This window comes from Pseudorhizobium banfieldiae (assembly GCF_000967425.1).
In the GTDB taxonomy this organism is placed as follows: Bacteria; Pseudomonadota; Alphaproteobacteria; order Rhizobiales; family Rhizobiaceae; genus Neorhizobium; species Neorhizobium banfieldiae.
In genome coordinates this window covers 4,007,686-4,235,602 of sequence record NZ_FO082820.1, presented here as the reverse complement: position 1 = coordinate 4,235,602, position 227,917 = coordinate 4,007,686, and the positions used below count along the sequence as shown (strand labels likewise).

Annotated in this window: 216 protein-coding genes, 2 tRNA genes, 5 pseudogenes and 1 other annotated feature (1 of these 224 cut by a window edge); of the genes and pseudogenes, 124 read left to right on the top strand and 99 right to left on the bottom strand. The window is 61.5% G+C overall.

The annotated features are described in order from the left end of the window. From ubiB to NT26_RS20395, 3 genes are all read left to right on the top strand, one after another. Nucleotides 1–768 carry the 3' portion of a 2-polyprenylphenol 6-hydroxylase gene (gene ubiB, locus NT26_RS20405; protein WP_052641581.1) on the top strand. The gene continues 795 nt to the left of window position 1, outside the view, so only the last 768 of its 1,563 coding nucleotides appear in the window; its start codon lies beyond the left edge, outside the window; its stop codon occupies nt 766–768. 145 nt (nt 769–913) lie between these two features. After that, entirely contained in the window at nt 914–2,221 is a 1,308-nt protein-coding gene (locus NT26_RS20400) for a hypothetical protein (RefSeq protein ID WP_052641578.1), read from the top strand. Then, on the top strand, nt 2,218–3,015 hold the full coding sequence (locus tag NT26_RS20395; RefSeq protein WP_052641575.1) for a COG3904 family protein: 798 nt from the start codon (nt 2,218–2,220) through the stop codon (nt 3,013–3,015). The genes NT26_RS20400 and NT26_RS20395 overlap by 4 nt, the downstream gene beginning before the upstream one ends. Before the next feature lie 294 nt (nt 3,016–3,309). Here NT26_RS20395 and NT26_RS20390 read toward each other — a convergent pair whose 3' ends face one another. Continuing rightward, nucleotides 3,310–3,681: a hypothetical protein gene (locus tag NT26_RS20390; protein WP_052641572.1), complete on the bottom strand. Its 372-nt coding sequence runs from the start codon at nt 3,679–3,681 to the stop codon at nt 3,310–3,312. A gap of 120 nt (nt 3,682–3,801) precedes the next feature. On the opposite strand from NT26_RS20390, the gene coaBC reads away from it, so the two are divergent. Further along, nucleotides 3,802–5,013: a bifunctional phosphopantothenoylcysteine decarboxylase/phosphopantothenate--cysteine ligase CoaBC gene (gene coaBC / locus NT26_RS20385; RefSeq protein ID WP_052641569.1), complete on the top strand. Its 1,212-nt coding sequence runs from the start codon at nt 3,802–3,804 to the stop codon at nt 5,011–5,013. Here the strand turns inward: coaBC and NT26_RS20380 are convergent. Continuing rightward, nucleotides 5,010–5,804: a class II glutamine amidotransferase gene (locus tag NT26_RS20380; protein ID WP_052641566.1), complete on the bottom strand. Its 795-nt coding sequence runs from the start codon at nt 5,802–5,804 to the stop codon at nt 5,010–5,012. The genes coaBC and NT26_RS20380 overlap by 4 nt on opposite strands. A 185-nt stretch (nt 5,805–5,989) precedes the next feature. Here NT26_RS20380 and otsB point away from each other — a divergent pair, with 185 nt between their 5' ends. Together otsB and otsA are read left to right on the top strand one after the other, a co-directional pair. Continuing rightward, entirely contained in the window at nt 5,990–6,853 is an 864-nt protein-coding gene (gene otsB / locus NT26_RS20375) for a trehalose-phosphatase (protein WP_082077783.1), read from the top strand. Continuing rightward, entirely contained in the window at nt 6,850–8,223 is a 1,374-nt protein-coding gene (gene otsA, locus NT26_RS20370) for an alpha,alpha-trehalose-phosphate synthase (UDP-forming) (RefSeq protein WP_052641563.1), read from the top strand. Before otsB ends, otsA begins: the two co-directional genes overlap by 4 nt. 63 nt (nt 8,224–8,286) lie before the next feature. On the opposite strand, the gene NT26_RS20365 is transcribed toward otsA, so the two are convergent. After that, the gene (locus NT26_RS20365; protein WP_052641560.1) at nt 8,287–9,870 is read right to left on the bottom strand and encodes a peptide chain release factor 3; all 1,584 of its coding nucleotides are present in this window, start codon (nt 9,868–9,870) and stop codon (nt 8,287–8,289) included. 84 nt (nt 9,871–9,954) lie between these two features. Here NT26_RS20365 and dut point away from each other — a divergent pair, with 84 nt between their 5' ends. Both dut and cysK read left to right on the top strand, forming a co-directional pair. Next, nucleotides 9,955–10,419: a dUTP diphosphatase gene (gene dut / locus NT26_RS20360; protein WP_052641557.1), complete on the top strand. Its 465-nt coding sequence runs from the start codon at nt 9,955–9,957 to the stop codon at nt 10,417–10,419. A gap of 131 nt (nt 10,420–10,550) precedes the next feature. Beyond that, on the top strand, nt 10,551–11,519 hold the full coding sequence (gene cysK, locus NT26_RS20355; protein WP_052641554.1) for a cysteine synthase A: 969 nt from the start codon (nt 10,551–10,553) through the stop codon (nt 11,517–11,519). A gap of 76 nt (nt 11,520–11,595) precedes the next feature. Here cysK and NT26_RS20350 read toward each other — a convergent pair whose 3' ends face one another. The 4 genes from NT26_RS20350 to rsmI form a co-directional block, all read right to left on the bottom strand. Further along, nucleotides 11,596–13,128, bottom strand: coding sequence for a YifB family Mg chelatase-like AAA ATPase (locus tag NT26_RS20350; RefSeq protein ID WP_052641551.1), 1,533 nt, complete (start codon nt 13,126–13,128; stop codon nt 11,596–11,598). A 180-nt stretch (nt 13,129–13,308) separates the two neighbouring features. Further along, a complete protein-coding gene (gene gshB, locus NT26_RS20345; RefSeq protein ID WP_052641549.1) occupies nt 13,309–14,259 on the bottom strand; it encodes a glutathione synthase in 951 nt (316 codons plus the stop codon). A 116-nt stretch (nt 14,260–14,375) separates the two neighbouring features. After that, nucleotides 14,376–14,738, bottom strand: a complete 363-nt coding sequence (locus NT26_RS20340) for a YraN family protein (protein WP_052641547.1) — start codon at nt 14,736–14,738, stop codon at nt 14,376–14,378. After that, nucleotides 14,722–15,618 carry a 16S rRNA (cytidine(1402)-2'-O)-methyltransferase gene (gene rsmI, locus NT26_RS20335; RefSeq protein ID WP_052642426.1) on the bottom strand — a complete coding sequence of 299 codons (897 nt, stop codon included), beginning with the start codon at nt 15,616–15,618 and terminating at the stop codon, nt 14,722–14,724. The genes NT26_RS20340 and rsmI overlap by 17 nt, the downstream gene beginning before the upstream one ends. A 276-nt stretch (nt 15,619–15,894) precedes the next feature. Between rsmI and dnaN the strand changes: the two genes are divergently transcribed. From dnaN to NT26_RS23040, 10 genes are all read left to right on the top strand, one after another. After that, nucleotides 15,895–17,013 carry a DNA polymerase III subunit beta gene (gene dnaN / locus NT26_RS20330; RefSeq protein ID WP_052641545.1) on the top strand — a complete coding sequence of 373 codons (1,119 nt, stop codon included), beginning with the start codon at nt 15,895–15,897 and terminating at the stop codon, nt 17,011–17,013. Nucleotides 17,014–17,136: 123 nt separating this feature from the next. Beyond that, the gene (pmtA, locus tag NT26_RS20325; RefSeq protein ID WP_052641543.1) at nt 17,137–17,730 is read left to right on the top strand and encodes a phospholipid N-methyltransferase PmtA; all 594 of its coding nucleotides are present in this window, start codon (nt 17,137–17,139) and stop codon (nt 17,728–17,730) included. Between the two features lie 6 nt (nt 17,731–17,736). Next, nucleotides 17,737–18,336, top strand: coding sequence for a histidine phosphatase family protein (locus tag NT26_RS20320; protein WP_052641541.1), 600 nt, complete (start codon nt 17,737–17,739; stop codon nt 18,334–18,336). Then, the gene (pyrF, locus tag NT26_RS20315; RefSeq protein ID WP_052641539.1) at nt 18,323–19,015 is read left to right on the top strand and encodes an orotidine-5'-phosphate decarboxylase; all 693 of its coding nucleotides are present in this window, start codon (nt 18,323–18,325) and stop codon (nt 19,013–19,015) included. Before NT26_RS20320 ends, pyrF begins: the two co-directional genes overlap by 14 nt. 26 nt (nt 19,016–19,041) lie before the next feature. Beyond that, the gene (locus NT26_RS20310; protein ID WP_052641537.1) at nt 19,042–19,329 is read left to right on the top strand and encodes a DUF1330 domain-containing protein; all 288 of its coding nucleotides are present in this window, start codon (nt 19,042–19,044) and stop codon (nt 19,327–19,329) included. A 97-nt stretch (nt 19,330–19,426) separates the two neighbouring features. After that, nucleotides 19,427–20,407 carry a complex I NDUFA9 subunit family protein gene (locus NT26_RS20305; protein ID WP_052641535.1) on the top strand — a complete coding sequence of 327 codons (981 nt, stop codon included), beginning with the start codon at nt 19,427–19,429 and terminating at the stop codon, nt 20,405–20,407. 507 nt (nt 20,408–20,914) lie between these two features. Further along, the gene (locus tag NT26_RS20300; protein ID WP_052641533.1) at nt 20,915–22,048 is read left to right on the top strand and encodes a TRAP transporter substrate-binding protein; all 1,134 of its coding nucleotides are present in this window, start codon (nt 20,915–20,917) and stop codon (nt 22,046–22,048) included. A gap of 83 nt (nt 22,049–22,131) precedes the next feature. Further along, entirely contained in the window at nt 22,132–22,716 is a 585-nt protein-coding gene (locus NT26_RS20295; protein ID WP_052641531.1) for a TRAP transporter small permease subunit, read from the top strand. Next, on the top strand, nt 22,713–24,131 hold the full coding sequence (locus NT26_RS20290; RefSeq protein ID WP_052641529.1) for a TRAP transporter large permease: 1,419 nt from the start codon (nt 22,713–22,715) through the stop codon (nt 24,129–24,131). The genes NT26_RS20295 and NT26_RS20290 overlap by 4 nt, the downstream gene beginning before the upstream one ends. Nucleotides 24,132–24,213: 82 nt before the next feature. Further along, nucleotides 24,214–24,381 carry a hypothetical protein gene (locus tag NT26_RS23040; protein ID WP_172974115.1) on the top strand — a complete coding sequence of 56 codons (168 nt, stop codon included), beginning with the start codon at nt 24,214–24,216 and terminating at the stop codon, nt 24,379–24,381. A gap of 4 nt (nt 24,382–24,385) precedes the next feature. Here NT26_RS23040 and NT26_RS20285 read toward each other — a convergent pair whose 3' ends face one another. Beyond that, nucleotides 24,386–25,192, bottom strand: a complete 807-nt coding sequence (locus NT26_RS20285) for an undecaprenyl-diphosphate phosphatase (protein WP_052641527.1) — start codon at nt 25,190–25,192, stop codon at nt 24,386–24,388. Between the two features lie 157 nt (nt 25,193–25,349). Here NT26_RS20285 and NT26_RS20280 point away from each other — a divergent pair, with 157 nt between their 5' ends. The 14 genes from NT26_RS20280 to NT26_RS20215 all read left to right on the top strand — a co-directional run bounded on the left by NT26_RS20280 (nt 25,350) and on the right by NT26_RS20215 (nt 38,984). After that, nucleotides 25,350–26,042, top strand: a complete 693-nt coding sequence (locus NT26_RS20280) for a glutathione S-transferase family protein (protein ID WP_052641525.1) — start codon at nt 25,350–25,352, stop codon at nt 26,040–26,042. Next, entirely contained in the window at nt 26,023–27,198 is a 1,176-nt protein-coding gene (gene queG, locus NT26_RS20275) for a tRNA epoxyqueuosine(34) reductase QueG (RefSeq protein WP_052641522.1), read from the top strand. The genes NT26_RS20280 and queG overlap by 20 nt, the downstream gene beginning before the upstream one ends. After that, nucleotides 27,198–28,082, top strand: coding sequence for an SDR family oxidoreductase (locus NT26_RS20270; RefSeq protein WP_052641520.1), 885 nt, complete (start codon nt 27,198–27,200; stop codon nt 28,080–28,082). Before queG ends, NT26_RS20270 begins: the two co-directional genes overlap by 1 nt. A gap of 365 nt (nt 28,083–28,447) precedes the next feature. Next, on the top strand, nt 28,448–28,852 hold the full coding sequence (locus tag NT26_RS20265; protein ID WP_162197800.1) for a septal ring lytic transglycosylase RlpA family protein: 405 nt from the start codon (nt 28,448–28,450) through the stop codon (nt 28,850–28,852). Between the two features lie 76 nt (nt 28,853–28,928). Beyond that, on the top strand, nt 28,929–30,227 hold the full coding sequence (locus tag NT26_RS20260) for an RsmB/NOP family class I SAM-dependent RNA methyltransferase (protein WP_052641516.1): 1,299 nt from the start codon (nt 28,929–28,931) through the stop codon (nt 30,225–30,227). 120 nt (nt 30,228–30,347) lie between these two features. Beyond that, complete coding sequence (locus NT26_RS20255; protein WP_052641514.1) at nt 30,348–31,625, top strand: imelysin family protein; 1,278 nt, start codon at nt 30,348–30,350, stop codon at nt 31,623–31,625. A 42-nt stretch (nt 31,626–31,667) separates the two neighbouring features. Continuing rightward, a complete protein-coding gene (locus NT26_RS20250; RefSeq protein WP_052641512.1) occupies nt 31,668–33,206 on the top strand; it encodes a di-heme oxidoreductase family protein in 1,539 nt (512 codons plus the stop codon). Then, nucleotides 33,206–34,312: an imelysin family protein gene (locus NT26_RS20245; RefSeq protein WP_052641510.1), complete on the top strand. Its 1,107-nt coding sequence runs from the start codon at nt 33,206–33,208 to the stop codon at nt 34,310–34,312. The genes NT26_RS20250 and NT26_RS20245 overlap by 1 nt, the downstream gene beginning before the upstream one ends. A 2-nt stretch (nt 34,313–34,314) precedes the next feature. After that, complete coding sequence (locus NT26_RS20240) at nt 34,315–35,400, top strand: DUF1513 domain-containing protein (protein ID WP_052641508.1); 1,086 nt, start codon at nt 34,315–34,317, stop codon at nt 35,398–35,400. Between the two features lie 41 nt (nt 35,401–35,441). After that, complete coding sequence (locus NT26_RS20235) at nt 35,442–35,894, top strand: TspO/MBR family protein (protein WP_052642424.1); 453 nt, start codon at nt 35,442–35,444, stop codon at nt 35,892–35,894. A 70-nt stretch (nt 35,895–35,964) separates the two neighbouring features. Then, nucleotides 35,965–36,408: a PaaI family thioesterase gene (locus NT26_RS20230; protein WP_052641506.1), complete on the top strand. Its 444-nt coding sequence runs from the start codon at nt 35,965–35,967 to the stop codon at nt 36,406–36,408. Then, nucleotides 36,405–37,043: a 5'-methylthioadenosine/S-adenosylhomocysteine nucleosidase gene (locus tag NT26_RS20225; protein ID WP_052641504.1), complete on the top strand. Its 639-nt coding sequence runs from the start codon at nt 36,405–36,407 to the stop codon at nt 37,041–37,043. Before NT26_RS20230 ends, NT26_RS20225 begins: the two co-directional genes overlap by 4 nt. A gap of 40 nt (nt 37,044–37,083) precedes the next feature. Next, nucleotides 37,084–38,661 carry a glutamine-hydrolyzing GMP synthase gene (gene guaA, locus NT26_RS20220; protein ID WP_052641502.1) on the top strand — a complete coding sequence of 526 codons (1,578 nt, stop codon included), beginning with the start codon at nt 37,084–37,086 and terminating at the stop codon, nt 38,659–38,661. Between the two features lie 17 nt (nt 38,662–38,678). Next, the gene (locus tag NT26_RS20215; RefSeq protein ID WP_052641501.1) at nt 38,679–38,984 is read left to right on the top strand and encodes a hypothetical protein; all 306 of its coding nucleotides are present in this window, start codon (nt 38,679–38,681) and stop codon (nt 38,982–38,984) included. 4 nt (nt 38,985–38,988) lie between these two features. On the opposite strand, the gene NT26_RS20210 is transcribed toward NT26_RS20215, so the two are convergent. The 3 genes from NT26_RS20210 to NT26_RS23035 form a co-directional block, all read right to left on the bottom strand. Next, nucleotides 38,989–39,555, bottom strand: coding sequence for a methylated-DNA--[protein]-cysteine S-methyltransferase (locus tag NT26_RS20210; protein WP_052641498.1), 567 nt, complete (start codon nt 39,553–39,555; stop codon nt 38,989–38,991). Nucleotides 39,556–39,623: 68 nt separating this feature from the next. Beyond that, nucleotides 39,624–41,066 carry a methyl-accepting chemotaxis protein gene (locus NT26_RS20205; protein WP_052641496.1) on the bottom strand — a complete coding sequence of 481 codons (1,443 nt, stop codon included), beginning with the start codon at nt 41,064–41,066 and terminating at the stop codon, nt 39,624–39,626. A 92-nt stretch (nt 41,067–41,158) separates the two neighbouring features. Further along, a complete protein-coding gene (locus tag NT26_RS23035; RefSeq protein ID WP_172974113.1) occupies nt 41,159–41,323 on the bottom strand; it encodes a hypothetical protein in 165 nt (54 codons plus the stop codon). A gap of 165 nt (nt 41,324–41,488) precedes the next feature. Between NT26_RS23035 and NT26_RS20200 the strand changes: the two genes are divergently transcribed. Together NT26_RS20200 and NT26_RS20195 are read left to right on the top strand one after the other, a co-directional pair. After that, the gene (locus tag NT26_RS20200; RefSeq protein WP_052641494.1) at nt 41,489–41,833 is read left to right on the top strand and encodes an ArsC family reductase; all 345 of its coding nucleotides are present in this window, start codon (nt 41,489–41,491) and stop codon (nt 41,831–41,833) included. A 99-nt stretch (nt 41,834–41,932) separates the two neighbouring features. Then, nucleotides 41,933–43,186, top strand: coding sequence for an aminopeptidase (locus tag NT26_RS20195; protein WP_052641492.1), 1,254 nt, complete (start codon nt 41,933–41,935; stop codon nt 43,184–43,186). A 42-nt stretch (nt 43,187–43,228) separates the two neighbouring features. Here NT26_RS20195 and NT26_RS20190 read toward each other — a convergent pair whose 3' ends face one another. Then, nucleotides 43,229–43,561 carry a hypothetical protein gene (locus NT26_RS20190; protein WP_052641491.1) on the bottom strand — a complete coding sequence of 111 codons (333 nt, stop codon included), beginning with the start codon at nt 43,559–43,561 and terminating at the stop codon, nt 43,229–43,231. Between the two features lie 98 nt (nt 43,562–43,659). Then, nucleotides 43,660–45,267 carry an exodeoxyribonuclease VII large subunit gene (gene xseA, locus NT26_RS20185; RefSeq protein WP_052641489.1) on the bottom strand — a complete coding sequence of 536 codons (1,608 nt, stop codon included), beginning with the start codon at nt 45,265–45,267 and terminating at the stop codon, nt 43,660–43,662. 243 nt (nt 45,268–45,510) lie between these two features. Here xseA and NT26_RS20180 point away from each other — a divergent pair, with 243 nt between their 5' ends. The 3 genes from NT26_RS20180 to NT26_RS22875 are packed head-to-tail and all read left to right on the top strand — an operon-like array spanning nt 45,511 to nt 46,857. Then, nucleotides 45,511–45,774 (top strand): spike base protein, RCAP_Rcc01079 family, encoded by a 264-nt coding sequence (locus NT26_RS20180; RefSeq protein ID WP_052641486.1) that lies wholly within the window; start codon nt 45,511–45,513, stop codon nt 45,772–45,774. Beyond that, nucleotides 45,774–46,649, top strand: coding sequence for a hypothetical protein (locus tag NT26_RS20175; RefSeq protein WP_052641484.1), 876 nt, complete (start codon nt 45,774–45,776; stop codon nt 46,647–46,649). Before NT26_RS20180 ends, NT26_RS20175 begins: the two co-directional genes overlap by 1 nt. Before the next feature lie 55 nt (nt 46,650–46,704). Further along, nucleotides 46,705–46,857, top strand: coding sequence for a hypothetical protein (locus NT26_RS22875; protein WP_156157151.1), 153 nt, complete (start codon nt 46,705–46,707; stop codon nt 46,855–46,857). Nucleotides 46,858–47,122: 265 nt separating this feature from the next. Here the strand turns inward: NT26_RS22875 and NT26_RS20170 are convergent, their stop codons facing one another. Beyond that, nucleotides 47,123–48,970: a hypothetical protein gene (locus NT26_RS20170; RefSeq protein WP_052641482.1), complete on the bottom strand. Its 1,848-nt coding sequence runs from the start codon at nt 48,968–48,970 to the stop codon at nt 47,123–47,125. A gap of 115 nt (nt 48,971–49,085) precedes the next feature. On the opposite strand from NT26_RS20170, the gene NT26_RS20165 reads away from it, so the two are divergent. Together NT26_RS20165 and NT26_RS20160 are read left to right on the top strand one after the other, a co-directional pair. Then, complete coding sequence (locus tag NT26_RS20165) at nt 49,086–50,081, top strand: glycosyltransferase (protein ID WP_052641480.1); 996 nt, start codon at nt 49,086–49,088, stop codon at nt 50,079–50,081. Continuing rightward, nucleotides 50,078–50,449, top strand: a complete 372-nt coding sequence (locus NT26_RS20160; protein ID WP_052641479.1) for a GtrA family protein — start codon at nt 50,078–50,080, stop codon at nt 50,447–50,449. The genes NT26_RS20165 and NT26_RS20160 overlap by 4 nt, the downstream gene beginning before the upstream one ends. Nucleotides 50,450–50,452: 3 nt before the next feature. Here the strand turns inward: NT26_RS20160 and NT26_RS20155 are convergent, their stop codons facing one another. Beyond that, entirely contained in the window at nt 50,453–51,439 is a 987-nt protein-coding gene (locus NT26_RS20155; protein ID WP_052641475.1) for a Gfo/Idh/MocA family protein, read from the bottom strand. A 166-nt stretch (nt 51,440–51,605) separates the two neighbouring features. On the opposite strand from NT26_RS20155, the gene NT26_RS20150 reads away from it, so the two are divergent. Then, complete coding sequence (locus tag NT26_RS20150; RefSeq protein WP_052641472.1) at nt 51,606–51,830, top strand: hypothetical protein; 225 nt, start codon at nt 51,606–51,608, stop codon at nt 51,828–51,830. A gap of 85 nt (nt 51,831–51,915) precedes the next feature. Then, nucleotides 51,916–52,140, top strand: a complete 225-nt coding sequence (locus NT26_RS20145; RefSeq protein WP_052641470.1) for a DUF3072 domain-containing protein — start codon at nt 51,916–51,918, stop codon at nt 52,138–52,140. A gap of 1 nt (nt 52,141) precedes the next feature. Here the strand turns inward: NT26_RS20145 and NT26_RS20140 are convergent, their stop codons facing one another. The 6 genes from NT26_RS20140 to infC all read right to left on the bottom strand — a co-directional run bounded on the left by NT26_RS20140 (nt 52,142) and on the right by infC (nt 57,886). After that, the gene (locus NT26_RS20140) at nt 52,142–52,765 is read right to left on the bottom strand and encodes a hypothetical protein (protein WP_052641468.1); all 624 of its coding nucleotides are present in this window, start codon (nt 52,763–52,765) and stop codon (nt 52,142–52,144) included. An 83-nt stretch (nt 52,766–52,848) separates the two neighbouring features. Further along, nucleotides 52,849–55,272 (bottom strand): phenylalanine--tRNA ligase subunit beta, encoded by a 2,424-nt coding sequence (gene pheT, locus NT26_RS20135; RefSeq protein ID WP_052641465.1) that lies wholly within the window; start codon nt 55,270–55,272, stop codon nt 52,849–52,851. 16 nt (nt 55,273–55,288) lie between these two features. Further along, the gene (gene pheS / locus NT26_RS20130; protein WP_052641462.1) at nt 55,289–56,371 is read right to left on the bottom strand and encodes a phenylalanine--tRNA ligase subunit alpha; all 1,083 of its coding nucleotides are present in this window, start codon (nt 56,369–56,371) and stop codon (nt 55,289–55,291) included. Nucleotides 56,372–56,502: 131 nt separating this feature from the next. Next, a complete protein-coding gene (rplT, locus tag NT26_RS20125) occupies nt 56,503–56,907 on the bottom strand; it encodes a 50S ribosomal protein L20 (protein WP_052641460.1) in 405 nt (134 codons plus the stop codon). A gap of 39 nt (nt 56,908–56,946) precedes the next feature. Continuing rightward, entirely contained in the window at nt 56,947–57,150 is a 204-nt protein-coding gene (rpmI, locus tag NT26_RS20120; RefSeq protein ID WP_052641458.1) for a 50S ribosomal protein L35, read from the bottom strand. Nucleotides 57,151–57,349: 199 nt separating this feature from the next. Beyond that, nucleotides 57,350–57,886, bottom strand: a complete 537-nt coding sequence (gene infC, locus NT26_RS20115; protein ID WP_077547933.1) for a translation initiation factor IF-3 — start codon at nt 57,884–57,886, stop codon at nt 57,350–57,352. Nucleotides 57,887–58,062: 176 nt separating this feature from the next. Here infC and NT26_RS20110 point away from each other — a divergent pair, with 176 nt between their 5' ends. Both NT26_RS20110 and NT26_RS20105 read left to right on the top strand, forming a co-directional pair. Then, nucleotides 58,063–58,872, top strand: coding sequence for an alpha/beta hydrolase (locus tag NT26_RS20110; protein ID WP_052641454.1), 810 nt, complete (start codon nt 58,063–58,065; stop codon nt 58,870–58,872). 131 nt (nt 58,873–59,003) lie between these two features. Next, nucleotides 59,004–59,618 carry a transglutaminase-like cysteine peptidase gene (locus tag NT26_RS20105; protein WP_052641452.1) on the top strand — a complete coding sequence of 205 codons (615 nt, stop codon included), beginning with the start codon at nt 59,004–59,006 and terminating at the stop codon, nt 59,616–59,618. 57 nt (nt 59,619–59,675) lie between these two features. Here the strand turns inward: NT26_RS20105 and mbfA are convergent, their stop codons facing one another. After that, the gene (mbfA, locus tag NT26_RS20100; RefSeq protein ID WP_052641451.1) at nt 59,676–60,668 is read right to left on the bottom strand and encodes an iron exporter MbfA; all 993 of its coding nucleotides are present in this window, start codon (nt 60,666–60,668) and stop codon (nt 59,676–59,678) included. Between the two features lie 221 nt (nt 60,669–60,889). Between mbfA and NT26_RS20095 the strand changes: the two genes are divergently transcribed. The 3 genes from NT26_RS20095 (at nt 60,890) to NT26_RS22870 (ending at nt 63,567) form a co-directional block, all read left to right on the top strand. After that, nucleotides 60,890–61,996 (top strand): TRAP transporter substrate-binding protein, encoded by a 1,107-nt coding sequence (locus NT26_RS20095; RefSeq protein ID WP_052641449.1) that lies wholly within the window; start codon nt 60,890–60,892, stop codon nt 61,994–61,996. A gap of 149 nt (nt 61,997–62,145) precedes the next feature. After that, entirely contained in the window at nt 62,146–63,249 is a 1,104-nt protein-coding gene (locus NT26_RS20090; protein WP_052641447.1) for a TRAP transporter substrate-binding protein, read from the top strand. Between the two features lie 147 nt (nt 63,250–63,396). Next, nucleotides 63,397–63,567, top strand: a complete 171-nt coding sequence (locus NT26_RS22870) for a hypothetical protein (RefSeq protein ID WP_156157150.1) — start codon at nt 63,397–63,399, stop codon at nt 63,565–63,567. Between the two features lie 85 nt (nt 63,568–63,652). Here NT26_RS22870 and NT26_RS23030 read toward each other — a convergent pair whose 3' ends face one another. The 5 genes from NT26_RS23030 to NT26_RS20070 all read right to left on the bottom strand — a co-directional run bounded on the left by NT26_RS23030 (nt 63,653) and on the right by NT26_RS20070 (nt 69,343). Next, nucleotides 63,653–63,823: a hypothetical protein gene (locus NT26_RS23030; protein WP_172972380.1), complete on the bottom strand. Its 171-nt coding sequence runs from the start codon at nt 63,821–63,823 to the stop codon at nt 63,653–63,655. Nucleotides 63,824–63,898: 75 nt separating this feature from the next. Further along, entirely contained in the window at nt 63,899–64,444 is a 546-nt protein-coding gene (locus NT26_RS20085) for a GNAT family N-acetyltransferase (RefSeq protein WP_052641445.1), read from the bottom strand. 20 nt (nt 64,445–64,464) lie between these two features. Then, nucleotides 64,465–65,034: a helix-turn-helix domain-containing protein gene (locus tag NT26_RS20080; RefSeq protein ID WP_052641444.1), complete on the bottom strand. Its 570-nt coding sequence runs from the start codon at nt 65,032–65,034 to the stop codon at nt 64,465–64,467. A gap of 42 nt (nt 65,035–65,076) precedes the next feature. Continuing rightward, the gene (locus NT26_RS20075; RefSeq protein ID WP_052641442.1) at nt 65,077–66,627 is read right to left on the bottom strand and encodes a VOC family protein; all 1,551 of its coding nucleotides are present in this window, start codon (nt 66,625–66,627) and stop codon (nt 65,077–65,079) included. Nucleotides 66,628–66,745: 118 nt separating this feature from the next. Continuing rightward, complete coding sequence (locus NT26_RS20070) at nt 66,746–69,343, bottom strand: ATP-binding protein (RefSeq protein ID WP_052641440.1); 2,598 nt, start codon at nt 69,341–69,343, stop codon at nt 66,746–66,748. A gap of 346 nt (nt 69,344–69,689) precedes the next feature. On the opposite strand from NT26_RS20070, the gene chrA reads away from it, so the two are divergent. Further along, nucleotides 69,690–70,925 (top strand): chromate efflux transporter, encoded by a 1,236-nt coding sequence (gene chrA, locus NT26_RS20065; RefSeq protein ID WP_052641438.1) that lies wholly within the window; start codon nt 69,690–69,692, stop codon nt 70,923–70,925. A 6-nt stretch (nt 70,926–70,931) separates the two neighbouring features. Here chrA and NT26_RS20060 read toward each other — a convergent pair whose 3' ends face one another. Both NT26_RS20060 and NT26_RS20055 read right to left on the bottom strand, forming a co-directional pair. Beyond that, nucleotides 70,932–72,437, bottom strand: a complete 1,506-nt coding sequence (locus NT26_RS20060; protein ID WP_052641436.1) for a CHASE domain-containing protein — start codon at nt 72,435–72,437, stop codon at nt 70,932–70,934. Between the two features lie 180 nt (nt 72,438–72,617). Then, nucleotides 72,618–73,019, bottom strand: coding sequence for a ketosteroid isomerase-related protein (locus NT26_RS20055; protein WP_052641434.1), 402 nt, complete (start codon nt 73,017–73,019; stop codon nt 72,618–72,620). Between the two features lie 82 nt (nt 73,020–73,101). Between NT26_RS20055 and NT26_RS20050 the strand changes: the two genes are divergently transcribed. From NT26_RS20050 to lepA, 3 genes are all read left to right on the top strand, one after another. Next, nucleotides 73,102–73,695, top strand: a complete 594-nt coding sequence (locus tag NT26_RS20050) for a GNAT family N-acetyltransferase (RefSeq protein WP_052641431.1) — start codon at nt 73,102–73,104, stop codon at nt 73,693–73,695. Continuing rightward, the gene (locus tag NT26_RS20045) at nt 73,692–74,561 is read left to right on the top strand and encodes a carbon-nitrogen hydrolase family protein (protein ID WP_052641430.1); all 870 of its coding nucleotides are present in this window, start codon (nt 73,692–73,694) and stop codon (nt 74,559–74,561) included. Before NT26_RS20050 ends, NT26_RS20045 begins: the two co-directional genes overlap by 4 nt. A 75-nt stretch (nt 74,562–74,636) precedes the next feature. Next, the gene (lepA, locus tag NT26_RS20040) at nt 74,637–76,457 is read left to right on the top strand and encodes a translation elongation factor 4 (protein ID WP_052641429.1); all 1,821 of its coding nucleotides are present in this window, start codon (nt 74,637–74,639) and stop codon (nt 76,455–76,457) included. A gap of 1,022 nt (nt 76,458–77,479) precedes the next feature. Here lepA and NT26_RS20035 read toward each other — a convergent pair. Both NT26_RS20035 and NT26_RS20030 read right to left on the bottom strand, forming a co-directional pair. Further along, nucleotides 77,480–77,815 carry a hypothetical protein gene (locus NT26_RS20035; RefSeq protein WP_052641426.1) on the bottom strand — a complete coding sequence of 112 codons (336 nt, stop codon included), beginning with the start codon at nt 77,813–77,815 and terminating at the stop codon, nt 77,480–77,482. Between the two features lie 107 nt (nt 77,816–77,922). After that, entirely contained in the window at nt 77,923–78,948 is a 1,026-nt protein-coding gene (locus tag NT26_RS20030) for a glycoside hydrolase family 25 protein (RefSeq protein ID WP_052641423.1), read from the bottom strand. A gap of 269 nt (nt 78,949–79,217) precedes the next feature. On the opposite strand from NT26_RS20030, the gene NT26_RS20025 reads away from it, so the two are divergent. The 5 genes from NT26_RS20025 to NT26_RS20005 all read left to right on the top strand — a co-directional run bounded on the left by NT26_RS20025 (nt 79,218) and on the right by NT26_RS20005 (nt 82,016). After that, nucleotides 79,218–79,907, top strand: coding sequence for a hypothetical protein (locus tag NT26_RS20025; RefSeq protein WP_065814560.1), 690 nt, complete (start codon nt 79,218–79,220; stop codon nt 79,905–79,907). Continuing rightward, nucleotides 79,900–80,316, top strand: coding sequence for a phage holin family protein (locus tag NT26_RS20020; RefSeq protein ID WP_052641421.1), 417 nt, complete (start codon nt 79,900–79,902; stop codon nt 80,314–80,316). The genes NT26_RS20025 and NT26_RS20020 overlap by 8 nt, the downstream gene beginning before the upstream one ends. Further along, complete coding sequence (locus NT26_RS20015) at nt 80,316–81,326, top strand: DUF3618 domain-containing protein (RefSeq protein WP_052641419.1); 1,011 nt, start codon at nt 80,316–80,318, stop codon at nt 81,324–81,326. The genes NT26_RS20020 and NT26_RS20015 overlap by 1 nt, the downstream gene beginning before the upstream one ends. A gap of 202 nt (nt 81,327–81,528) precedes the next feature. After that, on the top strand, nt 81,529–81,828 hold the full coding sequence (locus NT26_RS20010) for an Rdx family protein (RefSeq protein WP_052641417.1): 300 nt from the start codon (nt 81,529–81,531) through the stop codon (nt 81,826–81,828). Nucleotides 81,829–81,929: 101 nt separating this feature from the next. Then, nucleotides 81,930–82,016: transfer RNA gene (locus NT26_RS20005), tRNA-Leu, on the top strand. 231 nt (nt 82,017–82,247) lie between these two features. Here NT26_RS20005 and NT26_RS20000 read toward each other — a convergent pair. The 8 genes and pseudogenes from NT26_RS20000 to NT26_RS19965 form a co-directional block, all read right to left on the bottom strand. Next, nucleotides 82,248–82,703 carry an SRPBCC family protein gene (locus NT26_RS20000; protein WP_052641415.1) on the bottom strand — a complete coding sequence of 152 codons (456 nt, stop codon included), beginning with the start codon at nt 82,701–82,703 and terminating at the stop codon, nt 82,248–82,250. A 244-nt stretch (nt 82,704–82,947) separates the two neighbouring features. Continuing rightward, nucleotides 82,948–83,757 (bottom strand): annotated as a pseudogene (locus NT26_RS19995) (XdhC family protein); the annotation flags it as partial. Nucleotides 83,758–83,772: 15 nt separating this feature from the next. Further along, the gene (locus tag NT26_RS19990) at nt 83,773–84,960 is read right to left on the bottom strand and encodes a vWA domain-containing protein (protein WP_197570691.1); all 1,188 of its coding nucleotides are present in this window, start codon (nt 84,958–84,960) and stop codon (nt 83,773–83,775) included. After that, entirely contained in the window at nt 84,960–85,844 is an 885-nt protein-coding gene (locus NT26_RS19985) for an AAA family ATPase (protein WP_425287720.1), read from the bottom strand. The genes NT26_RS19990 and NT26_RS19985 overlap by 1 nt, the downstream gene beginning before the upstream one ends. Before the next feature lie 45 nt (nt 85,845–85,889). Then, on the bottom strand, nt 85,890–88,310 hold the full coding sequence (locus NT26_RS19980; RefSeq protein WP_052641413.1) for an aerobic carbon-monoxide dehydrogenase large subunit: 2,421 nt from the start codon (nt 88,308–88,310) through the stop codon (nt 85,890–85,892). Beyond that, the gene (locus NT26_RS19975) at nt 88,307–88,798 is read right to left on the bottom strand and encodes a (2Fe-2S)-binding protein (protein WP_052641411.1); all 492 of its coding nucleotides are present in this window, start codon (nt 88,796–88,798) and stop codon (nt 88,307–88,309) included. Before NT26_RS19975 ends, NT26_RS19980 begins: the two co-directional genes overlap by 4 nt. Before the next feature lie 11 nt (nt 88,799–88,809). Continuing rightward, nucleotides 88,810–89,664 carry an FAD binding domain-containing protein gene (locus tag NT26_RS19970; protein ID WP_052641409.1) on the bottom strand — a complete coding sequence of 285 codons (855 nt, stop codon included), beginning with the start codon at nt 89,662–89,664 and terminating at the stop codon, nt 88,810–88,812. Nucleotides 89,665–89,822: 158 nt separating this feature from the next. Further along, nucleotides 89,823–90,956: an MHYT domain-containing protein gene (locus tag NT26_RS19965; RefSeq protein WP_052641407.1), complete on the bottom strand. Its 1,134-nt coding sequence runs from the start codon at nt 90,954–90,956 to the stop codon at nt 89,823–89,825. A gap of 380 nt (nt 90,957–91,336) precedes the next feature. Here NT26_RS19965 and NT26_RS19960 point away from each other — a divergent pair, with 380 nt between their 5' ends. After that, a complete protein-coding gene (locus NT26_RS19960; RefSeq protein WP_152338543.1) occupies nt 91,337–92,230 on the top strand; it encodes a helix-turn-helix domain-containing protein in 894 nt (297 codons plus the stop codon). Between the two features lie 37 nt (nt 92,231–92,267). Here the strand turns inward: NT26_RS19960 and NT26_RS19955 are convergent, their stop codons facing one another. Continuing rightward, complete coding sequence (locus NT26_RS19955; RefSeq protein WP_052642419.1) at nt 92,268–94,394, bottom strand: TonB-dependent siderophore receptor; 2,127 nt, start codon at nt 94,392–94,394, stop codon at nt 92,268–92,270. Between the two features lie 301 nt (nt 94,395–94,695). Between NT26_RS19955 and NT26_RS19950 the strand changes: the two genes are divergently transcribed. The 5 genes and pseudogenes from NT26_RS19950 (at nt 94,696) to NT26_RS19930 (ending at nt 99,642) form a co-directional block, all read left to right on the top strand. Beyond that, nucleotides 94,696–95,685, top strand: coding sequence for an iron-siderophore ABC transporter substrate-binding protein (locus tag NT26_RS19950; protein WP_052641404.1), 990 nt, complete (start codon nt 94,696–94,698; stop codon nt 95,683–95,685). Next, nucleotides 95,682–96,686: a FecCD family ABC transporter permease gene (locus tag NT26_RS19945; RefSeq protein WP_052641402.1), complete on the top strand. Its 1,005-nt coding sequence runs from the start codon at nt 95,682–95,684 to the stop codon at nt 96,684–96,686. The genes NT26_RS19950 and NT26_RS19945 overlap by 4 nt, the downstream gene beginning before the upstream one ends. Nucleotides 96,687–96,688: 2 nt before the next feature. Continuing rightward, nucleotides 96,689–97,723: a FecCD family ABC transporter permease gene (locus NT26_RS19940; protein WP_052641400.1), complete on the top strand. Its 1,035-nt coding sequence runs from the start codon at nt 96,689–96,691 to the stop codon at nt 97,721–97,723. After that, a pseudogene (locus NT26_RS19935) lies at nt 97,720–98,511 on the top strand (ABC transporter ATP-binding protein); the annotation flags it as partial. The gene NT26_RS19940 and the pseudogene NT26_RS19935, both read left to right, overlap by 4 nt. 72 nt (nt 98,512–98,583) lie before the next feature. Then, complete coding sequence (locus NT26_RS19930) at nt 98,584–99,642, top strand: DUF2218 domain-containing protein (protein WP_052642417.1); 1,059 nt, start codon at nt 98,584–98,586, stop codon at nt 99,640–99,642. Between the two features lie 90 nt (nt 99,643–99,732). Here the strand turns inward: NT26_RS19930 and NT26_RS19925 are convergent, their stop codons facing one another. The 5 genes from NT26_RS19925 to NT26_RS19905 form a co-directional block, all read right to left on the bottom strand. Then, complete coding sequence (locus tag NT26_RS19925) at nt 99,733–100,509, bottom strand: SDR family NAD(P)-dependent oxidoreductase (RefSeq protein WP_052641397.1); 777 nt, start codon at nt 100,507–100,509, stop codon at nt 99,733–99,735. 174 nt (nt 100,510–100,683) lie between these two features. Further along, the gene (locus NT26_RS19920) at nt 100,684–101,832 is read right to left on the bottom strand and encodes an isovaleryl-CoA dehydrogenase (protein WP_172974132.1); all 1,149 of its coding nucleotides are present in this window, start codon (nt 101,830–101,832) and stop codon (nt 100,684–100,686) included. Nucleotides 101,833–101,972: 140 nt separating this feature from the next. Further along, nucleotides 101,973–102,329 carry a hypothetical protein gene (locus NT26_RS19915; protein ID WP_152338542.1) on the bottom strand — a complete coding sequence of 119 codons (357 nt, stop codon included), beginning with the start codon at nt 102,327–102,329 and terminating at the stop codon, nt 101,973–101,975. A gap of 62 nt (nt 102,330–102,391) precedes the next feature. Continuing rightward, nucleotides 102,392–103,252 carry a C40 family peptidase gene (locus NT26_RS19910; protein ID WP_052641391.1) on the bottom strand — a complete coding sequence of 287 codons (861 nt, stop codon included), beginning with the start codon at nt 103,250–103,252 and terminating at the stop codon, nt 102,392–102,394. 120 nt (nt 103,253–103,372) lie between these two features. Continuing rightward, nucleotides 103,373–104,758, bottom strand: a complete 1,386-nt coding sequence (locus NT26_RS19905) for a leucyl aminopeptidase family protein (RefSeq protein ID WP_052641389.1) — start codon at nt 104,756–104,758, stop codon at nt 103,373–103,375. Between the two features lie 132 nt (nt 104,759–104,890). On the opposite strand from NT26_RS19905, the gene NT26_RS19900 reads away from it, so the two are divergent. Further along, nucleotides 104,891–105,715: a tetratricopeptide repeat protein gene (locus NT26_RS19900; protein ID WP_052641387.1), complete on the top strand. Its 825-nt coding sequence runs from the start codon at nt 104,891–104,893 to the stop codon at nt 105,713–105,715. A gap of 91 nt (nt 105,716–105,806) precedes the next feature. Here the strand turns inward: NT26_RS19900 and NT26_RS19895 are convergent, their stop codons facing one another. The 9 genes from NT26_RS19895 to NT26_RS19855 all read right to left on the bottom strand — a co-directional run bounded on the left by NT26_RS19895 (nt 105,807) and on the right by NT26_RS19855 (nt 114,651). Continuing rightward, the gene (locus NT26_RS19895; RefSeq protein WP_052641385.1) at nt 105,807–106,787 is read right to left on the bottom strand and encodes a type II secretion system F family protein; all 981 of its coding nucleotides are present in this window, start codon (nt 106,785–106,787) and stop codon (nt 105,807–105,809) included. Between the two features lie 9 nt (nt 106,788–106,796). Beyond that, nucleotides 106,797–107,810, bottom strand: a complete 1,014-nt coding sequence (locus NT26_RS19890; RefSeq protein WP_052641383.1) for a type II secretion system F family protein — start codon at nt 107,808–107,810, stop codon at nt 106,797–106,799. 7 nt (nt 107,811–107,817) lie between these two features. After that, nucleotides 107,818–109,311 carry a TadA family conjugal transfer-associated ATPase gene (locus tag NT26_RS19885; protein WP_052641381.1) on the bottom strand — a complete coding sequence of 498 codons (1,494 nt, stop codon included), beginning with the start codon at nt 109,309–109,311 and terminating at the stop codon, nt 107,818–107,820. Nucleotides 109,312–109,340: 29 nt separating this feature from the next. Continuing rightward, nucleotides 109,341–110,633, bottom strand: coding sequence for a CpaE/TadZ family protein (locus tag NT26_RS19880; protein WP_052641379.1), 1,293 nt, complete (start codon nt 110,631–110,633; stop codon nt 109,341–109,343). Nucleotides 110,634–110,664: 31 nt separating this feature from the next. After that, nucleotides 110,665–111,357, bottom strand: coding sequence for a CpaD family pilus assembly protein (locus NT26_RS19875; protein WP_052641378.1), 693 nt, complete (start codon nt 111,355–111,357; stop codon nt 110,665–110,667). 56 nt (nt 111,358–111,413) lie between these two features. Further along, on the bottom strand, nt 111,414–112,889 hold the full coding sequence (locus tag NT26_RS19870; RefSeq protein WP_052641376.1) for a type II and III secretion system protein family protein: 1,476 nt from the start codon (nt 112,887–112,889) through the stop codon (nt 111,414–111,416). Nucleotides 112,890–112,920: 31 nt separating this feature from the next. Then, nucleotides 112,921–113,730: a Flp pilus assembly protein CpaB gene (gene cpaB / locus NT26_RS19865; RefSeq protein ID WP_052641372.1), complete on the bottom strand. Its 810-nt coding sequence runs from the start codon at nt 113,728–113,730 to the stop codon at nt 112,921–112,923. A 109-nt stretch (nt 113,731–113,839) separates the two neighbouring features. Beyond that, nucleotides 113,840–114,355 carry an A24 family peptidase gene (locus NT26_RS19860; RefSeq protein ID WP_052641370.1) on the bottom strand — a complete coding sequence of 172 codons (516 nt, stop codon included), beginning with the start codon at nt 114,353–114,355 and terminating at the stop codon, nt 113,840–113,842. 110 nt (nt 114,356–114,465) lie between these two features. Beyond that, the gene (locus NT26_RS19855) at nt 114,466–114,651 is read right to left on the bottom strand and encodes a Flp family type IVb pilin (protein WP_052641368.1); all 186 of its coding nucleotides are present in this window, start codon (nt 114,649–114,651) and stop codon (nt 114,466–114,468) included. Nucleotides 114,652–114,980: 329 nt separating this feature from the next. On the opposite strand from NT26_RS19855, the gene NT26_RS19850 reads away from it, so the two are divergent. The 7 genes from NT26_RS19850 to NT26_RS19820 all read left to right on the top strand — a co-directional run bounded on the left by NT26_RS19850 (nt 114,981) and on the right by NT26_RS19820 (nt 120,312). Then, nucleotides 114,981–115,382 carry a pilus assembly protein N-terminal domain-containing protein gene (locus tag NT26_RS19850; protein WP_052641366.1) on the top strand — a complete coding sequence of 134 codons (402 nt, stop codon included), beginning with the start codon at nt 114,981–114,983 and terminating at the stop codon, nt 115,380–115,382. Nucleotides 115,383–115,483: 101 nt separating this feature from the next. Further along, nucleotides 115,484–116,077 carry a TadE/TadG family type IV pilus assembly protein gene (locus NT26_RS19845; RefSeq protein ID WP_052641364.1) on the top strand — a complete coding sequence of 198 codons (594 nt, stop codon included), beginning with the start codon at nt 115,484–115,486 and terminating at the stop codon, nt 116,075–116,077. After that, nucleotides 116,077–116,661, top strand: coding sequence for a TadE/TadG family type IV pilus assembly protein (locus tag NT26_RS19840; RefSeq protein ID WP_052641361.1), 585 nt, complete (start codon nt 116,077–116,079; stop codon nt 116,659–116,661). The genes NT26_RS19845 and NT26_RS19840 overlap by 1 nt, the downstream gene beginning before the upstream one ends. A gap of 95 nt (nt 116,662–116,756) precedes the next feature. Further along, complete coding sequence (locus tag NT26_RS19835) at nt 116,757–117,977, top strand: phosphopentomutase (RefSeq protein ID WP_052641359.1); 1,221 nt, start codon at nt 116,757–116,759, stop codon at nt 117,975–117,977. Beyond that, complete coding sequence (locus NT26_RS19830; RefSeq protein WP_052641357.1) at nt 117,974–118,984, top strand: adenosine deaminase; 1,011 nt, start codon at nt 117,974–117,976, stop codon at nt 118,982–118,984. Before NT26_RS19835 ends, NT26_RS19830 begins: the two co-directional genes overlap by 4 nt. 66 nt (nt 118,985–119,050) lie before the next feature. After that, nucleotides 119,051–119,680: a uracil phosphoribosyltransferase gene (gene upp / locus NT26_RS19825; RefSeq protein WP_052641355.1), complete on the top strand. Its 630-nt coding sequence runs from the start codon at nt 119,051–119,053 to the stop codon at nt 119,678–119,680. Between the two features lie 122 nt (nt 119,681–119,802). Further along, nucleotides 119,803–120,312 (top strand): TIGR02281 family clan AA aspartic protease, encoded by a 510-nt coding sequence (locus tag NT26_RS19820; protein WP_052641353.1) that lies wholly within the window; start codon nt 119,803–119,805, stop codon nt 120,310–120,312. On the opposite strand, the gene deoA is transcribed toward NT26_RS19820, so the two are convergent. The 10 genes from deoA to NT26_RS19770 all read right to left on the bottom strand — a co-directional run bounded on the left by deoA (nt 120,313) and on the right by NT26_RS19770 (nt 129,642). Continuing rightward, nucleotides 120,313–121,623 (bottom strand): thymidine phosphorylase, encoded by a 1,311-nt coding sequence (gene deoA, locus NT26_RS19815; protein WP_052641351.1) that lies wholly within the window; start codon nt 121,621–121,623, stop codon nt 120,313–120,315. Between the two features lie 4 nt (nt 121,624–121,627). Then, nucleotides 121,628–122,398: a deoxyribose-phosphate aldolase gene (gene deoC / locus NT26_RS19810; protein WP_052641349.1), complete on the bottom strand. Its 771-nt coding sequence runs from the start codon at nt 122,396–122,398 to the stop codon at nt 121,628–121,630. A gap of 110 nt (nt 122,399–122,508) precedes the next feature. Then, complete coding sequence (locus NT26_RS19805; protein WP_052641347.1) at nt 122,509–123,309, bottom strand: purine-nucleoside phosphorylase; 801 nt, start codon at nt 123,307–123,309, stop codon at nt 122,509–122,511. Beyond that, nucleotides 123,306–123,698: a cytidine deaminase gene (locus NT26_RS19800; RefSeq protein ID WP_052641345.1), complete on the bottom strand. Its 393-nt coding sequence runs from the start codon at nt 123,696–123,698 to the stop codon at nt 123,306–123,308. Before NT26_RS19800 ends, NT26_RS19805 begins: the two co-directional genes overlap by 4 nt. A 3-nt stretch (nt 123,699–123,701) precedes the next feature. Continuing rightward, a complete protein-coding gene (locus tag NT26_RS19795; RefSeq protein ID WP_052641342.1) occupies nt 123,702–124,673 on the bottom strand; it encodes an ABC transporter permease in 972 nt (323 codons plus the stop codon). 10 nt (nt 124,674–124,683) lie between these two features. Then, nucleotides 124,684–125,787 (bottom strand): ABC transporter permease, encoded by a 1,104-nt coding sequence (locus tag NT26_RS19790; RefSeq protein ID WP_052642415.1) that lies wholly within the window; start codon nt 125,785–125,787, stop codon nt 124,684–124,686. A 7-nt stretch (nt 125,788–125,794) separates the two neighbouring features. Next, on the bottom strand, nt 125,795–127,342 hold the full coding sequence (locus NT26_RS19785) for an ABC transporter ATP-binding protein (RefSeq protein ID WP_052641340.1): 1,548 nt from the start codon (nt 127,340–127,342) through the stop codon (nt 125,795–125,797). Nucleotides 127,343–127,387: 45 nt separating this feature from the next. Next, nucleotides 127,388–128,380, bottom strand: coding sequence for a BMP family lipoprotein (locus NT26_RS19780; protein ID WP_052641338.1), 993 nt, complete (start codon nt 128,378–128,380; stop codon nt 127,388–127,390). A gap of 240 nt (nt 128,381–128,620) precedes the next feature. Next, nucleotides 128,621–129,271, bottom strand: a complete 651-nt coding sequence (gene msrA / locus NT26_RS19775; protein ID WP_052641337.1) for a peptide-methionine (S)-S-oxide reductase MsrA — start codon at nt 129,269–129,271, stop codon at nt 128,621–128,623. A 53-nt stretch (nt 129,272–129,324) separates the two neighbouring features. Further along, a complete protein-coding gene (locus NT26_RS19770) occupies nt 129,325–129,642 on the bottom strand; it encodes a hypothetical protein (protein ID WP_052642414.1) in 318 nt (105 codons plus the stop codon). 208 nt (nt 129,643–129,850) lie between these two features. Here NT26_RS19770 and NT26_RS19765 point away from each other — a divergent pair. Next, nucleotides 129,851–129,940 (top strand) — tRNA-Ser (locus NT26_RS19765). Between the two features lie 222 nt (nt 129,941–130,162). On the opposite strand, the pseudogene NT26_RS19760 reads toward NT26_RS19765, so the two are convergent. From NT26_RS19760 to NT26_RS19750, 3 genes and pseudogenes are all read right to left on the bottom strand, one after another. Further along, nucleotides 130,163–131,020 (bottom strand): annotated as a pseudogene (locus NT26_RS19760) (IS3 family transposase); the annotation flags it as partial. Nucleotides 131,021–131,128: 108 nt separating this feature from the next. Next, the gene (locus tag NT26_RS19755; RefSeq protein WP_052641335.1) at nt 131,129–137,152 is read right to left on the bottom strand and encodes a DEAD/DEAH box helicase; all 6,024 of its coding nucleotides are present in this window, start codon (nt 137,150–137,152) and stop codon (nt 131,129–131,131) included. After that, nucleotides 137,149–140,388: an STY4851/ECs_5259 family protein gene (locus tag NT26_RS19750; protein ID WP_152338541.1), complete on the bottom strand. Its 3,240-nt coding sequence runs from the start codon at nt 140,386–140,388 to the stop codon at nt 137,149–137,151. Before NT26_RS19750 ends, NT26_RS19755 begins: the two co-directional genes overlap by 4 nt. 305 nt (nt 140,389–140,693) lie before the next feature. Between NT26_RS19750 and NT26_RS19745 the strand changes: the two genes are divergently transcribed. The 6 genes from NT26_RS19745 to NT26_RS19720 all read left to right on the top strand — a co-directional run bounded on the left by NT26_RS19745 (nt 140,694) and on the right by NT26_RS19720 (nt 148,643). Further along, complete coding sequence (locus tag NT26_RS19745; RefSeq protein WP_052641331.1) at nt 140,694–140,888, top strand: hypothetical protein; 195 nt, start codon at nt 140,694–140,696, stop codon at nt 140,886–140,888. A 223-nt stretch (nt 140,889–141,111) separates the two neighbouring features. Beyond that, nucleotides 141,112–144,519, top strand: a complete 3,408-nt coding sequence (gene hsdR / locus NT26_RS19740; RefSeq protein ID WP_052641329.1) for a type I restriction-modification system endonuclease — start codon at nt 141,112–141,114, stop codon at nt 144,517–144,519. A gap of 79 nt (nt 144,520–144,598) precedes the next feature. Next, nucleotides 144,599–146,134 (top strand): class I SAM-dependent DNA methyltransferase, encoded by a 1,536-nt coding sequence (locus NT26_RS19735; protein WP_052641327.1) that lies wholly within the window; start codon nt 144,599–144,601, stop codon nt 146,132–146,134. Beyond that, complete coding sequence (locus NT26_RS22865) at nt 146,131–147,615, top strand: restriction endonuclease subunit S (protein WP_052641326.1); 1,485 nt, start codon at nt 146,131–146,133, stop codon at nt 147,613–147,615. The genes NT26_RS19735 and NT26_RS22865 overlap by 4 nt, the downstream gene beginning before the upstream one ends. A gap of 45 nt (nt 147,616–147,660) precedes the next feature. Then, a complete protein-coding gene (locus NT26_RS19725; protein WP_052641325.1) occupies nt 147,661–147,909 on the top strand; it encodes a winged helix-turn-helix domain-containing protein in 249 nt (82 codons plus the stop codon). A gap of 116 nt (nt 147,910–148,025) precedes the next feature. Continuing rightward, on the top strand, nt 148,026–148,643 hold the full coding sequence (locus NT26_RS19720) for a hypothetical protein (RefSeq protein WP_156157149.1): 618 nt from the start codon (nt 148,026–148,028) through the stop codon (nt 148,641–148,643). Between the two features lie 285 nt (nt 148,644–148,928). Here NT26_RS19720 and NT26_RS22495 read toward each other — a convergent pair whose 3' ends face one another. Together NT26_RS22495 and NT26_RS19710 are read right to left on the bottom strand one after the other, a co-directional pair. Continuing rightward, nucleotides 148,929–149,795, bottom strand: a complete 867-nt coding sequence (locus NT26_RS22495) for an HNH endonuclease (protein WP_152338540.1) — start codon at nt 149,793–149,795, stop codon at nt 148,929–148,931. 367 nt (nt 149,796–150,162) lie between these two features. Beyond that, the gene (locus NT26_RS19710; RefSeq protein WP_052641322.1) at nt 150,163–152,097 is read right to left on the bottom strand and encodes a UvrD-helicase domain-containing protein; all 1,935 of its coding nucleotides are present in this window, start codon (nt 152,095–152,097) and stop codon (nt 150,163–150,165) included. 632 nt (nt 152,098–152,729) lie between these two features. Between NT26_RS19710 and NT26_RS19705 the strand changes: the two are divergent. From NT26_RS19705 to NT26_RS23310, 3 genes and pseudogenes are all read left to right on the top strand, one after another. Next, nucleotides 152,730–153,335: pseudogene (locus NT26_RS19705) on the top strand (recombinase family protein); the annotation flags it as partial. A 483-nt stretch (nt 153,336–153,818) separates the two neighbouring features. Next, nucleotides 153,819–153,989, top strand: coding sequence for a hypothetical protein (locus tag NT26_RS23185; protein ID WP_244467646.1), 171 nt, complete (start codon nt 153,819–153,821; stop codon nt 153,987–153,989). 11 nt (nt 153,990–154,000) lie between these two features. After that, on the top strand, nt 154,001–154,135 hold the full coding sequence (locus NT26_RS23310) for a hypothetical protein (RefSeq protein WP_280136221.1): 135 nt from the start codon (nt 154,001–154,003) through the stop codon (nt 154,133–154,135). A 34-nt stretch (nt 154,136–154,169) separates the two neighbouring features. On the opposite strand, the gene NT26_RS22855 is transcribed toward NT26_RS23310, so the two are convergent. Continuing rightward, entirely contained in the window at nt 154,170–154,319 is a 150-nt protein-coding gene (locus NT26_RS22855; protein WP_156157148.1) for a hypothetical protein, read from the bottom strand. Nucleotides 154,320–154,594: 275 nt separating this feature from the next. Here NT26_RS22855 and NT26_RS19695 point away from each other — a divergent pair, with 275 nt between their 5' ends. Further along, nucleotides 154,595–154,798 carry a CsbD family protein gene (locus NT26_RS19695; protein WP_052641318.1) on the top strand — a complete coding sequence of 68 codons (204 nt, stop codon included), beginning with the start codon at nt 154,595–154,597 and terminating at the stop codon, nt 154,796–154,798. A gap of 223 nt (nt 154,799–155,021) precedes the next feature. After that, a protein-coding gene (locus NT26_RS19685) for an IS3 family transposase (protein WP_152338539.1) occupies nt 155,022–156,253 on the top strand; the annotation gives its coding sequence in 2 pieces (ribosomal slippage) (nt 155,022–155,313 and nt 155,313–156,253; 1,233 coding nt in all). Further along, nucleotides 155,306–155,422 (top strand) — a sequence feature (AL1L pseudoknot). It overlaps the preceding gene by 117 nt. A gap of 221 nt (nt 156,254–156,474) precedes the next feature. Here NT26_RS19685 and NT26_RS19680 read toward each other — a convergent pair. Then, nucleotides 156,475–156,933, bottom strand: a complete 459-nt coding sequence (locus tag NT26_RS19680; protein WP_052641316.1) for a Ros/MucR family transcriptional regulator — start codon at nt 156,931–156,933, stop codon at nt 156,475–156,477. A gap of 306 nt (nt 156,934–157,239) precedes the next feature. Between NT26_RS19680 and NT26_RS19675 the strand changes: the two genes are divergently transcribed. Together NT26_RS19675 and NT26_RS19670 are read left to right on the top strand one after the other, a co-directional pair. Beyond that, complete coding sequence (locus tag NT26_RS19675; RefSeq protein ID WP_052641314.1) at nt 157,240–157,506, top strand: hypothetical protein; 267 nt, start codon at nt 157,240–157,242, stop codon at nt 157,504–157,506. Continuing rightward, nucleotides 157,490–157,789, top strand: coding sequence for a hypothetical protein (locus NT26_RS19670; RefSeq protein ID WP_052641312.1), 300 nt, complete (start codon nt 157,490–157,492; stop codon nt 157,787–157,789). The genes NT26_RS19675 and NT26_RS19670 overlap by 17 nt, the downstream gene beginning before the upstream one ends. 408 nt (nt 157,790–158,197) lie before the next feature. Here the strand turns inward: NT26_RS19670 and NT26_RS19665 are convergent, their stop codons facing one another. Then, nucleotides 158,198–158,488, bottom strand: a complete 291-nt coding sequence (locus tag NT26_RS19665; RefSeq protein ID WP_052641310.1) for a hypothetical protein — start codon at nt 158,486–158,488, stop codon at nt 158,198–158,200. Nucleotides 158,489–158,553: 65 nt separating this feature from the next. On the opposite strand from NT26_RS19665, the gene NT26_RS19660 reads away from it, so the two are divergent. Then, on the top strand, nt 158,554–158,931 hold the full coding sequence (locus tag NT26_RS19660) for a PH domain-containing protein (RefSeq protein WP_052641308.1): 378 nt from the start codon (nt 158,554–158,556) through the stop codon (nt 158,929–158,931). A gap of 303 nt (nt 158,932–159,234) precedes the next feature. Here the strand turns inward: NT26_RS19660 and ligD are convergent, their stop codons facing one another. Beyond that, a complete protein-coding gene (ligD, locus tag NT26_RS19655; protein ID WP_052641306.1) occupies nt 159,235–160,281 on the bottom strand; it encodes a non-homologous end-joining DNA ligase in 1,047 nt (348 codons plus the stop codon). A 447-nt stretch (nt 160,282–160,728) separates the two neighbouring features. Between ligD and NT26_RS19645 the strand changes: the two genes are divergently transcribed. The 3 genes from NT26_RS19645 to NT26_RS19635 all read left to right on the top strand — a co-directional run bounded on the left by NT26_RS19645 (nt 160,729) and on the right by NT26_RS19635 (nt 162,169). Next, nucleotides 160,729–161,454, top strand: coding sequence for an SOS response-associated peptidase (locus tag NT26_RS19645; protein WP_052641296.1), 726 nt, complete (start codon nt 160,729–160,731; stop codon nt 161,452–161,454). 158 nt (nt 161,455–161,612) lie between these two features. Further along, nucleotides 161,613–161,804 (top strand): hypothetical protein, encoded by a 192-nt coding sequence (locus NT26_RS19640; RefSeq protein ID WP_052642412.1) that lies wholly within the window; start codon nt 161,613–161,615, stop codon nt 161,802–161,804. Next, on the top strand, nt 161,804–162,169 hold the full coding sequence (locus NT26_RS19635) for a thermonuclease family protein (RefSeq protein WP_052641295.1): 366 nt from the start codon (nt 161,804–161,806) through the stop codon (nt 162,167–162,169). The genes NT26_RS19640 and NT26_RS19635 overlap by 1 nt, the downstream gene beginning before the upstream one ends. A gap of 307 nt (nt 162,170–162,476) precedes the next feature. On the opposite strand, the gene NT26_RS19630 is transcribed toward NT26_RS19635, so the two are convergent. The 4 genes from NT26_RS19630 to NT26_RS19605 form a co-directional block, all read right to left on the bottom strand. After that, on the bottom strand, nt 162,477–162,869 hold the full coding sequence (locus NT26_RS19630; RefSeq protein WP_052641293.1) for a hypothetical protein: 393 nt from the start codon (nt 162,867–162,869) through the stop codon (nt 162,477–162,479). Between the two features lie 824 nt (nt 162,870–163,693). After that, nucleotides 163,694–163,960, bottom strand: a complete 267-nt coding sequence (locus tag NT26_RS19625) for a hypothetical protein (protein WP_052641291.1) — start codon at nt 163,958–163,960, stop codon at nt 163,694–163,696. Between the two features lie 505 nt (nt 163,961–164,465). Next, on the bottom strand, nt 164,466–165,542 hold the full coding sequence (locus tag NT26_RS19620; protein ID WP_152338538.1) for a hypothetical protein: 1,077 nt from the start codon (nt 165,540–165,542) through the stop codon (nt 164,466–164,468). Between the two features lie 1,333 nt (nt 165,543–166,875). Beyond that, a complete protein-coding gene (locus NT26_RS19605) occupies nt 166,876–168,162 on the bottom strand; it encodes a DUF6538 domain-containing protein (protein WP_342025639.1) in 1,287 nt (428 codons plus the stop codon). 431 nt (nt 168,163–168,593) lie between these two features. Here NT26_RS19605 and NT26_RS19600 point away from each other — a divergent pair, with 431 nt between their 5' ends. The 10 genes from NT26_RS19600 to istB all read left to right on the top strand — a co-directional run bounded on the left by NT26_RS19600 (nt 168,594) and on the right by istB (nt 180,109). Next, nucleotides 168,594–169,346 (top strand): IclR family transcriptional regulator, encoded by a 753-nt coding sequence (locus tag NT26_RS19600; protein WP_082077779.1) that lies wholly within the window; start codon nt 168,594–168,596, stop codon nt 169,344–169,346. A 4-nt stretch (nt 169,347–169,350) separates the two neighbouring features. Beyond that, the gene (locus tag NT26_RS19595) at nt 169,351–170,448 is read left to right on the top strand and encodes an ABC transporter substrate-binding protein (protein WP_052641279.1); all 1,098 of its coding nucleotides are present in this window, start codon (nt 169,351–169,353) and stop codon (nt 170,446–170,448) included. Nucleotides 170,449–170,506: 58 nt separating this feature from the next. Next, complete coding sequence (locus tag NT26_RS19590; protein ID WP_052641277.1) at nt 170,507–172,225, top strand: ABC transporter permease; 1,719 nt, start codon at nt 170,507–170,509, stop codon at nt 172,223–172,225. Next, entirely contained in the window at nt 172,218–173,294 is a 1,077-nt protein-coding gene (locus tag NT26_RS19585; protein ID WP_052641275.1) for an ABC transporter ATP-binding protein, read from the top strand. Before NT26_RS19590 ends, NT26_RS19585 begins: the two co-directional genes overlap by 8 nt. An 8-nt stretch (nt 173,295–173,302) precedes the next feature. Beyond that, nucleotides 173,303–174,508, top strand: a complete 1,206-nt coding sequence (locus NT26_RS19580) for a CaiB/BaiF CoA transferase family protein (RefSeq protein ID WP_052641273.1) — start codon at nt 173,303–173,305, stop codon at nt 174,506–174,508. Then, nucleotides 174,505–175,356, top strand: a complete 852-nt coding sequence (locus NT26_RS19575; protein ID WP_052641271.1) for an HpcH/HpaI aldolase/citrate lyase family protein — start codon at nt 174,505–174,507, stop codon at nt 175,354–175,356. Before NT26_RS19580 ends, NT26_RS19575 begins: the two co-directional genes overlap by 4 nt. Further along, nucleotides 175,349–176,365, top strand: a complete 1,017-nt coding sequence (locus tag NT26_RS19570) for a hydroxyacid dehydrogenase (RefSeq protein WP_052641269.1) — start codon at nt 175,349–175,351, stop codon at nt 176,363–176,365. The genes NT26_RS19575 and NT26_RS19570 overlap by 8 nt, the downstream gene beginning before the upstream one ends. Nucleotides 176,366–176,374: 9 nt before the next feature. Further along, nucleotides 176,375–177,052 (top strand): RraA family protein, encoded by a 678-nt coding sequence (locus tag NT26_RS19565; RefSeq protein WP_052641267.1) that lies wholly within the window; start codon nt 176,375–176,377, stop codon nt 177,050–177,052. A gap of 752 nt (nt 177,053–177,804) precedes the next feature. Beyond that, complete coding sequence (gene istA, locus NT26_RS19560) at nt 177,805–179,325, top strand: IS21 family transposase (protein WP_052638836.1); 1,521 nt, start codon at nt 177,805–177,807, stop codon at nt 179,323–179,325. After that, the gene (gene istB / locus NT26_RS19555) at nt 179,315–180,109 is read left to right on the top strand and encodes an IS21-like element helper ATPase IstB (protein ID WP_052638837.1); all 795 of its coding nucleotides are present in this window, start codon (nt 179,315–179,317) and stop codon (nt 180,107–180,109) included. The genes istA and istB overlap by 11 nt, the downstream gene beginning before the upstream one ends. A gap of 68 nt (nt 180,110–180,177) precedes the next feature. Here the strand turns inward: istB and NT26_RS19550 are convergent. Further along, nucleotides 180,178–181,137 (bottom strand): annotated as a pseudogene (locus tag NT26_RS19550) (ISL3 family transposase); the annotation flags it as partial. Between the two features lie 34 nt (nt 181,138–181,171). On the opposite strand from NT26_RS19550, the gene tnpA reads away from it, so the two are divergent. The 4 genes from tnpA to NT26_RS19530 are packed head-to-tail and all read left to right on the top strand — an operon-like array spanning nt 181,172 to nt 184,241. After that, the gene (gene tnpA, locus NT26_RS19545) at nt 181,172–181,582 is read left to right on the top strand and encodes an IS66-like element accessory protein TnpA (protein WP_052641265.1); all 411 of its coding nucleotides are present in this window, start codon (nt 181,172–181,174) and stop codon (nt 181,580–181,582) included. Continuing rightward, the gene (gene tnpB, locus NT26_RS19540; protein WP_052641263.1) at nt 181,579–181,926 is read left to right on the top strand and encodes an IS66 family insertion sequence element accessory protein TnpB; all 348 of its coding nucleotides are present in this window, start codon (nt 181,579–181,581) and stop codon (nt 181,924–181,926) included. The genes tnpA and tnpB overlap by 4 nt, the downstream gene beginning before the upstream one ends. Nucleotides 181,927–181,971: 45 nt before the next feature. Continuing rightward, entirely contained in the window at nt 181,972–183,630 is a 1,659-nt protein-coding gene (gene tnpC / locus NT26_RS19535) for an IS66 family transposase (RefSeq protein ID WP_052641260.1), read from the top strand. Further along, entirely contained in the window at nt 183,627–184,241 is a 615-nt protein-coding gene (locus NT26_RS19530; protein ID WP_052641258.1) for a plasmid pRiA4b ORF-3 family protein, read from the top strand. The genes tnpC and NT26_RS19530 overlap by 4 nt, the downstream gene beginning before the upstream one ends. Nucleotides 184,242–184,429: 188 nt before the next feature. Here NT26_RS19530 and NT26_RS22485 read toward each other — a convergent pair whose 3' ends face one another. The 6 genes from NT26_RS22485 to NT26_RS19505 form a co-directional block, all read right to left on the bottom strand. After that, nucleotides 184,430–184,624 (bottom strand): transposase, encoded by a 195-nt coding sequence (locus NT26_RS22485; protein WP_152338536.1) that lies wholly within the window; start codon nt 184,622–184,624, stop codon nt 184,430–184,432. Between the two features lie 232 nt (nt 184,625–184,856). Beyond that, the gene (locus NT26_RS19525; RefSeq protein WP_152338535.1) at nt 184,857–187,892 is read right to left on the bottom strand and encodes a peptidoglycan-binding domain-containing protein; all 3,036 of its coding nucleotides are present in this window, start codon (nt 187,890–187,892) and stop codon (nt 184,857–184,859) included. 683 nt (nt 187,893–188,575) lie between these two features. After that, entirely contained in the window at nt 188,576–189,325 is a 750-nt protein-coding gene (locus NT26_RS19520) for an SDR family NAD(P)-dependent oxidoreductase (protein WP_052641251.1), read from the bottom strand. A 25-nt stretch (nt 189,326–189,350) separates the two neighbouring features. Next, nucleotides 189,351–190,643 (bottom strand): TRAP transporter large permease, encoded by a 1,293-nt coding sequence (locus NT26_RS19515; protein ID WP_052641249.1) that lies wholly within the window; start codon nt 190,641–190,643, stop codon nt 189,351–189,353. 2 nt (nt 190,644–190,645) lie between these two features. Further along, complete coding sequence (locus tag NT26_RS19510) at nt 190,646–191,125, bottom strand: TRAP transporter small permease (RefSeq protein WP_052641247.1); 480 nt, start codon at nt 191,123–191,125, stop codon at nt 190,646–190,648. 61 nt (nt 191,126–191,186) lie between these two features. Then, nucleotides 191,187–192,152, bottom strand: a complete 966-nt coding sequence (locus NT26_RS19505) for a TRAP transporter substrate-binding protein (protein ID WP_162197799.1) — start codon at nt 192,150–192,152, stop codon at nt 191,187–191,189. A 148-nt stretch (nt 192,153–192,300) separates the two neighbouring features. Here NT26_RS19505 and NT26_RS22220 point away from each other — a divergent pair, with 148 nt between their 5' ends. Next, nucleotides 192,301–193,059, top strand: coding sequence for a FadR/GntR family transcriptional regulator (locus tag NT26_RS22220; protein ID WP_162197798.1), 759 nt, complete (start codon nt 192,301–192,303; stop codon nt 193,057–193,059). A gap of 437 nt (nt 193,060–193,496) precedes the next feature. Here the strand turns inward: NT26_RS22220 and NT26_RS19495 are convergent, their stop codons facing one another. Continuing rightward, complete coding sequence (locus tag NT26_RS19495) at nt 193,497–194,687, bottom strand: IS481 family transposase (protein ID WP_052636742.1); 1,191 nt, start codon at nt 194,685–194,687, stop codon at nt 193,497–193,499. Nucleotides 194,688–194,930: 243 nt separating this feature from the next. Here NT26_RS19495 and NT26_RS23025 point away from each other — a divergent pair, with 243 nt between their 5' ends. Continuing rightward, on the top strand, nt 194,931–195,092 hold the full coding sequence (locus NT26_RS23025; RefSeq protein ID WP_172974112.1) for a hypothetical protein: 162 nt from the start codon (nt 194,931–194,933) through the stop codon (nt 195,090–195,092). 119 nt (nt 195,093–195,211) lie between these two features. Then, the gene (locus tag NT26_RS19490; RefSeq protein ID WP_052641241.1) at nt 195,212–195,610 is read left to right on the top strand and encodes a DUF1236 domain-containing protein; all 399 of its coding nucleotides are present in this window, start codon (nt 195,212–195,214) and stop codon (nt 195,608–195,610) included. 61 nt (nt 195,611–195,671) lie between these two features. Here the strand turns inward: NT26_RS19490 and pncB are convergent, their stop codons facing one another. The 7 genes from pncB to NT26_RS19455 form a co-directional block, all read right to left on the bottom strand. Further along, nucleotides 195,672–196,976 carry a nicotinate phosphoribosyltransferase gene (gene pncB, locus NT26_RS19485; protein WP_052641239.1) on the bottom strand — a complete coding sequence of 435 codons (1,305 nt, stop codon included), beginning with the start codon at nt 196,974–196,976 and terminating at the stop codon, nt 195,672–195,674. Between the two features lie 164 nt (nt 196,977–197,140). Continuing rightward, nucleotides 197,141–197,452: a hypothetical protein gene (locus NT26_RS19480; RefSeq protein ID WP_052641237.1), complete on the bottom strand. Its 312-nt coding sequence runs from the start codon at nt 197,450–197,452 to the stop codon at nt 197,141–197,143. Nucleotides 197,453–197,533: 81 nt separating this feature from the next. Further along, on the bottom strand, nt 197,534–198,487 hold the full coding sequence (locus NT26_RS19475) for a 2-hydroxyacid dehydrogenase (RefSeq protein WP_052641235.1): 954 nt from the start codon (nt 198,485–198,487) through the stop codon (nt 197,534–197,536). Between the two features lie 15 nt (nt 198,488–198,502). Then, nucleotides 198,503–200,131 carry an ABC transporter ATP-binding protein gene (locus NT26_RS19470; protein WP_052641233.1) on the bottom strand — a complete coding sequence of 543 codons (1,629 nt, stop codon included), beginning with the start codon at nt 200,129–200,131 and terminating at the stop codon, nt 198,503–198,505. Nucleotides 200,132–200,135: 4 nt separating this feature from the next. After that, the gene (locus NT26_RS19465; RefSeq protein WP_052641231.1) at nt 200,136–201,278 is read right to left on the bottom strand and encodes an ABC transporter permease; all 1,143 of its coding nucleotides are present in this window, start codon (nt 201,276–201,278) and stop codon (nt 200,136–200,138) included. Beyond that, nucleotides 201,278–202,372: a microcin C ABC transporter permease YejB gene (locus NT26_RS19460; protein ID WP_052641229.1), complete on the bottom strand. Its 1,095-nt coding sequence runs from the start codon at nt 202,370–202,372 to the stop codon at nt 201,278–201,280. The genes NT26_RS19465 and NT26_RS19460 overlap by 1 nt, the downstream gene beginning before the upstream one ends. Nucleotides 202,373–202,510: 138 nt before the next feature. Continuing rightward, on the bottom strand, nt 202,511–204,355 hold the full coding sequence (locus NT26_RS19455; protein ID WP_152338532.1) for an extracellular solute-binding protein: 1,845 nt from the start codon (nt 204,353–204,355) through the stop codon (nt 202,511–202,513). A 197-nt stretch (nt 204,356–204,552) separates the two neighbouring features. Here NT26_RS19455 and mepA point away from each other — a divergent pair, with 197 nt between their 5' ends. From mepA to NT26_RS19425, 6 genes are all read left to right on the top strand, one after another. Further along, a complete protein-coding gene (gene mepA / locus NT26_RS19450; protein WP_244467645.1) occupies nt 204,553–205,575 on the top strand; it encodes a penicillin-insensitive murein endopeptidase in 1,023 nt (340 codons plus the stop codon). Between the two features lie 74 nt (nt 205,576–205,649). Continuing rightward, on the top strand, nt 205,650–206,018 hold the full coding sequence (locus NT26_RS19445) for a methylglyoxal synthase (protein WP_052641225.1): 369 nt from the start codon (nt 205,650–205,652) through the stop codon (nt 206,016–206,018). A 12-nt stretch (nt 206,019–206,030) separates the two neighbouring features. Next, nucleotides 206,031–207,053: a glucokinase gene (locus NT26_RS19440; RefSeq protein WP_052642408.1), complete on the top strand. Its 1,023-nt coding sequence runs from the start codon at nt 206,031–206,033 to the stop codon at nt 207,051–207,053. 111 nt (nt 207,054–207,164) lie between these two features. After that, nucleotides 207,165–208,949 carry an ABC transporter ATP-binding protein gene (locus NT26_RS19435; protein ID WP_052641223.1) on the top strand — a complete coding sequence of 595 codons (1,785 nt, stop codon included), beginning with the start codon at nt 207,165–207,167 and terminating at the stop codon, nt 208,947–208,949. Nucleotides 208,950–208,968: 19 nt separating this feature from the next. Next, complete coding sequence (dapB, locus tag NT26_RS19430; protein ID WP_052641221.1) at nt 208,969–209,790, top strand: 4-hydroxy-tetrahydrodipicolinate reductase; 822 nt, start codon at nt 208,969–208,971, stop codon at nt 209,788–209,790. A gap of 21 nt (nt 209,791–209,811) precedes the next feature. Then, the gene (locus NT26_RS19425) at nt 209,812–210,447 is read left to right on the top strand and encodes a 2,3-bisphosphoglycerate-dependent phosphoglycerate mutase (RefSeq protein ID WP_052641219.1); all 636 of its coding nucleotides are present in this window, start codon (nt 209,812–209,814) and stop codon (nt 210,445–210,447) included. Nucleotides 210,448–210,470: 23 nt separating this feature from the next. Here the strand turns inward: NT26_RS19425 and phnF are convergent, their stop codons facing one another. After that, nucleotides 210,471–211,208: a phosphonate metabolism transcriptional regulator PhnF gene (phnF, locus tag NT26_RS19420; protein WP_052642406.1), complete on the bottom strand. Its 738-nt coding sequence runs from the start codon at nt 211,206–211,208 to the stop codon at nt 210,471–210,473. 81 nt (nt 211,209–211,289) lie between these two features. On the opposite strand from phnF, the gene phnG reads away from it, so the two are divergent. From phnG to phnN, 10 genes are all read left to right on the top strand, one after another. Further along, on the top strand, nt 211,290–211,766 hold the full coding sequence (gene phnG / locus NT26_RS19415; protein ID WP_052641217.1) for a phosphonate C-P lyase system protein PhnG: 477 nt from the start codon (nt 211,290–211,292) through the stop codon (nt 211,764–211,766). Further along, complete coding sequence (phnH, locus tag NT26_RS19410) at nt 211,766–212,362, top strand: phosphonate C-P lyase system protein PhnH (RefSeq protein WP_052641215.1); 597 nt, start codon at nt 211,766–211,768, stop codon at nt 212,360–212,362. Before phnG ends, phnH begins: the two co-directional genes overlap by 1 nt. A gap of 10 nt (nt 212,363–212,372) precedes the next feature. Then, nucleotides 212,373–213,482 (top strand): carbon-phosphorus lyase complex subunit, encoded by a 1,110-nt coding sequence (locus NT26_RS19405; RefSeq protein ID WP_052641213.1) that lies wholly within the window; start codon nt 212,373–212,375, stop codon nt 213,480–213,482. Between the two features lie 135 nt (nt 213,483–213,617). Further along, nucleotides 213,618–214,517: an alpha-D-ribose 1-methylphosphonate 5-phosphate C-P-lyase PhnJ gene (locus NT26_RS19400; protein ID WP_052641211.1), complete on the top strand. Its 900-nt coding sequence runs from the start codon at nt 213,618–213,620 to the stop codon at nt 214,515–214,517. After that, nucleotides 214,514–215,290, top strand: coding sequence for a phosphonate C-P lyase system protein PhnK (phnK, locus tag NT26_RS19395; protein WP_052641209.1), 777 nt, complete (start codon nt 214,514–214,516; stop codon nt 215,288–215,290). Before NT26_RS19400 ends, phnK begins: the two co-directional genes overlap by 4 nt. A gap of 9 nt (nt 215,291–215,299) precedes the next feature. Then, nucleotides 215,300–216,007 carry a phosphonate C-P lyase system protein PhnL gene (gene phnL, locus NT26_RS19390; RefSeq protein ID WP_052641207.1) on the top strand — a complete coding sequence of 236 codons (708 nt, stop codon included), beginning with the start codon at nt 215,300–215,302 and terminating at the stop codon, nt 216,005–216,007. Next, nucleotides 216,004–216,654 (top strand): DapH/DapD/GlmU-related protein, encoded by a 651-nt coding sequence (locus NT26_RS19385; RefSeq protein WP_052641205.1) that lies wholly within the window; start codon nt 216,004–216,006, stop codon nt 216,652–216,654. Before phnL ends, NT26_RS19385 begins: the two co-directional genes overlap by 4 nt. Nucleotides 216,655–216,767: 113 nt before the next feature. Beyond that, nucleotides 216,768–217,481 carry a DUF1045 domain-containing protein gene (locus NT26_RS19380; RefSeq protein WP_052641201.1) on the top strand — a complete coding sequence of 238 codons (714 nt, stop codon included), beginning with the start codon at nt 216,768–216,770 and terminating at the stop codon, nt 217,479–217,481. Then, a complete protein-coding gene (locus NT26_RS19375; protein ID WP_052641199.1) occupies nt 217,478–218,617 on the top strand; it encodes an alpha-D-ribose 1-methylphosphonate 5-triphosphate diphosphatase in 1,140 nt (379 codons plus the stop codon). Before NT26_RS19380 ends, NT26_RS19375 begins: the two co-directional genes overlap by 4 nt. Next, the gene (gene phnN / locus NT26_RS19370; protein WP_052641197.1) at nt 218,617–219,213 is read left to right on the top strand and encodes a phosphonate metabolism protein/1,5-bisphosphokinase (PRPP-forming) PhnN; all 597 of its coding nucleotides are present in this window, start codon (nt 218,617–218,619) and stop codon (nt 219,211–219,213) included. Before NT26_RS19375 ends, phnN begins: the two co-directional genes overlap by 1 nt. Here phnN and polA read toward each other — a convergent pair. Beyond that, complete coding sequence (polA, locus tag NT26_RS19365) at nt 219,210–222,179, bottom strand: DNA polymerase I (RefSeq protein ID WP_052642404.1); 2,970 nt, start codon at nt 222,177–222,179, stop codon at nt 219,210–219,212. The genes phnN and polA overlap by 4 nt on opposite strands. Before the next feature lie 363 nt (nt 222,180–222,542). Here polA and NT26_RS19360 point away from each other — a divergent pair, with 363 nt between their 5' ends. Both NT26_RS19360 and NT26_RS19355 read left to right on the top strand, forming a co-directional pair. Further along, entirely contained in the window at nt 222,543–222,974 is a 432-nt protein-coding gene (locus tag NT26_RS19360) for a MarR family winged helix-turn-helix transcriptional regulator (RefSeq protein WP_052641195.1), read from the top strand. Nucleotides 222,975–223,054: 80 nt separating this feature from the next. Then, nucleotides 223,055–224,446: a M20/M25/M40 family metallo-hydrolase gene (locus NT26_RS19355; RefSeq protein WP_052641193.1), complete on the top strand. Its 1,392-nt coding sequence runs from the start codon at nt 223,055–223,057 to the stop codon at nt 224,444–224,446. 363 nt (nt 224,447–224,809) lie between these two features. Here the strand turns inward: NT26_RS19355 and NT26_RS19350 are convergent, their stop codons facing one another. After that, nucleotides 224,810–225,019 carry a cold-shock protein gene (locus NT26_RS19350; RefSeq protein ID WP_052641191.1) on the bottom strand — a complete coding sequence of 70 codons (210 nt, stop codon included), beginning with the start codon at nt 225,017–225,019 and terminating at the stop codon, nt 224,810–224,812. Nucleotides 225,020–225,450: 431 nt separating this feature from the next. Here NT26_RS19350 and NT26_RS19345 point away from each other — a divergent pair, with 431 nt between their 5' ends. After that, a complete protein-coding gene (locus NT26_RS19345; protein WP_052642402.1) occupies nt 225,451–225,915 on the top strand; it encodes a YbaK/EbsC family protein in 465 nt (154 codons plus the stop codon). A 15-nt stretch (nt 225,916–225,930) separates the two neighbouring features. Here the strand turns inward: NT26_RS19345 and NT26_RS19340 are convergent, their stop codons facing one another. The 4 genes from NT26_RS19340 to NT26_RS22845 all read right to left on the bottom strand — a co-directional run bounded on the left by NT26_RS19340 (nt 225,931) and on the right by NT26_RS22845 (nt 227,252). Beyond that, nucleotides 225,931–226,242, bottom strand: a complete 312-nt coding sequence (locus NT26_RS19340) for a hypothetical protein (RefSeq protein WP_052641189.1) — start codon at nt 226,240–226,242, stop codon at nt 225,931–225,933. A gap of 77 nt (nt 226,243–226,319) precedes the next feature. Then, nucleotides 226,320–226,538, bottom strand: coding sequence for a hypothetical protein (locus tag NT26_RS19335; protein ID WP_052641186.1), 219 nt, complete (start codon nt 226,536–226,538; stop codon nt 226,320–226,322). 214 nt (nt 226,539–226,752) lie between these two features. Beyond that, the gene (locus NT26_RS23355) at nt 226,753–226,950 is read right to left on the bottom strand and encodes a hypothetical protein (protein ID WP_052641184.1); all 198 of its coding nucleotides are present in this window, start codon (nt 226,948–226,950) and stop codon (nt 226,753–226,755) included. A gap of 101 nt (nt 226,951–227,051) precedes the next feature. Then, on the bottom strand, nt 227,052–227,252 hold the full coding sequence (locus tag NT26_RS22845; RefSeq protein WP_139346251.1) for a hypothetical protein: 201 nt from the start codon (nt 227,250–227,252) through the stop codon (nt 227,052–227,054). A gap of 155 nt (nt 227,253–227,407) precedes the next feature. On the opposite strand from NT26_RS22845, the gene NT26_RS19320 reads away from it, so the two are divergent. Then, nucleotides 227,408–227,659, top strand: a complete 252-nt coding sequence (locus tag NT26_RS19320; protein WP_052641180.1) for a glycine zipper domain-containing protein — start codon at nt 227,408–227,410, stop codon at nt 227,657–227,659. Nucleotides 227,660–227,917: the final 258 nt, after the last annotated feature.

Genomic DNA, 227,917 nt, shown 5'->3' with positions numbered 1-227,917 from the left:
GCCGAGACCCTGATCCAGTCCTTCCTGCGGCACACGTTGCGCGACGGCTTCTTCCATGCCGACATGCACCCCGGCAACCTGTTCGTCGATGCCGCCGGCACCATCGTCGCCGTCGACATGGGCATCGTCGGGCGCCTGGGAAAGAAGGAACGGCGCTTCCTGGCCGAAATCCTCTACGGCTTCATCATCCGTGACTACAGGCGCGTCGCCGAGGTGCATTTCGAGGCGGGCTATGTCCCCGCCCACCATGACGTCGCAAGTTTTGCCCAGGCGATCCGGGCCATCGGCGAGCCTATCCATGGTCAACCGGCCGAAACGATATCCATGGCGCGGCTTCTGGCGCTGCTGTTCGAAGTCACCGATCTCTTCGAGATGCAGACGCGGCCCGAACTGATCCTCCTCCAGAAGACCATGGTCGTCGTCGAAGGCGTCTCGCGGATGCTCAATCCACGCTTCAACATGTGGAAGGCGGCAGAGCCGGTGGTGGGGGACTGGATTCGCGATAACCTCGGACCGAAGCGTATCGCCACAGACCTGAAGGATGGCGTCAAGGCCGCGGTGAAGCTGGCCGAGGCCCTTCCCGAAATCGCCGCCAAGACCGAAAAGCTCCATCACGAGGTGGTTCACATGAGCGAGCACGGCCTGCGGTTCGACCCGCAGACCGCCGAGGCCATTGGCCGCTCCGAGGCCCGCCACACCCGCTCCGGACGCGTCGCGCTCTGGATCATTGCGCTCAGTCTGGTCTATCTGGCAGTCGCGATCTCCTAGGACATCCTGCCAACCGCACCGCAGGCACGTGTGGGACGTTTGCCGAAAATGTGTCCGCACTCCAGCATCGCTGTGCGGGCCGAGGCCTTCATTTCGCCGGTTTCTTCACCATCTCTTAAGGAATTCAATCCTCTGGAGTAGCTTCATGGCGCTTGGCGCATCGCACCGACTGCAGGACGGGGTCGTCGCCGTCGAAACCATGACCCGCTTCGCCCTCGCAGTTCTGGCCCTTGCCTCGGGTGTCTACACCTATCTCGGAGTGAGAAGCCTGCTCGACGGCTCCCCGACCGCGGTCTTCTTTGCCGCGATCATCTATTCCGCCTCGGTATCCGTGGCGATCTATGCCTTCTGGTCGTATATGGGCCGCTTCTATCCGCATGTGACAGGCGCCGCCGCCCGCGGCGCGATGCTGGGTGTCATGGCACTTGGCTGCGCGATGATCATTGCCATGTCCAGCTGGCTGAACGCGGCAGCACTTGCCGGGTCGGCAGCGCTCGAACAGCATCTGGCGGAAACCGTCGAGGACTATACGGCCGATCTCGACAAGGCGCACCAGAACGCACTTGCCGCCCAGAGCCTGCTTCCTGACATTCAGCGGACGTCGGAGAGATTTGCCCGGCTCGCCGAGGATGAGCGGGAATCGGGTGCGCTGACCGGCACTAACGGCTCCGGCAGCGTGGTACAGCTTCTTTCACAGATGTCGGCGCAGCTTGGAGAGCTGGAGTCCGGCATCATTGCCTCCCGCGAGCGAGTGACCAATCTCTTCGATCAGGGCCGCACCCATCTCGAGACGATGCGAACCCTTGTTTCGGCGCCCGGCGCCATTGCGCCCCGCAGTGACCAGTTCTCCGCCGAGGTGGTGGCGCTCTCCGGCGTCATCACATCGCTGCAGCAGACATCCATCGCGCCTTCGGTCAAGCGTGCGGCCGAGGATCTCTCGCTCGGCTTCATCGCCCCGGTCGCGGATGGCCGGGCTGCGGATCTCGCCAACCGGCAGGATCAGGTCATGGCGACCATCCGGGCGTCGGTCGCGGCCCAATCGACGGTCCTATCGCAGGCGGCGGACGACATCCTTGCCCGGGAACCGGTTGCCGAACGCCGGTTCGTGCCGCTCTCTTCCGCCGAGGCGGTCCTGCGCTATGCGGACGATTTCATTCCCGCCTGGGCCGGCGCGATCTCGATCGACCTTCTGCCTGCCGTGCTGGTCTTCATGCTGGCTGTCGTCCATCGCGTCATACGCAGGCAGGACGAGCGGCTGCCCTTTGCGCATCGGATCACGGCCGCGGAGCTTCTCGAGGCACTTGAGGTGCGGCGGGCGGTGGAGAGGAGCGGGCTTGATCCCGAAGACGCTATCCGGCAGGCGGAGACGCACGATTCTGACTCCGATCATCCGACCAACATCACCAATCTCGACATGCCGCCGAAACTGCCGCGAAAGGGCCCGCAGGCATGAGGCCATCCCGCCTTGCCTCCCGGCTCAAGGACCTTTTTCTGCGGACCGACGATGGCACGCTGATGCGTTATGCGTTCTTCGGCTTGTTGCTCGCTTCGGCCGCCTTCGTCGTCATCGATATGCGCGAGTTGAGCCTGGCGAATGCCTCGCTTCCCGGTCATGACCCATTGCGGACGGATGCGCCGGTCCTGCCGCCCGCGCTGACGGACGGTGTGCCGCAAGGGCCGCCGGTACAGCCGGCCAGCCCTCCGGAGGTCCTCCGCCAACCAATCCGGTTCGAACTCGCCGCGGGCGGAGAACTGAAGGCAGAAGGTTCCATTGATGTCGGCGCCGCGGCGCGTTTCGCAGAGGAGATCGCGGCTCGCGGCGAATACGTGAAATCCGTTACGCTGAACTCGCCGGGTGGTTCGGTCGACGACGCGCTGGAGATCTCGCGCCTCATTCGGGAGCGAGGGCTGAACACCAGGGTGGAAGCCAAGGCGCTCTGCGCGTCCTCCTGTCCTCTGGTTTTTGCCGGAGGCGTGGTGCGCGAGGCGGAAGCCGATGCCGTCGTCGGCGTCCATCAGGTCTTTAACGGAGGGCAAGCCCGGCCGACGGCAGAAGAGGCGATGTCCGGCGCCCAGAACACCACGGCGATGATTGTCCGGCATCTGGAAGAGATGGGGATCGGCGCCGGTCTCTGGCTCAACGCGCTGGAGACCCCGCCGGACAGGCTCTACTATCTGACGCCCCAAGAGATGGCCGAGTTCAAGCTGACGAAGCAAGCAACGACAACGGCAGAAGCTGCAGACTAGCTGCTGCCTAGACTGGACGACCCGGAGCATCCCCTTGGCGAGTAGAGCCTTCCTCCACAGGGGATAGCAGATCCTTGAATTCCGTGACGCCAACCTTGCCTGCCTTCTTCAAGCCGGCGGCGGCCATCTCCATCGCAATCAGCGGGTGATTTCGGACGAGGGCCCCGAGCGCTGCCAGGACGGCCGCTGTTCCTATTCTTCCGGCTGCGGATTTTCCAAACCGCCGATTCGCAAGACGCCTGACGGGCCCCGGCTTGGCAGCCCCCGCAGATTGCGCCTTGTCTCGCCGGGGGGTCAATGGCGAGCGCTGCTGCCGAAAGGGCGCTCGTCCCTTCCGCTGCTGCCCTCCTTCTGGTCCGGCAGATGCGCGCGCGCCGACTCCGTCACGACCCCAATGGCCGCATGAGCAGCGCTTTGAAGTGCGTCTCCGGCGATCCCGATCGTTCGCGCACCCTTTCGCATCCCCTTCTTCCCGGCAGTGGCAACTTCCTCGCGTTCCTCCGCCAGGACCGCGGCAGCAGCTGCTGCCCCGGCTACCAGCGCCTTGCCGAGGATGTCACGCCCGGTCTTGCTGGCCAGCAGGGCCTTTAACGGCTTCGATTTGCGGATCGTCTTCGGGACCTTGAAACCCGCCACCTTCTTCGGAATGGCATTCTTCCTGGCCATGGCTTTCTCCTTTTCCCCAAAACGCTGGCCAAGCCTTCCCTGTTCCGTCCGGCTTGCCCCAAGTTGCAACTTCTGGGGTAAACGCTTAGCTTCCGCCGCATTCTCATGGCGGGTCTCTTCATGGAACTTGGCGGCAAGCGTATTCTTCTGATCATCACGGGCGGCATCGCCGCCTACAAGAGCCTCGACCTGATCCGCCGGCTCAGGGAACGCGGCGCGGACGTACGGCCGGTGATGACGGCCGCCGCGCAGGAATTCGTGACGCCGCTCGCGGTCGGGGCACTTTCGGCCTCGCATGTCTATAGCGACCTGTTTTCACGCGAGGACGAGCAGGATGTCGGCCACATCCGGCTCGCCCGCGACTGCGATCTGGTGCTGGTTGCGCCTGCGAGCGCCGATCTTCTGGCAAAGATGGCGCATGGCCTCGCCAACGACCTTGCCAGCACAGTTCTGCTCGCTACCGACAAGCCGGTGCTGGCAGCGCCCGCCATGAACCCGAAGATGTGGTCGGCACCCGCAACGCAGCGGAATGTCGACATGCTGCGCGCCGACGGAATATGCTTCGTCGGCCCGATGCGCGGCGAGATGGCCGAGTCCGGCGAGGCAGGCCTCGGCCGGATGGCCGAACCCGTCGAGATCGCCGAGACGGCCGCAGCCCTACTTCGCGGCGGTGATCGACCGCTGGAAGGCCGGACAGCGCTTGTCACCTCCGGACCGACTCATGAGCCCATTGATCCCGTCCGTTACATTGCCAACCGCTCGTCGGGCCGCCAGGGCCATGCCATAGCGGCGGCTCTCGCCCGTCTTGGGGCCGACGTCACCCTCGTCTCGGGGCCGGTCACAATTCCGGATCCTGCCGGCGTGAAGACGATTCATGTCGAGCGTGCGGAAGAGATGCATAGTGCCGTGCTGTCGCGGCTGCCCGTCGACATCGCGGTGATGGTTGCGGCCGTTGCGGACTGGCGCGTTGCCACCTCCTCCGATCAGAAGATCAAGAAGCAGGCAGGAGATGCCCCTGCCCCACTGATCCTGACGGAGAATCCGGACATCCTGAAGACCGTGGGCCATCACGTGAAGCGCCCGCGGGTGGTCGTGGGCTTTGCGGCCGAGACGCAGGACATCGAGGAAAACGCGCTCCGCAAGCTCGAGCGGAAAGGTGCCGACCTTATCGTCGCCAATGACGTTTCCCCAGAGACCGGGATCATGGGAGGAAGCCGCAACCGCGTGAAGGTTCTCTCCCCAACGGGCGTGGAAGCCTGGCCGGATCTCACCAAGGATGAAGTGGCTGACAGGCTCGCCCGCCTGATCGCCGAGCGGCTTGCAGAGCGCTAGGCCGCTCGCGCCGTCGCCTCCGGCAGGAAGGGCTCGGCATCGAGGCCGCGGTCGTTTACGACGATCATCGATCCATTGGGAATTTCCGCCCAGGAATCCGTGTCGTCGTTCAGCGGCTCGGACACGAGGCAGTAGCTCAACGTATTGCCGAGCGGCGCGGCATAGAGCGTAGGGGGCTTGTCGTCCGTCGCATAGCGCACCGCATAAAGCGCCTCGCCATTGGAGAAGGCTGCGGTGAAGCGAACGAGCACGTCGCCGCAGACTTCCTCAGAAAGGCTCTCCACGGTCGCAATGGCGCGGGCGATGGCGGCATGAGGGTCGACCTCCAGCCCGAATTCCAGCGCCAGGAGGAAAAGAAGTTCCGAGTCGGTGGTGCCGGTGCGGGCATGGAAGAGTTCGTCGGAAAGGAGACTTTCCATGCGCCGGCGAATGCGGTCGAAGCCCGAGATCTGGCCATTGTGCATGAAGGACCAGCGTCCATGTACGAAGGGATGACAGTTGTCGCGGCGGGTTGCCCCATGGGTCGCGGCTCGCACATGGGCCAGGAAAAGCGGCGAACGGATCTGGCGCGCAATGCTGCGCAGGTTGCAGTCGGACCAGGCGGGAAGGATGTCGCGGTAGCGCCCAGGCTCCGGCCTGTCTCCGTACCAGGCGATCCCGAAACCGTCGCCATTCGTCGCAGTCTTCGCCCGGGTCGCACAATGCGACTGCTCGATCAGCGAATGGGCGGGGGAGGAGACGAGCTCCTCGAGATAGATCGGATCACCGCGATAGGCTGCCCAGCGGCACATGTTCCCTCTGACTTCGGTCACGGGCAGCGCATGCTGCCGGTTAAACAAGTTTCAACGCAGATCATTAACGGGGCGTAAATCGGTCACCGAGCATGGCGGATTTATGACCGCCCGGCGCGTCTTCCATGGCAGCCGGACCCTGCCTCGATCTTGTCACGTCGGTTCAACGATATAGATAAAGGCGCATGCAACACTCAGATCCGTCGCAATCCGGGACACCGGAAGGGCCGCTTCAACAGATCGAATGGTTGGTCGATGCGCTGACGCGGGAACCGGAGGCTTGGGCCCTCTTCCTCGACATCGACGGTACCCTCGTCGATATCGCCCCCTCGCCGGACGCTATCGTGGTACCGCCTGATCTTCCTGGCAATCTTGTGGCGCTTTCCAGGCGCCTGAACGGAGCGCTCGCACTGGTGACGGGTCGGGCTCTTCCCTATGCCGACAAGCTATTCAAACCCTACGAGCTTCCTGTCGCCGGACTGCATGGTGCCGAACGGCGCATGGTCGACGGCTCGGTGGACGCGGTGGCGGCCACATCGGCCTTCGAGGAGGTGAAGACTGCGCTTGCGGCAGCGGCCGGGCAATGGCCTGGCGTTCTCGTCGAAGATAAGGGAGCGGCGGTTGCGGCGCACTATCGCCAGGCACCGGAGTGGCGCGACGAGGTCGAAAAGGCGATGGAATTCTACCTGCTCCAGGCCGGCTCCGATTTCACCCTGCAGCGAGGCAAGATGGTCTTCGAGATCCGGCCAGCGCGCGCTAATAAGGGAAGCGCGGTCCAATCCTATCTTGAGGAAGCTCCCTTTCGGGGGCGGCGGCCGATCGCCATCGGCGACGACGTGACCGACGAGGATATGTTCCGGATCGTCAACCGAATGGGTGGCCACTCGATCCGCATCGCTGATGCCCCGGGGGGCACAGAGGCCCGTGGCATCATCGCATCGGCGGAGGACCTTCGCCAGGCCCTCGCACGTGCAGCGACAGCGGGCGATGGTTCCGAATTTCCGTCCTCAACATCATTGCCATCATCCTTGAAAGGAAGAACCGCTTGAGCCGTCTTGTGGTCGTTTCGAACCGTGTGACACTCCCGGCAAAGGGCGGGGCTGCGCCAGCCGGTGGACTGGCTGTCGCCTTGCAGGCGGCTCTACAGGAGCGGGGCGGAATCTGGATGGGCTGGTCCGGAAAGTCCAGCGGTTCCCGTGAGCCTGAGCCACTCGCCCAGCAGCAGCATGGCAATATCACCTATGCGCTGACTGACCTGACGAAGACGGACGTGGAGGAATACTACGAGGGCTTCGCCAATCGCGTTCTCTGGCCGATCTGCCATTACCGTCTCGACCTAGCCGAGTACGGCCGCAAGGAAATGGCCGGTTACTTCCGCGTGAACCGCTTCCTTGCGCATCGTCTTGCACCGCTGTTGCAGGAGGACGACGTCATCTGGGTGCATGACTATCACCTGATCCCGCTCGCGGCGGAACTGCGGCAGATGGGCTTCAAGAACAAGATCGGCTTCTTCCTGCACATCCCATGGCCTCCGGCCGACGTGCTGTTCACCATGCCGGTGCATGAGGAAATCATGCGCGGCCTGTCGCACTATGATCTCGTGGGCTTCCAGACCGACCACGATCTCTCGAACTTTGGGGGCGGCCTCGTGCGCGAGGGCATTGGCGAGGCCCTCGGCGATGGGCGGTTCACCTCCTATGGCAGGACATTCAGGGGGGGCTATTACGGGATCGGCATCGAGACGGCCGTGTTCGCCGACTTCGCCCGCAAGGCGGCGAGCAACATCATGGTGCGAAAGGCGCGACAGAGCATTGAAGGGCGCGACCTGATCATCGGTGTGGACCGGTTGGACTATTCCAAGGGGATCACCCAGCGGATCGACGCCTTCGAACAGTTCGTCAAGGCGAACCCAGGCTACCACAACAAGGTGACCTACCTTCAGATCACGCCGAAATCCCGCTCGGAAGTGCCGGAGTATGAAGCGATGCAGCGCACCGTGGCCGAACAGGCGGGCCGGGTCAACGGCGCCATGGGCACGGTGGACTGGGTGCCCATCCGCTACATCAATCGCTCGATCGGCCGCCCGGTGCTTGCCGGCTTGTACCGGCTTGCCAAGATAGGACTGGTCACTCCGTTGCGCGACGGCATGAACCTGGTTGCCAAGGAGTATGTCGCGGCGCAGGACCCGGAAGATCCCGGTGTTCTCGTGCTTTCCCGTTTCGCCGGCGCCGCCCGGGAACTTCGAGGGGCGCTGCTGGTCAACCCCTATGACATCGAGGGTACGGCCAATGCCATCGCCCGTGGCCTCAGCATGTCGCTGGAAGAGCGGCAGGAGCGGTGGCGTGGCATGATGGACCACCTTCTCGAGCGCGATGTCATGCGCTGGTGCGACGATTTCCTCAAGGATCTGCAGGCTTGAGAGGCGGCGAGACGCACCTCACGCTTTACTTTGCCGGCGTGAGCTGAGCCTCAGCTGTCGTGATCACGCCGCCTTGGCGACGTGATACTCCTTGATTGCGACCATCTTGATGGCGGGATAGCGCTCCGCCTCGTAACGCAGCGAGAATGCGTCCTGGGCCATGAAGACGGGATCGCCGTCGAGATCACGGCAGATGTCGCCGCGGCGCTGGTTGATGAACTTCTCGAGATCAGCCGGCTGGTCCGCAGAGATCCAGCGGCAGACGGAGAACCGCGCCATCTCGAAGGAGACCGGCAGGCCGTATTCGGCCGACAGGCGCTCCTTCAGCACGTCCAACTGCAGTGCACCGACGACGCCGACGATCGCCGGCGAGCCGTCCTCCGGCTGGAAGAGCTGGACGACCCCCTCTTCCGCCATCTGCTGCAAAGCCTCCTTCAGCTTCTTCGCCTTCATGGCATCTTCCAGCCGCACGCGGCGCAGGATTTCCGGCGAGAAGTTCGGCACGCCCTGGAAGACCAGCGCCTCGCCCTCTGTCAGCGTATCACCGATGCGGAGCGTGCCGTGGTTCGGGATGCCGACGACATCGCCGGCATAGGCCGTATCGGCAAGCTGGCGCTGCGACGCAAAGAAGAACTGCGGTGCAGTCAGCCCGAGCTGCTTGCCGGTGCGCGCCAGCCGCGCCTTCATGCCGCGCTCGAGCTTTCCCGAGCAGATGCGGGCAAAGGCGATGCGGTCGCGATGGTTGGGGTCCATGTTCGCCTGGATCTTGAAGACGAAGGCCGTCATCCTGTCTTCATTGGCATGAACCGTGCGCACATCCGCCACCTGGTCGCGCGGTGGCGGCGCAAAGGCTCCCAGCGCGTTGATGAGATCGCGAACGCCGAAATTGCGCAGCGCCGAACCGAAGAAGACCGGCGTCATATGCCCTTCCAGGAAGGACTGGCGGTCGAAGGGACGGCACGCCTCCCTGGCGAGTTCCGTCTCCTCGACAAAGGCCGCGCGTTCGTTTTCCGGAAGTCGGTCGGCCACGCTCTGCGGTCCATTCACCGGCAGCGGCTCCACCTGTGTGTCTGCACCGCGAAAGGTGTTGTTCGCCAGATTGTAGGAGCCGCAGAACGTCTTCGAGCGGCCGACGGGCCAGGTGACAGGCGCCGTGTCGAGCGCCAGCTTCTCCTCGACCTCGTCCAGGATCTCGAACGGATCGCGGCTCTCGCGGTCCATCTTGTTCACGAAGGTGATGATTGGAATATCGCGCATCCGGCAGACCTCGAAGAGCTTCAGCGTGCGCGGCTCGATGCCCTTTGCAGCATCGATGACCATGACGGCCGCATCCACCGCCGTCAGGGTACGGTAGGTGTCGTCCGCAAAGTCTTCGTGGCCCGGGGTGTCGAGAATGTTGAAGACATTGCCTTCGTATTCGAAGGTCATCACCGATGTGACGACGGAGATTCCGCGCTCGCGCTCGATCTTCATCCAGTCCGAGCGGGTCTGGATGCGGTCCTTCTTCGCCTTCACCTCGCCGGCAAGCTGGATTGCGCCGCCGAACAGCAGCAGCTTTTCGGTGAGCGTGGTCTTACCCGCGTCCGGGTGCGCGATGATCGCGAAGGTGCGGCGGCGGGATACCGCCTCTGCGAGACTTTCAGCCATGTCCGGTAAATCCTGTCAGTTGGCGCCTATCTAGCGATCCGGCCGGCTTTATGCAATTCACCTCGAAAACAAAGGAGACACGGCATGCGCGACATCATTGGTCCGGCCCTCAGGTTGGTGCGACTGCCGCATGGGGCAGGACTGCCGCTACCGAGCTATGAGACCCACGGGGCAGCGGGGATGGATCTGCGGGCCGCGATCGCGGAGGACGAGACGCTGACACTGAAGCCGGGGCAACGGAAGCTGGTGCCGACTGGCTTCATCCTCGAGATCCCCGAAGGATTCGAGGCACAGATCCGCCCGCGCTCCGGCCTTGCCTTCAAGCACGGCATCACCTGCCTCAACACGCCCGGTACGATCGACAGCGATTATCGCGGCGAGGTGAAGGTACTACTCGTCAATCTCGGCGAGGAGAACTTCGAGATCTCGCGCGGGATGCGCATCGCGCAAATGGTCGTGGCCCCCGTGACACAGGTGCAGGTCGAAGAGGTGAGCGAGACAGGAGAGACCTTGCGGGGCGCCGGGGGCTTCGGATCAACCGGTGTGTGAATTGAGCAAGCCCTGCCTCGGCCTGCCCTCCCCTTGGAACAAAATTCCGCAGCATCTCCCGGATCCGATGCGTCGTGGCTGGCCTTGAAGCAAAAGTCGCCCTACCCTATCGGCAATCTAGGGAGAGCATCATGGCAGACACAAAGAAGCCCGGCCGCGGCCGGATCTATTCCTCCATCACCGAGACGATCGGCGATACGCCCATCGTCCGCCTCGACAAGCTGGCGAAGGAGAAGGGCGTCAAGGCGAACCTGCTCGCCAAGCTCGAGTTCTTTAATCCGATCGCTTCGGTCAAGGACCGTATTGGCGTGGCGATGATCGAGAGCCTGGAAGCACAGGGCAAGATCACCCCCGGCAAGACGACGCTGGTCGAGCCGACATCCGGAAATACCGGCATTGCGCTCGCCTTCGCGGCCGCCGCCAAGGGGTACAAGCTGATCCTGACCATGCCCGAGACGATGTCGATCGAGCGCCGCAAGATGCTCGCCCTTCTCGGCGCCGAACTGGTGCTGACGGAAGGCCCGAAGGGAATGAAGGGCGCCATCGCCAAAGCTGAGGAGCTTGCCTCCACCCTTCCCGACGCCGTCATCCCGCAGCAGTTCGAGAACCCAGCTAACCCTGAGATCCACCGCAAGACGACGGCGGAGGAGATCTGGAACGACACGGACGGCCAGATCGACATCCTCGTCTCCGGCATCGGCACCGGCGGCACGATCACCGGCGCGGGACAGGTGCTGAAGGGTCGCAAGCCGGAGCTCAAGGTGGTTGCAGTCGAACCGACCGACAGCCCGGTCCTCTCCGGCGGCAATCCGGGCCCCCACAAGATCCAGGGAATCGGTGCAGGGTTCGCGCCGCAGATCCTCGATACCGGCGTCTATGATGAGGTCGTCACGATCTCCAACGACGAGGCGTTCGAGACGGCACGGCTCGTCGCCCGGCTGGAGGGCGTGCCGGTCGGCATATCCTCCGGCGCGGCACTCGCCGCGGCGATCAAGGTGGGTAGCCGCGAGGAGAACGCGGGCAAGAACATCGTCGTCATCATCCCCTCCTTCGCCGAGCGCTACCTGTCCACGGCGTTGTTCGAAGGTCTGGGCGGCTGAACATCCTGATGCCGAGTGGCGGACGGATGCGTCCGTCCGCTACCCGCTAATCGCCACCAACCATTCGCTGTCTCTTCTAGGCCGCCGCCGAGAGCCGCTCCCCTGCCATGCGGTAGGAGATCGCTTCGGCCAGATGGATGCGACTGACGGTATCGCATCCATCGAGGTCGGCAAGCGTGCGGGCGACCTTCAGGACCCGATGGTAGCCGCGCGCGGAGAACTTCAACTTCTCCGCCGCATCGCGCAGCAATTGAAGTCCCCCCGCATCCGGCTCGGCGATCTTCTCGATCAACGCAGTGGAGCACCGTGCGTTGGTCGAGACATGTGGCGCCCCTTCCGCCCGGAAGCGCTCCTGCTGCCGCTCACGAGCGGCGGCGACGCGTCTTGCGACGTCGGCGCTCGCCTCAGCCGGCCGAGGCTTGATGAGATCGGCTGCAGAGACTGCCGGCACATCGATCCTGATATCGATCCGATCCATCAACGGCCCTGAAATACGCCCCTGATAATCCGACACGCATTTCGGCCCGCGCGCGCAGGTGTGGCCAGGCTCTCCGGCCATGCCACAGCGACACGGGTTCATTGCCGCAACAAGCTGAATGCTGGCCGGATAGGAGACCCTGTGGTTGGCGCGGGCAATAACGCATTCCCCCGTCTCGAGTGGCTGGCGCAGCGCGTCCAGCACTTGCGGCGCGAACTCCGGGAACTCGTCAAGGAAGAGAATGCCGTGGTGGGCGAGTGAAGCCTCGCCAGGCTTTGCCCGCAACCCGCCGCCCACGAGAGCGGCCATGGTGGCAGAGTGATGCGGCGTGCGGAACGGACGGCGGTCCGAAAGCTTGCCGCCGGAGAGCTGGCCAGCGATGGAATGGATCATCGAGACTTCGAGAAGTTCCGCCGCAGACAAAGGCGGAAGGATAGACGGCAGGCGTGCCGCCAACATCGACTTCCCCGAGCCGGGGGGACCGACCATCAGCAGGTTGTGACCTCCTGCGGCGGCTACCTCCAGCGCGCGCTTGGCACTCTCCTGTCCCTTTATGTCGATCAGGTCCGGCAGGTTTGCCGGCAGTGCGCGCACGGCCGGCTGCGGCCGGGAGAGAACCTGCGTACCGCGAAAATGGTTGGCGAGCGCGATCAGGCTCCGGGGCGCCAGGATGTCGATATCGGATCCGGCCCAGGCTGCCTCGGCCCCGCTGTCCGCCGGACATATCAGGCCCTTGCCGAGCGCATTCGCGCTGATCGCCGCCGGAAGCGCGCCGGCCACCGGCGCCAAGGTGCCATCGAGATTCAGTTCGCCAATGACGACATAGCCGGACAGGGCATCGGCCGGAATGGCGCCAAGGGCCGCCATGAGACCGAGCGCGATGGCCAAATCGAAGTGCGAGCCTTCCTTGGGAAGATCGGCCGGCGCAAGGTTCACCGTCACCTTCTTGGGCGGAAGCGAAAGTCCGGAGGCATGGAGGGCTGCCTGGACCCTTTCGCGGCTTTCCGCCACCGCCTTGTCGGGAAGCCCGACAATCGGCATCAGCAGCTTGCCGGGAGAGACCATCACCTGAACTTCGACAGGAACGCCTTCTATACCCTGAAATGCAACCGTAGAGACACGCGCCACCATAAACCGCCTCCAAGCTCATGCCAGAAGCGCCAAGCGATCCACGCTTTCCGCGCCAGCGATTGCAATCTGGCATGGAAATGAGAATAAAACAAGAACATCGCAGGAACTATTTCCCGTCTCTGTTGATCTTCGGTTGCAGGAGATTGTAGCGCGAGAACAAAACTGGTCTGCAGCCGCAGATCAAGGGCGCTTGGCTTCGATCGCGTCCCAAAGCAGGCCAGCAACATCGGCGCCGCCGAACTTCTTCACCTCGCGAATACCGGTCGGCGACGTTACGTTGATCTCCGTCATGTAATCGCCGATGACGTCGATGCCGACGAAGATGAAGCCACGCTCCCGAAGCGCGGGCCCGATCCGTTGGCATATCTCCCGATCACGCCGCGTCAGTTCGACGGCCTCGGCACGGCCGCCGACATGCATGTTGGAACGGCTGTCGGTCTCCGCCGGCACGCGGTTGATGGCGCCGACAGGCTCTCCATCCACCAGCAGGATGCGCTTGTCGCCCTTGCGCACGGCCGGCAGATAAGCCTGCGCGATGTAGGGCTCGCCGCGATAGACCTGTTCGAACATTTCCAGCAGCGACGTGAAGTTGCGGTCGTCGCGGGCGGAATGGAACACGCCTGCGCCACCATTGCCGTAGAGCGGCTTCAGGATGATGTCGCCCATCTCCTGGCGGAAGGCGGCGATCTCCTGCACGTCGCGGCTGATCAGCGTCGCCGGCATCAGGTCGGCAAATTCGGTGACGAAGATCTTCTCCGGCGAATTGCGGACCCATGCGGGGTCGTTGACCACCAGTGTCTTCGGATGGATGCGCTCGAGCAGATGCGTCGAGGTGATGTAGCCCATATGGAAGGGCGGGTCCTGGCGCAGGTGGATCACGTCCATGGTAGAAAGGTCGACGCGCTCGCGCTCTCCGAGGCTGTAGTGGTCGCCCTTGACATCGCGGACCTGCATCGGCTCCACGGCGGCAAAGATCTTGCCGTCGCGCATGGTCAGACGGTCCGGGGTGTAGTGGAAGAGCTCGTAGCCGCGCGCCTGCGCCTCCAGCGCCATGGCAAAGGTGGAATCTCCAGCAATGTTGATGCTGGAGACATGGTCCATCTGGAATGCGACCCTGCGGATGTTCGCCATCGTCCCTGCCCCTTCAAAAATGCCCGCCTGATGTAGGACGGCGGCTCGTCAAAGGCAACGGCTGGTATAGCCCTGACGACGGCTACCGCACCGACGGCGACAAAGCACGAACTCCCTCAGAATGCATCTGGGAAGTGCTTTGGAAGACGGCCGGGAAGCACGGCAACGACATCGTAGCGTTGCGACAGGCGCGCGGCATCCGAACGGCGTGAAAGCCATATGTCGCTTGCTGCGCGAATGCGTCGTTGGGCCGTAGCGCTCACGGCATCCACAGCCTCCCGCTCTCCGACCCTCGCCTTGACCTCGACGAAGACTGCCAGATCACCCTTTCGCGCTACCAAGTCGATCTCCCCGGCCTTGGTACGGAAGCGGATGGCGAGGATCCGATAACCTTTCGCCAGCAGAAAGAGTGCGGCGGCATATTCGGCGAAATGGCCGCGCCGTTCCGCCCGGCGCCTCTCCCTAGCTTGCTTTGCCACCGTCTCCGTCCTTCAGCGCCAGCAGCCGCTGGTAGAGGTCCTTCTTCGACAGCCCTGTGAGGCGCGCGCCCTCGGCGGCCGCCTTGGATGTCGGCATGGTGGCCGCCAGTTCCTTCAGCAGGACATCGACCTCCATCGCCCCCGGCACATCATCGATTTCAGGAGGAGCTATCAGGAGGACGATTTCGCCCTTCACGGCCCGCTCCGCATAGAAGTCAGCCAGTTCCGCCAGCGTGCCCCGCCGGAATTCCTCAAAGGCCTTCGTCAATTCGCGACACACTGCCGCCTCGCGAGCCGTTCCGAGAACATCGGCTGCGGCGGCAAGGCTCGCCCCGATACGGTGGGGCGATTCGAAAAAGACGAGCGTCGCCGGCACGCGCGACAGTTCTGCCAGCCGATCCCGCCTGCCCTTGTCCTTGACCGGCAGGAAGCCGGCGAACAGGAAGCTGTCCGAGGGCAGGCCTGAACCCACCAGCGCCGCCAAGGGCGCCGAGGCGCCGGGGATAGGGATGACGCGGTGTCCAGCGTCGATTGCCATGCGTCCCAGCCGGTAGCCCGGGTCCGAGACGAGGGGAGTGCCCGCATCCGAAACGAGCGCCACCGACCGTCCTTCCGCGAGCGCGGCAAGCAGCTTCGGCCCTGCTTCGGCGGCATTGTGTTCGTGATAGGCGAAGGGGCGGTTGACGATGCCGTAGCGGTCCAGAAGCACGCGCGTCACACGCGTGTCTTCGCAGGCAAGCACGTCGGCTCCCGCCAGCGTCTCGAGCGCACGCAGGGTGATATCGCCGAGATTACCGATCGGGGTGGCGACGAGATAGAGCCCCGGCTCCAGCGGGCGTGCGGGGACCGCCGTATTGCCGATCCTGTAGCTGCGGCCCATGGTCTTCTGTTCGTCGCTCACGAAGGTATCCGGCTGATCTGCTTGCTCTCGCCTTCTTATGGGCGAGGTGCGGCAGGCGGGCAAGCGGAGCGTCGCGAAGTTTTCCCTGTGAATCATGGCAACAAGTTCCCATTCGCGCCGGTGGCGGCCCTTCCGGCTCTTGCTTTCTAGGGGAATGTTCTGCCATTTTGCGCCTCCACATCTCCCGGCCCTGCGGCCGGCAAACATGCGGACGCCCCGTTCCTGCCGGCGTCCCGGTCAGAAGCGGTAGCGTCCATGCGTATTACTCTTGAGCGGTCCAATCTCCTGAAGTCGCTGAACCATGTCCATCGTGTCGTGGAACGTCGCAACACGATCCCGATCCTGTCGAACGTGCTCCTGCGCGCTTCCGGCGCCGACCTGGAGCTCAAGGCGACGGACCTCGACCTGGAGATCACCGAGGCGGTTGCAGCCATGGTCGAACAGCCGGGTGCCACGACCGTGCCAGCGCATCTCCTCTATGAAATCGTCCGCAAATTGCCGGAGGGATCGGAGGTCCGTCTGGCGACCAATCCGGACGGCGGCTCGATGACGGTGCAGTCGGGACGCTCGAAGTTCTCGCTGCAGTGCCTTCCGGAGGCGGACTTCCCCGATCTTACCGCCGGCAGCTTCAGCCATACTTTCAAGCTGAAGGCGACCGATCTGAAGATGCTGATCGACCGCACCCAGTTCGCCATCTCGACGGAAGAGACACGATACTACCTGAACGGCATCTTCTTCCACACGATCGAGGCCGGCGGCGACCTGAAGCTGCGTGCCGTGGCGACCGACGGACATCGGCTGGCCCGCGCCGATGTCGAGGCACCCTCAGGTTCGGAAGGCATGCCGGGCATCATCATTCCGCGCAAGACCGTCGGCGAGCTTCAGAAGCTGGTCGACAACCCCGACCTGATGGTCACGGTCGAGGTCTCCGACGCGAAGATCCGCCTGACGATCGGCTCCATCATCATGACGTCGAAGCTGATCGACGGCACATTCCCCGATTACCAGCGCGTCATCCCGACGAACAACGACAAGGAGATGCGCGTCGACTGCCAGAGCTTCACCCGCGCCGTCGACCGCGTATCGACAATCTCGTCGGAGCGAGGCCGTGCCGTGAAGCTGTCGCTGGCCGATGGGCAACTGACGCTTACCGTAAACAATCCCGATTCCGGCAGCGCGACGGAAGAGGTCGCAGTAGGCTATGAACACGATCCGCTGGAGATCGGCTTCAACGCCAAGTACCTGCTCGACATCACCGCGCAGCTTTCAGGCGAGGATGCGGTCTTCATGCTCGCGGACGCGGGCTCCCCTACCCTGGTGCGGGACACCGCGGGCGATGACGCGCTCTACGTCCTGATGCCGATGCGGGTCTGACACAGAAAAAGCGGCTGGGAAACTTGCCGCTTTTTTGCTGTCGTTGTCCAGATGCGACATTCCGCCTTGTTTTTGCGTCATTGACCCCACATAAGCCCTTATGGATCAAGGAGGAGAGACCTGATGGAATTGCGACTGAAGGAAAGGCTGGGCCGGAAGTTCGACGAGGAGATCAGGTTCTTCAAGGGCTGGATCGACGGCCCCAAGAGCGTCGGGGCCATATTGCCGACTTCAGCGGTCACCGCGCGTCGCATGGCGAGCGTCATCAATCCGGCTTCAGGCCTGCCGGTTCTTGAACTCGGACCCGGCACCGGCATCATCACCAAGGCGATCATCGACCGCGGCGTGGCGGCGGAGAATATCGTCTCGATCGAGTATTCGACCGATTTCTACCAGCACCTCAAGCGGACGATCCCTGGCGTCAACTTCATCAACGGCGACGCCTTCGACCTGGACACGACACTTGGTGACTGGAAGGACCGCAAGTTCGATGCGGTGATTTCGGCGATCCCGATGCTGAGCTTTCCGATGGAGAAGCGCATCGCGCTGCTGGAGGACCTGCTCGACCGAATGCCGCCCGGCCGCCCTGTTGTCCAGATCACCTATAGCCCGGTATCTCCCATCGACGCCCGCCCTGACCGGTTCCATATCCGCCACCTCGACTTCGTCGTCCGCAACATCCCGCCGGCGCAGCTCTGGGTCTACAGCCGGGGCTAGCTCGCCATGTTCGGCGTCTATGTTACCCATCCCCAAGTGAACATCGACCCGCAGGTTCCCGTTCCGCAATGGGGGCTGTCGGAAACCGGCAGGGCACGGGCGAACGAGGCTGCCCAGAGCGCTTGGGCTGCCACTCTTCAACGCATCGTTTCGAGCGATGAGAGGAAGGCAGTGGAGACGGCCGAACTGCTGGCCCGTGTCTCCGGTGCGGCCGTCGAGGTTGCCGCCGACATGTACGAGAACGACCGCAGCAGTACCGGCTTCCTGCCTCCCGCCGAGTTCGAGAAGGCGGCTGACTGGTTCTTCGCCCACCCAGACGAGAGTTTCCATGGGTGGGAACGCGCAATCGATGCGCAGGCACGGATCGTCAAAGCGATCGATCGGATCCTGGCGGACCATGATCCGGAAATCCCGATTGCCTTTGTCGGGCATGGCGGAGTGGGGACGCTCCTGAAATGCCATCTCCAGGGCGTGTGGATTTCGCGGGACCGCGACCAGCCGGCCGGCGGCGGCAATCTCTTCGCCTTCTCCCTTGCAGACAGAATCGTGACATGCGACTGGACGGCTATGGAACAATGGAAGGGGTTCGAACATGCACGCGCGTAACCGCCTGATCGTTGGCCTCGATATCCCGACCGTCGGTGAAGCGGAAAAGATGGTCGCCACGCTGGGCGACACGGTTCCCTTCTACAAGATCGGATACCAGCTCGCGTTTGCGGGCGGCATCGAGTTCGCCCGCGACCTCGCGAAGGACGGCAAGAACGTCTTTCTCGACATGAAGCTTCTCGACATCGACAACACTGTTGCGAAGGGCGTCGAAAACATCGCCACGATGGGAGTGACGATGCTGACAGTGCATGCCTATCCGAAGGCCATGCGCGCCGCAGTCAAGGCCGCCGAGGGCTCAGGCCTCTGCCTTCTCGCGGTGACCGTGCTGACGTCCATGGACGACGCCGACCTGCTTGAGGTGGGTTACCAGGCGGATGCGCGTACGCTGGTCATGCGTCGCGCCGAACAGGCGCTCGCAGCCGGGATGGGGGGTATCGTCTGCTCGGCGGAGGAATCGGCGGCGGTGCGCAAGATCGTCGGATCGGACATGGCAATCGTCACGCCGGGGATTCGTCCGGCCGGCGGCGATGCCGGCGACCAGAAGCGGGTGATGACCCCGGGCGATGCACTGCGTGCCGGCTCAAGCCATCTTGTCGTCGGCCGTCCGATCGTCAAGGCAGCGGATCCGCGCGCGGCCGCCCGTGCGATCCTCGCTGAGATGACGTCCGCGCTCTAGATTTCAAACCGTAAGGAGGAACCCGCATGCCCAAGGCCTATTGGATTGCCAGAGTCGATGTTCGCGACCCGGAGCGCTACAAGGACTACGTCAGCACGGCGAAGCCGGCATTCGAACGGTTCGGCGCCAACTTCCTGGCACGTGGTGGACAGTTCGTCGAGCTGGAAGGCAAGGCGCGGGGCCGCAACGTCGTGATCGAGTTTCCCTCGGTCCAAGCGGCGGTGGACTGCTACAATTCGCTGGAATACCAGGCGGCGGCCAAGATCCGGCAGGAATGTGCGGACGCCGAAATGGTCGTCGTGGAAAGCGTCTGACACTCGTCAACTGCAGCACTTCTTCCGCTTCCCGTTGAAGAACATTTGGTCTAAGAGACCGCTGACAACCCGACCATCACAGTTCCCGGAGCCACCCATGTCCGTGTCCAACCTGCCGCCCCTCGTCACCGTGTTCGGAGGCTCGGGCTTTGTCGGACGACATGTGGTTCGCAGCCTCGTGAAGCGGGGCTACCGTATCCGGGTGGCGGTGCGGCGTCCGGACCTCGCCGGCTTCCTTCTGCCCTATGGTTATGTGGGCCAGATTGCGCTGGTGCAGGCAAATCTGCGCTATCGATATTCGGTGGACCGTGCGGTCGAAGGCGCATCCTTCGTCGTCAATTGCGTCGGCATCCTCTTCGAAAGCGGGCGCAACTCCTTCAATGCGGTGCAGGACTTCGGCGGAAGGGCCGTGGCCGAAGCGGCACGCGCCGCCGGTGCCAAGCTGGTACATGTCTCGGCCATCGGCGCCGACAGGGATTCCGACTCGAGCTACGCGCAGAGCAAGGGTCGCGCAGAAGCCGCAATCCTCGATACGGTACCGGACGCAGTGATCCTGCGCCCCTCCATCGTTTTCGGACCGGAGGACAGCTTCTTCAACAAGTTTGCCGGGATGGCCAAGATGTTCCCGGCGCTGCCCCTGATCGGCGGCGGCAAGACGAAGTTCCAGCCGGTCTACGTGGAGGATGTCGCCAAGGCGGTGGCGCTCGGCGTCGACGGCGTCATCCCCGGCGGCCGCATCTACGAACTCGGTGGGCCGGAGGTGCTGACGTTCCGCGAATGCATGGAAATCGTTCTGCGGACGACCGCGCGCAAGCGGCCGCTGATCTCTCTCCCCTTCCCCATCGCCTCGATGATCGGCAGCGTCGCCTCGCTGATCCCCCTCATCAAGCCGCCGATCACCAGCGATCAGGTCGCGCTGCTGAAGAAGGACAACGTCGTCTCGGAAGAGGCGATTCGCGATGGCCGAACCTTGGAGGGCATGGGTATCCGTCCGACGCATCTCACGTCCGTCGTGCCCTCCTACCTCGTCCAGTATCGTCCGCAAGGCCAGTTCACCAACAGCGGCAAAGCGGCCTAGGGCAAGCGGCCTGAGGCAATCTCCTGCCGGTGATGCAGGCCTGCTCGGCGCCGCCTGTGGCACGAACGCCCCACTCGGTCTTGCGTTGAGCATTAACGCGGGATTCAGCAAGTTCCTCTATTGAAAATCCTGCAGGCGGTTCATACACGGCTGCAGCGAAATTACGCTTCAATCACATTGTCTGAAAGGCATTTCTCCATGGGCAAGCCCATCGCACTGTTTTTTGCGTGTGCGGCACTGACGATCCTCGTCGGCTCTTTCATCGCCCCGGAAACGGGCGCGGCAGGCGGCGGCAAGTGCGCTCCGGCCTATGGAGTAGATCCTTGCGCAACGGGCTCAATACCGGGCGCCTCGACGCGCTGAGCGTCAACAATTCTCCGGCATCCTGTCCCACCGGCACGTCAATTTGAAGCTGACGTGTCCGTAGCGTATTGCTGTCCGAAAGTTTTTCCTCAATACTGATCTTGGGAGAAGGGCAAAAGCCCGCCCAAATGGGAGGAGAAATCAATGGATAAGCCTGAGAAGAAGGCGCATACGCGCCGTTCGTTCCTGAAGATCAGCGCAACTGCAGGCGGAGCAGCCGCTGGCACTCTTGCGGCACCGGCCGTGCTGGCACAATCACCGATCGTGATGAAGATGCAGACGTCGTGGCCGGCGTCGGACATCTGGATGGATTTTGCCCGGCAGTTCACCGAACGTGTCGACGCAATGTCGGGAGGACGGCTGACGGTCGACCTGCTGCCAGCGGGCGCAGTCGTAGGCGCATTTCAGGTTCTGGACGCTGTCCATGACGGCGTCATCGACGCGGCCCACTCGGTTCCCGTCTACTGGTACGGCAAGCACAAGGGCGCATCGCTGTTCGGCACCGGTCCGGTCTTCGGGGGCTCTGCCACGACCATGCTGTCCTGGTTCTATGCCGGCGGCGGTGCCGAGTTCTACCGGGAACTGCAGCAGGACATCCTCGGCCTCGAGGTCGTGGGCTACCTAGGCTTCCCGATGTTCGCCCAGCCCTTCGGCTGGTTCAAGAACGAAGTCAACGCTGTCAGCGATATCAACGGGTTGAAGTACCGCACCGTCGGTCTCGCCGCCGACCTGATGCAGGCGATGGGCATGTCCGTTGCACAGCTTCCAGGTGGCGAGATCGTCCCGGCGATGGAACGAGGCGTCATCGATGCTTTTGAGTTCAACAATCCGTCGTCCGACTTGCGCTTCGGTGCGCAGGATGTCGCGAAGAACTACTACCTCTCTTCGTACCACCAGGCGTCGGAATCCTTCGAGTTCCTGTTCAACAGAGGCTTCTATGAGGATCTCGAGCCGGACCTCCAGGCCATCGTGAAGTATGCTGTCGAGGCGGCGTCCACTGCCAACACCGCGTCGGCGATGGACAACTATTCGGCCGACCTCCGGAAGCTGGAGGAGGAATCCGGCGTCAAGGTCCATCGGACTTCTCAGGATATCCTCGATGCCCAGATTAAGGCATGGGACGACTTGATCGTCGAACTGGAGAAGGATGCCTTCATGAAGAAGGTCCTCGACAGCCAGCGTGCCTGGGTTGAGCGGGTTACCTATTACGAGCTGATGAACTCTCCGGACTACCAGCTCGCCTACAACCACTACTTCCCGAACAAGCTCAAGCTCTGAGCCGTTCTTGACCGCAAGTGGTAATGCCGGCGGGTGCAGTCGCGCCTGCCGGCCCCTCTCCCATCAGGAAGACGTTCACGTCGATGATCGCATTCATCCGGTTCGCCGACGGGCTGTCGGCATGGTTCGGCAAGGCCTTCGCCTGGCTCATCCTACTGATGACCTTTGGCACGAGCTATGAGGTCTTCGTCCGCTATATCGTTGGTCGCCCCACCCCTTGGGCCCTCGACGTCTCTTTCATCATGTACGGTACGCTGTTCATGATGGGAGGCGCTTATACGCTCTCCCGCGGCGGACACGTCCGAGGCGACTTTCTTTATCGACTCTGGAGACCGAGAACGCAGGCGACAGTCGACCTGGTTCTCTATATCTTCTTCTTTTTTCCGGGTGTCACGGCCCTGATCTTCGCAGGCTGGAAATATGCCTCGCGATCCTGGGGCTATGGCGAAGTCAGCGTCAACAGCCCGGCGGGCATTCCGATTTACCAGTTCAAGACCGCCATTGTCGCGGCCGGCATCCTCCTGTTCATCCAGGGCATCGCCCAGGTCTTCCGCTGCATCCAGTGCATACGGGACGGCTTCTGGATCGAGGCGGAAGAGGACGTAGAGGAAACTGAAACGCTCCTGATCAAGGAAAAGAAAAACGAGCTGTCAGGAGACCAGGCATGACGGATCCCCAAGTCGCACTCCTGATGCTCGGCCTCTTCATCTTCGTGGTGTTTCTCGGGTTTCCGATTGCCTTCACGCTCATGGCAATGGGAATTGGTTTCGGCTACTACGCCTATTTCGAGCCCAGCCGCATGTGGCGCGCCTTCAACCGGCTGGACGAAACGGCAGGGTGGTGGGACAGCACCAGCCTGTGGATCGAGGGCTTCTTCAATAACCGGGTCTTCGATCTCTTCATCAACCAGACCTACACCGTGATGGCGAACGACGTCCTGACAGCCGTGCCATTGTTCCTGTTCATGGGCTATATCGTGGAACGGGCGAACATCGTCGACCGTCTGTTCAGCACGTTGAATATCGCCTCGAAGAATATTCCAGGATCGATGGGTGTTGCTGCCCTCGTCACCTGCGCACTCTTCGCGACGGCAACCGGCATCGTGGGGGCAGTGGTAACCCTGATGGGCCTGCTGGCGTTGCCGGCAATGTTGAAGGCGCGCTACGACCACTCCTTCGCGACCGGCATCATCTGCGCCGGGGGAACGCTCGGTATCCTGATCCCGCCGTCGATCATGCTGATCGTCTATGCGGCAGCGTCAGGGACATCGATCGTGCGCCTCTACTCGGCAGCCCTGCTGCCAGGCCTCACGCTCGTGGGGCTTTACCTCATCTATATCGTCGGGCGCTCGATCCTGCAGCCAAGCGTCGCGCCGAAGCCGACGGCCGATGAAGTGCCGGATGTGCCGTTCTTCAAGCTCACCTTGATGATCGTGACCTCGTTCCTGCCGCTCGCAATCCTCATCCTTGCGGTCCTGGGTTCGATTCTTTTCGGGCTGGCCACGCCCACAGAAGCCGCCGCGATTGGAGCGCTCGGCGGCATGGTGCTTGCAGTCGCCTATCGGGCGATGAGCTGGGACCGTCTCCGACAAAGCGTCTATCTCACCGTTCGGACAACGGCGATGGTCTGCTGGCTCTTCGTCGGCTCCTACACCTTCTCCTCCGTCTTCTCCTACCTCGGCGGGGAGCACGTGATTTCCGAATTCGTGCGAGGCCTGGATCTGACGCCCTTCCAGTTCCTGCTGCTGGCGCAGCTGATCATCTTCCTCCTGGGCTGGCCGCTGGAGTGGTCGGAGATCATCATCATCTTCGTACCGATCTTCCTGCCGCTCCTCGACATGTTCGGCATCGATCCGCTGTTCTTCGGAATATTGGTGGCGCTCAACCTGCAGACCTCGTTCCTGACACCGCCGATGGCGATGTCAGCCTATTACCTGAAGGGTATTGCGCCGCCGGAGGTGCGACTGACGCAGATCTTCAAGGGCGTACTGCCCTTCGTGGCCATGGTCTTCATCAGCATGGCGCTGATGTACACGTTCCCGCAGATCGTGTTCTACCTGCCGCAGCAGTTCTATGGGCGATGAAATCGCTCTCCGCCGGTGCCTGCAGCCGGCGGAGACAGGCTCAATGGGGTCCCTCGGGACCGATCGATAAAAGGAGTGGCCGATGCTAGACCGTCTTCTCGCCTTGCTGGGGTTCTCCGTGCTCTGCGGGTTCCTTGCCATCCTCGTCTGGAAGGTGCCCCGCGCAGACCTTATCGTGCTGGTGGCCATCACCATTGCCATGGCCGGCTACGACCTCTTCTTCTACCACGGGCGCGACGACCACGGCTGAGTCGTCAGCCAAAGATCAACAGCCCGACCAGGCCGGCCGTTCCGACGGCAATCCGCCACCAGGCGAACGGCGCATAGCCGCGGCTTGAAACGAAATCCAGAAGAGAGCGGACTACCACCAGCGCCATAACGAAGGCCGCGATGAAGCCGATGGCGATGACGATGCCATCATCGAAGCGGATAAGATCCCGGTTCTTGTAGAGATCGAGGGTGAACGCACCGAGCATTGTCGGCATGGCGAGGAAGAAGGAGAATTCCGCCGCCGACCGCTTGTCGGTCCCCATCAGCAGCGAGCCGACGATGGTAGCACCGGACCGCGAGGTTCCGGGAACCATGGCAAGGCACTGGAACAGGCCGATCTTGAAGGCAAGCGACGGCGGATAATCCATGATGTCCGTGTATTTCGGCCGAATTGCCATGCGATCCACCGCAAGCAGCACGAAGCCGCCCAGGATGAGCACGATGCAGATCAGCATCGGCGTCTCGAACAGGATCGTCTTGATGAAGTCATGGGCGAGCGCCCCGATGACCGCAGCCGGCAGGAAGGCGAGCAGGACCGTCAGTACGAAGCGCCGTGCCTTCCCGGACGTCGGCAAGGCCATGGCGATCTCCCAGAGCTTGCGGAAGTAGACGAGCAGGATCGCCAAGATGGCGCCCAACTGGATAAGCACCGCAAATGTGTTGCCGGGCGATTCGAAGCCGAGGAAGTGACCAGCCAGAAGAACATGTGCCGTCGACGACACGGGGATGAACTCCGTCAGGCCCTCGATTATGCCCAGTACGAGAGCGCTGATGATCGATTGTTCCGGCATTCTTCACCCTTTGTTTGATGGTCGGTCGGCAGGATCCGGAACTCATGGTGGCTGTCTGCTTGCCATGCCCCTTACCAAAACCGTATAGCTGGGCTATTGCGGCGCCTCGAGAAACGGCCAGCCCCTCCTATACAAAAATTGTAAAGCTCACGTATCGATGCCTACGCTCTTCCATCACCCGATGTCTTCCAGCTCGCGCTTCGTCCGGCTTATCCTGTCGGAGTACGGTTTTCCAGTGGAGCTGATCGAAGAGCAGCCATGGGAGAAGCGCCGGGAATTCCTGGCGCTCAATCCGGCCGCGACGCTTCCCGTCTATGTCGACGACAGCATGCGCGCCCTCTGTGGACCCGCCGTGCTGATGGAATTCCTGGACGAAACGCACGGCGTCCTGAAGCGTGACCGGAGGCTCTTTGCGGAAGACCCTTTCCAGCGGGCCGAGATCCGGCGGCTGACGGAGTGGTTCCTCGCCAAGATGGAGCAGGATGTGACCCGCCCTCTGGTACGCGAGCGTGTCTACAAGCTGCAGATGACCGCGGCGCAGGGCGGCGGAGCACCGGACTCGAAAGCACTTCGGACCGCGCGTTCCAATATCCGGCAGCACATGAAGTACCTTTCCTGGCTTGCCGGCTCGCGCCCCTGGCTTGCAGGCGACCGGTTGACATATGCCGATCTCGCTGCGGCCGCATGCATCTCGGTCCTGGACTATCTCGGCGAGATCGACTGGGCCGAGACGCCGATTGCGAAGGAATGGTATCAACGCCTAAAATCCCGCCCCTCCTTCCGGCCGCTGCTGGCCGAGAGAGTGCGCGGCCTGACACCGGTTTCCCACTATGCGGACCTCGACTTCTGAGATCACGGCAGACCGTCCCGATGCCCAAGTCCGGCGTCGGGAGAAGCTGACTGCGTTCATCAAGGCGGAAGCCGTGGCGCAAGGCTTCGACCTCTGCCGCATCACCCATGCCGGCAGCATTCCGGAAGCTCCCAAACGTCTGGAGGTCTATCTCTCGGATGGCCATCACGGCACGATGGAGTGGATGGAGGAAACGCGCGACCGACGCAGTGATCCGCGAACGCTCTGGCCTGACGTCCGCTCGGTCGTCATGTTCGGACTGAACTACGGCCCTGATGAAGACCCTCGCGCGCTGCAAGAACAGAAGGGCCGCGGCGCGATATCGGTCTATGCCCGCAATCGCGATTACCACGATGTCATCAAAGGCCGCTTGAAGGAGATCGCCACGCGCTTCGCCGCTCGGGCTGGTGAGGACGTCAAGGTCTTCGTCGACACTGCGCCGGTGATGGAAAAACCGCTTGCTGCCGCAGCCGGTCTTGGGTGGCAGGGCAAGCACACCAATCTCGTCAGCCGCAGCCATGGTTCCTGGCTCTTCCTCGGCAGCATGTTCACGACTGCCGATCTCGACATCGACGAGCCGGAGATCGACCATTGCGGCTCCTGCCGCGCCTGCCTCGACGCCTGTCCGACAGCCGCCTTTCCTGCCCCCTACCGGCTCGATGCACGCCGCTGCATCTCCTATCTGACGATCGAGCACAAGGGACCGATCGATCCTGAGCTTCGGCCACTGATCGGCAACCGCATCTATGGCTGTGATGACTGCCTGGCCGCCTGCCCCTGGAACAAGTTTGCTGTCAGTGCATCGGAAATGAAGCTGAAGGCCAGGGAGGACCTGAAGGCACCGCCGCTTTCCTTCCTGCTCACGCTCGACGACCCGCAGTTCCGCAGCTTCTTCAGCGGCTCCCCGGTCAAGCGCATCGGACGGGACCGCTTCGTCCGCAATGCTCTGATAGCGGCGGGAAATTCCGGTGATCGGACACTGATCCAACCGTGCCTGAAGCTGGCGGAAGATTCTTCGCCGGTGGTTCGCGGCATGGCCGTGTGGGCGCTCAAGCGGCTCATGCCGCCGCAGGAGTTTGAGCAGCTCGCTCTTTTGCGAAAAGAGGAGCGGGACCCCTATGTCCTGGATGAATGGCAGTTGGCAGGAGCGGCGTGATGCGAATGATGGTCTTCGGGTGCGGCTATTCGGGCAGGGCCATCGCGCGGGCAGCCATGGAGACCGGTGCGAAGGTCTTCGGCACGAGCCGGACCGGCGAGAAGGCGGAAGCATTGGCTGCACAAGGTGTCGAAGCTTTCGTCTTCGATGGCACGGCCATTGATCAACCCTTGGAGCATGCGCTGTCGCAGGTCACGCATCTGGTCCAATCGATACCGCCGGGTGCGGGCGGGGACCCTGTGCTTGGCCTTGCAAGCGACCGTCTGGCGACGCTCTGCCCCAGGCTCACATGGGTGGGTTATCTCTCGACCATCGGCGTCTATGGCGACCAGGCGGGCGGCTGGGTCGATGAGGAAACGCCCTGCAACCCCGCCCCCGGCCGTTCCCGGGAAAGGGTCGAGGCCGAGCAGGCCTGGCTCGCCGCGGGCGAGGCGATCGGCGTGCCTGTCGCGGTGCTGCGGCTTTCCGGCATCTACGGACCAGGCCGCAATGCCTTCGTCAACCTCAAGCGCGGCACCGCGCGCCGGATCGTCAAGAAGGATCAGGTGTTCAACCGCATCCGGGTGGAGGACATAGCGCGTGCCGCCCTTTTTCTGGCTCAGTCCGGCCACGGCGGCATTTTCAACGTCACGGATGACGAGCCGGCGGCACCCCAGGACGTCATTGCCGAAGCTGCGCGGCTGATGGGGGTCGAGCCGCCCCCCGAGCAACCGTTCGAGACCGCAGAGATGACCGCGATGGCACGCTCCTTCTATGGCTCGAACAAGCGCGTCTCCAATAAGCGGATCAGCGATCTGGGCTTTCAGTTCCTGTACCCGGACTTCCGCATGTCTCTCAATCACCTGTGGGTGAGCCGCACATGGGGTGGCGAGCTTCCGCTTTGAAGCGGATGAAATATTCATCCGGTCGGCATTCGGGAGACGAAAAAGGCGCCCTCACACCCGTTTCCCGTCTAAAGATTTCGTCTGATCTGATGTGCGGGGCATCCTCAGCAAAAAAATTTCAGGCCATTTCGTGAAGTTCCCGCTGCGGGCCCGGGCCTGAAACTCAGTTTCAATTCAAGCTTGTTTTACAGGGTCTTTTACCACTCCTCTTCTTAAACCCGCCATTTTCATAGCTCCGAATGCAATCCAATTTATTACATTATGTAACATTCCGTGATCATGTTGCGCACTTTTTCGCCAATTTTCACCCCGCTTAACCGTTCCCGCACGCCATGTGCCGACATCCATCGACGGGGACGACAGACTTGACGACAATTCGAAACTCGATTTTCGCCGCGGCTGCCTTTGCTGCCTTTGCAACTTTCGGCACTGCATCCGCTCACGCTGCGCCCGGCTGCGGCCACGCCTCCTGGTATGCTTTGACGTCGAAGACGGCCTCCGGGGAGCGTATGAACCCGGCCAAGCTGACTGCGGCACACCGTTCGCTGCCTTTCGGCACCAAGGTGAAGGTGACCAACAAGCGAAACGGCAAGAGCGTGATCGTACGCATCAACGACCGCGGGCCGTTCATCAAGGGCCGCATCATCGACGTATCCAAGGCTGCGGCACAGAACATCGGCATGGTCCGCTCCGGAACGGCACAGGTTTGCTACCAGATCGTCGATGCCGGCAATGGCAAGGCCTCCGGCAAGGGTGTCAAGGGCGGCTGAGGCGACTCGCACTTGCTCTTGCCGTCGATGATGGTTAGGACCCGCGTATACGGGTTCAACCGGAGCGGAGACTGACATGCGATTGGGCGGACGGCTCAGCGGAGCCATCGATGTGCTGAGGGACATCGAAGACAGAAGGCGCCCTGTCGCGGATGCGTTGAAGGACTGGGGCCTGGCTCATCGTTTCGCCGGTTCCGGCGATCGTGCCGCAATCGGCAATATTGTCTACGACGCGCTGCGCATGCGCCTGTCGCATGCGTTCGTGATGGACGACGATGGGCCGGCGGCCCTCGCCTATGCGGTCCTCATCCGGCAGTGGGGGTTGACGCCTGAAGCCCTTTCCGCCGAGTTCGCCGATGACCGCTTCGCTCCGCAGCCCCTCACCGAGGCGAATCTCGCGGCCCTTTCCTCCCGTAATCTCGACGATGCACCCCTGCATGTGCAGGGCGACATCCCGGGCTGGACCCAGCCGGCCTTCGAAGCCGCATTCGGCGAAGACTGGCTGGCGGAGGCCAGGGCACTGGCGGAACGTCCGACCCTTGATCTGCGCGCCAACACGCTGAGGGCATCACGCGACAAGGTCGTGAAGGCGCTCGACCGCTCCGGAGCCATCCAGGCGCCGATTGCCCGCAACGGGATCAGGATAGCCGCCGGAGAAGGAGCGTCGCGGCTGCCGAACGTCACCGCCGAACTTTCGTTCCAGAAGGGCTGGTTTGAGGTGCAGGATGAGGGGTCCCAGATCGTCTCCGAGCTGGTTCAGCCGCCCGAGCACGCCCAGGTGCTCGATTTCTGCGCCGGCGGCGGCGGCAAGACGCTGGCCATGGCAGCGGCGATGAACAACAAGGGCCAGGTCCACGCCTATGATGCCGACCGCAAGCGGTTGGCGCCTATCATCGAGCGGCTTCGCCGCGCCGGCACCCGCAATGTCCAGGTTCATGACGATGCTCGCCAGCTCGATCAGTTCAGGGAGAAGCTGGATGTGGTACTGGTGGATGCGCCCTGCACCGGCACGGGCACCTGGCGCCGGCGCCCGGATACGAAATGGCGGCTGACGCCGCGCAATCTCGAGGAACGCGTTGCGCAACAGCAGGAAGCGCTTGGCGAGGCGGCTGCCTTCGTCAAGCCTGGTGGTAGCCTCGTATACGTCACCTGCTCGGTCCTGCCAGAAGAGAATGATAGTCAGATCGAGCGCTTCCGCGAGACACACCCCGAATTTTCTCCCGAACCCGTCTTGCAGAACTGGAACGGCCTGTTCGGTGGCGACACACCGCGTCCCCGCAGCCGCGACGGAAAGATGTTGACGCTGACCCCGGCCAGCACCGGCACGGATGGTTTCTTCTTCTGCCGGATGCGCCGGCAGCCCTCCGCGGATTGACAGCCGTCAAGGGAAAGACAGCATTTCAAACCGTTCTAAACTAGATCATTTGACACCAGTTTTCATTTGCGCCATGCACGTCCGGCGCAGCCGAGGGAAGAGGCTGCCAAAGGAGGGACCATGATTCGCAAGACATTCTTCAGCGCGACCTTCGCGCTTCTGGCCGCCTCAGCGGCCTTCCCGGTGGCGTCGGCTGCCGCTGCGACGGAGCCGGCTGCTGTCGTGCAGCATTATGCCGAGATGGCGCACGCCAAGTTCGAAGACTCCTTGATGACGGCCAAGGCGCTTGATGCGGCCATCGACGCACTGATCGCGCAGCCGAGCGAGGAAACGTTGAAGGCCGCACGCGAGGCCTGGATTGCTGCACGGGTTCCCTACCAGCAAAGCGAAGTCTACCGCTTCGGCAATCCGATCGTGGACGAGTGGGAAGGCAAGGTGAATGCTTGGCCGCTCGACGAGGGTCTGATCGATTACGTCGATGCTTCCTACGGCACCGAAAGCGACAGCAATGCCCTCTATGTCGCCAACGTGGTTGCCAACCCGAAGCTCAGCGTGAACGGCGAGGAAATCGACGCCAGCAGCATCACGCCTGAGCTGCTTCGCAGCCTGCATGAGGCCGGCGAGATCGAAGCCAATGTCGCGACCGGCTACCATGCGATCGAATTCCTGCTTTGGGGCCAAGACCTGAACGGCACCGATGCCGGCGCCGGCAACCGGTCGCACACGGATTTCGACACAGCCAATTGCACCAACGGCAATTGCGACCGGCGCGCAGCCTATCTGAAGGCCGCATCGGAACTGCTGATCTCCGACCTGGAGGAGATGGTTGCCGCCTGGGCGCCGGAAGGTGAGGCTGCCAAGGCCGTGACCGCCGATCCGCAGGCCGGCATCCGCGCCATGCTGACCGGCATGGGCTCGCTGTCCTACGGGGAACTTGCCGGCGAGCGCATGAAGCTCGGGCTGCTGCTCCACGACCCCGAAGAAGAGCATGACTGCTTCTCCGACAACACGCATGCCTCACATCTCAACGATGCCATCGGCATCGCTTCGGCATACACAGGCGAGTACACCCGTGCCGACGGCACGAAGATGACCGGTCCATCGCTGTCGGACCTGGTTGCTGCCAAGGATGCGGCGCTCGATGCGGAAGTGAAGGCAAAGCTCGACACGACGCTTGCCGCCATGAACGCCATGGCCGAACGGGCAGAAGGTGGCGAAGCCTATGACCAGATGATCGGCGAGGGCAATGCGGAGGGCAACGCCATCGTCCAGGCGGCGATCGACGGACTGATTGATCAAACCCGCTCGATCGAACGCGTCATTGCGTCGCTGGACCTCGGCGCGATCGCGCTTGAAGGCTCCGACAGCCTTGATAATCCTGACGCCGTTTTCCAATAAGACACGAGGAAGGCCGTCCCGCCCGGACGGCATGTACCACCGATGAGAGCGCTCAAAGCCAACCTTTTTCTGTTGCCGATCCTGTCGAGCGCTCTCCTTCTGACTCCGCTGGTGGCGGTTTCTGAAGACACGCGCTTTCCGAATGAACGCACCGATCTCTCGCCAAAGGACAGGAAGCGCGTCGCCAGCGTGACACGCGTCACCGAAGATTTCTCCAAGGCCGAGAACTTCGAGACCATGCAGGGCGGTGCGGCGACCACCAAGGCGATCGTCAACGGGGATGCATTCTCCCATTTCTCGGCCAATCTCACCTTCGCGGAGGAGGAGGAATTCAAGCTCGGCAACGCGCTCTTTCGCAAGCTGTGGGTTTCCTCGCCCTCTTCGACCCAGGCCTCAGATGGGCTAGGTCCGCTGTTCAACGCCCGGGCTTGCCAGAGCTGCCACCTGAAGGACGGCCGTGGGCATCCTCCTGAAGGTGCGGCCGACGCAACCTCCATGTTCCTCCGGCTCGCCCGCCCGGCCCGAACGGAAGAGGAGAAGACGCTCATTGCCCGCCACGAGGCGCTGAACTTCCCCGACCTAACTTACGGCAAGCAGTTGCAGGACCTTGCCGTCCCCGGGCTGAAGTCCGAAGGGTCCATGGCGATCTCCTATGAGGAGGTCCAGGTGGCGCTTGCGGAAGGCGAGGTCGTGTCGCTACGCAAGCCGACCTATTCGGTGAAGGACCTGAACTACGGTCCGCTGGACCCGGACGTGACCCTGTCGCCGCGGATTGCTCCGCCGATGATCGGCATGGGCCTGATCCAGGCGATCCACGAGGCCGATATCCTCGCTAATGCAGATCCGGATGATGAGGACGGCGACGGCATCTCCGGCAAGCCTTCCCTGGTCCGCGACCATCATACACGGGAACTGAAGCTCGGGCGTTTCGGATTCAAGGGGCAGAACGCTTCTGTCCGCGACCAGTCCGCTTCCGCCTTCGTCGGCGATCTCGGCATCTCCAATCCGGATGCTCCGTTTCATCACGGCGACTGCACGAGCGCCCAGACCGACTGCTTTGCGCGGGCGTCGGGCGTGCAGGAGCGGCTGGGTGATACGGAGGCGCCCGATCCGGTTCTGGAACTCGTAACCTTCTACTCCGAGAACCTCGCTGTCCCCGCCCGTCGTGAACCGGGAGATACCAAGGTTCTCAAGGGCAAGGAACTGTTCTACCGATCGGGCTGCGTCTCCTGCCACACTCCGAAGTTCGTGACCCGCCGCGACGCGGAGAACAAGGCGCATGCCTTCCAACTGATCTGGCCCTATTCCGACTTCCTGCTGCACGACATGGGCGAAGGCCTGGCGGACGGGCAGCAGGTCGGGATCGCCGATGGGCGGGAATGGCGCACGCAGCCGCTCTGGGGCATCGGCTTGACGGAAACGGTCAATGAGCACACGTTCTTCCTCCATGACGGCCGGGCCCGCAATCTCACCGAGGCGATCCTCTGGCATGGTGGCGAGGCCGAGGCTGCCCGCGATGCCTTTGCCTCCCTCAACAAGGACGATCGCACTGCGCTGCTTGCCTTCCTGGAGTCGCTTTGATGCTGAAAGCCCTTTCCACCGCCGCCCTGGGAGCTCTCGCGTTCGCATCCGTGGCCGTGGCGCAGGAAGAGGCCATCAGTCCCACTTTTCCGGAACCGGAAGCCATCCGGCAGGTCGTTGAAAAGGCCGTCGACGGCTTCATCCGGGAGGGCTACCGTGGCTTCCAGCTTGCAGCGGGTGATCTCGCCGAAGGTATGGCATCGCTCTGCAGCGCGCCTTCGCCGGCTTCACTTGCTGCCGCGAAAAATGGTTTTGCGAAGGCTGCCCGAAGCTGGGCGAGGATCGAGATCGTCCGGACCGGCCCCGCCATCGAGGAAAACCGCCTTGAGCGCATCCTCTTCTATCCGGACCGCAAGAGCACCGGCCTGAAGCAGGTTCAGGCGCTGCTGGCGAAGCCGGACGAGGCGGCGACGGAGGTCGCGAGCCTGAAAGGCAAGAGCGTCGCCATGCAGGGCTTCGGCGCCCTGGAGTTCGTGCTCGCCGGCACGGGTTCCGAAAGCCTGAGCGGCCCTGAGGGAAATTTCCGCTGCCGCTATGGCCGTGCGGTGGCGCAGAACATTAAGCAGATCGCTTCCGAGCTGGTGGCGAAGTGGGATGCAGCGGACGGTATCCAGCACCACTGGCAGAACCCAGGGCCAGACAATCCCCTGTTCCGGACGGAACAGGAGGCGATGACGGCACTGCTCGGCATTCTGGTCCATGGTGCCGAGATGGTGCGAGACCAGCGGATCGAGACCTTCTACCGAGGCGAGGACAAGTCGGCTTTTCCGAAGCAGGCGATCTTCTGGCGCTCACAGAACACCTGGACGATGGTGGCAGGCAACCTGGAGGGCCTGCGGGACCTCATCCGGGTATCTGAACTTGTCGACCTGCTTCCTTCCGACCAGCATTCCATCGTCGGCTCCATCGATTTCGTCCTCAAGTCGATAATGGGGGTGGTCGAGGAGATGAATCCCGACATCGAAGCCGCCGTCGCCGACACTGCGGGGCGGCAGAAGCTCGATTTCCTGCTGGTGAACGGCCGCGACCTGATCGACCGGCTGAACGACCAGTATGGCGGCGCGATCGGCCTGACGTCCGGCTTCTCTTTCTCGGACGGAGACTGAGGATGGCCTGGCGGAGCGACCTCATCGACCGCCGCAGTTTTCTGAGAGCCGCCGGCGTCGGTTTTGCGGCAGCGCTTGGACCGCACTCGCTGATGGCGCTCGAACGAAGCGATGCCGTCTATGCCTCAGGCTTTCGTGCGCCGGATGGCTCCTTCGGCCTCGCGACCGTCTCCGAACGCGGGGAGATCATCGACCGCACCCTCCTCCCCGCCCGCTCCCACGGCATGGCCTTCAGCCCGACAACCCGTCGGCTGGTTGCCTTTGCCCGCAGGCCCGGGACCTTCGCCCTGGTGACCGATCCTTTCGGCAGGATGGAACCCATCGTCCTGTCCGCGCCCGAGGGGCGCCACTACTATGGCCATGGCGCCTTTTCTCCGGACGGGCGCCTGCTCTATGCCAGCGAGAACGACTTCTACGGCAATCGCGGCATGATCGGCATCTATGATGCGGCAGACGGCTTCCTCCGTATCGGCGAGTTCGACGCGCACGGCATCGGCACCCATGACATGACCGTCTCGGACGACGGTACAATGCTGGTGATCGCCAATGGCGGCATTCAGACCCATCCGGATTTCGGCCGAACGAAGCTCAATCTCGACCACATGGAGCCGTCGCTGGTGCTGCTTGGGGCGAGCGACGGCCGGCTCATCCAGAAGCATGCGCTGCCGCCGGCGCTGCATCAATTGTCCACCCGCCACATCGCTCTGGGAGACCACGGGCGGATCTGGTTTGCCTGCCAATGGGAGGGTCCGCGCAATGCCTGGCCGCCGCTTGTCGGGCACCTTGGACGGGGGGAGGATCTGACATTCACACCACTACCGGCGCACGTGACCGACGGCCTTGCCAATTACGTGGGAGCGATCGCCGTCAACCGGCGCGATGGCATCGTCGGGCTGACCTCACCGAAGGGTGGCCTGGCAATCAGCCTCGATGCGAGGACCGGCGAAGTCGTGCGGGAGCAGGCGATCGTCGACGCCGCAGGCATCGCACCGTCAAACACAGGTTTTGCAGTCTCCTCCTATCGCGGCAGTTTCAACGACAGCCGTAGCCCGGTCGCCTGGGACCAGCACATCGTGCGGCTCGCGTGAGAGGACTGGCGCAACGCGACCTGTGACCTATGTTCCCGCCCATGAAGAAAGCGCTCACCTACATCCTGTTCATCGCCGTCATTGTCGGGCTCGGCGCCCTCAGCGGCGTCAGCAACATGCCCGGCGAGTGGTACCAGTCACTGGAGAAGCCGTTCTTCCAGCCACCGCCATGGATCTTCGGCCCGGTCTGGACCACGCTCTACGTGTTGATCGCGATTGGCGGAGCGCGCACCTGGCTTCAGGCACCAGCCTCGGGACGCATGCAGGTCTGGTTCATGCAGATGATCCTGAACTTTCTCTGGTCACCTGCCTTCTTCGGCTACCAGAGCCCGATCCTCGGTCTGGTCGTGGTCATCCCGCTCCTCGTCGCCATCCTTGCCTTCATCCGCCTCAGTTGGAACGCCGACCGGGTCTCCGCCTGGCTCTTCGTGCCCTATGCGGCCTGGGTCACCTTTGCGACGCTGCTCAATCTCTCCATCGCCGTCCTGAACTGACCGGAAACCTGCTCCTGCTTGCTTGGCAGTCGACGGCATGCCAATTTCGCATTCGCGAAGAGGGTACGAGATGGATGACACCGACGATTTCCGCGAGCGGATCAGGCAGAGCTTCGGTCGCCAGCCGGCGATGGAGACGATAGGTGCCACGCTTACCCGCATCGAGCAGGCGATGGTCGAGATCGAGTTGCCGTTCGACCCTAAGCTGACGCAACAACACGGCCTCCTGCACGGCGGCATCGTCTCCACTGCCCTCGACACGGCATGCACCTATGCAGCCTTCTCCGTGATCCCGGTGGACGCTTCGCTGCTGACGATCGAGTTCAAGGTCAATCTCATGTCGCCCGGTCGCGGCGAACGCTTCCTCTTCCACGGTGAGATCACCAAGCCCGGCTCGACCATCATCGTCGCGGACGGCCGTGCCTATGCGATCAGCGACGGACCGGCGAAACTGATCGCATCGATGACGGCAACGATGATGGTGGTGCGCGGTCGGGAGGACATCGTCGGATGAAAGTTCACCTGACCCGGGCGAGCGGCAAGGCCTTGCTGTTCGTGATGGCGGTGGACGCGGAGTATGGCGAGCATCTGCGCCAGCGGATCGTTCCACTGATGACGGGCGTCGGTCCGGTCGAGGCAGCCGTCGTCTTGACTCATGCCCTCACGCGGCTGGAAGCATCGGGTGACCGCCCCGATCTGGTTGTCTCCCTTGGATCTGCCGGTTCGCGTAGCCTGGAGCAGACAGGCATCTATCAGGTCGCCTCCGTTGCCTACCGCGACATGGATGCTTCGCCGCTGGGCTTCGAGAAGGGCAGGACACCGTTTCTCGATCACCCCGCAACGATCGAACTCCCTCACCGTATCCCTGGCATTCCCACGGCCGCGCTCTCCACCGGAGGCAGCATCATTTCGGGTCCTGCCTATGACGGGATCGAAGCGGACATGGTGGACATGGAAACCTTCGCCCTGCTGCGAAGCTGCCACCGGTTCGGTCTTCCGCTGATCGGCCTTCGCGGCATCTCCGACGGCAAGGAGGATCTCAGGCATGTCGGGGACTGGACGGAATACCTGCATGTGATCGACGAGAAGCTCGCCGTCGCCGTCGATCGCCTTCTCGATGCCCTGGAGAGCGGCGAATTGAACCCCTGACGCAGTTGCGCCGACGCCAAAGTTTCTCTAAAGGCTCGCCATGACCCAGATCGCCCATCCCGACAGCATCCTCATCATCGATTTCGGCAGCCAGGTGACGCAGTTGATTGCGCGCCGCATCCGCGAGGCCGGGGTCTATTGCGAGATCCACCCGTTCCAGAACGCCGCTACGGCCTTCGAGAAGATGCAGCCGAAGGGCGTGATCTTCTCCGGCGGTCCGGCCTCGGTGACGGCGGAAGGCAGCCCGCGGGCGCCACAGGCGGTCTTCGACTCCGGAGTCCCGATCCTCGGCATCTGCTACGGTCAGCAGACGCTCTGCACCCAGCTCGGCGGCGTCGTCGAGGGCGGCCATGCGGCGGAGTTCGGCCGTGCCGATCTCGAGGTGAAGGCAGCAAGCCCGCTGTTCGAGGGCTTCTGGGAAGTCGGCGGACGCTATCCCGTCTGGATGAGCCACGGTGACCGGGTCACCAAACTCCCCGAGGGTTTTGAAGTCATCGCGACGTCGGAGAATGCGCCCTTCGCCATCGCCGCCGACGAGAGCCGCCGCTACTACACCACCATGTTCCACCCGGAAGTGGTGCATACGCCGGACGGCGCAAAGCTGCTGTCCAACTTCGTGCACAAGATCGTCGGCCTGAAGTCAGACTGGACCATGGCTGCCTATCGCGCCGAGATGATCCGCAAGATCAAGGAGCAGGTCGGCTCCGAGCGGGTCATCTGCGGCCTTTCCGGCGGCGTCGATTCATCCGTTGCGGCGGTGCTGATCCACGAGGCGATCGGCGACCAGCTGACCTGCATCTATGTTGACCACGGCCTGATGCGCCAGGGCGAGAGCGAGCAGGTGGTCGGCATGTTCCGCGACCATTACAACATCCCGCTCGTCCATGTGGACGCATCCGACCTCTTCCTGACGGAGCTCGCCGGCGTCACCGACCCGGAAGTCAAGCGGAAGACGATCGGCCGCCTGTTCATAGAGGTCTTCGACGCCGAAGCGACGAAGATCGCCGAGGACGGCAAGGGTGCCCCGAAATTCCTGGCACAGGGCACGCTCTATCCGGACGTGATCGAAAGCGTCTCCTTCTCCGGCGGCCCCTCCGTCACCATCAAGAGCCACCACAATGTCGGCGGCCTCCCCGAGCGGATGAACATGCAACTCGTCGAGCCGCTGCGCGAGCTCTTCAAGGACGAGGTTCGCGCGCTGGGCCGCGAACTCGGATTGCCGGATTCGTTCATCGGCCGCCATCCCTTCCCGGGCCCGGGCCTCGCGATCCGCTGCCCCGGCGCCGTGACGCGCGAAAAGCTCGACATCCTGCGAAAGGCGGATGCCATCTATCTCGATGAGATTCGTAAGGCCGGCCTCTACGACACGATCTGGCAGGCCTTCGCCGTGCTGCTTCCGGTCCAGACAGTCGGTGTCATGGGCGACTACCGCACCTATGATTTCGTCTGCGCCCTGCGCGCCGTCACCTCGGTCGATGGCATGACAGCGGATTTCTACCCCTACGACATGAACTTCCTCGGCCGCACCGCCACCCGCATCATCAACGAGGTGCGCGGCATCAACCGAGTGGTCTACGACGTAACGTCGAAGCCGCCCGGCACGATCGAGTGGGAATAGGCCGGCGTAGAGACAACATGCATCTCGTCCAGATCCTGCTGCCGACGACCGACGCATCTACCTCGCCATTCCCGCCCGAACTCTTCGCTTCCGTTCGCGATGAACTGACCCGCAAGTTCGGGGGGATCACCTTTCATCGCAGTGCTCCGGCTGAAGGCCTCTGGCTCAGTGACGATGGCGTGGAAAAGGATGCCATCGTTACGGCCGAGGTCATGGTGGATGCGATCGAGCGCGAGTGGTGGGCACATTTCCGCGCGGATCTGGAGCGGCGCTTCGATCAGGACGAAATCGTCATCCGCGCCCTTCCGATCACCCGCATCTAAGCCACTAGAAGGCGAAGGCCTGTTGGGATGAATCCCTGGCGCCGAGCCGTACCCCCTCCAGTTCCAGCATGCGCATCTTCGTGTCGGAGCCGCCGGGAGCCGAAAAGCCACCAAGCCTGCCACCGGCAGCCAGCACGCGATGGCATGGAATGATCAGGGGAATCGGATTGTTCGCCATCGCCTGACCGGCCCTTCGCGCCGCCTCCGGCCCCGCTCCGATTGCCTTCGCCAGGGCGCCGTAGCTGGTGGTCTCACCCCAGCCGACCCTTCGAAGAGCAAAATAGATCTCGCGGAAGAAGGCATCCTGTTCGGCCAGATCGAGGCGCAGCGCGGAAAACTCGACGGGTGAACCAGCGAAGTAACGGCGGGCGGCTTCGATGACAGCCTTGATCTCGGCCGATGGAATGTCCGGCGCCCCTTGGGGCAGGCGGCGCAGGATCATCCGCTCCACTACGTCGGCACTTGCCATCGGCAGCTGCAAGCGGCTGATCCCGGCCTCGCTCCAGGCGATCGCGCAAAAGCCCGCCGATGTTTCGAAGACATGATAACGATGGCAGGGCACGATGTTCATCCTCCGTTCCTCCAGAGGATCGTCCTGTTTTCGCCGAAATTCAACCCGCTTCTCGCCTGGACTTCGTCCTACACCCGGATTGCCAGCCTCAAGCCGCCCCAGTGGCGTCCATTGACGAAGATGGGTGCCGAAATATCCTTCATCAGCACGAACTGGCCGCCGCCCATGTCGCGACGATAGGTCTGCAGCAGGAAGGGCTCGGTGTTGCGGCCAGCAGCAAGGCCGACTCGGTCGTTGAACATACGGCGGTTGCGGCAGTTCGCCGTGTTCCACTCCACGTCACCGGGACGCTGCGAATGGGAAAACTTGCGATTGTGAGTCGGCAGGTAACCGTTTTCATCGACACAAGCGCAGAATGCCACGCGATCGTCGCTCGCTGCGGCTTTCTCCTGTATTGGCGGCAGGATAGCGTCAGTCAGTTCGGTGAAGCGCGTCATATACTGCACCGGTTCCGACCCGCGGATCGGCTGGTACTGTCGGTCGAAGAGCGCTGCCATATCGATGCGACCAGAGCGGACGGCTGCCTCGAAGGCCGCCGAGACCTCGGCGGCCACGGACATGGCTGCTCGGATATAGGGTGTATCGGGCGTTTCCGTACCCGCGCTCGCCGTCGCCTGGATGATGCGCTCGGAAATTGCGACCACCTCGCCCACCCGGCCTGACGTATCCTGCAGCTTGTCGTTCGACTTCAGGATAGCCGCTGCGGCCGCCGCGATCGAGCCCGCGAATTCGTTGCATTGCCGGTCGACGGCCTCGGTCGTTCCCGCCAGCGAGGAGGCACTGTCGAGGATCTGGGACATGACGTCCTCGACGCCCTTGAAGGAGCCCTGTACTTCCGTGGCCGTGGACTTCACGCCCTCGGCAGAGACACGCGCCTGATCCCCCGCCGCAACGAGCGCATCGATACGAGCCCCCAGCTGCTCGAGGGTGGACTGGATGGACGCCGTGGTTTGGGAGGTCTGCAGGGAAAGCGCCCGAACCTCGGCGGCAACGACGGCGAAGCCCTTGCCGGCGTCGCCGGCCCTGGCCGCTTCGATCGCCGCGTTCAGCGCAAGAAGATTGGTCTGCCGCGCAATGGTACCGATCGCATCGGCCAACCGGCCGACATCGGCAAGGGCAGTGGAAAAGGATTTGATTTCCTGGCCGATTTCCTGGGAGGCCGTGACCATGTGATCTATAGCGACGACCGAGCCGGTCAGCTGCTGCGCCTGTTCGCCGAGTACCTTCCGGGCGCTGGCAGCCAGCTTGTCAGTTTCCCCAAGAGACCGGGCAATATCTGCATTCGCCTCGGCAATCGCCTCGGCGGCCTGCGTCAGGCGCGAAAGCAGACTTGCATGTTCCGACGATTGGGCCGCCGTGTCCTGGATTGTGCCGGCAATATCGACGAGATGGAGCCCGAGGTCGGAGGCTTCGAGCGCCAGTCTTGCTACGACGGCCTGAAGCTGGTCAGCATCGACGACCGCCTCGGCGGGCGGTTCATTCTCATCAAGAATCTGCGCAATAGCACCCACCGTCACCTCCCGGATATCGGGAGATAATCGCGCGGCAGGATTAACAAAGCGTGTAGATGCCTAATTGATGAGCGGCTGGCGCCAACTGCTCATCAGAGCTGGTCAAAGGCTTTCGGATCAATGCCGAGGATAGCCAGGTCACGCTTGGCCGGCCTGCGATGGTTCTCGACGGCGTTCGATGCATTGACAGCCGCACCGAAGACAGCGAAGGCGCGACCGAGGAAGCCGCCCGGGACTTTCTTGCGTTGGTTCAACATGATGTGCTCCTTATGTTGCCCAGAATGTGGGGCCATCACCGCAATTGTGCAACGCACAAGAGAGCATCTGAGCCATGCAGGCGGAGCATGGCTTTAGGCGAACCGGCAAGCTTGCGCCTCCACCGGGGGGCTTGCTATCGCTTCTTCTTCACTGGAGATATCGTCTTGAGCATCACCATTTACGGCATCAAGAACTGCGACACGATGAAGAAGGCCCGTAACTGGCTCGACGGCAAGAACGTCGCCTACCGGTTTCATGACTACAAGGCAGAAGGCATCGATCGCGGCAAGCTGGAGCATTGGATCGATGCGGTCGGCTGGGAGACGGTGCTGAACCGCGCCGGCACGACGTTCCGCAAGCTGGACGAGGCGGCGAAGGCCGCCCTGGACCGGGACAAGGCAATTGCCCTGATGCTGGAGCAACCATCAATGATCAAGCGGCCGGTGCTGGAGATCGACGGCAAGATCATCGTCGGCTTCAAGCCGGAGGTCTACGAGGCGCAGATCTGACTACTCCGCCTTGAGGGCTGCCGAGAGACGAAGTGGCTTCAAATTTCGCTTCGCAGGCCCTATCTGTGGGCGACCTCCCGAAGACAGGATAGTGAGCCGATGAACATTCATTCCGAGATCAGCAGCAGCGTCGACCCGGTCAGGCTCGAAAAGCTGGCGGAGGTGGCCGTCAAGGTCGGCCTGCAATTGCAGCGCGACCAGGATCTCGTCATGACGGCCCCGCTCGCCGCTCTGCCGCTGGTGCGGCTCATCACCAAGCATGCTTATTTGACCGGCGCCGGTCTCGTGACAACCTTCTATTCGGATGAGGAGACGACGCTCGCCCGCTACGCCCACGCCCCGGATGCAAGCTTCGACAAGGCCTCCGGCTGGCTCTACGAAGGCATGGCGAAGGCCTATGCCAATGGCGCCGCGCGGCTCGCCATCGCCGGCGACAACCCGCTGCTGCTTGCCAGCCAGGATCCCGCCAAGGTTGCACGGGCAAACAAGGCCAATTCGATGGCCTACAAGCCGGCACTCGAGAAGATCTCGAACTTCGACATCAACTGGAACATCGTCTCCTATCCCAACCCCTCTTGGGCGAAGATCGTCTTCCCGGGCGTGCCCGAGGAGGAGGCGGTGAGAAGGCTTGCCGAGGCGATCTTCGCCGCATCGCGCGTCGATGTCGCCGATCCGATCACCGCTTGGGCGGAGCACAACGCCAATCTGAAGAAGCGCTCGGGCTGGTTGAACGGCGAACGCTTCTCCGCCCTCCACTTCACCGGTCCCGGCACCGACCTGACCGTGGGGCTCGCCGACGGTCACGAATGGCATGGCGGCGCATCGGTGGCCAGGAACGGCGTGACCTGCAACCCGAACATCCCGACCGAGGAGGTCTTTACCACCCCGCACGCCCTGAAGGTCGAGGGCCATGTATCCTCGACGAAGCCGCTATCCCACCAGGGCACGCTGATCGACAACATCCAGGTCAGGTTCGAGGGCGGGCGTATAGTCGAAGCCAAGGCTTCGAGGGGCGAGGAAGTGTTGAACAAGGTGCTCGACACCGATGAAGGTGCCAGGCGTCTTGGCGAAGTGGCGCTGGTGCCGCACTCCTCGCCAATCTCGGCGAGCGGCATCCTCTTCTACAACACGCTCTTCGACGAGAATGCGTCCTGCCACATCGCGCTCGGCCAGTGCTATTCGAAGTGCTTCCTTGACGGCGCCACGCTCAGTCAGGAGCAGATCGCGGCACAAGGCGGCAATTCGAGCCTCATCCACATCGACTGGATGATCGGCTCGGACAAGATCGACATCGACGGCATCAAGGCCGACGGCGCGCGCGTGCCGGTGATGCGCAAGGGTGAGTGGGCCTGAGCGTCGGTTTGCGGCCGGAAATCATCGCCGGCCGGTCGTCGGTCACCGATAGTAAATGACCTTGCCGCCATTGGCTGCCGCCTGTACCCACAGCACGTTGTGGACCGCAATATCGCGGCGCGCCAGCGCGTCCAGCAGCGAAGCGTCGCCCATGACGATCTGCTGGGCGATCCGCATCCGCGCCGGGATGAGGAAGTAGGACGGATGGCGTTCGTCTTCCGAACGACCCTCGGAGACCGAGATGGCCGTAACCCCGTCATTGTAGATTCGGCCGAACAGGAAGACGGAAACATCGCTCTGCCCGGCATTGGTCGGGCCAGCAATCGAAGCACCCATCAGGATGCCAATGGCAGCGGCAAGCAGGTTCCTTTTCATCGCGCACTCCCGAGAGGTCAGCAGGCGGACAGGACCGCCCTCTCCTCTTTACCTAGGCCAGCGCAGACAAATTTTAAGTGGTCGGGGGCCTGCGGCCCTCAGAACAGGCTACCCTGTTTCGGCGGCTCCCCGGGTAGTGCCGTCCTGGCGGCAGGGCGCTTGCGGGCAGTCTCTGCGCCCGGTGGCGAGGCGGGAGGGCTGTCCCCGCATGCGACCGTGTTGATCCGCTCGTCCGCAAACTCGATCTCCAGGAACTGTCCGGCCGATACGTCCGCAGCGCGCGTCAGCGGCCGGTCTCCGGCATCACGCACCACCGCGTAGCCACGTTTCAGCACGTTCTTGTAGGAGAGCGATTGCAGGACGCGATCCTGCCCCGTCACGAGGCCGCGGTTGCGTATCAGGGCATAGGAAACCGCGGTATCCGCCTGGCGCATCAGGGCGGTCAGGTGCTGACGCTCGCGCTGCAGCTGGCCCGCCAGTCGCGCCGGCAATGCGCCAAGCGCGGTGGCGGCTTTCGCGACGCGGCTATGCTCCTTCAGCATGTGCCGCTCGAGGCAGCGCTCCTTGCGCAGGACCTGCTCGCCGATGAAGCGGCGTCGCTCCGACACACGGTTTGCCAGAATCTCGAGACGCAGCCCCGCCGTTGCCTGATCGAGGCTGCGACGCTTAATAACCGTAGTGCGCTCGAGGCCGCGGCCAAGACCGGCAGCCGCCTCGTCGAAGCGACGGCGCGGGAGCGCGAGCAACTGATCGAGGGACGGCAGCGCACGAACGAGCGCGCGGACCGACTGGCGGCGATGTTCCATGTGCCGGCTGGCGCAGCCCCGCAGTCGCGCCGAAAGGCTCGCGACCTGCGCGTCCAGTTCCGCCTTCACCGGGACCGCCATTTCGGCGGCACCCGTGGGTGTCGGCGCCCGCATATCGGCGGCGTGATCGATCAGCGTCCAATCCGTCTCATGGCCAACCGCGGAGATGAGCGGGATCCGGCTTTCCGCTGCGGCGCGCACGACGGCTTCGTCATTGAAGCCCCAGAGGTCTTCGAGGCTGCCGCCGCCGCGCGCGACGATCAGCACGTCCGGACGCTTCACAGGCCCGTCCATCGGTATGTCATTGAAGCCCCGGATTGCCGAAGCCACCTCGTCACCGGAACCTTCGCCCTGCACCTTCACCGGCCAGACGATCACGCGAACCGGGAAGCGGTCGGTGATGCGGTGCAGGATGTCGCGAATGACAGCGCCGGTCGGCGAGGTCACGACACCGATGACCTGCGGCATGAAAGGCAAGGGGCGCTTGCGGGCCTGATCGAAAAGGCCTTCCTCCGCCAGGCGGCGGCGCCGTTCCTCCAGGAGCGCCATCAGCGCGCCGGCGCCGGCCGGCTCCATGTTTTCGATAACGATCTGATATTTCGACGAGCCAGGGAAGGTCGTCACCTTGCCGGTGGCGATGACCTCCATCCCCTCTTCCGGCTTGAACCGAAGGCGGGGGAAGGTTCCCTTCCAGATGACCGCATCGATCCGCGCCCTATCATCCTTCAGGCAGAAATAGGCATGGCCAGAGGAATGCTGTCCGCGATAGCCGGAAATCTCGCCCCGGACGCGAACATGGTCGAAGGCGGTCTCGACCGTCCGCTTGATCGAACCGGACAGTTCCGAAACCGTGACCTCGAGAAGATTTGTCTGCGAATCCCTGGCGGCAAAAGTGTTCATGCCTCCTTTTACAGGAAGGCGGCCAGCATTTCACCTGCCCGATGCGGGGATGTCGAAGCCGCATCCTCGCGCCGGTAGCGACTGATGGCCGGCCCGCCTCTGCGATCGCACAGCAGCTAACCCGTTGAGGCGGCGACATCCTTTCACTCAAGGCGTTTGACGGCAGCCGAAAAACGTCATGTCGAGTCATCCCCGCGGGAATGCATGGCCCGACAATGGCTGCAGAACCCACGGAGACGTCACATGCCCGATCGCTTTGCCAATGTCCAAACCTCCTTGTCCGGCCCCGCCTCCTCCGGCTTTGCCATCACGCCCAATGATGCAGCAGACCTGCCGGAAACCACACGCGCGATCTATGTCGGCAGCGGGGGTGATCTCTGCCTCCGCATGCTCTCCGGCGAAACCCTCACATTCTCCGGGATTTCGCCGGCGAGCCTCTTGCCCGTCCGCGCCACGCGCATCCTGGCGACAGGCACGACGGCCGGTAACCTGGTGGGGCTGGTGTGATGGTATCGTTCTCGATCGGCCTGAACATGGCTGCAGTCAGGACCGCCGGCACGACGCTGGCCTTGGGCAAGGGCGGCAGTGCAGCGTCTCGCCTTCTCAACCTCATCCAGAGTGATGTCGGAACGGCACTGATCTGGGACTATGCCAGGACTGACCGCCGCTTCGCCAATCCAACCGGAGGCGCCAATCCCGCGGCGTCCGGTGATGTCGTCGGGCTGGACATGGACTGGTCCAGCCACGGCACGAGGACCTATGCGCAAGTCTTTGCGGAAGGCGGGTACGCCGGACCTTCGGCCGTTCCCGGCAATCACGCGACCCAGGCCACCGGCGCAGCAAAGCCGAAATGGCAGACGGGTCCGAAGCCCTTCCTGCTCTACGACGGTGTGGACGATATGACGAACGTGCCGGGCCTGGTCCCTGGCGCTTCCGGAACGATCGTCTCGGCTTTCCGGGCAACTGCCGGCATTGCCGCGACGCAGGCAATGATTGCCGGCGGGACCTTCTCGGGCAACAAGCGGTGTCGTCTGGCCTTAACGGCGACCGGCCTTCCATCCTTTGTTTTCAATGACCAGATCATCAGTCTTCCCGGCTCGTCCGATATCCGCGGCACGGATGTGGTGATGATCCAGACATGGGGAAGCGGGCGCCGCCGCTGCTACCTCAGCACTTACTCCGACCCGCTCGTCATCGACGAAGCACGGGTGGCAAACATGGATGGCGCGGGGAGTAGCTACAAGATCGGCTCTCTGGAAGGTGGGGCTTCCGACTTCTTCAGCGGACGCATCTACGGCACGTTGATCCGCTCGGTCGAGACAACCGACGCCGACATTCGCAACATCGTCGTTCCCGCCTTCAGAAACCTCTATTCAGAATAGCACGCATGGACGCAACCTCTCGGCTCGTCACACATCAACGGATGGCAACCTCATCATGACACTCGTCAACGTCGACAAGCAGCATGGTGACGGCTTCAGCGTCAAAGCGGATACTGCCTACCGCAACCTGCAGATGATGAAGGGGCCGCGCTTGCGCCTGTCCGGCCCGCGTCTAGTTTCGACACGGGTTCGCCTTCCGCTTTCGTGAGCCCTAAACCATTCTCGTCAACCCTGCATGACAGTTTTTGGGCGCGTCCTAATATAAGCTCAATGACGAAGCGTTTTCGGAACTATCTCTGGGCATTGGCGATCAGCCTCATACTATGGATCGCGATCATACTAATTTTGGCGGTCGTGCTCTGACCCCTGCGCCTTAGCTGCTGCCCGGTTTGTCCTCATGCCGCTCACCGCCCAATCTGCATGACGCGTCGCTAGCAGGTGTTTGACGAGTGAAGCCATACCCCTTCATCCTCTCAGCGAACCGCTGCCACTTGGTAAACGATAAAGCCGTCACCCTCCCCCGTACGTCCGATCGGCGCCAAGTAGGTCGGGACGTCGCCCCGCGCGAGCGCAGCATAGAGGCCATCCGGCTTCATTCGGATCAGCGACCGTGTCTGCGGGTCACCCGCACAGAAGGCAAGCAGCTTGACGCCGGCGCCGCGCAGGAAGGCTTCGCTCTCGGCCGGCAGGGCGAGCCCGATGTGCAGTTCCGTCAGCATGCCACCCTGGTTGCGATGGTAGGGCGCCGCAAGCACCCGGTGGGCGGTGTAGCGCAGGATTTCGGCGCCGCTGTTCGAGGGTGCGGCCACGACGCCGGGCTCCAGGCCCGCCAGAAGCGGCAGCCCGTCCTCTGCCGAGCATTCCCCCGGGACCGGTCGGGCGCCGCTGTCCTGGGTGAGCGTCTCCATGCCGAGCGATCCTTCGGCGTTGTGGTCGATCAACGCACCCGCCAGCGCCCAGACGGCCGGCACCGCCATCAGGACCGTCATCACATAGGCGAAGGCCGCATTTGGGCTTTCCGGGTCCGCCTGCGAGCCGCGCCGGAGGTCGGCGATCAGGAGCGCCAGCGGCAGGATTGCCAGCATGTTAGCAAAGAAGAACCCGCGCACCTGCACGAGAGCGACCATCCAGCTTGCCGCGATCAGCAGCAGGAGGACGACATGCGCCTCCCGATCCTGGTTCTGCAGGATACGGAAAAGGCAGACCATGGCGGCGAAGAAGCCGACGGCATAGTAACCGCCGAGCGCATGGGGATCGCGGATTACGATGCCGACGATGGACTGCGCCTCGGTGACAGCGTCCAGCCACAGCGTCACCAGCATGGGATCGAGGTTGGCCAAGGGGCTGCCCAGGCATTGCGGGGCGATCAGCAGGGCGGCTGCAGCGAGTGCTACGGCGATGCCCGCAGCGGCAACGAGACGGCCGCGGATGCCGTGATCGACGGGCAGATAGGTCGCGCCCGCCATGAGCGTACCGCCCATGGCGGCAAGGGCATAGAAGCCGAGCGAGAGGCTGTCGCATGTCACCACGCCGTAGCGGGCGGGCGGAATGGTCAGCAGGAAGGCCGCAGTGATCCCCAGTGCAAGGGAAACCCCGAAGGCGCGGGCCGGTCGGGACATCGCGTCGCCGTGCCAGATCCATTGAAGCGCGACGCAGAGGCAAGCGACCGCCACCACCGGCACCGTCTCCGCCCCGATTGCGATCGCAAGCGCGGCAGCCGCCCCGGCCACGACATAGCTCCGCGCGCTGCGGTCAGGATCGACGAGCATGGCCGCAATCCACACCACCAGGACCGACTGGATGTTGTGGTGGTCGATCGAGCCGGGGTGGAAGCGGATATTGGTGAAGGCGAAAAGGCTGGCGAGGCCGAGTGCAATATTCATCGCCGCCGGCCCCGAAAGGCGTCCAGCGGCTAGCCCGATCGGGTAGAGGAGGCAGGGGATGAGCAGGAGTGGCCAGGTGGTGAGCGCCAGGGCTTCTGCCTGATCCTGCGGCAGGACCAGCATTCCCATCCGGATCAATGCCGCGATCGGCAGGTCCACGAGCCGCGACCAGTGCATCAAGGTGCCACCCTCGAGGCCCAGCCGGTACTGCATGAGGTCGAACCAGCCCTGCCCCGCGAGAAGGTCCCTCACCTGTACCAGGCGCATCACATCGTCATTGTCGGGGCCGACATAGTCCGTTGCGGAGGGGACGAACATCGCCAGCATGAAGGCGATCGTTACCAGCGCGTAGAGGAGACTGAGCAGCCCGGGACGCCCCGACAGTGGCCGGCGTTCAGGCTGTGCTTGCTGCAAATGTGCGGCCGCGGCGTCTGGCATCGGCTTCCGGCGTCTTGTTTTCTCGGCGGAAACCTAGCCTTAACCTTCCCAAGAAATAGTAAAGCCGCCGCGCCGGACGAACCTGCGCCGATTTTCCGGGTAGCGAGTGAAAATCATGACCGTCAGTTCCGTCGACATCGCGATCCTTCTCCCCTGTTACAATGAGGCAGCCACGATCGGCGACGTGGTGCTCGGCTTCCGCGCCGCTCTGCCGGCGGCGCGCATCTATGTCTACGACAACAATTCCACAGACGGGACGGCATTGAAGGCGATGCTCGCCGGCGCCCATGTGGTGCGTGAACGGCGGCAGGGCAAAGGCCATGTCGTCCGGCGCATGTTCGCAGACATCGACGCCGACATCTACATCATGGCCGATGGCGACGGCACCTATGCTCCCGCCGACGCAGAGGAGCTTGTACGCACGCTGTTGACCGAGAGGGCCGATATGGTCGTCGGCACCCGCCGGGGTGTGCTTGCGGACGCGGGGCGTCAAGGCCACGCGGCGGGCAACCGCCTCTTCAACCTTCTCTACCAGACGATCTTCGGCCGCGATTTTACCGACATCTTCTCCGGCTACCGCGCCTTTTCCCGCCGTTTCGTGAAGAGCTTCCCGGCAGTCTCCGGCGGATTCGAGATCGAAACCGAGATGTCGGTCCATGCTTCGCGGCTCAAGCTGCCGGTCAGCGAGATCGAGCTGCATTACGGGCGTCGGCCCGAGGGCTCGCATTCGAAACTGTCGACCTTCCGCGATGGCAGTCGCATCCTCTGGATGTTCGCCATGCTGATGAAGGAAACGCGTCCGTTCGTCTTCTTCGGGCTGATCAGCGGCGCAGTCCTGGCCGCAAGCATCGCCTTCATGCTGCCGGTCCTGGCGGAGTACTTCCACACCGGCTTCGTCAGCCGTGTGCCGACCTGGATTCTGTCGATGGCGCTGATGATGGTGTCGCTGCTCGTCTTTACGGCGGGGCTCATCCTCGACTCGCTCTCGAGGGCCCGCAACGAACAGCTTCGGCTTTCCTATATCAGCCAGCCCGGCATCGTCAGCACGACCTCGCGGGACGCGGAAGCCGTCTCGCCGGGCAAAACATCGCGCCGCGCCGACGCCGCATGAGAAGGCTTGTCTGGTTCGTGATCGCCGGCGGAACCGGGTTCGCGATCGATGCAGGGCTGACGCATTTCCTGATCGCGTTCACGCCAATGAGCCCGTTCCTCGCCCGTATTCCGGCGATCATGACGGCGATGGCGGCCACTTGGTTCTTCAACCGGAGTTTCACCTTCGGTCGGTCGTCCTCGTCGCTCGCGGCAGAAGGCTTCCGCTACTGGGCGGTCGGCGTCACCGCAGCGCTTCTGAACTACGCCGTCTACTCGGCGCTGATCTACCGCTTGCCCATACAGCCGGTAGCGGCGATCGTCTTTGCCTCGATCGCCGCCATGGCCTACAGTTTCTTCGGCTATTCGCGCTTCGTCTTTGGACGCTGACGTCTAGACCTTTTCCCATCCGTCATGGCTGCTGGCCCGATAGATTGCATCGATGAAGCGCTGGTTCTTCACCGAATTCTCAAGCGTCACCACCTCGGATTTCTCACCAGCGACGGCGCGTGCAAACGCCTCGGCCTGGCGCCGGTACTGACGGCTGTCCTGGAAGCGGAAGATCTGTGACTCGGTGTGCTTCTGGTTGGTAAGTTCGATCTCCTCGGCACCCCAGCGCTCGGCATTGAAGGGCGACTTCACTTCGATATAGCCCTCGGTTCCGTGGAAGACCATGACCTGCCGGTTTGCCATCTGAGTGGCCACATAGAAGCTCATCTCGAAATCGCCGAAGTCCGCCTTGACGCTCGAATAGATGTCCGTGCCAAACTCGGCATCCCGCTCCGTGACAGCCTGCACCCGCAGAGGCTCGCGACCGGTGGCGAAGCGGGTCGTGATCGCGGGGTAGACGCCGATATCGGGTAACGCACCGCCGCCGAGCTCGGGGATATTGCGCATATTGCCGGCGTCGCGATTAAAATAGGTGAAAGCCCCCTGGACGTGACGCAGTCGGCCGATCGCTCCTTCGGCGATCAACTCGCGAACCTTCAGCCAGACCGGTGCATAGGTCACCATGAAGGCTTCGGCGATCAGCACTCTGTTGCGGTCCCGCGCCGCGATCAGCGCATCGATATCGTCGGCCTTGAGCGCAATGGGCTTTTCGCACAGCACGTGCTTGCCGGCATCGGCGGCCTTGATAGACCATTCCACATGCTGGCTCGTTGGTAGCGGGATATAGACCGCGTCGATCACGTCCGAAGCCAGCATCTCCTCGTAGGAACCGAAGGCGTGCGGCACCGAGAACCGAGCGGCCATCTCCCGGGCCTTGCCGAGATCGCGACTGGCGACGGCGGTGACGACGCAGTTCTCCGCATCCTGCAGCGACAACACGACGATGTCCCGACCGATCTTTGCCGTCGACAGAATTCCGAAACGCAACATCGTCATCTCCTCGCTTGATTTACCGGCGCACCATAGGGGCGCAAACGGGCGGTTGCAACGATGCCGTAGGGGATGAGACGGCGCAGATGCTCCCTGCACGATCAGCACGACGGCGCTGGCACAAAAGCCGTCGCCGCTTGTTCTACACCTCATCAGGAGGTGCATCATGACCAAGGACCAGAAGATCACGGGCGGCATGAACGACAGGCCGCAGAAGGATACGATAGCTCAATCCGGAGCGGGCATCCCGGACGACAGCAGCCGGCCGATCGAGGCAGACGATGCAACGCTCGGACGTGCTCGCGCAAACCTTTCCGGCGGCAGTGCGCGAGAGCGATTGAAGGAAGAGGTCCAGGAAGAGATCGAGAAGCCGCAACGGGGCTCTGCCTGACGGCAGCCTCGGGTTGATCGCTCTCCTCAGCGGAACCGTTCGCAGCAGAGAACGTTAGGTGAACACCACAAGCCGAGAGGGTGAGATGGTCGATCAACACAATCCCAAGCTGGACGCGGATCCGAACTCGAATACGGAGAAGGACCCCGAGGACTGGGTGACGGGCGACGAGCCTATGACCGGTGCCCAGACCTCCTACCTGAAAACATTGACCGAACAGGCGCATGAGCCGGACGCATTCGCGGATGATCTTACCAAGGCGGAGGCATCGAAACGCATCGATGCCCTGAAGGGGAAGCTCAAGCTTTAGCTTAACCCGCGGTCCTCCAGGCAGGAAAATTCTCATAGAAGCTCAAGTGGTCACCTTCATGGTTGGCCATTCCCGGCTTCGTCAGCACACCGCGGGGCTCGGCATAACTCATGATCCGTCGCGCGGGCCTCTCGTGCCACTGGATGTTGAAGGCCCACAGCTTCGGGAAGAAACAGAGCGAGGCGTAGGGCAGGTGGTCGTGGATCCACCAGGCCATCTTCCGCCAGTCACCCTCCTCATGGCAATGATCGATCAGCCAGGGCACAACGATGCAGGCGGTCGCGCCCATGCATCCCTCCGCGTCGCGCATGTCCCAGATATGGTCCGCCGCCGAGGCGGCGTTGGTCGAGCAGTTGAGGCCATGTCTGTTGCCGAACTCGTTGACCGCCGCCGAACGGTAGCCGGATCGCAGGTGAAGGCGTCCGAACGTCGCCTGGAGCGGCTCCAGCAAGTCTTCGCAGAGCCGCCTGCCTGACTCGATCGCCAGATCCGGATCGTCTGGCAGGTTCGCTATGCCATGGACGGCGGCGATCTCGGAAAACAGGAAGTCGCGGAAGAAGAAGTTCCTCGACAGCCTGACGCGCCCGAGATCCTCCAGCCCCTTCATCGAATTCGGCTTGCGCATTCCTGCCTCATGAAAAAGCCAGTCCCGGAAGGAACAGGCTATCTCGCAAGATGGCAAGGTACCACCCGATACCGGTCAGGGCGTCAGGCCCGTAGCGTGCCGCCCGTGCTCTTCTCGACATTGCCGACGATCTTGGCCGTCAATGCCTCGAAGTCCTCGTCCGTCAGCGTCCGCTCGACCGGCTGGATCAGCACTTCGATGGCGACGGACTTGCGGCCCTCGCCGAGAGAGGCGCCTTCGAAGATATCGAAGACGTTGACACCGGTGATCAGCTTGCGGTCGGCGCTGGCGGCCGCCTTGATGATGGCACCAGCCTCGACAGTGCTGTCGACCACGAAGGCGAAGTCGCGCTTCACCACCTGGAAGGGCGACAGCTCCAGCGGTGGCTTGGTGCGGGTCGCCTTCTTCTTCGGTTCAGGCATGGCGTCGAGATAGACTTCGAAGCCGCACAGCGCGCCGGAGACATCGAGAGCTCCCAATGTCTTGGGATGGAACTCACCGAAGTGGCCGAGCACCACCTTCGGGCCCATCTTGATCGTTCCGGAACGGCCGGGGTGGTACCAGGCTGGCGCACCCTTCTCGACCTGGACATTGCCCATCGGCAGGCCACAGGCTTCCAGTACGGCGAGCGCATCGGCCTTGGCGTCGAAGACATCGACCGGCTTGCCGCCGCCCTTCGTCGCGTTCGACCAGAGGCGACCGGCGCCGTTGATCGACGCCGTACCGCGACGCACGCCGCCGGCGACGCGGCGCTGACCTTCGGGCGCATCGCTCTCGTAGGTACCGGACACCTCGAAGATCGCCACGTCGCCATAGCCCTTGTCGGCATTGCGCTGTGCGGCCGTCAGCAGGCCGGGCAACAGCGATGGCCGCATGTCCGACATGTCCGAGGCAATCGGGTTGGCAAGCTTGAGGCTCGCCGCACCACCGCCGAAAAGCCTCGCGTGCTCTTCCGAAATGAAGGACCACGTAACCGCCTCCAGCATACCGCGCGCAGCCAGGGCCCGGCGGGCCGTGCGGCTGCGGACCTGCAGCGTGGTCAGGATTCGACCGTTGACCGAACCGAGATTGTCGATCGGCTCGGGCAGGATCTGGTCGACGCCATGGATGCGCATCACCTCTTCCACGAGGTCGGCCTTGCCGTCGATGTCCGGGCGCCAGGAGGGCACGGTGACCGACAGGCGGCTGCCTTCGCCCTTCACGCCGAAACCCAGTCGCGCGAGGATTTCCCGGCTTTCCTCCGACGAGACGTCGAGACCCGTCAGGCGCTTGACCTCCGAAGTCGGGAAGTCGATCACCTTCGGTTGGTACCCTTTGTAACCCACGACCTTGGCCTCGGCCGCCGTACCGCCGCAGAGCTGCAGGACCAGTTCGGTCGTGCGCTCCAGCCCCGGCACCATGTATTCCGGATCGACGCCGCGCTCGAAGCGGTAGCGCGCATCGGTAATGATGCCGAGCGAGCGGCCGGTCTTGGCGATATTGATCGGGTCCCAGAGCGCCGATTCGATCAGCACGTTAGTCGTGTTCTCGTCGCAGCCGGAATGCTCGCCGCCCATCACGCCGCCGATCGACTCGACGCCGTTCTCGTCAGCGATCACCACATTGTTCGGCGTCAGCGTGTATTCCCGCTGGTCGAGTGCAAGGACCGTCTCGCCCTGGAGCGCGCGGCGGACGGTCAGCCCGCCCTTGACCTTGGCTGCGTCGAAGACGTGCATCGGGCGGCCCTGGTCGAAAGTCATGTAGTTGGTGATATCGACCAAAGCGTTGATCGGGCGAAGGCCGATCGCCTTCAGCCGCTGCTGCATCCAGACCGGGCTCGGGCCGTTTTTCACACCGCGCACGAGCCGCAGGCCGAAGCCCGGGCAGAGACGCTCATCGTCGAGGATGATCTTCAGGTCGACGGAAGTCTCGCCCTCCGTCTTGAAGGCCGGCTTGGCGTGCTGCTTCAGGGTGCCTAGGCCGGAGGCTGCCAGATCGCGGGCAATGCCGTAGATCGACGTGCAATCCGGGCGGTTCGGTGTCAGGTTGATCTCGACGACCGGATCATCGAGGCCGGCATAGCTCGCAAACGGACTTCCCACGGGCGCATCCACCGGCAGGTCGATGATGCCCTCGTGGTTGTCCGACATGTCGAGCTCCTTCTCGGAACACATCATGCCGTGGCTTTCGACCCCGCGGATATTGCCTACCGACAGCGTCACGTCGATGCCGGGGACATAGCTGCCGGGCCGGGCCAGGGCACCGACCAGGCCTGCCCGCGCGTTTGGTGCGCCACAGACGACCTGCACCGGCTTGCCGTCGCCGGCATCGACCATCAGCACCTTCAGCCGGTCGGCCGACGGGTGTTTCTCGGCAGAGAGGACCTTGGCAATCACGAAGGGCTTGTAGGCAGCCTTGTCGTCGACGTCCTCGACCTCGAGGCCGATCGCGGTCAGGCGCTCGCAGATCTCGTCGAGGGTGGCGTTGGTCTCAAGGTGATCCTTGAGCCAGGAGAGTGTGAATTTCATGTGTCTGTCCCTCCCTTCAAGCGCTCAGGCCGCCGAACAGCGTCGGCATGTCGAGCGGGCGGAAGCCGTAGTGGTTCATCCAGCGGACGTCGGCGTTGAAGAAGTCGCGCAGGTCCGGCATGCCGTATTTCAGCATGGCGATGCGATCGAGCCCCATGCCCCAGGCAAATCCCTGGTACTCGTCGGGATCAAGTCCGCCGGCGCGCAGCACGTTCGGGTGGACCATGCCGCAGCCGAGGATTTCCATCCAGTCGGAACCCTCGCCGAACTTCACGATAGGGCCGGAGCGGTCGCACTGGATGTCGACCTCGAAGCTCGGTTCGGTGAACGGGAAGAAGGACGGGCGGAAGCGCATCGTCACGCTGTCGACCTCGAAGAAGGCCTTGCAGAACTCTTCGAGGATCCAGCGCATGTGACCGACATGGCTCTTTTTGTCGACGACCAGCCCCTCGACCTGGTGGAACATCGGGGAATGGGTTGCGTCCGAGTCTTGCCGGTAAGTCTTGCCAGGAATGACAATGCGGATCGGCGGCTTCTGCGCTTCCATGGTCCGCACCTGTACCGGCGACGTGTGGGTGCGCAGCACCTTGCGCTCGCCCTTCTCGTCCGCATGGAAGAAGAAGGTGTCGTGCATCTCGCGGGCCGGATGGCCTTCCGGGAAATTCAGCGCCGTGAAGTTGTAGTAGTCTGTCTCGATATCTGGCCCTTCGGCAATCGAGAAGCCCATGTCGGCGAAGACGGCGGTGATCTCGTCGACGATCTGGCTGATCGGGTGGATGCGACCGCGCTCGGCCGGCGAGGACCGCACCGGCAGCGAGACATCCACGGTCTCCGCCTTCAGCCGCGCCTCGATCGCCGCATCCTTCAGCACCGTCTTGCGCGCATTGATCGCTTCGGTGATCTCGTTCTTCAGCGCGTTGATCGCGGCCCCGCGCGTCTGGCGCTCTTCGGCGCTCATGGCGCCCAGCGTCTTCAGCAGTTCGGAGACCGACCCCTTCTTGCCCAGCGCATTGACACGAACGGCCTCGATCGCCGCCTCGTCGCCGGCTGCGGTGATCTCCGCCAGGAGCGATGTTTTCAGGTTTTCCAGATCGGACATGGTTTCTTCCGTGTGATGCTCGGCGTCGTTGTTAACGTCGCGTCGTGACGGGCAAAAGAAAAACCCGCGCCAGCCCAAACCAGCGCGGGTTTCCCAAAAACTATGAAGCTAAAGAGCCTGGGAAGCGCTGGTTAACGAACCGCGCTTTCAAACTCGTTGGCCGTGCCTGCATCCTTGAGGTACTCGAGAGCCTTCTTGGAAGCCTCGACGAGGGCACCGAAGGCAGCCGGCTCATGGATCGCCATGTCGGACAGGACCTTGCGGTCGACTTCGATGCCGGCCTTGTTCAGGCCGTCGATGAAGCGGCCGTAGGTGAGGCCGGATTCGCGGACGGCTGCGTTGATACGCTGGATCCACAGGGCGCGGAAGTTGCGCTTCTTAACCCGACGGTCGCGGGTGGCATACTGGCGCGAACGGTCGACCGCGGCCTTTGCGGCGCGGATGGTGTTCTTGCGGCGGCCGTAGAAGCCCTTGGCGGCCTTGAGGGTCTTGGTGTGCTTGGCGCGGGACGTTACGCCACGTTTTACGCGTGCCATGTCATGATCTCCTTAAATGATCCAAATAGCGAAAGGGTCTCAGAGACCGTTCGGCAGGTAGTTCTTGACGACCTTCTTGCCATCTGGTTCGGCAAGGACCATCGTGCCGCGTGCATCGCGGATGAACTTGTTGGACCGCTTGATCATTCCGTGGCGCTTACCAGCAGCGGCCGCGAGGACCTTGCCGGAAGCCGTGATCTTGAACCGCTTCTTGGCGGAGGATTTCGTCTTCATCTTGGGCATTTTGCTACTCCATTCTTCTTGTGAAGCCAGCTGACGAGGCCAGCTTCAAGCATATTAAGAACGGCCTCGGCATGCCCTGCCGGACCGTTCGGACGCGCGCTTATACCCGCAGTCGGGAAAAAGCGCAACGGCATTGGCGAAAGGTTTTGCCGCCGGATTCAAGCCCTCTGCTAAGGCTCCCCGGCGTGGGGACCGGCGCTCAACGCGGCGCCAGCACCATCATCATCTGGCGACCTTCGAGCTTCGGCTCGGCCTCGACCTTGGCGATTTCCGCCGTGTCTTCCTTGACCTGCTGCAGGAGCTTGAGACCAAGTTCCTGGTGCGCCATCTCGCGGCCACGGAAGCGCAGCGTCACACGGACCTTGTCGCCATCCTCGAAGAAACGGTTGATCGCCTTCATCTTCACCTCATAGTCATGGGTGTCGATGTTCGGGCGCATCTTGATTTCCTTGATCTCGACGATCTTCTGCTTCTTGCGCGCTTCTGCAGCCTTCTTCTGGTTGGCGTATTTCAGCTTGCCCAGATCGAGGATCTTGCATACCGGCGGATCATTGTTCGGAGAGATCTCGACAAGGTCCAGGCCGGCGTCTTCCGCCATCCTCAACGCTTCGTCTGTCGCAACGGGGCCGAGGTTGTTTCCATCGGCGTCGATAAGCTGAACCCTAGGAACCCGGATTTCCCGGTTTGAGCGCGGCCCTTCCTTGACGGGGGCATCGGCTTTGAACGGTCTGCGAATGGTCGTATTCTCCTTGGCTGTTTCCCTAGAACGCCGCAAATCCGCTGAAATCGCGGAATCGTCGGCAATGTCGTGATCACGACGGCGAAGTCAATAGCATAGCTTTTCGAAAAAATCACCCGCTGCCCGCGGGACGGGAATCAGGTTTATAAAGCGCCAACACATAAGGAAGTCCCATGCCAGAAGCTTACGAGATCAAGCCGCCGCAGTCCAAGTCCGTCCTTGTCGGTCCTCCCGGTTCGACGCGGGACATTGCGATCCTTCATCGCCCGGCGGAGACCAGGCCCGAGGTACCCGCACTCGTGTGGCTCGGTGGCTACCGCTCGGACATGAGCGGCACCAAGGCGATCGAGATGGACGCTTTGGCGGCGGAATGCGGCTCTGAAGCGATCCGCTTCGATTACTCCGGCCATGGAGCGTCGGGCGGCGAGTTTCGTGACGGCACGATTTCCCGCTGGCTGGAGGAGGCGCTTGCCGTGCTCGACGCTTTGAAGCCCACGCGGGTTGTCCTCGTCGGCTCGTCCATGGGAGGATGGATCGCGCTACTCTTGGCACGCGAGTTGCGCCGCCGCGGCAGCCCCGCGCTTGACGGCCTCGCCCTCATCGCTCCGGCTCCCGATTTCACGTCTGAACTCATCGAGCCCCACCTGACCGAGGATCAGCGCCAGGCACTGGAAGACACCGGCTACTTCGAGGAGCCTTCGGAATACAGCCCGGAACCGAACATCTACACCCGCGCCCTGCTCGAGGACGGGCGAGCGAATCAGGTCCTGACGGGAATCATCGAGACCGGCTGCCCGGTGCATATCCTGCAGGGAATGGCGGATCCGGACGTGCCTTACAAGCATGCCCTGACGCTGATGGAGCACCTTCCCGCAGACGACGTTGTCCTGACGCTGATCCGCGACGGCGACCACCGCCTGTCCCGCCCGCAGGACCTCGACAAACTGCGCTCGGCACTCGCGACCCTCATAAATTGTGATTAATAATTAAGCTGATACTCAAATGCATCACCCTTAACCATAATCACTATGAGAATGAATCCCTAAAAGTTGATCGATTGACAGTCCGACCCGCCCCGACTTAACGTTTTGTTAAGACTTGAAGGGACGGGTCCATGAGAATTGCCTTGAAGGCACAGCTGATTGCTGTGATCCTCGCATCTATACTTGCGCCGACGTCAGCCGCGGTGCCGGCGCCGCGCTCTCAGGCGCATATGGTGACAGGGGACGTGACGTCCCAGCCGATCGGGCATTATGAGTTCTGCCGCCAGAACCCTGGCGAATGCAACACGCGGCTCGCTTCCAGCCCGGCTCCAAAGCTGACCCCCAATGGGTGGGCGATCGTCAAGAACATCAACCAGTCGGTCAATTCGCGGATCAAGGCGATGACGGACAGGGATATCTACGGTCGCGAAGAAGTTTGGGTCTATCCGAAGGACGTCGGTGACTGCGAGGATTATGCGCTGCTGAAGCGGCGTGAGCTCGCCGCCAAGGGCTTCTCGCTTTCGGACCTTCTCATCACCGTCGTCCGCAAGCCGGATGGCGAAGGACATGCCGTCCTGACGGTCCGCACCGCGCAGGGCGACTTCATCCTCGACAACCTTGATCCGGACGTGAAGCTCTGGAACGAGACCTCCTACACCTACCTGAAGCGGCAGGCATCCTTCAGCACCGGCCGCTGGGTCAGCATCGAGAACGGCAGCGACGTCGTCGTCGGCGCCCTGCGCTGAACCCGGTCCTCATCCGACAGAAAAGCGGGCTAGGCCCGCTTTTTTTGTGTCCGCTTGCTATCCATGTCCGATGATGATGCCGGCCGCCAGCACTAGCGATCCTCCGAGCACCACCTGCATCACCGCCCGCATGAAGGGCGTTTCCATGTAACGGTTCTGGATGAAGGCAATTGCCCAAAGCTCCACGAAGACGACAATGCCGGCGAGAATGGTTGCAGTCCAGAAATGCGGGATCAGGTAGGGCAGCGCATGTCCGAGACCCCCAATCGCGGTCATGATGCCCGAAGCGAGGCCCCGCTTCACGGGTGAGCCGCGTCCGGAAATCTTGCCGTCGTCATGGGCGGCTTCGGTGAATCCCATGGAAATACCGGCACCGACCGAAGCCGAAAGGCCGATGAGGAAGGTCGACCAGGTGTCCTGCGTGGCGAAGGCGGCGGCGAAGATCGGCGCCAGCGTGGAGACCGATCCGTCCATCAGTCCTGCCAGTCCCGGCTGAACATAGGTCAGGATGAACTGGCGATGCGCGGTCGCGTCTTCCTCTTCCCGCTCCCCCTCGCCGACATGCTTTTCCGTAAGAGCCTGGGCAATTTCCTCATGGCCCTGTTCCGCGAGCGCAAGGTCACCGAGAAGCCGTCGTGTCGAGGCATCGCTCACCCGCTTTGCCGCTTCGGTGTAGAAGCGAAAGGCCTGCTTCTCCATTGCACGCGCCTGATCGCGGATTGTCTCGAGCGCCAGGTTGCGAACGAGCCAGTCAGGCCGCCGGGCATAGAAGCCGCGAACGTGTTCGCGGCGGATGAGCGGGATGTCTTCGCCGAAACGGGAGCGGAACATCTCGATCAGCATGTTCTTGTGGGTCTGCTCCACGTCGGCCATGTCCTCGAACACCTTCGCGGAGGCCGGATATCGCTCACGAAGGTTGTCGGCATAGGCCTTGTAGATGCGGGCATCCTCCTCCTCCGCACCGATTGCCAGGGCGAGGATTTCTTCTTCGCTGAGAGAATCAAAGGAGCGGCGTGACGAAAGTGCGTAGGGAAGAAGGGTAGCAAACATTGAAAACCTCTTTTAGAATTATTCTAATCTAAGGCATTTCGATAAGAGGTTCAACCTCAGGGCGCAGCCAGAACAGGAGGCGCCGACGCAACAATCGCAATTTGGTGACCCGGCTTTACGCAATCATCGACCTGTCGGGCTTGCCGTTCGGGAAATGATCGCCGTACAAGGCCGAAAGCTGCGGCCTCGGCCGCGCGCTCTATTCAGAAAGGCATTCTCCCATGAACCGCAGAAACTTCATCCGTCAGGCCGGCACGGCCGGCATCCTCGCCGGCTCGGCGGCTACACTTGCCACCCCCGCGATCGCCCAGGAAAATCCCAAGATCACGTGGCGGATGACATCCTCCTTCACGAAGGGCCTCGACATCCTTTTCGGTGCGGCGGAAATCGTCGCGGAGCACGTTCGCGAAGCATCGAATGGCAATTTCGTGATCCAGCACTTTGCGGGCGGCGAAATCGTCCCGGCGCTGCAGGCGGCAGATGCCGTCAGTTCCGGCACGGTCGAAATGGCCCATACGTGCGCCTACTATTATGTCGGCAAAGATCCAACCTTCGCGCTCGGTACCGCTGTCCCATTCGGCCTCAACGCACGCCAGACCAATGCCTGGTTCAACCAGGCCGGCGGCAATGAACTGCTCAACGAATTCCTGTCCGGCTACAACATCCACTCCATCCTGCTCGGCAATACCGGCGCCCAGATGGGCGGCTGGTTCCGGAAGGAAATCAACACGATCGAAGACCTCAAGGGCCTGAAGATGCGCATTGCCGGCCTCACCGGCCAGGTCATGAGCAAGGTTGGCGTCACGCCGCAGCAGATCGCCGGCGGCGATGTCTATGCCGCACTTGAGAAGGGCACGATCGACGCAACGGAGTTCGTCGGACCGTATGACGACCAGAAACTCGGCTTCCACAAGGTCGCGAAGTACTACTACTATCCGGCGTGGTGGGAAGGCGGCCCGGCCGTCCACGCGTTCGTGAATCTCGAAAAGTGGAACAGCCTGCCGGACAACTACAAGCGTATCCTGCAAGATGCCTGCGCTGCCGGCAGCGCCAGCATGCTGGAGCGCTACGATGCCCGCAATCCGCTTGCCCTGAAGGAACTGGTGGCTGCCGGCGCGATCCTGCGACCCTTCAGCCAGGAAATCCTGGACGCCAGCTACAAGGCGGCGCAGGAAACCTATGCCGAGATCTCGGCGAGCAACCCGGCCTTCAAGAAGATCTACGACAGCCAGCAGGCGTTCAAGAAGGACGCCTACCTCTGGGCGCAGATCGCCGAGTACAGCTACGACACCTTCATGATGATCCAGCAGCGCAACGGCACGCTCTGACTCCATGCAATGGGAGAGCCCGATCCAGGGCTCTCCCACATTCTAGCAGCGACGGGATGGCCGCCACACCGGATCCCGCTTGCGGCCGCCGGATTCTGAGCCTTAACTAACGGGCGAACCGGCCATCATTTGTCACCAGGAGAACACCCATGGACCGCAGAAGATTCTTGAGACAGGCCGCAACGGCCGGCGCGGGCGCCGCAACGGCCGCCACGCTTGCCGCCCCGGCCATCGCCCAGGAGCAGCCGCAGATCACCTGGCGGCTCACCTCGTCATTCCCGAAGAACCTCGACATCATCTTCGGCGCCGCCAACGAGATCGCCGACAGTGTCAAGAACGCGACCGATGGCCGGTTCACCATTCAGGTGTTCGCTGCCGGCGAGATCGTCCCGGGCCTCCAGGCCGCCGATGCCGTTGCCAATGGCACGGTCGAAATGGCCCATACCTGCTCCTACTACTACATCGGCCAGGATCCGGCCTTTGCGCTCGGAACTGCCATACCGTTCGGCCTGAATGCGCGCATGACCAATGCGTGGTTCGAGACGGGCGGTACGGACATGATCAACGAGTTCCTGGCTCCGCGGAACCTCTACGCGCTGCCCGCGGGCAACAGCGGCACCCAGATGGGCGGCTGGTTCCGCAAGGAAATCAATACGATCGACGATCTCAAGGGTCTGAAGATGCGGATCGCCGGCCTTGCCGGGCAGATCATGACGAAGGTGGGCGTCACGCCGCAGCAGATCGCGGCCGGCGACGTTTATCCGGCTCTGGAGAAGGGTACGATCGACGCAACGGAATTCGTCGGACCGTATGACGACCAGAAGCTCGGCTTCCACAAGGTCGCCAAGTACTACTACTATCCCGCCTGGTGGGAAGGCGGCCCGGCCATGCATGCCTTCTTCAACCTGGACAAGTGGAACGGCCTGCCGAAGAGCTATCAGCAGATCCTCGCCAATGCCTGTGCCTCCGCCAACAACAAGATGCTGGCCAATTACGACGCGCAGAATGCAACGGCCCTCAAGCAACTGGTCGCCGAAGGCGCCATCCTCAAGCCCTTCAGCCAGGAGGTGATGGAAGCCTGCTACAAGGCGGCCATGGAGACCTATGCGGAGCTTTCGGAAAAGAGCCCCGACTTCAAGAAGCTCTATGACAGCCAATTGGCCTTCAAGAAGGACGCCTACCTCTGGGCTCAGGTGGCGGAGTACAGTTTCGACACTTTCATGATGATCCAGCAACGCAATGGTGCGCTGTAGGCCTCAGGCAGCCCCCTCGGCGCAGAACCCGAAGCCCCGCCAAGTGCGGGGCTTTTTTTATTATTAGGTAACGCTACTTTTCGGCCACATTCGTGGGAACGCCAAGCCCCCTCATCCGTTCTGTGCATACCACACCGGAGAGACTTCATGGCATACCACCACCCCCCGCGCCAGGCCAAGGGCGGCCTCGGCACCGCTGTCCTTTTCATGCTCCTCGTCATTGCCGGCGGCAGCTTCGTCGCGGCAACGATGGACGATGGCCCATCCGCGCCGCGCGTCTATCTCGCCAAGGACCTGAACGCTGCCGTGGTCCGCTAAGACCTCCCGCTCCGATACCCCGTGACATTCCCCAAATAGAGGAGCCCCGCACATGGCGGGGCCCGAAACTCTTGGATTGGGCTGCCTAGGCAGCGCCCGTATTCGGGCGGTTGCGCCCGACATTGGAGTTGCTGGACGCTGTCTTGCCGTCCGGCTCCTGACCGTAATAGGTCCCACCCAGATGTCCGCCGGCACTGGTGTTCTCAACCTGCTTCTCGGCGCGCTTGATGGCTTCCTTCACGTCACTCTTCGTCATGCTTCGTCTCCGTCTTTTGAGTTGGTGACCCAGACTCAACCACGGTCAAAGCTCGATGTTCCTTTATTCAGGGCGTCAGGACGACGCACCCGGCAACGCATAGCTACCAATCCGCTTGTAGAACAAGGTGGTGTCGCAGAACCCGCCATCCGGCCACATCGCATATTCCGGTATCATGCCTACCCGCTCCCAACCGAAACGTGGGTAGATGCGTTCCGCCTCGCTGCCGGTGGCCGTATCCAATACCAGCAGTGTGCGGCCGCGTCGCGCCGCCTCGGCCTCCACCGCGTCCATCAGCGGGCGCGATAGGCCGTGGCCGCGGGCCGAACGGTGCACGAGCAGCTTCATCAGGTCGCCGCGATGCGGCTGGTTCGGTTTGGTCGCCAGTCCGACCTGCACCGTGCCGACCACCCTGCCCTCCAGCTCCGCGAGTGCCAGGATCGTCCGACCCACCTCGACCTCCTCGGCGACCTGCCCCCAGTACCCCGTCGCATCCTCGGGCGTGAAGGGAAGCATGAAGCCCAGAGAGGCACCGCCATTGATGCAGTCGGCGAGAACCTCGCAAAGTGCCGGTATGGCTGCGCTTGCTGCATCAGCGTCGGCGATGTGGATCGTCGCCATCGTGTCCTTCCTCTCTTTCCTCACCGTCCGCGGTCGAGGATGACCGCATATCTTGCCGGACTTTGACCGGGATTGTGGAAGTCGAAGGCGTCGCCGAGATCCATGAACAGACAGTCGCCCGGCTGCAGATGGTGCACCGTCTCGCCGATCGTCATCTGCAACTCCCCCTCCAGCAGCCAGACATGCTGGGTCATCGAGCGGCTCTCGGCGCGCGGCGGAAAACTCACCCGGGCGCCCGGCGGAAACTCCACCTCCACGATGTCCACCCGGCTCGGCATGCCCGGCGGGGAAACCGATCGGCGCAGGTAACCCGTATGCGGGTCTCGCCAGAGCCTTTGTTCCTGCTGCCGACTGAGCGGCGACGAGACATCCGTCACCTCGGCAAAAAAGCCGGACAGCGTCATTCCCAGTGCTTCGCACAGCCGCGCCAGCAGCGCTGCCGTCGGGCTTGCCTCTGCCCTTTCGACACGGGAGATCATTGCCCGGCTGACACCGGAGTGTTCCGCGAGTTCGTCCAGGGTCAGCCCCTGCTCTGCCCGCAGGATCCGTACACGCTCGGCAATTGATCGATCGATTGGAACGCTTTCCATTATGAAAGAATGGACGTCTCTTATAATGGAGTCAACTGTGTTTCATATCTGGCGCTGGCTCTCCAGCCATTCCCTGACTAATGGCGGATCCTGGTCGGTGAGCGGATGGCCAGCGTCGATTACGTGGCTCGTCAGCCGCGCCCCACAGGCCCTCAGCCAGGCCACCAGTTGGCGCGCCGACGGTGCAGCAATATACAGCCTGCCACTTACCATCAGCACGTCCGTCCCGGTGAGATCGACAACCGGCGGCTCTTCGAGAACCAGCATGGGCCGCAGCAGGATGGCGCGGCGCACAAGTCCCGGATGGAGCGCCATGACCGCCGCCAGAAAGTTGGCGCCGTTGGACTGGCCGAGGAAGACCAGTTGCTCCGGATCAAGCCGGTAACCATCCATGCCGCCTTCAACGAAGGCGGCGAAGGCCTCGGCTTCGCTGCGGATGTCCTGCTGGTCGAAGCGACCCGCCGGCAGGCGCCGGAACCAGCGGGGAAAACCCTCCTCCGCCGCACGGCCCCGTACGCCGAGAAGCGTTGCCTGCGGCGCGACCCGATGCGCAAGCGGCATCAGCGCCGCCTCGTTGCCACCGCTGCCATGCAGCAGCACCAGTGCCTCATCTCCCGGCGTCTCCGGCACGAAGAAGCGGTGGACGAAGGGGAGGTTACGGCGCGGCATGCGCGGCTCGCCCGGCAGGGAGAACTGTGGCAGCAGCACCTTCAGGTCTTCCGCCCGCTCAAGGTCGTGCGGCGGCACGAAGAGCGTCTCGCCGAGATGGCCTGGCTCCTCGTCGATCGCAAAACCAGGACCGTCGGTCGCGAACTCGATCAGCGTTCCACCCGGTTCGCGGACGTAAAGCGAGGTAAAGTACTTCCGGTCGTGGAGCGTGGTCGGGGAGGCGTTGCGCCTGGAAAGCTCCGCCTCGGCCCGTTCGACGGCCGCAAGGTCGGCGGCGCGGAAGGCGACATGATCCGCCGTCCCGGTTCCGGGAACCCCCAGCACATAGCCACTGGCGTCCCGCACGTCGACCGCATCGGTGTCGGAAAGCATCCTCTGCAGCGTGCCGGAGGCGGGCCCCGGGCGATATCCGAAGCGGCCGAGGAATGCCGCCGTCTCCTCCGGCGTCTCGGTCAGCAGGGTGACGGCACGCAGGCGCTGCACCGCCAGGCCGTCCGCCGGCATGTCAGGCATCGGAGGCCCGTTCGCCACGAGCTTGACGATGATCCCGTCTGGATCCTTCAACCGCAACACCGTCTCGCCGAATTCGTGCAACGGGCCTTCCACCGGCACCCGGTGGGTGATCGCCCTCGTCAGCCATTCGCCGATCGTGTTCTGCGGTACGGAGAAGGCGATCTCGGAAACCTGCCCATTGCCGACCCGCCCCGGCGCGCCGTCTTCCCAGACGAGGAAGGTGACGAGCGTGCCCGGCTCTGCCTCTGCATTGCCGTAGAACAGATGCAGTTGCTCGGCATCCTCGAAGCCGCCGGTGCGCTTCACCAGGTGGAGCCCCAGGAAGCCGACATAGAAATCGACATTGTCCTGCACCCGCCGGGTAATCAGCGTGACATGATGGATTCCGGTGGCGAAGGACAAGGCAGACATGAGCGGGTTCCGGTTGCGATAACGGTACCGTAATTGCTCCCGCGGCGGCGGGATAGGATGAATCGGTTTGGCATGAAAGGCTGCTGATGTCCTGTTGCGGCCTTTGACGGTTACGGGTTCAACCGCCTTGTTCGCCCTTGATGATGTCGTTCACCCGCCTCGCGAGCGCTTCCCCGGAAAACGGCTTGGTCATGACCTGCATGCCGCGTTCCAGATGGCCGTGGTTCAGAACGGCGTTTTCAGCGTAGCCCGTTATGAAGAGAACCTTCAGGTCCGGCTGGCCCAGCCTGGCGGCATCAGCAAGCTGGCGACCGTTCATGCCGTTGGGCAGGCCCACATCGGTCAGCAACAGGCAGATATCCCGATGCGACTGGAGCAGTTTCATTGCCGATGGCCCGTCGTCGGCCTCCAGGACGTCGTATCCCAGTTCCGTCAGGATCTCGACCGCAACCATACGCACAAGAGGCTCGTCATCGACCACCAGGATAGTCTGGCTGCCCGATGCTCGTGGCGCTTCGGGCTCACGCTCGAATTCCTCCTCATCAGGCGCTTCGGCGGCGTAACGCGGCAGGTAAAGGCACACCATGGTCCCCTGACCGACCTCGGAATAGATGCGCGCGGATCCGCCCGACTGCCCCGCGAACCCGTATACCATCGAGAGCCCAAGTCCGGTGCCCTGGCCGGTCGGCTTCGTGGTGAAGAAGGGGTCAAAAGCGCGTGCGATCGTTTCGGAAGACATCCCTGTCCCGGTATCGCTCACGCACAATGACACATATTGCCCCGGCGCCAACCCACGTTCGCGAGCGGCGCGTTCATCCATCCATCGGTTGGCGGTTTCTATGGTGACCTTTCCACCGTCCGGCATCGCGTCGCGCGCATTGATACAGAGGTTAAGGAAGGCATTCTCCAGCTGGCCGACGTCAGCAAAGGTTGTCCAGAGCCCTCCGGCCGCGACGGCTTCGACTGCGACAGACGGACCGACGCTCCGCGCGATCAGGTCCTGCATCCCCGCCACCAGCCGATTGAGGTCTACTGGCTTCGGATCAAGCGTCTGGCGCCGGGAAAAGGCAAGGAGGCGCTGCGTCAATCCCGCGGCCCGCTTCACCGCAGACTGCGCCCCGTGCAGATAACGGTCCACATCCGCGATCCTGCCCTGGGATAGACGTGTGTTCATCAGCTCTAAGCTGCCACCGATCCCGGCGAGAATGTTGTTGAAGTCATGGGCCAGACCGCCGGTGAGTTGCCCAACCGCTTCCATCTTCTGGGAATGGCGAAGTGCTTCCTCAGCCTGGACCAGAGCAGCGGTCCGTTCTTCCACACGGGCTTCAAGCGACGCGTTGAGTGCAGCAAGCGCCTCGGCCGTGCTCCGCAGTTCCGCCTCCGCCCTCACACGCTGGATGTGGGCCCAGGACCGTTCGGTGACCTCGCGTATGAGCGCAAGCTCCTCGGCCGACCAGGTATGCGGCACCTTGTCGTGGATCGCCATCAATGCGGTGAGTTTTCCGCCCCGCAGGAGGGGCATGCAGATCGTGGCGGCAATACCGATATCCTGAAACGTCTTGGCCTCTTCCGGCGCGAGTTCTCGGAGATTGTCGTTGACGATGAGAGGCAGGCCTCGGGTCAGGTTGGAAACCGCAAGCCTTCCAAAGGCGGCGAGGCTGTAATGACCGACGATGGAAGGTGAGCCCTCGGCGGCCCAGTCGCCGCGTATGGTAAATCCATCTTCATCGTCGTCCATGTCCGCATAAGCGCAGTTGGACAGCCTCAGGTACTCGCCCACCATTCTGGTCGTGACCGCCAGAATGGTGTCGGCATCTGCGCCCTTGCCCGTCTCCTTTGCCAGGTCGTCCAGGAATCGCAGCCGTGCCTCTGAGCGTCTCAGCGTCTCTTCGCCCAGTGTTCTCTCGGTGACATCGGAGCCCGACACGAAGATGTTGGTGATTTCGCCTCCCGGGCTCCGGATGGGCTGGTAGACGAAATCCAGATATCGATCCTGTGCCTGGGCTGCAGCAGGAGGCATGAAGGTGAAGAGCTTTCCCGCGGCCGCATAAGCCTTTCCGGACTGCAGGATCTCCTGCAGAATCTCGAGATATCCTTGCGAAACCGCCTCGGGAAGCGCGTCGATGACTTTCCTGCCGATGACGTCGCGGTCGCCGACCAGCCGCATATAGGCGGGATTGGCATATTCGATGCGGAAATCCGGTACGCTCAGCATCGCCATGAAACCCGGAGCATTCTCGAACATCTGTCGATAGCGCTCGCGTTCGGAAATGAGGCTCCTTCGACCGTGGACCGCATCCGTCGTCTCGATGGCCGTGTCCAGCATACCGAGCACGGTGCCGTTCTCGTCACGGACCGGGGCGTAGCAGAAGGTGAAGTAGGCCGTTTCCGTATGGCCATGGCGTGTGGTCTGCAGCGGGAAGTCTTCGTGGTAACCGGCTATGCCCGCCAGCGCATCCTCCGCGATCGGCCTCAGTGCCTCCCAGGTTTCGCTCCATGTCACCCGAAGGGGCTGGCCCAGCGCCTCTTCCTTGGCACCGAGTATCGGCAGGAATTCGTCATTGTAGATCGCGATCAGATCCGGGCCCCAGAACAGGCACTGCGGAAACTTCGACGCAACGACTGCTTCGACTGAAATCTTGAGGGCAGGTGACCAGGACTCGATCGGTCCGAGCGGGGTCCGCGCCCAGGGGAAGGACCTGATCTTGTCAGCCATCAAGCCTGTCGATGATGGGAATATGCTGCTTGCCATGGGCCCCTGATCCGCTGAGGAGCAGAATTAGGGCTTGAGGTCGCGAAGTGAAGTGCCGCAGAAGACGCTAATTGGCGGCGTTACCTAGCCATTTTGTCTCCTCCGGGTCCCGAAGGCGGGGGCGCTTGACGCGCGCCTCGGGGCAGGAGGATGAACTGTGCGACCGCTCTCGAGCTTGACCCACGCGCTCCAGTGCACATCCTTGCCTGATCATGCCAGGATGATCGCCCGCTTGTCATCAGTTTGTCGTAGCGTTACCGCTCCGACTGCCATTGCCCCGCGCCAGCCACGTCATGCGAAGGACCGCCCATTGACGCAATCCACCGCATCGCCCCCTTCCGAGCCAGCCGCCGCGACAGTTGAGCGTGGAACACCCTCGGAAGTGTTTGGAGCTTTCCTGAAGCTCGGGCTTACCTCCTTCGGCGGCCCCATTGCGCATCTCGGCTATTTTCGGGACGAGCTCGTGGTGCGCCGCAAGTGGATAACGGAAGCCGGATACGCCGATCTGGTGGCCCTCTGCCAGTTCCTCCCGGGTCCCGCATCCAGCCAGGTAGGGTTTGCACTCGGGCTTCTGCGTGGCGGGCCGCTTGGGGCATTGGCCGCCTGGACAGCCTTCACCCTTCCCTCGGCAGCACTGCTCGTAGTCTTCGCATTCGCCGCTACCGCCCTCGACGGTCCGGTCGCCACGGGCTTGCTGCATGGGCTCAAGGCGGTTGCCGTCGCGGTGGTGGCGCAGGCGGTCTGGGGCATGGCAAGGAGCCTCACACCGGACAGGCCGCGCGCAGGGATCGCGCTGGCGGCCGTCATCATCGTCGTGGTGGCTGCAGGTTCGGCAGGACAGGTCGCAGCAATCCTTGTCGGCGCGCTGGCTGGTCTCATCCTTTGCCGCCAGGGGCCAGCGGTGGAGTCCAGTCACCTTTCCTTCAGGGTGCCGCGCCGCGTCGGCATGATCTGTCTGCTGGTCTTCTTCCTCCTGCTGTTCGGGCTGCCGATCCTAGCCGTCGTGTTGGAGGCGCAGGGTCTGTCCCTTGCAGATGCCTTCTTCCGGGCCGGAGCACTGGTTTTCGGCGGCGGCCACGTGGTGTTGCCCCTGCTCCAGACCGAAGTCGTGGCTCCGGGCTGGGTGACGAATGACGCCTTCCTCGCCGGCTATGGCGCAGCCCAGGCGGTGCCCGGTCCGCTTTTCACCTTTGCCGCCTATCTCGGGGCCGTCATGGGGTCAGTGCCCAATGGCATAGCGGGCGCCGCGATCGCGCTGATTGCGATATTCACGCCAGGCCTTCTGCTGCTCGTCGGTGTCTTGCCCTTCTGGGACCGCTTCCGCAAAAGGCCATTTGCACAGGCAGCGATGCGGGGCGCCAATGCCGCCGTTGTCGGCATCCTCGGCTCCGCCCTCTACAACCCGGTCTGGACCAGTGCCATCCTCAGCCCTTACGACTTTGCGCTCGCGCTTGCCGGCTTCCTGCTGCTGGTGGTCTGGCGGGCGCCGCCCTGGATCGTGGTCCTGGTCATGGCCCTGGGCGGTGCCGGGCTTGCCCTGGCGTGACGGGGTCTAAACGCCAACCTGCTTCAGCGGCCATTCGATGACCAGCCTGTAGCATCCCTCCTCGACCGTGCGGGAGAGGGTTCCGCCCAGCTGACGCTTCACCAGCGTCTCGATCAGCCGCGTGCCGAAGCCGCTCGCTTCGAGATCGACGATGCTGTCGCTGCGCTCCACCCACTCCAGTCTCGCGCCGGAGGCCGTCGTCCAGCGCACGTCGAGAGACCCGCCGGCATGGCCGAGCGCGCCATATTTCAGGGCATTGGTCAAAAGTTCATGCAGCACCAATCCCAAGGCCTGCGCCTGGTTCGAGTCGAGCGTCAGCGGCGGTCCGTCGAAGGTAACCGCATCGGTGCTTCCGCCCACCGAGGCGAGTTCGGCTTTCAGAAGTGCCTCCAGGTCGACTCCGCCGCCGTGCGTGGGATTGAGAAGATCCTGCGCCGCGGCCAGCGCCTGGAGTTGTCGCTCCAGTGCCGACAGGAACTCCTCCTTACTCGTCGCCTCGCGCGCAGCCAGCCTCGCTATCCCCGCTATTCGGGCAATCGAGTTCTTGAGACGATGCTTGCTCTCGTCGAGGAGAAGACCGCGCTGCTCTGCAGCTAGGCGCGCCTCGCGGGCCACCTCGCGTTCTGCCGCAATGCGTTGCTCGCGCTGCTGCAGGAGGCGCTGAAGCAGGACGGCGACGAGCCCACCCACCAGCAGGGTGATGATGGAAGGACGAGAGAAAAGGCTGCCCGGATCTCGGAAGGCGAGGTGGATGACCCATTCCCGGTCGGCGACCGTGATCGGGAATCTGCCTTGCCAGGCCACGCGCTGTTCCGGCTCCAGCATGACCGTTCCGGTCTTGGCATCGACGAGCCGGGCCTCGACCCCAAGGTCCGTCGGCACCGATAGCGCCGTCTCCATGAGGTCGCCGATCCGATAGGGAGCATAGACCATGCTGTGGATGGACTGCCCGTCCGGCGAAAGGACCGGCAGGTAGATGAGGAAGCCTGCCTGCTTCTGCTGGGTGATCTCCTGCACCAACTCGACCGGCGCAGTCGCCGCTGCCTTGCCCGTGCGCCAGGCCCGCTCCATCGCCTCACGCCGGATCGGCTCCGAATACATGTCGTAGCCATAGGCCGCACGGTTTCGGTCGTCGGGTGGTTCCAGGAGTACGATCGGAAAACGGTAGGGCTGGTCCGTCTCCGGCCAGATGCGCTGGTCGCCCCCATAGGAAGACCGTAGGATGTCCAGCGCAGCCGCCGTGTCCTCCGTCGGCTGGAAGAGGGCGATGCCGATGCCCTGCATGCCGCCGGTCAGATCGTTCTCCTGACCGAGATTGAGGAAATGGCGGATATCGGCAACATCCACCCTGTAGTCATTGGCCACCAGGAATGACCGCAGGAAGGACAGGAGGGAGGTCTGCGCCGCAATCCGCCCCTCGATCCGCTCGGCCAGCATTCCGAGGTCGTGGAGGTTCTGCTGGGACCGCATGCGCTCCATCACGCCCGCGGTCCCGAGCGCCAGGAGCAGCACGGCGGCGCCCGCGATGAGCGGGCCTATTCGTTGTCCCGTTTGCCTACTCAGCGTCCCCTGTCCTTTTGCCCTGCGCCCCTGTCGGCGTCCGCTGAACGGATCGTCCTGCCCACGCCCTATCCCGCAGGATTACGGCTGCAAATTGACCCTGGTGGCGAAAGGATGGCGCATCCTGCGCGCTCACGCCCCGACCTGCGCAATCCAGTCGTTGAGGTTGTAGTAGTTGGTAACCCGCGCGACCTTGCCGTCGCGGAGCTCGAAGAAGGCGCCGGCCGGCAGCCGGTAAGTCTGGCCGCTCGCCTCCGGCAGGCCCTCGTCGGTTGCCAGATACTCGCCGTTGACGACGAATTCCGCAGCGGCGCGCCGGCCGTCATCGCTCGCCATCACCACCATGTCCGTCAGCCGCTCGCGGTAGCAGCGGTTCATGTGATCCATGAACTTGGCGAAGGCGTCCTTGCCCACCTGCCGTTCGCCCTCGTTGATGTCGTGAACCACGTCGTCGGTCAGCAGCGCCAGGAAGCGCTCCATATCCTTCGCGTTGAAGGCATCGTAATAGGCGCGGACGGTCTCGGTGGCGGTCATGCGTGTCCCCGGGGTCTGGCAGAGGGTTGGAATGGTTGGAAGGCGACGGTATAACGACATCGCAACCGGCTGAACATAATCTATGACACTCGAAATCAAAACCTTTTCCGGCGCCGAGGCTGCCGCCCGGTTTACCGATGTCGCGCGGTTGCGCATCGCCGTCTTCCGCGACTTCCCCTATCTCTATGATGGCGACCTCGCCTATGAGGAGCGCTACCTCGCCACCTACGCCCGCTCGCAAGGGTCGATCTTCGTCCTGGCGATCGACGACGGCACGGTCGTCGGTGCGTCGACCGGCACGCCGATGACGACCGAGACGGACGAGGTGAAGGCGCCCTTCCTCGCATCCGGACGCGACCCCGCGGACTATTTCTACTTCGGCGAAAGTGTTCTCCTGCCCGCCTATCGGGGCCGCGGCATCGGTGTCACCTTCTTCGCCGAGCGGGAAGCACAGGCGCGCCAGCTCGGCCTCCGCTACACGACCTTCTGTGCCGTCGAGCGTCCGTCAGACCACCCCCGCCGCCCGAGGGACTACGTGCCGCTCGACGCCTTCTGGCACAAGCGCGGCTACCGCCATCACCCCGAGCTCCGCACCTCCTTCACCTGGCGTGACCTCGACGACACGAGCGAAAGCCCGAAGCCGCTCTCCTTCTGGATCAAGGACCTTGCCGCATGATCAAGCTCGCCGCCTGCCAGTATGCCATCGAGCTGATCGAGGGCTGGGACGACTATCTCCGCCACCTCACCCGGCTCGTGGAAGAGGCTACCGCCCAGGGCGCGGAACTGCTGCTGATGCCGGAATATGCCGGTCTGGTGCTCGCGGGCCAGTTGGATGCCGCCACCCGCTCCGACCTGCATGGGTCGATCGCCGGCATCCAGCCGCTGATCCCGCGCTGGCTGGAGCTGTGCGAGGCGCTCGCCCGCAAGCACCGGATCGTCTTCCAGCCGGGCTCGGCCCCTGTCCTCGATCCTGACGGGCAGTATCGCAACCGCGCCTGGCTGTTCGGCCCGAACGGGCTGATCGGCCACCAGGATAAGCAGATCATGACGCGCTTCGAGCGCGAGCAATGGGGGATCGCCGCCGGCATCGATGGTCTGAAGGCCTTCGAGACCGACCTCGGCACGCTCGGCATCCTGATCTGCTACGATAACGAATTCCCCATGCTCGGCCGGAAGCTGGCCGATCTCGGCGTGGACCTGGTGCTCGCCCCTTCCTGCACCGACACGCTGGCCGGCAGCTACCGCGTGCGGATTGGGGCCCAGGCGCGGGCGCTGGAGAACCAGTACGCCGTCCTCTCCTCGCCCACCGCCGGCACCGCGCCCTGGTCCCCGGCGATGGACGAGAACCGTGGTCGCGCTGCGCTCTACGTTCCCTCCGACTACGGGATGCCGCCTTCCGGCATCGTCGCGGAGAGCCCGTCCGATACCGTCGAGCAAACGTCATGGCTCATCGTCGAGGTCGATCTTGCGGATGTCGCGCGGCTGCGCACCGAGGGCCAGGTCGCCACCCGCCGCGACTGGCCGGAGCAGTTCGCACGCTGAAAGCAGCGCATTTGTCGCAAATGCCGGCGACTACCGGCTATGCGTCGCCTTTGACCGCTGCTATATGCGCGAGCCATGAGCACCGATCGCACGCCCCTCGACCACATCCGCAACTTCTCCATCGTCGCGCATATCGACCACGGCAAGTCCACCCTTGCCGACCGGCTGATCCAGACCTGCGGCGGCCTTGCCGAACGCGAGATGTCGGAACAGGTCCTCGATTCCATGGATATCGAGCGCGAGCGCGGCATCACCATCAAGGCGCAGACGGTGCGCCTGCACTACAAGGCGAAGGACGGCGAGACCTATGTCCTGAACCTGATCGACACCCCCGGCCATGTCGACTTCGCCTACGAAGTCTCCCGCTCGCTCTCGGCCTGCGAAGGCTCTTTGCTGGTGGTCGATGCGTCCCAAGGCGTCGAAGCCCAGACGCTTGCCAACGTCTACCAGGCGATCGACAACGACCACGAGCTCGTCACGGTCCTCAACAAGATCGACCTGCCGGCGGCCGAGCCCGACCGCATCAAGGAGCAGATCGAGGAGGTGATCGGCATCGACGCCTCCGACGCCGTGATGATCTCCGCCAAGACCGGCCTCGGCATTCCGGACGTGCTCGAAGCGATCGTCCACAAGCTGCCGCCGCCGAAGAGCGAGGGTGGCGAGAAGGCGCCGCTCAAGGCCCTCCTCGTCGATAGCTGGTACGACACCTATCTCGGCGTCATGGTCCTCGTGCGCGTCATCGACGGCGTGCTGACCAAGGGCCAGCAGATCCGCATGATGGGCACCGGCGCCCGCTACGGCGTGGAGCGCGTCGGCGTGCTCACCCCGAAGATGCTGCAGGTGGACTCCCTCGGCCCCGGCGAAATCGGCGTCATCACAGCCTCGATCAAGGAAGTGGCCGATACCCGCGTTGGCGACACGATCACCGACGACAAGAAGCCGACGGCTTCCGCGCTGCCGGGCTTCAAGCCCGCCCAGCCGGTGGTCTTCTGCGGCCTCTTCCCGGTCGATGCCGCCGACTTCGAGGACCTGCGCTCGGCCATGGGCAAGCTTCGCCTCAACGATGCGAGCTTCTCCTTCGAGATGGAAAGCTCGGCTGCGCTCGGCTTCGGCTTCCGCTGCGGCTTCCTCGGCCTCTTGCATCTGGAAATCATCCAGGAGCGGCTGGAGCGCGAGTTCAACCTCGATCTCGTCGCGACCGCCCCGTCCGTCGTCTACCAGATGACGCTGACCGACGGCACCGAGAAGGAACTGCACAACCCGGCCGACATGCCGGACGTCGTCAAGATCGACGAGATTCGCGAGCCGTGGATCAAGGCGACGATCATGACGCCGGACGAATATCTCGGCGGCATCCTGAAGCTCTGCCAGGACCGGCGCGGCATCCAGACCGAGCTTACCTATGTCGGCAACCGGGCGATGATCACCTACGAGCTGCCGCTCAACGAAGTCGTCTTCGATTTCTACGACCGGCTGAAGTCGATCTCCAAGGGCTATGCCTCCTTCGACTACAACATCATCGACTACCGCGCCGGCGACCTCGTGAAGATGTCTATCCTCGTCAACGGCGATCCGGTCGACGCGCTTTCCATGCTCGTCCACCGCTCCGCCGCCGACCGCCGCGGCCGTGGCATGTGCGAGAAGCTCAAGGAACTCATCCCGCCGCACATGTTCCAGATCCCGATCCAGGCCGCCATCGGCGGCAAGGTGATCGCCCGCGAAACGGTGCGGGCTCTGCGCAAGGACGTGACCGCCAAGTGCTACGGCGGCGACGCCACGCGCAAGCGCAAGCTTCTCGACAAGCAGAAGGAAGGCAAGAAGCGCATGCGCCAGTTCGGCAAGGTCGAGATCCCGCAGGAAGCCTTCATCGCCGCGCTTAAGATGGGGGATGAGTAAGCGGCGCTCCTTCCAGGGTTGCATCAATCCTCAGCCACGGGAGCCTCAGACCCGGAAGTTGGGCGCACTGCCCCCTCACCCGCATTTCTGGCGCTTGGCTGACGCTATGATACTGAAATGGCTTCCTCTCCCACGAGGGGGAAGGAGCTGATGCGGCATTCTCGGCGCCCTCCCTCTCCCGCCTCTCTCTTTCGTCATCCTCGGGCTTGACCCGAGGATCCAAAACCAAGCATTTTCATTGCAGGAATGGGCCTTTCCAACCCACCTGCACGGGTAACCACCTGATTTGGTTCCCTGTGCCTGGATCCTCGGGTCAAGCCCGAGGATGACGAAAGAAAAACTCATCCCCGCTCATCCCCGTCCCCCAAACCTGTGCCCATACTTGCCCCGTCCCGCCGCGGATACACCAGGAGGCGTCCTGGCGAGGCGGGGCCGGCGCTGGCGGTGGAGGGACGACGTGCACCTTCACCATCGGGGTCCGCGGAAAATGGTCTCCCTCCGGCGACACGGGGGAAGCGGGATGGTTTCGGACCGGCCCCCTGCTTCTGATGCCCGAAAGTGCGCGCCGGGCGTGCCTGTGCGGCACACAGGGGGGTCGACGGGGTTGGTGTCGCCGGATCTTCGGGTCCGACGCGAAGCCCGGAAGAAATTCCGGGTCCCGGGAAACCGGCGATCAAACACCTCCCCGTCCGACCTAGGCAGAGAGACCGGAGTCGCGGGCACAAACCGCCGAACGGGGCGCTGAGAGGTGCCACGTAAATTTAACTTACGAGGCAGCTTTCAGCGCCCCGTCCGATTTGAAATTGTTCGTCCTCCTCGGGCGAACGCAGTGAGACCCGTGGATCTCCAAGGGAGGAATCCGTCTCTTCATCACCCTCGGGCCTGACCCGAGGAGAAGGGAGAGCCGGTGTTGTCGTTCGCTACCCCCTCACCAAGAGTGCCGACGTGGCATACCTTCGTCGCCCAAAAGAAAACCGCCCGCCAAGGATGGCGAGCGGCTCGGGAAGATGATGTGGGGCAGATTAGCCGCCGTTTGTGGCGCCACCTGCAGCCGGCGGGGTGGCCGGGTCGGCGGGTGCGGCAGGGGCAGCATCAGTTGCGCCACCAGCCGGTGCCGGAGCGACCGGAGCCGGAGCGCTGTCCATGGCTTCCGAATTCGTCGTCGAGGAGGTTGTCGCCGGGTCGGTACCGGGCTCGCCACCCATATTGCCCCAGATGAAGGCGCCGATCAGCAGGACGGCCAGGACGGCGACCCACGGCACCCAGGACGAGCTGCGGCGAGCGTCGACATTGTTGTTCACGAGGTCCGGGCGACGGTCACGCAGGTCCGGACGATTGTCATTCGGATCATAGGTCATGGGTTCTTCCTCCGTTTAACCTGGCAGAAGAACGGAGACTCACGGAAATTTGTTCCGTCAAAGATTCGACCGGTCTTCCGAACCCGTGGAAAGAGCAAGCAGATCCGTCAGTTTCGGGCCGTCATCGTCCTCGCCTCGACCCAGTTGTGCCAGCCCTCGACGGAGCCGTTGAAGACGTTGAGGTCGATCTTGCCGTTCACGCCCTGCGACAGGCCCGAGCCGGAATATTGCCAGAAGACGAACTTGCGGCCCGGATAGACCTTGGACGGGTGCTGGGCGACGGCGCGCAGCCAGAAGGGATAGTTCTCGAAGGCGCCGACGAGGTTGTCCTTGTAGAAGTCCGGAGCCGTGTAGACTACAGGCCGTTGGCCGTAGTGCCGCTCCAGCTTGTCCATGAAGACCTGCATCTTTTCCAAGACGTCGGCGCGCGAGGGGCGACGCTTGCAAGCCGAATCGCCGTTCCACTCGACGTCGATCACCGGCGGCAGGGCGTCGGGGTCGCGCGGCACGTTACGGATGAACCAGTCGGCCTGCTCGCTGGCGCGCCGGCACCAGTAGAAGAAGTGGTAGGCGCCGCGGCGGATGCCGGCCTGCTTGGCCCGCTGCCAGTTGGTCTTGAACATGGGGTCGAGATGGTCGCCGCCGTCCGTGGCCTTGATGTAGGCGAAGTTCGCACCCTGCGTCCTGAGCTTCGGCCAGTCGATCTCGCCCTGCCAGCGGGAGACGTCGACGCCGTGCACGGCATAGTGCTGCGGCTGGACCTTGCCGAAGTTGATCGGCTTGGCGTCGCTGAAGCGCTGGCTGTAGATCCGCGAGCGCGTGACGGGGCCCGCGCCGGCAGGATTGTCCGGCAGAAGCATCCCCAGCGGGCGCGACGAAGGCGTCGGCATCCCTACGGTCGTTGCCATCGCCGCCAACGGCGCACTGCCGGTGTCATCCTCCGCCCAGGCGAGCGGCTTCGCCTCTCCCACGACCGCTGCGGGAACCGGCGCCGCCGGCTTGACGGAACTCGTCACCTCCCTTGAAGGCAGGCCAGCGACGAGAGCCCCGGGATCCAAGCTCGACGTGCAGCCCGACAGGGCGAAGGCAATCATGGCAATGGCGGAGATGGCGGAGATGGCGGAACGACGCATGGCACCCACGTACGCAAAACAGGGATCGAAGGCAGCCGCACACGACGCCGGGACGCGCGCACGGAAAAAGCTAACGGAAGATTACCGGCAAAGATTGAATCCAATCTTAACGGGCACGACCGTGACGGCGCGAAACATATCGTTTCCCTGCGCCCGGCGTGGGAATTGCGGCATTTTTGGGAACTTTAGACCGACATCCCGGTTCAATCCCCGATCGCATCAGTTGATGTCGTCATGCCGATCCCGTTGCAGATTTTTGGGAGAGTTCAATGACCGAACGAGACACGAATCCAGGAGCCGGCTTTCAGCCTGGTTCTACCTATCCAACCGCAAGCAATCCTGCCCGCGATCCTTCCGCCAGCAAGGCGTCGGGGCAAGAGGGGGCAGCGTCCCATGCCGCGTCGGCAGTTTCCTCCGCGGCCAAGGACGCAGGAGGCAGCCTGAAGGAAAAAGCCGCTGAAGACTGGCAGGCGGTGAAGGCCGGCGCCCAGGAACAGGTCAGCCGAGTGGGGCAGCAGGCTCGCGACGCTGCCGGCGAGCAGAAGGATTTTGCAGCGAGCCGAGTCAGCGGCATCGCCAGCGCCATCGAGCGCGTAGGCGGTGAGCTCGAGCAGGGCGACCAGCGCGAGGTCGGCCGCTACGCCAAGCAGATTGGTGCCAGCATGCAACGCTTCGCCGATGACATGAAGGGCAAGGATCTCGGCGAGGTCGCAGCCATGGCTGAAGATTTTGGCCGCAGACAGCCGGCCGCCTTTCTCGGCATTGCAGCCCTGGCAGGCTTTGCCGCCAGCCGCTTCCTGACCGCATCGTCCGAGCGCACCAGCCAGCCTTCGGGGCGTACAGAAGGGATCAGCCGGGCCGGCAGCAGCACGACCACCACGTCAACCTCACCCGTCAGCCCCGCCACCGGCGCCGGCTATGCGACGGGCTACAATTCGGAGGGAAGCTACAATGGCTAACCAGATGGACAATCGTCCTCTTTCCGAACTGGTGAGCGGACTGGTGTCCGACATCACCGGTCTCTTCCGCAAGGAGATCACGCTCGCCAAGACGGAAGCCTCGGAGAAGATGTCCCACGTCCTTACGGGGGTTGAGGCATTTGCCGCAGGGCTCGTATTCGCGATCGCGGCCGTCGGCGTTCTGCTCGCGGCCCTCGTCAATGGCCTCGCCGCATTCTTCGTCGCGCGGGGAATGACGGAACCAGGAGCAGATGGCCTCGCGTCAGTCATCGTCGGCGTCGTCGTGGCACTCCTCGCTTGGGGGATGATCCACCGCGGCCTCTCGACCCTGCGCGGTGAGAACCTGAAGCTCGACCGCACCTCGACGTCCATTCGCCGGGATGCCCAGATGATAAAGGAGCGTGTCTGATGTCCACGACCGAGACAATGCGGGCTGAACAGCTCGAGCGCGAAATCGAACAGGATCGTCGCCGGATCGAGGAACGCATGGATGCGATCCAGGCGAAGATGTCGCCGGGCCAGCTTCTCGACGAAGCTCTGGCCTACGCCAAGTCGAGCGGCGGCGGCGAATACGTCGCCAATCTCGGCAGTGCCATGAAGACCAATCCTATCCCCGTCGCATTGATGGGTGTGAGCATGGCCTGGCTGATGGCCAATCCAGGCAGCAACCGGACCTCTGCCCACGAGGACGATGAAGTGGAATATCCGCTGGCGCCCGTCACCGGCCATGTGCGCCGCGTCGGCCCCGTGCAGACGCAGGGGGAGAGCCGCTACAGCCACTTTACCGACGAGGGAGGAAGCCGGTTCCGGGCTCTGACCGATGAAACAGGTCGCCGCGCGGGCCACTTCATGGACGAGGCGGGCAAGACCTATCGCGGCTTTGCCGATGCCACCGGGCGTCAGGTCCATGACATCCGCGACGAGACCGGCCGCCTCTTCGACGAGGCTTCCGGCTGGGCCTCGAAAACCTGGAGACGGATGAGTTCTACCGCTGGAAAGGCCGGTCACTCGATGATGCGCGGCGCGCGGTCCATGGGTGACGGTGCGATGTCGGCGGGTGGGTCAGTTCGCGACTATGCCGGCGATCTGAACGACAGCATCGCCCGTCATTTCCGCGACCAGCCACTGATCGGCGGGGCATTGGCGTTTGCGCTCGGCGCGGCCATCGGTGCGGCCCTGCCAAATACGCGCCGCGAGGACGAGGCGATGGGCGAAATGGCCGAAGGCGTGCGTAAGCAGATGTCCTCGAAGGCCGCCGATGCGGTCGACAAGGCCGAGGCGGCAGCGTCGGATATCTATGGCAAGGCTTCGGCCGTCGCTTCGGATGTCCATGATGCGGCGAGGGACCGTATAGCCGAGGAAGCCCGCGGCATGCAGCAGGGCAATGGTGCGGCGCGGGGAGATACCCGGCCCCACTGACCCCCTGCCTTCACTTTAGGGCTCCCGCATTCGTGCGGGAGCCTTTTTCGTGGGATCAGCGGCGGCTCAAGCGCCTCCCGTCATGCCATGTCCCAGACGAGGGATGGCAAGTCCCGCTACACTTGCCCGTCCCTCAGAATGGAATTCCGCTCCCGTTCAGTCCATAGTCGCTCCATTCCCAGGACCGGTCGAAGGAAGAGCCATGGACAAGCCGCGCATCACCATCCTCTACTGCACCCAATGCAACTGGCTGTTGCGGGCCGGATGGATCGCGCAGGAACTGCTGCAGACATTTTCCGACAGTCTTGGCGAGGTGGCGCTCATCCCCGGAACCGGCGGCAATTTCGAGATCCGGATCGACGGCGACCTTCTTTGGGAACGCAAGCGTGACGGCGGATTTCCGGGGCCGAAGGAGCTCAAGCAAAGGGTTCGCGACGTGATCGAGCCGGAGCGGGACCTGGGGCATCTGGACCGGCAAACGCCATCGAACAATGCCTCCTAGGCTGCGGGCTAAGGTGCTGCGACTGTTTTTGCAATCCCGACATGGAAACTTCAAAAAGCCAGTTGACAGCAGACGGCCGCCCCCGTACATCGCTCTCCGTCGCCCAGATGGCGGAATTGGTAGACGCGCCAGCTTCAGGTGCTGGTACTCGCAAGGGTGTGGAGGTTCGAGTCCTCTTCTGGGCACCATTTCCCACTAAATAACTGACCCCATTCGGTTCGGTCACGTCACGCGTGGCCCTGCCGCTGAGCGGCATATCAGCCTTCAGCACTGATTGCCTGGAACGGCGGGAGTTTCGCCGATTCCCGGCTTGGAACGGCGCATTCCAGTCCGCGGCCCCTCTTGGAACCCAAGTCCGATGGGCCAGTGGGAGGACTGCCGCGACAGTCCCTCAGGCTGGCCGCGAAAGGGTCGATGGATCAGCTGACTTCCTGCTTCGGCGCGACCTTCTCGGAGAAATTCTCGAAGAACTGGCCTGCGAGCTTCTGCGCGGTGCTGGCAATCAGCCGGCTGCCGAGCATGGCGAGCTTGCCGCCGACATCGGCCTTGGCCGCATAGCGCAGGATGGTGGCGTCGCCATCCGCCTCCAGTTCGACATCCGCGCCGCCCTTGGCGAAGCCGGCGACGCCGCCGCTTCCCTCGCCGGAGAGGGAAAAGCGATCCGGTGCCCCGGCGGTGTCCAGCGTGACCTTGCCGCCGAAGGTCGCCTTCACGGGACCGACCTTCAACGTCACCTTCGCCTCAAGCTCGTTGTCGGACACCTTTTCGAGTTCCTGACAGCCCGGGATCGAAGCCTTCAGCACCTCGGGATCGTTGAGCGCGGCGTAGACCTCGTGCTTCGGCGCCTCGATGCGGATTTCGTCTTTCAGTTCCATCTTGTCTCCACCCTTACATGCAACAAAAGCGACGATGCAGAAACAGAGAGAGATCAGATGTCTCCTCCTGCCGCTGTTTTCCGTCCGGCATAGTCGAGAACATCTTCTCGCGAAGACGATCTCCTGCCCTCCTCAACAGGCCCTGTTTGGCTGCAGCATCAGCCGGACCAGCCTCCGGAGCATCGTCCTTTTCCGGCCCCGCGCCAAGCCGTTCTTTTTCGGCCGGGTCTTCGCGCATCACCCGCCGCTGGCCGCGACGCCGCACCTCCACTAGTTCGGCGACGATCGAGAGCGCAATTTCCTCCGGCGTCACCGCGCCGATGTCCAGGCCCGCGGGCGCCTTCACGCGCTCCAGATCCTCCTCACCCACCCCGGTCGAGCGAAGCTCCGCCTTGATCGACGCTGCTTTGGCGCGGCTGCCGACGAAGGCGACATGGGCCGCCGGCGAGCCCAGGGCGGCGCGCAACGCCGCCTCGTCGCCCCGGCCCTGCGTCGCCACCACCAGATAACGCTCGCCCGGCGCATCGGCCGGCAGAAGATAGCCCTCGATCCGATCGTCGACCTCGGCAAAGGCCGGCTGATCGGGCGTCGGCGCGCAGGCGACGGTATGGAAGCCAAAGCGGCGGGCGAGATCGGCGAGCGCGATGCCGACCGGGCTTGCGCCCAGCACGTAGAGATGCGGGACCGGCAGCACCGGCTCGATGAACACGTCCATGGTTCCCTTGGACGGGCACATGTTGCGGGCAAAGCGGATGCCGTTTCGGACTTCGCCCGGCGCCACGCCAAGCTCGGACAGCAGATCCTCCGGCTGGACGGAGATCAGACGCGGTTCGCCATCGGTGATCGCGTCCTTCGCTGCCCGCAGCACCGCGCCGCGCGCGCAGCCGCCGCCGATCCAGCCCTCGGCGATCGTGCCATCCTCAAGGATCACGGCCTTGGCGCCGGCCTTCGCCGCCGTCGCCGCGACGGTGCGCACAACCGTTGCCATGACGAAGGGCGTTCCGGCGCGTTTCAGCTCCTGTGCGATCTCGTCGATTTTCGGTTTCCTCATCATGCGAGCCTCCTCCGCTCACACCTTTCGAAGATGCGGTTCAAGCGCCGCGAGCGCATCGAGCGTATTGGCTGCGGCGAAGAGATCGAGATGCGGCAGCGCCGCCGCCATGCCCCGCGCCACCGGCTCGTAACCCTCCCAGCCCTTCAGCGGATTGAGCCAGACGATCTTGCAGCCCCGCCGCCTTAGCCGGGCGAGTTCGGTACCTACCTGATCCGCGGGATCCGTGTCGTAGCCGTCGGAGAGGATCACCACTATGGTTCTTCCCGTCACCATGCCGCGCGCATATTGATCGTTGAATTGCTTCAGGTTTGCGCCGATCCTCGTGCCGCCGCCAAAGCCGTTCGCCATCAGCGACAGCCGCTCCACCGCCCTCAACGTGTCATTGTCGCGCAGCGCGTCGGATATCCGCACGAGCCGCGTGTGCAGGAGGAAGGCGTCGGTGCGGCTGTCGGCGCTGACGAGACCCTGCAGAAAGGCGAGGAAGATGCGCGCATAGACGCTCATGGAGCCCGACACGTCGCAGATCGCGACGATGTTCACCGGCCGGTCCGGCCGGCGCCGGCGCAGGAGTTCGACCGGGTCGCCGCCATGGGCGACCGAACGGCGGGCGATGCGGCGGAGATCCAGCAAGGCACCGCGCCGTGCCGCCTTGCGCCGCCGCGAGCGCCGGTCGCGGAGCGCCCGGGCGATCTGGCGGGCGACGGCCTCGGCTTCGGCCAGTTCTTCCGGCGTGACGAGACCGCGAAGATCGGCGCGGCGCACGGCCTCGATCCGCGATGCGAGCAGGCGTCCCGTCCCGCCGGCCTCGCTCTCGCCTTCGCTGCCATTGTCTGGAACATCCGGCACGCCGCCGCTGGCGCGGCTCTCCATCATCTCGCGAATGTTGGACGTCTGGCGTGGTGGCCGACGCTCGAGTTCGCGTTCGCGTTCGCGCGCCGGCCGCTCCCGGCCCCGGCCGTTGGCAAGCCAATAGGCGTCGAACAGATCGTCAAAGGCGCGAAAACCATCCGCGCCACGGGCGCAGACCGATTTCAGCGCAAGCCGCACCTCGTCGCGGTCCGTCGCATCGATTGCGTGGAGCGCGGCGAGCGCCGCCTCGCTTTCGGGGAGCCCGGCATCGAGCCCGTTCAGCCGCAGATGGGCCATGAAGCCCGCCATGCGCTCCGGAACCGTTTGCCGTTGGGGAAAGCGGGTCGCGCGCATCAGGCCGCCTTTCCGACCAGACGCTGCTGCACCTCGATCGGCACGGCAGCGCGGTCGGCCTGGGTTTTCAGCAGGCAGACGAGCGTCGCCTGCAGTTCGACGGGATCGTCGGCGAGGTCGTTGATGCCGAGCCCCGCGATCGCCGCCGCCCAGTCCAGCATTTCCGCGACGCCGGGCTTCTTCTCGAGATCCTCCTTTCGAAGTGCCTGAACGACGCCGACGATCTGCTCGCAAAGACGCGCCTCCAGACCCGGCTGGCGGGCGGCGAGGATCGACAGCTCGGTCGCCCGGTCCGGATAATCGACAAAGGAATAGAGGCAGCGGCGACGCAGCGCGTCCGACAGGTCACGCGTGCCGTTCGAAGTCAGGATCACGTAGGGCCGTGTCTTCGCGGTGATGGTGCCGAGTTCGGGGATCGTCACCTGGAAATCCGACAGGAGCTCCAGCAGATAGGCCTCGAATTCCTCGTCGGCGCGATCGACCTCGTCGAGAAGCAGCACCGGCGCCTTGTCCTGACGGATCGCTTCCAGAAGCGGCCGGGCAAGCAGGTATTTCTCGGAGAATATCCGTTCCTCGATGTCGTCACCGGCACCACCACCTTCGGTAGCGGCCCGGATGGAAAGAAGCTGGCGCTGGTAGTTCCATTCGTAGATGGCGGCGGCCGCGTCGAGCCCCTCGTAGCATTGCAGGCGGATGAGACGGGTGTCGAACAGTTCGGCCAGCGTCTTCGCAAGCTGGGTCTTTCCGACACCCGCCGCCCCTTCGAGCAGCAGCGGCTTGCCGATCGACACGGCAAGATGCAGCGCCATGGCGAGGTCGTCCGAGGCGACATAGCCATGCTCCGCAAGGTCCTGCTTCAAGGTCTTCCAGGTCATCTCATCCATCCGGCAGCAAGCGGGCCGGCGCTTCGCCGACCCGCCATTGCATCGTCAGCCGTGAAGGCCGAGTTCATGCGCCGTCTTCCAGATCCGCCAGTGATCATGGGGCATGTGCGTTTGTGTCAGCCCGAAGGCGCGGAACGCGTCATGTACGGCGTTGGAAAAGGCCGGCACCGAACCAACGTTCGGGCTTTCGCCCACGCCCTTGGCGCCGATCGGGTGATGCGGCGAAGGGGTGACGGTGAAGTCGGTCGTGTAGTGCGGCGTCTCCCAGGCCGTCGGCAGGAAGAAGTCCATCAGTGTTCCCGTCTTCACGTTGCCCATGTCGTCATAGGCAATCTCCTGGCCCATGGCGATGGCGTAGCCTTCCGTCGCACCGCCATGGATCTGGCCCTCGATGATCATCGGATTAATGCGTGTGCCGCAATCATCGAGCGCGTAGAACTGGCGGATCTCGTGTTCGCCGGTATCGACGTCGATTTCCATGACGCAGACATAGGCGCCGAAGGGATAGGTCATGTTCGGCGGGTCGTAGTAGCTTACCGCCTCCAGGCCAGGCTCGAGACCCGGGATCGCCTGGTTGTAGGCGGCGAAGGCGATCTCCTTCATGGTCTTGAAACGCTCGGGCGCGCCCTTGACCGCAAAGCGGTCGACATCCCATTCGACGTCGTCGTCATGGACCTCCAGCAGATAGGCGGCGATCATCTGCGCCTTGGCGCGAATCTTGCGGCCGGCCATGGCGGTCGCCGCCCCCGCGACCGGGGTCGAGCGCGAGCCGTAGGTGCCGAGACCATAGGGTGCCGTGTCCGTGTCGCCCTCCTCCACCGTGATGTCGTCGGCGGGGATGCCTATCTCCGAGGCGAGGATCTGGGCGAAGGTCGTAGCATGGCCCTGGCCCTGGCTGATCGTCCCGAGACGCGTGATCGCCGATCCGGTCGGGTGGATGCGGATCTCGCAGGAGTCGAACATGCCGAGCCCCAGGATGTCGCAGTTCTTGACCGGGCCTGCACCGACGATTTCGGTGAAGTGGGTGAGGCCGATACCGAGCAGCTTGCGGGTTTTTCCGGCCTTGAAGTCCTCGATCCGCTGGGCCTGCTCACGTCGCAGCCCCTCGTAGTCGACAGCTTTCAACGCCTTGTCCCAGGCGGTGTGATAGTCGCCGGAGTCATACTTCCAACCGAGCGCCGAGTGATAGGGGAACTGGTCCTTGCGGATGAAGTTCTTGCGCCTGAGTTCGGCCGCATCCATGCCGAGCTTGATCGCCAGCACCTCGATCATCCGCTCGATGAAATAGGCCGCTTCCGTCACCCGGAAGGAGCAGCGATAGGCGACGCCGCCCGGGGCCTTGTTGGTATAGACCCCATCGACCGCGAGATAGGCGACCGGAATGTCATAGGATCCGGTGCAGATGTTGAAGAAGCCGGCCGGGAACTTGGTCGGATCGGCGCAGGCGTCGAAGGCGCCGTGGTCGGCCGTCACGTGGCACCAGAGGCCGGTGATCCTGCCGTCCTTCGTCGCCGAAATCTTGCCCTTCATCCAGTAGTCGCGGGCAAAGGCGGTCGCCATCAGGTTTTCCATCCGGTCTTCAACCCACTTCACCGGAACGCCGGTGACGATGGAGGCGACGATCGCGCAGATATAGCCCGGATAGACGCCGACCTTGTTGCCGAAGCCACCGCCGATATCCGGCGAGACGATGCGGATATTATGCTCGGCGATGCCCGAAATGAGCGAGGCGACCGTGCGCACCGCATGCGGCGCCTGGAAGGTGCCCCAGACCGTCAGCTTGCCGTTGACCTTGTCCATCGAGGCGACGCAGCCGCAGGTCTCCAGCGGACAGGGGTGGGTGCGGTGATAGTAGACCATCTCCTCGGCCACCACGTCCGCCGAGCCGAGGACCTTCTCGGTCGCGTCTCTGTCGCCCTGTTCCCAGGTGAAGATATGGTTGTGGTGACGCCGCGGCCCGTGCGCGCCCTCGGTCTTGCCGGCGAGGTCCTCGCGCAGCACCGGCGCATCCGGAGCCTCGGCCGCGAACGGGTCGACGACGACCGGAAGTTCCTCGTAGTCGACCTCGACCAGTTCGACCGCGTCGGCGGCGATGTAGCGGTTCTCGGCCACGACGAAGGCGACTTCCTGGCCCTGGAACAGGACCTTGTCATCGGCCAGCACCATCTGGACATCGCCGGCGAGCGTCGGCATCCAATGCAGGTTGAGCGGCGCAAGGTCCGCGGCGGTCAGCACCGCGATCACGCCGGGAAGCGCCTTCGCCTTGTCCGAGTTGATCGACCTGATACGGGCGTGGGCGTAAGGGCTGCGGACGAAATCGCCGAACAGCATGCCGGGCATCTTGATGTCATCGACATAATTGCCCTTGCCCTGGGTGAAACGGGCGTCCTCGACGCGCTTGCGGGAGGAACCGAGGCCCTTGAGGGCTGCAGCGCGTTCGGTGTTCGGGGGTGTCATCTCGTTCATTGTGCCGCCTCCTTGACCGCATTGAGTTCAGCCGCCGCGGCGAGGATCGCCTTGACGATGTTCTGGTAGCCGGTGCAGCGGCACAGATTTCCGGACATGCCGAAGCGGACCTCCTCTTCGGTCGGATCAGGGTTTTCCTGCAGCAGCCGATAGGCGCGCGTGATCATGCCCGGGGTGCAGAAGCCGCATTGCAGGCCGTGATGTTCCTTGAACATCGTCTGCAGCACGTGCAGACCGTCCGGGGTTCCAACGCCCTCGATCGTGGTGATGCTGGCGCCATTTGCCTGGGCTGCGAAGACGGTGCAGGATTTCACCGACCTTCCGTCCATGTCCACGGTGCAGGCGCCGCAATGGGTGGTCTCGCAGCCGATATGGGGACCCGTGATCGAAAGCTCCTCGCGGAGCACGTGAATTAACAGTTCACGGGGTTCTGCAAGCAGTTCCACGGCCTTTCCGTTGACCGTCATCTTGATGTGCGTCTTGCTCATGGGAAACTCCTTCAGGCGCGGGACGCGGCGCGTTCGATCGCGCGGCGCAGGACAACGGCGGCGGCGTGGCGCTTGAACTCCGCCGGACCCTTGTTGTCATCCTGGGGGTTGATGGCCTCGAGCATCGCATTGACCGCGCTTTCAACATCGGCGGCGCCCAGTGCAGTGCCGACCAGCGCTTCGCCGGCCGCCTCGCACCAGACGGGCGTGTCGGAAAGATTGGTCATGGAAATGGACGCGGCGGAACAGCTGCCGCCCGATTTTGCGATCACCACCGCGGCCGCGGCCGTGGCATAGTCGCCGGTCTTGCGCTTCTGCTTCACATAGGCGTGGCCGCCGGCCGGCGCCTCGAAACTCACCGCGGTGAGAATTTCTTCGTCCGTGCGAGCGGTGAAATAGGCAGCCTCATAGAAGTCACGCGCCTTCACCGTGCGAGCCCCATCCGGACCTTGCAGGTGGTAGCTCGCGTCGAGACACTGCATCAGGGCCGGCATGTCGTTGCCGGGATCGCCGTTGGCGACGTTGCCGCCGAGCGTGCCGACATAGCGCACCTGCGGATCGGCGATCTGCAGCGCGGCCTCGCGAAGGATCGGAGCGACATTCGCGAGCGCTGTACTTTCGATCAGTTCGTGCTGCGTCGTCATGGCACCAATGGTGACGCTGCGTCCGTCGATCCGGATGCCTTTCAGAGTGCCGATCTTCTGCAGGTCGACCAGATGCGCGATGTCGGTCATGCGCATCTTCATCATCGGGATGAGGCTGTGGCCGCCGGCGAGCACGCGGGCGCTGTCGCCGAAGTCGGCGATGAGTTTCACCGCCGCCTCGACGGACTCCGGGCGGTGGTATTCAAAGGGTGCCGGTATCATCGATTTCCTCCCAGAAACGAAGCGAGCCGGCAGGCACGCCTCTGATGGAAGGATGAAGGGGACACCCACCGCCGCAACGTCGAAGACCCTGGCGGCGAACGGTTCTGCACGAAATGCGAAATAGCTGCACGAAACGCGCAAAGAGCCGATCGAGCTCGTTAGATGCTCAAGGCGCTGCGAACGCGCGGCACGAAGGCGCGGCTGACGGGAGCGGACTTGAGGGAGGCCACTCCCTCGAACAGACATCGGCCATTGTCCTTGGCGCGCTCGAAGGCCGCCACCTGCTCAATGTTGACGAGGTAGCTCCTGTGGGTGCGCAGGAACTGCTGCGGGTCGAGCCGCTTCTCGACCACGGATATCGAGAGGGGACAGAAGAGCTTTTCATCGGATGTGTAGATGATCGAGTAGTGCCCTTCAGCCCGGATGGCCGCGACCTTGGACGGTTCGACGAAATAGATGCGCTTGTCGCGCTCGTAGGGCAGGCGGCCATGCTCCGGCAGTTGCGCCTCGTTTGCGCCGGCCTGCGGCTGGGGCGTGCTCGTCACCGGAGCGGAGGCGGAAACGGAAGGTGATGCCTCGGACGTGCCGACCAGCACGAAGTTGGTCGCCGTCAGCAGGAACGTCCCGCAGATCACAAAGGCCGACAGCATGACCAGCAGTGCCAGAATGCCGTTGTCGATCAGCGGCGCCACGGCCCCTGACCCTTCGCCCACACGGAAGCCGGTCCAGCCGACGGCGACGAAGTGCACGAGGACGACCGACAGCCCGAAGATGATGGCGCCCAGGAAGATATGGCCGGTCGAGCGGCGAACATAGGAAATCCGCAGGGCCACAATCCCCATAGCCGTCGCGCCCAGGACGGCCAGCACGACGCCCGGCAGCTCGAAGGTCGGCAAGCAGCCGCGAATGCCGGACATGCCGACATAGTGCATGACCACGATACCATTTCCGAGGATCGTCCCGGCGACCGCCGTATGGATCCAGGTGCGCCCGACATAGTGCATGATCAGGATGGCAATGCCGCACATCAGGATGGCGATCAGCGCCGAACCCAGGGTGCTGATTGCGTCATAGCTGATGGGGACAGGCAGGCTCATCGCCAGCATGGCCACGAAGTGCATGGACCAGATGCCGCCACCGAGCGCCATCGATGCCATGACGATCATGAACTTCCGCCGCACATCCGGCAGAGCATTGATGCCCCTCGTGAGCGTCAGGCCCGTAAAGGAAGCCATGATCGACACCGCGATCGAGGCAAACACCAGGACCAGGTCGTAATTGGGTGCCAGCATTCGCGAAAAGCCTGTTCCGGAGCCAATTGCCTTCGAAGACTAGCAAGCTTTACTCAATGCGTCATCCGGTACGAAGGCTGGCATCAGAAGGGGGAGTGCAACCGCATAACGGGCGATGTGCACGAGCGATTACCGTTTGATTGCCGCGGACGACAATTTCGACGAAGCGTGTGCTTGTGCGCCAGCCACGTGCTCGACGGACGATAGAAAATCCGCTCAGGGCATGGACAAACATGACGAGAATGTTCAGGTTAAATCGGGACGGTCGTTTCAGGTTTCTCCAATGGCCTGAACGATAGGGCATCACTGAGATGTCCAGCCGTGCCAGCCCGTCATCACTCTCATACCCGGCGACGTTACGCCGCCTTCAGGAAACGCCATTGAGCTACCGACACTCGATGACCTGCTACACGGAGGGTATCCGGCCGCTCGTGCCTGCGCAGTGGAGGAGTTTCGACGGCATCGTCGGCGTCTACTGGGATGCAGAGGGCCAGTCGGGAGCGAAGGCCTACTACCTCTCTCCCGACCCGCGAATCGTCATCTTCTTCAACGACGTATCGCCGCATATCCAAATGACCAACCGGGAAGGCGGCATCGGACGCGACGCGCGGCCAATGACTCGAGCGGTCTACGTGCCGGCAGGCGTCCCGCTCTGGACGGCCTTCACCTCCTCGCATCGCTTCTCGCATCTCGATATCCACCTTCACAGCGATCGGCTTCTGCGCTTCATCGCCCCTTCCCTGGGAGGAGCGGCCGCACGGTCGATCTTGCGCCGCCCTGTCGAGAGCGAGGATGTCGGACCGATCGAGACGCTGGCGGAGCTACTGGTCCAGGAGCTTGCCGCCCCCGCCAGGCACGCCGTCTATGGCGAAAGCCTCGTCGGCAGCATTGCCACTGCACTTCTCGATCTTCCGGCGGAAGAGAAGGCCCCTACCAGTGGCCGGCTTACGCAGGCGCAGCTGAAGAAGCTGCATGCCCGGTTCGATGCGCGCACCGACGGGCGCCTCAGCGTTGCCGAAATGGCCCAGTCCGTGGGGCTGTCGGAGAGCTGGTTTACCCATGTCTTCAAGCAGACGACCGGCGAAACGCCACAGCAGTGGCAGCGCACGCGCCGCGTCGCGCTGGCACAGAAGCTACTGACGGAGACCGATCTGACGGTCGCCGACATTGCCCTGCAGCTTGGATTCGCCGACCAGGCCCATCTCACCAAGGCGTTCCGCCAGGTCGCCGGCGATACCCCGGCGTCCTGGCGCCGCCTGCAGCGCTTCCGCTAGTTCTCCGCCCGAACTGGTCCAGGCGGGGATTCGCTTGTCACCAGGTCTGGCGCAGCGTGGCGTAGACTGCGCGGCCGGGATTGTAGTAGACGCCGCCGCTGTCCTGGCTCGCAACATGCTTCTCGTCGAAGATATTGCTGGCGTTGAGCTGGAGCGTGGTGTTCTCCCTGATCTCATAGGTGAACGAAGCATCGAACACCACGGCGCTTTCCGAGGCTATGGTGTTTGTAATGTTCGTGAAATACGAGTCGACATAGCGCGCTCCCACACCGAACGTCATGTCACCGCGGATGCCGTTTCCTGGCAGCGTGTAGGTGCCCCAGATGGACGCCATATGCTCAGGCACCCGCATCAGGCGGTTTCCGTCATTCGCTCCACCCGGCTCCTTGATCTCCGAATCGATGTAGGTATAGGCCGCGATCAGGCCGATGTTGTCCGTGATTTCCGCCTTGGCCTCGAGCTCTATGCCGCGATGGCGTACCTCTTCAACCGTGGTCGGCAGATAGGTCACGCTGTCGTATACGGTGATGTTTCCCTTGGTAAGGTCATACACCGATGCCGTGAAGAGCGCCGGAAAGGCCTCCGGTTGATACTTGATGCCCGCTTCATACTGCTTGCCCGTTGTCGGCTCGTTGCCGGCACCCGGAGGCGCAACAGACTCCGCGTAGCTTACATAGGCAGCCAGTTCGTCGGTGATCCTGTAGCTCAGGCCGAAGCGCTTGGTGAACTCGCTGTAATCGCCCTCCTTGACGACGCCGGTGAACAGGTTGGTTTCACGCAGGTCGAGCCAGTCGTTCCGCAGGCCGACGCTTGCTGTCAGCCTGTCGAAGAACGTCAGGTCCTGCTGGACGTAGATGCCCTTGGTTGTCTGGTCGTTGCGCGTGCCTGAATTGGGCGCTGTCGAGGCAGGTCCCCCGGAGTAGACCGGATTCATCCAGTTGATGCTCGGTGCCCCGGGGATATACAGGCCGAAGTTCTGAGAATTGAAGTTGTTGTAGTCGACGCCTGCGAGAGTGCGGCTTTCGAGATCGTTGAAGCGGGTTTCGTACATCAGGTTCGCGTCGATGACGAACTGCTCGCTCGACTTGTCGCTGCCGAAGTAATAGCGGTCCGCCAGATTAGAGCCGTCCGTATACGTCTTCGAGAGGTAGGCCCCTCCAAACGCATCGTCGGACTTCATGTAACGCGCATTGGACCCGAAGCTCAGTCCGTTGCCGAAGTCATGGTCGAGCATCACGTTGTAGGTGTTCCGGTTGGTCGTCCGGAAATAGTAGTCCGGTTCGCCGAAGAAGCGGTCGCGGTCAAAATCGGATCCAAGGGGGTGGCCGCCGCTGCCGGGAACGCCATCCGTGTTCAGGTGGTCGAATACGAACGACAGGCTTGTCAGATCTGTGGGGCGCCATGTCAGCCCACCCATGATGAACTTCTTATTGTCCTGGGAATGATCATACTCGGCATCAGCGTTCTGATAGATGCCGGTCAGGCGATAGGAGAGCGTATCATCTTCGGTGATGTTGTCGCCGAAATCGATCCCCGCTTCCTTGTGCGAGAAGGAGCCCACGGTGCCGTAGACTTCCCCGAAGCGCTCGCTCTTGGGAAGCTTGGTCACGTAGTTCACCGAGCCGCCGGGCTCTGCCGCGCCGAAGCCCGCCGAGCTGGCGCCCTTCAGTATCTCGATCCGCTCGAACGCATAGGGCTCTTCCCGTGCTGCGCCGAAGGTCCGGCCGATCGGCAAACCGTCGCGATAGGTGTAGGGAGTAAAGCCGCGAATGTCGAAGTAGTCGAACCTATCGTCCGACCCATAGAAGTCGGTAACCACGCCGGCCGTGTACTGGACGACCTGCTCGACGGTCGAGGCACCACGGTCCTGGACCTCCTTGGAGGTGATGACCGAAACTGAAGCGGGCGTTTGCAGGACTTCGGTCGGCATCTTGCCGACGCCAGTGGCTTTCTTCGCCACAATTGTGCGGGCGTCATCGTCGCCGTTTCCCGTGCCCTCAATGACGATGGTTTCAAGTTGCGTGCCGCCAGCTGCGTCTGATCCGTCCTGGGCCACGGCTGACGTGGCCCAGATGGCCGCCAATGCCGTGCAACTCAGCAGGACTGCCTGCCACCCTGCCATGCCGACCCCCTTGGGATTACCGCCTCGTCTATCGATCTTCATCATTCAACCCGAAAACTGATCACTATGTTGCTGGAGCCGGCCGCAGCAGCAGCCGGTTGATACGAGCTGCATCTACGGCCTGCATGAGTTCCCCCTCGAAACCCCGGCGGGCGGCAGCGATCGGCCTGTACCTCATCCGCCCATAACTTGATATCTTTAATCCAGTATTGTTGATTCCTCCGGTCTTGTACGAAGCGCCGGAAACTTCCGCCGGGCATGGAGAGAAGCCTGCGGAGGACTTGACGGATGCAATCTAAGCTGACACGGAAACTCCAGTTATCGCCAAGGAGTATCTCCCCCGTTGCTGCGCTTCGTTCTCCTGTCCGCACTCGCGATTGCGTCCTGCCCGCTGTCCGCCACTGGGGCGTCGGCCCAGCAGTCGGGGTATCCGATCACCGTCAAGCATGCGTTCGGTACGACCACCATTGCCAGCAAGCCTGAACGTGTGGCGACCGTCGCCTGGGCGAACCACGAAGTTCCGCTGGCGCTCGGCATCGTTCCTGTCGGATTTGCCGCAGCCAATTTCGGCGACGATAACGGCGACGGGCTGCTTCCCTGGGTAGAAAAGAGGCTGGAAGAGCTAGAAGCAGAGACGCCCGTACTGTTCGACGAGGGCGACGGGATCGATTTCGAGAGCGTGGCCGCCACCAATCCCGATGTGATCCTCGCCGCCTACTCCGGTCTGTCGAAGGCAGACTACGAGACGCTGAGCCAGATCGCGCCGGTCATCGCCTATCCGGAAGCGCCTTGGGCGACCGACTGGCGGGAGATGATCCGCTTCAACAGCGCCGGCCTCGGCATGAAGGAGGAAGGACAGGCGCTGATCGAGCGAATCGAGGCCGACATCGCGAAGGCTAGGAGCGAGCATCCTGAACTCGAGGGCAAGTCGGCAATGTTCGTTACTCATCTGGACATGACCAACCTTAGCGTCATCAATTTCTATACGACCAACGACACGCGGGTGAAGTTCTTCCAGGACCTTGGCCTGAGCATGCCCAGTAGCGTGGCGGAGGCCTCCCGTCCCGGCCAGTTCTCCGGCGGCATCAGCGCAGAGAAGATCGATGCCTTCGATGATGTCGACATCATCGTCACCTATGGCGGCGAGGATCTGAAGAAAGCGCTGGCGGCCGATCCGCTGATGTCGAGAATGCCGGCGGTCGCCCATGACGCGATCGTCATGCTGGGGCGAAATCCCCTCGGCACCGCAGCCAACCCCACGCCGCTCTCCATAGGCTGGGTTCTCGATGATTACGTAGAGCTGCTGGCAGAGGCAGCAGCAAAAACAGAATGACGACGGGCGCGGAGGGGATGCGACTGCTCTGGCTGGCGACGGTCGTCGCTGGCCTCACGCTGCTGCTTGGCCTCTCCGTCGCGGTCGGCACCCGATCCGTCGGCTGGAGCGATGTCGTGGCCGCGCTGGGCGGCGCCAGCGGGACGATCGACCAGGCGGCGGTGGCTGTGCGCATTCCGCGCACCCTTCTGGCAGGCGCGGCCGGGGTTGCCCTGGGACTGGCCGGAGCCATCATGCAGGGCGTCACCCGCAACCCGCTCGCGGATCCGGGGATCCTGGGCGTCAACCTCGGTGCATCACTCGCTGTCGTGGTTGGGGTCGCATGGTTCGGCATCACCTCCTCACAGGCCTTCATCTGGGTCGCGATCCTTGGAGCAGGTGTCACCGCGGTCTTCGTCTACAGCATCGGCTCACTCGGTCGTGGCGGCGCGACGCCGCTCAAGCTTGCCCTTGCCGGTGTGGCGACATCCATCGCCTTCGCATCGCTGGTCGTGGCGATCATCCTGCCACGCGCGGACATTGCCGGAGGCATCCAGTCCTGGCGGATCGGCGGCGTCGGCGGGGCAACCTTCGGCGCCATCGGTGAAGTCACGCCCTTCCTTGTTGGCGGTGTGCTCCTCGCCCTCCTCTCGGCGCGGCGACTGAATTCCCTGGCGCTCGGCGACGAGATGGCAACGGGCCTTGGCGAGCGCGTCGCCCTGGCACGCGCCACCGCAGCGCTCTCGGCAATCCTCCTGTGCGGCGCCACCACCGCCGTGTGTGGACCGATCGGGTTCGTCGGGCTCGTCGTGCCGCATCTCTGCCGCCTGCTGGTCGGCGTTGACCACCGCTGGCTGCTGCCCTTCTCGGCACTTGCAGGGGCCTGCCTGCTCCTTGCGGCGGACGTGATGGGCCGCATCATCGCCCGCCCCAACGAGTTGGAGGTCGGCGTTGTCACAGCCTTCATCGGCGCGCCCTTCTTCATCTGGATCGTCAGGCGGCAACGGGTTCGCGAACTGTGACCATGCAGGCATCTTCGATCGACATCGTCTGGAACGGGCGCGTGAGCCGCATGCGGCGGCGGCGACTGGTGATCGGCTCGCTCCTCACCCTGATCGTGCTGCTTTTTGCCCTGACGCTCATGTTCGGACAGACTTTCACGCCGCCCGGCGAGGTCCTCCGGGTGCTGTTCGGCGAGGAGGTTCAGGGGGCAAGCTTCACCGTAGGGCAGTTACGGCTGCCCCGGGCAGTGCTTGCCGTGCTGACCGGGCTGAGCTTCGGCCTGGGGGGAGCTGCTTTCCAGATCATGCTTCGCAATCCTCTCGCCAGCCCCGATATCATCGGCATCAACCTCGGCGCCAGCTCGGCGGCCGTCTTTGCGATCGTCGTCCTGCAGATGAACGGTCCGGCCGTCTCGGTGTTCGCGGTGGTTGCCGCCCTAGGCGTCGCCATGGCCATCTACGGCCTCTCCTTCCGGGACGGCGTGGCGGGAACGCGGCTGATCCTGATCGGCATCGGCGTTGCCGCAATGCTGGAGAGCTTCATCGCCTACACGCTTTCGCGCGCGCCTGCCTGGAGCCTTCAGGAGGCCATGCGGTGGCTAGCCGGAAGCCTGAACGGCACGCAGACTAGTCAGGCTCCGCCGTTGCTGGTCGCGCTTTTCCTCTTCGGCGGACTCCTGCTCAGCCGTGCCCGCGACCTCGACACACTGAGGCTCGGGGACGATACAGCTGCCGCACTCGGGACGAACGTGACCGCCACCCGCATCATCGTCATGATCGCGGCGGTGGGCGTCATCGCCGTCGCAACCGCAGTGGCCGGACCGGTGTCCTTCGTCGCCTTCCTGGCGGGATCCATCGCGGCCCGTCTTGTCGGCGGAAACGGGTCCATACTATTGCCGGCCGCCCTTGCCGGGGCAGTCCTCGTGATGCTCGCTGACTATGCGGGGCAGTTCCTGCTGCCCAGCCGTTATCCGGTGGGGGTCGTGACCGGTGCACTCGGAGCGCCCTACCTGATCTACCTCATCATACGCGTCAATCGCAGCGGAGGGTCCCTATGACCACTCACACCCTGGCTGCCAAAGCCCTCTCCGCCGGTTACGGCGATACCGCCGTTCTGGACGGCCTGGACCTGGACGTACCTCCCGGCCGGATCACTGCAATCGTCGGTGCCAACGCCTGCGGGAAATCCACCCTGCTGCGCGCAATGTCCCGGCTTCTTTCGCCCCAGAACGGGCAGGTCCTTCTCGATGGTAAGTCGATCCACCACATGCCGCCGCGGCAGCTGGCAAAGACGCTTGGCCTCCTGCCGCAATCGCCTATCGCCCCCGAGGGCATCACCGTAGCCGATCTCGTGGGCCGGGGCCGACATCCTCACCAGGGCATGTTCTCGCGCTGGAGCCGCGGCGACGACGAGGCGGTTGCGGCGGCGCTGGAGATGACGAAGACGGTCGGGCTCGCCGAACGACCCGTGGACGAGCTTTCGGGCGGGCAGCGGCAACGGGTGTGGATCGCCATGGCGCTCGCGCAGCGGACAGACCTGCTCCTGCTCGACGAGCCGACGACCTTCCTGGACGTCAGCCACCAGATCGAGGTTCTCGATCTTCTCACCGACCTCAACCACTCGCGCGGCACGACGATCGTGATGGTCCTGCACGACCTCAACCTGGCGGCGCGGTACGCGGATCATCTCGTTGCCATGGCGCTAGGGCGCCTGCATGTTTGCGGACCTGCGGAAGAGGTCTTGACGGAAGAGACCGTTCGCCACGTCTTCGGCTTGGACAGCCGCATCATTTCCGATCCGATCTCGGGACGTCCCATCATGTTGCCGATCGGCCGTCACAGGGTGACGGCGGAGCCGACCGGCACTGGAGCCCCCCCTCCCATACTCAAGCGACAATCCTCAAAAGGAAGACCATTCATGAATGCAGCCCAGCAGTTCAAACTCTCCGGCGTTGCGCTGCCGAAGGACGCCTTCGGCATGCTCGAGGAAGTCTGCGAGCACTTCATCGAACATTCGGAAGTCCAGCGCGACGGCGACCTCGTCGTCCTTAAGAACGAGGACGGCACGGCCGGCATCCGTCTCAAGGACGGAAAGCTGCTGATCGATCTTGCCTGCACCACCGAGGAAACGCTGCAGGGTACCCGCGTCATGCTCGCCGAACACCTGTTCTACTTCGCCGGTGACGACCCGCTGGAGCTGACCTGGTCAAACCCCACCACCCTCGCCCGGCTACCGAACATCCACGAGGTGACCGTCATCTCCGCCGAGGACGTCACGCCCCACATGCGTCGCGTCAGGTTTTCCTGCCCCGATATCGAACCGTTCACAGGCGGCGACATGCATGTCCGCATCCTGGTGCCGCCAAAGGGGCGGGCGCCGGTCTGGCCGGGCCTGCAGGAAAACGGCCGGGTTGCCTGGCCGGAGGGAGACGACGAGCTTCTGGTCCGGGTCTATACGATCCGACGGGTCGACAGGGACCGGCGCGAGTTGTGGATCGACTTCCTGCAGCACCCCGCAGATGGCGTCGCCACTCCCGGTGCCGATTTCGCCCGCGACGCAGAACCCGGACAACTCGTTGGCCTGTTGGGACCTGGTGGCGGTGATGCTCCTACTGCGAACTCCATTCTGTTCGTCGGCGACGAAAGCGCCCTGCCGGCAATTGCCCGCATCGCCGAGGAGGTCCCCTCCACGACCCGGATGAAGGCGATCATCGAGGTGGCCGATGCGGCGGAAGAACAACCGCTTGCGACCTCCGGCTCCATCGATATCCGATGGCTGCACCGGAACAGCTATGTCGCCGGCTCTACCAACGTGCTGGCGGAGGCGGGCAAGGAAGCAATCGCCAATACCGAGGGCCAGACATTCGTCTGGGTGGCCTGCGAAAAGGAGGACGTCCGCTCGATCCGGAAGTTTCTCAAGAGCCGCGGGCACGACCGGAAGATGATGTATGCCGCCTGGTACTGGGAGCGCAACTGAGGCGACCAGCTGCGTCACCAGTCCGGCGGCCGCACAGTCAGCGGCCGCCATTGCCTTCGGTGGCGTGGCAGTGCGCCAGCACCACCTGTCTCACGGCATCAGTTGCCCGCCATTGACCTCGATGACCTGCCCGATGATGTAGCCGGACAGTTTTTCGGAGGCGAGGAAGAGGTACGCGCCAACGCAGTCCTCGGCTATGCCAAGGCGGCCCTGCGGAATGGTCGCCAGCGCCGCCTGCAGGTGCTGGGGGGTAGAGTAGCGCTCGTGGAAGGGCGTGGTGATGGTGCCCGGCGCCACGCCGTTGACGCGGATCCCGAACGGAATCAATTCCTTCGCCATGCCCCGCGTCACGTTGGAGACGAAGGCCTTCGACGAGCCATAGATGCCGGCCCCGTTCGACGCGCCGTTACGGGCAGCGATGGAGGTTGTGTTGATGATGAAACCACCATTCTTCTTCAGGTGCGGTATCGCGGCGGTGGACGCCGCCAGGACGGAACGCGCGTTGAGGGCCATCACCGCGTCATAATGCTCGTCCGTCATCTCAGCATAGGCCACGCGCGCGACCATGCCACCGGCATTGTTGACGAGCCCGTCGAGGCGACCGAAGGCGTCCGCCGTCTCCTCGACCACGCGGGCCATCTCTCCGGACTTCGATGCATCGCCGCGGACCAGGTAAACCTTTCCCCCGGCTGCCTCGATCTCCGCCGCCAGCGCCTTCGCGGCGTCTACGCTTGCATTGTAGTGAAGGCCGACAAGCGCCCCCTGCGCGGCGAACTCCCGGGCCAGCGCCGCACCGATTCCGGTCGAGGCGCCGGTGATCAGAACGGCTTTTTCGGAAAGGTCGGGAATGATGAGCTTCGTGGACATGCTACCTCCTCGCGGACACGACTTCAGCCGTCGGGGATGCTTTAGGACCCCGCCGGCGCACGACAGTCATCGGCGATGCCGGCGGTATACACAAGCCATTTCTTCTGCGGAAATGGCCACCTTAGGCAACTTCATATGCCGGTTGCCCGAGATCCCATGCAGCGAGCAGTTGCGTCAGGCAGTTTCGCGGAAGAGCTCCCGACCGATCAGCACGCGGCGAATTTCGGACGTACCGGCACCGATCTCCATCAGCTTCGCGTCCCGCAGCAGGCGGCCGGTGGGGTTGTCGTTGATGTAGCCATTGCCGCCGAGAACCTGGATGGCCTGAAGCGCCTGTTGCGTGGCCTGCTCGGATGCGTAGAGGCAGCAGGCGGCTGCATCCTGGCGGGTGACCTCGCCACGATCGCAGGCGGCCGCGACGGCGTAGACATAGGCCCGCGCGGAATTCATGGCGGTGTACATGTCGGCGATCTTCGCCTGGATCAGCTGGAATTCGCCGATCGCCTGACCGAACTGCTTGCGTTCGTGGACGTAGGGCATCACCACGTCGAGGCAGGCGTGCATGATCCCGACTCCAATGCCGGCGAGCACGACGCGCTCGTAGTCGAGGCCGGACATGAGGATACGGACGCCTTCTCCTTCGGCTCCCATGACATTTTCGGCCGGGACCTCGCACTCGGAGAACACGAGTTCGCAGGTATTGGACCCCCGCATGCCGAGCTTGTCGAGCTTCTGTGCCGTGGAGAAGCCCTTGAAGCCCTTCTCCACCAGAAAGGCCGTGATGCCCTTGGCCCCCGCCGATGGGTCGGTCTTGGCGTAGACAACCAGCACATCGGCATCCGGGCCATTGGTGATCCACATCTTGCTGCCGTTCAGCACATAGAGGTCGCCGCGCCTCTCTGCCCGCAGCTTCATCGAGACGACGTCGGAACCAGCGCCGGGCTCCGACATAGCAAGCGCCCCGACATACTCGCCCGAGCAGAGCTTCGGCAGATAACGCCTTTTCTGGTCAGGGGAAGCATTGCGGTTGATCTGGTTGACGCAGAGGTTCGAGTGCGCGCCGTAGCTCAACGACGTGGAGGCCGAGGCGCGGGCGATTTCCTCAACGGCAATGACATGGGCAAGGTAGCCCAGCCCCGAACCCCCGACTTCCGGATCGGCGGTGATGCCGAGCAAGCCGAGGGCGCCAAGCTCCGGCCAGAGATCGCGCGGAAACTCGTTCGTACGATCAATCTCGTCCGCGCGGGGGCCAAGCCTTTCCTGAGCGAAGCGGTGGACTGTCTCGCGGACAGCCTCGACGTCCTCTCCGATTGCAAATTTCATCGATGCGTGGAACACCGGTCTCCTCCCCGACGTGCCTCTGTCAGGTCATGGTTGTGGGGCACGCCCGGCGCCGCGTCAATGATCCTTCCCGACTTCGCAAGATAAGGTCGCCCGCAAGCGCGATGCGGCAAAAAGATTGCCTATTCGGGCAGATGAAGTGGATTGAGACCGGGAACCCAATGCGTGTTGGGCGGGCGGGTGCCGGAATAGGTGAGGCCGCTCTCGCTCTCGCATCGGTAGACCCGACGCGGTGCGACATCGCCATAGAGGATGTCATAGCGCCCCCGCCCGACATAGACATCCTCAATGCTGGTCGTGCAGCTGTAGCTGTCGCGCGCGACTCGCTCCTCTTCCGGAACGACGCCGGGGAGATCCTTGTAGACGTTCAACGGCTTGCGCCGGAACTCGTCGTCGGCTGCGGCCCTGGCCGGCATGAGCGCTGCGAAACCTATGGCGATCAGCATCAGAAGCGGCAATATCCAGGCGCGTTTCAGCATCTTCATCCCTCGAATCGAAGGAAAGATAGGCGCTTCATTCGATAGGTGCCACGCCGCCATGTTTACGATCGCGTGAACGGCGCGAGGCGGCGAAAGCCGGTCGGACGGCTGTAGAGCCATCCTATCCGCTCGATCGCGGCATCGAGGTTTTCCCGCGCCACCGTCATCGTATGCCCATTGGCGTGAAGAAGTGTCTCGGCATCCTCCATGAGGCCGACATGGCCTTTCCAGAAAACCAGGTCGCCGCGGCGAAGCTCCTCCCTCGTGATTTCCGTTCCGATCGCCGCCTGCATGTCGGAATCACGCGGCGCCGACTGGCCGACCATCATCAGCGACAACTGCACGAGCGCGGAGCAATCGATGCCGAAACCCGAGCGGCCACCCCAGAGATAGGGCGTCTCGAGGAAGCGCGCCGCGACATCGACGTAGTCTTCCGGAGGAGCCTCAGCGAGCGGCCGGCAGTGGGATCTGATGAGTGCTGTCCCGTCGGGCAGGATGAGGTATGCGGTGCCGCGGGTTTCCGTCGCTCCCACGATCCTGACGCGACTTCCCATGGACAGGGAAAAGACGGGAGGATGGCGCAGTTCCGGGCCCGGGTAGAGGAAGGTGCGCTGGACACCGATGATGTGCGTCGCCTCCTCGGGCTCCTTCAGCACGTCCGTCGGCAGATACCCGACATAGCCATCCTCGCAGGACTGCACCCATGCCCAGCCGTCAGCCCGCTCGAAGACGCGGACTGCTTCGCCGAGCAGGAGTTCGGTATCTATGCCGCAGTCTGCATCCGGCCTAGGCCTCAACGGCACGACTGGCACGCCGACCTGCGCGGGGACGCCCGTCACGAAGCGCGCAGCCTCCACCTGCCCCCGCAGGGCCTCGTCTGCCAGATCCGCCCGGAAGGCGTGGAGCCGTCTGTCCAATGTCATCGCATCTTCCATGTTCAGTACGCATACACTGGCATGAACCAAATCAACCCAAGGGTTCAGCTAGGGCGACATGCCCCTCAGAGTACAGGAGCGTTATGCTAGTGCGAAGCGGTTAGCGGATCATTGCCGGGCGAGTTCCCGGAAATACCGGTAGAGCGTCCGGATGGCGAATGCCTCGCCACCGACCGGGGCATGCGGCTTCTCCGAGAGGGTCCAGCCATAGATGTCGAAATGCGCCCAACGCGTCTGCGGGCGAACGAAACGCTTGAGGAAGAGCGCGGCCGTGATGGACCCTGCCATTCCGCCGGAAGGCGCGTTGGTGATGTCGGCGGCACGCGATTTCAGGTCCTTGTCATAGCCTTTCCACAATGGCAGCCGCCACATGGGATCGTTCTCCTCGGACGATATGGCCGACAGACGCGCCGCCAGGGCATCGTCGTCGGTGAAGAATGGCGCCACCTCCGGCCCGAGCGCAACGCGCGCCGCGCCGGTCAGGGTCGCCATGTCCACGAGGAGATCGCAGGGCGTTTCGTCGGCGAACGCAAGAGCATCGGCAAGCACGAGCCTGCCTTCCGCATCGGTGTTGTCGATCTGGACCGTCAGCCCCTTGCGGCTGCGATAGATGTCTCCGGGGCGGAATGCATTGCCGGCAATCGAATTCTCGACAGCGGGGATCAGCACCCGCAACTCCACATCCAGACCGGCATCCATGATCATCAACGCCAGACCCATGACATTCGCTGCGCCGCCCATGTCCTTCTTCATGATGGCCATGTTGGCGGCACTCTTGATGTCGAGCCCCCCGGTATCGAAGCAGACTCCCTTGCCGACCAGGACGATACGCGGTGCACCCTCCCTGCCCCATCGCAGCTCCAGGAGCCGGGGTGCTTGGGCACTGGCACGACCGACAGCGTGGATTAGGGGAAAGCTTTGGGCCAGCAGTTCATTGCCGACGATGGATGCGACGCTTGCTCCGTAATGTTTGCCGAGAGCGCGCAATGCGGCTTCCAGCTGTTCGGGCCCCATGTCGTTGGTCGGCATGTTGATCAGGTCACGGGCAAGGAACACACCGGCAAGCTGCCGCTCGACATCGACCCGAATGTCGTCGGGAAGCGCAAGCCGAACCTGCTTATGCTTGTCCTTCCGATAACGGCCGAACAGGTAGGTCCCCAGGCCGAAGCCGAGTGCGATTTTCTGCGGTGCCAACGCGCTCTCGACATGCCAGTCGCCGGCGGGAAGGAGCTTGGCCAGCCTGCCGGCTGCAAATGCCTCTTCCGTTTCACCGCTGAACCCGAAGAGTGCCGCAGCAAGCTCGCCGTCCGCTCCGGGAACGAGGAGCAGGCTGCCAGGCTCGGCCGCGAAACCCGCATTGCGCGCCCAACCAAGCATCGAGGCCTCGATCGCGCCGTTCTCGATGTCCGATGGCGCAACGAGATAGACAGGACGGGACGCAGGGGAGTGCTGCGTGAACGGGGATGGGCGGTCGATGTGGCTATAGCTGTTCATGGAAAGCCTTCTCGTGAGGAACCAGCGCCTTAACGGTCTATTAGGGTTAACAGTCTATTGCTGGAGCAAGCAATGCGCCATCGGCGGGACCTTCGCCACGGGCAAGGCGCAGCAGAAGACACGAGACCGACCATGGCAGCTAACGCATCCCTGACGCATCGCAAGGCACGCCTCGCACAGGCGACCGCCATGCTGCTTCTGGCAGCGACGCTGGCGGGATGCGCCACAAGGCCGGACAAGACAACGACGGGATCGATCCCGATCTCGGGCGCGCCTCTGGAGAGCATGAGCGCCTCACAGCTCGAGAATGCGGAACGTTCGATCGGCGCCGCCTATGAGCGCAACCCAAGGGACCGCAATGCAGGGCTTCGCTATGCGCAAGTGCTCGGCATGACCGGCAAGCACGCGCAGGCGCTGGCCGTCATGCAGCAGGTGGTCATCGCCCATCCGACAGATCGCGATGTATTGGCGGCCTATGGCAAGGCGCAGGCAGCAGCGGGCCAGCTCGAGCAGGCGCTCACGACCATCCAGCGCGCCCAGACGCCGGATCGCCCGGACTGGCGCCTCTACTCCGCCGAAGGGGCGGTTCTCGACCAACTGGGTCGCTCGGACGAAGCGCGGCAGAAATACCGACTGGCACTCGATGCACAGCCGAATGAACCGACCGTAATTTCCAATCTCGGCATGTCCTATGTGCTGAGCGGCGATCTGCGGACGGCGGAAACCTATATGCGCTCGGCTGCGCAGCAGCCCGCCGCCGATAGCCGCGTGCGCCAGAACCTCGCGCTCGTGGTTGGCCTGCAGGGTCGGTTCAAGGAGGCCGAGGAGATCGCGCGGCGCGAGCTATCCGCCCAGCAGGCGGATGCCAACGTCACCTATCTGCGCTCGATGCTGTCGCAGCAGAATTCCTGGGCGAAACTCGCCGACAAGGACAGCCAGCAGAAGGCAACCAACTAAAGGGTCTCTGCTACCGGTTTCCATTACATAGCTGGCGATGGATGTCGGGGAACCGATGGCTCCTGCAGCGCCGTGCTCATGCGCTCTCCGGTCAGAAGCGGTCGGCCACCTGAATGCCGGCCGGGCCGAGGATCACGGCAACCAGCACCGGCAGGAAGAACAGGATCATGGGGACCGTCAGCTTGGGCGGCAGGGCAGCCGCCTTCTTTTCGGCCTCGTTCATCCGCTCGTCACGCCCCTCCTGGGCAAGAACCCGCAATGCCTGCGCGATGGGGGTTCCGTAGCGCTCGGCCTGGATGAGCGCCTGGGTCACATTCTTCACCGTATCGAGCTGCGTCCGCAGGCCGAGGTTCTCGAGAGCAACCCGGCGATCCTGAAGGAAGGAGAGTTCGGCTGTCGTCAGCACCATTTCCTCGGCCAGCGGCGGCGATTGGTTGCCCATTTCCTCCGCCACCCTTCGCATGGCGGCCTCGATCGAGATCCCCGCTTCGACACAGATCAGCATGAGGTCGAGTGCATCGGGCCAGGCCCGTTTGATGGATTGCTGGCGCTTGGTTACCCGGTTGCTGACGTAGATGTTCGGCAAGTAAAAGCCGACATAGGCGCAGACGATCGTCACCAGCATCCGGATCGCGATCGGCCGGTCGGCCAGATTGCCGAGCACGAAGATCCAGACGATGGCGAGGAGCAGAAAGACGAAGGGCAGCAGGAAGCGTGCCGCAAGGAAGATGTTCAGGGCGTTCTGTGACCGCAGACCGGCGGCGCGCAGGCGGTTGACCGTGTTGTCGTCGACCAGCGCCTTGCGCAGGTTGAAGCGCTCGACGAGCTGAAGGGCGGACTGGTTGTTCTGGGTTCGCAGTGACGCCTTCGATGCCTCGGCATTCATCCGCGCCCGTTCCCTCGCGCGCATCTGCTCGCGCTCCGTGGACACCGCCTTCATGCGCTTGTTCAGATCGCCCCTTTCCAGGAATGGGCTTGCGAGCGAGTAGAAGGTGGCGAAGACGGCAATGGCGACCAAGAGGGCAAGGAGCAGAACCGGGTCGGTTAGCGTCGCGGCTATATCCCGTGTCATGGCTGCCCCCTAGATGTCGAAGTTGATCATGTTGCGCATGACCAGAATGCCGATCGACATCCAGATCCCCGAGAACAGCATGATGATGTGGCCGCGCGGATCCGTGAACAGGATGGTCATGTAGTCCGGCGATGTCAGGTAGACGAGCGTTGCGACAATGAACGGCAAGGCGCCGATGATGGCTGCCGACGCCTTCGCCTCCATCGACAGCGCCTGCACCTTGGCCTTCATCTTCTTGCGCTCGCGAAGAACGCGCGAGAGGTTACCGAGGGCTTCCGACAGATTTCCGCCTGCCTGGCTCTGGATGGTGATGACGATGGAGAAGAAATTCACCTCCGGCAGCGGCATGGTCTGCATCATCCGCACGCAGGCCTCCGGAATGCTGAGACCGACCTGCTGGGATTCGATCACCCGGCGAAACTCGGTCTTCACCGGCTCCTGGCCGTCCGCCGCGATGAGCCGCAGCGCGTCGTTCAGGGGCAGGCCAGACTTGATGGAGCGCACCATGACGTCCAGTGCGTTCGGGAATTCGACAAGAAAGCGCTTCTGCCGCCGCTTGACGAGAAAGCTCAGTATCCAGCGTGGCATGCCTATGGCCGCCGCGAAACCGGCACCGATGGCGAGCAGTGGCGGCGCTCCCGCCAGAACGGTCACGAGCAGGACGACGATCCCGAGGACGGCGCTCATGATGTAGAACTGCGACATCCGCAGGGGCAGGCCCGTCTGGACAAGGCGAGACTTGATACTCGAATTGCCGATCTTGCGGGACTTCTCCTCCTGCTTCTTCTCAAGCTCCTTGAGGCTGTCCTGGACCGACTTGCGGCGCTTCGACATTTCCTGGACACGGTCGCGCGCCGCCTTGACCTTGCCCATGTCGGTCTCCGCCGACTTGACGCGGCTGAGGCGGGCGTCCGTCTTCTTCTCGGTCTCGATGCGGGAGAAGAGCAGTGCGTAGCAGAGGGCGCCGGCAGCGATGGCGGCGAGGGTGATGACCAGCAGGACATTGGGGTCGAAACCGAACATCAAGCCCCTACCCCGCGACCTGTTCCATCGCGTCCAACGCGGCCGCCAGCCGCCGCTCTTCATTGAAGTAGCGGGCGCGATCCCAGAAATGCGGCTTGGCGATGCCAGTCGAAACGTGCCGGCCGATCAGCCTGCCATTGGCATCCTCGCCCTCGATCTCGTAACGCATGAGATCCTGGGTGACGATCACGTCGCCCTCCATCCCGATGACTTCCGTCACATGGGTGATGCGGCGCGAGCCATCGCGCAGTCGGGCGGCCTGAACAATGACATCCACCGAGCCGGCGATGATCTCGCGGACGGTCTTGGCCGGCAGCCCGAAACCGCCCATGGCGATCATCGATTCCATTCGGCTCAGGCATTCGCGAGGCGAGTTGGCGTGGATGGTTCCCATAGAGCCGTCGTGACCGGTGTTCATCGCCTGGAGCAGGTCGAACACCTCCGGGCCGCGGACTTCGCCGACGATGATGCGTTCAGGGCGCATGCGAAGGCAGTTCTTGACGAGATCGCGCATGGTGATCTCGCCCTCGCCCTCGATGTTCGGGGGGCGGGTTTCGAGACGCACCACATGCGGCTGCTGAAGCTGCAGTTCCGCGGTATCCTCGCAGGTGATCACCCGCTCGTCCGCATCGATGTAGCGGGTGAGGCAGTTGAGCAGCGTCGTCTTACCCGAGCCGGTACCGCCGGAAATGACGACATTGCAGCGGACGCGGCCGACGATCTGGAGGAGCACCGCTCCTTCCTGTGTGACCGAGCCGTACTTGACCAGTTGCTCGAGGGTGAGCTTGTCCTTCTTGAACTTTCGTATCGTGAGCGCGGGACCATCGATGGCAAGCGGCGGAGCGATCACGTTGACGCGGGAGCCGTCGGGCAGGCGGGCGTCGCAGATGGGTGAGGACTCGTCGACGCGGCGGCCGACCTGGCTGACGATGCGCTGGCAGATCGACAGGAGCTGGGCGTTGTCGCGGAAGCGGATGTCCGACTCGATCGTCTTTCCGCTCACTTCAATGAAGGTCTGGCCAGAACCATTGACCATGATGTCGGCGATATCGTCACGTGCAAGAAGCGGTTCGAGCGGACCGTAGCCGAGCACGTCGTTGCAGATGTCCTCGAGCAGTTCCTCCTGCTCGGAAATCGACATCGCGAAGTTCTTGATGGTGATGATATCGTTGACGATATCGCGGATTTCCTCGCGTGCGCTTTCGCCGTCGAGCTTGGCGAGTTGCGAGAGGTCGATCGTATCGATGAGCGCCGAGAAGACCTGGCTCTTCGTATCGTAGTAGAGTTCGGTCCGAGGGGTCTTCTTGCGGCCGCTCGTCGGAGCAAGCGGCGGCGGCGCGACCTGCTGGCGGGCCGCCTGGGAATCCCTATGGGGTTCGGCGAAGACTTCCGGACCGGTCGCCTGGCTTGCCGCGGGTGCGGGGGCAACAGGTGCCGGCGCTGCCGGCGCAACCACGCCGGAAGCCTTCCCAAAGCCGTCTTGTCCACGTTTTCCGAACATCAGTGCAACCTGTCCCTCGATAGGGTCTTCTACTTGCGGCGAAGCATTCCAAGCACCTTGGAAAGCCCGCCCTTCCTGATCTTCCTCATCTCGGTGCGGCCGGTGACGATGTGGCAGATCTGGGAGAAGGTCTCGGCCGCCGCCGACTTCGCATCCACTTCCGTGATCATCCTGCCGCTGTTTGCGGCGTTGCCGAACAGCTGCACGTCGAACGGCAAGATCGCGGCCGGCTCGATTTCAAGCGCCTCCATGAAGTCGGAAGGCGCGATCTCCGGGCGTTTGGGCATTCCCACCTGGTTCAAAACGAGATGGGGCAGATGATCGTTCGGCCTGAGCTTGCGAAGCGCGTCGAGCATGTTCTTCGCGTTGCGGAGGTTGGCGAGATCCGGAACAGCCGTGATGACCACTTCATCGGCCTCCGCCAGCAACGATCGGGTCCATTCCGACCACGTGTGCGGGAGGTCGAGAACCGCCACCGGGGCGCTCCGCTGCAAGATTTCCACCACCGGCTGGAAGGCGGTGCCGCCGTAATCATAGGTGCGGTCAAGAATGGACGGAGCCGCCAGAAGGGACAGGTGTTCTGAGCACTTCGTCAGCAGGCGATCCAGGAATACCTCGTCGAGGCGCTCAGGAGCGAAGACGGCTTCGGCAATACCCTGCGCCGGATCCTGGTCGAAGTCGATATTGGCGGTGCCGAAGGGCAGGTCGAGATCGGCTAGAATCGTCTCGGTGGAGAAAAGGCTGGAAATGCCGAAAGCGCAATTGTGGGCGATGGTGGATGATCCGACGCCGCCCTTGGCGCCGATGAAGGCGATCGACCTGCCGAGCGGCTCTGCCTCGGGATCCACAAAGATCGCCGCCACCGATGCGAGGAGGTCGGCCATCTGGACCGGGCCGACGAGATACTCAGAGATGCCGTTGCGGATCAGGTCGCGGTAGAGCGCGATATCGTTGTACTGGCCGACGAGAATCACGCGGGTAGATGGATCGCAGACTTCCGCCAGCGGCGCGAGTTCGCCAAGCAGGTGGCCCGGGTCGGCATCCGACTCGATGATGATCAGGTTCGGGGTCGGTGAAGACGCGAACATGTTGGCAGCGGCCTCGATGCTGCCATTGGTGATCCGCATGTTGACCTTCGTCATCCGCCGGTCACGCGCCATGCGCTCGACAGTCCTCTGCAGGGCATCGCTTTCGCAGAAGGCGTGAATGGAGATGCGCGGCAGGGGCCGAAGAGAGGCCAGATCGGACTGGGCCTCGACTTCGAGTCCGGCTCCGTGCTGCTCGTCCGGCGCTGCCGGGATGCTGTAATCTATCTGGTTCATGAGCCGACCTGCCGTGCCGGGAAAAGGAGGTTCATCGCATGTCCCTCAGTTCGGTATAGGCTCCCCGATAGCGCTCAATTGCGCGGCCGCGTTGTTCGGCATCGGCCGGTGTCGAGCGACGGGGGCCGAGGAGATCGTTGGGGTTGGCGATCTGTGCCGCCAGGTTGCGCTGGCTGGCGCAGCCAAAGTTGTAGTAGTTGCGGTTTTCGATGGTGTTGAGCGTGATGTCCTCGGGCCATTCACCACAGGGACTGGTCTGGGCAGTGATCGCGACATAGGTGAGCCTGATCGGGGCCGAGGCACCATAATCATGAGCCGCGAAGCCTGTCTGCAGGATGCGGTTCTTCGGCACGCCCATTCGCACCAGCAGTCGGCGGATATCCCCCGCTGCATAGGCCGCGGCACCGGAATTGAGAGCTCCCTGTGGCGTCATGATCTGGATGATGCCCTTCGACGACCGCTGGTATTCCTGCGCGAACCCGGCAATCACCTCGCGCTGGCCGACGGTCAGGCCGTGGTCTCCCGCGGCGATCGGTATGTCTATGACCTTCTCGCCCTCGCCCACAGTAATCGGATGACGGGTCCGGTAATCGTCCGGGAGTGATCCGGTCGTGACACCGTCCGGATTGGCGCAGCCAGACATCAACACGGCGATGCCGAGCAGGACCGTCGCGACGGCCCGTCTTCCGGGACCGGCTACTCCAGTTGCGACAGGATTGCTCATTGTCCGGCGCCTTTCGTGCTGCCTCTGGCTGGTCAGGGAATCTGGGTGCAGGCTCTTCATTTGTAGATGAACCCGACGTTGCCTTCATACGGAAGGGCAGGTGGTGGAGCATCCTTTCGTCCGTAGATGCGGTTCACGTGGCCGAGGAAGACGCTGGCGACATCACTCGCGGGATTGAAGTTGTCGTCAGGACGGGACAGCTCGTTGCGCGCAACCGGCCGGACGAGGTAGGGCGTCGCGATGATGACCAGTTCCGTCTCGGTGCGCTCCAGAGTCTTTTCCCTGAACAGCGCGCCGAACAGCGGCAGCTTCGACGCCCCCGGCGTCCCGGTCATGTCCTGCTGCACGTCATCGCGGATGAGGCCGGCCAGAGCAATGGAACCGCCAGACGGCAGTTCCAGCACTGTCTCGGCGTCGCGCTTGCGGAACTCGACGCCGCCAACACCCGTGATGACAGGCTCGGACACGCGCGTCTGGATTCGCAGGCTGATGCGCCCCGAGGAAAGCACCGTCGGCGTGAAGCCGAGCGATATCCCGTACTCATAGGGCGTGATGACGGTCTCGCCATCGGAGTTGGTGGTGGTGTAGAGACGCTCGCCGCCGGAGTTGAAGGTCGCGGACTGACCCGAGATGGCAGTCAATGTCGGCTCTGCGAGGGTACGAATCGCCTTTGCCTGCTCCAATGCACTCAACGCCGTCTCGATACCCATGCGTCCGGCTGTTCCCGCTATGGTACCGGACAACCCGCCGCTTCCGGCAGCGATATCGAACACCTGGAGACCCTGGCTCGCGCCCGCCGGCTGCCGCCGGAACGAGTTGTCGAAGCCCAGCTGCTTGAGAACCTCGCGACGAATTTCGGCGACGGTCACCTTGAGGGTTACCTGGTCTTCGCCCTCGATGGTCAGCAGGTTGACGACCTGAGACTGCTGGCGCCCTTCGGCATAGATGGCGACGGCGCCATCGCCACTACTTTCGCTGGTCGCCACCGTGTTGCGGGTCGTTGCCTCGCCGCCCTTGAGGAAGATGGAGGCGAGCTTCGTCGCCTGCGTCGCATCCTGCGGTGTGCGAACCGTCCCGCTCAACACGATATTGTCGGAGATGATCTCCACCTTGATGTTCGAATCCGGCAGGAAGCGACGGAGATTGGCCTCGAGCCCCGAGATATCGCGTTCGATCTCGAGGTCGATTGCGACAATCTCTTCCCCGTTTCGGCCGAAGATGAAGATATTCGTCTGGCCGACCGTCTTGCCGAAGAGATAGATGCGCCGCGAGGTGCGGGTGACCGCGTCGGCCATGGAAGGATCGGCAACCAGGATGTCGTGGGCATCGGCGGGCAGGTCCACGACGATGGCCTTGTTGAGGCCTATCTTGAGGCGCTTGCGCGCACCCATGCCGATCTCGCTGATACGTACGATGCTACTCTCCTGAGCCATGGCTCGCGATACGGAGAGTGCCCCCGATTCCGGCGCTCCGGGAATGCCTGAAACCGCCATGGCGAATGCCAGGCCAAGCGCAGCGGTTGTCCGCCCCATGCGTCCCAAGATCGTCAACGTCGGCACTCCGTTACTGTGCATTTGCCCCTGCCGCCTTCTGGTTCCCGACGATGGCGCCCGACTTGATGACCTGAATCTCTGCCCGTCCGCCGCCGCTCAACAGGTAGTCGGCCGCGATGGTATCGGGTTCCTGCGCATCGGCGACCGAGCGAAGCGCAAGCGTCAGGCGGTCCGCCATCTGCTGGGCCACGGTGATGACCTTCGCCTGATCCGGGGTTAGCTCGAGGGTGGCCGTTGTGCCGATGACGGTTTTCTGGCCGTCCTGGCTTTCCTGGATTTGCTGGTCGACCGCTAATACGCGGATGTTCGTGAGCACTTCCTCCGTCAGGAAGCGCCCTTCCTCGCTGCGGCGGACCATGATGACGTCGACACGGTCGTTTGGAAGAACGAAACCGCCCGCACCCGTTGCAACCGAAATCTCCGTGGCGACGGCCCGCTTGCCGGCAGGCAGGAGCGAAGACATGATCCGGTTCGAGGAGTCTGCTATCTTTTCGGCCCGGACCGGCTCGCCTTCGAAAAGCGGCAGGCGGACGACCATGCCGCTCAGCTCGGTGATGGCCTCGGGCCGCGCCGACTGCGTGATCACTCCTTCGACGACACCATCCTCGGGCCAAGGCAGCCAGCGCAGGTTTTCCTCGTTCAGGCGACTTCCGACCGGCAGGTTCGCAGACGAGACAAGGACATTGATGCTCGGCTGTTTCTCAATGATCGTCTCGGCGATCTGCGGCGCGCTCGTGCCGGACAGCCGCATGGCCAGCACGCCGGCCAGGCCTGCTGCAACGACGGCAACCGTCAAAATCAGGATACGAGCGGGTTTCATCACCATTCCTCGCGGGACTCAATCTGCCCGCAGAATGGCTGCCAATGGTGTAAGTAAGGTTAATGATATCGTTACGCGCTTGGTTAACGAAACCTTGTAACCCCAGCCTTCACTTCTGGAGGAGGGTCAGCGCGCTCACCGCAATCGGCGAGCTCCAGAATGTCAGCACGCCGGCGATGCCGATTGCGACCCCATAGGGCACCTTCTTGGATACAAGGACGGGGGCCGGGAGAATGTGGCCGATCATTGCGAAGCGATTCGCCTGCGAGCGAAGCAACATCACGAGCAATGTAATGAGACCACCCCAGAGGGCGGTCTGAACGATGAAGGCGCCGAGCGCGGCGCTGAAACCGAACCAGACGGCCGAGGCTGCCAGGAGCTTCACATCCCCGCCACCCATGATGTTCAGGTAGAAGAACCCGAAGCAGACGGCGAGCACGACCGCGCCTGCTGCAATGCTCATGCTGATCTCGGCCCACGGAAGGCCGGAGACCGGCGCCAGGACGGCAAAGGATGCGAGGAGAAAGATCGATATCCTGTTGGGTATCGTCATGGTGAAGAGGTCGCTGACAGCCGCGATGAGCAGGCACATGGGCAGAACCAACAAGACTGCTGCAGAGCTCATACGTCCTCTCCCGGCGGCGTGGTTGCCGCACCCTTTCCTCTAGCAAAGAGGTTCAGACCGCTCCGTTCGGAGCGGTTCTGTAGAATTTGTCCGGCAGAATTGCTGCTGGATCAGTAGGTCTTGTTGTTGGCAGTCTGCATCTTGCCGGAGATCGAGCTGAAGGTATCGTTCAGCGTGTTGCCGAGCGTGGTTGCGCCGGCGATCAGGGCAACGGAAATGAGGGCTGCGATCAGACCATATTCGATGGCGGTCGCACCGGATTCATCTTTCTTGAAGCGAGCGAAAAACTTCGACATTGGAACTCTCCTACGACACGTTGGTGAATCAGCAAATCCCGACAACTGTTTCCGTTGTTCGGATGCAGGCACCGTAGCGAGAGACGATTTCGATCCACTTAAAGAAGATCGTTAATGGTGTGATAATACCGCAGCGCTCTTCCCTTCTCAAAGACACCCGGGGATTCCGATAGAAAACAAGAGGATCGGCACCGCAAACGGGCGGCACTCCGGGAAATGCCGGTGATGGACATGGCGCTGCGGCCTCCTGCTCCCGTTTCTCTCCTTAAGGCTTCATTCACCACTAACCCGCATTATCGCCGAGGCATCATCCATCCAAAGGCCAGGAAATGTTCTGCACGTACGCCCTTCGTCTCGGCCTCGCCCTCCTCGCGCTCGCGGGCGGCGCGTGGCCAGCATCGGCCCAGGAGGAGGACATTCTTCGCGTCTTCATGAACCATGCCCGGGTCCTGCGGCTCGACCGACCGGTCAGCAAGGTCATCGTCGGCAATGCCAAGGTCGCCGACGCCACCGTGGCCGACCCGACGACCATCGTTGTCACGGGGCGCAGCTTCGGCACCACCAACCTCGTCCTGCTGGACAGCGACGGCAATGCCATCGCCGACGAGCGTGTGCTCGTGTCGATCGATGAGGGGAACACGGTTCGCGTATTCCGCCCGTCCGATCGCAAGATCCTCTCCTGCACGCCAACGTGTGAAGAGCATGCGGAATTCCCGCAGGGCACGCCGTAGCCATTCCGTGTTGCCGTTTAACTGCAAATGCAGCGGCGTCCGAAACGCTTTGTCAATAATCGACCCCTAACATCACCTGCGTGACAGCGGGTCGATCAATCATGTGCCGGAACAAACACAATGCCCCGGATGACGTATCCTGCGCCCGTCGCCAACGCTTGAGCGCGCGCTTCGTCCGCTCGCGCGACGGCGCTGCCGCGATCGAATTCGCCCTGCTCGCAATCCCCTATTTCCTGATCGTCTTTGCCATCATCGAGACTTTTGTTGCGTTCACCGGTGAGCAACTGGTGTCTAACGCAGTCGATACGCTCTCGCGCCAGATACGGACGGGGCAGATCACGGCTGCGAATACCACCAAGGCCGATTTTCGCGGCAAGTTCTGCGACGAGGTATCCATCCTCATCACATGCAGCGGAGAGGACAGCAGCAAGCTGATCCTCGACATCCGCAGCTTCTCCAAGTTCGCCGAGATTCCCGACGACATCCCGCGCAAGAACGGCGACCTGGACGCGACGGATACGTTCGCTCCCGGCGGGCCGGCCAGCATCAACATGCTGCGCGCCTATTACCGGTGGAGCGTCCTTACCGATCTCGTGCGCCCCTATATTTCCGGCCTGAGACCGGCTGACGGATCGCTTCCCAAGGAATTTCTAATCGTTGCCACTGCCTCCTTCCAGAACGAGGACTACGAGTGATGGGATGGACAACGCCGAGCGGCATCGTGAGGAAGGCCAGCAAGGTCGCTGCGCGCCTCTGGCGTGACCGCCAAGGCGTGGGCGCCGTCGAGTTCGCTTTGATCGCGCCGCTGCTCCTGATGATCTACATCACCGTCTTCGAACTGACGATCGGCCTGAGCGTCTCGAAGAGGGTCGCCCGTGCCTCCGGAGCGATCGCCGATCTCGTGACCCAGCAGCCGAGCGTTTCCAAGAGCTCGCTCGCAGAGATGATGAATGTCGCCCAGAGCATTTTCGTGCCATACGGGGCATCGGACATCTCTCTCGACATAACAGGGATCAAGGTTGGCTCTTCCAGCTCGACGGTCGCCTGGTCCTGGAACGAAGCGGGGGACAAGCCTTACGGCACGGGAAGCCTCATCGACATTCCCACGCAGATGAAGGTGCCAGACTCCTTCATCGTCCATGCGGAACTGTCCATTCCTCACCGGCTGCTGATGTTCATGCCGGGGCTGTTGCCGAGCGAAGTACGCGACATTACAATCCGGCGCGACTACTACTTCCGTTCTCGAAGCGGCAAGGAGATCACGTGCGCCGACTGTTGATGCTCCACCACGCCCTTTGCCAAAGCAGGCGCTAAACTATATGTAACCCGGTGCGCGACTGACTTCGGCAGCGCGATCCTCTTTCCGGGTGACTGATGGCGCGTGCCTTTCTCTTCGTTCTGGACTCCTTCGGCGTCGGTGGCGCTCACGATGCCGCTGCCTATGGCGATCTGGGCTCCAACACACTCGGCCACATCGCCGAATTCTGTGCCGCCGGAGCCGCCGACCGCGCAGGCTTGCGGACGGGGCCGCTGAAGCTGCCCAACATGTCCTCGCTCGGCCTCCTGGAGATAGCGAGGTTGGCGAGCGGCGACTATCCGGCAGGCATGCCGCTTCCCGAGCGGATCTTTGGATTGCATGGTGCCGCGGATGAAGTTTCGCGGGGCAAGGATACGCCATCAGGACATTGGGAGATTGCCGGCACCCCGGTGATGTTCGACTGGGGCTATTTCCCCTCTGATGGGGATGCCTTCCCACCGGAACTGGTGGAGGCGATCTGCAGCGAAGGCGGTGTGCCGGGCATCCTCGGCAACTGCCATGCCTCCGGCACCGAGATCATCGTACGCCTCGGCGAGGAACATATCCGTTCTGGAATGCCGATCTGCTACACGTCCAGCGATTCCGTGCTGCAGATTGCCGCCCATGAAACCCATTTCGGTCTGGAGCGGCTGATCGATCTCTGCAAGACGGTCCGCCGTCTCGTGGATCCGCTCAACATCGGCAGGGTGATCGCCCGTCCGTTCATCGGGGAGACGCCGGTCGACTTCGAAAGGACGGGCAACAGGCGCGACTTTTCAGTCCCGCCTCCGGAGCCGACGCTGCTGGATCGCCTTATCGAAGCGGGGGGCAAGGTCCATGCGATCGGCAAGATCGGCGATATCTTCGCCCACCAGGGCGTGTCCCGCGTCGTGAAGGCCAACGGCAATGCCGCATTGATGGCCGCCACACTGGATGCCATGGAGGTCGCCGAGAGCGGAGACCTGGTCTTCACCAACTTCGTCGACTTCGACCAGTTGTATGGACACCGGCGCGATGTACCGGGCTATGCAGCAGCGCTCGAGAGCTTCGACCGTGCGCTGCCGGAAATTCATCGACGGCTCAAGGCGGGGGATCTGGTGATCCTCACCGCTGATCACGGCTGCGATCCCACATGGCGAGGCACGGACCATACGCGTGAGCGGGTGCCGGTCATGGCCTTCGGCCCCGGAATCCGCTCCCGCGATATCGGTATCCGGCCGACCTATGCGGATATTGGCGAGTCGGTGGCGGCGCACCTCGGCATCCCCGCCGGCTCGCATGGATGGAGTTTCCTTTGACCCGACCTCTTCTGAAGGCCGAGATCCACTGCCATATCGAAGGGGCAGCAACGCCGGTTCTTGCCGCGAGCCAGGCGGGCAAATACGGCGTCGACACGACCGACTTCCTCCGCGATGGCGCGTATGTCTGGAACGACTTCTCCGAGTTTCTCGTCTGCTATGACCGAGTCGCGGCTCTTTTCCGCACGGATGCGGATTATGCGCTGCTGACGGAGAGCTATCTCACGGAACTGGCAGAGGCTAACACGATCTACAGCGAGATCATCGTTTCCCCCGATCATGGTGACCGAATCGGACTTGGCGCCGACGCCTATCTCTCCGGCATCTGCGAAGGCATCCGCCGGGCGCACGAGAAGACGGGTATCGAGGCCCGCATCATCGTGACCGGCGAGCGTCACTTCGGCCCGGGCAGGGTCATCGCAGCTGCCGAATACGCCGCGCGCAGCCAAAACCCGCTGGTGACCGGTTTCAACATGGCAGGCGAGGAGCGCATGGGCCGCGTCGCCGACTATGCCCGTGCCTTCGACATCGCCCGGGACGCAGGTCTCGGATTGACGATCCATGCAGGCGAGGTCTGTGGCCCGTTCAGCGTCATCGATGCACTCGACCTCGTGCGCCCCTCGCGTCTCGGCCACGGGGTGCGCGCCGTGGAGGATCCGCAACTCGTTGCGCGTCTCCGCGATCTCGGCACGGTTCTGGAGGTCTGCCCCGGCTCAAACATTGCCCTCAACGTCTACCCTGACTTCCACCACCACCCGCTACGCCGGCTCCACCAGGCGGGGGTCCGGGTGTGCCTCAACTCGGACGATCCGCCCTTCTTCCACACCTCGCTCGAGCGGGAATACGAGATCGCTTCCAGCGTAATGGGTTTCTCGGTTGCCGAGATCAATACCATGACAAGCACTGCGATCGAGGCGGCCTTCGTCGACGAGGCAACACGCCAGCGGCTGCTTGAGCGGTTGGCTGACGACACTTTGGCGGCTCAACCACAGGCAAACCAGGCCTAGGCCCTTGCGGTTTTCCGCCAACCGATAAAGAAGAGAAACATCAACAAACAGGGGAAGGCAGTTCTGATGGACGGCGTCACGGTCATCGATCATCCGCTGGTGCAGCACAAGCTGACGATCATGCGCAAGAAGGAGACATCGACGGCGGGATTCCGGCGTCTGCTGCGTGAGATCTCTACCTTGCTCTGCTACGAGGTCACCCGCGATCTCGAACTGACGATGGAAACCATCGAGACGCCACTTCAGGAGATGCAATCGCCGGTCCTCGAAGGCAAGAAACTCGTCTTCGCATCGATCCTGCGCGCCGGAAACGGTCTTCTCGAGGGCATGCTGGAACTGGTTCCCTCGGCACGGGTCTCCCACATCGGGGTCTACCGCGACCACGAGACGCTGCAGGCGGTGGAGTACTTTTTCAAGGCGCCCGATGACATCGCAGAACGGCTGATCATCGTGGTCGATCCGATGCTGGCGACCGGCAATTCGGCGATTGCGGCCATTGACAAGCTGAAGGAGCGCGGCGCGCACAACATCCGCTTCCTCTGCCTGCTGGCAGCACCGGAAGGGATCGAGAGCTTCCGCAAGCACCACCCGGACGTGCCTGTCTACACGGCATCCATCGACAGCCACCTCAACGAGAACGGCTACATTGTTCCTGGGCTCGGCGACGCCGGGGATCGGATGTACGGAACGAAATAGCGGCACCTTAACCGGCTCTTTACGAAGAGACGAGTTTCAGGCCCCGGCGGCATCGCGTTCAGAACATTCTTCATCGGCAATGATGTAAAGTCGCGCCGAGTTGAGAACGCGGCGGGGCCAGCATGATCGGACGCAACATCTTCCTGTTCGCAGTCGGCGCCGTACTGATGTCGCAGGTGCCGTCACTGCTCGGGCTGACGGACATCTCGGAGCCGGTGAAGACTACGCAGGCCACTGCGCCTTCGGCGCCGCCGTCGCCTGCGCGGCTTGCGGCGATTTCCGCCGACGACCGGGGACACTTCAACGCCGTCTTCCGCATCAACGGGCGGCCCGTCGACGGCATGATCGACACCGGCGCCTCCCTGGTCGCCCTGAACGAGAGTACAGCTAGACGGATCGGCATCGCCGGTAGCCGGCTGCAGTTCAAGCACCAGGTCAGCACGGCCAATGGCAAGACCGAGGCTGCGCATGTCGTGCTGGATGAGGTGGAGCTCCAAGGCGTCCGGGTGCGGCAGGTGGATGCATTCGTGCTGCGCGACACGGCACTTTCCTCGACACTGGTGGGCATGAGCTTCCTGAAAAAGCTGAAATCCTTCAGAGTAGACCGCGGGACCCTGAAACTCTCGCAGTGATCAGGCAACCCGTTCCAGCACGACCGGGCTAGGCTCCGGCGCAGCATCGGCAATCCTGAATGAAGGCGTGAGCGCGGCCACAGCACCTTGCGCTTGGGCTTCGGTGTTTGCATGCACGAAGGCAATCGGATCACCTTTCGACACCCTCGTTCCGAGTGGCTGTATTTGGTCGAGGCCCACACCGTGATCAATAGTGTCCTGGGGGCGCTTGCGGCCACCGCCGAGTTCGACGACGGCGAGACCCACGTCACGCGTTGCGCAGGCAGCAAGCCATCCTTCGTGCGGGGCCGGCACGGGTATGACAACCGGTGCCTTTGGCAAATACTGGGCCGGCTTCTCGATGAAGTCGGACGGCCCGCCAAGGGCGTGGACCATGCGGGCGAAGATCTCCAGGGCCTTACCGCTGTCGAGTGCGGCAATGGCTGCGGCCCGAGCCTCCTCTGCGCTCCGGCGGGCTTGCGCCTGCTGGAGCATCTCGGCTGCAAGCGCGACGACCACCTCATGCAGCCGGCTGCCGTTCTTCCGCCCCATCAGGAAGTCGATAGCATTCCTGACTTCGACGGCGTTGCCAGCAGCATCGGCGAGCGGCTGGTTCATGTCGGTCAGGAGCGCGCTCGTACGGGTCCCGGCTCCGTTGGCGACATCGACAAGGGAGCGGGCGAGCCTGGCGGCATCCTCCGGGGCTTCCATGAAGGCGCCATTGCCCACCTTCACGTCCAGTACGAGTGTCTGGAGCCCGGCAGCGAGCTTCTTCGAAAGGATGGAGGCGGTGATGAGGGGCACGGACTCCACCGTCGCAGTCACGTCGCGGATGGCGTAAAGGCGACGATCCGCCGGCGCAAGATCCCCCGTCTGGCCAATGATCGCACAGCCCACATCCGAAACGACCCGGCGGAGCAGCGCGGGATCCGGCATGACATTGTAGCCCGGGATCGACTGAAGCTTGTCCAGCGTTCCGCCGGTGTGGCCGAGCCCCCTGCCGGAGATCATCGGTACTGCGAGGCCGCAGGCCGCCACGATGGGGGCAAGCATCAGGGAGACGTTGTCTCCGACGCCACCGGTCGAATGCTTATCGGATACGGGCCGGCCCACACCCGGCCAATCCATGACCTCGCCGGAATCGCGCATGGCAAGAGTGAGCGCAACTGTCTCATCACGGGACATGCCCCGAAAGAAGACAGCCATGGCGAAGGCCGCAGCCTGCCCCTCCGTGATATCCTCACGGGTCAGGCCTTCGATGAAGGCCGAGATCTCCTCAGCCGCGAGTTCCTGCCCGTCGCGCTTCCGGCGGATGATCTCTTGGGGAATCATGCCGTCAGTAGCCCGTGGCTGCGCGCGGCGAGGCGGCGCCACTCAGCACCGCCAGAATGTCGTCGAGAAGACCGGACGCACCAAACCGGAACGTCGACGGCATGACCCAGTTCGGCCCCATGATGGTTTCGGCAAGCCGCAGATAGAGGTCTGCGTCGGAGACCGTGGCGATACCCCCTGCGGGCTTGAAGCCGACGCGCTTCCGGGACGCTCGTATGGTGCGCAGCATGATGTCCGCAGCCTCGAGCGTGGCGTTGACAGACACCTTGCCCGTGGAGGTCTTGATGAAATCGGCACCGGCCGCGATCGCCAGTTCGGACGCCCGGCTTATCAGGGCGCTGTCCTTCAGTTCGCCGGTCTCCAGGATGACCTTGAGGCAGGCCTGTGGGCAGGCACTGCGCACTGCCTCAACCATGTCGGTGACGGCGGCTTCGTCGCCATCAAGCAGACGTCGGTAGGGAATGACGAGATCGATCTCATCGGCACCATCGCTGATCGCCTGCCGCGTCTCCCCCACCACATCGGCAACCGGAAGGCCGCCAGACGGGAAATTCACCACTGTCGCAATGCGGACCGGATGGCCCTGCCCGAGGAGTGCCCTCGCCTGCGCCACGAATCGCGGCCAGATGCAGATCGCGGCCGCAGAGCCGTAAGGGGTTTGCGCCCGCCGGCACAGTGTCTCGATCGCAGCCGCATCGCAATCATCGCGAAGGTTGGTGAGGTCGAGCAGAGAAAGCGCGAAGCTGGCGGCTTCCCGCGGAGTGTTGATCTCCATGGCTGATACCTCCTCGTCAGGCTTCATCATCGGTGTTCAAACGATCGGACGCAACCCGCCGATTTTCGCAATCCCGTGCAAGGGTGACCAAAAACCGGCACCGGTCTGTGTCACAGTCCCTTGTCCGCCAGCATTTCCTCAAGGATGGCGGCTAGGCGGCGGCCGCCGACAGGGGCCATATCCTTCGTCTCCTCGTGGCTGAGTTCCTCTCCAGTCATGCCGGCACCGAAATTCGTGATCACCGAAGCGGCAGCAACGCGCAGACCGAAGAAGCGTGCCAGGATCACCTCCGGGACGGTGGACATACCGACGGCGTCTGCTCCCAAGGTCCGCGCCATCCGGATTTCCGCCGGCGTCTCGAAGCTCGGGCCGGAAAACCACATGTAGACGCCGGTGAACAAGGGGATGCCACAGCGTATCGCCGCGTTGCGCATGTCGGTTGCGAGTTCGGCATCATAGGCGTTGGTCATTCCCACGAACCGCCGGTCGCCCTCTTCCCCGATCAAAGGATTCATGCCCGAGTAGTTGATATGGTCGGTGATCTGCATCACCGAGCCGGGCGGCATGTCCTGACGGAGAGAACCCGCAGAGTTCGTCAGTACAATTGACTGGACGCCAAGCCCCTTCAGTACCTCGATGGGGAAGCGCATGGCGCGCGGGTCACCCTTCTCGTAGTAGTGGGCACGGCCCGACAGCATGATGACCGGCTCCCGGCCCAGATGGCCAGCGACGAGTTCGCCCGCATGACCTGTCACGCCACTGACAGGAAAACCCGGCAGGTCGCGATAGGGAATGCGAACCGGATCGGAGATGTTCTCGACCAGCGAGCCAAGGCCGGAGCCAAGCACGACGGCGCAACGCGGCATCAGCCCGTTCAACCGATCGACCAGAAGATCCGCGACATCCCTCATCCGATCACGTCCGTCTCAAAGGCATAGGGCAGGAGTTCAGCCATGGTCACGGTCTTCTGGACCCCCTGATCGTCGCAGAGATAAATCCGTGTATCCGCTGACGCGAACTCGGCAATCTTCTGCCGGCAGCCACCGCAGGGGGTACAGAGCGGCAGTTTCTCGGCGATCACTGCGATCTCCTCGATACGGCTGCCGCCGCCCATGATCATCGCACCGATCGCAGTCGGCTCGGCGCACCAGCCCTGAGGGAAGGAGATGTTCTCGATGTTGGCGCCTACATAGACACTGCCATCATCGGCACGGATCGCCGCCCCCACCGGAAATTTCGAATAGGGCGCATAGGCTCTCGCCATTGCTTCCCGGGCAGCCTCGAAGAGCTCGTGGGACATGCGTCAGCGTTCCTTCACATAGGGGACACCGCCCGCCTTCGGCGCATGGGCGACACCGATGAAGCCGGCAAGGAGTACAATGGTGAGGATGTAGGGCAGTGCCTGGAATATCTGGACGGGCACTTCGCCGATGCCCGGGACCGACTTGCCCTGCATGAAATTGGCGACTGCATCCAGGAAGCCGAAGAGCAGGCAGGCGAACATCACCGGCACCGGCTTCCACTTGGCAAAGATCAGTGCGGCGAGCGCGATATAGCCCTTGCCCGCCGACATGTTGTTGATGAAGGCGGCCGACTGGGCAATAGCAAGATAGGTGCCCGAGAAGCCGCAGAGGAAACCGGCCACGATGACGGCGCGGTACCGCATCCATGTCACCGAGATGCCGGCCGTATCCACAGCTCCGGGATTTTCGCCGACGGCACGGAGGCGCAGGCCGAACCGGGTGCGGAACAGGACCCACCAGGCAATGGGAACCGCCAGGAATGCCATATAGGCGAGGATGTTGTGGCCGGAGATGACATTGGCATAGAGGGGGCCGATGATCGGCACGTCGCGCACTGCATCGGCCCCGGGCAGGATGATTGGAGAAAATCGTCCTTCGCCCGGTACCTGCGGGGTACGTCCCCCCTGCCCGAACCATGCCTGGCCAAGCACCACCGTCAGTCCCATGGCTACAAAGTTCAGGGCCACGCCCGAGACAATCTGGTTGCCGCGATTGGTGATCGATGCAAAGCCGTGGACGAGGGAGAAGACGATCGACACCCCAATGCCGGCCAGCAGGCCAAGCCAGGCCGAGCCGGTGACATAGGCGGCACAGGCGGAAGCAAAGGCGGCCGCCAGCATCTTACCCTCGAGCCCGATGTCGAAGACCCCGGCACGTTCGGAAAACAGGCCGGCGAGCGCCGTGAATAGGAGCGGGATAGACAGTCGCACGGCGGAGCCGAGGATGCTGACGAGAATATCTAAGAACTCCATCCGTCCCTCCTCAAGCTCTGGCTATCTGTTGATAGACACGCACGATCGCCGGGCGCAGCATGTGTTCCAGCGCGCCGGCAAACAGGATCACGAGACCCTGGATGACGACGATCATATCGCGCGTGATGGTCGGCATCTCAAAGGAGAGATCGGCGCCACCCTGGTAGAGAATGCCGAACAGAATGGCAGCCAGGATAATTCCCACGGGATGGCTGCGCCCCATCAGCGAGACGGCGATCCCGACGAAACCCGCGCCTGCGACGAATTCCACCTGCAGCCGGGCTGCAGCGCCATTGACGGCATTCAACGCCATCATGCCGGCCAGGGCGCCCGAAATCAGCATGGCTATGATGACGGTCCGGACGTAGGGAACCCCGGCATAGATCGCTGCCGACGGGCTGATCCCGAGCGTGCGCATCTCATAGCCGAGCTTCGTGCGCCAGATCAGCAGCCAGACGAGGTAACACATCACCAGCGCGATCAGGAACGACACGTTGAAAGGCGCCGGCCCGAGCTTCAGACCGAAGAGTGCCATCAGCCAGTCGAGCTTGGGAAGCTGGCCGCCCTCCAGGAAAGTGCGCGTTTCGGGCGCCATCTTGCCTGGCACGATCAGCACATTGACCAGCAGGTAGACCATCAGCGCTGCGCCGATGAAGTTGAACATGATCGTGGTGATGACGATGTGGCTGCCCCGCTTTGCCTGCAACCACGCAGGAATGAAGGCCCAGGCGGCGCCGAAGATCGCAGCCCCGGCGACTGCGAAGGGCATTGTTACGTACCACGGCACGTAGTGATCGAGGGCAAGCGCAGCCAGCGCGGCACCAAGTCCACCGACATAGGCCTGACCTTCGGAACCGATGTTGAAGAGGCCGGCATGGAAGGCGACGGCAACCGACAACCCGGTAAAGATGAAGCTGGTGGCATAGAAGAGGGTGAAGCCGATGGCGTCGCCACGACCGAGCGAGCCCTGGATCAGAAACTTCAGAGCCTCCCAAGGGCTCTCACCGATCCACCAGACCACCAGCCCGGAGAAGAAGAAAGCCAGGAGAAGGTTGATCAGGGGGATCAGGCCATAGCTGATCCAGTTGGGAAGCGGCACGGATGCTGTCGTCATGTCGACCTCACGCCGCAATACCGGCCATCATCAGGCCGAGTGTCTGTTCTTCAGTCTCGCCAGTCTTTTCGCCAACGATGCGGCCGGCGAACATGACGAGGATGCGGTCCGAAAGCGAGCGGATCTCGTCCAGTTCGACGGATACGAGGAGGACGGCCTTGCCTGCGTCGCGCGTCTCGATGATCCGGCGGTGGATGAATTCTATCGCACCGACGTCAACGCCACGTGTGGGCTGACCGACGATGAGCAGCTTTGGGTCTCGCTCGATCTCGCGCGCCACCACGATCTTCTGCTGGTTGCCTCCGGAAAAATTCGCCGTCCTGAGGCGTGGATTGGGCGGGCGGATATCGTATTTCGCGATCTTGTCTTCGGCATCCTTGCGGATCCCGTCCAGATCGAGGAAGGCGCCGCGACCGTATTTTGGATCACGATGATAGCCGAGGATAGAGTTTTCGTATTCTTCGAACTTCAGGACGAGCCCCATGTGATGCCGGTCTTCCGGAATGTGCGCGAGGCCGAGATCGCGGCGCCGAGCCGCATCAAGTCCGGCCACCGGTTGGCCGTCCATAATGATTTCGCCTGAAAAGGGTTTGCGTATTCCGGCAATCGCCTCCAGCAGTTCCGACTGCCCGTTGCCGGCGACGCCGGCAATCCCGACGATCTCGCCGGCCCGGACATCGAACGAAACGTTGTCCACCATCGTCACGCCGCGGGCATCCTTGACCGTCAGGTTGCGCACCGACAGCAGGACAGGCCCTGGCCTCGCCTCACCCTTTTCCACATGCAGGAGGACATGGCGGCCCACCATGAGCTCGGCGAGTTCCTCCACGGTCGTCTCTGCCGTCTTGCGGGTCGCGACCATTTCGCCGCGGCGCATGACGGAGACCGAGTCTGTAATGGCCATGATCTCACGCAGCTTGTGGGTGATCAGGATGATCGTCTTTCCCTGCTCGCGCAGAACACGCAGAACGTTGAACAGGTGGTCGGCCTCTGCGGGCGTCAGTACACCAGTCGGTTCGTCGAGGATCAGGATATCCGCACCACGATAGAGCGCCTTGAGAATCTCCACGCGCTGCTGCGCCCCAACGGCAAGTTCCTCGATGATGCCGTCGGGATCGACCTCCAGCCCATACTCCTTCTCCAGGCGCTCAAGTTCGGCTCTCGCCTTGTCGGCAGACCGTCCCAGCAACTGGCCGCCTTCGACACCGAGCATCACGTTCTCCAGAACGGTGAAGTTCTCGACGAGCATGAAGTGCTGGTGAACCATGCCGATGCCGGCAGCAATAGCAGCCTGGCTGTCCCGGATCAGGATCGGTTTCCCGGAAATGCGGATCTCTCCGTGATCTGCCTGATAGAATCCGTAGAGGATCGACATCAATGTCGACTTGCCGGCGCCATTCTCGCCGATAATGCCGTGGATCGTCCCCTTGGCGATGTTGAGATTGATGTTCTTGTTTGCGTGAACGGGACCGAAGCTCTTGTCGATGCCCACAAGTTCGATCGCCGGTACGGCTGAAGGGTCCAGGCTCAAGCGTCCGCCTTTCAAATCGCGCATATGGCAAGGGCGCCTGCAGCACTGCTGCAGGCGCCCTTGGTTCGATTACTTGGGGCAGGAATTGTCAGACATGTAGTCGTGAACCTTGATGGTTCCCGCAATGATGTCGGCCTTGGCCTTCTCGACCGCCTCGGACATTTCCGGCGTGATCAGCGCCTTGTTGTTCTCGTCGACAGCGTAGGTGACTCCGTCCTCCTTGACGCCCAGTGCCTCAACGCCCGCGGTGAACTTGTCGTCCTGTGTGTCCTTAAAGGCGTTGTAGACCGCGAGGTCGACGCGTTTGACCATGGAGGTCAGCACCTTGCCGGGATGCAGGTGGTTCTGGTTGGAGTCGACGCCGATGCCGAGCTTGCCATTGTCGGCTGCGGTCTGAAGGACTCCGAGGCCGCTGGCGCCCGCTGCCGCGTAGACGACGTCTGCGCCCTGGTCGATCTGGTTCTTGGTGAGTTCGCCGGCACGCACCGGGTCGTTCCAGGCTGCACCCGTGGTGCCGACCATGTTCTGGAAGACCGTCGCGTCAGCCTTTGCCGCCTTGACGCCCTGGACATAGCCGCAGCCGAACTTGCGGATCAGCGGAATATCCATGCCGCCGACGAAGCCGACCTTGCCGGTTTGGGAAGCCATGCCGGCCAGGAGGCCTACGAGGTAGGAACCCTCCTCTTCCTTGTAGACGACCGAACGGACGTTCGGCAGGTCGACGACGGAATCCACGATCACGAACTTGGTGTCCGGGAACTCGGCTGCGACCTTTTCCATGGCCGAGGTCCAGGCGAAGGAGACGGCCACGACCGGGTTGAAGCCGCGGCTCGCAAAGTTGCGGATCGCCTGCTCGCCCTGCGTGTCGCTCGTAGGCTCGAAATCCCGATACTCGACCCCCGTCTCCTTCTTGAACTGTTCGGCGCCACCGAAGGCTGCCTCGTTGAAGGATTTGTCGAACTTACCGCCGGTGCCGTAGACGAGCGCCGGCTTGATCTCCGCTGCCAGCGCGGTCGCCGACATTGCTGCAACGGCCATGAGGGTCAAAAGGGTTTTCTTCATCGTTCAGCCCTGTTTCAGAATGTTGTTAGCGGGGTCCTCCCGCATGCCGATTGATGGCAATCTGCGGCAACCGGTCTTCCCCGCAACAGACTGGCTTTGAGCACTTTTGCATGGGTGATGGAAAAATTCACCCGATTTTTTTCATCTGGTAAAATTCCGACGCCGGCACCCGATGACGGGAAAAATGCCGCGCACGAAACGGGCGCGGCATCGTGAAGATATTCTGAAGGCCAGAGGTGATTACCCGACCGGGCAGCTCACGCCGGTGCCGCGCAGACCGCAATAACCGCCTGGGTTCTTGGCCAGATACTGCTGATGGTAATCCTCTGCGTAGTAGAAGATGTCGAGCGGCGCGATCTCCGTCGTGATGCGCCCCTTCTTTCCCGCCGAGTCGAGCGCTGCCTGGAAAGCCGCCATTGCCTCCCTCGCTTCGGCCGCCTGCGCCTCGTTCGTCGTGTAGATGGCAGAACGATAGGTGGTGCCTATGTCGTTGCCCTGCCGCATGCCCTGGGTGGGATCATGTTCCTCGAAGAACGTCTTCAGCAAGGCGCGATAGGATACGATCGCAGGGTCGAAAACGACCTTGACGATCTCCGCGTGGCCCGTGAGCCCCGTCGTCGTTTCATGATAGGTCGGGTTGGGCGTGATGCCCCCAGCGTAGCCGACGGCCGTCACATGCACGCCCGGGATCTTCCAGAAGAGCCGCTCCGCACCCCAGAAGCATCCCATGCCGAAATAGGCGATCTCCATGCTTTCGGGATACGGGTCATGCAGTGAATGGCCATTGACGAAGTGGTTGTCGGAGGTCGGAATGGGCTGGTCGCGGCCCGGCAGCGCCGTTTCCGGCGTCGGCATGGCAGTCTTCTTGTTGAACATGTCGATCACGAACATCATCGCCTCCTGGCGTAAGAGGGAGTGCCTGCCTGCGGGAACCGGGTGTTCGATCAGGCCGAGAAGCGGCCGGCAAATCGCGGGCGCCGGTAGCCGATCATCCAGAACAGCAAGGCAAGCACGAGGAAAACGGCAAAGGCGGGCTGCGACAGAACCGGCGCGATGGCCCACCGCCAGGCATCGGCATGGATATAGTGTGCGAAGGCGGCCTCCGCCATAGCGAGGCTGACGACGTCGAGGTTCTGCCAGTGATTTCCAAGCGACGTCACCACTACGGACGAGGAAGCCACCGACTGAATGGAATCGAGCGTCCCTGCGAATATCGCCGCGACGAGCGCCAACAGACTGAGAAGGCGGAAGAAGCTGCGTATCAACGGCTGTTTCCTGACGTCGCAAACGGAAAGGGCGAGGGCAAAGTATTTCGCCAAGCGATAACGCGGGCCGCCTTGCGGCGCAACAGGCACCGCTCAGAGCGCCTTCTGGCGCAGCCACGCAAATTCCGGTTGATCGACGCGAAATCCTCGTTATATATCGCGCCCGACCGCTGCTTCGCATCTGCGCAGGCAGCCCTTACTCCAAGGACAGGTGGCCGAGTGGTTGAAGGCGCACGCCTGGAACGCGTGTATACGGGAAACCGTATCGAGGGTTCGAATCCCTCTCTGTCCGCCATATTTCCTGAATTTATTTATGGAAAACAGAGACTTAGGATGATTGTAGCAAGATTTGCTACATTCTGTGCTACATTTTAATCCCGAAAGCAGTCGAAGGATTGCACGTACTGGCCCCAAAGTTCGGCTTGATTATCAACAAGTCGGAGCTGTCATCCGCTTGGATTGGTGTAACAGCGATAGCCCAAATCGCCTGCCCCTGTGAGGTGGTCCGGTTTCAGCCCTAGTGCATGATCGGCTTTCCGGCAATTGCCTGGGGCGTGAGGGGGCAGGTCAGAGCGGTGTCGCAGGCCAGATAACGGCCTGCGGTCCCGGTGGTTTGTGGAGGAGCGATGAGTGCGGTCGCTCGGTGTTATGGTAGCGCCGACAGGCTTCGATAAAACCTTGGCTGTTGGTTTCCACTGAGAGCTGACCCGGCGTTTCCACCAAGAATTCTCAATGGAAATATCTGGCTGCGCCGGGTCAGCTCTCAGTGGAAATCAACACTTGGCTTCGCCCCGGCTATAGAAGATCTCACCGTTGAGCAGTTCGTCGCGAAGCTTCGAGTTGAAGCTCTCGCAGTAGCCGTTCTCCCAAGAGCTTCCTGGTTCGATGAAAGCGGTCATCGCACCGACAGCGGCGAGCCACTCCCGCGCAGCCTTAGCGATGAACTCCGGGCCGTTGTCGGAACGAATATGACTCGGCACACCGCGCAGGATGAACAGGTCCGACAAGACGTCAATGACGTCGGTGGAGTTGAGCTTGCGATCGATCCGGATCGCGAGGCATTCCCGGGTGAACTCGTCGATGATGTTGAGCATGCGGCACTTGCTGCCGTTGTGGGTGCGGCCCTCGACGAAGTCATAGGACCAGACATGATTGGGGTGCTCCGGTCGAAGCCGGATGTAAAATCCGTCATTCAGCCAGAGATCCAGAGACGCCCTCTTTTCGATTGCTTCTGGGGAACCTTCAACCGCCCCCGCCGCCAAATGCGCTCGACGCGCTTCACATTCACCGTCCAATCTTCAGATCGCAACATCGCCCTGATCCGGCGATGGCCATAGCGGCTATACCGGGAAGCTAGCCGGATGATGTCGGCGGTCTAGCGTTTCCCATTGGGCCTGCCTGTAGCCTTCTTGCGCTGGTGCGTGACAAGCTAGCTAATCAGCCCAAGTGTTTGCCTTGGCTATGGCTACACTTGCTAGATTTTCTATGTTTTCTGCCACAACACCATCTGGCTGTCATATGCGTTGCGGCGTTTTACCTGCCCCATTAGCTTCCGCAGCCACTCTGTGTTTCGTTGCGTTGAGCCGTTGGCGTCAAAGAATCTTTCTCTTCCGTTGTACTCGAGCCAGCCAAACCCTTGGTCGAGATCCACGATCATTGTGGTGCCAGATTGCATGTGAAGGCTGAGACTGCGCTTATGTGGCAGTTGGCCGACCGACAGCTCCGCCTCAAATCCTTTGTTAGCTGCGTAGTTTCGCGCCAGATCAGCCAGCACGACGTCGGATATAATGTCGGAAGCTATATGTGTTCGAGAATAGCCGCTGCGGTCGGGCGCCGTTAGGATCGAGAGCGAAGGTGCGCCAGTGGAGTTAAGTGATGCTACTGTGTCGACCAGCAGTTTTAGGACGAGTGGCGATCGCGCGTATCTATCCTGGTAGTTTGCTCTGATCACCAGGTCCGCGGTTGCGACGCCACATTTAACCATCGCATCCCTTATCTTCCTGGCCATGGAAGCGCCAAAATCGGCAATGGGGCCCTCAAGGCCGGAGCCAAGTACAACAACGGCAGCTCCCGACCTAGGCTTGAGCTCCTGGAGCGATATCTCTCGGTATTTGGGAGAGAGAACGACGGGTGCATGAGCAATTGGCGCAGCATGCGTTGCTCCCCAACCAGGACCTGCCATCAGCACGGTCTCGTCTCGACTTGCCCACCCACGTCCTTTCGTCCCATCTGTGGCGTAAGCGAAAAGGTATCCGCCATTGTTGAATCGCTTCGGTTCACCTTCAGCCACATCAAGCCCGTTGCGGGTGCAGTAGTCGCGCAGGAATAGCACTTGAGCCGCGTCCAGGGACGATACGAAGTCGCTAGGAAGGATTAGGCTGACGCGCCGACCGTTGTCGGTCCACCTTTTGAACAGTGGCGTAAAAGCCCAGTCCGAAAGCTCCACAATGTCATTCACGCCAGTCCAGACATGGAGTTCGGAGCCTGCTCGATGGCTGAGCCAATCATCAATCTCGCTGAGAGGTCGGTCGGACACGTCGCTTTCCGCAGCGAAGGCGTCAGCGACGTCGATGACGTCTGGTAGGGACAGATGGGTGTCAAGGAAAGAGATTGCCTTGTGTCGATCTAGATCTTCTTCTCTTTCCGGAGCGTCAGACACCAGTACGCAAGATGAGCAGGCGTGTGCGCAGTCGCGTGGGCAGTCTAAGATTCGTCGCGCGCTACGTAGAATCGCGCGCATCTCGTTGGCAGCCTGAACGACATAGCCGGCACCGCCGGCTGCTCGGTCATGAAGAAAAATCGAGAGGGTCGATGTAGCCATGGCGTTCCTGGATGGTCCGATGCTGTAGCCCATTTCCTCTGGTTCGATTCCTAGGTGTCGCGCAGTGGCCTCGCGTATCGCAATTGCAATCGCATTGGCGGCCCCGATTTCTGGAGATCGAGCAGGCTGCAGCTCCAAAACGTCGGTGTAAATTTCGTACCCGAGATGTAACGAATGCTGGACAGCGAAGGTTTCGCTGTTGCCCTCGCACGGCTGTAGAAAGTTTTCGCGCGCGCGCAGAGGCTTGTGGTCTATGAGGCCCGTGCAGATTGTTTCGCCGGGTTTCATCGCTTCCATGCGACCGCATCGCAAGCAAAGACCGTACCCTTCGTTATTTTGTCCTCGTGTGTGATAGTAGACCGTTCCCCGACGATTCACTCTGAACCGACCTGTCGTAGGTTGGCTGAGGGCCTCCCAGCGGGACGCGCCGGCTGAGATCCGTGGTGCTTCGGCGCGAATGAAATCCACATTTTCGACTTCGGCATGCACTGGGGCGTGCCGGTCCCTTAAAAACCCGGCCGGCTTGAGGAAACTTTCAGCAACAATTGACGGGTCTGCGCATGTCCTGCATTCTTCAGGCCTTGAACCGGCGCCCGTCCAGTTGTCGCCGCAATGAGAGCACCTGGCGGCCCAACGGAGTGCTTGAACTTCGCGGACGCCGTCATCGCTCGAAGGGCGATGCCAATTCAGTGTGACGCCGCCGACGCGATAGACTTGCCCATCGACGACAGTCTCCGATCCTGGAGCATAGTCCCTGATCGCGATGTCGAGCGGTCTCTTCGGGCCCCCGTGGCGACGCCCTCTGCGGTCATCGTTGTTCAATTCGCCCTGCAAGTCATTTCGATCAAGCTCGAAGGCCACGACATGATTTGGGAATCCATGGCCTGGCAAGAAGCCACGGTCTGCAAGATCGGCCAGCAAGAATTCCTTGCAAAGCCTCTTGAGATGAGCCTCGATCGCGGCTGAAGCGCCTATGATATCGGCTCCCTGAAACTGACTTTGCAGCCCGCTCCACTCGGTTTCGAACTCAGTCTCCGCTGATTTGAGAGCTTCAGCACATTGGTCCAGAAGGTCATCACGGCCAGCCAATACCGATCCACGGACCAACCGCTGCAGTGCGACCTTATTCTCTTCTGCCGTCGTGGCCTTTGCGAGCCACCTCAGCATCAACTCAATCGGTCGGGCATCTTTCGCAGCGCGCACTGAGTTAGGCGCAGCGGGAAAGCCGAAGAAGTCACCTGTCTCCATGCTTAGGGGATTGCCGCTGTTCAGATTTAGAAAGCGACCAAAAAGTAACGCGTTGACATGGCGCTGCACGATCGGTCGGCTGTCTAGCGCCACGCGAGGGGCTGCTATAGACCTGCTCAAGAATGCAACAGGATCGCGGAACGCCTCGCGGTCTAGCGGGCGGTCCTTCGCAAAAGTGAACGCGAGCGACAGCGGTTGACCGCGTCGACCAGCGCGACCTACCCGCTGCTTATAGTTTGCGATCGATGGCGGCACGTTTGCCATCAACACCCCATTCACCGAGCCGATGTCTACCCCCATTTCCATGGTGGTGGAGCAATTGAGGAGGTTGATCCGGCCCGCCTTGAATTCGGACTCGTAATGCCGCAGGTGGCGTGAAGAGAGCTGCGCCGAATGCTCGGCAGACCGGCTGTATGGCGAGTACAGTGCGATACGATCATGCATGTCGGTCCAGAGACCGCTGTCTCTCAGAGCAGCAACATCGGTATCTTCCGACAGGAACAGGGTTCGGGTGGCGGTGTCGGCATCCGCCGGGGCGACCGGCATGGTAATCGGCTGCGGGCGATCCACCTTTGTCCGCGCATACGGTGAGAGACCGAAGGGCGCGACATCCACAATTCGCCTAGTGACCGGGCAGCGAAACGCGTTCCTCAACGGTCCGACCTCAAGCTTGTCGAAATCCAGTGCCTGCTCGCCGTTGGCGTTCTTAGGAAACAGGGTGTGCAGCTGATTCCACGCCTTCTGGAGCCAGTCATTAATTTCCGCACGATCGCTCGAGGAACCAACGTTCAGGCCGAGGCCGAGCCGGAGGAGTTCAACGACTTGAGGCTGCTTTCCCGCGGCGCTGGCTGCCGGCCAGCGAAGCTGCCGCCTACCCGGTTCCATACCAGGCGAGGCAAGCGTTTTCGGGAAGCCTTTACGCATGATCCACTGAAGCAGGTCCGAATTGACGGCTACCGCTAGGTTGCTTCGGATGGAAAAAGTTACCAAACACGTAAGCCAAGCCTTCCAATCCTCAAGGCTCCCACCACGTTGCAGGAAGCCGCTCGGCGCCTGGGCGTGCTTCTCGATCCCTGGAAAGACAAATCTCGCAAGACCCATCGTCTCCGGCGAGTTGGCCAGCTTCGGCCTTCGCATCATTTCTCGAAGAAGCAATGCTTCAGCAATCTGAGAAGGTGCCGAGGCCGCAGCTTTCTTGAAGAGGTCCGCACGAGATCCCCAGACGTCAGGAAGCCAGTCGCGGACTTCAGTGCGCTCAGCAAGCTGAGCCCGTAAGTCGCTCCAGGGGATGCTGCCGCCGCCCGACAGCTTCGCCAATTGCTCCTCGGCCTCGCGAACTACGTTCTTAAGTGGCCCGTCCTCCCAATCCGGATAGGACGCCACCTTCGCAATCCTGGCTTTGAGCTCTTCAGCCTTCCCGTTGTCCCCACTACCTGAAGCTTTGTGTTGAACCACCTGATAGATGAAGGAGCGCACGAAGGCTCGCTCGCTCTCCATCTGAAGCTTCGCCGCCATGCGTGCCGTCCCTTGGCGGCTATCCGTGAAGCTGATTAGCTGGCGACCGCCGGTGGGAAGATCCGGAGGGGTCTGAGGCAGGGAGGGCTGCACCAATCCTTCCGCCGGCGGCATCGCTTCGAGAAGCATGGGGGCGGCGTTGCTGATCGTGAACGGAGCTCCGAACCTGAAAGGATAGAGTTTGTCTCCGGATTTCGCCGTCGCGCCGCAGCCCGGGCAGGGGCCTTTACCTCCGCCAGGATGAGCGGATAGTCGGTATCGACGTTCACCGTCTCCATCCGCAGTCATGCCGGTCGCCGTGTCCACGAAGATTGGCATGAGACCGCGGCCCGACAGAGAAAAGCAGTGCGCGATGGTGGGCGTGTCTAAATCAAGCTTTTCATCGGCATTCACCTCGTCGTCATCCGACGCGGAACGATCGGCTTCGAACAAAAACTCGTCATTCGGAGGCAGGTTCCGAGGGGGGGCGAGCCGCTTACCCTTCTCGTCCGCAATCATAAATGCTTCACCGCATTCATTGCAGGAATAAAGTTCCGCGACCGGCATGTGGCACTTCGGGCACGCTTCGTCTCGTTCGAATAGAAGGCGTCCGGCAGCCCATTCTCCGCCTAGGCTATCGGGGCAAGCCGGGTTTGTGCAGCACCAGAGACCGGAGAACGCGCGATGAAAGCTGTGAACCCTAAGCGGCGCCAGCGTCTCGCCGGATCTGGACGTCGCTCGCGTCAGCGCCATTGCAAGAGTCTCGCCGTCGACGCCCATCGCTCTTCCAAGGCGGTCGAGCTGCTGTGTCTGTAAGGGCTGATCTTTCAATCCCGCCACCAGCGACCAGACAGGATCGTGAGACGAGAGCTTGTCGAAGAGATCGGCTGCAGGAAGGTCGATCATCGCGGAAGGACTGGGAGCTTGTCCGCCCTTTCCGCTCCGGGTCGGAAGAAGCCGGTCGCCAGAAATTACCTCGACAGTCGAAACTTCTGTGCCGGCTACATCTGCCAAGAACCGGCGTAGGTCTTCTTTGACCTTCGGGCCGTCGCCGATTGTTGCAGACGTTGCAACAAACCGAACGGTTTTTGGATCAACCTCGAATGCTTCGATCACCCGTCGCAAGAGAAGCGCCACTTCGGCGGCTGCAGACCCGACCAGGGTGTGGGCCTCGTCGAGAATGATCCACTTCAACTTGCCCTTCGACTGATCGATGATCGGCCGGTCCTGGGGACGAACGAGCATGTATTCGAGCATTGTGAGGTTAGTGACGAGCAGAGGAGGAGGAGACCAACGCAACGTCTTGCGATCTGGCACCTGTTGCGGGTTTGATGACAGCTTGTCGCGTTGAACTAGGCTCGTGTGTGTCTCCGGAAGGTTGCCATTGTAAAGGCAATAGCGAATTCTGCCGCCTGATGGCTTGGTCCAGGCGTCGAGTCGCTCTTGTTGACTGGCGATGAGCGCGTTTAACGGATAAAGCATTATTGCTTCAACGCCTTCTGAGCGCTCTTGGCGTCGGTAGAGGGAATCCAAAACAGGAACAAGAAAGCACTCGGTCTTCCCGGAACCGGTTCCGGCAGTGATCAACGCGCTTTTGATCTCGGAAGAATTTAGCGCTTGCCAAGCATGTAGCTGGTGTCGGTAAGGGCGCCGCTGCCGGGGGAATGAATAGCCGCGTCCGGAGTCGTCTCCCACCAGCGCGTCAACGGTCGCGCTTGCTAGGAGGTTGCCAGAAAGGTCTGCGAGCACTTCGTCCGCCGGAATAAACGGGAATGCCCCCTCTAGGATTGGAGGTGGGATTAGGGCGCCTCCGGTGTCCGCTTGTGACAAAGTCTGACGAAGCTGCGCGGTCAGTGCTGGATTTCGTACGCCCGACCGGGCGACGATGGCTTCAGCCATCCGCTGACGAAGGCGCGATAGGGTGTCGAATGGGCGGATTGTCATGATTGGAATCGCTGCAAACAATGAGGGAAGGCGGCACTGATGTAGTTGTGATCGATGTCTAGCGCGTTGCGCAGACCCGCTGCAACGGCGGGCGACCACTCGATGCGTCCACTCGCGACAGCCGCGAGCACGACGGGTGCGACGAGGGTCGCGTAGTGATGGTAGTTGAGGGTTGCAATATCCGCGGGAAGTCCAGCCTTTTCCGCCTCGTTGATCAGGGCGGTCGCAATGGGATCCGATTGATCTACTTGAAGGCGGACGTGCTCTTGAGCAAGTTGACGTAAGTCGCTTCTCAGTTCGCTGCTAAAGCCCAAGGCAGCACGTATTCCTGCAAACCACTGGGTACGTTCGACGAGAAAGTCAATCCGCTCCTTCATTAATGCACTAGCCTGTGACTGCGCGTCCTTCGCATCATAGAATTGCGCAAAGTCTTCCTTCGCACGCTCCCATTCTGCAAGTGCTGCGTCGCGCCAGGAGTTGACGTTCAGCGCCATCCAGAGGAATGGGAGGTCGCGCTCTAGCGCGACTATGCTTTCGACGCGCTCGCTGTTGGCGGCAAGGAGCAAGCGGCACAGTAAGTTCGGAAAGTGCGGGAGCTCCCGAGTGATGTCCAATGCGCGGGGACTAAGGCCTCGCAATGAATGGATCGTGCGCAAGATACGGGAAATTGTGGAGCCGGCGGCAGGGTTGTTCGCGGCGCCACTTAGTAAGGCGTGATAGGCGCGACGACGGAGTGCTTCATCCTGTATGACCGCAGCGCGCGCGATCGCGTCGAGAGCCTCTTCAGGAACAGCATCCTGCGCCCCGGAAATCACGGTCGGGCGCGTCGTAACTGCGTCGCCCTTCCTCCTGTAGAGGAGAAGCGGTCCAGGAACTTTGTCAAGCAGTCGAGGGATCAGTTGATCTTGGTCCCCGAGTACGTGTTCTTCGTCGGGGCATTGTAGTGATCTTACCACTGTGAGCTCGCCCTCGGCCAGCGGCCGCGCGAACTCAATTTGATCGTGAAGGATTGACGGTTGCTCTTGTGGCCGGCGAATGCTGCAGATTGTTCGGTGACTGTCATCAAGCAGGCAGACACTTGGGCCGCGTTCGGCCGATAGCCCCAGAAGGCTTTGCGCAAGGTCACCAAAGCGAACCATTGGTGTTTCGCCTTCAATCCTCCGGGATATCAGTGCACGATTGGCCCCCGCACCCCGCAGATCAAGATCGATGAGTACTGGTCGACTGGTAAGCAAAAGAGAGCCGCGAAGTTCGGCGAGCGACATTTGTGGTTGATCGGTACGGACCTTTCCCTCAGCGTCAAGCAACACGGTTTGTTTTGCCGTTAGACGCAGTCGTGCTTTGATGGTGGAGCCGTGCGGATCTGTAAGCTGTATTCGCTGGTACCCGTTCCTCGTCCCACTCCAAGGACAGAGCCATCCGTACTCGGTCCTGTCCGTGGTCGTCGTGACAGTGCCGTCACTAGCAAGGGCGTCAATCCGCCAACCCGGCAATTCGTGCCACTCGACCCGTGCCCCACCGCTGTCAATCTGACCGCGCAGCTCGAAATTTCTTGGCAACACGAGCAGACGACCGCGATCAATGATGAACCCTTCATCGTCTTGCCATTGGACCGTCACGACGCCAGACACTTCGTCTCGTGCAGCGATCGGTTGACCGGACTTCAAAACGCGAATGACACCGTTCGAGGTCGCACCACCGTCTGCGCTGAACTGGCGAAGGTTTAACGGAGCCTCAACCGCGACTAGCGAGGTGTCCTCGAAAACCAGATCTGGATGGAAGAGCTGATTGAGTTCCAAACGTCTATCGTCGGATGTATTGGCTGCCGATTCGATCCGGTAGCGCTCGCCGCCTGGCGTGACTACGAGCGCCATTCCCTCGATTCGCCAGAGCTGCCATGTGCTATCATTCCAGATCCGCGTAGCTTCTCCCCCCTCATGACCCGACACAGTCGAGCCCTTCGGCGTCAGCACGAATAGGCAAGGCAGAGTCGAGCGAAGGGAGCCGGTAGCGAGCAATTCTAGGCGATCCTCGCGATCGGTTGGCCGGAGGACGAGGCAGTTTGAAACGCGCTGCGAACCGCCAGGCCAGCAGACTGCCGGGATCGCCATCCCATCGCGGACCAGGTTTACGGCAATGGCTTCCGAGAAAGGCACTGGGCCAATCAGGTCAAGACGACCAATAGCTTGCGACGTGACTGTGAAGTTTCCGTTGCTTTCGGTTTCCGAGCGGTAAACGTGCGCGAACTCACGAGACATGAGCTGCCCCGCGCGTCCAGCAAAGTAGGCACGAAAGCGGCCCTCGGTGAAGTTTGCGAGCGCATCGAAGGCGAGTTCGCCATCCGCTTGTGCGACAAATCCTTGTTTCCAGGCGCCGGAGAGATCACGATAAAGATATCTTGCGAGCCCGATGCCGCCCCCTCGTGCGCGAGGGGCCACCGTAAGGAGGTTGTTGAAGAGGCGATTGCAGGCGGCAACATCCTCCGGGAGGTGAATTGGGAGACGCTCTCGCCAACCGGCATCATGGACATCGAGCCACCCTGCAGGATTCGTCTGGGTTTCGCCGGGAGGCAGTTTTTTCCGGCAAGCGTGTAGATGCCCGATTAGCTCTGCCGTAAGCTCATAGATGGTCTCGTCCCGGTAGCTTTCGGGGAGAAAGCCAGCGTTACTTTCCGCATAGTCCACTATTTCGTTGTAGGTGGGCAAGGAGCCGCGTGAAAGCGCATCCTCCATCACACCCAGAAAGTACCGTCGAACCCGATTACCCGTCTCGCCAACGATAAGTGAAGATGGCAGCCCGCCGTTCAAAGCAAGCGTCAACAAGAACTCGCGCCGCCTCCTCCTGAAGGAACGGCTGATCTTCGGCGATTGACCCCACCACGAGAGCCCAACATCTGCAACGTCGTTTCGCTCGTTGACGGTCAACGCATCAGGAACGACGCCAATATGCGACCAAACCCGCCATAGTGACTTGGCCTCCCGCCTGTACCATTCCGACGTCACAAGAGCGAAAACCGCACAAAGTGGGATGTTGCGCCGATCTAGCAAAGCCGACGACATCTCCAGGAGTTGACGGCCCCGGTCGAATTCGGCGCGCGAAATCCGATATTTGTAGATGGGCTGTCCATTGGGGCTGTCCAGCCCGTTTCGATTCAAGATATTGTCAAGTAGGCGCCGCGCAGCCGAAAGACGATCCGTGCGACAGTTTCTCATTACGTCTTCGTGGATGTCACTCACGCGAATCTCTGCCTCAACCCCACCGTGTGAGACACTAAATCCTCAAGAATCTTAATCAAAGGATTATGCGGGGATTATACGGCTTGATTTCTCGGTCGCTGCTTCCGAAAATCGGGACTCATAAGAGGCACGGGAGGAAAATGGCGCCCCACCCTTCAAAGAACATCTAAGAACAGCGCCAATCTTGGTCATTCCTAGGTAGTCTCAGCAGAAGGACAAATAGATACCAAAGGATTGTTCTCTCGGAGCACAGGTGAGAGATAGGGTTGAACGGAAGTACTGATAGGGTCGCGGAGATACAAAAAATGTCATGGAGTCAAGCCGAACTGAACGCAATCGCTTACGAGATCATGAGGCAGGAGATGGGGAACAAGGATCCAGATATCACGGAAAAGACTGCGGCAAGGCTGCGCACCGATTACTTCATTTCCGAGGAGAGTGCCAAGATTGCAGCCCAAAGTGCTCTGGATCGATGGACCGACGTCTACTACCCATATTAACTTTAGCAGTATTGAGAGGAGTACTGCGGCGGCTCAAGTTGCGGCCCAGGGGCGTTACGCTCAGAGCGCTCATCCCATTGCTCGACAGGCAATTATGCCTTCCGACGCTCGCCCACTTCAGCATCTTCCTCTTAATCTTATCAACTAAGTTAGAGGTCGCGCTAAACCTCATGTTGTGGTTGTAGAGTGATTTGCTTGATATTCCCGGAAAGCCTCCCGTCTGATGTCATCAAACTTTGATCATCTGCAATCGCTTAGCCCTGAGTTGCATCGCCTCGGCACGCTAGCCGAGCGCTTTTTCGCCGAGGATGCCAATACCTCGCTGATCAAGAGCCGCCAGTTCGGCGAATACATGGTCAAGGAGATCGCCGCCCTTTCCAGCGTTTATGATCCCGCCGCACGCGAGACAACAAACGACCTTCTTCGGCGCCTCGCGACGCAGCAGGTTCTGCCGCGCGAAGTCGCCGACATCTTCCATGCCATTCGCAAGAGCGGCAACGAAGCGACCCACAATCTGGCCGACTCACCCGCCGAAGCGCTCGCGGCGCTCAAGTTCTGCCGCGCGCTCGGCGTCTGGTACCGCCGAACCTATGGGCGTGATCCGGGGTTCAAGCCTGGTCCCTTTGTGCCGCCCCGAGCCTCTGCGGATATTGACCAGGCGACCCAGGCGGAACTGGCAGCGCTGCGTGCCCAGGTCAGAGACGCCGAGGAGAAACTAGCGGCGGCCCATGCCTCGACGGAAGACCTCGCAAAAGCCCGCGCCGCTGCCGAAGAGCTCGCTCGCCAGGCGTCAGCCGACAGTGCCGTCTGGGAGCAGACCGCCGTCGAGATGGAGGCCAATCAGGCAGCTCTCGCTCGCAAGCTTGCCGAGTTGCAGAAGGCGGCCGAAGCCCAGCCCGAGCAGTTGCAGATCGCGTTCAAGCAGGCAGGCCTGAAAGCGGCGAGCAGCCTGGAGCTCGATGAACGCCAGACCCGACGGCTTATCGACGTGCAGCTTATCGATGCCGGATGGGAAGCCGACAGCGACCGCCTGACCTATCAAAAGGGCGCCCGACCGGAGGAATGCCGCAATCTCGCAATCGCCGAATGGCCTTCGGAAGGTGGCCGGGCGGATTATGCCCTTTTCGTCGGCCTGACTTGCGTCGGTGTCATCGAGGCCAAGCGCGAGAGCGTCGATGTGCCCTCCACTCTGCAGCAGGCCGAGCGCTATGCCCGCACCATCGTGCTCGCCCCGGAAGAGGCCCATCCGGATGGTCCTTGGAAACATGGGCTCGCTGAGCCCTTCCGCGTGCCTTTCGTCTTCGCCACCAATGGGCGACCCTATGTGCGCCAGTGGGTGACAAAATCCGGGATCTGGTATCGTGATGTGAGGCGCGAGACCAACCACGCCGTCCCGATGACGAGCTGGTTCTCGCCAAAGGATCTCCTCGACAAGCTGACCACCGATGTCGACACCGCCGCTCAAGGGTTGGCAGGAGAGAGTTTCGGCAAGGGCCGGATGCGCCCCTATCAGGAAGAGGCGATCGCCGCGATCGAGAATGCCGTGGTCGCGGGCCAGCGCGACATCCTCGTGTCCATGGCGACCGGCACAGGCAAGACACGCACAGCAATTGCCCTGATGTATCGCCTGCTGAAGCACAAGCGCTTCCGCCGTATCCTCTTCCTGGTCGACCGCAAGGCGCTCGGCAAGCAGACGAGCGACGCGCTTGAGACCACCGAGATCGAGGGCATGCTGAACTTCGCCCAGATCTACAAGGTCGCCGGGCTGGAGCAGAAACTGCCGGAGGATGAGGACCAGGTACAGGTTGCGACCGTCCAGTCGCTGATCGCTCGCATCCTCAACGAGCCGGATCCGGCCAAGCGCCCCACGCCCGGCACCTTCGACTGCATCATCGTCGACGAAGCCCATCGCGGCTACACGCTGGATGCTGAACTGCGCGAAAGCGATATCGGCTTCCGCAACATCGATGACTACCAGTCGGCTTATCGCCAGATCCTCGATTATTTCGATGCCGTGAAGGTGGCGCTGACGGCCACACCCGCTTTGCATACCCGCGAGATCTTCGGCCACCCGGTCTTTCATTATGGCTACCGTCAGGCCGTCGTCGAAGGTTACCTCAACGACCATCTGCCGCCGAAGCGCATCACCACGGCGCTATCCGAAGCCGGTATCCATTTCGATGGGGGCGCGGAAGTCGAGATCATCGACCGCAAGACGGGTCAGATTGATCTTTTCGAGCTGCCGGATGAAGTTTCGCTCGATTACGACCTCGCCGACTTTAACAAGCGGGTCTATTCGGAAGCATTCAACCGCATCGTCTGCCGTGCGATCGCCACGGAGATCCCACCGTCGAAGCTTGGCAAGACGCTGATCTTCGCCGCCCGGGATGCCCATGCCGATGACATCGTGCGCCTGCTGATCGAAGAACTGCAGGAGGAGTACGGCAAGGAGAACGTGCCGCATGGCATGGTCACGAAGATCACCGGCAATGTCGACAAGGCCGACGACCTGATCCTGAAATTCAAGAATGATCCCTATCCGAAATACGTCGTCACCGTCGACCTGCTGACAACAGGCGTCGACGTGCCCTCCATCTGCAATCTCGTCTTCGTCCGCAGGGTCAAGAGCCGCATCCTCTACGACCAGATGATCGGCCGCGCCACGCGGCTTTGCCCGGAGATCGGCAAGGAGCATTTCCGCATCTTTGACGCCGTCGATCTATACGCCGAGCTGCAGGAGATGAGCGACATGCGCCCGGTCGTCGTGAAACCGGATATAGCGCTTGGCCAGCTCGTCACGGATCTGCACAATGCGGAGACGGACGAGGACAAGAGCTGGGTCGCAGCCCAGGTCATCGTGCGCATGCGCAGTCTGGTGAAGCGCATGGATGCCGAGACCCGCGAGAGCTTCGAGCGCCACACTGGCGAAAGCGCCGACATGGCGCTGCAGCGTCTCTCCACCCGCTCCGGTGCCGAGTTGCAGCAGTGGCTGACGGACCATCCGCGCGCCGTCGAGCTGCTCGAACGCCGCCCGCTGACCACGGACAAGAACGATGGCGTGGTCATCTCTACCCATGAGGACGAGCTGCTGCGCATCGAGGAGATCTTCGGCAAGAACACGACGCCCGAGGATTATATTACCGGCTTCGAACGCTTCGTTCGTGAAAACATGAACCAGGTCCCGGCGCTGATTGCCGTCACCCAGCGCCCGCGTGATCTCACCCGCAAGGAACTCTCCGAACTCGCCGGCCTGCTGGACGAGAAGAACTATTCTGAGGCCATGCTGCGCGCCGCTTACGGCCGCGCCCGCAATGCCGATATCGCGGCCCATATCATCGGCTTCGTCCGGCAGGCAGCTTTGGGCGATCCGCTGATCCCCTATGCCACCCGCGTCGACAACGCCATCGTCAAGATCGAGGCCTCAAGGCCTTGGACGCAAAAGCAGAAGGAATGGCTGCGCCGTATCGGTCGTGCCCTGAAGGACAAGCCCGTGGCCGATCCGACCCTGCTCGACCAGGGCGCCTTTGCCGACAAGGGCGGCTTCAAGCGCATCGCGCAGGAGTTTGACGGTGCACTCGATGAGGTGCTGTACGCCTTCAACGAGGCAATCTGGGCGCCGCCCGCCGCCTGACCCCTCATACCGCCGTTGACCGAGGGCCACCGCTCGCTACAACCGCAATCACGATCCCGGATCAGATGAGAATCATGCCATGAATGCCAATGCCATCGTCCAGAAACTCTGGCGCCTCTGCACGGTCCTGCGCAAGGACGGCATCACCTATCAGCAATATGTCACCGAGCTGACCTATCTGCTGTTTCTGAAGATGATGGCAGAGCGCAACCGCGAGACGGGCAGCCTGCCCAAAGGCATGCGCTGGGCCGATCTCGTCAAGGCTAATGGTTTGGCGAAGCTGGAGCATTATCGCAATGTGCTGGTGACGCTGGGTGCCACGAGCACGCGGCTGGGAGAGGACGATGCCCTTGTGCTGCCCCCCGGAGAAGCTGCCAGTCCCGAAGAGCGAAAGCGTTATGCCGATGCCCGTTCGCTGCCGGAGATGGTGCAGAAGATCTTCGACAACGCCTCCACCTTCCTGCGTGAGCCACAGAACCTGACGACACTGGTCACAGCCATCGACGAGCTCGACTGGTTCTCCGAGGAGCGCGACCAGTTCGGCGATCTCTATGAGGGCCTGCTGCAGAAGAACGCGGAAGAAACCAAGCGCGGCGCAGGGCAATACTTCACCCCCCGCGTGCTGATCGAGCTGCTAGTCCGCCTCATGCAACCGCAGCCCGGCGAAGTCATCCAGGACCCCGCCGCCGGCACGGGCGGCTTCCTGATCGCCGCCGATCGCTACATGAAGGCGCGCACCGACGACTACCTGGGACTCGGGGAGAAAGAGCAGGAGTTCCAGAAGCGTCGCGCCATCCACGGCATGGAAAACGTGCCGGGCACGCTGCGCCTGCTTTTGATGAACCTTTATCTGCATGATATTGACGGCGATCATGTCGATCTCGGCGATACGCTCTCCGACAAGGGCAAGGGTCTCGGCCGCGCCAACCTCATCCTCACCAACCCGCCCTTCGGCCCGGCGGGCGGTGCGCCGACCCGCGATGACCTCTCCGTCACCGCAAATGTCTCCTCCTACCAGCTTCCATTTGTCGAACACTGCATCCGCGCACTGCAGCCCGGCGGCCGCGCGGCCATAGTCGTGCCGGACAATGTGCTGTTCGAAGACGGGCGCGGGCGCGAACTGCGTCGGATGATGATGGACTGGTGCGAGTTGCACACCATTCTGCGCCTGCCGACCGGCATTTTTTACGCGCAGGGTGTCAAGACCAATGTCATCTTCCTGACGCGGGGCAAGACCGAGACCGGCAACACGAAGGCCGTCTGGATCTATGACCTGCGCGCCCAGATGCCGAAATTCGGCAAGACCACGCCCCTGACGGAGGCCCATTTCGAAGGCTTCGAGCAGGCGTTCGGCAAGGACCCTTACGGTCAGGAGCGCGGCCCGGACGAAGGTGAAGCCGGCCGCTGGCGCCAGTTCAGCCGCGAAGCCATCGCCGCCCGTGGCGACAATCTCGACATCGCCTGGCTGCGCGAGGCGGAGGAAGAAGCCGAAGAAGGCCTCGTTGAGCCCGACGACATCGCCGCCGCCATCTTGGGCCATCTCCAGGCCGCGACGCTGGAAATCGAGGCGCTGATGGCCGAGCTTACCGACGAGCTGCCGGAGGCGGTGGAATGAGTTTCGGCGAGGCAATTACGGATCTTGTAAATGAATCACTCGATCCAATTCTTCAGTCAGCTCAGACATGGCAGCGCGTGCCGTTGGCCGAAGTTGTCGATATACTTAATGGGTATCCGTGGCCGTCTTCGGGCTTCTCAGGCGACCGCGGGCACCCCGTAATTCGAATTCGCAACGTTCTCGACGGTGAAACGTCGACCTTCTATGAAGGCGAAATCGTCGATGGCTATTGGGTTCTTCCCGGCGAGTTGCTCGTGGGAATGGACGGTGATTTCAATCGCAACTTTTGGAGCGGACCGACAGCACTGCTAAATCAGCGTGTTTGTAAACTGACGACAAAGCCTGGCTTTTACGACGCGAGGTTCCTGTACCATGTGCTCCCTGGCTACCTCGGGCTTATCAACAAACACACGTCATCGGTGACCGTCAAACATCTGTCATCGAAGACCCTCGGGGAGATACCCTTACCCCTCCCACCGCTGGCCGAGCAAAAGCGCATCGTGGTCAAGCTGGATGCGCTGAACGCGAAATCCGCCCGCGCCCGCACCGAACTCGCCCGCATCGAAACCCTCGTCTCCCGCTACAAGCAGGCCGTGCTAAGGTCCGCCTTTCTAGGAGCGATGACATCCGCTTGGCGTACTAAAAGAGCTGACCTTCAAACCGCGTCCGATTTGATCGATCGCACTCCGACACCGCCTCAGCCGAAAGGTGGCAGGGAGGCGACTGACAGAGTGATTCAGGGGAAGGCGGCATTGGCTATTAATGCTCCGGCTCGCGGGGCACCTCCAAAATGGCAATGGGTGCCGCTGAGCCGGATCGCTCGACAGGAAACGGGGCACACTCCAAGCCGGTCGCATCCAGAGTGGTGGGACGGTGAAATCCCATGGATCGGCATCAAGGACGCAGGTGCAAATCATGGGAGGATTATCGAAGAGACGATCCAGACCACGAACGAAGAAGGTCTTGCCAACTCCGCAGCGCGACTCTTGCCGGCCGGAACTGTTTGCCTATCCCGAACTGCCTCCGTTGGATATGTGACAATCATGGGCAAACCCATGGCAACCAGTCAGGATTTCGTCACCTGGACGTGCACGGAAGCCTTGGTGCCGAAGTTTCTCATGTATGCCTTGATGGCAGAGGGCGACGACATCCGAGAGTTCGGCAAGGGAACCACTCACACGACCATCTATTTTCCCGAAGTCCGCGCGATGCAAATTTGTCTCGCACCCCTCGAAGAACAACACGAAATCGTGCGCCGCATCGAATCCGCCTTCGCGAAAATCGACCGGCTGGCGAAAGAGGCAAAACGCGCGCTGGAGCTGGTGGGCCGGCTGGACGAGGCAATCCTGGCCAAAGCCTTCCGCGGCGAACTGGTCCCCCAGGACGAAAATGACGAACCCGCCGAACACCTTCTCGCCCGCATCCGCGCCGAGCGCGAGGCGGCGCCGAAGGGCAAGCGTGGGCGGAAGGGCGCAACCTGAGCCAGACAGAGTGACTGCAATCACTGCATCTTCTGGAGATTCTGAATGCCCATCGCCTCTCGCGCCACCTATTGCCGCTGGGTGCAAAATGCCCTGACTGCGCTCGGACCGTCGACACCAAAAACTGTCTACGACTGGATACGGAAGAACGAAGCGGTGCCCGCAGCCGACCTTTCGGGCCTCACCAGCGATGGCGAAAACCTGTTCGAGAAGGAGGTTCGCTTTGCCCGGTGGCAATTGCGGCAGGAGGGAACGATCATCAGCCCGAAGCGCGGCATCTGGGTGCTCAAATAGTCTGAACGAGGAGCAGGAAAGCTATGTCAGAGACCACAAGGACCGGCATCGCCGTAATTGAGAGCAAGTGGAACGGCGAAGACGTATCGATGCGAAAGAACGCATCGGTGAAGCCGATGTTCGACATGCTCTGCGACCTGCACTTCGGCAACACTCATGAGTTTACCTACGAGATGGTCGCGACAGCCCCTGCCCTAGCAGATGCAATCAAGCGAATGGCCTGGGACAAGGAGATCTCAACGATCTACCTCGCATGCCACGGCAACGAGCATGGTCTCCACCTTCATGGCTGGGAGGAAGTGGTGGATCGGAAGAAGCTTAGCAAGATGCTGCTGGAGGGCGGCACGAGAAGATCCTTGAGTGGCGTCTATCTCGGCGCCTGCGAATTCGGGACGAAAGAACTGGCGGCATTCCTTCTGGAGCGAGATCCGAAGCTTCGCTGGGTGGCTGGTTATCAACACGCTGCCGATTTCGTCGATGGCACGGCGCTCGATGTGATGTTCTTCAACGCGTGGTTTCGATATCTCGACGAGAATCCTGACGCCCGCCCGCGCGAAATCGTGGAATTGGTCGCACAATATTTGAGCGACACCTGCCGCGGGCTCATCAACACGCGCGAAGAAAACGGCCGCTCAGTTGAAGACGAGGACGCGCCCGGAATGGGGCTTGCAATTTTCGTCCGAGCCAGAGGCGCGAAAGGCGGGATCATCGACCTGCTGCGCGACTTCGACTAAGCAAGGGCACCCGCGTTCATGTGAACGATGGCTAGAGGTGGCTGGGTTTGTCTGAACAGGCCCAGGCATATCGCTAAGTCGATTTCCGCCTAGGAACGAGTTCGCTGGTAATGCCATCTCCAGATCGATCACGCCGGGGTTCGCGGCAGTCAAGTCATCAACCAAACGCTTCTCTGCTGATGAGTAAATCTCGGCTGTCTCAGCCCATCTGTCGATCAGCGATGCCGGAATAGTGTCTACGAGAGCATGGCTGTCGTAGGTGCGATTCCCGAGGACAAGGATTGCTTAAAGCCCTGCTGAAGCTCGGTGCATATCGAGGACCGCTTCACCCGGCAATTGGGCCGAGGTTTGCGGTGAGCGCAGTTTGCGGCCGTGCAATTCACCATACTCGCTGTTCTTTAGCCGTGGCGACACCAGAATCGTTCTTGAGATGGCGTCGATGGCGATCAAGCCGCAATCAAACAGCGTGTGCAGGTCGGCCCGCAAGAGAAGCCCGTTAGACAGGGCGTTCGTCGCCGTCCCGCGATACGGATAAATGTGCGCCGCCTCGAGGACGTCTGCGACAGTGCACCCAGTCATCGCACAGCGCCCCCCATAGGCGCTCATAAGAGCATCCCGAAACGCACGTTGACCCCGGCGCCTTGAAATGGAGCGCAGCACTCGTTGCCTTGCATCATCCACGCCGGAAGGATCGAACGCCTCATCATCGGCGTCCTCGGGGCGAATGGCAGCCATTTCCTGGCTTTGCCGCGTTAGAACGAAGCTTGTCGGGAAATTTCCAGAATGGCTGACATAGGCGAATGGACCAAGATAGCGGAAGCCGGCACCGGGATGTTCGTATTTGCGCCTGCGGAAGAAGACCAACAGTTCGAGGCCGCGGGGCTGATGTTCCAAAATGAGCGCATCGGTGCGGCCTGATGATTGTCCCTGCCAGTACAGGGTCTGTCCTTCGAGACGATCGCGGTACTGTGTACGATCCGATGTCTTCTCCTCGGTAATAAAAAGCCAGATCGAGGACGTTCCCTTCGGCCTAAATACGCCTGTGTTGAGCGTCGCGTCTATGATGCCAAATATTCTTCTTAGATCATCGCGCGTATAGACATGTTCCAGCGTCAACTGCTGTGATGTGTATCCTTGCAACTGCACTTCCACCTCTCTCGCTCCAAACCACCTGATACGGCGTTCCTGACCAACCGGCTTCTGAAGACGTGCCGCTGGAGGGTACTTTACTGAGCAAATGATCGTTGATCCAGACCGTGAGTCTTGCCAGGCGGAACGTAGAAAGGCTGACAGAGCAACAGACTCAAAAGGATGCCCATCAAGGGGAACATCGCGCGAGTTGGCGAGGGGATTCACCACACGCCCTCGCGTCCTAGGTATGGCCGCACGAAGCTCAGCGTCGAGAACGAAGAGAGGTGCTTTTGTAGCAAGAGCGAGACCCTTGACGCCAGCTGGCGAGCGCTCATTTTAGCTGAACTGAGCGACTGCGCCTCGCATCTCTTCTGCGGAACAGGCCGCGCTAGCCTCCGAAGAGACGGCTGAAAAAACCTCGCTTTGCGGGCCGTTGAGGGCTTGAGGGCTGTGGGCGCGAAGGCGGCGGCGGTTGGACGGTCTTCGGCTTCCAATCAGTAGGGGGACACCATTCTGTTGTCGGTTTGGTAGCCTGTGGGATTTGATGCGGACGGGTTACCGAAGCCGGTTCGGAGGGGACGTTCTTTCCCGGCGTACCGGTCAGACCGAGTGATTCCAACAGAGGTGGAGGCACCTCGACGGAACCTTTAGCCCGCGTTAGGGCGACATAGAACAAGCGCAGCTCAGCGTCTCTTTCTTTCGCCTCCTTACCTCTGGTCTCCTTCGCCTGTTGGGTGGCAGAGCCATTCAATCTGGCCGGCCTTGTTTTCATAAAATCTTCGGCTAAGCGAACGTTTTCCCACTCTCGACCTTTCGCTTTGTGGGCGGTAGACAGGATTATATTGGCGTCCTCCTCCTTCACCGAGCGATTCAACGCCCACATCAGTTGCCTTTCTCCCCGAGATTCCACAAGGTTGACGAATGTCACCAAATGTTCGCCCTCAGCGGTCCTTGAGAAGGCAACCACTTGTTCCCAATTCTCAAACCCAAAAAAGTCTGGAACCGTACTAGGTGTCCCGTTCCTAAGGTCTTGGACACCCTTGAGCATCTCCATAAGCTCGCCTGGCCCGCCAACGAGGTGAGGAGCCTTGCCAGCATTCAAGGCTTCAATGAGTGCAGTCATCACAGACGCATTGGTTCGCGCCAAGACGGCATCGGGATCACAGGGGCCAATTCGGCTTGTCTTAGCGGGATTGCCAAACAGCGGGGTCTGTTCCCCGAGCAAGCTAAGGAGACGAGAGGCTCCAGCGGCGATTTCTGGACCAAATCTAAACGATTGGGTTAGCCGAACTGTGTGGTCGGTATCGATGCCTTCCATAGCATTCACGGCCCCGCGCCATTCGTAGATTTGTTGGTAGCGATCCCCAACATAGATGAGTTGGGCGCTTTGCTGCCGTAGGACTTCAAGAACTACCGGATTCGTATCTTGCGCCTCATCAAGCAAAATGAAGTCTGCCGCCATCTGCGGCTTCGAGAGCGCCCAGAGCTTTAGGTAGCCATCGTGCCCGAGCGGCATGGGGTCGTCTGGATTGCACATTCGATCCCAAACATGCTGAGCGCCCCTTTGAGCAAAGTCAGCCACCACCTTTAGCGTGTCTTCTGAAGCAGTCAGAAGGGAGCCGTGCTGAGGCACATGGTTCGAGGTGATGATGTCGTCTGAGCTTTGCGCGAAGCGCTTGATTGTCTCTAGAATGAGAAACGCTTGGGACCGAGGTTGCAGACTGTGGTCACGGTCAACGCGCCAAGCCTTCTTAAAACAGAGGATTTCGGCTAGCTGTTGGGAGCTCACCTTTTCCGTCATCTTTTTGATATTTGCTTTATACGCTTGTGGCGTGGACCTGAATGCTAAACTGTGTGTCGTAGAGCAATCGACTGTGGCGGGGAACCGTTCCCTGGCTTCCAGTACGATACTCTTGTTGAATGCGATATATTGGCCGCGCCGATTGGTATTGTGTGCCAACAGCTCCAAGGTGGAGGTTTTACCTGTCCCTGCATATGCGTTGATGCGTAGTGAGCCGCCCGTAAGGAAGGCATCTATTGCCTTTTGCTGTTCCCCGGTTGGCGCTCTCCCGTTCTTCCGCTGAGGCTGAGTTTTAGCTTGAGGAGCGGCCTCAGATGGCCGTAGTCGTGTACCGGCCTGCGGCTCTTTTGGTTTTGAACGCAGGTCTAATATGCGCCTTGCCAAGTCACGAGCACGGGGGACGCGCCGAAAGGTCAACTCTTGCGCGACTGCCACGATGGTAGCTTTATCCTTTGCCTTGATGGCGTTCTCTAAGGTCTCTTCGAGTTGATCAATCGATGAGGATATGAAACGCCGCTCCACCCCTGCTTCTCCCCCAAGCCACTGATCGCAATGCTAGTGAGGATACCTGGAAGAGGCAACCATGCATAAACATGTCAACCCATCACCGGCCGCTAAGCGATATTCAGCCGAGTCCCGACTTCTAGCCAAGGTTGTTCACTCCCTCTTCACTAGCTATCCGCGTGCCTCGATAAAATGAGAAGCTCCGTCGGCCTCCTCATAGCCTTGCGGGCATTAAACCCTCTCTTGGCCAAAGTCTCCCGGAACTCAGAGGTGTGCAATTTGCACCCCTAGGACCGCATAGGCAGGCTCCGTTTCAACTTGGCTCGATTTACGGGCTGGTACGCCTCGTCCTCTTCCCTTAAATGAGTTCCAATAATCTCGCGTTAGTCGGGTGCGTTCCGCCGCCACTCCTCATCTCCCTGAACCTTGTCGACTTGGAGATACCGTGAGAAAAAGGCGCGCCTTCCCTTGTTGCCGTTGAAGCCACTCGCATTACTCACTCTGACCGCAATAGAAGCGGGACTGAACGCCGGTACCAGTAAGGTACACCTTCAGAGAACCCATCTTCCTCCGGTTCGATAAAGACCGATTGACAACACAAAGCAGACCGCTTAATATCGAACCACACTAATCAGACCGATGGGTTCCTGATGTTCATCCGTGCCTACCTTCGCGCCAGCACCAAAGACCAGGACGCGACACGTGCCAATGAAGACCTCCGCCGCTTCACGGAAGAGCGCGGCCTGAAGATCGCCGCCACCTATACTGAGAACGAGAGCGGCGCGTCTCTCAAGAGACCTGAGTTGTTCCGCCTCCTGGGGGATTGCACCCCAGGTGACGTTCTTCTGGTGGAGCAGGTGGACCGCCTCAGCCGATTGAACGCGGAGGACTGGGAACGACTCAAGGATGAGATTCGGACGCGGCGCGTCAAGGTAGTGGCGCTAGACCTTCCAACATCCTGGGGAATGGCCACAGCCTCAGGCGACGACATTCAAAGCCGAATGCTGGACGCCATCAACGGCATGATGCTGGACATGTTGGCAGCGATTGCCAGGAAAGACTATGAGGACCGCCGCCGTCGTCAGTCGCAAGGCATTGCCAAAGCGAAGGACGCGGGAGCCTACAAAGGACGCCCTGAGGACACCAAACGGAACGCGGAAATCATGAACATGCTTCGGGAAGGCAGAAGCTGGAGCCGGATCATAGCTGCAACAGGTTGCTCCAGGTCCACCCTATCCCGCCTTTCCAAGCGCATCGCTGAGGAAGCTAAAACCTGGCACCCCGGTTCGATTCCGGGCGAGGCCTCCACCCCTTCCGAACATAGAGTTCAAGTTATTGGCGATGCTACATCTTTTCGAAGGTGTGGCAGTCTGGACTTGAACCGTTCCGCCACACCAAAACGAGGTGTGGCAGTCCGTTCCTGATGTGGACGAATTTCACGGGTCGACACCGGCGAACATCACTCTAAGTGAATTGGGGCCACCGGAGATTCGATGCGTGCCAGGCCTCAATCACAGCTTCTTCTATTTGGCCTTTCGAGATGACGAGCGGGGACAAACGGTACCGGCACTGCAGCCCACACAGGCAGCTTCTCAGGAAGAGGCGGTGCGGCGCGCGAAGGAGTTGGAAAATTCCAGCGTTGGAGTTGTGGCCTGGGTCAGACACGCCGAGCCGTCTGTAGGCGAACTCGGACCTCCTGTTATCATCTACAGAGCTGGACGGATCGGAGATTTCGACTGATGAGCGCGGTCACCGAATTTGTCGTAGAGCTCGTTCGGGCGGCAAATGAGGTTGAGAAGCTGGGCAGCTTTGAGCGCCGACGCCTGTTCGAGCGCGCGGTCACGACCATCAGGGACATGCGAGAGACAATCGGGATTCCATCGCTACAGGCGATGCCGACAAGATCGTAGATCTGCAGGTGATGGTGGCAGCGCGAGGCCTGCAGGCAACGAGTCTGCAGGAGGTGCGTGAAGCGCTGCTAACAGCTACCGGCATGATCCGGGACCTGCATATCATCCTGGATACGGGGACGGAGATAGAAGTGCGGCGCGAATGAAGGTGGGGCCGAAGCCCCACCCCGAGCGCTTCGATCAATGCTTGAGGTCTTTCACCTGGTCTGGCTCGGTGGCCGACTTCTGGCCGGCGTCAGCTGGACGGCCCTTCTCCTTCCCGGAGGACTGGCTTGCCGCCTGGCCGGCCTTCTTCTGGTCCTGCTGCGTGTTCTTGTCAGTATTGGGCATATCGAGCCTCCTAGTCACGGAACGACCCAATCGAACCGTGAGCATCGGAATTCGTTCCTGGCGATGTTGCCATGACCCTCGTCCGCCACGAAGGCCAGTTGCACAACCTCGCTGAGCGGCGCCGTGTAAAGACTCGCCCTTGGAAGGCTCTACCAAATGCAGGAGGGAGCAAAGCCGGAGGATCTCTGATCTTCCAAGAGCCCGTACCGACGTGCAACGAACCAATCTCCGGACTACGCGTTGATAATCGCAATTGTCCAAACGGAGGAAGATCCATGGATTGGAACCGCGTCGAAGGAAACTGGAAGCAGATGAAAGGCAAGGTCAAGGAACAGTGGGGCAAGCTCACTGATGATGACCTCGACCGGATCGAAGGCAAGCGTGACCAGCTCGAAGGCAAGATTCAGGAGCGGTACGGCTATGAAAAGGATCAGGCCCGTCGGGATGTGGACGACTGGTATGGTCGTCAGACCTGGTGACTATCACGCCCCGCTTCGGCGGGGCGTTTTTCATAGTCGGCAGTTGCGAGCAAAGACCCCCCGGAGCATCGCGCCGGGCGCCTTTAGTCTTTTTGGTTCGGCGATCAGTCTACGACCTGAACCACGGTGTAGGTCTTGGGATCGACAATCACGCGACGCTCATTGACATAGGTTGAACCGCGCCGGCTTTGCCGGAGACCCCAACTCGTGAGAAGTAGGGTCTATGACAAGCAAAACGACGAACAAATTTTCTCCTGAAGTCCGCGCCCGCGCCGTTCGGATGGTGACGGAACATGAAGCCGAATACTCATCGCGCTGGGCGGCGGTATCATCGATATCGGCCAAGATCGGCTGCTCGGCGCATACCCTCCATGAATGGGTGAAGAAGGCCGAGGTCAACAGCGGCAAGCGTGCAGGTTTGCCGAGTGACGTAGCGCAGAAGATGAAGGCTCTGGAGCGGGAGAACCGCGAACTTCGTCAGGCGAATGAGATTCTACGGAAAGCCTCGGCGTATTTTGCCCGGGCGGAGCTCGACCGCCCACTGAAGCGATGATTTGCTTCATCGACGAACACCGCTCGGTGCTCGGGGTCGAGCCTATCTGCAGACTGCTGCCGATTGCCCCGTCCACCTATTATGAGGTCCTCGCCAAGCGCACGGACGTGGATCGCTTGTCGGCCCGTGCCCGGAGCGACATGGCCATGAAGATCGAGATACGCCGGGTGTTTAATGAGAATTTCCAGGTCTATGGCGTGCGGAAAGTCTGGCGGCAGTTGCAGCGAGAAGGTTACGACATCGCCCGCTGCACCGTCGCTCGGCTTATGAGAGTGATGGGGCTTCAAGGCGTCATTCGCGGCAAGCCAGTCAAAACCACCGTGACGGACAAGTCCGCTCCATGCCCGTTAGACCGGGTGAACCGACAGTTCTTCGCTCCAGCGCCGAACATGCTGTGGTTATCCGATTTCACCTATGTCGCGACCTGGCAGGGCTTCGTTTACGTGGCCTTTGTCATCGATGCCTTCGCCCGCCGCATCGTCGGCTGGCGGGCAAGCCGAACAGCCCATGCGGGCTTTGTGCTCGATGCCCTCGACCAGGCGCTTCATGATCGGCGGCCCGTCAAACGTGGCGGGCTGGTTCATCATTCCGACCGCGGCTCGCAATATGTGTCCATTCGCTATTCCGAACGGCTGGCGGAGGCAGGCATCGAGCCGTCTGTCGGAAGCGTTGGCGACAGTTACGACAATGCTCTCGCCGAAACGATCAACGGTCTTTACAAGGCCGAGGTCATTCATCGGCGAGGACCATGGCGCAACTTCGAAGCCGTGGAGTTCGCCACGCTCGAATGGGTCGACTGGTTCAACCACCGCCGTCTTCTGCAACCCATCGGGAATATTCCGCCAGCAGAGGCAGAAGAACGATACTACGCCATGCTGGACGCACCAGCTATGGCCGCATAACTTAAACCAAACGGTCTCCGGCAAAGCCGGGGCGGTTCAGGTGTAGGCGTAGTCGGGTGTCTCAGGAACCGGCGTAAGGACTACCGCTTGTGGCAGGGGCTGACTGACCACGACAACTTCTGTCAGGGATTCTGGCTACTTAACATTTGGGTTAGCCCGAAGTGTCACCGCAACGTCCCGGAGGCCCTGGTTGACCGCCGCGACGTCTGCCGACCGGGAGCCTAAGCGCCCTTCCGCTTTTTACCGACCTTCGTTCGGCGCTGTCCGAGACCCATCCGCTTTGCCAGAGACGATCTCGCTTCAGAATATTGTGGCGCGACCATCGGATAATCGGCAGGCAACGACCACCTTGCACGATACTCATCAGGACTCTGGTCGTGATGGGTATTCAAGTGTCTCCGGAGCGACTTGAAGCCTTTCCCGCACTCCAGGCACGTAATCATGTCAGGTTTGATTGACTTCTTGATTGGAACAGCGGGTTCTGGTGCTTCTGTCTTGACCTCTTCCGCTTTCATACCGAGTCCGGTGAGTGAGCCGTGAACTGTCTGAATGAGCCTCGGCAGATCAGCTGCAGGCACAACATTATTTGATACGTAGCTGGATACGATATCGGTCGTGAGAACGAGCAAATCGTCAATGTCGGTGTCTAAGCTGGACAAGTGAGGCTCCTTAATCCACATCCCGAAATTTAGCGGATGGTAATTGATGGTAATTGGACAGAAGGCAACGTGCGAAAACTTGCAATGCTTGCTTGGCTCTTAATGCGTCATCCACTTTCACGCGCGAGCTGGATAGTTTTGGTGCAATTTCTTCTGGGTGAACGTGCCCGGTCAGAGCGGACCAAGCGCAAAATGCGCAGCCGCGCGCGAAATCCGTCCCGGATGTTCTCTTGACGTTCACGTGCGGCCGAGCCAATTCATCCCTCACCCGATGGCGGCGCGGGCAAACCTCTGACCGATGCGGCGGCTCCAATCGAGATAACCGCCATGCACGAGCGCCGCTTCATTCCCACTCCCCTGCTCCAGACATGGGCCCTCTACCAGATCCCGCACCACGCCTACTTTGCGATTGAGTGCCAGAGCTGCGGCGTGGTGAAGGACATAGCAAGGGAATATTTGGAGCAGGCGGGCGCCTACAGCAGCCTCAAGGAACTGTCGCCTCGCTTCCGCTGCACCTTGTGCGGGGAGAAGAACGCGAGGATCATGGCGGGAGGTTGGGTGGAGCGACAAAGAAGCAATGAGCAGCACGACTGAATTCATCGCCGAACTTTTCCGGGCTGCCAATCAGATCGGAACACTGACGTCATTCGAGCGCGTGCGGCTAATCGAGCGTGCCGCCGCTACCATCCAGGCGCAACGTGATCTCCTAGCCACGAAAGAGCGCGTGTTGCCGCTGACCTACGACGTCACCGCTAACCTTGAGAAGATGAAGGCACAGGCTCCGGAGATGCCGGAGGTGCTGTCGGCGGTCGTCATGCTGAAGTGTGCTGACGAGATTAGGCGGCTGAGGATCTTGCTGGAAACTGACCAACGCTGATTCACCATTCAGTTTGACGGAAAATCAACGGCAGGCGTGAGACAGTCGCGCAGCCAGAAACCCAAATCTGGCAGCCCCGGGAAGGTCTGAACCCGCATGCAGATCTTCCGGGGCACCCACGTCCACCGTGGTGCCTGATTAGCCTTCCCAGAATCGTCAACATGCGCTCCCAATGAACCCAAGGGAATTAGGGGGCAGACATGAAGTCAGCAAAACAAGAGCGGCCGCTATGGGCTCAGGCGTCGCTGTCGACCGTAAAGGGCCTATTGATGTTCGGCATCGGCCTGGGGCTAACGCTAGCAGCGGTGACAGCGAGGTGGCCATGCATGCGCACTTCTGCCATGACGTTTCTTATGTGGCGAAGCTTGAGGACGCTGTCCAGGCGGTGGTGCGGTACGCGGGATACCGTTACTCCCTAGCCAGTATCCGCAGCCGGCGGATCTCCTCGGCCCATAGCAGCAGCACCGACCGCACAACGACATCCGCCCCTTCCCGCGCGTGCTGCTTCATTGCGTCAAGATCACTCACCACCCCGCGACTCGGGGGCACAACCGTGTCGCGGAGGTCTAAAATTTCACGCTGAGCAGCGATCACGGCCGCAGCGCGTTCAAGCAATCTCCGGCGCTCGGCGGGCGACAGGAGATGGATTTCGTTGGCGGCACGGACGAGCTCGGCGATGAAGTCGGTGGTGGTGGACACGCTGACACGGGACTTGGCGGCACCTACTGACGAACCATATGCTGTTGCTGAACCGGAGACTTTGCATGGGCATTTTTGATGGACTATTGGGGCACGGCTCTACCGTTGATCCTGCTGACCTGAACAAGCGCCTAAACGGCGTTCTCATCGAGGGAGAGACACCCCAACTTGCCTTCAAGGTCATCCGCGACTTCTTTGTCTTCACACAGCATCGCGTCATCCTCGTCGACATCCAGGGCATGACTGGCAGCAAGGTTGACTACACATCGATTCCTTATCGCGCAGTCACCCGTTTCGCCGTCGAGACAGCCGGCACTTTTGATTTGGATTCGGAACTGAAGATTTGGGTATCGGGAACCAACGAGCCGATCAAGAAGACCTTGAAAAAGGGCACCGATGTCCGTGGGATCCAGCGGGCCTTGGCAACGGGTGTATTGCGCTAGCACTGCGTCAACTTGTCAAATGTCAATCGCCGGCGGCACTCCCTACCTACGGGCTGTCGCGAGCACACCCCTCCTCCTCCCAAATGCTCGTGACGACGATTGGCGGCATCCCCCTCCTCCCAAGTCGCCAGTCAATATCGAGCCCGGTGCATCCTCCCGCACCGGGCTTTTTCGTTTTGCCGATGAGAGGCGGCGCCACGGAGTCGCCTCTTCTCCTCATGCGGAGAGAAGAACGCAAAGATCATCGCCGAAAGCTGGGATAGGTGACGCAATGGCGCTGCTGGGCGAGCTCCCCCGCCCAACCTAATCCGGCAGCCGGTAGACCTCCGCCCAGTCCTCTGCCTCGCGCAGTCCTTTGAACGAGGGATGCCGAAGCGTTCCGGTATGGGTCCAGGCACGGTATTCGATCTCCGCGGCGAGCGACGGTCCGGTCATCACCACCTTCTTGCTCGGCACGCTCACCGCCGGAATGTTTGTCTTGAGCTTGTCGAGCTGCTTCTTCAGCCGCCGCGCCTCGTCGTGCTTGAAGCCGGTACCGACGCTGCCGGCATATTTCCAGCCGTCCCGATATCGCGCAGCGAGGAGAAGGCTGCCGATCGCGCCGGGAACCGCCGTAGACGGCTCGTAGCCGACGATCGCGAACGTATCGCTCTGCACGCACTTGATCTTCAGCCAGTCACCAGTCCGCCCGGACCTGTAAGGCCGGTCGCGATGCTTGGCGATGATCCCCTCCAGGTCGTGCTCGCAGGCGTGCCGCAGCAGCTCGTCCGGATCCTCATGAAACTCTTCCGAAAGCCGGATCGCTCCCTGCTTGTCAGCGAGCACGTCCTCCAGAAGATGCCGGCGGGCGCCGTATTCCATCTTAGTCAGATCGTGCCCGTCGAGGTAGAGGAGATCGAAGGCCATGAGGACCGAGTTCCGCGAAGGCAGCTTGCCGCCCCGCCCGCCGAGCGAGTTCTGCAGCAGCCCGAAATCAGGAATGCCCTGCGCATTGAACACCACGGCCTCGCCATCTAGGATCATGGTCGAAGGCGCGAAGTCCCGCGCCTCTTCCTCGATCCCCGGAAAGCGATGCGTCCAGTCGTGCCCGTTCCTGGTGAGGATTCGCACGCCACTCGTCTCAATGTGCACAGCCAGCCGGTATCCGTCCCACTTCAGCTCGTAGGACCACTCGTCGCCATGCGGCGGCTTCTGAACGAGCTTGGCAAGGCACGGCTCGATCCTCTCCGGCATCGGATCAAAGGGCAGTTCCGGCTGCTTCGGGTCGCGCTTGCGCACTCGGCCGCTTTTCGGCGGAAGGTCGTCTTCGATGAGAAGTGGAGCAGTCGGCTTGCGGGGACGTTTGACCATGCGGCCATTGCACCACCGTCTGTTTAAGATCCGGTATCCGCCGAATGCCGGTCGGATGACCGCGTGGGGCTAGTCGAGAAGCCTCACGCCGACCTCGTTGAGCCTCTGCCATCTGACGAGGCATCGGCGAGTTGTGCCGTCCGGCAGGTGGACGAAAGTCTCTCCACGCAACAAGATGCCCGTTTCCGTGATCAACTTCAGACCTTCCACTGACTCGTTCGATACGGCACAGTCCACTGCTATACCGCCGACGCGCACTTGGCCGCTCCATACGCGGACCCTTCTGGGGTATCGTCTGCGATCGGCTCTGGCGTCCACTGGTCACTCTCCTGTTGAATGCGTTGTGCCTCAGATCCCTCAACAGGGGCTTGCAATATTGGATCGCATTCTCGCTAATCGCTCGACAGTGCGCTGCAGGCTTGAGAATGGAAGGGGGAGGACCTGCCGATGTGCAATCTCTACAACGTCACGACCAACCAGGAGGCGATCCGGGCCATCACCAAGGCCTTCGACCGCCTGGGTAACCTGCAGCCCTCACTCGACATCTATCCGGACCAGATGGCGCCGATCGTGCGCAACATCGATAGCGGCCGGGAGATGGCGTGGGTGCGCTGGGGAATGCCGAGCTCGCAGCAGGCCATCTTTCAAGCAGCGTCGAGACGGGCTGACAGACTGCGCGCCAAGGGGAAAGAGGTGGACTTCCAGGAACTGCTGAAGATGGAGCCGGACGGAGGAACGACCAATATCCGTAACACTTCCAGCAAGCATTGGACCCGCTGGACCGGGATCGAGCACCGCTGCGTCGTGCCCTTCACGCGATTTGCCGAACCGGACCCTGGCAGCAAGGTTGAAGGGGGCCGCACGCCGAACGCATGGTTTGCGCGCGACGAGAGCGAACCCCTCATGTTCTTTGCCGGCCTATGGATCAGAGATTGGAATTGCGTGCGCAAGGTGAAGGAAGGGCTGATCAATTGTGATCTATTCGCCTTCCTGACCACGGACCCGAACCGCGTGGTGGGCGAGATCCACCCGAAGGCAATGCCGGTCATCCTCAGGAACGAGGAGGAGATCGAGACATGGCTGACTGCGCCATGGAACCAGGCGAAGGTGCTGCAGCGGCCGCTTCCGGATGACGAACTGATGCTACTAGACGAACCGAAGAAGGCCGCGTGAAGAGCTGGCTGATTGATCTGGTCTTTGCCGTTGCGGTGCTGGCCGCGGTCGCTAGCGCCGCAATGCATACGGCACATCTGTTCGGATGGCTGAGTTGAGGGGTTCCCCCTGTAGGAGATGTGCGTAGCATACTCCCGACGATTCGCGGGGGTGATGCCATGCAGCAGGCAACGGAGAATGCTCCGGACGAGCCCTATGAGAAGGGCATGCACATCATCTTTGATGTGGTCACACGCTGCGCCGTCGTCACATTCCGCGGCGACATGGACATCATAGGCCCTTACCCCAATCGCTCTGCAGCGATAGCGGCTGCGGAAGCCCGATGTCGCGAGAATGGATGGGGACAGTAATGGTTTCAGCGCTCATCGTCTGTGCCGCTCTCTCTGTCGTCGATGGCGACACCATCAAATGCGACGGACAGAACATGCGCCTCCTGGGTGAAGGGGTGGTCAACGTACGTGGCGTGGATACACCGGAGATCGGCCGCGGTGCCAAGTGCCAGAAGGAGCGGAAAATGGCGCAACTGGCCAAGTTCCGGCTGCAGGAGATGATCGAGGGGAAGAAGCTCCGGATCGAAGCCAAGGGCAAGGACCGCTATGGGCGGCCGCTGGTGAACGTCTACCTGCCGAATGGTCGAGAAGTGGGGAAAGAGCTGATCAGGGAAGGATTCGCCAGGGAGTGGCGGAAGGGCAACAAGATTGACTGGTGCCGTTAGCACCTGAAGGCGCGCCAGTTGGTCGCGATACTTGGCTTAGCAATCTCAACGAAATTTCGGCGGGCGGTCCTTGAGGTTCTGCGACAACTCGTGCAGCGCTGCGCGCTTGCCAAGAAGCTGAAGCATCTTCCGAACTTCCTTCGGACTTGCGCCGGCTTTGTCACACGTTTTCTGAACGCAATGCAGCGGCGGACCTGGTATCCGTACCTGACGATTTGGTGTCTGTTTCATTGTCGTCTCCTCCTACATAAGGAAACGCTGAATTAACGCGAAAGTTCACGGCTTCGATGCCGTTACAAGGTCGCCGCTATTCGATCCGCAGCCACCTCCTGATCAGCGGCACCACCGTCTCCGAGAAATAGATGAACATGCCGCCAGCGGTGAAACCCAGGCTGGCGAAGATTAGGGCGGCGGTTTTGCCGAGGCGGGTGATGTCCTTCACCTGATTCATCGTCGGTTTGATTTCTTGGTCGATCGTTGTAGTGAGGGCGGCGATGACGTCCCTCTGCTGTGCGGCTATGGCGCCGGCCGCGACGACTGTCTTCTCCGCCTCTCCAATCCGGTGCGGCTGCTCATCGATCCGTTCGTGAAGCCTGTGGCGGCTTTCGGAGCTTCTCCTCCGCTCCTCCGTGAACTCCCGCTGAAACCTGTCCAGACGCTTGCCCACGCCATCCACCTTCTCCTCGAGGCGCCCGAGCACCCTGAGGATATCATCATTCGATCCCGCTATGCTGCCGCTTTCATGAAATGATCATTGAGGTGGCGAGGCCTTGGCGTTCGTAAGCCAGGCGCAAGCGTGGACTGAGAATTTCCGACTGCATCGAGTCTGCAGGCTCGATTTGAGAAAGGACCCGGTCTGGCCCGCCAGCCGAACCGGGTTCTTTTCGTATCAGACAGGGCGGCCATGCGCTGCACACTGGGTCCCGCGTCCAGACATCTTGCAAGGTAAGAAACCGTCAACCTCCTGCTGGCACTACGCCTGCAGGCCGTCGCAATCCCGTAGTTGCGGATGGCTAGGCTCGGCGCTCCGTGGGACGGAGCCTGGGGCCGCTATTTCCAGCACCCCTGATTGGTGCCGTGGCGATTATGGCTGGCGATCCCTTGCCCCGCAGTCACGTCATTGCCGGCGAGGTAGAGCGCCGTCGACGGCTTCAGGCTTGATCTTCTCCCAGCCGGCGCAATTCGGCGCGGCAGTCGTCTAGCATCCCGCCAAGGTCAATGCAGAGAGCAACGGGATCGAGAGCTTCCACAGCAGCGTTTTCATCGCTCCTATCCTTGTAGGCTTGAACTTGCTTCTCCAGAGCCTCCACAGCGTCTCCCTGACGGCCGACAGCCTTCCCGTACCCGAGGCATAGAGTCCAACGCCGGGGCGCGAAGGGAAGAAGCTTGAGCCGCCGCGATCTCCGGACAGCCCACCAAATATCGAACCGAAGATGCCACCGCTTCCCCCTCCCGCGCCTGATGCAGAAAACAGTGCGTCCAAAAGCTGTTCTTCGATCTTGCCGATGATCTTATTCAGGACGTTTAGAGCCGCCGTACCGAAGGATTTCCAAAAACCCTCACACCATTGGCGAGGCCGGAGCGGAGATCCGACAGGAAGCCCTTCCTGGCATCCTTGGCGAAGTCCATCGCCTCTTTCGCATTCTTAGTAGCCATCTCGGTCGAGGCCATCTGATTGGCGACGCCAGACAGTTCCGCACGCTGCGCAGCCGTCAGATTGATGCCTTTCTGCTGCGCCTGGTTAAGGAGCTCGGTTTCATACTTGAGGGCAAGCGCAGCCTGCTCGGTCATGCCGAGAGCGGCTTCCTCAGCCTTCAGCGAGGCAATGCGACGATTGGCGCTGTCTACGATATCGGGACTTTTGCCACCGCCGCGGCCCTTCTTCTTGGACTTATCGTCAACGGCCGTGATGTCCTTGGCGAGTTGGCGCTATTCGCCCACTGGACAGTTGCTGCCGTGCTTTCAGCGCGAGCCTTCAGCTTCGAGGAAGCAGCCGAAGCGACGGCAGCGATCGCCCCACTGATCCAATTGTCCGGTGCAACCGAGCGACCAGCGGAGGGATCGGCAGAATGAAATCAGGTTTCCTCGTCGAGCTCGCCGGCCTGATCCGGGTCATATGGGCGAGCGGGAACATCCCGACCATCGAAAGAATGAAGGCAGATGATGATTATGTGCTCGTCCCCGTAAAGCATCACTGCGGCGCGGCTCACGATTCCGTTGGCCTCAGGACCATGCAGCATGGGCCATCTGCGAGGTTCTTGGGCTCGACCAGGCCGGGTGGTTTACACCTTCGGATCTACAGTTGCTGACACAGTTCTGCGTGTCCGTCAGTGCGCAGCTGCTCCCAGCTCTTGAGGAACTCCTCACCATAGTGAGAATCCAGATCCTCCAGCAGATAATCTTCCCAAGATGGCAGATCCGGTATTTTCTGGGTCTCGAGAAAGTTGACAATATCTTCGCGAACTGAGGGGACCACGTCACTATTTCCAGCGGCTTTCATGTCGTTGAGCCGTACACCAATGGGCGGCTCAATTCGAAGTTCTACGACGACATCTTGATCGGATGACTGCCAAATGAAGTAGTATCGCTCACCTCTGGCTACATCCATAATTTTCTCCCGGAGGCAGTTCCTGTACCTCACCGAAGCGGCCGTCATCTTCTTTGGGGTGTCGAGCAAGACAACGTTATTCTGAGCGTGAATAGGCGCTCGGGGGAACTTGATCCGGTTGATAAACAGGGAAACAAGCTGATTTGGCTTGTCGAAGTACCCGTCCTCCCGGAAATCATTCCATGCCTTCTTGTAAGCTGACCCTAGGCGACGAACCTGGCTGCCTATTTCCTTTTCGGTAACGTCAGGACAACAAGCGCGAACGAAGGCAATCTGGGCGTTCAAAATCCGAGCGTTGTAGATGTTCGGTACGAAGGCCAGAGTATTGGCGTGGATGGCAACGGGATCGAGATGGTCGAGGACGGCAAGTGTCGTAAGCGTAAAGTTCTCCGCATGATGAAGAGCTTTAAGCTTCGGCCAGGTAGGCTTGGCCTGAAGCCACTTCAGCAAGGTGATGTAGAAGCTTGATGATCGGATGGCAGGTGCAGCTTTACTTAGAAGCGAATACAGACCGTCGGGGACATGGCCGGAAGCGCAATACTCGAGAAGGCGGCGCCTGTTCGATTTTCGAACGTGAGAGGCGAGAGTTTCATCGCATTCAACTCGAGGATTTTCTGAAGCGATCGCCAGTGCTGCAGCAATGATTGGGAGGCGATCGTCAGGGGCATTGATAACGTCACTGAGTAGACCGGGATCGATGGCATCGAGAACTGCCAAATGACGGAGAAGCCAGAGCGGGATAGACGGATTGGGGGATGTCTTCAAAATGCACCTCACTGTAGATTGAACAAAACGGGCGCCAAAAGCGCCCATGAATTGATAGTACTTGAACACGCGTTCGGTTTAAATAAATGCGTTTTTCATTGAACCCATTTTCGAGGAATTTCTTGTCTTTGACGCTCTTCTTGAGACGGGTCGTTCCGACATTTTTCCCGCTGATTTAATCCGCCGCTGTGGTTTTTTGTTGTTATGGAATGGGTCTGGATAAATGTAAGGGTCGACGTCATAGTAACCCATCTTCGACGCCTGGACCTGGAACTTCATCGAGTAAGTCAACCACTTTTCCAGCCCCGCGCTCGAGCGCTTCTCAACATAAATCGAAGACAGGAAGTTGAGCGAACTCGGAACCTCTGGCTCCTTGGTGTCCCATTTGTACATTCTAATCAGCTCCTCAAACGCTTTGACATAAGCTCCTGGAATAAGAATGATTCCGTGATGATGAGGGTCTTCTTGGAATCTGTCCTGGTCCACCAAACGGCCGCACTTGCTGTAAATCGCATCAGGAAAAAGATACAGCTTCGGATGCTTAGATCGGGCTTGTGGCCGTCTCGATATCTCAAGTCTTTTCGTCAGGATCGTACGGAATCGTGTGATGTTTCTATGAGCTTCCTTGATCTTCGCTCGCCCATGGACACCTCGGAACGTGGAGTTTAGGGTTATACAATAGACTTGAGCCAGGATGTCGGGGTATGTAGCATTAGTTTTTTCGTCTTGTACGAAGGAATTTTGTTTTATCCATTCTTTCACATGAGTGACTATAGCTTTTTTTTCTAGATTTACCAAGTAATTGAAGTTGTATTCATATATGTTATTCATAGCCTTAAATTCTTTCTATTTTGATCAAATTAGTTATTTCTATATTTTAGGGTATATTTCTCCATAGCCCCGCCACGAGGCTGGGCTGAAGCGAGCCCCGAGACATCTCGGTGCCACTCCCTCGTATAGATGGACGCGGGGAGGGTGGCGGTGATGCCGCCGGCTCATGTGCTTCTGGATATTTAGTAAAATATGCTGTTCGCGGGTCACCAGTGCTGGTTACCCAGTCAACGCATCCAGCTCTGTCCGAAGTTGACTGCGGACATACGCGTAACTTAGCGCCGATTGAGTACAGCCAGCGCCTTTCAGTTCATTGATCAGTCTGTCCAACTCGCTGAAGAAGCGATGTTGTTCTTCCTGATCAAAGACCAATTCGTCTAATGTAGTATATGATTTCATGATGTTACCTCATCGGCAACATGACTGATATCATTATGTAAAATTGGCGTAGGACGGCGCCGCGCGTCAAATCATGCTTGTTAATTCATGTCCTTTTGTGAAATTAGAGCCCGCTTTCGATGTTTCGAAATGCAGTCTCCAGTGCCTCACGCTTCTTCTCTAGCGTGAAGCCCGCCCCATAGTGCATCCCCATTCCTCTGGTGGTGTGCCCCATGATGGCATCCTTCATACTGTCCTGTGCTCCTGAGTTGCGAAGCAGGTCAGCAATCCTATGGCGGAAGCTGTAGAATGTCTTATCCGTCACTACCGCCATCAACTTGTTTGCAGCGGCAGAGACCACTTCACCGCCGTTGTCTCGGCGATAGCGTGGGAATCCGGCGGGGAACTGTCGCATCGCCTCCAGCGCCTCACCGACCAGCGGGATTTCCCGGTGCCGAGCGCCTCCAGACTTCACCTTATGTCGTTGATCATTAGGTTGGATCTTGATGTGAGGGATGTCGCCATCAAGAACAATGTCAGCTTCTTCAAGCAGGCATATTTCCTTACAGGTCGCACCTGTGAACATGCCTATCTTGATGATCGCTTTGAGTTGATCGTTGGCGGACGAGGTTCTCAGCAGCTTCTGAATCGCATCGATCTCGACTTCGGAAAAGGGTGGCCGTGCTCGCTTACCAGCATCATCCTTGATCCTCACCCCTCGAAACGGGTTCTGGTTCTCGGGATAATCGACCTCGAATACCTTTTCCAGGATCATCCTAAGCCGCATCAATTTCTTATTGGCGGTGTCGGCTTTGATGGAGCCAGCTACGATTTCATCGATAAGATGATGCCTGTACCGATAGGCGTCCTTCCGGCCGATCGAGAGAGCATCTGCGTTTGGGTAAAATCGCAGAAAGTGACTGACCGCCGCTTCGAATGGCCGCCACTTCTTATCACGCTCACGCTGCGAAAGGTTCAGCCACTTGTCCCGTGAAAGCTCCTGATAACGTTCAAGAGCCTGCGAGAACGGAAGCCTAAACGGGATGTCTCCGGCGATAGCCTGGAGCTCCGCCAGCGGAAGCTTCTGGAAGCCTGCGAACGCCGCAACTCGTGGGGCTATTTCCGCCAGATTATCCTCCAGCGGCGCATCCCGTCTTACATCAAGGGGCTTGTATTTGATCCCGATTCTGCGACTTGCGATGTGGACGCGATCTTGCGCCTCGATAGCAAGTTCAGACGACGCGTCGCCCCGGAAAAGGCGGTCATACTTATCGATCAAGGGCGCCGATAGGATCAGCGCCTCACCAACAGCACGCGTCCTAAGCGATATAAGGATTTCTCGCTTCCCCAGGAGGCTCCGATGCGATGATGGGACGACCCTCCGGAAGTAGTATATTTCGCCACGTCTCATTAAATTCCTTAGTTTCATCAGACCTCCGTACTAATTGTCGATGACAATCATATATATGAAGAGAGATAACATTGCAATACGTATTGTAAAACTTTTTTTATTGGAGAAATACTTTCAAAATGACTTTGAAACGTGTTTAGTTACGGTATGTGGCTTTCCACGTCCGCATAGCGTGCTTACGTTCAGACTGGGTCGTAGCGATTATACCTGTCACGTTTGGCCGGACACCCTCCTCAGGCAGTAGATGACCACCTGAGCAGGCACACGCAGGGTTCTCATGGCTGCAACCTGTTTCTTAGTCTGCCACTCGCTCTTTGACTTGCCCCAGCGGCCACTTCGAACCCCTCGCTGAGCTGCGCCGTCGTGGCTTGACTAGCGCTTCATATTCATTATCATAAATACGTTCACTATATTGAACATTGGGAGACTAGATGAGCGGTCGCGGTGTTGAACGCGTGCTAGACATGCTTGAGTGGTTTGCTGCTTCACCCCACGGAGCCGGCCTGAAGGAGATAGCCGCCTCATTGAGTATGCCGAAGTCGAGCGCGCTTCTCATGCTTCAGTCGCTCTCGGAGCGTGGCTACATCGAGCGACAGGCGAACGGTCACTACCGGCTCTTGCGGCTTCCGGGTGAAATTTCCAACGATGGCCGCAACTACGGCGCCCTGATCACATTGGCCTCGCCCTATCTTGCAAGAGCCGTGGAAGCGACCGGAGAAAGTGGCTTCATCGCTGTGCTTGAAGACCACACGATCCGCTATCTGAACAAAGTCTTGCCTAAGCGCGAAATCCTCTATGATCGGGACATCGGCCAGACGCGGCCAGCTCATCAGGTGGCGAGCGGGGTGGTGCTCCTTGCGGCGATGAGTGACGCCGAACGAGACGCTTGTCTCACCTCAACCTTATTGACGAAGCCAGAGCGCGAGACGCTGGACGTTGCTCTCAGCCAAGCCAAGGCACAAGGCTTCTTCCTCAACGCCAAGGGCGTGGTGGAAGGTGCTGCAGGTGCTGCCGCAGCTATCTACAGCGAACCCGGAAAGGCTGTTGCCGCGATCAATATCGCCGGCCCCCAAAGCCGTTTCGTCAGCCATTCGGACCACATTTGCAAGGTGGTTCGGGAAACCGCCGTCGCGATCAGCGAGGAGCTGTCTCGACGCCATCATCACAGAACCCAAGGGAGGTAATTAAATGCAGTTGAAAGCACTCACTACGGTAACGGGGCTACTGGCCGGCATCGCCGGTTTCGCGCAGGCTCAGGAGGTGCCGTCCTACTATCCGACCGATTATTCCCAGATCATAGAGGGGTCACGATCCGAGTCGGGGCTGATGATCTATTCGAACATGGCCGACAACAACTGGCAGCCGCTGATCGAAGGCTTCAACGCAAAATACCCTTGGATCAAGGTAGAAACGGTCGACCTTGGCTCGGGTACCGTGCATTCGCGCTGGGAGGCGGAAAAGGGATCTAGTGCCAGAACAGCCGATCTCCTCGTTTCCGGTGCAAATGACCGTTGGGCGGCTTATGGCCAGGATGGCTCGATGGAAGACTACAAGAGCCCGGAAGCGCAGCATCTGCCAGAGTTCGCGCAACCATACCCCGGCGTCAATGTACTCTCCACCGACCCCTTGGTGATCACTTATAATGCAGCGCTTTTGACTGAAGAGCAGCGTCCAACAGGTTTTGCTTCATTGGTGGAAGCCGCCACGGCGGACCCTTCTGCCTTCGAAGGCAAGATCACCACCTATGATGCGGCGCGAAACAGTTTTGGCCTCGCCGCCTGGTGGAGCTATATGGACAAGAAGGGTGACGCTGCCTGGGACGGACTACGCAAGATCGGCCCCATGATCCGCGGAGAAACCTCAGGCGGACCGATGAACGAGAAGATCGCCACGGGCGAATATGTGATGGGGATCGCTGTTTCAGGCATCACCATCTTCCCGCGTTTGGAACAGCCCGGCGGCGAGATTCTCGGATTTGCCTTTCCCGATGATGGCACCATCATGATGATGCGTGGGATGGGGATTCCTAAGGGCGCAGCCAACCCAAATTCGGCGAAGCTCTTCGTTGACTATGCGCTTAGCCAAGAGGGCCAGACCCAAGTCGGCAAGGGCGGGCTTGTACCCTACCGTGAAGACGTTGCCGAGGATCAGGTGCGCTACACCTTCCAGAAGATCAGCGAGCAAATCGGTGAGGATAACATGGTGATCGCTGGGTTCGACGAGCGCCTTATCACCGAAGCTCAGTCTTTTGTCGATAAGTGGAACGAAGCCATCGCTGGCCGCTGACATCGTGACGGGAGGGGCGCTTCGCGACCCTCCCTCTCAACTCAACAGGAAAAAATCGATGACGGATATCAGCCACACCGGTTCCACCGGATTGGGGATAGACCGATCGCGTGCGATCTACTGGGGCGTTGCCGCACTGACGACAGTGCTCGTCATCGGTCCCATCGCACCGATCCTCTTCCAAGCCTTCCTGGACAAACCGCTCTACGACGACAGCGCAGCCCTCACCGTAGGTAATTTCGCTCGTTTGTTCAGCGAGCCGGGGATGATCGGCATCTTCTTCAACACGCTTTACTTTGGCGGGTTGACGATGGTGGTCGCCCAGGTGTTCGGTGTGATCATGGCGGTCCTGGTAGGGCGCACCAATCTACCCGGCCGGCAATGGCTCGGAGAAATCTTCATCTGGCCGCTGTTCGTGTCGAACCTGGTGATCGCCTTCGGCTGGTTCACCATGTACGGCCCATCCGGCTTCGTCACCCTTGCCGCCAAGACTTACTTGGGAGGCGCACCTTGGAACCTCTACACCGTTAGCGGTATGGGCATTGTCGCAGGGCTAAGCCAGGCGCCGCTTACCTATCTAATGTGCCTTGCGGCCGTCACCAAGGCTGACCCCCTGCTTGAAGATGCCGCGCGCTCGACCGGAGCGGGGCCCTTCCGCGCGCTGCTTTCGGTGACCATCCCGATGATCCGCCCCGCGATTATCTATTCCGCCGTCTTGAACTTTGTTGTTGGCATCGAGATGCTTGCGATACCGCTTCTGTTCGGTGGACCTTCCGGTATCCAGACCGTCACCACTTTTCTATATGATGCCGGGATAAATGCCGCCGTGCGCCCAGAATATGGTCTGGTTGGCGCCGCTGCCGTCATCCTGCTTATGCTGGTCGCATTCCTTGTCTGGTTGCAGGGCTACTTGATGAAATCATCAGGCCGCTTCGTTTCGGTTCGCGGCAAGGCCAGTCGGCCATCCACCCTTGAACTTGGCGCCTGGCGCTGGCCCGCCTTCCTGTTCGTCTTTTCCTTTGTTTTTCTGACCATCATCTCGATCTTTGGCGGAATCTTTCTGCGTTCGGCCGTAAGTTTCCTCACGCCGCTCATTCCCTTCTGGAAGGTTCTCACGGCAGCAAATTTCGAGCTCGTTCTGTCATCCGCTTCCTATGTACGCTCGATCATCAATTCGGTTGTTGTCGCCACCGTGGGCGCAGCAATAGGCACCTGTCTTATTCTGGTGATCGCGCTCGTGTCACGTCGCTCCGACTTCCGCTACAGTCGGGCATTGGAGTACGTCGCACTGTTTCCGAGGGCACTGCCTGGTATCATCGCCGGTCTTGGCTTCTTTTATGCAGTCATCTGGCTTCCCGGGGCAGATCTCATCCGCGGCACGGTTGCCGTTCTTATCCTCGCATTCATGATCCGCTACATCCCGGTCGGCTTCGGCGCAATTGCACCCGCACTCGCGCAGGTCGGCGAGGAACTTGACCGCGGCGCGCGTATCTCTGGTGCGGATTGGTGGACGACGGTGACCCGGATCATAGTCCCGATCCTCAAGCCTGCGCTTTTCAGCTGCTATGCGCTGCTCTTCATCCACTTCTTCAAAGAGTATGTGACCGCAGCCTTCCTCTACCAGCCGGGCTCCGAGATCATCGGCACGACGATGCTGCAGCTCGTCGCCCAAGGCGACAATGGCCCGGTCTCCGCGCTCGCTACCATCCAAGTGATAATCACCGCCGCGTTCGTCATCCTGGCGCGCCGCGTCATGGGAGCCAAAATCTATGGCTGATCTTATTCTAGAGAATCTGACGATCAAATACGGCGCCGTCACGGCCGTCGACAACCTCAACATCCATGTAGCATCGGGCGAATTCCTGACATTGCTCGGACCTTCGGGCTGCGGCAAGTCGACCTCGCTTTTCGCAGTTGCCGGTCTCAATCACGCCACCTCTGGCACGATTCGTATTGGCGATCGGGTTCTCTTTGATGGCGACGCGGCCCATACCGTGCCGCCCGAAAAACGCAATATTGGTCTCGTCTTTCAATCCTATGCCCTTTGGCCACACAAAACCGTTGCCGAAAATCTCGCTTTCCCGCTGATCCTGAGGAAGATCGGCCGTGCCGAGCGCGACGAACGAATCAAGGATGCGCTCGGTCTGGTGGAAATGCTGCCCTACGCGGACCGCTATCCGTTCGAACTGTCGGGCGGACAGCAGCAACGGGTGGCGTTGGCACGCGCACTTGTCTATCGGCCGCCACTTCTACTTCTCGATGAGCCGCTGTCGAACCTTGATGCCAAACTGCGCGAGCGTGCACGTGTCTGGTTGCGTGAACTGCAGGAACGTCTGAGCGTAACGACGATCTATGTCACCCATGATCAGGCCGAAGCCCTGGCCGTGTCCGACCGGATCGCAGTGATGAGCATGGGGCGGATGCGTCAGCTAGGCACCCCCCGGGAGATTTATGACCATCCAGCCGACAGCTTTGTCGCTGACTTCATTGGATCCTCCAATTTCCTCCATGGCACATTGATCGAGGTGGGAACGGATCACGCTCGGGTTCGCCTTGCCGATGGACGCGAGGTCACAACTCAGTCAGGTCCGGCCGGAGCCGATGGCGCAGTCGTGGTCGCTGTGCGGCCGGAGAAGATCGAGCTAACCGATCAGGAGGGGCCGAACACCCTGAGAGTATCAATCGAGCAGCGAACCTATCTTGGTTCTGTTTGGCAATACGCCGTTCGGTCGGGACCGCTCGCCTTCAGGATCCAGACGCCGTCGGAACTTCTCCAAAAGGAGGTTCTGGTCCGCATTCCGCAGGAGCACAGCGCGGTCTTTCCCGAGCAGGCAAGCGCAAGCTGAGGTTTTCAATGAGTCAGAAGTTCAAGCCAGTAGATTTCGACCCGGGTCGCAAAGGCCCGCTTCACGGTGTTCGTGTGGTTGATCTCAGCCGTGTTGTTGCGGGCAACATGCTGTCTCTGCAACTCGGAGATTTCGGTGCCGACGTTATTAAGGTCGAACCGCCAAATGGCGACGCGCTAAGGGAATGGCGCGACGATGGCCATTCGTTACACTGGAAGACCTACGGTCGTAACAAGCGCTCGATCGCGCTGAACCTACGCCAGCCGAAGGCGCTTTCTGCGCTAAAGAAGCTGCTCGGAACGGCAGACGTCTTTGTTGAGAATTTCCGTCCAGGCACACTGGAGGAAATGGGTCTTTCACCAGACACGCTACTAGCACTTAACCCGAATTTGATCATTGTGCGCATTTCCGGCTTTGGCCAAACGGGCCCCTATGCGCGGTTCCCGGGATTTGGAACGCTGGTGGAGGCCATGAGCGGCTTTGCCTCGAGAACCGGATTTCCAGATCGTGAACCGGTTCTTCCACCGCTTGCCCTCGCTGACATGATTTCAGGACTTACCGGCGCCAATGCAGTGATGATGGCTCTCTTCGCCCGGGAAAGGGGAGAGGCTGCCGGCCAGGTGATCGACCTATCGCTACTGGAGCCAATATTTGCTTCACTTGGCCCGGAAGCATCGATCTACCGGATAACCGGCAAGATCAAGGAGAGGTCGGGATCTGCCTCCAATACCGTGGCTCCCCGAAACGTCTACCGTTGTAGTGATGGCAAGTATGTGGCCCTATCTGGCTCCACGCAGGTGATCGCGATGCGGATCTTCGAGATCATTGGTCGTCCGGAGATGAAGGAGGATCCCCGTTTTTCAACCAATGTTGAGCGAGTGAAGCACCGTGACTTAGTGGACGCGGCACTCGGCGAATGGTTTGCAGGCCGCACCCGTGACGAGGCTTTGGCAGGGATGCGAGCCGCCGGTGCAACTGCTGGGCCTGTCTACGATATCGCCGATATTAGTAGGGACCAGCATTTTGCCGAGCGCGAGGTTCTGGTCGAAGTTGAGGATGCAGATCTAGGCAGCATCCCTCAACACAATATCTTCCCCCGCCTCTCTTCGACCCCAGGGGTTTTCCGACATCCTGCTCCCGCGGTCGGCGAGCACACCGAGACTATTCTTTCGGAAATTGGTCTGGTCCCAGCCGATCTGGAGGATCAGCAATGATTTTCTCGTTGCTTTACGTGCCGGGCAATTCGCCTCGCTTTCTGGCGAAGGCGGGTGAGCGGCAGGCGGACGTGATTATTATCGATCTTGAAGATGCCGTGCCGGAACCAGCCAAGTCGGAAGCGCGCGATGGACTCCGCGAATGGGTACCCAAGATCCGCTCGGCTGGTTCTCAGGTCTTTGTACGCATCAACCACACGGATAGACTGCTTGATGATGCAGAGGCCGCGAGCCGCGCCGGTGCTGATGCGCTCTACATCCCCAAGGTGAACAGCGCTGATCTCCTGACACAACTTGCCGCAAAAATGACGGCGCTTGAGGCGAACCGACCGCCGATAAGTTTCGTCCCACTCATCGAGGATATGCGAGGGCTGTTCGAAGTCCGAGCCATTGCGCATGCGCCTCGGGTCATTGCGGTGACGGCCGGAGGCGAGGATCTTGCCACTGCCATGGGTGCAGAACCGACGCCCGAGGTGCTCCGTTATCCTAAGCTGATGATCCATTATGCTGCCAAGGAAGCCGGGGTGCTGTCCTTCGGCATGCTGAGGACGACCGTCGATTATGCCGATCAGGAGGCCTTGCGTGCGGCGGCGCTGGAGGCGAGACGGTTCGGTTTTGATGGTGCAAGCTGCATCCACCCGTCAGCTGTCCCCATCCTCAACGCCTGTTTCTCTCCTACGGCGGCGGAGCTGGAATGGGCCAGCAAGGTGGTGGCTGCCAACGACGAGAATGCTGCGGTCGGCCGAGGTGCGTTCTTATTGGACGGCAAATTCATCGATGCACCGATCGTGGAGCGCGCACGACGCCTCCTGAAGCGCGGCCAGAAGAGAACAGAATGTCATGACTGAGGCTGTTGTTGATGCGGGAGCAGCCGGATTGACCCGCCGGCGGATATTAGTGACCCACCACAAGATTGCCGAGAAGGCGATTTCACTCCTGAACGAGCACGGCATCGATGTCTTCTTCTCACCTCCTTATGATCCATCAGAGGTGGTGGCCAAGCGGGCTGCAGAACTCGAAATAGATGGTCTAATGGTGCGCCAGGGGCGCATCACAGAGGAGGTCATTGCAGCCTCGCCCAACCTCAGGATCATCGCAAAACACGGCGTGGGCGTAGATAACATTGACATCGCCGCTGCCGCGGCTCGTAACATACCCGTCTTGCGAGCAATGGGTTCGAACGCCCGCGCTGTTGCTGAACATACGATCGCGATGATGCTGGCTCTGGTCAAACAGCTCTTGCCACTCGACCGCAGCGTGAAGCGTGGCGAATGGCTGAAGCCCACGTTTACCGGGAGAGATTTCCTTTCCGCTACCATCGGTCTCATTGGGTATGGGGCGATTGGCCGGGAGACCGCACGCATGGCCGAGGCGCTGGGTATGGAGGTGGTTGTTTATGACCCACTCTCGTCTCAAGCAGCAAGCGATGATGGGTTCACCGTGGCGGACGATCTGGACGCCATGCTGAGCGGCGTTGACTTCCTCAGCATACATTGTCCTTTGACATCGCAAACGCGTGACCTGATCGATACGCGGCGCCTTCAACTGATGAAGCCATCCGCTATCGTCGTTAATACGGCGCGCGGCGGTATCATCAATGAGGCAGCCCTTGCGACTGCCCTTGCTTCCGGTCGTATTGCCGGAGCGGGGCTCGATAGTTTTGCTGTCGAGCCCCCTGCGAAGGATTGTGAACTATGGTCGCTCAACACCTTGATCGCAACGCCTCACATAGCTGGGGTAACCTATGGCTCTGCCGACAACATGGCATTGATTGCTGCAAACCATATTATCAGCGTTCTTGATGGACACCCACCGGATGAACGCTCGCTTGCCCGTCCCGACCAATTGTCTTCTTGAGGTTCCAAAATGACTTATGGGTTTCGTGTCAAACGTAGCTGGATACGCATCGAGCCGCAGTTGCTTGAGACCTTCCGAACCCTTCCGGTGGCGAATGTCAGCGATTCCATGTCGCGTCTTTGCGGTCTTGGCCACGGTCTGCGTCCAATGCATCGCAGCGGAAATCTTGCCGGTCCCGCTCTGACTGTTCGCACCCGCCCCGGCGATAATCTGATGCTGCATAAGGCGATTGACATGGCAGAACCCGGCGATGTCATCGTCGTGGATGGAGGTGGCGATACAACGAACTCCTTGATGGGCGAATTGATGCTCGCTCATGCGCTGAAGCGTGGTGTCGCCGGCTTCGTTTTGTATGGCGCAGTTCGTGATGCGGAAGCATTTCTTGAGCGGAACGTTCCCGTGTTCGCCTGCGGCGTTACCCATCGCGGGCCCTACCGCACAGGACCTGGCGAGATTGGCTTTGCAATCTCGATCAATGGTTCAGTGGTAGAGCCAGGTGATTTGATACTCGGTGATCTTGATGGCGTCGTTTCCGTTCCCAAGGCAGAGGCCGCTACCATCGCCTTGGCTGCCGTCAAAAAGCACGAGGCCGAGACCAAGCAGATGACGGACACCGAAGCTGGGACCGTGAAGAGAGACTGGGTAGACATTGCCCTTCGGGAGGCTGGCTGTGAATTTATTGACTAGTTTGACCGAGCAGCTCAGCCGAAGCTGAGCCTGCCCAACCGGAGCAGTTCACGGGCCGTGCAATGAACACACTGGCCGGCCTGTTTGCCAAGAGCCAGGGCGGAACTGCATCGGGTTGGCGTGGCTGCCGCCTGGCGCAAGAACCGTGCGATGACAATGAGGGGGCGCGACTTGAGTGCCTTTTTCGCTTTGTCCATTCCCTCACCATCTATGGCAGATGTTGACGCGCGTAGATCGTTTCAGCGTACGCCCTGCGTTAAGGGCACGTCGGTTCAGGCTTGCAACCGCTTGTTAAGATGAACGCTGTTGGCTGCTAAAAAATGTGCTACAAGAAGCGCGTCTTCGTCGTCGCTAAGCAGTTGAAATTAATGAGGGTATTGTTCGAGAACAATCGCATCCTCTCCGCCATCCTTCCAGAATTTGTTGTTTTATAACAGAACGTTAGATTGTTTGCGGCAAAATCTGCTACATTTTGAGGAGATGCAATGCCATTCCGCGCTCAAGAAATGGCTTCCTTTCGGCAATTCGTAAGCTAAATCACCTAGCCAATCTGACGGCAGTTGGGTTTCCAAGGTGATCAGAAGAAGAAGATCCTGTTGGCACGAGCAAGATGTCAAATACCACACTCGCTGAATAGGCCTGTTGGTTTCCACGCGGAACTGAGCCGGTTAGGCGCATAATTTCCATTGAGAATTGAGCCATGTGAACCTTCCCCCAACGCGGAGAGCGACGGGGGCAACGGAGTGATCCACATGGGACTTTTAAACATCATCCGCCGGATGGCGCTGCGCGAGAAGCTGTCGATCCGTGAGATCAGTCGGCGCACGGGGCTTTCGCGCAACACGATCTCGAAGTATCTGAGCGCTGGCACGATCGAGCCGACGTTCACTGTGCCGGAACGGCCGAGCAAGCTTGATCCGTTCGCTGACAAACTGGCGGCCTGGCTGAAGACCGAGACCGGGAGATCACGCAAGCAGCGCCGAACGCTGAAGCAGCTTCATGCCGATCTGGTGGCTTTGGGCTTTACCGGCTCCTACGGTCGCGTCGCTGCGTTCGCCCGTGACTGGCGGGTTGAGCAGCAGGCGGTCGGCCGCGGCATATTCGTTCCCCTATCTTTCCGCCCAGGCGAAGCATTCCAGTTCGATTGGAGTGAAGACTATGCCGTGATAGGCGGCGAGCGCACGAAGCTTCAGGTCGCGCATATCAAGTTGGCGCACAGTCGGGCCTTTCTGGTCAGAGCTTACCTGCTGCAGACACACGAGATGCTCTTCGACGCCCACTGGCACGGCTTCCGTGTCCTTGGCGGCGTGCCCGCGCGTGGAATTTATGACAACATGCGCACCGCGGTTGATCGCGTCGGCCGCGGCAAGGAGCGGCAGGTCAACGTCCGCTTCCTGGCGATGACGAACCACTACGTCTTTGCGCCCGAATTCTGCAATCCGGCGGCAGGCTGGGAGAAGGGGCAGGTCGAGAAGAATGTTCAGGATGCCCGACCACGGCTATGGCAACAGATGCCGGACTTTCCGAATCTGCCGGCATTGAATGCCTGGTTGGAACAGCATTGCCAGGACCTGTGGCGGGAGACACCGCATGGCACCTTGCCCGGCACGATCGCGGATGTCTGGGCTGATGAGCGGGCAGCATTGATGACACTGCCTGCAGCTTTTGACGGCTTCGTCGAACAGAGCAAACGAGTCTCCCCCACCTGCCTTATCACCTTCGAGCGGAACCGCTATAGCGTGCCCGCATCGTTTGCCAACCGGCCTGTCAGTTTACGAATCTATCCCGAGCGGCTGGTCGTTGCGGGCGAGGGCAACGTTCTTTGCGAACATGTGCGGATCATAGAACGCAGTCACGACAAGCCACCACGGACGATTTACGACTGGCGGCATTATCTTGCGGTCATCCAGCGCAAGCCCGGAGCACTTCGTAACGGCGCACCCTTTATGGAATTGCCACCGGCCTTCCGCAAATTACAGGACCAGATGCTCCGCCGCCCCGGCGGTGATCGCGAGATGGCGGACATCCTTGCTCTCGTTCTTCATCACGACGAACAGGTCGTCCTGCGCGCTGTGGAACTGGCCCTGGAGGCCGGCGTGGCAACCAAGACGCATGTGTTGAACCTGCTGCATCGGTTGGTAGACGGGAAAACGACCGACGGCCCTATTATCGATACGCCGCACGCATTGGCATTGGCTCGTGAACCCAAGGCCAATGTCGAACGCTATGACGGGCTGCGTGTTCGGATCGTAGGGGGTCGCCATGCGTCATGATCCTGCCAGTGCCGCCGTGGTCATCATGCTGCGGAGCCTGAAGATGTATGGCATGGCCCAAGCGGTCATGGATCTGATTGAGCAAGGAGCGCCAGCGTTCGATGCGGCCGTGCCGATCCTGTCGCAGTTGCTGAAGGCGGAAATGGCGGAGCGCGAGGTTCGCTCCATCGCCTATCATATGAAGGCCGCCCGTTTCCCCGCCTACAAGGACATCTCCGGATATGACTTCGCCGCCAGCGAGATCAACGAAGCCACCGTGCGCCAATTGCATCGGTGTGAGTTCATGGACGAAGCGCAGAACGTTGTCCTGGTCGGAGGCCCTGGCACAGGCAAAACACATATCGCGACCGCTCTCGGCATCCAGGCTATCGAGCATCATCGCAGAAAGGTCCGCTTCTTCTCTACCATCGAACTGGTCAACGCTCTTGAGCAGGAGAAGGCCAAGGGCAAGGCCGGTCAGATCGCCGAAGCCCTGGTCCGTCTCGATCTGCTAATCCTCGATGAGCTTGGATACCTTCCGTTCAGCGCCTCGGGCGGCGCATTGCTCTTCCACCTGCTGAGCAAGCTTTACGAGCGCACCAGCGTCATCATCACCACCAACCTCAGCTTCAGCGAATGGGCTACCGTCTTCGGCGACGCCAAGATGACCACCGCTTTGCTCGACCGCCTGACCCACCGTTGCCACATCCTGGAAACAGGAAACGACAGCTTCCGCTTCAAGGCCAGCTCGGCCGCAGCGGCACAGAAGAGAGGAGAAAAGGCCAGCCCATTGACCAAACCCTGATCAGAAAACCATACTCAGAGGTGGCTCACTTCTCGGTGGAAAAACCGGCTCAGTTCCGCGTGGAAACCAACAAGCTTACGGCTGTGCCCAGTTCTGCGCACGATTTCCTTGATGGAGACGCCTTCGCTGACGAGACCACGGATAACGGCGTTTGCCTCTTCACGCCGCAGATATCCTTCATATTGCAGTCGCTCGGCGGCGGTCAGAAGCTTCGGGTTTAAGGTTGCAGTGCCGATTGCCACGCGGACCTGCCGCATCGACTTGCGCACGGCATCAAGAAAGGCGTGGCTGGCGTTCTCCATCAGATGCCAACGGTCGGCAACCTGACCCGCGTGCGGCAGGGCTTGTGCCGCTGCCTGCGCATACCCGCCGCCGCGATCTCGTGCGATGATCTCGATCTGGGGCTGTTGGATCAGCCAGGCTCTGGCCGTCGCGGGCTCTCGGTCGGGGAGCAAGGCGATCGTCTTTCGACGCTCACGATCGCAAATGATCGTCCCATATCGATGATTTCGACGCCACGCCCAGTCTTCAATGCCGATTACGCTCGGTGGCGTTAGTGGTGGCCGATCATATCGGCGCACGGTACGTAGCAGCGTATCATTACTGACCGGAAGCCCAAGACGATCCGCAAATCGCGCCGCCGGTCGACCACCCAATGCGAGAGCTAGATGCCGGACCAGGCAGTCTAGGCGGGCTGTCCGGCGAGCCATGGGTCGGATCACATCATCGCCGAAGCGCTCGGCGAAAATCTTTTGGCGGCAATGAGCTGCACTACAGACGAAGCGTCGGACATTCAGATGCAGTTCTATCCTTCGACCCGCACACGGCAGATCCGCAATCATCCGAGGATAGCGACTATGAACACGACGGGAGGCGGCTCCGCAGTGGGGGCATCTGCAATCTCGGCACTGACCGTTTGCGGCGATAACGATCGCATCGGGTGTTTGATGCACCGACTCCACGTTCAATTCGGCAGGGATCAGAGTAAGCGCCCGGTGAGGGCCGCCTTGCGAGGTTGATGCGAACATCGGAAGTCCTAGTGGTAGCACTAGGAGTAGTCGTATGACGAAGCATCCGATTGAAGTGATCACGTCTGTCGAGCGCCGTCGCCGCTGGTCTCGCGAGGAGAAGGAGCGGCTCGTTGCTGCCTGCTTTGAACCTGGCGCTGTGATCTCGGAGGTAGCCCGCGCAGCCGGTATCCATGTCAGCCAGCTCTTTCGTTGGCGCAAGGAACTGTGCCGGATCGAGGAGCCGTCGATGCAGGTATCGAGCACGTTGGTGCCCGTGATCGTGTCGGAGACCGCGCCGGCAGCCCAATCCGCTGCCCCGGAAACGCCGGTTCCGCCACAACCTCGCCGGAAGCGCAGCGATGTGACGATTGAGCTAGGCCGTGGTCGTCGTGTCCGCGTGGACAGCGACATCGACACGGAGGCGCTCGGTCGCATTCTCGACTGTGTGCTGGGTCGGCGATGATCCCTGTTCCTGGTGGTGTGAAGGTCTGGTTGGCGACCGGCCATACGGACATGCGCAAGGGCTTTCCCGGTCTGTCGCTGATGGTGCAAGAGACACTGAAGCGCGATCCGATGTGTGGACATCTCTTCGTGTTCCGCGGGCGTGGCGGCGGTCTGATCAAGGTCATCTGGCATGATGGCCAGGGGGCCTGCCTGTTCACGAAGAAGCTGGAGCGGGGACGCTTCATATGGCCGTCGGCGGCCGATGGTACGGTGGTAATTACGCCTGGACAGCTCGGTTATCTGCTGGAGGGTATCGACTGGCGAATGCCGCAAAAGACCTGGCGACCAACATCAGTCGGATGAGCAAAAACGCTGGAATGGCGGGGGCGAATATGATTCCATCAGCCCATGAACGATGCGGCTGAACAGCTTCCTGACGACCTTGCCAGCGCACTTGCGGCCTTGGCGGCGGAGCGTGCCCGACGCATTACGGCCGAGGCCGAGGCAGCGACCGCCAAGGCAGAGGCCGCCAGCGCGAAGGCGCTCGTGTCGCACTCCGAGGCGCTGATCGCGCGGTTGAAGCTGGAGATCGAGAAAGTCCGCCGGGAGCTTTATGGCAGTCGCTCCGAGCGCAAAGCGCGGCTTCTCGAACAGATGGAACTGCAGCTCGAGGAGCTGGAGGCTGATGCTGGTGAAGATGAATTGGCGGCGGAGATCGCAGCCAATGCCTCGACCGTCAGGGCCTTCGAGCGAAAGCGACCATCACGCAAGCCGTTTCCCGAGCATCTCCCGCGCGAACGTGTCGTCATTGCTGCTCCGACAAACTGCTCCTGCTGCGGCTCGGCCAAACTGTCGAAGCTCGGTGAGGATATCACAGAGACACTGGAGGTCATCCCTCGTCAGTGGAAGGTCATTCAGACCGTGCGGGAGAAGTTCTCCTGCCGCGAATGCGAGAAGATCACCCAACCGCCAGCACCCTTCCATGTGACGCCGCGCGGTTTTGCCGGACCAAACCTTCTGGCGATGATCCTGTTCGAGAAGTTCGCCCAGCATCAGCCGCTCAATCGCCAAAGCGAACGCTATGCCCGCGAGGGCATCGACCTCAGCCTATCGACGCTGGCCGACCAGGTCGGCGCGTGCGCCGCAGCCCTGAAGCCCATCCATTCGCTGATCGAGGCCCATGTCCTGGCCGCCGAGCGGCTGCATGGCGACGACACGACCGTGCCGATCCTGGCGAAGGGAAAGACCGATACGGGCCGCATCTGGACGTATGTCCGGGATGATCGACCGTTCGGCGGGCTATCACCGCCGGCGGCACTGTTCTACGCATCGCGAGACAGGCGACAGGAGCATCCCGAGCGCCACCTGAGAACCTTCACCGGTATTCTGCAGGCTGATGCCTATGGCGGCTATAACCCGCTCTACAAAGCAGATCGCGATCCCGCGCCGCTGACGCAAGCACTCTGCTGGGCGCACGCGCGCCGCAAGTTCTTTGTGCTGGCCGACCTCGCCACGAACGCCAAACGTGGAAGCAAAGCCGCGCCGATCTCGCCCGTAGCGTTGGAGGCCGTTAAGCGTATCGATGCCCTGTTCGACTTCGAGCGGGAGATCAACGGTCTTGCCGCCCAACAGCGACTGGAGCACCGACGAAGAGAAAGCCAGCCACTCCTCGAAGAGCTGCATGATTGGCTCCAGACCGAACGGACGAAGCTGTCACGCAGTTCTCCCGTCGCTGAGGCAATCGAATATATGCTGAAGCGCTGGGATGGCTTTACGTCATTCCTCGACGATGGCCGTGTCTGCCTCACAAACAACGCCGCCGAACGAGCGCTTAGAGGCTTTGCACTGGGCAGGAAGTCATGGCTCTTTGCCGGATCGGATCGTGGGGCTGATCGTGCAGCCTTCATGGCCACGCTGATCATGACCGCCAAGCTCAATGACATCGACCCGCAGGCCTGGCTCGCTGACGTTCTCGCTCGTATCGCCGACACTCCTGTCAGCAGGCTGGAGCAACTGCTTCCGTGGCACTGGACATCAGCGCAAGCACCTAAGGCATTGGCATCATGACCTCCAGCGAACGCATCGCCCGGATTATCGTCAAGCTCGATCATATCGACCCAGCCATCTGGCGCAGGGTAGAGGTCCCGATCACCACCAGCCTGAAAGGGCTGCACGACATCATCCAGGCCGTCATGCCATTCCAGGACTATCACCTCTTCGAGTTCAATGCCGGCGGCAAGCGCTACGCAGTTCCCGATCCTGAATGGGACTTCGGCCGTGAGACCTATGCCGCCCGCAATGTTCGTATAGGCGCTCTGGTGGATCGCGGCATCACAACCTTCAACTATACCTATGACTTCGGCGACGACTGGCGGCATTCAATCACTGTTGAGGCCGTCACGGACGCCGATCCGGCAGTCGAATATCCGCGCTTCGTCGACGGCGAACGGCGCGCGCCGCCGGAAGATGTCGGCGGATTGTCCGGCTTCGAGGAGTTCCTGAACGCAATGGCAAAGCCTCGACATGCACAACACCGCGAAGTCGTGGCCTGGTACGGAGGTCGCTTCGAGCCGGACAATATTGGTGTCGATACGATCAATGATAGGATAGTTAAGATCGCGCGCCGCCGAACCCTTGGAAAAGTTGGTTACGCCAAAAGCCAGAACAACCGCCACTGACCGGAAGCCGGCCCATCCGCGGCCTACGCCGGATGCTTACGGATCAGATCGGAAAGCCGAAACTGTGCTCGCATGGCGCTGGATCTCCGTGAAAAATCCAGGCCAGTGGAATCTAAAACATCATCAAGAGTGAGTCAGACCCCCATTTGGACGCCGATCACCCCATTTGCGGGGTCCTTATTCCATGCCTAATCACACCGTGCCAGTGTTCGCCAAGATGACAGGTGGTTGGCCTTCAGCCCGTAGCGCCCCGCTACTTCATTCACCGTCGCGCCTGGTCGCAAGCTCTCGGACACGATCCGTGCCTTGACTTCGTCAGGCCATTGGCGATTGCCTTCGCGTCGCCTACGTCCTGTAGTGAGTACCTCCAATGTAGTCTCCATGGAGAAACTCCTTGTCGCTCGTCCATGGAACTCGATCACAGATCAAGCAACAGCGGGCAACGTGGGATCGAAACTCCGGTTACGACAAATTACTTGGACCGCTTATGCTTACAATTCCGAGGCGATGCGACACGAAGCTGTTGAGCGGCCTGAGGTAGGCAAACTAACACCCCGGGCTCCGAGTCAGGACCTGCACTGGCGACTACCTGCTTTTCGAGGTGGCGTGATGGAGTCATTCAGTAATAGAAGCTACCCATCGACTCTCGAACCCGCGACTGACCTGCCACTGGCGCAGCGCAGGAGCAGACGTCTCGCACGGCTCTACCATTGGGTCACGTCTCACTTGAAACTCACTATCAATGAGGTAGGCAAGCAAATAACATGATTTGCTATACTCTCCGCGGATCGCATTCTTGGTGGTAACGGATGTTTCGATGATTACGGCCTCTAGCTTTCGGTTTTTCCAATCCGCCGTGCCGTAGTCCACCAGCCGGTCCTCGTACTTCTCGAGCTCCCAGCTGTCATTCTTCCAGCCCATCTTCCAACTGCCAAGCTCGGGGAACAAGCGAGTGAATATCACCGAGTTCTCAGACGAGCCCTCCATGAAACTTTTGCTAAGTTGCGACAGGTCGTTGTAGGCCGCACGCGATTCCTGAGAATAGCGACCTCTTAGCTCCTTCTCCCGCTCGACGCGGACGACCTCAGCTGCCTCCCGCTTCCTCTTACGCAATGCAGCATCTGCCTCCAGCTCCTGCCTTCGGGCCGCGATCTCTTTCTGCTTCTCATCCTCTGAACGTTGGGCCAAGGCTCTCCCTTCGGAGATCATCTCCTGATCAATCCAAACGGGAAGTACAGAATGAGGCGCATCCACATTTTGCAGCCCCTGGAGAAGCTTCGCCATATCACTCTCGCTGGCATAAACAGCTTTACATGCGCGTTTCTGAACGGAAGCGAAGGCTCGATCCAGAGTCATGGCAACAGCACCTATATCAACTGGCAGGAAACGTTCCAGGTCTATGGATCTTATCGCTAATGCCCGTTGATGGAACTCCGCCTCATCGGGCTGCACCACGAGGCAAAGCTCACCTGATTCTCCCTCGAATCGCACAACGCCAAACCCGACCCGTGCCTGACCCAAGACCTCGTTTCGGATTGTATCTGCCATCCGCCCGTCATCTTCCGCAGAGCGGCCGACATCAGCCCAGGCAATGGTCTGGATCAGCTTGAACTGGTTGCTTTCGAAGGCTTGGAGGATCGGTGTGACGTCCAGCACATTCCGGCTCAGGAACTCCCCGCGCTCCACCAAAAGCACGTCGGCATTCACGGCTTGAGACGACCCGCAGCTACCGAGGCTCCGGAAGGTTTCCGCTCCGTGCGAACGCAAGGCAGGCAGTACGTGGTCCAAGAGCGGTGGCTTTGTGGAATCTGCGCCTATCCAGCAGTAGTCGACGAGTCCCCCATCGAAAGTCGTTTTCCCGGTCAGGTCTACGAGTAGATGCGATGCTTGAGGGGTGAAGTTACCCACTAGAAGAACGTCTTTTCGATCACCTTCCAAGAGGCCGCGATTTAGATCAGTGACAGCAATGCCGTTAGGTGCTTGCTGGACCTCCGTCGTTGAAGGTGCGTTCTCCTCATACACATAGTTGGAGAGGGCGGATGATAGGTTGAGTCGTGCGATCTCCGCGGAGGCAGCCTTTTGCATATTGAAAATCTGCTGATCCTGGCCGGACTGAAGGGCACTGGCCAACTTGTCTTGGAGTTGCAGAAGGTCGTTTACGGACTCATGAAGCAGGTTGGCTCCGACAAATATCTCGATGAATGAAGACATCCGTTGAAGATCGGCAGTGGCAGTGGTCCGAGCGTTCACAAGGGCGATTTCGCTGGCCTTCTGCTTCTCAGTCAGGAAGGCTTGAAAATCGGGCTCGCCCTTTAGAAGCTGATCAGTGAAAATGAGGGCCTGCTCGATTGCTTCATAGTCGTCCGATTGCTCCAGCTGCCGCAGACGGACCACCGCCTTTGCAACATCAAGCGGATTGACCAAGCTGCGCTTCGCCTTCGTGAAAAGCCCCATATCTGACAGCAGCGCCTCCAGTCGTCCGTGAGCGGCTTCCAACGCGAGGCGTTGCTGCTCAGCGGCCGCAGCTCTTCGCTTCTCTTCGGCTTCCTTCTCAGCGGCTTCCCCGGCGGCTTTGAGTTCGATACTCGCAAGCGTCTGTAGCTTTTCAAGGGTGCGGGTTCCGCTTCCCTGAGCCTCCTGACAAATGGCTGTCGCGTTTGCCCAGGACTCTTCGAGTATCGCCAATCCGCATTCAAGCTGCCGCTGAGCCTCTAACAGCTTCGCACGCGTAACCAGGAAAACGGAAGCATCTGATTGATGCACCGTTGTCTCACCTGTTGAGGCGACCTCGGTCGACACAGCAGAAGAATGCTCGGAAAGCTGTCGAAGTTGCTCGTCGAGCTTCGCCCGGATCTCCTCCAGATATGGCTTCATCTGATGAGAGTCAGCACCTGCGATGATAGCGGTGAGGCAGATGTCGAGGATTTTCTCCAGGTCACCCTGAGGCCCGACCTCCACACAGGCCGCGAAGGCGGCAGTAGCGGCCGCTTCGGCTGCCAACGCCGCTTCGTAAGCTCGCTTGTCTGTGTGGCCAGATGCTTTGAAGTTAATGAACTCGGCGCGATCAGCGAAGCCGGCGGCACGAGCTGCTTCGAACTCCGCGCGTTGGTCAAAACCGCCTTCGGCCGCGACTCGGTAGTCCGCTGGCTTGTCAAAGCCAGACAGCCGGTAGCGACGATATTCTTGAAATGAGGCGAAGCCTTCCTGCCGAGCGTCGGAATAGTCCTGCGCGGATGCAAAGCCACCTGCTTTCGCCGCCAGGAAGTCTTCTCTCAAGTCGAAGCCTGCAGCCGTCGCCTCACGTAACTCGTCAGCGCTTCGGAAGCCTCGAACGGCTAGGTCTTCAATTTGGGAAATGCTATGTTCATCGAGCGGAATATCCGAAAAGCCAAAGGCTCGCGAAAACAGAACCTCGGCCTTCTTTGTTCCTGGACCACGGTCGCCGTCAATTGCGGACGTGTAGAAGCCAAGCTTGCTCAAAGCGGTCTGCAGTCGCTTGATCAGTAGGATTTCTTGCCGGCGCGCCTCATCCAGCCTAGCCTGCTCTTCACGCCGTATCGCCTGCTGCCGCTCCCGATAAATCTGACGCTCAGCGTCCATACGCCGACGTTGGTCCTGGTTACGCATATCTTGCTCGATCATCTCCCCCATGAGGTTGATGATCCCGCCAAGGTTCTGGGATTGGCTAGGTCCCGTGCCCAAGCCCGATGCGAGAACGCACGTGCACAAAAACAGCCTAGTCTTCAATGACATGAATAGCCCCCAAATTACCCCAATATCACGCTACACAACCGGTAGCCGCCTGCAACCAGAATCTGCACATCTGTCCTGATTTGGTTGTAGTCAGGGGTTTCATCGGTGGAGCGGCGTTTCCAGCAAGATGCATTAGAGGCAAACTATTGGGGAGGCGGATCAGCGGTAGCGAGATGCTGAGTTGGAAGCGCTCGGAAACACGAATCCCATTCTAACCCAACTTCATCAAATAGACCTTGCCCCAGAAGCAGGAACTTTGATCGGCGTCCAATCTGTCGGTAGAACGAGATGTGCAAGCTTTAATCAACCGCTCCCGAAAACTCCATCTATGAGACCGAACGCCCGCATCTGAAGCTGTCATCTGCCTCCACTTCGTCAACGCCTCTGTCGCGCGAGGCGGGCATCAATTACCGATGCCAGTCGGCGGGGGCATCCATCCTATCGGTTCAGACCAGCCGCTTTCGGAGCCGGAGCAAGCCATGCGCACACGTGCTGCCCAGCCTGCCTTCAGCAGCTGAATCCGAAACGTGCGACATTTGACAGTACGGGCCGGAAGCACCGACCCGCAGTTCCTGCAATGATTAACCCGTCACTCGCATCGACATCCCGCCGTCGATAGTAAGGACCTCACCGGTTATGAACGGGTTACACAGCAGCTCCAATGACGCAGTTGCGACATCCTCAACAGTACCCTCACGGCGCAGCGGAATGCGGTTTTGGATGTTATGTGCTTTGGCCGTATCCGTCATCGCGTCATGGAAACGGGTGCGAATAATGCCTGGCGCGATTACATTCACACGGATATTCTCTGACCCATGGTCGAATGCCAAGGCGCGAGCAAGAGGAATGAGGGCGCCTTTCACTGTCTGGTAAGCGACTGTTCCTGGGCATCCCCTGAGGCCCGCAACAGATGATACCAAAAGGACGGAACCACCATTCTTCGCCAGGAGAGCATGAGCGGCTTTGAATAGGTGGAAAACGGGATGAACATGGATGTCGAAGGCTTGCATCCAGCTCTCGGTTGCCAAGTCTGTGATCTTTCCGGGAGCTGGACCCCCAGCAGCGTGGATGAGCATATCCAGTCTTCCGAATGCCAAACCAGCGCGTGCTATAAGGTCCTGCGCTTGCTCCGGCACCGATACGTCGGCTTCTAGGAAGACCACCCGATCATCGCCGAACTCAGCTCGCAAGGCACCGGCTTCAGGCGTTTCTTCGCGGCCATTGATCAGCGCCTTTCCGCCGTTCTGAAGGATCAACCGGGCGATCGCCAGTCCGATGCCGCGGGTACCGCCAGTGACAACGGCGACGTGATCTTTGATATCGTACATCATCAGGTCCTACTCTTTCGTGATATTTTTAGTTCAGTGCCCAGTGCGGAATCGCACTGGCGATGGCTGGGATCATCATGACAAGCACGAGAACGAAGACTTCAGCGCCGATAAATGGCCAGACGTATCGGATTGTCTCGTGATATCTGCACTTCGCGATAGAAGTGGCCACGAACAGAAGCACAGCAACGGGTGGCGTCGTCGATCCAATCTGCGTTGCCATGGTGAGCGCGATCCCTAGCTGGAATTGGTCGATCCCAAAGCGTTGACCAATGAAGACGGCGATGGGAACTGCGATGATCAGGACTGCCATGGAGTCGATGAACATCGTCAGGATCAGCATGACAACGACCAGGAGAGCGAACACCAAAAGCGGCTCGGTCGTGACCGACATGATGCTCGAAAGGATCATCTGGTTGAAGTTGAGGTATGCAAGCAGCCAGCCAAAGCCGCCGGCAATACCGATTATTCCTGCCACCATCGCTGTGGTCAGACCTGCTGATAGCAAGATTGCGGGAAGTTCGTTCAGCTTGATCGTCCTGTAGAAGACGACCGACACGACGAAGGAGTATACGCATGCAACCACGCCCGCTTCCGTCGCTGTGAAGATCCCGCCTAAGATTCCCCCAACGATGATAAGCGGAGCCAGAAGGGCGGACCAGACAGTGGTTAAGGAGCGCAATGCGCGTTTAGAATCGAAACGCCCCCTGCCCTGCATTTCGGGGTACTTTTTGACGTTCAGCGACTGGAAGTAGACCACACTCATCATCGAGAGTGTCACGAGGAGGCCGGGAATAATGCCGCCGAGGAAGAGGCCTCCGATGGAAACATTGGCAAGAGCTCCATAGACGATCATCGTCATCGAGGGCGGGATAATTGCTCCGATGGTCGAGGAGGTCGCAGTGACCGCGGCCGCGTAACCTGCTTTGTACCCTTGCTCTTTCATGGCGGGGATGAGGACGCCACCAATGGCAGACGTGTCTGCCGTAGACGAACCCGAAATCCCGGCAAAAGCCATAGAGGAAACAATGTTGGCATGCGCCAAACTGCCACGAAGATGCCCCACCACCGCGGTTGCAAATTCAACCAGTCTACGGCTGATCCCTCCTTTCGCCATCAACTCACCTGCCAGGATGAAATAGGGCAAGGCGAGCAAGCTGAAGGAGTCGAGCGTCGTAAACATCTTCTGTGAAAACAGTGGCAGGACCAACTGCGGCACAGAAAGAAACCCTGCCAGTCCAACCAGCCCCATAGCGAGAATTATGGGAAGTCCGCTGAAAATCAACACGAGCATGACAATGAACACGAGAGCGAGCATCATGACTACGGCTCTCCCAGTGTGTCGATCACCTGATGGCCAGCAAAAGATGCAGTGATCCGCCGGATCCCGATGAGCACCATGTAGGCGGCGCCCATCAGGATGCCCATATAGACCCAGTTCATCGGCAGACCGAGACCTGCACTGCGCTGCGTGCGGAGCAGGCCCATGAATTGATAAGTCCCCAGCGCGATCGCTATGCCTAGGCCGATCCAGCAGAGATCAATGAAGCGAACAAACCAACGTCTGCCACTCTCGCTGAGGACGTTCCGGAGACCTGCAATCCCCATGTGCATTCCGCGCCGATAGGCGACAGGAATAGCCAGGAAGACCAACCATATCTGCCCGTATCTCTGAAACTCCTCGCTCCAGCTCAGCGAAACATTCAAGAAGTAGCGGTTGAAGACTTGTGCCGTTCCCACAGCGATCATCGCCGCGAACGTGACAATGACGATCGTCTCGACGAGACGATCAACGATAGACATCAAGCGTATCATTTGCTGCCCCGTGAGGCGCGATGGGCCGCAAAGGCCCATCGTCACCAACTTATTTCTCTGAGCGGATTTGGGTTAGCAGATCGGTTGCACCGATGTCGGAAGCCAGTTGCTCCTGCAAGGGCTGAGCGGCTTCTACAAACTTCGTGGTGTCCACATCGGTGATGGTCATGCCTTCAGCGGCCAGCTTCTGAAGTGCCTCTTGTTCTTTGCCGGCGGCCATGGCTCTTGCCACCGTCAAGGAGAAGTCTGCAGCCTCCTGCACTAGCGCCTGCTGCTCCGGGCTCAACTGGTTCCAGAGGTTAAGTGAGTAAGTCATGACCGTCGGTCCGAAGAGATGTCTGGTCAGAGCAAGGTGATCAGACACCTCATAGAGCTTGGCAGAATAGGCCATGGATGCCGCATGCTCAAAGCCATCCAGGACTCCCGTCTGCAGGGCCGTGTACACCTCATTGAACGACATCGGTGTGGCATTGGCGCCCATAGCGTTAAGGGCCGCGACATATATGGGCGATTGGATCGTTCTGATTTTCAGACCAGTCACGTGGTCAGGTTCATTGATCGCCTTTCCGCGGGTGATCACATTTCTGTAGCCCCAGCTAAAACCGTAGCCGAGGACTTTGAAGCCGCTGCCTTCAAAATCAGCTTGCAGCGCATTGCCGACATCTCCGTCCAAGACACTTGCCACGTGGGCGTAGTCTTTCCAAAGGAAGGGAAGGTCGAGCACGCCCACCTTGGGGATGAAGGTGTTGTACGTGGCGGTGCCGCCGATGTGCATGGTGGCTCCCGAACCAAGCTGGAGCGCTTGAATGACGTCAGCATCACTTCCGAGTGCGCTTGAGCCGTGCACTTCCACGCTGATGTCGTCAGTGTGGCTCTCAACGTAGTTCTTGAAAAGCAGGGCTGCTGCGCCGTTGTCGTTTTCCAGGTCAGCGGTCGACGAAAACCCGAACTTGATAGAAACTTCCTGGGCTGAGGCGACTGTCGTGAGGGCGAGCGCCGCCACACTTGCGATCATCAACGTCCTTAGCATCTTTTCCTCCCTTAGCTGCTAAAGTAGATAATATCTCATACAATAAGACAAGATTTGTCAAGCTGACTTGGAAATGGCAGAGGGTTATGTCAAACAGCATGCTCATCGAGGTTGCCGTCCAAGGCCGGTTCCAATGCCAGCAGTTACGAAAGAAAAGACATCAACCGGCGATCCCGGTGCCTGGAAAGCCTTGATTGCCAATCTTGACCCGCGCATGCGCGTGCATGATCAGCTCGGGCTGGCCATTGTTCGCGGTGATATAGAGCCGGGCAGCCTTCTCCCGGCGGAGCATAATCTCTGCGAGATCTTGGGCGTCAGTCGCACGGCGATGCGTGAAGCGGTCCGAGGGCTGGCAGCGAAAGGACTTGTGGACTCCAGACCAAAACGGGGAACGATTGTTCGTGACCCCTCGGAGTGGAACCATCTAGATCCTGATGTTCTTCAATGGCGAATAGAGGTATCGGATGTTGATACCTACCTGAGCAAAATGTTTCAGCTGCGACGCGCCACGGAGCCGGAAGCCTCGGCTATCGCTGCACAAGCGGCGACAGCCGACGATCATACGCGCATTCGTGCAGCTTTTCAGGCGATGGTCGAGGCCGGCAACGACAATGTACGATGGGTCGAGGCCGATCTGAGGTTCCATAGGGCCATTTATCTCGCCACTCATAACGAGTTCTTCTGGCCCATCGGCCAGCTGTTCAGTATTGGTCTTCGTCAAATGTTTTCCATTGCGGCGCAAGGATCGCATCGGGCCCGCGCGATCCAGGAGCATGGTGAACTGTGTGAAGCTATCATAGCCCGTGACCCGTCATTGGCCCGTCAGTTGGCGCTGAACCTGCTCGGCAATGCAAGCAGTGATATTGAAAGGATATTGGTCGCAAAAGCCTAGGTCCTGTTCACAGAGTTCTACCGTCTAAAGCAGTCTCGGCGGATCGTGAACCGACATGACGAGACCGGAGATTCTCCCTTGCTCTGGCCGCCGCCAAACCAGCTGTCATACTGCCCGATGACAAGTTTCTGTCCTTGCAGGTTCGGAAGTCGCAGGCGGTTACCAAGCCCCGGCCGAGGCTCCCTCCGCTTTCAGCAGACAACACCGCCGCACTTGCTAGCTGAGCAGCACCCCGACTTAAGCTAGGTGAGAATGGCGAGAGTCGCGGCCGTTCTTCAACAGTCGCGGGCCGATGGCTGCTACAATTTTTGCTACAAGGGACGCTTCCTAGACACCCCTAACTGATTGAATTTGCTAACTACCGTCTGCAAGAGCAATCCCTCTCTGTCCGCCATTTCCCACCTGTCCGACCCGGAGACATAGGTAACGGTTTGTCCCTAAGACATGGGTGACAACCTCGTGCCGAACGGGTTGTCGATGGTTTGCAATGTTCTCTGCTCCAGGTCGATATATCCGAGATCATAGTGCATGAAGCTGACGAGCCAAATGCCGTCGTCGACTTCCTTGAGCCCGAGCCTCTGTCCGGCCAGCACCGTCGAGATATTGATCTTCTTGCGATGGATGCAAAGCCGCCCGCAGTTGGTGACGATGGCGTCGCGATCGTGGAAGGGATAGTCGATGTCCGGCAGGCCCTGATAGAGTCTGGGCGATGTGGTGTAGAGCTCTGCCGGTACCTTCATAGACAGCGCCTCATGCGGCCGTTCTTCATTGAATTCGCTGACGAAACCGTCGAAACGCATCTGCTGCTGCAGGATATTGCGGCCCGGCGGCCTCGTCGCTTCCTTCTTGAGCGTCAGGTGCATGCGCTCGTGGCGGCCGTTCTCCTGCGGGTGGCCGGGACGGATGCGCTCGAGGGCGATGCCGAGCCTGAGCCACCAGACCGAGAGCTTTGACAGATTGTAGAGCCCGTTGGGACTGGCGAAGGGCAGGCCGTTGTCGGAGCGGATCGCGGCCGGTAGGCCCCGCTCGGCAAAAACCCGCCGAAAGGCCTCGAAGACACCCTGTTCGCGCGTCGATTCGAAGGCCTCGCAACACAGAAGATAGCGCGAGAGCTGGTCGGTGATCGTCAAGGGGTAACAGTATTGGCCGTTGCCCAGCTTGAACTCGCCCTTGAAGTCGGCGCACCAGAGATCGTTGGGACCAGGTGCTGCCGATAGCTGCGTGCCGACGGCCTTGTTCGCCCGGTTCCTCTTGCGGGCCTGGCTCACAAGGCCATGACGATCGAGTACGGCGTGTACGGTGCTCTTTGCCGGAATGCGCACATCGCCGGCCAGCCGTTTGACGAGCAGTTCCCTGATCTTCCTGGCACCCCAGTAAGGCTTCTCCTTCTTGAGGCGAACAATCATCGCCTCAACCGTATCCGGCAACTGGTTGGCATAGCGCACCGGCCGTCGGGATCGATCGGTCAGCGCTTCTAGGCCATCATCCTTGTAGCGGTTGAAGATCTTGTAGCCGGTCTTGCGCGAGATGCCGAACGCTCGGCACACCTCGCTCATGCCTTCGCCCTCAAGCAGCCGGGCGACAAATCGTAGACGTTCCTCCATGACCGAAGTCTCTCTCCACGGCATCGACACCTCCCGACAAAGTCGAAAAGTGTTACCCATGTCTCCGGTACGAAATGTCACCTATCTCCCAGGTCGGACAACCGAGATCATTTGCTCTAGTTCAGGCATCAGGCCCATTTTTCGTGGCTCCTGGGTCAAGGCTGGCTTTGTCGTGTCAGGAATGGCGCGGCGCGACTAGGTCCGCGCAAGGAAGGACGGGCATAGCTTTGGTGGCCCGATGAACGGGTTCCACAAAGGGCAATGTAAATGTCTCATGATCTCGACCTTCCGGGCGCCATTTCCGAGCAAATGCTCACCCTCTTCCTCGAAGACAACGACCTTGACACGTTGACGGATGTTCTCGTCGAGGCGCTGGAGGAGGCGCTTGCGATATTGCAGGATGAAATTATCGGCGAGACTTTGCACTGACGGCCGAGCCAAGGCCTCGCGAAAAATGACGTCAGTTTAAGAACGGTTATAAGAAAAACCGGAACAAGCTTCCTCCCTGGGGGTTCTTCTGCGCGGAAGGGCAACGAAAGGAGAAAGACATGAAAAAGATCCTCATTGCTTCTAGCGCTATTCTCGCAGCCATGTTCGCAACCGGCGCCTCCGCCCAGGAAGGAACCGCCAGCGGTGCAGCCGGTGGGGCCGTAACCGGCGCCATCATCGGCGGGCCTGTCGGTGCTGCCGTCGGCGGGATTGCCGGTGCAGCCCTGGGTACGGCCATCGACCCGCCGCCGCAGGAAGTCATCCGCTACGTCGAGACGCAGCCTGCTCCTTCGGCACGTGTCGCCGTTGAAGAGGAAATCGTCGTCGGCAAGCCCCTGCCCGAGACTGTCGTCCTGACGCCGGTGCCCGAGCATGAGACCTATGCTTATGCAGTCGTCAACGAGCAGCGCGTGATCGTCGATCCGCAGACCCGCACGGTGGTGCAGGTCATTCAGTAAGTTCTGGCGTCAGAATGTTGATCTAGAGCCCCGCTCACCGGCGGGGCTCTTTATTGTCTTGTCAGACGAGCACCGCCTGATCGACGCGGTCCTCGGCACCAAAGAAGCGAAGGTAACGCTCCACCTCCGCCGGATCGCCGGTCGCCTTGCGCGGATTGTCGGACAGCTTGACGGCGGGGCGGCCGTTCGCCTCGCTCACCTTGCAGACAAGCGAGATCGGCTTCAGGCTCTCCACATATTGAGGGGCGCAGCCGGCGAAGTCATTGGTGAGGTTGGTACCCCAGCCGAAGCTCATCCGAACCCGACCCTCGAAATGGCGGTAGGTGTCGATGATCGCATCGACATCCAGTCCATCCGAAAAGATCAGAAGCTTGCTTCTCGGATCTCGTCCCATGCGCTGCCACCAGTCGATGATCTTCTCTCCGCCCTCGATGGGCGGTGCGCTGTCGGGTCGAAACCCCGTCCAGTCCGCAACCCATTCCGGCGCATCGCGCAGGAAGGCCGTCGTACCGAAGGCGTCTGGCAGGACGATGAGCAGGTTGCCACCATAGAGCCGGTTCCAGTCCTTCAGGACCTTGTAGGGGGCAGCCCGCAGTTCCTCGTCCGAATCCGCCAAGGCTGCCATTACCATCGGGAGTTCGTGCGCATTGGTTCCCACCGCTTCCAGGTCAGAATCCATCGCGAGAAGCACGTTGCTGGTGCCGGTGAAGCCGGCACCGATCCCTTCCTTCAGGGCTTCCACGCACCAGCGCTGCCACAGGAAACTGTGACGCCGGCGCGTCCCGAAATCGGATATCCGAAGCCCCGGAAGCGCCCGCAGACGCTCGACCTTCTCCCACATCTTGGCCTTGGCCCGCGCATAGAGCACATCGAGAGCAAAGGGGCCCATGTGCCGCATGGCTGCACGAGAACGCAACTCGTTGATGATGGCGAGCGCCGGGATTTCCCACATCGTGGTTTCCATCCAGCGGCCGTGGAAGTTCAGCTCATACTGGCCGTCGCGCTTGGAGAGTTCGTATTCCGCCAGCTGGAAGGTTGCGAGCCAGTTCAGGAACTCAGGCTCGAAGATCTGCTTGCGTCCATAGAAGGTGTTACCGGCAAGCCAGATCATCTCCTTCTTAGACAGGTGGAGGCTGCGCGCGTGGTCCAGCTGCTCACGTAGTTCCCGCTCGTCGATCTCCTCCGCCAGGCGTACCGTCTTCGTCCGGTTGATAAGGGAGAATGTCGCATCGACGTCCGGATAGAGCTTCCATATCATCTGCAGCATCAGGAGCTTATAGAAATCGGTATCGATCAGGCTGCGAATGATCGGGTCGAGCTTCCAGGTGTGGTTGTAAACCCGGGTAGCGATATCGGTCTTCGTCATGCCTGTCCTGCCTTGGCCCAGGGGGGCCGGCTCGACTCATCGGAACGAAGGCCAGTCCGCGAACCGCCTCCGGGTCGCAAGACTTAGGGAAAAATCACCGGCAAGTCCACACGCCAATTCGGCCGCGGCAGGTCGCGGCCGAAGGTACCAGAATGGAATTCGTGTCAGTTGGCTGGTGCGTTGGCGGCCGGCGGAGCAGCCGCCGGATCCGCAGACGGCTGCGCCTCTTGCGTGACGGGCGCCGTGTCTCCGGCAGGCGGCGTCGCCGTCTGTTCTGCAGGCGGCTCAGTCGACTGGCCCCAGATCTCGGCAACGCCCCAGGCGATCATGACGAGGACGATGCCGGCAATCAGTACCTTCAGAACCGGAAAGCCCGCGCGACCCTGTCTCGCCTCCGTGCCGCTCAAAGGCTTTTCGGTGGTACCAGGATGTCGGCTGCCGGTACTGGGATCATTGGGATCAAAACGGGTGTTCATCTGATGTCGCTCCTCTGCGCGGCCGGGCTCGGCCGATCTCTTGGCAGGGGAACGATCTGCGCCCAGCGAAGTTCCGTCGGGTCAATAACCGACGGTGCGGTCGACGACATGCTGCATCGGCTGGTTCGCCTCATGTCGGTCGATCTGTTGCTCGACGTGACGCAGGAGTGCCCGCACATCGGTCGCAGAGGCAGCGTGCGGCGTGATGATGATGTTCTCCAGGCTCCAGAACGGGCTGTCTGCCCGTAGCGGCTCGACCTCGAAGACGTCCAGCGAGGCGCCGCGTAGTGTCCCGTTGCCGAGGGCTTCCAGCAGGTCTCGCTCCACCTGGCTTCCGCCCCGCCCGGCGTTGATGAACGCCGGACCGCCAAGGGCGCCACCCCGCCGAAGCTTGCGAAACAGGCTTGCGTCGAAGAGTGCTTGGGTATCCGGTGTCAGGGGAAGAAGCCCGACCAGAATATCCGTTCTCGACAGGAAATCGTCGAGCCCGGAGATGTCGAAGGTGTCGATGCCTTCGATGTCCTTCGCACTTCTCGACCAGCCGATCACATTGAAGCCCATCATCTTCAGCTTTGCTGCCGAATCCCGCCCGAGCACGCCGAGGCCCATGATGCCGACCGTGACGTCCTTCGCCTCCGGCTGCGGCAGTTCGCGCCACAGATGATCGCGTTGCTGCCTCAGATAGGCCGGAGCCTGGCGCAGATGGCTGAGGCATTGCAGCACCACCCACTCGCTCATGCGGGTGGTGAGGCTTTCGTCGACGAAGCGGACAATGGGGAGCGGAGGCAGATCGGGTATGGTGAGGATGTGATCGACGCCGGCGCCGCCGGAGAACAGCACCTGGAGATTGGGCGCCCGGAGAAACAGGTCGCGATCGGGCTTCCACACGACTGCATATCGCGCCGACGACAGATCCTGATCCTTGTCGGCCGCCAGCATTACCTTGCGCCCCGGCAAGGCGTGGCTGAGGGCGGCGTCGATTTCACGACGCTCGAACTTCAGATCGATGACGACGGCCGGTTTGGAAGATGACATGGAATCCTCGTCGCACTACTGGCTGATGGCAGCCGTGTCGACCGCCCTGAGATCAAAGGCCGCGGCCATCAGTGCCTTGGTATAGTCCTGCTGAGGCGCCTGGAAAATTTGCTCCGACGGCCCTTCCTCGACGACCTTGCCACCGCGCATGACGATGACATGGTTGGCGAGCGCCTTCACGACCTTCAGGTCGTGGCTGATGAAGAGGTAGGCGAGTTCGTGCTTCTTCTGCAGGTCGCGCAGAAGGTCGACCACCTGCGCCTGCACCGTCATGTCGAGCGCTGAAGTCGGCTCGTCCAGCATCACGAAACGTGGCTTCAGCACCATGGCTCGAGCAATGGCGATGCGCTGCCGCTGCCCGCCGGAGAACTCGTGGGGGTAGCGCCAGCGGGTGTCGGGATCAAGCCCGACCTCGGTCAGGGCCCAGCGCACCCGTTCGTCGCGCTCGTCCGGGGAGAGCGACGGCTCATGGACCTTCAGCCCCTCCGCGATGATTTCACCCACGGACATGCGCGGGCTGAGCGATCCGTAGGGATCCTGGAAGACGACCTGGAGGCGATCACGCAGCGGCCGCATCTGCTTGAACGAGTAGTTGCCGATGTCATTGCCTATGAAGGCGATCCTGCCCTCCGACGAGATCAGGCGCGCCAGCGCGAGACCGAGCGTTGTCTTGCCCGATCCAGATTCCCCCACCACGCCCAGCGTTTCGCCGGCCCGCAGCGACAGGCTGACGCCATCGACGGCCTTGACGTGATCCACGACCCGCCGCATCAGGCCTGCCTTGATCGGGAACCAGACACGAACATCCTGCCCTTCCATTACGATCGGCTTGGTGGGATCCGCCACCGGCGGTTCGCCCCGGGGTTCGGACGCCAAGAGGTGGCGCGTGTACTCGTGCTGCGGGTGTGTGAACACGTCCTCGACATTGCCGGTTTCGACAATCTTCCCCCGGGTCATGACACAGACGCGGTCTGCAAACTTGCGGACGATGCCGAGATCGTGGGTGATGAAGAGCATGGACATGCCATGCTCGCCCTTCAGCCGGCTCAGGAGTTCGAGGATCTGTGCCTGAACGGTGACGTCGAGCGCCGTCGTCGGTTCATCCGCGACCAGGAGCTTCGGTCGGTTGGCGAGTGCCATGGCGATCATCACACGCTGCCGCTGGCCGCCGGATAGCTGGTGCGGATAAGCCTGCAGCCGCTTCTCAGGCTCACGGATGCCGACCTGGTTCAACAGTTCCAGGATGCGCGCCCGCGCCGCCTGGCCGGTCATGCCCTGGTGGAGATCGAGGATCTCGCCGATCTGCTTCTCGATCGTGTGAAGCGGATTGAGCGACGTCATCGGCTCCTGGAAGATCATCGTGATGTCGTTGCCGCGCACCTGCCTCAACATCTGATCGGAGGCCTTCAACAGGTCATGCCCGCCAAAGATAATTTCTCCGGAGGGATGGCTGGCGGCCGGATAGGGCAAGAGGCGCAGGATCGAATTGGCCGTGACCGACTTGCCGGAGCCCGATTCACCGACCAGAGCGACAACCTCGCCCGGCATGATGTCGAAAGAGACACCATCCATGGCGCGCGACGTCTCTTTCCCCTGGTGAAAGGCAACCGACAGATCGCGAACGGAGAGAAGAGGCTCGGTCATCGGTTCACCGGAAGGTCTTGCGCGGATCGAAGGCGTCGCGGATCGCCTCGCCGATGAAGATCAGCAGGGACAGCATGATCGACATGGTGAAGAAGGCGGTCAGCCCCAGCCACGGTGCCTGCAGGTTGTTCTTGCCCTGGGCGATCATCTCCCCCAGCGAAGGCGAGCCGGGCGGCATGCCGAAGCCGAGGAAGTCCAGCGATGTCAGGGTAGCGATCGAACCCGAGAGAATGAAGGGCAGGAAGGTCAGCGTCGCGACCATGGCGTTGGGAAGCAGGTGGCGGAACATGATGGTCCAGTTGCCGACACCGAGCGCGCGGGCAGCATTCACATATTCGAAGTTTCGCGCCCTCAGGAATTCGGCGCGGACAATGCCGACAAAGCCGACCCAAGAGAAGAGCAACATGATCCCGAGCAGGACGAAGAAGCCGGGTGGCAGGATCGCGGCAATGATCAACAGTATGTAAAGGACCGGCATCGACGACCAGATCTCGATGAAGCGCTGGAACAGGAGGTCCGTCCAGCCCCCGAAATAGCCCTGTATGGCCCCGGCCGTCACACCGATCACGGCGGAGGCTATGGTCAGCGCCAGGCCGAAGAGAACCGAGACGCGGAAGCCGTAGATGATGCGGGCGGTGACGTCCCGCGCCTGATCGTCCGTCCCGAGCCAGTTGAGATTGCCGAGGATGCAGGCCGGGTCCTCCGGTCCGAGCGGATAGCCCGCACAACGCTGCTCCTCTTCCATCAACCAGAAGGGTGCCGTGGGAGCAGAATGCGGGATGTTGGAGTTGACCGTCTGGTAGGAATAGCGGATCGGCGGCCAGATCATCCAGCCATTCGCCTCGATCTCGTCGGCAATGAAGGAGGACCGGTAGTCGGTGGTGGCGAGGAAGCCACCGAACTTCTCTTCCGGATAGTCCACCAGCACCGGAAACAGTATCTCGCCCTTGTAGGACGCTACAATCGGCCGGTCATTCGCGATGAACTCCGCAAACAGGCTGAGAGTGAAGATGACCATGAAGATCCAGAAGGACCAGTAGCCGCGTCCGTTTGCCTTGAAATTCTGCAGACGGCGGCGATTGGTAGGCGACAGCCAATCGCGTCGCGGGCGCGACATTGCGGCCGGCATCGTGGCGGGCGCCTCCATCACACATCCCTCCGCTCGAAGTCGATCCGCGGGTCGATCCAGGTGTAGATCAGGTCAGAGATCAGGCTGACGACGAGACCCATGAGCGAGAAGATGTAAAGCGTGCCGAAGACGATCGGATAGTCACGGTTGACGACGGCGAGGTAGCCGAGGCGCCCCAGGCCATCGAGCGAAAAGATATTCTCGATCAAGAGCGAGCCGGTGAAGAAGGCGGAGATGAAGGCTCCGGGAAAGCCGGCGATGACGATCAGCATGGCGTTGCGAAAGACGTGTCCGTAGAGCACGCGCCGCTCGGGCAATCCTTTCGCACGCGCGGTGACCACATACTGCTTGCGTATCTCGTCCAGGAAGGAGTTCTTGGTCAGCAGCGTCGTCGTCGCGAAGGCCGACAGTGACAGGGCGATCAGCGGCAATGTCAGGTGCCAGAAGTAGTCGATGATCTTTTCCCACCAGGTAAGCTGCGCAAAATTCTCCGACACCAGCCCGCGCAACGGGAACCAGTCGAAGAAGGAGCCTCCGGCAAACAGGACGATCAGCAGGATGCCGAAAAGGAAGCTCGGGACTGCGTAGCCGACGATGATGATCCCTGAGGTCCAGATGTCGAAGGCGGACCCGTCCTTGACCGCCTTTCGGATCCCGAGCGGGATCGAGATCAGATAGGAGATGATGAGGATCCAGAAGCCGAGCGAAATGGAGACCGGCAGCTTGTCGATGATCAGGTCCATCACCGAAGCGTTGCGGAAGAAGCTCTCGCCGAAATCGAAACGGATATAGTCCCACATCATGTCGAGGAAGCGGGTGAGCGGCGGCTTGTCGAAACCGAACTGCTGCTCGAGCTTGGCTATGAATTCCGGATCCAGTCCCTGCGCCCCGCGATACCGGGAGTTGTCCTCAAAGCCGCCGCCCTGGGAGCCGAGAAGATCTCCGCCACCGGAGAGCCTGTCGGAGGCACTGTCCCCCTGACCGGTCAGTTGCGCGATCACCTGCTCGACAGGGCCGCCCGGCGCAAACTGCACCACCAGGAAGGATATGCCCATGATGCCGATCATGGTCGGGATCATCAGCAGCAGGCGTCGGAGAATATAGGCACCCATCAGGAGCTAGCTCCGGAAACGGCGGGAGCACGAGCGCTCGGCATGGTCAGCGTCAACCGATATCGTCCTTCCTTCACGGCCAGGGCCGCATGTTTGGTGATTCGTACGACTAGTGATGCCACAGTGCCCGGCGGGAGGCTAGTTCGCGGCCTTGGTGGACCACCAGATCGCCGGAAAGCCCAGGGAATACTCCGGCAGTTCTTCCGGGTGTGCGATCGTGTCCCAATAGGCGATGCGCGATGTCTTCGAGCTGTAGCTCGGCACAATGATATGATGCGCGAGCAGAACCCGGTCGAGGGCCCGCACGGCGGCAATCTGCTCGTCGCGATCCTTGGCGAAGATCACCTTGCGGATGAGGGCGTCGACCCCCGGATCGCTGATGCCGCTGTAGTTCTGCGACCCTTCGCGCTTCGCGGCGTCGGAACTCCAATACTCGGCCTGTTCGTTGCCCGGGTTCATGCTCTGGCTCCAGGCATTGTACATGACGTCGAAATCGCGCGAACGCCAGCGGTTGGTGAACTGCGACTGCTCGACGCTACGGACCGTGGCTTCGACGCCGATCATCTTCAGGTTTCGCGAGAATGCCAGCGCGACGGGCTCGATAGTCGGCCCGCCGAGCATGATCTCGAAGCTCAGCGGTTCGCCCGTCTTAGCATTGACCATTCGGTTGCCGCGGAGTTCATAGCCTGCTTGGCGCAAGAGGCTCACGGCCTTCCGCAGGTTCTCGCGCAGCTTCTGCGGATCACCATTCACCGGGTTCGCGTAGGGTGTCGTGAAGACTTTGGCGGGCACGAGATCCTTCACCTCGTTCAGGATTTCCAGTTCCCGTCCCTCCGGCAGCCCGGAGGACGCAAGCTCGGTGCGGAAGAAGAAGCTGTCGACGCGGTCGTAGGAGTCGTAGAAGATGGTGCGCCGCAGTTCCTCGAAATCGAAGGCGTAGTTGAGCGCCTCGCGCACCCGCGGGTCCGAGAACTTCTCACGGCGCGTGTTGAAGACGAAGCCGACCATGACACCGACCTTGCGAAGCTCGTTCTCGTGCTCCTCGAGCTTGACGCGGCCATCCTTCACCGCCGGGAAATCATAGGCAGTCGCCCAGCGGCGGGCGGTATTCTCCCACCAGTAGTCCTCGTTGCCCGAGCGGAAGGATTCAAACATCACGTCGCGGTCGGCATAGTAGCGGTAGGTGATGGTGCGGAAGTTGTTCTGGCCGATGTTCACGTTGAGCTTGCTGCCCCAGTAGTCGTCGCGCAATTCGTAGGAAACGACGGAGCCCGGTGTCACGGAGCCCACCTTGTAAGGACCCGAACCGACCGGCGGCTCAAGCGACGTGCGGGTAATATCGCGCGGCTGGCCGTTCGGGCCGGTGCCCTCCCACCAGTGCTTCGGCACGATCGTCAACTGGCCAACGATCTGGGGCAGTTCCCGGTTGTTCGGCTCGTCAAACGTGAAGGTGATCTCGCGGTCGCCGGTCTTTTCGGCGTTGACGACATGGCGATAATAGAACTCCATCTGCGGGACGTTCTTCTTCGCGTTTTCGAAGCTGAAGATCACGTCTTCCGGTGTGACCGGGTTTCCGTCGGCCCACTTCGCCTCCGCCCGCAACCGGAAGGTGACCGAGGAATAGTCCGCGGGATAGCTGAGGGTCTCGGCCAGCAGCCCGTACATCGAATTGAGTTCGTCATCTGCCGTGACAAGCAGAGGCTCGTAGACATGTCCAAGGCCGCTCGCAGGCTCGCCGCGTGCAAGGAGCGGGTTGAGCGTGTCATAGCTTCCCTCCACAGCCAGGCGCAACGCTCCCCCCTTTGGCGCCTCCGCATTGACGTAGTCGAAATGCGGGAAGCCCTCCGGGTACTTCAGTTCGCCGACCGTGGCGATGCCATGCTGCCAACGACGATCCGGCTCCTGCGCGAGCGCTCCTGCGGGCAGGGTTGATGACGCGAATGCCAACGAGAAAATCAGGGTAGCGAACCGGCGAGCCAACATGCGGGATCCCTTTTGTGTTCTTGTTGACCGGGAGCATAGGGCAAAGCGCGGCAAAATACAGGCGTAGAGCGCTCACATCCGCATTATCGGCTCGATTCGATCCTGCATCTCCGTTTCAACAAAATCGTCTTTCACGCTAGATTCGGCTGAAGTGATTTGCGGGGACGACGGCAGGCATGCACGGCACAACACGATTCATGACCCGGCTCCTGGCCGCAGGAGCGGGACTTCTCCTGATCGCCGGCCAGGCGGTGGCCGAGACGCCGGCAAAGGAACTGTTCGGAGGAGCAAAGCTGCCAAGCCGTACCGAGCCCGCTCCCCATGGCTCCTATGCCAAGGGATGTATAGCAGGCGCGGTCGCCATCCCGACCGACGGGCCCACCTGGCAGGCGATGCGCCTTTCCCGCAACCGCCGCTGGGGGCATCCTCAGATGATCGCCCTCCTCGAACGCTTCTCCCGCGACGCGGCGAGCCTCGGCTGGGGAACGGGCATCCTAGTGGGCGACATCTCGCAGCCACGCGGAGGCCCCATGCTCTTCGGGCATGCCTCGCACCAGATCGGCCTCGATGCGGACATCTGGTTCACGCCGAAGCCCTCGCAGCCGCTTTCACGGCAGCAGCGCGAGGATCTTCCGTTCACCTCCATGCTCGACAAGAGCAAGTTCCTCACCGTCGATTCCAGGCGCTGGACCGACACCCACGCACGGGTGGTCATGCAGGCTGCCAGTTACCCGCAGGTGGAGCGCGTCTTCGTCAACCCCGCCATCAAGAGGAAGCTCTGTGACACCTGGCGCGGCGATCGGTCCCTGCTCGGCAAGGTGCGGCCTGTCTACGGCCATGACGAGCATTTTCACATCCGCATCCATTGCCCGACGGGCGCAGCCGGCTGCAAGCCGCAGGCCCGGGTTCCGAGCGGCGACGGCTGCGACAAGTCGCTTGCCTGGTGGTTCACCGACGAGCCCTGGGCGAAACCGAAGAAGGATCCAAACGAGAAGCCGGTCAAGCCAAGGCCGGTGATCCTTTCAGACCTTCCGAAGGCATGCGCCGCAGTCCTCGCCGCACCGGCCAGGCCCGCGGAAGAGGCCGTCCTCGGATCGGGCATGGCCGCCTATTCCGCGCCCATGGCGGTGGCGGCGCCGGTTCAGGACATCGAGGCTATCATCACCGGCACCATGCTTCCGGACCATGGGCCGATACCGCAGCCGCGACCCTTCCCGTAGGCGGGCTTTTCAACAGGCGACAGTCGCTGTAGAAGCCACGTAAATCGATTTAAGCCCTGCAGGGGGAGTAGGCTGTGTCCGGTTGCATCGCGCTGATCGCACATGACGAGAAGAAGGACGACATGGCGGAGTTCGCGCGGCAGCACCAGGACGCGTTGTCCCGCTTCCGGATCATTGCGACAGGAACAACGGGCGGTAGGGTCCAGGATGCCTGCCCCGGCCTTGACGTCACCCGGCTGAAGAGCGGTCCGCTGGGCGGCGACCAGCAGATCGGGGCGATGATCGCCACTGGCGAGGTCGACATGCTGCTCTTCTTCATCGATCCGCTTACCGCCCTGCCGCACGACGTCGATGTCAAGGCCCTGACGCGGCTGGCGACGGTCTACGATATTCCCATGGCGCTCAATCGCGCGACCGCGGAAAAACTGATCGACTTCCAATAGATGGACGGAACGATGCACCATGCCACCGAGAACGAGCGCCTGCCTTTCCCGATCCTGCTCGGCGACATCGGCGGCACCAATGCCCGCTTTTCCATTCTGGTCGATGAGGACGCCGAGCCGATCCGCTTTCCGAATGTGCAGACAGCCGACTACGGAACGATCGATGACGCAATCCGCCAGGATGTGCTGGAGAAGACTGCCGTGCGACCCCGCTCTGCCATTCTGGCCGTTGCGGGCCCGATAGAGGGTGACGAGATCGACCTGACCAACTGCGACTGGGTCGTCAGGCCGATGTCCCTGATCGCCGAACTCGGCTTCGACGATATCCTGGTGCTCAACGATTTCGAGGCGCAGGCGCTGGCGGTGGCATGCCTGACTGAAGACTACCGCGATGTCATCGGCCCTTCGTCCACGGCCCTGACGGCGTCGCGGGTGGTGCTCGGGCCCGGGACGGGGCTTGGCGTCGCCGGCCTGGTTCACGCCCGCGACACCTGGTTTCCCGTGCCGGGCGAAGGCGGCCATGTCGATATCGGCCCCCGATCGCCGCGTGACTTCGACATCTTTCCGCATCTGGAACCCATTGAGGGACGGATTTCGGCGGAGCAACTGCTCTGTGGTCGCGGCCTGGTCAACATCTACCGTGCTGTCTGCGCGGCCGACGGGGTCTCGCCGACACTCGCTCTTCCCTCGGACGTCACCGCAGGCTGGCAGTCCGGCAGCAACCACCAGGCGATGGAGACGGTTTCGCTGTTTTCGACCTACCTCGGAAGGCTGGCAGGCGACCTTGCATTGGTTTTCATGGCCAAGGGCGGCGTCTATCTGGCCGGTGGAATTTCCCAGAAGATCATTCCGGCGCTCAAGCAACCGGAATTCCGTGCGGCCTTCGAAGACAAGGCTCCGCATTCAGAGCTGATGCGCTACATCCCGACCTTCGTCGTCACCCATCCGCTTGCGGCACTCGCCGGTCTTGGGAGCTATGCGCGAACACCCGCGGCCTACGGGATTTCGACGCAAGGCCGGCGCTGGCAGCGTTGACCGTTCCTTCCTTGCCCGCTGCCCGCCCGCACTAGCCAAGCCGCCCCCCGCTCGCTATAGAGCCGCCAAGGGCGACTGGCCCTTGGCCGTTCACACACGGGAAAGCGCCTGTTGGGCTTAGCGAAAGACAAGAAGCCGCATCTCGATTCCGGCACCGTGACAAGCGTGCTCAAGCGCGTGATCGCGGAGAACGGCCGTGACCACGTGAAGGGCTACGCCTTCGCGATCTTCTGCCTGGTCGTCGTGGCAGCGACGACGGCGTTCACTGCCTGGATCATGGAGGCGGTGGTCAACGAGGCGTTCGCCAATCAGCGCGCCGACATTGTCTGGCTCATCTGCGGTGCGATCTTCGTGGCATTCGTCCTGCGGGGACTTGCCACCTATGGCCAGTCGGTGACCCTTTCGAAGATCGGCAACAATATCGTGGCGCGCTACCAGCGCCGGCTCTACAGCCATCTGATGGGGTTGTCGGTCGGCTTCTTCAGCGAGGCCCGGTCAGCGCATCTTGCCGCGCAGATCAGCCAGAATGTCAATGGCGTCCGCGACGTCCTCAATCTCACCGTGACCTCAACGGCGCGCGATCTCCTGACGCTGATCGCGCTGATCGGCGTGATGATCAGCAAGGATCCCATCCTGTCGCTGATCGTTTTCATCGTCGCGCCACCGCTCATCCTCGCCCTCCGCTACGTATCGCGCCGATTGCGGAGCGCGACGCGCGAATCCGTGGAGCTGAACAGCCACGTGCTCGGCGCCATGCAGGAGACGATCCAGGGCATTGCCATCGTCAAGGCCTTCACGATGGAAAAGGAGCTTGGAAACAAGGTCGAGAAACTGATCAGCCAGGCGGAAAACCGCGCCAACCGGATTGCCCGGCTGACGGAGCGGACGGCACCGTTGACCGAGACCTTTGCCGGCTTCGCCATCTCCAGCGTGCTCGCCTATGCCGCCTTCCGGTCGATCTATGATGGCGTGCCGCCAGGCGCGTTCTTCGCTTTCGTCACGGCGCTGCTGATGGCCTATGATCCTGCCCGCCGGCTGGCGAAGCTGCAGGTGCACCTGGAGCGGGCGGTGGTCAATGCGCGGATGATCTATGCCCTCCTCGATCTGCAGCCGCAGCAAAGGGAGAAGCCTGGCGCCCGGGATCTGGTCGTCACAGAGGCGAGGATCGAGTTCCGCGGCGTCTCGTTCGCCTATGCGAGCGGCGACCTCGTCCTCCGCGGCGTCGACCTTGTGGCCGACGGGGGCAGGACGACTGCCCTGGTCGGGCCGTCCGGCGCCGGCAAGTCGACGATCATCAATCTCATTCCGCGCTTCTACGATCCCTCGGAAGGATGCATCCTGATCGACGGGCAGGACATTACCGACGTCACCAAGATGTCGCTGCGCCAGCACATCGCATACGTGTCGCAGCAACCCTACCTGTTCGAGGGAACGATCCGCGACAACATCCGGTACGGCCGCCCGGAGGCCACGGATGCTGAGGTCGAGGAGGCAGCCAGGCTCGCCTTCGCGCACGACTTCATCCTCGCCCAGCCCTTCGGTTACGAGACGCCTGTCGGGGAAAACGGGGTGACCCTCTCCGGAGGCCAGCGCCAGCGCCTGTCGATTGCTCGCGCGCTGGTTCGCAATGCACCGATCCTGCTGCTCGACGAGGCGACGTCCGCCCTCGACAACGAGTCCGAAGCAGCGGTGCAGAAGGCGCTCGAGACGGCGATGAGTGGCCGCACGGTAATCGTTATTGCGCACCGGCTGTCGACGGTGGTCAATGCCGACAAGATCATCGTCATGCACGAGGGACGGGCTGTCGAGGAGGGGACCCACGAGACCCTTGCACAGCGAGAGGACGGTCTCTACGCTCGCCTCAACAATCTGCAATCCCCGGATACAAGCCCATAAAGATGAAAGCATTGCCGGCATGAGCGACAATCCGATGAAACTCGTGGTGGTGGGCGCGGCCGGACGCATGGGCCAGACGCTTATCAGGGTCATTCATGAAACCGGCGGCGCCGTGCTGCATGCTGCGATCGAGCGAGAGGGCTCACCCTTCGTCGGGAAGGATGCCGGTGAAATCGCCGGCGTTGGCAATCTGGGCGTTCCCATGACCGTCGATCCGCTACAGGCTTTCGTCGATGCCGACGGCGTCCTCGATTTCACCAGCCCTGCCGCATCAGTAGCGTTCGCTGGGCTCGCGGCACAGGCGCGGATCGTCCACGTCATTGGTACAACCGGATGTTCTTCGGGCGACGATGAGAAGATCAGGGCCGCAGGCCGCCATGCGCGCATCATCAAGTCCGGCAATATGAGCCTTGGCGTGAACCTGCTCGGTGTACTCGTGGAGCAGGCTGCGCGCGCGCTCGATCCCGCCCAGTGGGACATCGAAGTTCTCGAGATGCATCACAAGCACAAGGTCGATGCCCCCTCGGGAACCGCATTGCTGCTGGGTCAGGCGGCTGCGCTGGGGCGCGGGATCGAGATGTTGCCCAATGCAGTCAAGGTCCGCGACGGGCATACGGGCGCGCGGGAGGCCGGCACGATCGGCTTCGCCACGCTGCGCGGTGGCTCCGTCGTCGGGGACCATTCGGTTCTGTTTGCCGGCGAAGGCGAACTGGTCACGCTCTCGCACAAAGCCCTCGACCGCTCCATCTTCGCGCGCGGCGCAGTGACGGCGGCGCTTTGGGGCCGTGACCGCAAGCCCGGCCTTTACGACATGCTCGACGTGCTCGGGCTCAACAACTGACGATCCGGAGGAATTGACTTCATGAGCGGTACCCTAGTCCTTGTTCGCCACGGCCAGAGCGAATGGAACCTGAAGAACCTCTTCACCGGCTGGCGTGATCCGGACCTGACGGAGCTCGGCATCCAGGAGGCGGAGATCGGCGGTCAGGCGCTGGCGGATGCGGGGCTGAAGTTCGATATTGCCTTCACCTCGGTACTCAAGCGCGCCCAGGACACGCTCAGGATCGTCCTCGACAAGGTCGGCCAGCCGGACCTCGAGACGATCCGCGACGAGGCGCTCAATGAGCGTGACTATGGCGATCTCTCCGGCCTGAACAAGGATGATGCCCGCAAGAAGTGGGGTGAGGAGCAGGTGCATATCTGGCGCCGCTCGTATGATATTCCGCCGCCAGGCGGCGAAAGCCTGCGCGATACCGGCGCGCGTGTCTGGCCCTATTACATGACTGAGATCCTGCCCCGCGTCCTGCGCGGCGAAACGGTCCTCGTCGCGGCCCATGGAAACTCGCTGAGAGCGCTGGTCATGGTCCTCGACCGGCTGAGCAAGGAAGAGATCCTGAAGCTGAACCTCGCGACGGGGGTGCCGATGGTCTACAGGCTCAATGCGGATTCGACCGTGGCGTCCAAGCAAATCCTCGGGGACATGTCCGGCGCGCACTGAGCCGGTACGGGTCCGGCGAATGTTCAGTTCTCGATCGTGAACTGAACCCGGTCGGCGGGGAAGCGGCTGACTGAATACTGGATCGGGGTCCCGCTCGGATCCGCATTCAGGGACCTCGTCACCAGCAGGACTGCCCCTGCCGACAGACCGAGTTCTTCCATGTCGGAACGATCCGCATGGCTGGCGGTGATCTCCGTCGTGACGCGCAGGTAGTCGGGTAGTCCCAGGGCGTCCAGCGCTGCCGTGATGGACCCACTGTTGCGATAGGCTTCGTCGATTCCGGCGAAGCGTGACGCTGGAAACCAGGCCGTCGCCCGGGAAACCGGCCGGCCATCCGCCTTGCGCAAGATCTCAAGCCGGATGAGGGGCGCACCTTCTGCAAGCCGGAGCCTTTGCGCAAGATCTTCCGACGCGGGCTCCTCCCCGCTTTCCAGCAGCAATCCTTCCGTCTCCCTCGCCTGTGTACCAAGACCTTCTATGAACCGCGTCCGGCGCGAGATCGGAAAACTCAACCGTTCCTTTCGCTCAATGATCGTACCCAATCCCTGAATAGCTCGGACGATGCCTTCCTGGGCGAGTGCCGCCAGTGCACTGCGCACCGTGTGGCGGTTGACGCCGAATTGCGTCGCCAGGACGATTTCCGGCGGCACCCTCCCCGTCTCGTCATATTCGCCGTTTGCAATGGACGCACGGATGCGATCGGCGATCTGCCGCCACAGGGCCACGCCACTCTGCCGTTGAACCTGAGATCCCGCCGCCATCGTCATACTCTTGTTACATCCTGCCGTTAGCTGTAGAGTAATTTGTATGATTGTCTATAACAATAGACATTTGATGGGAAGATGATGACAAACCCCTCGACCGACATTTCAGATGGGCCGCGCCAGGGCCGCCAGCGAACCGCTGCACTGCTTGCTCGCGCAACCTTCGATGAACTGAACGCCGCCTGGGAGAAAATCTCCGACAAGCCAGAGGTCAACCCGGTCCGCGGGCCGGAAACGGGACTGGTGATGGTCCGGGGCCGGATCGGAGGCGGCGGCGCCCCATTCAACCTCGGCGAGGCGACTGTCACGCGAGCCACCGTCTTGCTCGCCTCCGGCACTGCCGGCCATGCCCATGCCCTTGGTACGGACAAGGCGAGGGTCCGCATGGCAGCGATCTTCGATGCCCTTTGGCAGGAAGATCAGACACATGCCTTTGTCGAGGCGGAAATCCTTGGCCCGATCGAGGCACGGATCGCGCAGCAAGATCGGCAGAAGGCGGAAGAGACGGCGGCGACGCGCGTCGACTTCTTCACCATGGTACGCGGAGACGATTGATGAGCATGAACGTCCAGGCGCTGTCCGGCGGCTTCTCCGCCCCGGTGTTCGATTCACAAGCCGTGTTCCGCTCGCTGATGGACGGGATGGCCCGTCCGGGGACGGTTCAATCGATCCCAACCGAGATCGGACAACCGTCGCCCCTTGGGAAGGCTGCGGGGGCGGTGGCACTCGCGTTATGCGACGCGGATACTCCCGTCTGGCTCCAGCCCTGCTTTGCTAAAACAAGCGTTGCCGACTGGATCGGCTTCCACACCGGTGCTCTTCTCGCGCAGGAGAAAAGCGAGGCAAGGTTCGTTTTCCTGCAGGCAGCCTCCGGGCTCTATTCCTTCGACCTATTTGCATCCGGGACCCAGGAATATCCCGATCGCTCGGCAACAATCGTGATCGAAGTCTCATCGATCGGCAAAGGCAGCGAGTTCGTTCTCAGCGGGCCCGGCATCGAGGAGCGGCGGACCGTGAGCGTTGAGGGCCTTCCGGATGTTTTCGGCGAGATCTGGAAGGGGAACCGCTCGATCTTCCCTCGCGGAGTCGATGTCATCCTGACAGCCGGCGACCGCCTGCTCTGCCTTCCCCGCACAACCAGGATCGGCTGAGGAGAACGCCATGTATGTTGCCGTCAAGGGTGGCGAGGTTGCCATCAACGCCGCCCACAGCCTCCTCGCAGACCGCCGCCGAGGCGACCGGTCGCTGCCTTCCGTGACGATCGACCAGATCGTCGAGCAGCTGGCGCTCGCCGTCGACCGCGTCCTGGCGGAAGCCTCCCTCTACGACCGAGCATTGGCGGCTCTTGCCGTACGGCAGTCTCGTGGAGATATGATCGAGGCCATCTTCCTGCTTCGCGCCTACCGGACCACGCTGCCCCGCTTCGGGACCTCCGTTCCCATAGACACCGCGCGGATGGCGATCGAACGGCGTATCTCCGCCACCTACAAGGACCTGCCGGGCGGGCAGGTACTCGGGCCGACTTTTGACTACACCCACCGCCTGCTCGATCCCTCCCTTCTGTCGGATGAACCGGTTCCGACACCATCACGGAAGGAGCCGCTTCCCGACACGACGACGCGCGTCTCCGATATTCTCGCCACCGAGGGGCTGATCGAGGAGGACGGCGCCTTGCCGGACGACGAGCCGCCCGGGGACCTCACGCGCGAACCGATGGAATTCCCGATGGGGCGCGACCTGCGACTGCAGGCCCTTGCCCGCGGCGACGAGGGCTTCCTGCTGGCACTCGGCTATTCGACGCAGCGCGGCTATGGCCGCAACCACCCGTTCGTCGGCGAGATTCGTATCGGCGAAGTTGAAGTCGAGATGGAGGTGCCGGAACTAGGGTTTACAGTCTCCCTCGGCTCCATCCAGGTGACGGAATGCCAGATGGTCAACCAGTTCAAGGGCTCTTCCAAGGCGCCGCCACAGTTTACCCGCGGCTATGGCTTGGTCTTTGGCCAGAGCGAGCGGAAGGCGATGAGCATGTCGCTGGTCGACCGGGCGCTGAGGGCGGAGGAACTGGGTGAGGATGTCACGGCGCCGGCCCAGGACGAGGAGTTCGTGATCTCGCACGCGGACAACGTGCAGGCGACGGGCTTCGTCGAGCATCTCAAGCTACCGCACTACGTGGATTTTCAGGCGGAACTTGCGCTGGTGCGGAAGATGCGCGCCGACATCGAGGCGGCGGGAGAGAACGTCAACAGCGCCATTCGAGACGCTGCGGAATAGACGATCAGTCGCGGCCGGTTTCGCTGTACCAGTACGCACAGCATAGGCCGCTCGCTGCGAAGACCGAGAAGAACATCGTGATCAGAAGGCCAGTATCCATGACTATCGTCTCCTTTTGCATTGGAGAAACTCATCATGTCTCCTGAGGTTCCGTCCGACCAAGGTCTGGCGACCTACAACTTCGCCTATCTCGACGAGCAGACGAAGCGGATGATCCGCCGCGCGATCCTCAAGGCGATCGCCATACCGGGCTATCAGGTTCCGTTCGCATCGCGCGAAATGCCCATGCCCTATGGCTGGGGCACAGGCGGCGTGCAGGTAACGGCCTCCATCATCGGGCCAGATGACGTGCTCAAGGTGATCGACCAGGGTGCCGACGACACGACCAATGCGGTATCGATCCGGGCGTTCTTCCAAAAGGTCGCCAATGTGGCCGTGACGACCCATACCGGAGAGGCAACCATTATACAGACGCGCCACCGTATCCCCGAGCAGTCGCTGACCGAAGGACAGGTACTTGTCTACCAGGTGCCGATCCCGGAGCCCCTGCGCTTCCTGGAGCCTCGCGAAACGGAGACGCGCAAGATGCACGCGCTGGAGGAATACGGGCTCATGCATGTGAAGCTCTACGAGGACATCGCGCATAACGGCCGGATCTCCAAGACCTACGCCTATCCGGTAAAGGTCGCCGGCAGGTACGTTATGGACCCCTCGCCGACGCCGAAGTTCGACAATCCGAAGATGCACATGTCGGACGCGCTGCAGCTCTTCGGCGCCGGGCGCGAAAAGCGCATCTACGCCATCCCGCCCCATACGGAGGTTGTCAGTCTCGATTTTGAGGACCACCCCTTCGAGATCCAGAGCTTCGAAAAGCCCTGCACATTATGCGGCGCTGAGAATGTCTATCTCGATGAGGTGATCCTCGACGACAAGGGCGGCCGGATGTTCGTCTGCTCAGACACGGATCATTGCGACGAACGCCGCGACCAGGGGCATGCCGGGGAACTGCTTGCACGTCAGGAGGCCGCAGAATGAGCGAGGCACCGCTACTGAAGGTCAGGGACGTCTCGAAGTTCTACGGCCAGCGCATCGGCTGCAAGGAAGTCACGTTCGATCTGTGGCCCGGCGAGGTCCTGGCTATCGTCGGCGAATCCGGCTCTGGGAAGACGACGCTGCTGAACTGCATCTCGACCCGCCTCATGCCATCTACCGGCAGCGTCGAGTATGCCATGCGCGACGGCAGCATCCGGGATCTCTACCACATGGGTGAGGCAGAGCGCCGCTTCCTGATGCGCACCGACTGGGGCTTCGTTCACCAGAACCCGGCGGATGGGCTGCGGATGACGGTCTCGGCCGGCGCCAATGTCGGGGAGCGGCTGATGGCCATCGGCAATCGTCATTACGGCAACATCCGCTCAACGGCCCTTGATTGGCTGACCCGGGTGGAGATCGGCACGGACCGTATCGACGACGCCCCTCGCGCCTTCTCGGGCGGCATGCGCCAGCGGCTGCAGATCGCACGCAATCTTGTCACAGGCCCGCGCCTCGTCTTCATGGATGAGCCGACCGGCGGTCTCGACGTCTCCGTGCAGGCGCGTCTGCTCGACCTCGTCCGCGGCCTCGTCAACGACCTGGGGCTCGCCGCCATCATCGTCACCCATGATCTGGCGGTTGCGCGGCTCCTGTCGCACCGAATGATGGTGATGAAGGACGGCCACGTCATCGAACATGGTCTGACCGACCGTGTGCTGGACGATCCGCGCGAGCCCTATACGCAGCTCCTCGTCTCCTCCATTCTGCAGGTATAGGAGAGCATCATGGCAACTCCCCTCGTCGTCTCGGAAGTCTTCAAGAGCTTCACCATGCACCTGCGCGACGGCATCCGCCTGCCCGTCGTCAATGATGTCAACTTTTCGGTCGCCAGCGGCGAATGCGTCGTGCTGGGCGGTCCTTCAGGCGTCGGCAAGAGCTCAATTCTCAAGATGCTGTACGGCAACTATGCCGTCGACGCGGGCCAGATCCTGGTCGCCCACCGCGACCGGACGGTCAACATCGCCAGCGCCGATCCTCGCACGGTGCTGGATGTGCGGCGCCATACCATGGGCTATGTCAGCCAATTCCTGCGTACCGTCCCCCGCGTCTCGGCGCTTGATGTCGTCGCCGAGCCGCTGCTGGCGCGCGGTATCGGCAACGAGGAGGCGAGGGACACGGCATCGGCGCTGCTGTCGCAGCTCAACCTCCCCAAGGAACTCTGGAGCCTGCCGCCGGCAACCTTTTCCGGAGGCGAGCAGCAGCGCGTCAACATCGCGCGCGGCTTCATCACCGATCACAGCATCCTGCTGCTCGACGAGCCGACCGCCTCGCTTGACGCCCGCAACCGGCGTGTCGTCGTGGAGATGATCGCCGAGAAGAAAGAAAAGGGCGTGGCGCTCCTGGGCATCTTCCACGACGAAGAAGTGCGCGAAGCCGTCGCAGATCGCATCCTGGATGTGATGCAGTTCTCGCCACGAAGGGCCGCCGCATGAGCGTTAAGGTCGGACTTGAACCCTCCATCCACCCGAGTGCGAATGTGAGGAACTCGGTGCTCGGACGCTACACGGAGGTGGCGGAGCGCTGCCGCATCGACGAGGCGGAGATCGGCGACTATTCCTATATCATGCAGGATGGCGCGGTGTGGTGCGCAACGATCGGCAAGTTCGTCAACATTGCAGCCTCGGTCAGGATCAACGCCACCAACCATCCGACATGGCGGGCGACGCTCCACCATTTCACCTATCGTGCCGCCAACTACTGGGACGATGCGGAGAACGAGGAGGAGTTCTTCGAATGGCGCCGGGGGCATCGGGTCACGATCGGCCACGACGTATGGATCGGTCACGGTGCGACCGTTCTCCCCGGCGTCACCGTCGGCAATGGCGCGGTCATCGGAGCCGGTGCGGTCGTATCCAAAGACGTGGCACCCTACACCATCGTTGGCGGCGTTCCCGCGAAGCTCATCCGCGAGCGCTTCACGAAAGAGATCGGCGAGCGGATGGACGACCTTGCCTGGTGGGATTGGGACCATCGCACGCTGCGCGCTGCACTGGATGATTTCCGCAGTCTGACGGCAGAAGATTTCCTCAGCCGGCATGGCAGCCATTCGCAGGCGGCGAAAACGCTTGAGGCAGGATGAACGGAAGAATGCCATCATCATTCTGTCACGCAAATCGCCTAGCGCAGGGCCGGTGTCGGGACCCTGACCCAACCTGCAACCCATCAGCCTTCACCTGAACGCAGATCGAATTCATGCGCTACGCCATCTATTTCTCACCCCCTCCCGATGACCCGCTGACCGCGACGGCCAGCGAATGGCTGGGCCGCGATGCCTTTTCGGGGCAGATGCTCGATCCGCCGGCGTCGCTTTCCCTGCCGGTGGCGCAGTGGCAGGACCTGGTTGCCGAGCCGCAGCGATATGGGTTTCACGCCACGCTGAAGGCGCCGTTCGCGCTTCGCGAGGGACGCACGGAGGCAGAGCTCGTCGATGCGTTCGATCGCTTCGTGGCCACCACGGAGACCCTTGCCTTTCCGCAGATCGTTGTCGGGCAGCTCGGGCCCTTCTTCGCCCTCGTTCCGGATGACCTTCATCCGCCGCTGCAGGTATTCGCCGCTTCCGTGGTCGAAGCGTTCGAACCGTTCCGGGCACCCCTTTCCGAGGCCGACATCGCACGCCGCAGACCGGAGCGCCTGACCCCGGCGGAGCGGCAGAACCTCGACCGGTGGGGCTATCCTTACGTCATGAGCGAGTTCCGCTTCCACATGACGCTGACGGGGCCGGTCGATGGCTCTCTTGCTCCGCATGTTCATGCCGAGTTGCGGCAGCGTTTTGCACCTTATGCAAATGCACCGCTCGCCATCGACGGTCTTGCGCTCTTCGTCGAACGCAGCCGCGGCGAGCCCTTCACGATCCATCGATGGCGGCCCCTTGGCATGCTACAGGACAACAGAAAGATCCTCCCATGAGCGTAGAAACCGTTCTGTCGAATGCCCGCATCATCGTCGGTGACGAGATCATTGCCGGATCTCTGGTCATCCGCGATGGACGGATTGCCGAGATTTCCGCGGGGGCGTCTCGGGCCGGAGAGGATTTGGAGGGCGACTACCTCATTCCCGGACTAATCGAGTTGCACACGGACCATCTCGAGCAGCACTACTCGCCGCGTCCCGGTGTCCGCTGGAACACCACGGCTGCGATCCAGGCGCACGACGCTCAAGTGGCAACCTCAGGCATTACGACAGTTTTCGACTGCCTGCGGATGGGCGCGGATGAGGATGGCGGTTTCGAAAGGGGCGAGATGCGCAGCCTCGCCGATGCTATACAGGCGGCTCAGGCCGAGGGGCGGCTGCGAGCGGAGCACCTCTTCCACCTCCGATGCGAGGTTTCCTCGGACAACGTGCTCGAGCATTTCGCCGACTTCGAGCACGATCCCCATGTCCGCCTCGTCTCGCTGATGGACCATGCGCCGGGCCAGCGGCAGTTCCAGTCGATGGACCAGTATATCCTTTACTACAAGGAGAAGCGCGGCCTGAGCGACGAGGCCTTCGCTCACTTCGTGGCCCGCCGCCAGGCGGCCTCAGCCAAATACGCCGCCGTTCACCGAAACGAATTGGCACGCATCTGCGCCGAGCGCGGCATCACCGTCGCGAGTCATGACGATGCGACGCTCGATCATGTCGACGAGGCAATCGGTCACGGTGTGCGGCTGGCGGAATTCCCCACCAGCTTCGATGCCGCGGAGGCGTCACACAAGGCGGGGATGAGCGTGCTGATGGGCGCCCCGAACATCGTTCGAGGCAAGTCGCACTCGGGCAACATCGCTGCGCGTGAGCTTGCTGAACGCGGCGTGCTGGACGTGCTTTCGTCGGATTACGTGCCACTCAGCCTGCTGCATGCGCCCTTCGTGCTCGCCGACGACATCGATGCCATCTCGCTTCCGCGAGCGATCGCGATGGTCACCTCCACGCCCGCACGAACCGTGGGGCTGGAAGACCGTGGCCGGATCGCACCCGGTCTTCGCGCCGACCTCGTTCGCGTCAAGCGCGACAATGGTGTGCCGGTAGCACGCGCGACATGGCGGGAAGGCCGGCGGGTGGCTTGATGGGCGACGCTTCTCCAGCCCGGCCTACCATTGCCGGCAGGCTGATCGTCGTCGTCGGGCCAAGCGGCGCCGGCAAGGACACGCTGATGTCCTATGCCGCTCAACACTTAAAGGAGCGGCCAGAGGTGGTCTTCGTGCGGCGCGTGATCACGCGCGACGGAGGTTCCGGTGGAGAGGATCACGACGCTTTGTCCGATGCGGAATTCCGCCGGATGGCCCAATCTGGCGGCTTCGCCGTCTGGTGGGAAGCGCACGGCCTCTGTTACGGAATCCCGATCGAGACGCGACATCAAATCGACCTAGGCCATGTCGTGGTGGCGAACGGCTCGCGTGCCGCCCTGCCCCACTTCAGCGCCGCATTTCCGGCAATGACCGTCATCAATGTCACGGCGCGACCTGAGGTTCTGGCTACCCGGCTGGAATCACGCGGACGGGAAACGCGCGACGAGATTCTCCGACGGCTGCAGCGCAGTTCACCGCAGCTCGTCGGGCCCTACGAGCTTTTAACGATCGACAACAGCGGATCGATCGAGGAAGCAGGTCAGGCCATGGTCGATGCCCTGACGAGGTATCTTCCGGCTTTCTCGTGTCGCTAGTGCGCCTCGTCCCAGTTTGAGGCTGCGCGCGCATCGACCTTCAGCGGCACCTTCATGGCGATCGCCGGCATAGCCGCCTGCTCCATGGTCGCCGTGATGACGGGCAGCGTTTTCTCGATCTCGCCGTCTTCCACTTCGAAGATCAGTTCGTCATGGACCTGCAGGAGCATGCGGGCAGACAGGTTGGCAGATTGGAGAGCCGGTTCCATCCTGACCATGGCCCGGCGGATGATGTCGGCGGCCGACCCCTGGATGGGCGCGTTGATGGCAGCCCGTTCGTTGAAGGAGCGCACCTGCGGATTGGAGGACCGTATCTCCGGATAGTGCGCCCGGCGACCGAAGATGGTTTCGACGTAGCCGTGCTCGCGCGCGAATTCCTTGGTGCTGTCCATGTAGTCGCGGATGCCGGGGAATCGCTCGAAATACTTCTTGATGTACTCGCCTGCTTCGGAGCGCTCGATGGAGAGCTGGTTCGCCAGACCGAAGGCGGAGATGCCGTAGATGATGCCGAAGTTGATCGCCTTGGCGCGGCGGCGGATCTCGCTTGGCATGCCCTCAACCGGTACCCCGAACATTTCCGAGGCGGTCATCGCGTGGATGTCGATGCCGTCTGCAAACGCCTGGCGCAGTTGCGGGATGTCAGCGACATGGGCGAGTACCCGCAGTTCGATCTGGCTGTAGTCGGCAGAGACAAGCTTGTGGCCGGATGTGGCGATGAAGGCGGTGCGGATCTTCCGTCCTTCGGTCGTGCGGATTGGGATGTTCTGCAGGTTCGGCTCGACCGACGAAAGACGCCCGGTTGTCGTCGATGCCAGTGAATAGGACGTGTGAACGCGCTTTGTCTGCGGGTGGATGTAGCCCGGCAGAGCGTCTGTATAGGTAGACTTGAGCTTGGTCAGTTGCCGCCAGTCGACGATCTTGCGCGGAAACTCGTGCCCGGCCGCAGCCAGGTCTTCCAGCACCTGCGCCGAGGTGGACCACTGGCCCGTCTTCGTCTTTGCCCCGCCCGGCAGGCCCATCTTGCCGAACAGGATGTCGCCCAGCTGCTTCGGTGAGCCGATCGTGAAGCGCTCGCCGGCGATCTCGTAGATCTCGTCCTCTATCGCCGCGGCCTTTTGCGCGAGCTCCCCGGACAGCCGAGAGAGTATCTGGCGGTCGACCGTGATGCCGCGCTCCTCCATGCGGGCGAGCGTGGAGACCATCGGCCGCTCCAGCCGCTCATAGACGCGCATCAATCGGTCGGCGACCAGCCGCGGTTTCAGAACCATGGCAAGCCTGAGGGTGAGATCCGCCTTTTCGGCGGCGTAGACCGTAGCCCGGTCGATCTCGACCATATCGAAGCTCACGCCAGACTTGCCCGTCCCCGCGACATCCTTGAATGAGACCGGCATATGGCCAAGCCAGCGGTCGGAGAGCGAATCGAGGCTGTGTCCGCCCCTGCCTGCCTCCAGGACGTAGGACATGAGCATCACGTCGTCATAGGCGGCGATTTCGATCCCGTACCGCTTGAGGAGCAGATAGGCATATTTCAGGTTATGCCCGACCTTGAGGACGGAAGCATCTTCGAGCAGGGGCTTCAGCCGCTCCATCACCTCGGCGGCGGTCAGCTGATTGTCGGCACGGCCATTGCCGAGCAGATCATTGCTTCCAGTCTTGTGGCCGAAGGGGATATAGGCGGCCCGGACGTCGAGACCGGACGGATTACGGCTATTGTCCGCGAGCGCCAGCGAGATCCCCACGACATCCGACAGCATCGGGTCGATGGACGTTCCCTCGGCTTCAAAAGCCACCAGTCCGGTTTCCCGGGCTGACCGGAGCCAATCGTCCAGGTCCTCCAGATCGTCGATCGTGACGTAGCAGCTCTTGTCGATCTTCGCCGCCGCGAAGGCCTCAGCTCGTGCCTTGGCAAGTTCCGCCGGGGTACTGTTGCCGTAGGGGTCAGTTGTGCCGGCCTTGCCACCGGCAGGCGTCGCTACCCTGGGCTCGGCACTGCTGGTGCCGGCATCGAGATCCGGCCCCCGCGCCGCCGCTCCCCATTCGACCTGCACGTGCGCCGGCTCGATCGCGCTGGCATCGCAGTCGCAGGCCTCCGCCACACGGCGCGTCAACGTCCCGAATTCCATGGCCTTCAGGAAACCGATCAGCTTCGGTCCGTTCTGCGGCTCCAGCACGAGAGCATCCAGCGGCATATCAAGGGGTGCATCCGTCCGCAGTTCAACGAGCCGGCGCGACAGGCGTGCCAGTTCCGCATTGGCAACGATGTTCTCACGCCGCTTGACCTGCTTGATCTCCGCAGCACGGGCGAGAAGCGTATCGAGGTCGCCGAACTCCTCCAGGAGCTGGGCTGCGGTCTTCGGGCCGATCCCGGGAATGCCGGGGACATTGTCGACGGAATCCCCGACCATTGCCTGCAGGTCGATCATCTTCTCAGGCGGCACACCCCATTTCTCGATGACTTCTGGTATGCCTATCTGCTTGTCCTTCATGCTGTCATACATGTGGACATTCGGGGTCACGAGCTGCATCAGGTCCTTGTCGGACGAGATGATCGTGACGTCAGCGCCGATCGCTTCCGCCTGCCTAGCATAGGTGGCAATGATGTCGTCCGCCTCGAAGCCTTCGGTCTCGATACAGGGAAGGTTGAATGCCCTCGTTGCCTGGCGGATCAGCCCGAACTGCGGGATCAGGTCTTCCGGCGGCTCGGAACGGTTCGCCTTGTAGGCGTTGTAGAGGTCCTTGCGGAAGGTCTTCGCGGAATAGTCGAAGATCACGGCAAAATGCGTGGGCGTCACCCCGACCGAGGTGTCGCGCGCATCGGTGAGCAGCTTCCAGAGCATGTTGCAGAAGCCCGAGACCGCCCCCACGGGCAGGCCGTCGGACTTGCGGGTCAGTGGGGGAAGGGCGTGGAACGCCCGGAAGATGAAGCCGGAGCCGTCGACAAGGAAGAGGTGATCACCTTTTTTCATGGCTATGGAATAGCGTGGGGCACCCGCGTCGTCCATGAAAATCAGGCCCCGCCTAGCGGCTCGGCATCACCCGAACGTTACCGATTTGTAATTCTGCATTCCCTTGAAAAGCCCGGTTTCACTTATCATCTCCAGCTTACCGGCGACTGATCACGCCGCAGTCCGGCAGCTGGCTCGTCCCCCGCCGCGCCGGACCGGACAAAGGCCTCACCCCCTCTCCGGGCCTTTGTCCTCCTGTTGAAACCGCCATGGCCGTTCCCCTCCCGGCCGTGGCGGTTTTCTCTTGTCAGGCCTCCCACCACAGGCTTGGCGAAAGCATGGGCTGCTATATATTCGCGCAGTACTGCCGACAGGGCTCCCTTCATGCCGTTCGACCGCTCCCATAGTGCAACTTATCTCGCTGGCCAGCTCGCCAAGTGCTTCGCGCGATCGCTGCAGAATAGGGCAGCGGGGCTCGGTTTTTCGCCCGGCCAATTCCCGGTTCTCCTGGAGCTGTGGCAGGAAGACGGTCTGACGCAGAAGCAATTGCTGGATCGACTCGAGGTCGAGCAGGCGACACTCGCCAATACGCTTGCCCGCATGGAACGTGACGGACTGATCCGTCGCGAGCCGCATCCCCATGACGGGCGGGCACAGATCATCCAACTGACGGAAAGCGCCAGGAACCTTGAAAAAAGGGCGGTCGATGCGGCAGCCGAGGCCGATGCCGCACTTTTCGAAGGTTTTCGTCAGTTCGAACGGGAACTGATGCTGGAATACATGCGCATGGCTATAGAGAATGCCCGCAAGGCCTGAACCGAGCGGCTCGGGCGGGGCTCGAAACAAGCGCATCTTTGCAATAAGGTCGCTCCTGTTCTCCCAGACAGGATTTTCCCATGACAGACCTTTCCCCCGTACTTGACCGCGCCGACCGGAACCTCGACGACAGCCTCGACCGGCTTTTCCGGTTGGTACGCATCAAGTCGATCTCCACCGACCCGGCCTACAAGGCGGATTGCCGCGCCGCAGCCGAATGGTTGGTTGCAACCCTTGCCGATATAGGTTTCGACGCATCGATCCGTGATACTGCCGGCCATGCGATGGTGGTTGCCCATCATGCGGGCGCCACGGATGACGCACCGCACGTCCTGTTCTACGGCCACTACGACGTCCAGCCGGTCGATCCGATCGAGCTCTGGGAGAACGATCCCTTCGCTCCTTCCGTCAAGGATCTGGGCAATGGACGCAAGGTGATAACCGGCCGCGGCACGGCCGACGACAAAGGCCAGTTGATGACCTTTGTTGAAGCCTGCCGCGCCTACAAGGAGGTCCATGGCAGCCTGCCGCTCCGGGTCACCATCCTGTTCGAGGGCGAGGAAGAATCGGGCTCGCCTTCGCTGAAGCCGTTCCTGGAAGCGAATGCGGAAGAGCTGAGGGCGAGTTGCGCGCTCGTTTGCGATACGGGCATGTGGGATGGCGACACGCCGGCGATCGCCGCTGCCCTCCGCGGCCTTGTCGGAGAAGAGATCATCATTTCGGCGGCAGATCGAGACCTGCATTCGGGGCTGTTCGGCGGAGCCGCAGCAAACCCGATCCATATCCTGACGGATATCCTGTCAGGTCTGCGTGACGAGACCGGCCGCATTACCCTGGAGGGCTTCTACGATGGTGTCGAGGAGACGCCTTCTAACATCAAGGCGGGCTGGGAGACCCTTGGCCGAAGTGCGGAGAACTTCCTTGGCGACGTCGGGCTGTCGATCCCTGCCGGCGAGAAGGGACGATCTGTCCTCGAATTGACTTGGGCACGCCCTACCTGCGAGGTCAACGGCATCTGGGGCGGCTATACAGGGGAAGGCTTCAAGACCGTGATCGCCGCCAAGGCGTCCGCCAAGGTCTCTTTCCGCCTTGTCGGACAACAGGATCCGGCGAAGATCCGCGAGAGCTTCCGTGCCTATGTCCGCTCCAGAGTTCCAGCCGATTGCTCCGTTGAGTTCCACGAGCACGGTGGATCTCCGGCGATCCAGCTGTCGTATGACTCACCGGTTCTTACCAAGGCGAAGGCTGCGTTGTCGGACGAGTGGGCCAATCCGGCCGTCGTTATCGGCATGGGTGGTTCGATACCTATCGTCGGCGACTTCCAGAAGATGCTCGGCATGGAATCCTTGCTGGTGGGCTTCGGCCTCGTCGATGACCGGATTCATTCGCCGAACGAGAAATACGACCTGAAGTCGTTCCACAAGGGCATTCGGTCATGGGTGCGCATTATCGCTGCCCTGGCGGCCCGGTAGCCGAAGCTCGGCTCGAACTTTACGCACAAAAAAGGTCGGGCTGGCCCGACCTTTCTGATTCCCGATTCTTTCAGTGCCAGTACATCCGTGGTCACCCAGGAATCGGGACTGGCATTTCCGGCGCGTCCGCTTCAGGCGCTTGAGGCCAACCGCGGCTCTGGCGATCATCATCGCCCCTGCTGGTTAACATTTCGTAAACAACGAATATGCCAACCATCGGCGCGATGGCGCGGTTTCCCGCATTTGCTCACTGCGCCGGAAATGCCGATAAACCGAGAGATGGGAAGAAGGATCTCTATTTGCAAGAGCTAAAATACAAAAAGGCCGGACAGGCCGGCCTTCTCGTCAGAATTCAAACCTGAATCAGGCTGTCTGCAGCTGGTCAGCAGCAACCTTGCCGGAGCGGCGGTCGGTAACCAGTTCGTAGGAGAGCTTCTGCCCGTCGTTCAACGAGCTCATGCCGGCGCGCTCAACAGCGGAAATGTGGACGAAAACGTCGGCGCTGCCGTCATCCGGCTGGATGAAGCCATAGCCCTTGGTTGCGTTGAACCACTTAACAGTACCAGTAGCCATATCGATGCCTTTCTTATGCAAATATCGGCGATGTCCCAGCAAGGCCGGAACGGGGAAGTTCGTATTTGCAGAAAGATGGTCGAGAGCACCGGGGCGCTTAGAGCAGGCTTATCAAACAAATAGCGACGCGAAGGAGATAGAAGCGGGACCCATCCCTGTCAAGAATGAGCGGCCGATCGACTATCCTCCAAAAGCAGAAAACCCGGCGCGGGAGGAGGAGCGCCGGGTTTCCGATACTGACCAGCAACTGGGAGGAGGAGGTGTTGCCGGTCCCATCCAAGGAACGCTGGGAGGAGGAGTGCGTCCTTCGATGATTGAAATATACACCGCCCGCGCTTGGAGAACAGCGATCTTTTCGCAGCGCAGCATTGCATCATATGCATAGCAGAAATCCAGTTGCCTCTGACTCGGCTAAATTCTATTCATTCGACATGAGCCTCGACACCGTCCGCCAGTTCTTTTCCCGTTACGCACCCGATATAGAAGTCATCGTCACCGAGGAGAGCTCCGCCACGGTTGCTCTCGCTGCGGCGGCCCACGGTGTCGAGCCAGTGCAAATCGCAAAGACGATTGGCGTTCAGGCAGGCCCGACCGCAGTATTGGTCGTCATGGCTGGAACGGCCCGCCTGGACAACAGAAAATTTCGGGATCACTTCGGCGCAAAGCCGCGGATGCTGGGTGGTGAAGACGTAACGCAACTCACCGGCCATCCCGTAGGAGGCGTCTGTCCATTCGGACTGATCTCGGACGTGCCGGTCTTCTGCGACGCGTCGCTCCGTGTGGTGCCGGAAGTCATCCCGGCAGCGGGCGCGGCGAATTCTGCCGTCCGAATATCTCCGGAGCGGATGGCCGAACTGAGCAATGCGAAATGGATCGACGTCTGCCAGACGGCCTGACGATTTGCCTGGGCGTCAGTAATAGCGGCGGTACCAGGGGCTACGGTTTTCGAGTGCCTGAGTCCCGACGAGATAGCCAATGGCGAAGCCGATCGCCCCTACCAGCGTGAAGATCGTGGTTGCGGTCGCCGGATGCTCGCGGATCGCTCCGGCGACCGAGCTCGCTTCTTCCTGGACGTAGGATGCCGCGCTTCCGGCGCGGTCCGCGAGGCGGTCCCTCAATGCCGCGACCTCAGCCCTCAACCGTGCAATATCTTCGCCGATCTTTCCGTTCCGATCGGAATCAGTCTCGCCCATCGGCTTCACGCTTCCTGCAGATTCGACCATAGCAGCCTCCATCGTTGCTCGTGCCGGATCAACTTTTCGCGCTGCAATAGGTTCCGTCCCGGAGCCAGCTGCGATGCTCAGGTGCCGCGGCTTTCGGCGAGGATATGGGCGAGCGATTCGAGCTTCTCCTGCTCGCTCAGGCCCTTCTGCATGGAGTGAACAAGGATCAGGGCAAGCGCCTCCCCATCGGGGCTCGACTTGCTGATGTTGTGCTCGACACATGCTTGGTCGAACACTTTCTGCAACATGCTCAGCTGGTCCGGGCCTACCGGATTGCGAACCGTCTTAGTCGGCACACGAACCTCCCCTGCTGTTGCGGCCCAAATCAAGTTCCACCCCTGTTCCCTAGAGCGGATTGATCGCATAAACTTTGGCTTTATGAAGGCGGACTTGTGCAGGGCTTGCGTCGAGGCAGGTTGCGCGCACGGAGCTGCGGGGCTAACGGCCCGAAAAAGACGTTGAGCGAGCGCCGGGGGATGGCGCTCGCTCATGGTCGTTCACGGCTCCGCCTTACGCTGCGCCGGCAGGATCGCCGATCGGCAGAAGCGCCGGATCAAGATTCGGATCCTGTGGGTTCTTCGTATCTCCTGGATCCTGAACCGGCGTCAGAGGTGGCTTGCCCTGCGTCCTGTCCGGAATGCCGGGGGTAGAGGTCGGGCCCCGAGGAGTTTCGGACGCCGGTGTCGGTATTGGATCTCTGTTCGGCATGGCATAGTCCTTTCATCGTTCAGGAGCGCAACGGAGTGCGCGCGACATTGTTCCGCTCCAAGGAGGGAAACGGCGGTCACCTGCCACGTCTTTCAGAGAACCTACTCGGTTGCGACGCTCTGCTCTTCGACAGGCTTTTTCTTCGACGCGACGAGCGTCTGATCGTCAGAGGCGACGCTTGCGGTCGTGGTGGAGTAGTCGACAGATGTCGAAGCGGTCACCTTGGGGTGTCCCGCACAGTCAGCCAACGCCGCAGATGCCATCAGGCCGAGCGCCGAAAGGGTTGCGAGAATTAACTTCATGGCATTCTCCTTCCTTGGTTGCGGCTGCAGGGTACGCTCGAACTGTGAGAAGGCAAAATCACAAATCCGCTCCCTGAGCCGAATTTCCTGCCTGCGCCATGAAACCACCGCGGAGGCCATGGGTTCACCCTTCGTGACAACAAGGGAGATCACTCATGAAAAAGATACTCGCCATCGGCTGCGTCACCCTCTCGCTGGCCGCATGCACGGCAACTGAACGTGGCGCCGGTATCGGTGCGGCGACCGGAGCCGTCGTGGGCGGTGCCGTGACCGGAGATGTTCGCGGTGCCGCTGTCGGCGCTGCTGTGGGCGGCGCATCCGGCGCCCTGATCGGAAGCGTGCAGGATCAACCTGGCCGCTGCTACTATCGCGACCGCTACGGAAACCGCTACATCGACGACTGCTGATGTCGACGGCCGGTCTGGATCAATCGGGCCGGCCGCTTCATCTTCCTTCTCCGTTCTTCGAGACAGCGATCCGAGGGACCGGGTCACATCGACTTAAGCGATCGTCTTCTTGAACAGGACGGTACCGTCGTCCCCAATGAAATCGAACTCTGCGCTTTCATCCTTCAGGCAGGCTGCGAGAAAGCCAATGCGCGCCTCGCTGAAGAGTGCACGGGGATGGGGCTTAACCGGACGAGCCTCGGCTCCGGCTCCGGACGT

Bases quoted from the DNA above. Each gene is read 5' to 3' on its own strand.
- NT26_RS20400 (WP_052641578.1), top strand. From the start codon at position 914: ATGGCGCTTGGCGCATCGCACCGACTGCAGGACGGGGTCGTCGCCGTC.
- NT26_RS20395 (WP_052641575.1), top strand. From the start codon at position 2,218: ATGAGGCCATCCCGCCTTGCCTCCCGGCTCAAGGACCTTTTTCTGCGG.
- NT26_RS20390 (WP_052641572.1), bottom strand. From the start codon at position 3,681: ATGGCCAGGAAGAATGCCATTCCGAAGAAGGTGGCGGGTTTCAAGGTC.
- coaBC (WP_052641569.1), top strand. From the start codon at position 3,802: ATGGAACTTGGCGGCAAGCGTATTCTTCTGATCATCACGGGCGGCATC.
- NT26_RS20380 (WP_052641566.1), bottom strand. From the start codon at position 5,804: ATGTGCCGCTGGGCAGCCTATCGCGGTGATCCGATCTATCTCGAGGAG.
- otsB (WP_082077783.1), top strand. From the start codon at position 5,990: ATGCAACACTCAGATCCGTCGCAATCCGGGACACCGGAAGGGCCGCTT.
- NT26_RS20365 (WP_052641560.1), bottom strand. From the start codon at position 9,870: ATGGCTGAAAGTCTCGCAGAGGCGGTATCCCGCCGCCGCACCTTCGCG.
- dut (WP_052641557.1), top strand. From the start codon at position 9,955: ATGCGCGACATCATTGGTCCGGCCCTCAGGTTGGTGCGACTGCCGCAT.
- cysK (WP_052641554.1), top strand. From the start codon at position 10,551: ATGGCAGACACAAAGAAGCCCGGCCGCGGCCGGATCTATTCCTCCATC.
- NT26_RS20350 (WP_052641551.1), bottom strand. From the start codon at position 13,128: ATGGTGGCGCGTGTCTCTACGGTTGCATTTCAGGGTATAGAAGGCGTT.
- gshB (WP_052641549.1), bottom strand. From the start codon at position 14,259: ATGGCGAACATCCGCAGGGTCGCATTCCAGATGGACCATGTCTCCAGC.
- rsmI (WP_052642426.1), bottom strand. From the start codon at position 15,618: ATGGGCCGCAGCTACAGGATCGGCAATACGGCGGTCCCCGCACGCCCG.
- dnaN (WP_052641545.1), top strand. From the start codon at position 15,895: ATGCGTATTACTCTTGAGCGGTCCAATCTCCTGAAGTCGCTGAACCAT.
- pmtA (WP_052641543.1), top strand. From the start codon at position 17,137: ATGGAATTGCGACTGAAGGAAAGGCTGGGCCGGAAGTTCGACGAGGAG.
- NT26_RS20320 (WP_052641541.1), top strand. From the start codon at position 17,737: ATGTTCGGCGTCTATGTTACCCATCCCCAAGTGAACATCGACCCGCAG.
- pyrF (WP_052641539.1), top strand. From the start codon at position 18,323: ATGCACGCGCGTAACCGCCTGATCGTTGGCCTCGATATCCCGACCGTC.
- NT26_RS20310 (WP_052641537.1), top strand. From the start codon at position 19,042: ATGCCCAAGGCCTATTGGATTGCCAGAGTCGATGTTCGCGACCCGGAG.
- NT26_RS20305 (WP_052641535.1), top strand. From the start codon at position 19,427: ATGTCCGTGTCCAACCTGCCGCCCCTCGTCACCGTGTTCGGAGGCTCG.
- NT26_RS20300 (WP_052641533.1), top strand. From the start codon at position 20,915: ATGGATAAGCCTGAGAAGAAGGCGCATACGCGCCGTTCGTTCCTGAAG.
- NT26_RS20295 (WP_052641531.1), top strand. From the start codon at position 22,132: ATGATCGCATTCATCCGGTTCGCCGACGGGCTGTCGGCATGGTTCGGC.
- NT26_RS20290 (WP_052641529.1), top strand. From the start codon at position 22,713: ATGACGGATCCCCAAGTCGCACTCCTGATGCTCGGCCTCTTCATCTTC.
- NT26_RS23040 (WP_172974115.1), top strand. From the start codon at position 24,214: ATGCTAGACCGTCTTCTCGCCTTGCTGGGGTTCTCCGTGCTCTGCGGG.
- NT26_RS20285 (WP_052641527.1), bottom strand. From the start codon at position 25,192: ATGCCGGAACAATCGATCATCAGCGCTCTCGTACTGGGCATAATCGAG.
- NT26_RS20280 (WP_052641525.1), top strand. From the start codon at position 25,350: ATGCCTACGCTCTTCCATCACCCGATGTCTTCCAGCTCGCGCTTCGTC.
- queG (WP_052641522.1), top strand. From the start codon at position 26,023: ATGCGGACCTCGACTTCTGAGATCACGGCAGACCGTCCCGATGCCCAA.
- NT26_RS20270 (WP_052641520.1), top strand. From the start codon at position 27,198: ATGCGAATGATGGTCTTCGGGTGCGGCTATTCGGGCAGGGCCATCGCG.
- NT26_RS20260 (WP_052641516.1), top strand. From the start codon at position 28,929: ATGCGATTGGGCGGACGGCTCAGCGGAGCCATCGATGTGCTGAGGGAC.
- NT26_RS20255 (WP_052641514.1), top strand. From the start codon at position 30,348: ATGATTCGCAAGACATTCTTCAGCGCGACCTTCGCGCTTCTGGCCGCC.
- NT26_RS20250 (WP_052641512.1), top strand. From the start codon at position 31,668: ATGAGAGCGCTCAAAGCCAACCTTTTTCTGTTGCCGATCCTGTCGAGC.
- NT26_RS20245 (WP_052641510.1), top strand. From the start codon at position 33,206: ATGCTGAAAGCCCTTTCCACCGCCGCCCTGGGAGCTCTCGCGTTCGCA.
- NT26_RS20240 (WP_052641508.1), top strand. From the start codon at position 34,315: ATGGCCTGGCGGAGCGACCTCATCGACCGCCGCAGTTTTCTGAGAGCC.
- NT26_RS20235 (WP_052642424.1), top strand. From the start codon at position 35,442: ATGAAGAAAGCGCTCACCTACATCCTGTTCATCGCCGTCATTGTCGGG.
- NT26_RS20230 (WP_052641506.1), top strand. From the start codon at position 35,965: ATGGATGACACCGACGATTTCCGCGAGCGGATCAGGCAGAGCTTCGGT.
- NT26_RS20225 (WP_052641504.1), top strand. From the start codon at position 36,405: ATGAAAGTTCACCTGACCCGGGCGAGCGGCAAGGCCTTGCTGTTCGTG.
- guaA (WP_052641502.1), top strand. From the start codon at position 37,084: ATGACCCAGATCGCCCATCCCGACAGCATCCTCATCATCGATTTCGGC.
- NT26_RS20215 (WP_052641501.1), top strand. From the start codon at position 38,679: ATGCATCTCGTCCAGATCCTGCTGCCGACGACCGACGCATCTACCTCG.
- NT26_RS20210 (WP_052641498.1), bottom strand. From the start codon at position 39,555: ATGAACATCGTGCCCTGCCATCGTTATCATGTCTTCGAAACATCGGCG.
- NT26_RS23035 (WP_172974113.1), bottom strand. From the start codon at position 41,323: ATGTTGAACCAACGCAAGAAAGTCCCGGGCGGCTTCCTCGGTCGCGCC.
- NT26_RS20195 (WP_052641492.1), top strand. From the start codon at position 41,933: ATGAACATTCATTCCGAGATCAGCAGCAGCGTCGACCCGGTCAGGCTC.
- NT26_RS20190 (WP_052641491.1), bottom strand. From the start codon at position 43,561: ATGAAAAGGAACCTGCTTGCCGCTGCCATTGGCATCCTGATGGGTGCT.
- xseA (WP_052641489.1), bottom strand. From the start codon at position 45,267: ATGAACACTTTTGCCGCCAGGGATTCGCAGACAAATCTTCTCGAGGTC.
- NT26_RS20180 (WP_052641486.1), top strand. From the start codon at position 45,511: ATGCCCGATCGCTTTGCCAATGTCCAAACCTCCTTGTCCGGCCCCGCC.
- NT26_RS20175 (WP_052641484.1), top strand. From the start codon at position 45,774: ATGGTATCGTTCTCGATCGGCCTGAACATGGCTGCAGTCAGGACCGCC.
- NT26_RS22875 (WP_156157151.1), top strand. From the start codon at position 46,705: ATGACACTCGTCAACGTCGACAAGCAGCATGGTGACGGCTTCAGCGTC.
- NT26_RS20170 (WP_052641482.1), bottom strand. From the start codon at position 48,970: ATGCCAGACGCCGCGGCCGCACATTTGCAGCAAGCACAGCCTGAACGC.
- NT26_RS20165 (WP_052641480.1), top strand. From the start codon at position 49,086: ATGACCGTCAGTTCCGTCGACATCGCGATCCTTCTCCCCTGTTACAAT.
- NT26_RS20160 (WP_052641479.1), top strand. From the start codon at position 50,078: ATGAGAAGGCTTGTCTGGTTCGTGATCGCCGGCGGAACCGGGTTCGCG.
- NT26_RS20155 (WP_052641475.1), bottom strand. From the start codon at position 51,439: ATGTTGCGTTTCGGAATTCTGTCGACGGCAAAGATCGGTCGGGACATC.
- NT26_RS20150 (WP_052641472.1), top strand. From the start codon at position 51,606: ATGACCAAGGACCAGAAGATCACGGGCGGCATGAACGACAGGCCGCAG.
- NT26_RS20145 (WP_052641470.1), top strand. From the start codon at position 51,916: ATGGTCGATCAACACAATCCCAAGCTGGACGCGGATCCGAACTCGAAT.
- NT26_RS20140 (WP_052641468.1), bottom strand. From the start codon at position 52,765: ATGCGCAAGCCGAATTCGATGAAGGGGCTGGAGGATCTCGGGCGCGTC.
- pheT (WP_052641465.1), bottom strand. From the start codon at position 55,272: ATGAAATTCACACTCTCCTGGCTCAAGGATCACCTTGAGACCAACGCC.
- pheS (WP_052641462.1), bottom strand. From the start codon at position 56,371: ATGTCCGATCTGGAAAACCTGAAAACATCGCTCCTGGCGGAGATCACC.
- rplT (WP_052641460.1), bottom strand. From the start codon at position 56,907: ATGGCACGCGTAAAACGTGGCGTAACGTCCCGCGCCAAGCACACCAAG.
- rpmI (WP_052641458.1), bottom strand. From the start codon at position 57,150: ATGCCCAAGATGAAGACGAAATCCTCCGCCAAGAAGCGGTTCAAGATC.
- NT26_RS20110 (WP_052641454.1), top strand. From the start codon at position 58,063: ATGCCAGAAGCTTACGAGATCAAGCCGCCGCAGTCCAAGTCCGTCCTT.
- NT26_RS20105 (WP_052641452.1), top strand. From the start codon at position 59,004: ATGAGAATTGCCTTGAAGGCACAGCTGATTGCTGTGATCCTCGCATCT.
- mbfA (WP_052641451.1), bottom strand. From the start codon at position 60,668: ATGTTTGCTACCCTTCTTCCCTACGCACTTTCGTCACGCCGCTCCTTT.
- NT26_RS20095 (WP_052641449.1), top strand. From the start codon at position 60,890: ATGAACCGCAGAAACTTCATCCGTCAGGCCGGCACGGCCGGCATCCTC.
- NT26_RS20090 (WP_052641447.1), top strand. From the start codon at position 62,146: ATGGACCGCAGAAGATTCTTGAGACAGGCCGCAACGGCCGGCGCGGGC.
- NT26_RS22870 (WP_156157150.1), top strand. From the start codon at position 63,397: ATGGCATACCACCACCCCCCGCGCCAGGCCAAGGGCGGCCTCGGCACC.
- NT26_RS23030 (WP_172972380.1), bottom strand. From the start codon at position 63,823: ATGACGAAGAGTGACGTGAAGGAAGCCATCAAGCGCGCCGAGAAGCAG.
- NT26_RS20085 (WP_052641445.1), bottom strand. From the start codon at position 64,444: ATGGCGACGATCCACATCGCCGACGCTGATGCAGCAAGCGCAGCCATA.
- NT26_RS20080 (WP_052641444.1), bottom strand. From the start codon at position 65,034: ATGGAAAGCGTTCCAATCGATCGATCAATTGCCGAGCGTGTACGGATC.
- NT26_RS20075 (WP_052641442.1), bottom strand. From the start codon at position 66,627: ATGTCTGCCTTGTCCTTCGCCACCGGAATCCATCATGTCACGCTGATT.
- NT26_RS20070 (WP_052641440.1), bottom strand. From the start codon at position 69,343: ATGGCTGACAAGATCAGGTCCTTCCCCTGGGCGCGGACCCCGCTCGGA.
- NT26_RS20055 (WP_052641434.1), bottom strand. From the start codon at position 73,019: ATGACCGCCACCGAGACCGTCCGCGCCTATTACGATGCCTTCAACGCG.
- NT26_RS20050 (WP_052641431.1), top strand. From the start codon at position 73,102: ATGACACTCGAAATCAAAACCTTTTCCGGCGCCGAGGCTGCCGCCCGG.
- NT26_RS20045 (WP_052641430.1), top strand. From the start codon at position 73,692: ATGATCAAGCTCGCCGCCTGCCAGTATGCCATCGAGCTGATCGAGGGC.
- lepA (WP_052641429.1), top strand. From the start codon at position 74,637: ATGAGCACCGATCGCACGCCCCTCGACCACATCCGCAACTTCTCCATC.
- NT26_RS20035 (WP_052641426.1), bottom strand. From the start codon at position 77,815: ATGACCTATGATCCGAATGACAATCGTCCGGACCTGCGTGACCGTCGC.
- NT26_RS20030 (WP_052641423.1), bottom strand. From the start codon at position 78,948: ATGCGTCGTTCCGCCATCTCCGCCATCTCCGCCATTGCCATGATTGCC.
- NT26_RS20025 (WP_065814560.1), top strand. From the start codon at position 79,218: ATGACCGAACGAGACACGAATCCAGGAGCCGGCTTTCAGCCTGGTTCT.
- NT26_RS20020 (WP_052641421.1), top strand. From the start codon at position 79,900: ATGGCTAACCAGATGGACAATCGTCCTCTTTCCGAACTGGTGAGCGGA.
- NT26_RS20015 (WP_052641419.1), top strand. From the start codon at position 80,316: ATGTCCACGACCGAGACAATGCGGGCTGAACAGCTCGAGCGCGAAATC.
- NT26_RS20010 (WP_052641417.1), top strand. From the start codon at position 81,529: ATGGACAAGCCGCGCATCACCATCCTCTACTGCACCCAATGCAACTGG.
- NT26_RS20000 (WP_052641415.1), bottom strand. From the start codon at position 82,703: ATGGAACTGAAAGACGAAATCCGCATCGAGGCGCCGAAGCACGAGGTC.
- NT26_RS19990 (WP_197570691.1), bottom strand. From the start codon at position 84,960: ATGCGCGCGACCCGCTTTCCCCAACGGCAAACGGTTCCGGAGCGCATG.
- NT26_RS19985 (WP_425287720.1), bottom strand. From the start codon at position 85,844: ATGGATGAGATGACCTGGAAGACCTTGAAGCAGGACCTTGCGGAGCAT.
- NT26_RS19980 (WP_052641413.1), bottom strand. From the start codon at position 88,310: ATGAACGAGATGACACCCCCGAACACCGAACGCGCTGCAGCCCTCAAG.
- NT26_RS19975 (WP_052641411.1), bottom strand. From the start codon at position 88,798: ATGAGCAAGACGCACATCAAGATGACGGTCAACGGAAAGGCCGTGGAA.
- NT26_RS19970 (WP_052641409.1), bottom strand. From the start codon at position 89,664: ATGATACCGGCACCCTTTGAATACCACCGCCCGGAGTCCGTCGAGGCG.
- NT26_RS19965 (WP_052641407.1), bottom strand. From the start codon at position 90,956: ATGCTGGCACCCAATTACGACCTGGTCCTGGTGTTTGCCTCGATCGCG.
- NT26_RS19955 (WP_052642419.1), bottom strand. From the start codon at position 94,394: ATGAAGATCGATAGACGAGGCGGTAATCCCAAGGGGGTCGGCATGGCA.
- NT26_RS19945 (WP_052641402.1), top strand. From the start codon at position 95,682: ATGACGACGGGCGCGGAGGGGATGCGACTGCTCTGGCTGGCGACGGTC.
- NT26_RS19940 (WP_052641400.1), top strand. From the start codon at position 96,689: ATGCAGGCATCTTCGATCGACATCGTCTGGAACGGGCGCGTGAGCCGC.
- NT26_RS19930 (WP_052642417.1), top strand. From the start codon at position 98,584: ATGAATGCAGCCCAGCAGTTCAAACTCTCCGGCGTTGCGCTGCCGAAG.
- NT26_RS19925 (WP_052641397.1), bottom strand. From the start codon at position 100,509: ATGTCCACGAAGCTCATCATTCCCGACCTTTCCGAAAAAGCCGTTCTG.
- NT26_RS19920 (WP_172974132.1), bottom strand. From the start codon at position 101,832: ATGAAATTTGCAATCGGAGAGGACGTCGAGGCTGTCCGCGAGACAGTC.
- NT26_RS19915 (WP_152338542.1), bottom strand. From the start codon at position 102,329: ATGCTGAAACGCGCCTGGATATTGCCGCTTCTGATGCTGATCGCCATA.
- NT26_RS19910 (WP_052641391.1), bottom strand. From the start codon at position 103,252: ATGACATTGGACAGACGGCTCCACGCCTTCCGGGCGGATCTGGCAGAC.
- NT26_RS19905 (WP_052641389.1), bottom strand. From the start codon at position 104,758: ATGAACAGCTATAGCCACATCGACCGCCCATCCCCGTTCACGCAGCAC.
- NT26_RS19900 (WP_052641387.1), top strand. From the start codon at position 104,891: ATGGCAGCTAACGCATCCCTGACGCATCGCAAGGCACGCCTCGCACAG.
- NT26_RS19895 (WP_052641385.1), bottom strand. From the start codon at position 106,787: ATGACACGGGATATAGCCGCGACGCTAACCGACCCGGTTCTGCTCCTT.
- NT26_RS19890 (WP_052641383.1), bottom strand. From the start codon at position 107,810: ATGTTCGGTTTCGACCCCAATGTCCTGCTGGTCATCACCCTCGCCGCC.
- NT26_RS19885 (WP_052641381.1), bottom strand. From the start codon at position 109,311: ATGTTCGGAAAACGTGGACAAGACGGCTTTGGGAAGGCTTCCGGCGTG.
- NT26_RS19880 (WP_052641379.1), bottom strand. From the start codon at position 110,633: ATGAACCAGATAGATTACAGCATCCCGGCAGCGCCGGACGAGCAGCAC.
- NT26_RS19875 (WP_052641378.1), bottom strand. From the start codon at position 111,357: ATGAGCAATCCTGTCGCAACTGGAGTAGCCGGTCCCGGAAGACGGGCC.
- NT26_RS19870 (WP_052641376.1), bottom strand. From the start codon at position 112,889: ATGGGGCGGACAACCGCTGCGCTTGGCCTGGCATTCGCCATGGCGGTT.
- cpaB (WP_052641372.1), bottom strand. From the start codon at position 113,730: ATGAAACCCGCTCGTATCCTGATTTTGACGGTTGCCGTCGTTGCAGCA.
- NT26_RS19860 (WP_052641370.1), bottom strand. From the start codon at position 114,355: ATGAGCTCTGCAGCAGTCTTGTTGGTTCTGCCCATGTGCCTGCTCATC.
- NT26_RS19855 (WP_052641368.1), bottom strand. From the start codon at position 114,651: ATGTCGAAGTTTTTCGCTCGCTTCAAGAAAGATGAATCCGGTGCGACC.
- NT26_RS19850 (WP_052641366.1), top strand. From the start codon at position 114,981: ATGTTCTGCACGTACGCCCTTCGTCTCGGCCTCGCCCTCCTCGCGCTC.
- NT26_RS19845 (WP_052641364.1), top strand. From the start codon at position 115,484: ATGTGCCGGAACAAACACAATGCCCCGGATGACGTATCCTGCGCCCGT.
- NT26_RS19840 (WP_052641361.1), top strand. From the start codon at position 116,077: ATGGGATGGACAACGCCGAGCGGCATCGTGAGGAAGGCCAGCAAGGTC.
- NT26_RS19835 (WP_052641359.1), top strand. From the start codon at position 116,757: ATGGCGCGTGCCTTTCTCTTCGTTCTGGACTCCTTCGGCGTCGGTGGC.
- upp (WP_052641355.1), top strand. From the start codon at position 119,051: ATGGACGGCGTCACGGTCATCGATCATCCGCTGGTGCAGCACAAGCTG.
- NT26_RS19820 (WP_052641353.1), top strand. From the start codon at position 119,803: ATGATCGGACGCAACATCTTCCTGTTCGCAGTCGGCGCCGTACTGATG.
- deoA (WP_052641351.1), bottom strand. From the start codon at position 121,623: ATGATTCCCCAAGAGATCATCCGCCGGAAGCGCGACGGGCAGGAACTC.
- deoC (WP_052641349.1), bottom strand. From the start codon at position 122,398: ATGGAGATCAACACTCCGCGGGAAGCCGCCAGCTTCGCGCTTTCTCTG.
- NT26_RS19805 (WP_052641347.1), bottom strand. From the start codon at position 123,309: ATGAGGGATGTCGCGGATCTTCTGGTCGATCGGTTGAACGGGCTGATG.
- NT26_RS19800 (WP_052641345.1), bottom strand. From the start codon at position 123,698: ATGTCCCACGAGCTCTTCGAGGCTGCCCGGGAAGCAATGGCGAGAGCC.
- NT26_RS19795 (WP_052641342.1), bottom strand. From the start codon at position 124,673: ATGGAGTTCTTAGATATTCTCGTCAGCATCCTCGGCTCCGCCGTGCGA.
- NT26_RS19790 (WP_052642415.1), bottom strand. From the start codon at position 125,787: ATGACGACAGCATCCGTGCCGCTTCCCAACTGGATCAGCTATGGCCTG.
- NT26_RS19785 (WP_052641340.1), bottom strand. From the start codon at position 127,342: ATGCGCGATTTGAAAGGCGGACGCTTGAGCCTGGACCCTTCAGCCGTA.
- NT26_RS19780 (WP_052641338.1), bottom strand. From the start codon at position 128,380: ATGAAGAAAACCCTTTTGACCCTCATGGCCGTTGCAGCAATGTCGGCG.
- msrA (WP_052641337.1), bottom strand. From the start codon at position 129,271: ATGTTCGTGATCGACATGTTCAACAAGAAGACTGCCATGCCGACGCCG.
- NT26_RS19755 (WP_052641335.1), bottom strand. From the start codon at position 137,152: ATGACAATCCGCCCATTCGACACCCTATCGCGCCTTCGTCAGCGGATG.
- NT26_RS19745 (WP_052641331.1), top strand. From the start codon at position 140,694: ATGTCATGGAGTCAAGCCGAACTGAACGCAATCGCTTACGAGATCATG.
- hsdR (WP_052641329.1), top strand. From the start codon at position 141,112: ATGTCATCAAACTTTGATCATCTGCAATCGCTTAGCCCTGAGTTGCAT.
- NT26_RS19735 (WP_052641327.1), top strand. From the start codon at position 144,599: ATGAATGCCAATGCCATCGTCCAGAAACTCTGGCGCCTCTGCACGGTC.
- NT26_RS22865 (WP_052641326.1), top strand. From the start codon at position 146,131: ATGAGTTTCGGCGAGGCAATTACGGATCTTGTAAATGAATCACTCGAT.
- NT26_RS19725 (WP_052641325.1), top strand. From the start codon at position 147,661: ATGCCCATCGCCTCTCGCGCCACCTATTGCCGCTGGGTGCAAAATGCC.
- NT26_RS19720 (WP_156157149.1), top strand. From the start codon at position 148,026: ATGTTCGACATGCTCTGCGACCTGCACTTCGGCAACACTCATGAGTTT.
- NT26_RS23185 (WP_244467646.1), top strand. From the start codon at position 153,819: ATGAGCGCGGTCACCGAATTTGTCGTAGAGCTCGTTCGGGCGGCAAAT.
- NT26_RS23310 (WP_280136221.1), top strand. From the start codon at position 154,001: ATGGTGGCAGCGCGAGGCCTGCAGGCAACGAGTCTGCAGGAGGTGCGT.
- NT26_RS22855 (WP_156157148.1), bottom strand. From the start codon at position 154,319: ATGCCCAATACTGACAAGAACACGCAGCAGGACCAGAAGAAGGCCGGC.
- NT26_RS19695 (WP_052641318.1), top strand. From the start codon at position 154,595: ATGGATTGGAACCGCGTCGAAGGAAACTGGAAGCAGATGAAAGGCAAG.
- NT26_RS19680 (WP_052641316.1), bottom strand. From the start codon at position 156,933: ATGTGGATTAAGGAGCCTCACTTGTCCAGCTTAGACACCGACATTGAC.
- NT26_RS19675 (WP_052641314.1), top strand. From the start codon at position 157,240: ATGCACGAGCGCCGCTTCATTCCCACTCCCCTGCTCCAGACATGGGCC.
- NT26_RS19670 (WP_052641312.1), top strand. From the start codon at position 157,490: ATGAGCAGCACGACTGAATTCATCGCCGAACTTTTCCGGGCTGCCAAT.
- NT26_RS19660 (WP_052641308.1), top strand. From the start codon at position 158,554: ATGGGCATTTTTGATGGACTATTGGGGCACGGCTCTACCGTTGATCCT.
- ligD (WP_052641306.1), bottom strand. From the start codon at position 160,281: ATGGTCAAACGTCCCCGCAAGCCGACTGCTCCACTTCTCATCGAAGAC.
- NT26_RS19645 (WP_052641296.1), top strand. From the start codon at position 160,729: ATGTGCAATCTCTACAACGTCACGACCAACCAGGAGGCGATCCGGGCC.
- NT26_RS19640 (WP_052642412.1), top strand. From the start codon at position 161,613: ATGCAGCAGGCAACGGAGAATGCTCCGGACGAGCCCTATGAGAAGGGC.
- NT26_RS19635 (WP_052641295.1), top strand. From the start codon at position 161,804: ATGGTTTCAGCGCTCATCGTCTGTGCCGCTCTCTCTGTCGTCGATGGC.
- NT26_RS19625 (WP_052641291.1), bottom strand. From the start codon at position 163,960: ATGACCGAGCAGGCTGCGCTTGCCCTCAAGTATGAAACCGAGCTCCTT.
- NT26_RS19605 (WP_342025639.1), bottom strand. From the start codon at position 168,162: ATGAGACGTGGCGAAATATACTACTTCCGGAGGGTCGTCCCATCATCG.
- NT26_RS19600 (WP_082077779.1), top strand. From the start codon at position 168,594: ATGAGCGGTCGCGGTGTTGAACGCGTGCTAGACATGCTTGAGTGGTTT.
- NT26_RS19595 (WP_052641279.1), top strand. From the start codon at position 169,351: ATGCAGTTGAAAGCACTCACTACGGTAACGGGGCTACTGGCCGGCATC.
- NT26_RS19590 (WP_052641277.1), top strand. From the start codon at position 170,507: ATGACGGATATCAGCCACACCGGTTCCACCGGATTGGGGATAGACCGA.
- NT26_RS19585 (WP_052641275.1), top strand. From the start codon at position 172,218: ATGGCTGATCTTATTCTAGAGAATCTGACGATCAAATACGGCGCCGTC.
- NT26_RS19580 (WP_052641273.1), top strand. From the start codon at position 173,303: ATGAGTCAGAAGTTCAAGCCAGTAGATTTCGACCCGGGTCGCAAAGGC.
- NT26_RS19575 (WP_052641271.1), top strand. From the start codon at position 174,505: ATGATTTTCTCGTTGCTTTACGTGCCGGGCAATTCGCCTCGCTTTCTG.
- NT26_RS19570 (WP_052641269.1), top strand. From the start codon at position 175,349: ATGACTGAGGCTGTTGTTGATGCGGGAGCAGCCGGATTGACCCGCCGG.
- NT26_RS19565 (WP_052641267.1), top strand. From the start codon at position 176,375: ATGACTTATGGGTTTCGTGTCAAACGTAGCTGGATACGCATCGAGCCG.
- istA (WP_052638836.1), top strand. From the start codon at position 177,805: ATGGGACTTTTAAACATCATCCGCCGGATGGCGCTGCGCGAGAAGCTG.
- istB (WP_052638837.1), top strand. From the start codon at position 179,315: ATGCGTCATGATCCTGCCAGTGCCGCCGTGGTCATCATGCTGCGGAGC.
- tnpA (WP_052641265.1), top strand. From the start codon at position 181,172: ATGACGAAGCATCCGATTGAAGTGATCACGTCTGTCGAGCGCCGTCGC.
- tnpB (WP_052641263.1), top strand. From the start codon at position 181,579: ATGATCCCTGTTCCTGGTGGTGTGAAGGTCTGGTTGGCGACCGGCCAT.
- tnpC (WP_052641260.1), top strand. From the start codon at position 181,972: ATGAACGATGCGGCTGAACAGCTTCCTGACGACCTTGCCAGCGCACTT.
- NT26_RS19530 (WP_052641258.1), top strand. From the start codon at position 183,627: ATGACCTCCAGCGAACGCATCGCCCGGATTATCGTCAAGCTCGATCAT.
- NT26_RS22485 (WP_152338536.1), bottom strand. From the start codon at position 184,624: ATGGAGACTACATTGGAGGTACTCACTACAGGACGTAGGCGACGCGAA.
- NT26_RS19525 (WP_152338535.1), bottom strand. From the start codon at position 187,892: ATGGGGGAGATGATCGAGCAAGATATGCGTAACCAGGACCAACGTCGG.
- NT26_RS19520 (WP_052641251.1), bottom strand. From the start codon at position 189,325: ATGATGTACGATATCAAAGATCACGTCGCCGTTGTCACTGGCGGTACC.
- NT26_RS19515 (WP_052641249.1), bottom strand. From the start codon at position 190,643: ATGATGCTCGCTCTCGTGTTCATTGTCATGCTCGTGTTGATTTTCAGC.
- NT26_RS19510 (WP_052641247.1), bottom strand. From the start codon at position 191,125: ATGTCTATCGTTGATCGTCTCGTCGAGACGATCGTCATTGTCACGTTC.
- NT26_RS19505 (WP_162197799.1), bottom strand. From the start codon at position 192,152: ATGATCGCAAGTGTGGCGGCGCTCGCCCTCACGACAGTCGCCTCAGCC.
- NT26_RS22220 (WP_162197798.1), top strand. From the start codon at position 192,301: ATGCCAGCAGTTACGAAAGAAAAGACATCAACCGGCGATCCCGGTGCC.
- NT26_RS19495 (WP_052636742.1), bottom strand. From the start codon at position 194,687: ATGCCGTGGAGAGAGACTTCGGTCATGGAGGAACGTCTACGATTTGTC.
- NT26_RS23025 (WP_172974112.1), top strand. From the start codon at position 194,931: ATGTCTCATGATCTCGACCTTCCGGGCGCCATTTCCGAGCAAATGCTC.
- NT26_RS19490 (WP_052641241.1), top strand. From the start codon at position 195,212: ATGAAAAAGATCCTCATTGCTTCTAGCGCTATTCTCGCAGCCATGTTC.
- pncB (WP_052641239.1), bottom strand. From the start codon at position 196,976: ATGACGAAGACCGATATCGCTACCCGGGTTTACAACCACACCTGGAAG.
- NT26_RS19480 (WP_052641237.1), bottom strand. From the start codon at position 197,452: ATGAACACCCGTTTTGATCCCAATGATCCCAGTACCGGCAGCCGACAT.
- NT26_RS19475 (WP_052641235.1), bottom strand. From the start codon at position 198,487: ATGTCATCTTCCAAACCGGCCGTCGTCATCGATCTGAAGTTCGAGCGT.
- NT26_RS19470 (WP_052641233.1), bottom strand. From the start codon at position 200,131: ATGACCGAGCCTCTTCTCTCCGTTCGCGATCTGTCGGTTGCCTTTCAC.
- NT26_RS19465 (WP_052641231.1), bottom strand. From the start codon at position 201,278: ATGGAGGCGCCCGCCACGATGCCGGCCGCAATGTCGCGCCCGCGACGC.
- NT26_RS19460 (WP_052641229.1), bottom strand. From the start codon at position 202,372: ATGGGTGCCTATATTCTCCGACGCCTGCTGCTGATGATCCCGACCATG.
- NT26_RS19455 (WP_152338532.1), bottom strand. From the start codon at position 204,355: ATGTTGGCTCGCCGGTTCGCTACCCTGATTTTCTCGTTGGCATTCGCG.
- mepA (WP_244467645.1), top strand. From the start codon at position 204,553: ATGACCCGGCTCCTGGCCGCAGGAGCGGGACTTCTCCTGATCGCCGGC.
- NT26_RS19440 (WP_052642408.1), top strand. From the start codon at position 206,031: ATGCACCATGCCACCGAGAACGAGCGCCTGCCTTTCCCGATCCTGCTC.
- dapB (WP_052641221.1), top strand. From the start codon at position 208,969: ATGAGCGACAATCCGATGAAACTCGTGGTGGTGGGCGCGGCCGGACGC.
- NT26_RS19425 (WP_052641219.1), top strand. From the start codon at position 209,812: ATGAGCGGTACCCTAGTCCTTGTTCGCCACGGCCAGAGCGAATGGAAC.
- phnF (WP_052642406.1), bottom strand. From the start codon at position 211,208: ATGGCGGCGGGATCTCAGGTTCAACGGCAGAGTGGCGTGGCCCTGTGG.
- phnG (WP_052641217.1), top strand. From the start codon at position 211,290: ATGATGACAAACCCCTCGACCGACATTTCAGATGGGCCGCGCCAGGGC.
- phnH (WP_052641215.1), top strand. From the start codon at position 211,766: ATGAGCATGAACGTCCAGGCGCTGTCCGGCGGCTTCTCCGCCCCGGTG.
- NT26_RS19405 (WP_052641213.1), top strand. From the start codon at position 212,373: ATGTATGTTGCCGTCAAGGGTGGCGAGGTTGCCATCAACGCCGCCCAC.
- NT26_RS19400 (WP_052641211.1), top strand. From the start codon at position 213,618: ATGTCTCCTGAGGTTCCGTCCGACCAAGGTCTGGCGACCTACAACTTC.
- phnK (WP_052641209.1), top strand. From the start codon at position 214,514: ATGAGCGAGGCACCGCTACTGAAGGTCAGGGACGTCTCGAAGTTCTAC.
- phnL (WP_052641207.1), top strand. From the start codon at position 215,300: ATGGCAACTCCCCTCGTCGTCTCGGAAGTCTTCAAGAGCTTCACCATG.
- NT26_RS19385 (WP_052641205.1), top strand. From the start codon at position 216,004: ATGAGCGTTAAGGTCGGACTTGAACCCTCCATCCACCCGAGTGCGAAT.
- NT26_RS19380 (WP_052641201.1), top strand. From the start codon at position 216,768: ATGCGCTACGCCATCTATTTCTCACCCCCTCCCGATGACCCGCTGACC.
- NT26_RS19375 (WP_052641199.1), top strand. From the start codon at position 217,478: ATGAGCGTAGAAACCGTTCTGTCGAATGCCCGCATCATCGTCGGTGAC.
- phnN (WP_052641197.1), top strand. From the start codon at position 218,617: ATGGGCGACGCTTCTCCAGCCCGGCCTACCATTGCCGGCAGGCTGATC.
- polA (WP_052642404.1), bottom strand. From the start codon at position 222,179: ATGAAAAAAGGTGATCACCTCTTCCTTGTCGACGGCTCCGGCTTCATC.
- NT26_RS19360 (WP_052641195.1), top strand. From the start codon at position 222,543: ATGCCGTTCGACCGCTCCCATAGTGCAACTTATCTCGCTGGCCAGCTC.
- NT26_RS19355 (WP_052641193.1), top strand. From the start codon at position 223,055: ATGACAGACCTTTCCCCCGTACTTGACCGCGCCGACCGGAACCTCGAC.
- NT26_RS19350 (WP_052641191.1), bottom strand. From the start codon at position 225,019: ATGGCTACTGGTACTGTTAAGTGGTTCAACGCAACCAAGGGCTATGGC.
- NT26_RS19345 (WP_052642402.1), top strand. From the start codon at position 225,451: ATGAGCCTCGACACCGTCCGCCAGTTCTTTTCCCGTTACGCACCCGAT.
- NT26_RS19340 (WP_052641189.1), bottom strand. From the start codon at position 226,242: ATGGTCGAATCTGCAGGAAGCGTGAAGCCGATGGGCGAGACTGATTCC.
- NT26_RS23355 (WP_052641184.1), bottom strand. From the start codon at position 226,950: ATGCCGAACAGAGATCCAATACCGACACCGGCGTCCGAAACTCCTCGG.
- NT26_RS22845 (WP_139346251.1), bottom strand. From the start codon at position 227,252: ATGAAGTTAATTCTCGCAACCCTTTCGGCGCTCGGCCTGATGGCATCT.
- NT26_RS19320 (WP_052641180.1), top strand. From the start codon at position 227,408: ATGAAAAAGATACTCGCCATCGGCTGCGTCACCCTCTCGCTGGCCGCA.